This window comes from Microbacterium sp. (assembly GCF_046295495.1).
GTDB lineage: Bacteria > Actinomycetota > Actinomycetes > Actinomycetales > Microbacteriaceae > Microbacterium.
Genome location: NZ_JBKBNC010000002.1, coordinates 1 through 188,555, shown reverse-complemented (window position 1 = coordinate 188,555; position 188,555 = coordinate 1). Strand labels below are relative to the sequence as shown.

The 188,555-nt window shown below is 71.3% G+C and carries 179 protein-coding genes, 8 tRNA genes, 1 other RNA gene and 1 pseudogene; 64 read left to right on the top strand and 125 right to left on the bottom strand.

Annotation, left to right across the window (positions count from 1 at the left end; genetic code table 11):
- Positions 1-899 precede the first annotated feature (899 nt).
- Positions 900-1,739, bottom strand: a complete 840-nt coding sequence (locus ACK4LS_RS01940; RefSeq protein ID WP_409712540.1) for a DUF559 domain-containing protein — start codon at positions 1,737-1,739, stop codon at positions 900-902.
- A gap of 363 nt (positions 1,740-2,102) precedes the next feature.
- On the opposite strand from ACK4LS_RS01940, the gene valS reads away from it, so the two are divergent.
- The 3 genes from valS to ACK4LS_RS01925 all read left to right on the top strand — a co-directional run bounded on the left by valS (position 2,103) and on the right by ACK4LS_RS01925 (position 7,172).
- Complete coding sequence (gene valS, locus ACK4LS_RS01935; protein WP_409712538.1) at positions 2,103-4,670, top strand: valine--tRNA ligase; 2,568 nt, start codon at positions 2,103-2,105, stop codon at positions 4,668-4,670.
- Complete coding sequence (locus tag ACK4LS_RS01930; RefSeq protein WP_409712536.1) at positions 4,670-4,918, top strand: hypothetical protein; 249 nt, start codon at positions 4,670-4,672, stop codon at positions 4,916-4,918. Before valS ends, ACK4LS_RS01930 begins: the two co-directional genes overlap by 1 nt.
- Before the next feature lie 205 nt (positions 4,919-5,123).
- On the top strand, positions 5,124-7,172 hold the full coding sequence (locus ACK4LS_RS01925) for a M3 family metallopeptidase (RefSeq protein WP_409712534.1): 2,049 nt from the start codon (positions 5,124-5,126) through the stop codon (positions 7,170-7,172).
- 249 nt (positions 7,173-7,421) lie between these two features.
- On the opposite strand, the gene ACK4LS_RS01920 is transcribed toward ACK4LS_RS01925, so the two are convergent.
- The 7 genes from ACK4LS_RS01920 to ACK4LS_RS01890 all read right to left on the bottom strand — a co-directional run bounded on the left by ACK4LS_RS01920 (position 7,422) and on the right by ACK4LS_RS01890 (position 14,168).
- Positions 7,422-8,753 carry a DUF222 domain-containing protein gene (locus tag ACK4LS_RS01920; RefSeq protein ID WP_409712532.1) on the bottom strand — a complete coding sequence of 444 codons (1,332 nt, stop codon included), beginning with the start codon at positions 8,751-8,753 and terminating at the stop codon, positions 7,422-7,424.
- A gap of 138 nt (positions 8,754-8,891) precedes the next feature.
- Entirely contained in the window at positions 8,892-10,160 is a 1,269-nt protein-coding gene (gene clpX, locus ACK4LS_RS01915) for an ATP-dependent Clp protease ATP-binding subunit ClpX (RefSeq protein WP_409712530.1), read from the bottom strand.
- A gap of 341 nt (positions 10,161-10,501) precedes the next feature.
- Entirely contained in the window at positions 10,502-11,164 is a 663-nt protein-coding gene (locus ACK4LS_RS01910) for an ATP-dependent Clp protease proteolytic subunit (RefSeq protein WP_409712528.1), read from the bottom strand.
- A gap of 23 nt (positions 11,165-11,187) precedes the next feature.
- Positions 11,188-11,772 (bottom strand): ATP-dependent Clp protease proteolytic subunit, encoded by a 585-nt coding sequence (locus tag ACK4LS_RS01905; RefSeq protein ID WP_409712526.1) that lies wholly within the window; start codon positions 11,770-11,772, stop codon positions 11,188-11,190.
- A gap of 78 nt (positions 11,773-11,850) precedes the next feature.
- Positions 11,851-12,342, bottom strand: a complete 492-nt coding sequence (locus ACK4LS_RS01900) for a tetratricopeptide repeat protein (RefSeq protein ID WP_409712524.1) — start codon at positions 12,340-12,342, stop codon at positions 11,851-11,853.
- 197 nt (positions 12,343-12,539) lie between these two features.
- A complete protein-coding gene (tig, locus tag ACK4LS_RS01895) occupies positions 12,540-14,021 on the bottom strand; it encodes a trigger factor (RefSeq protein ID WP_409712522.1) in 1,482 nt (493 codons plus the stop codon).
- Positions 14,022-14,094: 73 nt separating this feature from the next.
- Positions 14,095-14,168, bottom strand: a tRNA-Pro gene (locus ACK4LS_RS01890).
- A gap of 216 nt (positions 14,169-14,384) precedes the next feature.
- Between ACK4LS_RS01890 and ACK4LS_RS01885 the strand changes: the two genes are divergently transcribed.
- Positions 14,385-14,458, top strand: a tRNA-Gly gene (locus ACK4LS_RS01885).
- A gap of 82 nt (positions 14,459-14,540) precedes the next feature.
- Here the strand turns inward: ACK4LS_RS01885 and ACK4LS_RS01880 are convergent.
- Positions 14,541-14,894 (bottom strand): hypothetical protein, encoded by a 354-nt coding sequence (locus ACK4LS_RS01880; protein ID WP_409712520.1) that lies wholly within the window; start codon positions 14,892-14,894, stop codon positions 14,541-14,543.
- A gap of 68 nt (positions 14,895-14,962) precedes the next feature.
- The gene (locus ACK4LS_RS01875) at positions 14,963-15,508 is read right to left on the bottom strand and encodes a gamma carbonic anhydrase family protein (RefSeq protein ID WP_409712518.1); all 546 of its coding nucleotides are present in this window, start codon (positions 15,506-15,508) and stop codon (positions 14,963-14,965) included.
- Positions 15,509-15,653: 145 nt separating this feature from the next.
- Here ACK4LS_RS01875 and ACK4LS_RS01870 point away from each other — a divergent pair, with 145 nt between their 5' ends.
- The 5 genes from ACK4LS_RS01870 (at position 15,654) to ACK4LS_RS01850 (ending at position 19,092) form a co-directional block, all read left to right on the top strand.
- The gene (locus tag ACK4LS_RS01870) at positions 15,654-16,232 is read left to right on the top strand and encodes an alternate-type signal peptide domain-containing protein (protein ID WP_409712516.1); all 579 of its coding nucleotides are present in this window, start codon (positions 15,654-15,656) and stop codon (positions 16,230-16,232) included.
- A 13-nt stretch (positions 16,233-16,245) separates the two neighbouring features.
- On the top strand, positions 16,246-16,773 hold the full coding sequence (locus ACK4LS_RS01865) for a hypothetical protein (protein WP_409712514.1): 528 nt from the start codon (positions 16,246-16,248) through the stop codon (positions 16,771-16,773).
- A complete protein-coding gene (locus ACK4LS_RS01860) occupies positions 16,770-17,258 on the top strand; it encodes a hypothetical protein (protein WP_409712512.1) in 489 nt (162 codons plus the stop codon). Before ACK4LS_RS01865 ends, ACK4LS_RS01860 begins: the two co-directional genes overlap by 4 nt.
- The gene (locus ACK4LS_RS01855) at positions 17,255-18,496 is read left to right on the top strand and encodes a signal peptidase I (RefSeq protein WP_409712510.1); all 1,242 of its coding nucleotides are present in this window, start codon (positions 17,255-17,257) and stop codon (positions 18,494-18,496) included. Before ACK4LS_RS01860 ends, ACK4LS_RS01855 begins: the two co-directional genes overlap by 4 nt.
- Before the next feature lie 110 nt (positions 18,497-18,606).
- A complete protein-coding gene (locus ACK4LS_RS01850; RefSeq protein ID WP_409712508.1) occupies positions 18,607-19,092 on the top strand; it encodes a Dps family protein in 486 nt (161 codons plus the stop codon).
- Between the two features lie 192 nt (positions 19,093-19,284).
- Here the strand turns inward: ACK4LS_RS01850 and ACK4LS_RS01845 are convergent, their stop codons facing one another.
- From ACK4LS_RS01845 to ACK4LS_RS01825, 5 genes are all read right to left on the bottom strand, one after another.
- Positions 19,285-20,778 carry an amidohydrolase gene (locus tag ACK4LS_RS01845; RefSeq protein ID WP_409712506.1) on the bottom strand — a complete coding sequence of 498 codons (1,494 nt, stop codon included), beginning with the start codon at positions 20,776-20,778 and terminating at the stop codon, positions 19,285-19,287.
- Positions 20,775-21,407, bottom strand: coding sequence for an FMN-binding negative transcriptional regulator (locus tag ACK4LS_RS01840; protein WP_409712504.1), 633 nt, complete (start codon positions 21,405-21,407; stop codon positions 20,775-20,777). Before ACK4LS_RS01840 ends, ACK4LS_RS01845 begins: the two co-directional genes overlap by 4 nt.
- Positions 21,408-21,534: 127 nt before the next feature.
- Positions 21,535-22,527 (bottom strand): Fpg/Nei family DNA glycosylase, encoded by a 993-nt coding sequence (locus tag ACK4LS_RS01835; RefSeq protein WP_409712502.1) that lies wholly within the window; start codon positions 22,525-22,527, stop codon positions 21,535-21,537.
- Complete coding sequence (locus ACK4LS_RS01830; RefSeq protein WP_409712500.1) at positions 22,527-23,084, bottom strand: ribose-5-phosphate isomerase; 558 nt, start codon at positions 23,082-23,084, stop codon at positions 22,527-22,529. The genes ACK4LS_RS01835 and ACK4LS_RS01830 overlap by 1 nt, the downstream gene beginning before the upstream one ends.
- A gap of 156 nt (positions 23,085-23,240) precedes the next feature.
- Positions 23,241-24,428, bottom strand: coding sequence for a ferrochelatase (locus tag ACK4LS_RS01825; protein WP_409712498.1), 1,188 nt, complete (start codon positions 24,426-24,428; stop codon positions 23,241-23,243).
- Between the two features lie 150 nt (positions 24,429-24,578).
- Here ACK4LS_RS01825 and pepN point away from each other — a divergent pair, with 150 nt between their 5' ends.
- From pepN to ACK4LS_RS01800, 5 genes are all read left to right on the top strand, one after another.
- The gene (pepN, locus tag ACK4LS_RS01820) at positions 24,579-27,125 is read left to right on the top strand and encodes an aminopeptidase N (RefSeq protein ID WP_409712496.1); all 2,547 of its coding nucleotides are present in this window, start codon (positions 24,579-24,581) and stop codon (positions 27,123-27,125) included.
- 130 nt (positions 27,126-27,255) lie between these two features.
- A complete protein-coding gene (locus ACK4LS_RS01815) occupies positions 27,256-28,167 on the top strand; it encodes an ABC transporter ATP-binding protein (protein WP_409712494.1) in 912 nt (303 codons plus the stop codon).
- Positions 28,164-28,964, top strand: coding sequence for an ABC transporter permease (locus ACK4LS_RS01810; protein WP_409712492.1), 801 nt, complete (start codon positions 28,164-28,166; stop codon positions 28,962-28,964). The genes ACK4LS_RS01815 and ACK4LS_RS01810 overlap by 4 nt, the downstream gene beginning before the upstream one ends.
- Positions 28,965-29,045: 81 nt before the next feature.
- Entirely contained in the window at positions 29,046-30,338 is a 1,293-nt protein-coding gene (locus ACK4LS_RS01805; protein ID WP_409712490.1) for a mechanosensitive ion channel family protein, read from the top strand.
- Positions 30,335-30,784: a globin gene (locus tag ACK4LS_RS01800; RefSeq protein ID WP_409712488.1), complete on the top strand. Its 450-nt coding sequence runs from the start codon at positions 30,335-30,337 to the stop codon at positions 30,782-30,784. The genes ACK4LS_RS01805 and ACK4LS_RS01800 overlap by 4 nt, the downstream gene beginning before the upstream one ends.
- Before the next feature lie 140 nt (positions 30,785-30,924).
- On the opposite strand, the gene ACK4LS_RS01795 is transcribed toward ACK4LS_RS01800, so the two are convergent.
- Positions 30,925-31,791 carry a cation-transporting ATPase gene (locus ACK4LS_RS01795; protein WP_409712486.1) on the bottom strand — a complete coding sequence of 289 codons (867 nt, stop codon included), beginning with the start codon at positions 31,789-31,791 and terminating at the stop codon, positions 30,925-30,927.
- Positions 31,792-31,960: 169 nt separating this feature from the next.
- Positions 31,961-32,629 carry a hypothetical protein gene (locus ACK4LS_RS01790; protein ID WP_409712484.1) on the bottom strand — a complete coding sequence of 223 codons (669 nt, stop codon included), beginning with the start codon at positions 32,627-32,629 and terminating at the stop codon, positions 31,961-31,963.
- 52 nt (positions 32,630-32,681) lie between these two features.
- On the opposite strand from ACK4LS_RS01790, the gene ACK4LS_RS01785 reads away from it, so the two are divergent.
- Positions 32,682-33,551, top strand: a complete 870-nt coding sequence (locus ACK4LS_RS01785; protein ID WP_409712482.1) for an acyl-CoA thioesterase — start codon at positions 32,682-32,684, stop codon at positions 33,549-33,551.
- A 45-nt stretch (positions 33,552-33,596) separates the two neighbouring features.
- On the opposite strand, the gene ACK4LS_RS01780 is transcribed toward ACK4LS_RS01785, so the two are convergent.
- The 4 genes from ACK4LS_RS01780 to ACK4LS_RS01765 all read right to left on the bottom strand — a co-directional run bounded on the left by ACK4LS_RS01780 (position 33,597) and on the right by ACK4LS_RS01765 (position 37,108).
- A complete protein-coding gene (locus ACK4LS_RS01780; protein WP_409712480.1) occupies positions 33,597-34,133 on the bottom strand; it encodes an acyl-CoA thioesterase in 537 nt (178 codons plus the stop codon).
- Positions 34,126-35,805: an energy-dependent translational throttle protein EttA gene (gene ettA / locus ACK4LS_RS01775; protein ID WP_409712478.1), complete on the bottom strand. Its 1,680-nt coding sequence runs from the start codon at positions 35,803-35,805 to the stop codon at positions 34,126-34,128. The genes ACK4LS_RS01780 and ettA overlap by 8 nt, the downstream gene beginning before the upstream one ends.
- A gap of 113 nt (positions 35,806-35,918) precedes the next feature.
- Positions 35,919-36,431: a DUF6993 domain-containing protein gene (locus tag ACK4LS_RS01770; protein ID WP_409712476.1), complete on the bottom strand. Its 513-nt coding sequence runs from the start codon at positions 36,429-36,431 to the stop codon at positions 35,919-35,921.
- Between the two features lie 53 nt (positions 36,432-36,484).
- Positions 36,485-37,108 carry a single-stranded DNA-binding protein gene (locus ACK4LS_RS01765; protein ID WP_409712474.1) on the bottom strand — a complete coding sequence of 208 codons (624 nt, stop codon included), beginning with the start codon at positions 37,106-37,108 and terminating at the stop codon, positions 36,485-36,487.
- A gap of 203 nt (positions 37,109-37,311) precedes the next feature.
- Between ACK4LS_RS01765 and ACK4LS_RS01760 the strand changes: the two genes are divergently transcribed.
- Positions 37,312-37,569 carry a hypothetical protein gene (locus tag ACK4LS_RS01760; RefSeq protein ID WP_409712472.1) on the top strand — a complete coding sequence of 86 codons (258 nt, stop codon included), beginning with the start codon at positions 37,312-37,314 and terminating at the stop codon, positions 37,567-37,569.
- 19 nt (positions 37,570-37,588) lie between these two features.
- On the opposite strand, the gene ACK4LS_RS01755 is transcribed toward ACK4LS_RS01760, so the two are convergent.
- A complete protein-coding gene (locus tag ACK4LS_RS01755) occupies positions 37,589-39,007 on the bottom strand; it encodes a PLP-dependent aminotransferase family protein (protein ID WP_409712470.1) in 1,419 nt (472 codons plus the stop codon).
- Positions 39,008-39,068: 61 nt separating this feature from the next.
- Here ACK4LS_RS01755 and ACK4LS_RS01750 point away from each other — a divergent pair, with 61 nt between their 5' ends.
- Positions 39,069-39,683 carry a YczE/YyaS/YitT family protein gene (locus tag ACK4LS_RS01750; protein WP_409712468.1) on the top strand — a complete coding sequence of 205 codons (615 nt, stop codon included), beginning with the start codon at positions 39,069-39,071 and terminating at the stop codon, positions 39,681-39,683.
- A 66-nt stretch (positions 39,684-39,749) separates the two neighbouring features.
- On the opposite strand, the gene ACK4LS_RS01745 is transcribed toward ACK4LS_RS01750, so the two are convergent.
- The gene (locus ACK4LS_RS01745; RefSeq protein ID WP_409712466.1) at positions 39,750-39,959 is read right to left on the bottom strand and encodes a methyltransferase; all 210 of its coding nucleotides are present in this window, start codon (positions 39,957-39,959) and stop codon (positions 39,750-39,752) included.
- A gap of 103 nt (positions 39,960-40,062) precedes the next feature.
- Here ACK4LS_RS01745 and ACK4LS_RS01740 point away from each other — a divergent pair.
- From ACK4LS_RS01740 to ACK4LS_RS01715, 6 genes are all read left to right on the top strand, one after another.
- Positions 40,063-40,138 (top strand) — tRNA-Arg (locus ACK4LS_RS01740).
- 35 nt (positions 40,139-40,173) lie between these two features.
- Entirely contained in the window at positions 40,174-40,800 is a 627-nt protein-coding gene (gene orn, locus ACK4LS_RS01735; protein ID WP_409712464.1) for an oligoribonuclease, read from the top strand.
- 33 nt (positions 40,801-40,833) lie between these two features.
- A tRNA-His gene (locus tag ACK4LS_RS01730) sits at positions 40,834-40,909 on the top strand.
- 291 nt (positions 40,910-41,200) lie between these two features.
- Positions 41,201-41,548, top strand: a complete 348-nt coding sequence (locus ACK4LS_RS01725) for a metallopeptidase family protein (protein WP_409712553.1) — start codon at positions 41,201-41,203, stop codon at positions 41,546-41,548.
- Entirely contained in the window at positions 41,539-41,844 is a 306-nt protein-coding gene (clpS, locus tag ACK4LS_RS01720; RefSeq protein WP_409712462.1) for an ATP-dependent Clp protease adapter ClpS, read from the top strand. Before ACK4LS_RS01725 ends, clpS begins: the two co-directional genes overlap by 10 nt.
- The gene (locus ACK4LS_RS01715; RefSeq protein WP_409712460.1) at positions 41,841-42,323 is read left to right on the top strand and encodes a DUF2017 family protein; all 483 of its coding nucleotides are present in this window, start codon (positions 41,841-41,843) and stop codon (positions 42,321-42,323) included. Before clpS ends, ACK4LS_RS01715 begins: the two co-directional genes overlap by 4 nt.
- A gap of 102 nt (positions 42,324-42,425) precedes the next feature.
- Here ACK4LS_RS01715 and ACK4LS_RS01710 read toward each other — a convergent pair whose 3' ends face one another.
- From ACK4LS_RS01710 to gatC, 6 genes and pseudogenes are all read right to left on the bottom strand, one after another.
- The gene (locus tag ACK4LS_RS01710) at positions 42,426-43,019 is read right to left on the bottom strand and encodes a hypothetical protein (protein ID WP_409712458.1); all 594 of its coding nucleotides are present in this window, start codon (positions 43,017-43,019) and stop codon (positions 42,426-42,428) included.
- Positions 42,994-43,314 (bottom strand): hypothetical protein, encoded by a 321-nt coding sequence (locus tag ACK4LS_RS01705; protein ID WP_076675934.1) that lies wholly within the window; start codon positions 43,312-43,314, stop codon positions 42,994-42,996. The genes ACK4LS_RS01710 and ACK4LS_RS01705 overlap by 26 nt, the downstream gene beginning before the upstream one ends.
- Before the next feature lie 63 nt (positions 43,315-43,377).
- A pseudogene (gene dinB / locus ACK4LS_RS01700) lies at positions 43,378-44,634 on the bottom strand (DNA polymerase IV).
- Positions 44,635-44,935: 301 nt separating this feature from the next.
- Complete coding sequence (gene gatB / locus ACK4LS_RS01695) at positions 44,936-46,453, bottom strand: Asp-tRNA(Asn)/Glu-tRNA(Gln) amidotransferase subunit GatB (protein ID WP_409712456.1); 1,518 nt, start codon at positions 46,451-46,453, stop codon at positions 44,936-44,938.
- Complete coding sequence (gatA, locus tag ACK4LS_RS01690; protein ID WP_409712454.1) at positions 46,453-47,973, bottom strand: Asp-tRNA(Asn)/Glu-tRNA(Gln) amidotransferase subunit GatA; 1,521 nt, start codon at positions 47,971-47,973, stop codon at positions 46,453-46,455. The genes gatB and gatA overlap by 1 nt, the downstream gene beginning before the upstream one ends.
- Positions 47,970-48,269, bottom strand: a complete 300-nt coding sequence (gatC, locus tag ACK4LS_RS01685) for an Asp-tRNA(Asn)/Glu-tRNA(Gln) amidotransferase subunit GatC (RefSeq protein WP_409712452.1) — start codon at positions 48,267-48,269, stop codon at positions 47,970-47,972. Before gatC ends, gatA begins: the two co-directional genes overlap by 4 nt.
- A gap of 83 nt (positions 48,270-48,352) precedes the next feature.
- Between gatC and ACK4LS_RS01680 the strand changes: the two genes are divergently transcribed.
- Both ACK4LS_RS01680 and ACK4LS_RS01675 read left to right on the top strand, forming a co-directional pair.
- The gene (locus ACK4LS_RS01680; protein WP_409712450.1) at positions 48,353-50,032 is read left to right on the top strand and encodes a long-chain-fatty-acid--CoA ligase; all 1,680 of its coding nucleotides are present in this window, start codon (positions 48,353-48,355) and stop codon (positions 50,030-50,032) included.
- 195 nt (positions 50,033-50,227) lie between these two features.
- Positions 50,228-50,725, top strand: a complete 498-nt coding sequence (locus tag ACK4LS_RS01675) for a hypothetical protein (RefSeq protein WP_409712448.1) — start codon at positions 50,228-50,230, stop codon at positions 50,723-50,725.
- 78 nt (positions 50,726-50,803) lie between these two features.
- Here the strand turns inward: ACK4LS_RS01675 and ligA are convergent, their stop codons facing one another.
- From ligA to ACK4LS_RS01660, 3 genes are all read right to left on the bottom strand, one after another.
- Complete coding sequence (gene ligA, locus ACK4LS_RS01670; protein ID WP_409712446.1) at positions 50,804-53,212, bottom strand: NAD-dependent DNA ligase LigA; 2,409 nt, start codon at positions 53,210-53,212, stop codon at positions 50,804-50,806.
- A gap of 92 nt (positions 53,213-53,304) precedes the next feature.
- Positions 53,305-54,402 (bottom strand): tRNA 2-thiouridine(34) synthase MnmA, encoded by a 1,098-nt coding sequence (gene mnmA, locus ACK4LS_RS01665; RefSeq protein WP_409712444.1) that lies wholly within the window; start codon positions 54,400-54,402, stop codon positions 53,305-53,307.
- A gap of 9 nt (positions 54,403-54,411) precedes the next feature.
- Positions 54,412-55,596 carry a cysteine desulfurase family protein gene (locus ACK4LS_RS01660; RefSeq protein WP_409712442.1) on the bottom strand — a complete coding sequence of 395 codons (1,185 nt, stop codon included), beginning with the start codon at positions 55,594-55,596 and terminating at the stop codon, positions 54,412-54,414.
- Between the two features lie 45 nt (positions 55,597-55,641).
- On the opposite strand from ACK4LS_RS01660, the gene glgX reads away from it, so the two are divergent.
- The 3 genes from glgX to glgB all read left to right on the top strand — a co-directional run bounded on the left by glgX (position 55,642) and on the right by glgB (position 62,017).
- Entirely contained in the window at positions 55,642-57,729 is a 2,088-nt protein-coding gene (gene glgX, locus ACK4LS_RS01655; protein WP_409712440.1) for a glycogen debranching protein GlgX, read from the top strand.
- 185 nt (positions 57,730-57,914) lie between these two features.
- Complete coding sequence (locus tag ACK4LS_RS01650; RefSeq protein WP_409712551.1) at positions 57,915-59,882, top strand: maltotransferase domain-containing protein; 1,968 nt, start codon at positions 57,915-57,917, stop codon at positions 59,880-59,882.
- Positions 59,879-62,017, top strand: a complete 2,139-nt coding sequence (gene glgB, locus ACK4LS_RS01645; protein WP_409712438.1) for a 1,4-alpha-glucan branching protein GlgB — start codon at positions 59,879-59,881, stop codon at positions 62,015-62,017. Before ACK4LS_RS01650 ends, glgB begins: the two co-directional genes overlap by 4 nt.
- Positions 62,018-62,151: 134 nt before the next feature.
- On the opposite strand, the gene ACK4LS_RS01640 is transcribed toward glgB, so the two are convergent.
- Both ACK4LS_RS01640 and ACK4LS_RS01635 read right to left on the bottom strand, forming a co-directional pair.
- A complete protein-coding gene (locus tag ACK4LS_RS01640) occupies positions 62,152-63,111 on the bottom strand; it encodes a tetratricopeptide repeat protein (RefSeq protein WP_409712436.1) in 960 nt (319 codons plus the stop codon).
- On the bottom strand, positions 63,108-64,916 hold the full coding sequence (locus ACK4LS_RS01635; protein ID WP_409712434.1) for a glycosyl transferase: 1,809 nt from the start codon (positions 64,914-64,916) through the stop codon (positions 63,108-63,110). The genes ACK4LS_RS01640 and ACK4LS_RS01635 overlap by 4 nt, the downstream gene beginning before the upstream one ends.
- Positions 64,917-65,089: 173 nt before the next feature.
- On the opposite strand from ACK4LS_RS01635, the gene ACK4LS_RS01630 reads away from it, so the two are divergent.
- Positions 65,090-66,166: an AI-2E family transporter gene (locus tag ACK4LS_RS01630; RefSeq protein WP_409712432.1), complete on the top strand. Its 1,077-nt coding sequence runs from the start codon at positions 65,090-65,092 to the stop codon at positions 66,164-66,166.
- Between the two features lie 12 nt (positions 66,167-66,178).
- On the opposite strand, the gene ACK4LS_RS01625 is transcribed toward ACK4LS_RS01630, so the two are convergent.
- From ACK4LS_RS01625 to rpsB, 9 genes are all read right to left on the bottom strand, one after another.
- Positions 66,179-66,913: an alpha/beta hydrolase gene (locus ACK4LS_RS01625; protein ID WP_409712430.1), complete on the bottom strand. Its 735-nt coding sequence runs from the start codon at positions 66,911-66,913 to the stop codon at positions 66,179-66,181.
- Positions 66,913-67,200 carry a hypothetical protein gene (locus ACK4LS_RS01620; RefSeq protein WP_409712428.1) on the bottom strand — a complete coding sequence of 96 codons (288 nt, stop codon included), beginning with the start codon at positions 67,198-67,200 and terminating at the stop codon, positions 66,913-66,915. Before ACK4LS_RS01620 ends, ACK4LS_RS01625 begins: the two co-directional genes overlap by 1 nt.
- A 9-nt stretch (positions 67,201-67,209) precedes the next feature.
- On the bottom strand, positions 67,210-67,926 hold the full coding sequence (locus ACK4LS_RS01615) for a transglycosylase SLT domain-containing protein (protein ID WP_409712427.1): 717 nt from the start codon (positions 67,924-67,926) through the stop codon (positions 67,210-67,212).
- A gap of 60 nt (positions 67,927-67,986) precedes the next feature.
- Positions 67,987-68,562 (bottom strand): DivIVA domain-containing protein, encoded by a 576-nt coding sequence (locus ACK4LS_RS01610; RefSeq protein WP_409712426.1) that lies wholly within the window; start codon positions 68,560-68,562, stop codon positions 67,987-67,989.
- Positions 68,559-69,608, bottom strand: coding sequence for a phosphatidate cytidylyltransferase (locus ACK4LS_RS01605; protein WP_409712424.1), 1,050 nt, complete (start codon positions 69,606-69,608; stop codon positions 68,559-68,561). The genes ACK4LS_RS01610 and ACK4LS_RS01605 overlap by 4 nt, the downstream gene beginning before the upstream one ends.
- A gap of 4 nt (positions 69,609-69,612) precedes the next feature.
- Entirely contained in the window at positions 69,613-70,167 is a 555-nt protein-coding gene (frr, locus tag ACK4LS_RS01600; RefSeq protein WP_409712422.1) for a ribosome recycling factor, read from the bottom strand.
- A 75-nt stretch (positions 70,168-70,242) separates the two neighbouring features.
- Entirely contained in the window at positions 70,243-70,962 is a 720-nt protein-coding gene (pyrH, locus tag ACK4LS_RS01595) for a UMP kinase (RefSeq protein ID WP_409712420.1), read from the bottom strand.
- Positions 70,963-71,106: 144 nt separating this feature from the next.
- Positions 71,107-71,934 (bottom strand): translation elongation factor Ts, encoded by an 828-nt coding sequence (gene tsf, locus ACK4LS_RS01590; protein WP_409712418.1) that lies wholly within the window; start codon positions 71,932-71,934, stop codon positions 71,107-71,109.
- A gap of 154 nt (positions 71,935-72,088) precedes the next feature.
- Positions 72,089-73,018, bottom strand: coding sequence for a 30S ribosomal protein S2 (gene rpsB / locus ACK4LS_RS01585; RefSeq protein WP_409712416.1), 930 nt, complete (start codon positions 73,016-73,018; stop codon positions 72,089-72,091).
- A 314-nt stretch (positions 73,019-73,332) separates the two neighbouring features.
- Here rpsB and ACK4LS_RS01580 point away from each other — a divergent pair, with 314 nt between their 5' ends.
- Entirely contained in the window at positions 73,333-73,905 is a 573-nt protein-coding gene (locus ACK4LS_RS01580) for a murein hydrolase activator EnvC family protein (RefSeq protein WP_409712414.1), read from the top strand.
- 81 nt (positions 73,906-73,986) lie between these two features.
- Here ACK4LS_RS01580 and ACK4LS_RS01575 read toward each other — a convergent pair whose 3' ends face one another.
- The 10 genes from ACK4LS_RS01575 to ACK4LS_RS01530 form a co-directional block, all read right to left on the bottom strand.
- A complete protein-coding gene (locus ACK4LS_RS01575; RefSeq protein ID WP_409712412.1) occupies positions 73,987-74,628 on the bottom strand; it encodes a hypothetical protein in 642 nt (213 codons plus the stop codon).
- A 187-nt stretch (positions 74,629-74,815) separates the two neighbouring features.
- Complete coding sequence (locus tag ACK4LS_RS01570; protein WP_409712410.1) at positions 74,816-75,817, bottom strand: tyrosine recombinase XerC; 1,002 nt, start codon at positions 75,815-75,817, stop codon at positions 74,816-74,818.
- A gap of 60 nt (positions 75,818-75,877) precedes the next feature.
- Positions 75,878-77,074, bottom strand: coding sequence for a DNA-processing protein DprA (gene dprA / locus ACK4LS_RS01565; protein WP_409712408.1), 1,197 nt, complete (start codon positions 77,072-77,074; stop codon positions 75,878-75,880).
- A complete protein-coding gene (locus ACK4LS_RS01560) occupies positions 77,071-78,594 on the bottom strand; it encodes a YifB family Mg chelatase-like AAA ATPase (RefSeq protein WP_409712406.1) in 1,524 nt (507 codons plus the stop codon). Before ACK4LS_RS01560 ends, dprA begins: the two co-directional genes overlap by 4 nt.
- Positions 78,591-78,953: a YraN family protein gene (locus ACK4LS_RS01555; RefSeq protein WP_409712404.1), complete on the bottom strand. Its 363-nt coding sequence runs from the start codon at positions 78,951-78,953 to the stop codon at positions 78,591-78,593. The genes ACK4LS_RS01560 and ACK4LS_RS01555 overlap by 4 nt, the downstream gene beginning before the upstream one ends.
- 93 nt (positions 78,954-79,046) lie before the next feature.
- Entirely contained in the window at positions 79,047-79,370 is a 324-nt protein-coding gene (locus ACK4LS_RS01550) for a DUF2469 family protein (RefSeq protein WP_409712402.1), read from the bottom strand.
- A gap of 78 nt (positions 79,371-79,448) precedes the next feature.
- Positions 79,449-80,069 (bottom strand): ribonuclease HII, encoded by a 621-nt coding sequence (locus ACK4LS_RS01545; RefSeq protein ID WP_409712549.1) that lies wholly within the window; start codon positions 80,067-80,069, stop codon positions 79,449-79,451.
- 29 nt (positions 80,070-80,098) lie between these two features.
- A complete protein-coding gene (gene lepB / locus ACK4LS_RS01540) occupies positions 80,099-80,848 on the bottom strand; it encodes a signal peptidase I (RefSeq protein ID WP_409712400.1) in 750 nt (249 codons plus the stop codon).
- 142 nt (positions 80,849-80,990) lie between these two features.
- Positions 80,991-81,338 (bottom strand): 50S ribosomal protein L19, encoded by a 348-nt coding sequence (gene rplS / locus ACK4LS_RS01535; protein WP_094736597.1) that lies wholly within the window; start codon positions 81,336-81,338, stop codon positions 80,991-80,993.
- A 175-nt stretch (positions 81,339-81,513) separates the two neighbouring features.
- A complete protein-coding gene (locus ACK4LS_RS01530; protein WP_409712398.1) occupies positions 81,514-82,005 on the bottom strand; it encodes an MFS transporter permease in 492 nt (163 codons plus the stop codon).
- 104 nt (positions 82,006-82,109) lie between these two features.
- On the opposite strand from ACK4LS_RS01530, the gene map reads away from it, so the two are divergent.
- On the top strand, positions 82,110-82,892 hold the full coding sequence (gene map / locus ACK4LS_RS01525; protein WP_409712396.1) for a type I methionyl aminopeptidase: 783 nt from the start codon (positions 82,110-82,112) through the stop codon (positions 82,890-82,892).
- Positions 82,893-83,095: 203 nt separating this feature from the next.
- Here map and trmD read toward each other — a convergent pair whose 3' ends face one another.
- Genes trmD through rpsP form a run of 4 tightly spaced genes read right to left on the bottom strand, consistent with a single transcriptional unit; the run spans position 83,096 to position 85,146 of the window.
- Positions 83,096-83,785, bottom strand: a complete 690-nt coding sequence (gene trmD, locus ACK4LS_RS01520) for a tRNA (guanosine(37)-N1)-methyltransferase TrmD (protein WP_409712394.1) — start codon at positions 83,783-83,785, stop codon at positions 83,096-83,098.
- Between the two features lies 1 nt (position 83,786).
- Positions 83,787-84,494: a ribosome maturation factor RimM gene (gene rimM / locus ACK4LS_RS01515; protein ID WP_409712392.1), complete on the bottom strand. Its 708-nt coding sequence runs from the start codon at positions 84,492-84,494 to the stop codon at positions 83,787-83,789.
- Positions 84,494-84,724, bottom strand: coding sequence for an RNA-binding protein (locus ACK4LS_RS01510; RefSeq protein ID WP_409712390.1), 231 nt, complete (start codon positions 84,722-84,724; stop codon positions 84,494-84,496). Before ACK4LS_RS01510 ends, rimM begins: the two co-directional genes overlap by 1 nt.
- A 5-nt stretch (positions 84,725-84,729) precedes the next feature.
- A complete protein-coding gene (rpsP, locus tag ACK4LS_RS01505) occupies positions 84,730-85,146 on the bottom strand; it encodes a 30S ribosomal protein S16 (RefSeq protein ID WP_409712388.1) in 417 nt (138 codons plus the stop codon).
- Positions 85,147-85,378: 232 nt separating this feature from the next.
- On the opposite strand from rpsP, the gene ACK4LS_RS01500 reads away from it, so the two are divergent.
- Together ACK4LS_RS01500 and ACK4LS_RS01495 are read left to right on the top strand one after the other, a co-directional pair.
- The gene (locus ACK4LS_RS01500) at positions 85,379-86,542 is read left to right on the top strand and encodes a glutamate--cysteine ligase (protein ID WP_409712386.1); all 1,164 of its coding nucleotides are present in this window, start codon (positions 85,379-85,381) and stop codon (positions 86,540-86,542) included.
- A 49-nt stretch (positions 86,543-86,591) separates the two neighbouring features.
- Entirely contained in the window at positions 86,592-87,323 is a 732-nt protein-coding gene (locus tag ACK4LS_RS01495) for an SGNH/GDSL hydrolase family protein (protein ID WP_409712384.1), read from the top strand.
- Positions 87,324-87,421: 98 nt separating this feature from the next.
- On the opposite strand, the gene ffh is transcribed toward ACK4LS_RS01495, so the two are convergent.
- Positions 87,422-88,966 (bottom strand): signal recognition particle protein, encoded by a 1,545-nt coding sequence (gene ffh, locus ACK4LS_RS01490; protein WP_409712382.1) that lies wholly within the window; start codon positions 88,964-88,966, stop codon positions 87,422-87,424.
- A 179-nt stretch (positions 88,967-89,145) separates the two neighbouring features.
- Positions 89,146-89,694, bottom strand: a complete 549-nt coding sequence (locus ACK4LS_RS01485) for a TetR/AcrR family transcriptional regulator (protein WP_409712380.1) — start codon at positions 89,692-89,694, stop codon at positions 89,146-89,148.
- 63 nt (positions 89,695-89,757) lie between these two features.
- Here ACK4LS_RS01485 and lipB point away from each other — a divergent pair, with 63 nt between their 5' ends.
- Together lipB and lipA are read left to right on the top strand one after the other, a co-directional pair.
- Positions 89,758-90,396, top strand: coding sequence for a lipoyl(octanoyl) transferase LipB (gene lipB, locus ACK4LS_RS01480; RefSeq protein ID WP_409712378.1), 639 nt, complete (start codon positions 89,758-89,760; stop codon positions 90,394-90,396).
- Positions 90,393-91,427, top strand: coding sequence for a lipoyl synthase (lipA, locus tag ACK4LS_RS01475; protein WP_409712376.1), 1,035 nt, complete (start codon positions 90,393-90,395; stop codon positions 91,425-91,427). Before lipB ends, lipA begins: the two co-directional genes overlap by 4 nt.
- 79 nt (positions 91,428-91,506) lie before the next feature.
- On the opposite strand, the gene ACK4LS_RS01470 is transcribed toward lipA, so the two are convergent.
- From ACK4LS_RS01470 to smc, 4 genes are all read right to left on the bottom strand, one after another.
- The gene (locus tag ACK4LS_RS01470; protein WP_409712374.1) at positions 91,507-91,935 is read right to left on the bottom strand and encodes an MSMEG_6728 family protein; all 429 of its coding nucleotides are present in this window, start codon (positions 91,933-91,935) and stop codon (positions 91,507-91,509) included.
- 2 nt (positions 91,936-91,937) lie between these two features.
- Positions 91,938-92,438, bottom strand: a complete 501-nt coding sequence (locus ACK4LS_RS01465) for a DUF2004 domain-containing protein (protein WP_409712372.1) — start codon at positions 92,436-92,438, stop codon at positions 91,938-91,940.
- Between the two features lie 75 nt (positions 92,439-92,513).
- Positions 92,514-93,386: a signal recognition particle-docking protein FtsY gene (gene ftsY / locus ACK4LS_RS01460; protein ID WP_409712370.1), complete on the bottom strand. Its 873-nt coding sequence runs from the start codon at positions 93,384-93,386 to the stop codon at positions 92,514-92,516.
- A 4-nt stretch (positions 93,387-93,390) separates the two neighbouring features.
- Positions 93,391-96,930, bottom strand: a complete 3,540-nt coding sequence (gene smc / locus ACK4LS_RS01455) for a chromosome segregation protein SMC (RefSeq protein WP_409712368.1) — start codon at positions 96,928-96,930, stop codon at positions 93,391-93,393.
- Positions 96,931-97,406: 476 nt separating this feature from the next.
- On the opposite strand from smc, the gene ACK4LS_RS01450 reads away from it, so the two are divergent.
- Positions 97,407-97,694 (top strand): hypothetical protein, encoded by a 288-nt coding sequence (locus tag ACK4LS_RS01450; RefSeq protein WP_409712366.1) that lies wholly within the window; start codon positions 97,407-97,409, stop codon positions 97,692-97,694.
- A 63-nt stretch (positions 97,695-97,757) separates the two neighbouring features.
- Entirely contained in the window at positions 97,758-98,840 is a 1,083-nt protein-coding gene (locus ACK4LS_RS01445; protein ID WP_409712364.1) for an N-acetyltransferase family protein, read from the top strand.
- 79 nt (positions 98,841-98,919) lie between these two features.
- Here the strand turns inward: ACK4LS_RS01445 and mutM are convergent, their stop codons facing one another.
- The 6 genes from mutM to ACK4LS_RS01415 form a co-directional block, all read right to left on the bottom strand.
- Positions 98,920-99,810, bottom strand: coding sequence for a bifunctional DNA-formamidopyrimidine glycosylase/DNA-(apurinic or apyrimidinic site) lyase (gene mutM, locus ACK4LS_RS01440; protein WP_409712362.1), 891 nt, complete (start codon positions 99,808-99,810; stop codon positions 98,920-98,922).
- Positions 99,803-100,495, bottom strand: a complete 693-nt coding sequence (gene rnc / locus ACK4LS_RS01435) for a ribonuclease III (protein WP_409712360.1) — start codon at positions 100,493-100,495, stop codon at positions 99,803-99,805. The genes mutM and rnc overlap by 8 nt, the downstream gene beginning before the upstream one ends.
- A 10-nt stretch (positions 100,496-100,505) precedes the next feature.
- Complete coding sequence (gene rpmF / locus ACK4LS_RS01430) at positions 100,506-100,715, bottom strand: 50S ribosomal protein L32 (RefSeq protein WP_013586329.1); 210 nt, start codon at positions 100,713-100,715, stop codon at positions 100,506-100,508.
- A 2-nt stretch (positions 100,716-100,717) separates the two neighbouring features.
- The gene (locus tag ACK4LS_RS01425; protein ID WP_409712356.1) at positions 100,718-101,212 is read right to left on the bottom strand and encodes a YceD family protein; all 495 of its coding nucleotides are present in this window, start codon (positions 101,210-101,212) and stop codon (positions 100,718-100,720) included.
- Positions 101,213-101,489: 277 nt separating this feature from the next.
- Positions 101,490-101,987, bottom strand: coding sequence for a pantetheine-phosphate adenylyltransferase (gene coaD, locus ACK4LS_RS01420; RefSeq protein ID WP_409712354.1), 498 nt, complete (start codon positions 101,985-101,987; stop codon positions 101,490-101,492).
- Positions 101,988-102,028: 41 nt separating this feature from the next.
- The gene (locus ACK4LS_RS01415) at positions 102,029-104,203 is read right to left on the bottom strand and encodes an ATP-dependent DNA helicase RecG (protein ID WP_409712352.1); all 2,175 of its coding nucleotides are present in this window, start codon (positions 104,201-104,203) and stop codon (positions 102,029-102,031) included.
- Between the two features lie 145 nt (positions 104,204-104,348).
- Here ACK4LS_RS01415 and rsmD point away from each other — a divergent pair, with 145 nt between their 5' ends.
- A complete protein-coding gene (rsmD, locus tag ACK4LS_RS01410; RefSeq protein WP_409712350.1) occupies positions 104,349-104,912 on the top strand; it encodes a 16S rRNA (guanine(966)-N(2))-methyltransferase RsmD in 564 nt (187 codons plus the stop codon).
- 48 nt (positions 104,913-104,960) lie between these two features.
- Here rsmD and thiL read toward each other — a convergent pair whose 3' ends face one another.
- Positions 104,961-105,956, bottom strand: a complete 996-nt coding sequence (gene thiL, locus ACK4LS_RS01405) for a thiamine-phosphate kinase (RefSeq protein WP_409712348.1) — start codon at positions 105,954-105,956, stop codon at positions 104,961-104,963.
- Positions 105,957-105,981: 25 nt separating this feature from the next.
- Between thiL and ACK4LS_RS01400 the strand changes: the two genes are divergently transcribed.
- Positions 105,982-106,479, top strand: coding sequence for a DUF3515 family protein (locus tag ACK4LS_RS01400; protein ID WP_409712346.1), 498 nt, complete (start codon positions 105,982-105,984; stop codon positions 106,477-106,479).
- Between the two features lie 75 nt (positions 106,480-106,554).
- On the opposite strand, the gene ACK4LS_RS01395 is transcribed toward ACK4LS_RS01400, so the two are convergent.
- The 6 genes from ACK4LS_RS01395 to leuC all read right to left on the bottom strand — a co-directional run bounded on the left by ACK4LS_RS01395 (position 106,555) and on the right by leuC (position 112,973).
- Positions 106,555-107,640 carry a D-alanine--D-alanine ligase family protein gene (locus tag ACK4LS_RS01395; protein WP_409712344.1) on the bottom strand — a complete coding sequence of 362 codons (1,086 nt, stop codon included), beginning with the start codon at positions 107,638-107,640 and terminating at the stop codon, positions 106,555-106,557.
- The gene (locus ACK4LS_RS01390) at positions 107,540-108,682 is read right to left on the bottom strand and encodes an NAD(P)H-dependent glycerol-3-phosphate dehydrogenase (RefSeq protein ID WP_409712342.1); all 1,143 of its coding nucleotides are present in this window, start codon (positions 108,680-108,682) and stop codon (positions 107,540-107,542) included. The genes ACK4LS_RS01395 and ACK4LS_RS01390 overlap by 101 nt, the downstream gene beginning before the upstream one ends.
- Entirely contained in the window at positions 108,672-109,412 is a 741-nt protein-coding gene (locus ACK4LS_RS01385) for a lysophospholipid acyltransferase family protein (RefSeq protein ID WP_409712340.1), read from the bottom strand. Before ACK4LS_RS01385 ends, ACK4LS_RS01390 begins: the two co-directional genes overlap by 11 nt.
- Before the next feature lie 2 nt (positions 109,413-109,414).
- On the bottom strand, positions 109,415-110,788 hold the full coding sequence (gene murA / locus ACK4LS_RS01380; RefSeq protein WP_409712338.1) for a UDP-N-acetylglucosamine 1-carboxyvinyltransferase: 1,374 nt from the start codon (positions 110,786-110,788) through the stop codon (positions 109,415-109,417).
- A 63-nt stretch (positions 110,789-110,851) separates the two neighbouring features.
- Positions 110,852-111,448: a 3-isopropylmalate dehydratase small subunit gene (gene leuD, locus ACK4LS_RS01375; protein WP_409712336.1), complete on the bottom strand. Its 597-nt coding sequence runs from the start codon at positions 111,446-111,448 to the stop codon at positions 110,852-110,854.
- Position 111,449: 1 nt separating this feature from the next.
- Positions 111,450-112,973, bottom strand: a complete 1,524-nt coding sequence (gene leuC, locus ACK4LS_RS01370; protein ID WP_409712334.1) for a 3-isopropylmalate dehydratase large subunit — start codon at positions 112,971-112,973, stop codon at positions 111,450-111,452.
- 228 nt (positions 112,974-113,201) lie between these two features.
- Here leuC and ACK4LS_RS01365 point away from each other — a divergent pair, with 228 nt between their 5' ends.
- Both ACK4LS_RS01365 and ACK4LS_RS01360 read left to right on the top strand, forming a co-directional pair.
- Positions 113,202-114,524 carry an O-acetylhomoserine aminocarboxypropyltransferase/cysteine synthase family protein gene (locus ACK4LS_RS01365; protein WP_409712332.1) on the top strand — a complete coding sequence of 441 codons (1,323 nt, stop codon included), beginning with the start codon at positions 113,202-113,204 and terminating at the stop codon, positions 114,522-114,524.
- Positions 114,521-115,834, top strand: coding sequence for an LLM class flavin-dependent oxidoreductase (locus ACK4LS_RS01360; RefSeq protein WP_409712330.1), 1,314 nt, complete (start codon positions 114,521-114,523; stop codon positions 115,832-115,834). Before ACK4LS_RS01365 ends, ACK4LS_RS01360 begins: the two co-directional genes overlap by 4 nt.
- 165 nt (positions 115,835-115,999) lie before the next feature.
- Here the strand turns inward: ACK4LS_RS01360 and ACK4LS_RS01355 are convergent, their stop codons facing one another.
- Positions 116,000-117,061, bottom strand: a complete 1,062-nt coding sequence (locus ACK4LS_RS01355) for a TerC/Alx family metal homeostasis membrane protein (RefSeq protein WP_409712546.1) — start codon at positions 117,059-117,061, stop codon at positions 116,000-116,002.
- A 174-nt stretch (positions 117,062-117,235) separates the two neighbouring features.
- Between ACK4LS_RS01355 and ACK4LS_RS01350 the strand changes: the two genes are divergently transcribed.
- Together ACK4LS_RS01350 and ACK4LS_RS01345 are read left to right on the top strand one after the other, a co-directional pair.
- Positions 117,236-117,790: an RNA polymerase sigma factor gene (locus tag ACK4LS_RS01350; RefSeq protein WP_409712328.1), complete on the top strand. Its 555-nt coding sequence runs from the start codon at positions 117,236-117,238 to the stop codon at positions 117,788-117,790.
- Positions 117,787-118,878, top strand: a complete 1,092-nt coding sequence (locus tag ACK4LS_RS01345) for a DUF4349 domain-containing protein (protein WP_409712326.1) — start codon at positions 117,787-117,789, stop codon at positions 118,876-118,878. Before ACK4LS_RS01350 ends, ACK4LS_RS01345 begins: the two co-directional genes overlap by 4 nt.
- 122 nt (positions 118,879-119,000) lie before the next feature.
- Here the strand turns inward: ACK4LS_RS01345 and ACK4LS_RS01340 are convergent.
- Positions 119,001-119,076 (bottom strand) — tRNA-Glu (locus ACK4LS_RS01340).
- A gap of 186 nt (positions 119,077-119,262) precedes the next feature.
- Here ACK4LS_RS01340 and ACK4LS_RS01335 point away from each other — a divergent pair.
- Complete coding sequence (locus ACK4LS_RS01335; RefSeq protein ID WP_409712324.1) at positions 119,263-119,901, top strand: MBL fold metallo-hydrolase; 639 nt, start codon at positions 119,263-119,265, stop codon at positions 119,899-119,901.
- A 170-nt stretch (positions 119,902-120,071) separates the two neighbouring features.
- Here ACK4LS_RS01335 and ACK4LS_RS01330 read toward each other — a convergent pair whose 3' ends face one another.
- The 9 genes from ACK4LS_RS01330 to ACK4LS_RS01290 all read right to left on the bottom strand — a co-directional run bounded on the left by ACK4LS_RS01330 (position 120,072) and on the right by ACK4LS_RS01290 (position 127,846).
- Positions 120,072-120,341 (bottom strand): HPr family phosphocarrier protein, encoded by a 270-nt coding sequence (locus tag ACK4LS_RS01330; RefSeq protein WP_409712322.1) that lies wholly within the window; start codon positions 120,339-120,341, stop codon positions 120,072-120,074.
- A 27-nt stretch (positions 120,342-120,368) separates the two neighbouring features.
- The gene (locus ACK4LS_RS01325; protein ID WP_409712320.1) at positions 120,369-122,435 is read right to left on the bottom strand and encodes a fructose-specific PTS transporter subunit EIIC; all 2,067 of its coding nucleotides are present in this window, start codon (positions 122,433-122,435) and stop codon (positions 120,369-120,371) included.
- 18 nt (positions 122,436-122,453) lie between these two features.
- Positions 122,454-123,419, bottom strand: a complete 966-nt coding sequence (locus ACK4LS_RS01320; protein ID WP_409712318.1) for a hexose kinase — start codon at positions 123,417-123,419, stop codon at positions 122,454-122,456.
- Entirely contained in the window at positions 123,416-124,201 is a 786-nt protein-coding gene (locus ACK4LS_RS01315; protein WP_409712316.1) for a DeoR/GlpR family DNA-binding transcription regulator, read from the bottom strand. The genes ACK4LS_RS01320 and ACK4LS_RS01315 overlap by 4 nt, the downstream gene beginning before the upstream one ends.
- Positions 124,202-124,364: 163 nt before the next feature.
- Entirely contained in the window at positions 124,365-124,799 is a 435-nt protein-coding gene (locus ACK4LS_RS01310; protein ID WP_409712314.1) for a hypothetical protein, read from the bottom strand.
- Positions 124,800-124,845: 46 nt separating this feature from the next.
- On the bottom strand, positions 124,846-125,091 hold the full coding sequence (locus ACK4LS_RS01305; protein WP_409712312.1) for a hypothetical protein: 246 nt from the start codon (positions 125,089-125,091) through the stop codon (positions 124,846-124,848).
- Positions 125,092-125,179: 88 nt separating this feature from the next.
- Positions 125,180-125,251, bottom strand: a tRNA-Gln gene (locus tag ACK4LS_RS01300).
- Between the two features lie 101 nt (positions 125,252-125,352).
- Positions 125,353-126,861, bottom strand: coding sequence for a glutamate--tRNA ligase (gene gltX / locus ACK4LS_RS01295; protein ID WP_409712310.1), 1,509 nt, complete (start codon positions 126,859-126,861; stop codon positions 125,353-125,355).
- Between the two features lie 10 nt (positions 126,862-126,871).
- Positions 126,872-127,846, bottom strand: a complete 975-nt coding sequence (locus ACK4LS_RS01290) for a LysR family transcriptional regulator (protein ID WP_409712308.1) — start codon at positions 127,844-127,846, stop codon at positions 126,872-126,874.
- A gap of 81 nt (positions 127,847-127,927) precedes the next feature.
- Between ACK4LS_RS01290 and ACK4LS_RS01285 the strand changes: the two genes are divergently transcribed.
- Positions 127,928-129,016 (top strand): aminotransferase class V-fold PLP-dependent enzyme, encoded by a 1,089-nt coding sequence (locus ACK4LS_RS01285; protein ID WP_409712306.1) that lies wholly within the window; start codon positions 127,928-127,930, stop codon positions 129,014-129,016.
- Between the two features lie 89 nt (positions 129,017-129,105).
- Here ACK4LS_RS01285 and ACK4LS_RS01280 read toward each other — a convergent pair whose 3' ends face one another.
- The 5 genes from ACK4LS_RS01280 to ACK4LS_RS01260 form a co-directional block, all read right to left on the bottom strand.
- Positions 129,106-130,353 carry an MFS transporter gene (locus ACK4LS_RS01280; protein WP_409712304.1) on the bottom strand — a complete coding sequence of 416 codons (1,248 nt, stop codon included), beginning with the start codon at positions 130,351-130,353 and terminating at the stop codon, positions 129,106-129,108.
- Positions 130,346-131,113, bottom strand: coding sequence for a fumarylacetoacetate hydrolase family protein (locus ACK4LS_RS01275; RefSeq protein ID WP_409712302.1), 768 nt, complete (start codon positions 131,111-131,113; stop codon positions 130,346-130,348). The genes ACK4LS_RS01280 and ACK4LS_RS01275 overlap by 8 nt, the downstream gene beginning before the upstream one ends.
- 203 nt (positions 131,114-131,316) lie before the next feature.
- On the bottom strand, positions 131,317-132,423 hold the full coding sequence (locus tag ACK4LS_RS01270) for a branched-chain amino acid aminotransferase (RefSeq protein ID WP_409712300.1): 1,107 nt from the start codon (positions 132,421-132,423) through the stop codon (positions 131,317-131,319).
- Between the two features lie 53 nt (positions 132,424-132,476).
- Entirely contained in the window at positions 132,477-133,526 is a 1,050-nt protein-coding gene (locus ACK4LS_RS01265; protein WP_409712298.1) for a 3-isopropylmalate dehydrogenase, read from the bottom strand.
- Between the two features lie 25 nt (positions 133,527-133,551).
- Positions 133,552-135,090, bottom strand: coding sequence for an MFS transporter (locus tag ACK4LS_RS01260; protein ID WP_409712296.1), 1,539 nt, complete (start codon positions 135,088-135,090; stop codon positions 133,552-133,554).
- Between the two features lie 79 nt (positions 135,091-135,169).
- Here ACK4LS_RS01260 and ACK4LS_RS01255 point away from each other — a divergent pair, with 79 nt between their 5' ends.
- Complete coding sequence (locus ACK4LS_RS01255; RefSeq protein ID WP_409712294.1) at positions 135,170-135,712, top strand: TetR/AcrR family transcriptional regulator; 543 nt, start codon at positions 135,170-135,172, stop codon at positions 135,710-135,712.
- Positions 135,713-135,933: 221 nt separating this feature from the next.
- Here ACK4LS_RS01255 and serA read toward each other — a convergent pair whose 3' ends face one another.
- The 9 genes from serA to otsA form a co-directional block, all read right to left on the bottom strand.
- Positions 135,934-137,538 (bottom strand): phosphoglycerate dehydrogenase, encoded by a 1,605-nt coding sequence (serA, locus tag ACK4LS_RS01250; protein ID WP_409712292.1) that lies wholly within the window; start codon positions 137,536-137,538, stop codon positions 135,934-135,936.
- A 337-nt stretch (positions 137,539-137,875) separates the two neighbouring features.
- The gene (locus ACK4LS_RS01245) at positions 137,876-138,214 is read right to left on the bottom strand and encodes a bacitracin resistance protein (protein ID WP_409712290.1); all 339 of its coding nucleotides are present in this window, start codon (positions 138,212-138,214) and stop codon (positions 137,876-137,878) included.
- Positions 138,211-138,843 carry a hypothetical protein gene (locus ACK4LS_RS01240; RefSeq protein ID WP_409712288.1) on the bottom strand — a complete coding sequence of 211 codons (633 nt, stop codon included), beginning with the start codon at positions 138,841-138,843 and terminating at the stop codon, positions 138,211-138,213. The genes ACK4LS_RS01245 and ACK4LS_RS01240 overlap by 4 nt, the downstream gene beginning before the upstream one ends.
- A gap of 303 nt (positions 138,844-139,146) precedes the next feature.
- Complete coding sequence (gene ilvC, locus ACK4LS_RS01235; RefSeq protein WP_409712286.1) at positions 139,147-140,172, bottom strand: ketol-acid reductoisomerase; 1,026 nt, start codon at positions 140,170-140,172, stop codon at positions 139,147-139,149.
- Positions 140,173-140,283: 111 nt separating this feature from the next.
- On the bottom strand, positions 140,284-140,793 hold the full coding sequence (gene ilvN / locus ACK4LS_RS01230) for an acetolactate synthase small subunit (protein WP_409712284.1): 510 nt from the start codon (positions 140,791-140,793) through the stop codon (positions 140,284-140,286).
- A 1-nt stretch (position 140,794) separates the two neighbouring features.
- The gene (locus tag ACK4LS_RS01225) at positions 140,795-142,603 is read right to left on the bottom strand and encodes an acetolactate synthase large subunit (RefSeq protein ID WP_409712282.1); all 1,809 of its coding nucleotides are present in this window, start codon (positions 142,601-142,603) and stop codon (positions 140,795-140,797) included.
- 43 nt (positions 142,604-142,646) lie between these two features.
- Entirely contained in the window at positions 142,647-144,365 is a 1,719-nt protein-coding gene (gene ilvD / locus ACK4LS_RS01220; protein ID WP_409712280.1) for a dihydroxy-acid dehydratase, read from the bottom strand.
- Between the two features lie 49 nt (positions 144,366-144,414).
- A complete protein-coding gene (gene otsB / locus ACK4LS_RS01215) occupies positions 144,415-145,194 on the bottom strand; it encodes a trehalose-phosphatase (protein WP_409712278.1) in 780 nt (259 codons plus the stop codon).
- Positions 145,191-146,678, bottom strand: coding sequence for an alpha,alpha-trehalose-phosphate synthase (UDP-forming) (otsA, locus tag ACK4LS_RS01210; protein ID WP_409712276.1), 1,488 nt, complete (start codon positions 146,676-146,678; stop codon positions 145,191-145,193). The genes otsB and otsA overlap by 4 nt, the downstream gene beginning before the upstream one ends.
- A 151-nt stretch (positions 146,679-146,829) precedes the next feature.
- Here otsA and ACK4LS_RS01205 point away from each other — a divergent pair, with 151 nt between their 5' ends.
- Positions 146,830-147,084: a hypothetical protein gene (locus ACK4LS_RS01205; protein WP_409712274.1), complete on the top strand. Its 255-nt coding sequence runs from the start codon at positions 146,830-146,832 to the stop codon at positions 147,082-147,084.
- A gap of 76 nt (positions 147,085-147,160) precedes the next feature.
- Here ACK4LS_RS01205 and ACK4LS_RS01200 read toward each other — a convergent pair whose 3' ends face one another.
- Genes ACK4LS_RS01200 through ACK4LS_RS01190 form a run of 3 tightly spaced genes read right to left on the bottom strand, consistent with a single transcriptional unit; the run spans position 147,161 to position 149,768 of the window.
- Positions 147,161-148,348, bottom strand: coding sequence for an acetyl-CoA C-acetyltransferase (locus ACK4LS_RS01200; RefSeq protein WP_409712272.1), 1,188 nt, complete (start codon positions 148,346-148,348; stop codon positions 147,161-147,163).
- Entirely contained in the window at positions 148,345-148,998 is a 654-nt protein-coding gene (locus ACK4LS_RS01195) for a CoA transferase subunit B (RefSeq protein ID WP_409712270.1), read from the bottom strand. Before ACK4LS_RS01195 ends, ACK4LS_RS01200 begins: the two co-directional genes overlap by 4 nt.
- Positions 148,998-149,768, bottom strand: a complete 771-nt coding sequence (locus ACK4LS_RS01190) for a CoA transferase subunit A (RefSeq protein WP_409712268.1) — start codon at positions 149,766-149,768, stop codon at positions 148,998-149,000. Before ACK4LS_RS01190 ends, ACK4LS_RS01195 begins: the two co-directional genes overlap by 1 nt.
- Positions 149,769-149,871: 103 nt before the next feature.
- Between ACK4LS_RS01190 and ACK4LS_RS01185 the strand changes: the two genes are divergently transcribed.
- The 3 genes from ACK4LS_RS01185 to ACK4LS_RS01175 all read left to right on the top strand — a co-directional run bounded on the left by ACK4LS_RS01185 (position 149,872) and on the right by ACK4LS_RS01175 (position 152,519).
- Positions 149,872-150,690 carry an IclR family transcriptional regulator gene (locus ACK4LS_RS01185; protein ID WP_409712266.1) on the top strand — a complete coding sequence of 273 codons (819 nt, stop codon included), beginning with the start codon at positions 149,872-149,874 and terminating at the stop codon, positions 150,688-150,690.
- Between the two features lie 102 nt (positions 150,691-150,792).
- Positions 150,793-151,260, top strand: coding sequence for a MarR family winged helix-turn-helix transcriptional regulator (locus tag ACK4LS_RS01180; RefSeq protein ID WP_409712264.1), 468 nt, complete (start codon positions 150,793-150,795; stop codon positions 151,258-151,260).
- The gene (locus ACK4LS_RS01175; protein ID WP_409712262.1) at positions 151,257-152,519 is read left to right on the top strand and encodes an MFS transporter; all 1,263 of its coding nucleotides are present in this window, start codon (positions 151,257-151,259) and stop codon (positions 152,517-152,519) included. Before ACK4LS_RS01180 ends, ACK4LS_RS01175 begins: the two co-directional genes overlap by 4 nt.
- Here ACK4LS_RS01175 and ACK4LS_RS01170 read toward each other — a convergent pair.
- Positions 152,516-153,625, bottom strand: a complete 1,110-nt coding sequence (locus ACK4LS_RS01170) for an alpha/beta fold hydrolase (protein ID WP_409712260.1) — start codon at positions 153,623-153,625, stop codon at positions 152,516-152,518. The two genes, ACK4LS_RS01175 and ACK4LS_RS01170, sit on opposite strands and share 4 nt — an antisense overlap.
- A 184-nt stretch (positions 153,626-153,809) precedes the next feature.
- Here ACK4LS_RS01170 and ACK4LS_RS01165 point away from each other — a divergent pair, with 184 nt between their 5' ends.
- A complete protein-coding gene (locus ACK4LS_RS01165; RefSeq protein WP_409712258.1) occupies positions 153,810-155,582 on the top strand; it encodes a DUF222 domain-containing protein in 1,773 nt (590 codons plus the stop codon).
- Positions 155,583-155,709: 127 nt separating this feature from the next.
- Here the strand turns inward: ACK4LS_RS01165 and ACK4LS_RS01160 are convergent, their stop codons facing one another.
- The 3 genes from ACK4LS_RS01160 to ACK4LS_RS01150 form a co-directional block, all read right to left on the bottom strand.
- Positions 155,710-156,243 (bottom strand): NUDIX hydrolase, encoded by a 534-nt coding sequence (locus ACK4LS_RS01160; RefSeq protein WP_409712256.1) that lies wholly within the window; start codon positions 156,241-156,243, stop codon positions 155,710-155,712.
- A 377-nt stretch (positions 156,244-156,620) separates the two neighbouring features.
- On the bottom strand, positions 156,621-156,767 hold the full coding sequence (locus ACK4LS_RS01155; protein WP_409712254.1) for a hypothetical protein: 147 nt from the start codon (positions 156,765-156,767) through the stop codon (positions 156,621-156,623).
- 609 nt (positions 156,768-157,376) lie between these two features.
- Positions 157,377-157,452: transfer RNA gene (locus ACK4LS_RS01150), tRNA-Lys, on the bottom strand.
- 103 nt (positions 157,453-157,555) lie between these two features.
- Between ACK4LS_RS01150 and ACK4LS_RS01145 the strand changes: the two genes are divergently transcribed.
- Both ACK4LS_RS01145 and ACK4LS_RS01140 read left to right on the top strand, forming a co-directional pair.
- Entirely contained in the window at positions 157,556-158,395 is an 840-nt protein-coding gene (locus ACK4LS_RS01145) for an inositol monophosphatase family protein (protein ID WP_409712252.1), read from the top strand.
- Positions 158,392-159,003 carry a hypothetical protein gene (locus ACK4LS_RS01140; protein ID WP_409712250.1) on the top strand — a complete coding sequence of 204 codons (612 nt, stop codon included), beginning with the start codon at positions 158,392-158,394 and terminating at the stop codon, positions 159,001-159,003. The genes ACK4LS_RS01145 and ACK4LS_RS01140 overlap by 4 nt, the downstream gene beginning before the upstream one ends.
- 30 nt (positions 159,004-159,033) lie before the next feature.
- Here ACK4LS_RS01140 and ACK4LS_RS01135 read toward each other — a convergent pair whose 3' ends face one another.
- Positions 159,034-159,351, bottom strand: a complete 318-nt coding sequence (locus ACK4LS_RS01135) for a hypothetical protein (RefSeq protein ID WP_409712248.1) — start codon at positions 159,349-159,351, stop codon at positions 159,034-159,036.
- Positions 159,352-159,450: 99 nt separating this feature from the next.
- On the opposite strand from ACK4LS_RS01135, the gene ACK4LS_RS01130 reads away from it, so the two are divergent.
- Positions 159,451-159,990 carry a YaeQ family protein gene (locus tag ACK4LS_RS01130; RefSeq protein WP_409712247.1) on the top strand — a complete coding sequence of 180 codons (540 nt, stop codon included), beginning with the start codon at positions 159,451-159,453 and terminating at the stop codon, positions 159,988-159,990.
- A gap of 94 nt (positions 159,991-160,084) precedes the next feature.
- On the opposite strand, the gene ssrA is transcribed toward ACK4LS_RS01130, so the two are convergent.
- Positions 160,085-160,455, bottom strand: a transfer-messenger RNA (tmRNA) gene (gene ssrA / locus ACK4LS_RS01125).
- A gap of 147 nt (positions 160,456-160,602) precedes the next feature.
- Here ssrA and ACK4LS_RS01120 point away from each other — a divergent pair.
- Positions 160,603-161,259 carry an SIMPL domain-containing protein gene (locus tag ACK4LS_RS01120; protein WP_409712245.1) on the top strand — a complete coding sequence of 219 codons (657 nt, stop codon included), beginning with the start codon at positions 160,603-160,605 and terminating at the stop codon, positions 161,257-161,259.
- A 70-nt stretch (positions 161,260-161,329) separates the two neighbouring features.
- On the opposite strand, the gene smpB is transcribed toward ACK4LS_RS01120, so the two are convergent.
- From smpB to prfB, 4 genes are all read right to left on the bottom strand, one after another.
- Complete coding sequence (gene smpB, locus ACK4LS_RS01115; protein ID WP_074696877.1) at positions 161,330-161,806, bottom strand: SsrA-binding protein SmpB; 477 nt, start codon at positions 161,804-161,806, stop codon at positions 161,330-161,332.
- 75 nt (positions 161,807-161,881) lie between these two features.
- Positions 161,882-162,799 (bottom strand): permease-like cell division protein FtsX, encoded by a 918-nt coding sequence (ftsX, locus tag ACK4LS_RS01110; protein WP_409712242.1) that lies wholly within the window; start codon positions 162,797-162,799, stop codon positions 161,882-161,884.
- Positions 162,796-163,839, bottom strand: a complete 1,044-nt coding sequence (ftsE, locus tag ACK4LS_RS01105) for a cell division ATP-binding protein FtsE (RefSeq protein ID WP_409712240.1) — start codon at positions 163,837-163,839, stop codon at positions 162,796-162,798. Before ftsE ends, ftsX begins: the two co-directional genes overlap by 4 nt.
- A 121-nt stretch (positions 163,840-163,960) precedes the next feature.
- Positions 163,961-165,070, bottom strand: coding sequence for a peptide chain release factor 2 (gene prfB, locus ACK4LS_RS01100; protein WP_409712238.1), 1,110 nt, complete (start codon positions 165,068-165,070; stop codon positions 163,961-163,963).
- A gap of 71 nt (positions 165,071-165,141) precedes the next feature.
- On the opposite strand from prfB, the gene ACK4LS_RS01095 reads away from it, so the two are divergent.
- Complete coding sequence (locus ACK4LS_RS01095; protein ID WP_409712544.1) at positions 165,142-166,380, top strand: MFS transporter; 1,239 nt, start codon at positions 165,142-165,144, stop codon at positions 166,378-166,380.
- A 135-nt stretch (positions 166,381-166,515) separates the two neighbouring features.
- Here ACK4LS_RS01095 and ACK4LS_RS01090 read toward each other — a convergent pair whose 3' ends face one another.
- Positions 166,516-167,541 (bottom strand): NADPH:quinone reductase, encoded by a 1,026-nt coding sequence (locus tag ACK4LS_RS01090; protein WP_409712542.1) that lies wholly within the window; start codon positions 167,539-167,541, stop codon positions 166,516-166,518.
- Between the two features lie 123 nt (positions 167,542-167,664).
- Between ACK4LS_RS01090 and ACK4LS_RS01085 the strand changes: the two genes are divergently transcribed.
- Positions 167,665-167,746, top strand: a tRNA-Leu gene (locus ACK4LS_RS01085).
- A gap of 47 nt (positions 167,747-167,793) precedes the next feature.
- Positions 167,794-168,543 (top strand): DedA family protein, encoded by a 750-nt coding sequence (locus tag ACK4LS_RS01080; RefSeq protein ID WP_409712236.1) that lies wholly within the window; start codon positions 167,794-167,796, stop codon positions 168,541-168,543.
- A gap of 24 nt (positions 168,544-168,567) precedes the next feature.
- On the opposite strand, the gene ACK4LS_RS01075 is transcribed toward ACK4LS_RS01080, so the two are convergent.
- Positions 168,568-169,425, bottom strand: coding sequence for a Ku protein (locus ACK4LS_RS01075; RefSeq protein ID WP_409712234.1), 858 nt, complete (start codon positions 169,423-169,425; stop codon positions 168,568-168,570).
- Positions 169,426-169,728: 303 nt separating this feature from the next.
- Here ACK4LS_RS01075 and ACK4LS_RS01070 point away from each other — a divergent pair, with 303 nt between their 5' ends.
- A complete protein-coding gene (locus tag ACK4LS_RS01070; RefSeq protein ID WP_409712232.1) occupies positions 169,729-172,290 on the top strand; it encodes an ATP-dependent DNA ligase in 2,562 nt (853 codons plus the stop codon).
- Positions 172,291-172,320: 30 nt separating this feature from the next.
- Here ACK4LS_RS01070 and ACK4LS_RS01065 read toward each other — a convergent pair whose 3' ends face one another.
- The 5 genes from ACK4LS_RS01065 to murI all read right to left on the bottom strand — a co-directional run bounded on the left by ACK4LS_RS01065 (position 172,321) and on the right by murI (position 176,318).
- The gene (locus ACK4LS_RS01065) at positions 172,321-173,238 is read right to left on the bottom strand and encodes a cation diffusion facilitator family transporter (protein ID WP_409712230.1); all 918 of its coding nucleotides are present in this window, start codon (positions 173,236-173,238) and stop codon (positions 172,321-172,323) included.
- 68 nt (positions 173,239-173,306) lie between these two features.
- Positions 173,307-174,125 carry a glycosyltransferase gene (locus ACK4LS_RS01060; protein ID WP_409712228.1) on the bottom strand — a complete coding sequence of 273 codons (819 nt, stop codon included), beginning with the start codon at positions 174,123-174,125 and terminating at the stop codon, positions 173,307-173,309.
- A 17-nt stretch (positions 174,126-174,142) separates the two neighbouring features.
- A complete protein-coding gene (gene rdgB, locus ACK4LS_RS01055; RefSeq protein WP_409712226.1) occupies positions 174,143-174,739 on the bottom strand; it encodes an RdgB/HAM1 family non-canonical purine NTP pyrophosphatase in 597 nt (198 codons plus the stop codon).
- 1 nt (position 174,740) lies between these two features.
- Positions 174,741-175,466: a ribonuclease PH gene (gene rph, locus ACK4LS_RS01050; RefSeq protein WP_409712224.1), complete on the bottom strand. Its 726-nt coding sequence runs from the start codon at positions 175,464-175,466 to the stop codon at positions 174,741-174,743.
- Between the two features lie 33 nt (positions 175,467-175,499).
- Positions 175,500-176,318: a glutamate racemase gene (murI, locus tag ACK4LS_RS01045; RefSeq protein ID WP_409712222.1), complete on the bottom strand. Its 819-nt coding sequence runs from the start codon at positions 176,316-176,318 to the stop codon at positions 175,500-175,502.
- A gap of 183 nt (positions 176,319-176,501) precedes the next feature.
- Between murI and ACK4LS_RS01040 the strand changes: the two genes are divergently transcribed.
- Positions 176,502-177,821 carry a nicotinate phosphoribosyltransferase gene (locus ACK4LS_RS01040; protein WP_409712220.1) on the top strand — a complete coding sequence of 440 codons (1,320 nt, stop codon included), beginning with the start codon at positions 176,502-176,504 and terminating at the stop codon, positions 177,819-177,821.
- Between the two features lie 111 nt (positions 177,822-177,932).
- Here the strand turns inward: ACK4LS_RS01040 and ACK4LS_RS01035 are convergent, their stop codons facing one another.
- From ACK4LS_RS01035 to ACK4LS_RS01025, 3 genes are read right to left on the bottom strand one after another with little or no spacing between them, the layout of a single operon-like run.
- Positions 177,933-178,199: a DUF3039 domain-containing protein gene (locus tag ACK4LS_RS01035; RefSeq protein WP_409712218.1), complete on the bottom strand. Its 267-nt coding sequence runs from the start codon at positions 178,197-178,199 to the stop codon at positions 177,933-177,935.
- 50 nt (positions 178,200-178,249) lie between these two features.
- A complete protein-coding gene (locus ACK4LS_RS01030) occupies positions 178,250-179,776 on the bottom strand; it encodes a hypothetical protein (protein ID WP_409712216.1) in 1,527 nt (508 codons plus the stop codon).
- Between the two features lie 11 nt (positions 179,777-179,787).
- Positions 179,788-182,181 (bottom strand): ATP-binding cassette domain-containing protein, encoded by a 2,394-nt coding sequence (locus ACK4LS_RS01025; RefSeq protein WP_409712214.1) that lies wholly within the window; start codon positions 182,179-182,181, stop codon positions 179,788-179,790.
- 197 nt (positions 182,182-182,378) lie between these two features.
- On the opposite strand from ACK4LS_RS01025, the gene ACK4LS_RS01020 reads away from it, so the two are divergent.
- From ACK4LS_RS01020 to ACK4LS_RS01010, 3 genes are all read left to right on the top strand, one after another.
- Positions 182,379-183,071 carry an NTP transferase domain-containing protein gene (locus ACK4LS_RS01020; protein ID WP_409712212.1) on the top strand — a complete coding sequence of 231 codons (693 nt, stop codon included), beginning with the start codon at positions 182,379-182,381 and terminating at the stop codon, positions 183,069-183,071.
- Between the two features lie 92 nt (positions 183,072-183,163).
- On the top strand, positions 183,164-184,123 hold the full coding sequence (locus tag ACK4LS_RS01015) for a hypothetical protein (protein WP_409712210.1): 960 nt from the start codon (positions 183,164-183,166) through the stop codon (positions 184,121-184,123).
- 88 nt (positions 184,124-184,211) lie between these two features.
- The gene (locus ACK4LS_RS01010) at positions 184,212-185,549 is read left to right on the top strand and encodes a maltokinase N-terminal cap-like domain-containing protein (protein WP_409712208.1); all 1,338 of its coding nucleotides are present in this window, start codon (positions 184,212-184,214) and stop codon (positions 185,547-185,549) included.
- A 134-nt stretch (positions 185,550-185,683) separates the two neighbouring features.
- Here the strand turns inward: ACK4LS_RS01010 and ACK4LS_RS01005 are convergent, their stop codons facing one another.
- Positions 185,684-186,943, bottom strand: coding sequence for a CDP-glycerol glycerophosphotransferase family protein (locus ACK4LS_RS01005; RefSeq protein ID WP_409712206.1), 1,260 nt, complete (start codon positions 186,941-186,943; stop codon positions 185,684-185,686).
- A gap of 42 nt (positions 186,944-186,985) precedes the next feature.
- Here ACK4LS_RS01005 and ACK4LS_RS01000 point away from each other — a divergent pair, with 42 nt between their 5' ends.
- The gene (locus tag ACK4LS_RS01000; RefSeq protein WP_409712204.1) at positions 186,986-188,068 is read left to right on the top strand and encodes a glycosyltransferase family 2 protein; all 1,083 of its coding nucleotides are present in this window, start codon (positions 186,986-186,988) and stop codon (positions 188,066-188,068) included.
- Positions 188,069-188,555 lie beyond the last annotated feature (487 nt).

Sequence of the window (188,555 nt, the reverse complement as noted above, 5' to 3'; positions counted from 1 at the left end):
CGATGCGCACAACCTCCGCCGGCGTCCGCCCCTCCGAGCTGACATTGCGCGAATCGCTGACCTTGCGCGCACGACCCACGCCCAGGGCGGCGCGAGTCACGGCCGCGGCCCACGCCCCGCGACGCACACAACCTCCGCCGGCATCCGCCCCTCCGGGCTGACATTGCGCGAATCGCTGACCTTGCGCGCACGACCCACGCCCAGGGCGGCGCGAGCCACCGGCCGCGGCACGGGGCGGGCAGCGGACACGGGCGCGGGCCGCGCCCCACCACGCGCACAACCTCCGCGATGCGCATAGCCTCCGCCGGCATCCGCCCCTCCGGGCTGGCATTGCGCACATCGCTGACCTTGCGCGCGCGACCCACGCCCGGGGCGGCGCGAGCCACGGCCGCCAGCCACGGCTATGGCCCACGCCCCACGGCGCGCACAACCTCCGCGATGCGCGCAACCTCCGCCGGCGTCCGCCCCTCCGAGCTGACATTGCGCGAATCGCTGACCTTGCGCGCACGACCCACGCCCAGGGCGGCGCGAGTCACGGCCGCGGCCCACGCCCCGCGACGCACATAACCTCCGCGACGCGCACAACCTCCGCCGGCATCCGCCCCTCCGGGCTGACATTGCGCACATCGCTGACCTCGCGCACGCGACCCGCGCCCGGGGCCGCGCGAGCCACCGGCGCGGCCCACGCCCCGCCCGCGCACAACCTCCGCGATGCGCACAACCTCCGCCGGCATCCGCCCCTCCGAGCTGACATTGCGCCAATCGCTGACCTTGTGCACGCGGACGGCGCCCGCCCGCCGCGGGGGCCCGCCCCGCATGCACGCCTGCGCCACGCACGCACCCGACTCGCGCGGTACGGGTCAGCGTCAGCTCGTGCGCGACGCGCGTGTCGCTGGCGGTCAGGCGCGATGCAGCCCCTGAGCCACCGCCTGCATCACCCGCTCCTGGACCTCGGGCCAACGATTCATCACCTGCTCGTAGCTGATGCGTATGACGTGGTAACCGAGGAGCATCAGAGCGGCGTCGTGGCGGATGTCGTCCGTCCGCTGCGCTCCGACGTGGTGACCGCCGTCGATCTGCACGACGAGACGATCCCCGATGAGGAAGTCGACCCGGTGTCCCTCGACCCAGACCTGCGGGCGGATCGGAAGTCGCAGCCATCGCAGGCGCGTGATGAACGAGGTTTCGAGTCCGGAATCCGCCCAGGCCGTCGCCTCTCTCGCGAGACGCCGCGCCTGACCGGTCCAGGGGAGCCGCTCGAGCATGCGACGGTCGACGAGATCCTTGTTCAGGGCGGACTCCCACACGGCCAGCGCCTCTTCGTAGGGCCGGCACGCCGCGACGGTCATGAGCACGTTCTCGATTCCGTCCTGGAGGAGATCCGGATGCCGAGGAACGATCGCTCGCTGCCAATGCACCACTGCCGCCGACGCGGAGATCTTCCCGCGCCCCGGATGCGCGACGTGCGGGCGGTCGGGATGGGTGTGCACCCACAGTCCGAGGCGTTCGGCGGCCGTGACGCAGGAGACGACGGTACCCGTCCGCGCAGCGGCGACGAGGTACTCATCGGCGTCCGGGCTCGCAATCCAGTCGCGCCGCACGCGCATCACGAGTCCGGATGCCACGGCATCCGCGATCGCGCGCCGAGGGTGTCCCTCGCGGACCAGACGGGTGGGGCGGACCACCCCTCCGACCTCGGCGGCGCGGACGGCGACGGCACGTGCGCGATCGTCGGTCATGAGGAGATGGTGCGCCCTCGCGAGGGCCTCCCGAGCGTCCCGGAACCGATCTGTGGATGACGTGCGGCCTGTGCAGCAGGGGTCGCCCGGGGTACGCGCACGCTCAGCGACGCGCACAACCTCCGCGATGCGCACAACCTCCGTCGGCATCCGCCTCGTTGAACTGACCTTGCGCACATCGCTGACCTTGCGCCCGACGCCACCCCGCCCCCCGCCCGCGCGCCCAACCCAGCCCCACCCCGCCCGCGCACCCGCCCCACACCCACCCCACGCCGCGGTCGCGCCCCGACCTCGCTATCCTGGATGCCACACCCATCAGGCACGCTCACACAGTGCCGCCCATATCGCTCGAGGAGTACCCCCATGGCCACGATTCCCGACAAGCCCGCGCTGGAAGGCCTCGAGCAGAAGTGGGACGCCGCCTGGCGCGAGCGCGGCACCTATGTCTTCGACCGGCTGCGCGCAGCCGACGCCGGTCGCCAGGGCGTGTACTCGGTCGACACGCCGCCGCCGACGGCATCCGGGAGCCTGCACATCGGCCACGTGTTCTCATTCACGCACACCGATGTCAAGGTGCGCTTCGAGCGCATGCGCGGCAAGACCGTGTTCTACCCGATGGGCTGGGACGACAACGGCCTGCCCACCGAGCGCCGCGTGCAGAACTACTACGGCGTGCGATGCGACCCCTCGCTCCCCTACGACGCCGCCTTCACCCCGCCCTTCGCGGGCGGTGACAACAAGAGCAGCAAGGCCGCCGACCAGGTGCCCATCAGCCGTCGCAACTTCATCGAGCTGTGCGAGCGGCTCACCGTCGAAGACGAGAAGCAGTTCGAAGACCTGTTCCGCGAACTGGGCCTGAGCGTCGACTGGACGCAGACGTACCGCACGATCTCCGACGATTCGATCCGCACGAGCCAGCTCGCGTTCCTGCGCAACATCGAGCGCGGCGAGGCTTACCAGGCCCTCGCCCCCACGCTGTGGGACGTCGACTTCCGCTCCGCGATCGCCCAGGCCGAGCTCGAGGACCGCGACCAGCCCGCCGCCTACCACCGCGTGGGTTTCGCCAAGACCGACGGCTCGGGCGACGTGTTCATCGAGACCACCCGCCCCGAGCTGCTGCCCGCGTGCGTGGCCCTGGTCGCGAACCCCGATGACGAGCGCTACCAGCCCCTGTTCGGCACCACCGTGCGCACCCCGCTGTTCGACGTCGAGGTGCCGGTGCTCCCCCACCCGCTCGCGCAGAAGGACAAGGGTTCGGGCATCGCCATGATCTGCACCTTCGGCGACGTGACCGACATCATCTGGTGGCGCGAGCTCGACCTGCCCAACCGCACGATCATCGGCAAGGACGGGCGGATCATCGCCGACGCCCCCGACGTGATCACGACGGATGCCGCGAAGGCGGCGTACGCGGAACTCGCGGGCAAGACGGTGTTCAGCGCCAAGAAGCGCATCGTCGAGCTGCTGCAGGAGTCCGGGGCCATGGAGGGCGCGCCGAAGCCGTTCACGCACCCCGTGAAGTTCTTCGAGAAGGGCGACCGCCCGCTCGAGATCGTGTCGACCCGCCAGTGGTACATCCGCAACGGCGCGCGCGACGCCGAGCTGCGTGAGCGCCTGGTGTCGCTCGGGCGCGAGATGTCGTGGCATCCGGACTTCATGCGCGTGCGCTTCGAGAACTGGACCAACGGCCTCACCGGAGACTGGCTCGTGTCGCGCCAGCGCTTCTTCGGCGTGCCGATCCCGGTCTGGTACGGCCTCGACGGCGACGGCGAGCGTGACTACTCCCGCGTGCTCACCCCCGACCTCGCCTCGCTCCCCGTGGACCCCACGGTGGACGTCCCCCCGGGCTTCACCGAGGACCAGCGCGGTGTCGCGGGCGGGTTCGACGCCGAGCGCGACATCCTCGACACCTGGGCGACCTCCTCGCTCACCCCCCAGCTGGCCGGTGGATGGCAGCGCGACGAGGAGCTGTGGAACCTCGTGTCGCCGTTCGACCTGCGCCCGCAGGGCCAGGACATCATCCGCACGTGGCTCTTCTCGACGATGCTCCGCAGCGCCCTCGAAGACGACCGCAGCCCCTGGTCGGATGCCGCCATCTCGGGCTTCATCGTCGACCCCGACCGCAAGAAGATGTCGAAGTCCAAGGGCAACGTCGTCACGCCCGCCGACATCCTGAAGCAGCACGGCTCCGACGCGGTGCGCTATTGGTCGGCCTCCAGCCGTCTGGGCACCGACGCGGCCTTCGACCCGCAGAATCCCACGCAGGTCAAGATCGGCCGACGTCTCGCGATCAAGCTGCTGAACGCGGCGAAGTTCGTGCTGTCGTTCCCCGTGCCCGAGGGCGCCGAGGTCACGCACGCCCTCGACGCGTCGATGCTCGCGACCCTGGATGCCGTCGTGCGCGACGCCACCGCCGCGTTCGAGGCCTACGACCACGCGCGGGCGCTGGAGATCACCGAGTCGTTCTTCTGGACGTTCTGCGACGACTACCTCGAGCTCGTCAAGGAGCGCGCCTACGATCAGTCCGACGTGGGGCAGGCGTCGGCGGCCCTCGCGCTGCGCACGGCCCTGTCGACGCTCGTGCGTCTGTTCGCTCCCGTGCTGTCGTTCGCGTCCGAGGAGGTGTGGTCGTGGTTCGAGGAGGGCTCGGTGCACACCGCCGCGTGGCCCGAGCCGAGCGGCTCAGAGGGCGACCCCGCCGTGCTCACGGCTGTGAGCGCCGCGCTCATCGGCATCCGCCGCGCCAAGACCGAGGCCAAGGCGTCGCAGAAGACGCCGGTCACCTCGCTCACGGTGTCGGGCCCGAACGTCGAGGCGCTGCGCCTCGCCGAGGGCGACCTGCGCGCCGTGGGTCGCATCGAGACCATCGCCTTCGCCGAGGGCGACACCACCACCGTCACCGACATCGTGTTCGCACCCCAGGAGGACTGATGCAGCTCGGAACCCGTTGGACCGCCCGTGAGCAGCCGCCCAAGGCCGTTCCCGAGGCGTTGCACGCGCAGATCGCCGCGGTCGAGGCCGCGCTCAACCCCGATGGGCTGAGCGCCCCCGCCCCGCGGTGGACGCTGACGTTCCTCGAGGGGCGCCCCGTCGCGGAGCTCGACACGGGCGTCATCGTGAGCCAGGATGCCGCGGGCGAAGTCGTCGTGCGCTACGACGACGACGCCGAGTTCGGGTAACCGCTCCCCGCGACCGAAGCCCGCCGGCGCCTCCGAGGTGTCGGCGGGCTTCGTCGTGTCGGGCTGGTGGCGCCGCGCGCACGGGTGCGGGTGCGGGTGCGGGTGCGGACGAGATTCACGCAGCGCAGGCGATGGCGGCGGAGGGGGCCCTCGCTCGCCGGAAGCCCTCACTCGTCCTCGTCGTCCGTGCTCGTAGGCTGGACCGATGACGGATGCCCCCAATCCCCTCCTCGCGCCGCCCGCGCTCCCCTACGACCTGCCGCCCTACGGCAGCATCCGGGCCGAGCATTACCTCCCCGCATTCCGCGCGGCCTTCGCCGCCCAGCGCGCGGAGGTCGACGCGATCACCGCCCAGTCCGACGCCCCCACGTTCGAGAACACCCTCGTCGCGCTCGAGCGCAGCGGCGAGGTGCTCGACCGCGTGGCGCGGACCTTCTACACCGTGGCGTCGGCCGACGGCACCGACGCCATCCAGGCGGTCGAGGAGCAGCTCGCCCCGCTCATGTCGGCCCATCGCGACGCCATCCAGCTGGATGCGGAGCTGTTCGCCCGTGTCGCCGCGGTGCACGCGCGGCTCGACGACCTCGACCTGGATGCCGAGAGCCGGTACCTCGTCGAGAGGCACCACCGCGAGATGTCCCTGGCCGGTGCGGGGCTCGACGAGGCGCAGAAGCAGCGCCTGACCGATCTCAACCAGCGCCTGTCGGTGCTCACCACGACCTTCGAGAAGAACCTCCTCGCCGACACGAACGACCTCGCCGTCGTGTTCGACGACGCCGCGGAGCTCGACGGTCTCAGCGAGGGCGAGCTCTCCGCCGCCGCACAGGCCGCGACGAGCCGCGGCCTCGACGGCCGGTACGTCGTCAATCTGACGTTGTACACCGGGCACCCCCTCCTCGCGTCGCTGACGAACCGTGCCAGTCGTGGCCGTCTGCTCGAGGCCTCGCGCTCGCGCGCGTCGCGGGGCAACGACAACGACAACCGCGGTGTCCTCCGCGACATCGTGCGCCTGCGCGCCGAGCGTGCGGCCCTGCTCGGCTACCCCTCCCACGCCGCCGCCGTGCTCGCCGACCAGACCGCGGGGTCCCCGGATGCCGCCCGCGACCTCTTGCGCCGGCTCGCCGTCCCCGCGGCCGCCAACGCCCGCGCCGAGCAGGACGCCCTGCAGCGGGTCGCCGATGCCGACGGCATCCGCATCGAGGCGCACGACTGGGCGTTCTACACCGAGAAGGTGCGGTCCGAGCGCTACGACCTCGACCGCTCGGCGCTGCGGCCCTGGTTCGAGGCCGAGCGCGTGCTGCGCGACGGCGTGTTCTTCGCCGCTGAGAAGCTCTACGGCATCCGGGTGAACGAGCGCCACGACCTGCAGGGTTACCACCCCGACGTGCGCGTGTTCGAGGTGCACAACGCCGACGGCAGCGAGCTCGGACTGTTCCTGCTCGATCTCTACACGCGCGACAGCAAGCGCGGGGGTGCGTGGATGAACTCGATCGTCACGCAGTCCGCCCTCCGCGGCACGGCGCCGGTGGTCGTGAACAACCTCAACGTCAACAAGCCCGCACCGGGCACGGCGACCCTGTTGACGCTCGACGAGGTCACGACCCTCTTCCACGAGTTCGGCCATGCCCTGCACGGCCTGTTCGCAACGGTGACCTACCCGCACTTCGCCGGCACAGCGGTGTACCGCGACTTCGTCGAGTTCCCCAGCCAGGTGAACGAGATGTGGATCCTCTGGCCCGAGATCCTCTCGAACTACGCGCGGCACATCGACACCGACGAGCCGCTGCCCGCCGACGTCGTCGAGCGGTTGCACGCGTCGGAGGCGTTCAACCAGGGCTTCGCCACGAGCGAGTACCTCGCGGCATCCTGGATCGATCAGGCGTGGCATGGCCTCTCCGTCGACGAGGCCTCCGCCGACATCGACGTCGCCGCCTTCGAAGCCGCAGCTCTCGCCCACATCGGTCTCGACAACCCGGCGGTGCCGACGCGCTACGCGTCCACGTACTTCGCGCATGTCTTCTCGGGCGGCTACAGCGCCGGGTACTACTCGTACATCTGGAGCGAGGTGCTCGACGCCGACACGGTGGAGTGGTTCCGCGAGAACGGCGGCCTCACCCGCGACAACGGCGACCGCTTCCGTGAGCGGCTGCTCGGCGTCGGTGGTTCGGGCGATCCTCTCGCCGCCTACCGCGACTTCCGAGGCCGGGATGCCGAGATCCAGCCGCTGCTCGAACGCCGGGGTCTCGCGGGCTGAACGCGTCGGCTCCAGGCGGGGTGTGTGAAGCCGCCGCGGGAGTCGACGAGGGCGATCCACGTGGACCAGGCGTGGGGGTGGCGGCTGCGATGCACCCGGCGGCGGGTGTCACGCGGGTGGCGGGGGCGGGCGGTGGCAGGCCGTGCGGGCACGCTCACGGCCGCGCGCGCGTGCGCGCTCCGGGGTGAGCGCGAGGGCGGGCAGGTCGACCATGCCGTCGGGCGGCGGGCCAGAGCCGCTCGACGGGGGTCAGAACGGCGCGAGATCGGGTTCCGGAGGAGAGGGGTCGTCGGGGAGGAACCTCACCGCCGGTGCGTACGGCAGAGGCTCGTCGCAGTACACCCGACCGGTCGGGCTCGTCCACTCGAGGATCCCTTCGGCGCGTTGTCTCACCGTCCAGCGGGTGAACTGCTTCTGGGTGTGATGTCGCTGGCAGAGGTGGCTGAGGTTGCCGACGTGAGTGCTCCCGCCGAGCGCGTAGTCGAGGGTGTGGTCGACCTCGGAGCGGATCGCGGGGACGGTGCATCCGGGCCACCGGCAGTGGCGATCGCGAGCGCGGAGGAATCGGTCGATCGCGGTCGTGCGATGGTACGTGTCGGTGTGCAGGACGGCGCCGGTGACCGGGTGCGTGACCACGCGATCCCACGGGACGCTCGTCGACTCCGCCAGGGTGCGGGCGGTGTCGGCGTCGATCGGTCCGTGGCCGATCAGTTCTGCCGGTTCGGCGTTCTCGCGCTGCGGGTCGAGCATCGTCAGGGCAGGCACCACGACCTGGACGCGGGCGCGGATGGCCCCCAGCGTTCCGCGTCCCTCATCGTCACGGGTGGGGTCCGCCTCGGGGGCGGCGGTGAGCAGAAGATCCGCGAGGATGTCGGCCCGCAGCTGCGCAGTCGTGCGCTCGTCGGTGGCGGACACCGCCGTGTCTCCGCGCGCGTCGACGACCGCGCGGCTCTGGTGAGTGAGGCGGTCGTATATGCCGACGGCGAGGACCGTCGGGAGCGTCGCCACCAGGTCGGACATCCCGTCTTGGCCGGTCACGATTCTCACGCAGCGGGTTTCGCGACCCCGCTGATGGCGTTCGGCGATCGTCGTCGGATACAGCTTCTCGGCAAGAACGGCCAGCCGGGAGCGCTGCCGGCCGGGGCTGAGGCCCACGGCGGTGGCGACGGCCAGGGCATCGAAATCCGCGCGCACCTCGGTCGGCGGGGGCGTGCCGACCTCGAGGATCGCCTGCACGTGGGCGCGGGTGATCGTGCCCCCCTCCCACGCGCTGAGGGTGCCGGGATAATCGTCGACCAGCGTCATGGCGCGGCCGATCTGCGTCTGCATCGAGCGGTCGGAGACACTCTCCGCCGCCGCGATCTCGGACGCGACCTCCCGCAGAGCCATCTCGGCGACCCGCGACGACACGGGCCTCTCGGCCATTACGTCGAGCGCGAGATGCCCCGCCTCGGCGAGAGCGCGAGCGCGCTGGACCTCAGCGGCGGCGACCGCCGCGCCCGCGCGGAGCACCTCGTCGAGCACCGCTGACAGGGCGCGAGGCCCGCCGTGCGGTGCTGTCGACCTGGTGTCGTTCTGCATGTGTGCATGCTACCGAGGGGGTCCGACATTCCTGGGGCCCCCGAGACCCCGATGGGGACGGATGCCGGAAGTACCGACCTGTGCAGACGACACCGCCCACGTCACGGTCGGTCGGGCACGACGCCCCGCGCTCGCGCCTCAGGCGCTGCGACGCTTCTGCGCCAGGACGATCGTCGGCTGCGCTCCGTCTTCGACCGCGGCGCGCGTGATGACGACCTTGGCGATGTCGTCGGCCGAGGGGACGTCGAACATGATGGGGCCGAGCACGTCTTCGAGGATCGCGCGCAGACCACGGGCACCGGTCTTGCGGGCGACCGCGAGGTCGGCGATCGCGCGGAGTGCGTCTTCGTCGAACTCGAGCTGCACGCCGTCGATCTCGAACATGCGCTGGTACTGCTTCACCAGCGCGTTGCGGGGCGCCGTGAGGATCTCCATCAAGGCGTCCTGGTCGAGCGGCGAAACGGATGCCACCACGGGCAGGCGACCGATGAACTCGGGGATCAGGCCGAACTTGTGCAGGTCTTCCGGCAGGGCCTCGCTGAAGAGGTCGGGGGCGTCCTCTTTGCGCTGGAGCGGAGCGCCGAAGCCCACGCCGTGCTTGCCGACGCGCGCGGAGATGATCTCCTCCAGACCAGCGAAGGCGCCGGCCACGATGAACAGCACGTTCGTCGTGTCGATCTGGATGAATTCCTGGTGGGGGTGCTTGCGCCCGCCCTGCGGCGGCACCGAGGCGACCGTGCCCTCGAGGATCTTCAGCAGCGCCTGCTGCACGCCCTCGCCCGAGACGTCGCGCGTGATCGAGGGGTTCTCGGCCTTGCGCGCGATCTTGTCGACCTCGTCGATGTAGATGATGCCGGTCTCGGCGCGCTTGACGTCGAAGTCGGCAGCCTGCAGCAGCTTGAGGAGGATGTTCTCGACGTCTTCGCCGACGTAGCCGGCCTCGGTGAGCGCCGTGGCATCCGCCACCGCGAAGGGCACGTTGAGGCGCTTCGCCAGCGTCTGCGCGAGGTACGTCTTGCCGCAGCCGGTGGGCCCGAGCAGCAGGATGTTGCTCTTGGCGATGTCGATCTCTTCGGCGCGGGCCTCGGCGGGTTGCAGGGTGCCCAGGGAGCGGACGCGCTTGTAGTGGTTGTAGACCGCGACGGCGAGGGCCCGCTTGGCGGGCTCCTGACCGACGACGTACTCCTCGAGGAACGCGAAGATCTCCCGCGGCTTCGGCAGGTCGAATTCGGCGACCTCGCCGGCCGACGATTCGGCCATGCGCTCTTCGATGATCTCGTTGCACAACTCGACGCATTCGTCGCAGATGTACACGCCGGGACCGGCGATCAGCTGCTGCACCTGCTTCTGGCTCTTGCCGCAGAAGGAGCACTTGAACAGGTCGGCGCTCTCACCGATGCGTGCCATGCCGGTTCCTCCCGTCACCCGGCCCCCGCCGGTGTGTGATCGAGCCTAACCCGAGCCCGGGCGAACGGAGGGCATTTGCGCCCGCGGCGCTGTCATGATCGCCCAGGGCGGACGCCCGGCATCCCCTCCCCTCCCCTCGCCCCGCGCGCGAGGCGCCGGGGATCGCGGGTCCGGGGTGCTCCGAGGCGACGACGTCCGACCCCTCACCCCGGTGCGCGACGCGGCGAGGCGGCTCCGCGCGTGGGGAGGGCCGTCAGCGGGGCGCGACAGGGGCGGAGTCCGCGGACACGACGATGCCCCGCAGACCGAAACGGTCTGCGGGGCATCGGCGACGCGGGGTGTCAGGCGGTCAGAGCCGCCGGCTGACGCTTGCGCGTGGTGAGGACCTGGTCGACGATGCCGTAGTCCATGGCCTCCTGGGCGGAGAGGATCTTGTCGCGGTCGATGTCTTTGTTGACCTTCGCGACGTCCTGACCGGTGTGGCTGGCCATCGTCTCTTCGAGCCAGGTGCGCATGCGGAGGATCTCCTGCGCCTGGATCTCGATGTCGGACGCCTGCCCGTGACCGGCCTCGCCCATGGCGGGCTGGTGGATCAGGATGCGGGCGTTCGGCAGGGCGAGACGCTTGCCGGGGGCGCCGGCGGCGAGCAGAACGGATGCCGCCGAGGCCGCCTGGCCGAGCACGACCGTCTGGATCTGCGGCGAGACGTACTGCATCGTGTCGTAGATCGCCGTCATGGCCGTGAACGAGCCGCCGGGCGAGTTGATGTACATGATGATGTCGCGGTCCGGGTCCTGCGACTCGAGCACGAGCAGCTGCGCCATGACGTCGTCGGCCGAGGCGTCGTCGACCTGGACGCCCAGGAAGATGACGCGGTCCTCGAACAGCTTGTTGTAGGGGTCCTGACGCTTGTAGCCGTAGGCCGTGCGCTCCTCGAACTGGGGCAGAACGTAACGGCTGGAGGGCATGTGGGCCGCGGCGCCGCCGAAGGTGGGGATGTTCATATCGGTGTCCTATTCCTCTCGCCTCAGGCCGCGGTTCCGCCGCCGCCGGTGACGTCGGTGGCGTGCTCGCGCATGTGGTCGACGAAGCCGTACTCGAGCGCTTCCTGCGCCGTGAACCAGCGGTCACGGTCACCGTCGGCGTTGATCTGCTCGACGCTCTTGCCGGTCTGCGACGCGGTGATCTCGGCGAGGCGGCGCTTCATGTCGAGGATGAGCTGCGCCTGCGTCTGGATGTCGCTCGACGTTCCGCCGAAGCCACCGTGCGGCTGGTGCAGCAGCACGCGGGCGTTGGGCGTGATGTAGCGCTTGCCCTTGGTGCCGCTGGTCAGCAGCAGCTGGCCCATCGAGGCCGCCATGCCGATACCGACCGTGACGATGTCGTTCGGCACGAACTGCATCGTGTCGTAGATCGCCATGCCGGCCGTGATCGAGCCGCCGGGCGAGTTGATGTAGAGGTAGATGTCCCTCTGCGGGTCTTCTGCGGCCAGCAGGAGGATCTTCGCGCAGATCTCGTTGGCGTTCTCGTCGCGCACCTCCGAACCGAGCCAGATGATGCGGTCCTTCAGCAGCCTGTCGAAGACGCTCGTTGCCATAAGGGGTTCGGGCATGTGTGCTCCTCTTCCGGTGATCTGCAACGAATCTACCGGCGGGTTCCGGGGCAGGATGCCGTGTTCGCCGCGGGCGGATCAGCGGGGGTTCTCGGCGATTTCTCGCGCGTATCCGGTCACCGACCGGGTATAGCGCGGCAGATGCGGCGCCAGGGCCTGAAGGGCGATGGATGCCGCCCGCTCGGACTCCCCGCTCGACACGAGCGCCAGAGCGTAGAAGGCGGCGGCCGCGTCGTGCAGGGCACCGCGGGGCTCGCGCTCGTACTCGGTCCGCAGCAGGGCGAGCGCCTCCTCGACCGTTCCCAGGTTGCGGATCGTGCTCGCGAGTTGGATGGTCGCCCGCGTGCGCCGGTCCGGGTCGAGACCGACCGTCAGGGCGCGGCGGTACAGCACCTCGGCGTCGGTCTCGAGACCGGCGGAGTCCCGAGCGCCCGCGCGCTCGAACAGCGCCTCGGCGTCGCCCTCGGGGCGCTCCGCCGCCAGCGCGTCGATGCGCCGCACCACGTCGGCGGGGTCGAGCGTCTCATCGGCCCAGACGGCATCCACTCTGATCTGCCAGTCGTCGCTCATGGGATGCATCCCTCTCGATCCGTCGAGTGTTCGGAAGACTCGCGCCTCCGGCGACGAGCCCCGGGTGTTCTGGATACCCGGCGCCGTGGACGACTCCGGGCGAGGCGTCGGGCGAGGGCGCAGCTGTGGGTTCCCGAACGGGTCGGGAACGAGAAAGGGGGCGGATGCCACGGCATCCGCCCCCCCCTCGTCAGGGCTTACTCGCTGTCAGCAGCCTTGTCGTCCGCCTTCCTCTTGGCGGGCGCGCGCTTCTTGGCGGGGGCCTTCTTGGGGGCCTCCTCAGCGGCGGGAGCCTCTTCGGCCTCGACCACGGCGTCGGCGTCAGCCGCGGCGTCGGCGATCTCCTGCGCCTCCTCGACGACCTCTTCGGACGCGTCCTCGTCGGACGTGGGCTCTTCGCCCTCGACGGCGACGAAGCCGGTCAGGTCGACGGGCTTGCCGTTCGTGTCGACGACGGTCACCTTGCCGAGCGCGATCGCGAGGGCCTTGTTGCGGGCGACCTCGCCGACGAGCGCGGGCAGCTGGTTGCCCTGCTGCAGCGCGTTGACGAAGTCCTGCGGCGCCATGTTGTACTGCGCGGCCGACTGGATGAGGTACTGCGTGAGCTCGTCCTGCGAGACCTGCACGTCGGCGTCTTCGGCGATCTTGTCGAGCACCATCTGCGTGCGGAACTGCTTCTCGCTCGCCTCGGTGACCTCGGCGCGGTGCACGTCGTCTTCGAGACGGTTCTCGCCCTCGAGGTGGGTGTGCACCTCGTCTTCGATGAGCTGCGGCGGCACGGGGATCTCGACGGCCTCGAGGAGGGCGTCGATGAACTTGTCGCGCGCGGCCGAACCCTGCGTGAACACGGCCTGCTGCGACACGCGCTCGCTGAGCGACTCGCGCAGCTCGGCGATGGTGTCGAACTCGGAGGCCATCTGCGCGAAGTCGTCGTCGGCGTCGGGGAGCTCGCGCTCCTTGACGGCCTTGATCGTCACGGCGACCTCGGCCTCTTCGCCGGCGTGCTCGCCGCCGACGAGCTTCGAGCGGAACGTGGTCTCTTCGTCGGCGGTGAGCGACTCGATCGCCTCGTCGATGCCTTCGAGCAGCTCGCCGGAGCCGATCTCGTACGACACGCCCTCGGCGCGGTCGATCTCGTTGCCGTCGATGGCGGCGACGAGGTCGAGCTCGACGAAGTCACCGGTGGTGGCCGGCCGGTCGACCGTGACGAGCGTGCCGAAGCGCGCGCGCAGGCGGTCGAGCTCGGCATCGATGCCCGCCTCGTCGGCCTCAGCGGCGTCGACGGTCACCGTGAGGGTGTCGTAGGCCGGCAGGTCGAACTCGGGACGCACGTCGACCTCGACGTCGATGACCAGGTCGCCGGAGAAGTCCTTCAGCTCGGGCAGCTCGACGATCTCGGCGTTCGGGCGGCCGATGACGCGCAGGTCGTTGGCCTCGACGGCCTGGCGGTAGAACCCGTCGAGTCCCTCGTTGACGGCGTGCTCGATGACGGCGCCGCGGCCCATGCGCTGGTCGATGATGGGCGCGGGCACCTTGCCCTTGCGGAAGCCGGGGATCTGCACGTCGCGGGCGATGTGCTCGTAGGCGTGGGCGATGCTCGGCTTGAGCTCGTCGGGCGAGACCGTGATGTGGAGCTTGACCCGGGTGGGGCTGAGCTGCTCGACGGTGCTGTTGACCATGCGGTGTGTTCTCCTCGTGTGGCCCGCGCGCACGCGGGGGCCGATCAGGCCTGTGGTCTGTGGGGCCGTTGCGTCGGGGCGACAGGATTCGAACCTGCGGCCTCCCGCTCCCAAAGCGGGCGCTCTACCAAGCTGAGCTACGCCCCGGGGCGACGCGCCGAAGCACGTTCGACGAAACGACCGGTGAAAGTCTAGTCGATCGGCCTGCGAGCCCCGGTCTCGACCGACACAGGCGGCTCGGTGCGCGAAAGACCGCGGGGCCTTCCCGCCCAGGATGGACGTCTGCGCGTTCGCAAGAGCGGTCGAGGTGTCGTAGAGTGGTGACGTCCGACTCCCTGATTCCCCCGAGAATCAGCGGTTTCCGGGGCTGTAGCTTAGTGGTAAAGCCTCTGTCTTCCAAACAGATGATGCGAGTTCGATTCTCGTCAGCCCCTCCATCTCCTGAATGCTGGCTGCTGAGCCGGCGCACGCGGGCCCGCCGCCGTCGCCGGTGATTGCGCTCCGGGCGTCTGCGCGCTGTCAGAGGAGCGCGCGGAACGACTCCGGCAATACCACGTTGTCGCCGGCACCCGCGAAGAACCCGGCGACCTGCTGCGGACGATAGCCGGCGATTCCGCACCCCACCTCGGTCACGAGGAAACGCAGCTCGGGGTGATCGGCCGCGAACGCCAGGAACCGCGCCGCCTGATCCTGGAAGACCGCGAGGCCGGACATCGTGTCGATGCCGTACGACCGGCCCTGCAGTCCCTCGCTCTGGCCCCAGACCGCGCCGAAGCGGTCGTGGGCGAACCGCGCGGCTCCGCCGCCGTGGGCTCCGGCGGCATTCGAGCCGAAGACGAAGACCTCACCGGGCGCGAGTGACGTGATCTGCATCCCGCGAGACTACGCGCGGGCTGTCGTCCGCGCTCGATCCGCGGGAGCGCGCACCCGACCGGCGGCCCTCACGAGCCGGACGCGGGGGATGCCGCCGCGTGCCGCGCCGAGTGGGTCGCATACGTCTGCGCGTTGCGGAGGATCCCCGCGCGTTCTTCGGCGGTGAGTTCGCGTCGGACCGTCGCCGGCACGCCGGCCACGAGCGAGCCCGCGGGCACGACCGTGCCCTCGAGCACCACCGCTCCCCCGGCGACGAGGCAGCCCGGCCCGATCTCGACGCCCGAGAGGACGACGCTCCCCATGCCGATCAACGATCCGTCGCCGATGGTGCAGCCGTGCACGACGGCGTTGTGGCCGACCGACACGTCGTCGCCGATCGTCACGCCGTGGCCGGCGTCGACGTGCACCGAGACGTTGTCCTGCAGGTTGCTGCGCGCGCCCACGGTGATCGCCGCGCTGTCGCCCCGGAGGACGGCGTTGTACCAGATGCTCGCCCCGTCGGCGAGCGTCACCGCCCCGACCACGCGGGCCCCGGATGCCACGAACGCATTCTCGTGCACGGTCGGCGCGGCGCCGGGCAGGGCGAGGACGGAGGCGTCGAGGGCGATCGTCATGCGCCGAGGCTAGCGCTGCCGAGGGCTACCGACGACTACCGAGAGCGCGACGGAGACGGTAGCGGGCGGGCGCGAACCGGTAGCGGTCGACGCTCGAGGACCTCTTAGGTTCGAGCCACACCCCGCACCCGCTCCAGGAGAAACCATGTCGCAGTCCACCGAAACCACCGCCCTGCCCGCCCGACGCTCGCGCCGGGGGACGGCGATCCTCGCGGTCGCCGCCGGTACCGCCCTTCTCCTCGGCGGCGGCGGAACGTACGCCTACTGGTCCACGCAGACCGCATTGACCTCCGGCCCCGTCGAATCCGGCGACCTCGACCTGTCACTCGGGACCGGCACATGGACGCTCCAGGGCGTGGTGGGTGCCGCACAGACCATCACCGACCTGACCGACGTGCGCATCGTGCCCGGCGACGTGCTCACCCTCACGCAACCCCTCGACGTGACGCTGGTCGGCGACACGATCGCCGCGGACCTCACCGCCGAGCTCGGGTCGTCCTTCACCACGGGGACGCTCGGCACCAATCTGGACGTCGTGCTGACGGTCGACTCGTTCGGCACCGCGACGGGCGCGAACACGTACCGCGTGACGCCGGCCGACAGCGGCGCCACGACGGCGGAGCTGACCATCACCTTCGACCCGACCACGCCCGACCAGGTGGGCGCGAACCAGAGCGTCGACCTCGACGACATTGCGTTCTCGCTGACGCAGGCCTCCAGCTGAACCCGGGCCGTCCATGTCGAAGCGCGACGACGACGTCCCGCGACGGCTGCGATGGGCCGCGGTGCTCGCCGCGGCGCTGGTTCTCGGAACCGGCGCCGCCGCCGCCCATGCCTCGTGGAGCAGCACCGCCGCGCTGACGGCGGGGCCGCTGGCATCCGGATCCCTCGACGTCTCGACGCAGTGGGGCACCGACTGGTCGGGATGGGTGCCGCTGTACCCGGGGAGGTCGGCCGACACCGCTCTCCTGCAGGTCACCGAGACCCGGGCCGCGGGCACGACCCTGCGGTGGCGCCTCACCGCCACGCCACGGGTCCCGGCCGACCTCTCGCCGTACGTCACGGCGCAGGTGTTCGTGGGGGCGTGCGGAAGCGGCATCCTCCTTCCGGCGAACGGCGTGTACGCGCCGGCCGGGGGTCTGGACCCCGGCGCGACCGTGACGCTGTGCCTCCGGGTGACGCTGAGCACGAACACTCCCAACGAGCGACAGGGAACGGCGATCGACCCGTTGCTGGTGATCACCGCCGATCAGGTGACCTCGTGAGAGCGCCCGCGCGGGCGTCTTTGGCGCTCGTCGCCGCGGCCGCGCTCGCGTCGGCCCTGGTCGCCCCGCCCGCCACGGCCGCGTGGCAGGTCTCGACGACCGTCTCGATCACGCCGCTGACGGCCGGCGTCTTGGCCGCACCCGCGGCGACCTGCCGGACGATCACGACCGGGACGCCCCTGGCCCGCATCTCCTGGCCCGCCGTCACCGGCGCCACGGGGTACCGGGTGGTCATCGGCAACACCACCAACACCACCACGCGCGTGCTCGTCGACGATCAGCCCGGCCTGAGCTACGACGTCACGGGAACGCTGCTCTTGACCCTGCTGACCTCGGTGCTGGGCAACCTGCTGACGGGTGGAACGGTCTACGTCACCGTCACCGCCCGCACCGGGGCGTGGACGTCGGCACCCAGCGCTGCCCAGAACATCGGCCTCTCGAACATCGTCACGGGTCTTCTCGGAGGTGTGCGATGCCGGCCGTGACGCTCCGGCGCGACCTCCGACGCTCTCGGGTCGAGCACGCGCCGCGGCGACGGGGATGGGCGCGCACGCGCGCCGCCGCCGCGACGGTGCTGCTGATCGCGGTGTCGCTCTTCGCGCTCGTCAACGTCGTCATCCCCCTGCTGATGGGGGCGCAGACCTACACGGTGCTGACCGGCAGCATGCAACCCGGGATGCCGCCGGGGACGATGATCGCCGTGCGCGACACACCGATCGACGACGTGCGCGTGGGCGATGTGGTCACGTACCAGATCCGCTCGGGGGATCCGGCGGTGGTCACCCATCGCGTCGTGGGCACCACGAGCATGACCAGAGGGGAACGGGTGCTCCTCACCCGCGGCGATGCGAACGACGTCGACGATCCCCCCGTCCGGCGAGAACAACTGCGCGGCACCGTCGTGCTGGCGGTGCCGTATCTTGGGTACCCCGCGGTGCTGGTCGGTGGAGCCGAGCGCGGCGCGGTCGTCGCGGCCATCGGCGTCGCCGTCGTCGGCTACGGCATCGCGCTGCTCGTCTGGGATGCCATCCGCGCGGGGCGGCGGAAGCCCGCGGCCGCGGTGGCGGCGCTGCTCGTCGCGATGGCCGCGGGTGCTCCCCTGCTCTCGCCCGGCGCCGCCCACGCGGCGAGCCCGACGCGCGAGACCGTCACGGGCGACGGCCCGCTCGAGCGCCTGCTGGTGAGCGACGACGGCGTGCACTTCGTCGCCGACGGCTCGGTGGTCCTCTTCGACGGCCCGAGGGCGCTCACGCCGGGGACGACGACCGACGCCGTCGTCTGGATCCGCAACGCGAGCAGCGACCCGGTCCGCGCGGGTCTGCGACTGCACGCGGTCCCCCCGTCCGCCGACCCCGCCGACGCGGCGCTCGCCGACGCCCTCCGACTTGTCGTGGGCGCCTCGCGGCTCCCACCCGGCGATCACTGGGTGAGCGGCGTCATCGTTCCCGGAGAGACCCTCCGTCTCGAGGTCGGGCTGCACATGGATGCCACGGCCGACAACGTCTCGCGTCGCGGCGAGGCCTCGGTGACCCCCGTCGTCCAGCTCACCGACGCCCCGAGCACCGCACCGGTGGTTCCCCCCGGCTCCGCCCCACCGAGCGACTCGACGGCACTGGCGTGGACGGGCCTGCGCGCGACGCCGGTGGCACCCCTCGTCGTCGCGGCTGCGGTGGCGACGATCCTCGGCATCGCCCTGCGTGTGAGGCGAGCCGAACGAAGGTAAGGATTGCCTGCTCACCGGGGATTTAGCCGAGCCTCATCTTGCTTGCGGAATGCTCCGGCGTGAGTAGCGTTGCATTCAACAGACTTCGTTCGCTGCGACAAGGAGCAGATATGAGCACCGTACAGACCCCCGCCGCCACCACCGTCGACCCGACCATGGCGGCCGGCACCGCCCAGTTCCTCTCCCCCGTCGTCATCGGCCTCGAGGCCCTCGTCGTCAACGGCAAGCAGGCGCACTGGCACGTGCGCGGCTCGAACTTCATCGGCGTGCACGAGCTGCTCGACACCGTCGTCGCCCACGCGCAGGACTGGGCCGACCTCGCCGCCGAGCGCATCGTCGCCCTGGGTCTGCCCGTCGACTCGCGCCTGTCGACCGTGGCGGCCAAGGCCAAGGCCACCGAGGTGCCCGCCGGGTTCGCGCAGTCCGACGTCGTCATCCGCGCCGTCATCGCCGACATCGACGCCGTGCTGGTCGACATCGAGGCCGCGATCGAGGGTCTCGACGAGATCGACATGTCGAGCCAGGACGTCGCGATCGAGATCAAGCGCGGTCTCGACAAGGACCGCTGGTTCCTCTTCGCGCACCTCGCGGCGTAAGAAGGTTCCCGAAGGGGGCGGTGCATCAGCACCGCCCCCTTCGTCGTCCCCGGTGCCCGCTCGCTCGGCGGGCCCGAGAGGGTCGTTTGCTGTCGAGCGCCCCGGCGGCGATCGAGAAAGACTCCTCGCACAGGGCGGAGACCTGCACGCCGGGTGCCAGGGACCGACCCGCGCGGGAAGCGCGGGGCCCGGTCAGACCCCGTGCGTCACCCGACCGGCGAGGAGCGTCGTGAGCACCGGCATCGAGCGCAGGGCCCGCTCGTCGGCCGTGTGCGGGTCGATGCCGACGATCACGAGGTCGGCCGGGGCGCCGGGTGAGATCTCCGCCGGCGCGGTGGATCCGCCCGCGGTGGATGCCGCGATCGCCGTGTCGATGTCGACCCGCTGGTGCGGCTGCCACGCCTCGCGCCCGTCCCGCGTGCGGAAGACCGCCGAGGCGATCGCGGCCCACGGGTCCAGCGGCGCCACCGGCGCGTCGGAACCGAAGCGCAGGTTCGCGCCGCTGTCGGCGAGGGCTCGAAGGGGGTAGGGCTGCGCCGACTGCTCGGCCCAGATGGCATCCGTCATGTCGCGGTCGTCGAGGGCGTGCTCGGGCTGCACGCTCGCCGCCACACCGAGGCGCGCGAAACGCGGGATGTCGGCGTGGGCCACGAGCTGCGCGTGCTCGATGGTGCCCACCGCTCCCGTGCGGGCGTACGCGTCGAGAGCGTGCGCGTTGGCCACGTCGCCGATCGCGTGGATCGCGCACTCCAGCCCCGCCGCCGTCGCCCGCGTCATCATGTCGACGAGCTCGTCGGGCGGCACGGTGAGCAGACCGTGGTTGCCGACCTCCCCGGGGTAATGATGGGCGCACGCGGCGGTGCGCGTCCCGAGCGAGCCGTCGGTGATCGCCTTGAGCGGCCCCACGCGGATGAGATCGCCCGCCCCGCCGCGCACGGGGTCGCCCGTGCGCAGGCCCTCGGCGATCGCGCGATCGAGGTGCTGCGGATAGGTGCCGTACGCGACCCGCACTGCGTCGAAGCCACGCGCCGCGCGGCGCTGCCAGGGCTCGTCGTTCCACGTCATGTCGAGGTCGACCAGGCCCACGACCCCGCGGGTCGCCGCGGCGCGCGCCATGCGCTCGACCGCCTCGTCGGCCGCGGTCGGCTCCACGGCGTTCAGGCGGCGCGAGATCTCGAACGCGTCTTCCTCGACGAGCATCCCGGATGGCGTCGACGGGAAGCCCTCGCGGAAGAACGCAGCGGTGTTCATCCACACGCTGTGCACATCGGCGTTGATCAGGTAGGTGGGAACGCCCCCGGTCGTGGCATCCAGCAGCTCGAGACTCGGCGCGTCGGACCAGAGGCCGTCGCGGAAGCCGGAACCGATCCGCCGACCGCCGCTCACGGGGGCGGCACCCATGACGACGGCCGCGTCGCGCGCCGACGCCACCTCTCCGAGCGGCACACGGTCGGCGGCGAGGGCCCACTGCAACACGTGCACGTGGTGATCCCACAGCCCGGGCAGCAGCCAGCCGCCATCGCCCTCGATCACAAACCCGGTCGGACGCAGGTTGCCGGTGGGGGCGATGTCGGCGATGCGTCCACCGACGATGACCACGTCGACGGGCTCAGCCGTGGGCAGGAACTCCCGTCCCGGACCCGCCACGCGCACGGCGCGGACGAAGCCGACGCTCTCGCCGATCATGCGCGGGGGCGGGCATCGGCGGCCCGGCGCATCTCGACGGCGAGCTCGGCGTGCGTCCCGCCCTCCCGCGACAGACCGGCGATGATCGTCTCGACCACCTCGGGCGTCTTGTTCTGGCTGAGCTTCCGCTTGGCCGCGACGCGCGTGGGCGTCAAGCGGAACCCCACCGTCCCCCGCTCCAGGCGCTCCACGAAGGACGCGTCGTTCGGCAGCCGGTACAGGCTTCGCGCGTCGTGGTCGTCGCCCTCGAAACGATCGACGAGCCGCTCGAGCACGCGCAGGTTCTCTTCCGGTGAGAGCAGTTCCGGGATGCCGGACAGGTGCGCCGACACGAAATTCCAGGTCGGAACCGCGGGCACGTCTCCGTACCACCGCGGGGTGACGTATCCGTGCGGCCCCTGCACGACGACGAGCATCTCGCGCTCGCCCAGGCCGTGGATCGCGTCGTCGGGCTTGCCCACGTGCCCGACGATCGTGAGGTCGTCACGGGTGTCGTCGAGCATGATCGCGTAGTGGGAGGCCACGAGACCGTCGGCGGTCTGGCTGATCACGGTCACCCACGGGTGACGATCGATGAGACGGCGGATCTCGCCGACGTCGGTCATCGCGAAGCTGGGGTTCTGACGCACCGGATCAGCCTAGAACGCCGGCACTGTGGGCTTCGACAGGCTCAGCGTCCGGCCGGAAGCCCGGCCCCCGAGCACGCCCCCGCCACCCCGCGAGGGCCCCGAGCCCGTCGCGGACTGGAACGCACCCTCACGCCTGGCAGCTCGGGCACCAGTAGAGCTTGCGCCCCGCGGCCTCCTCCATGAGCACCGTCGTTCCGCACACACGACACGGCAGCCCCGCCCGGTGGTACACCCAGTGCCGATCGTCGCGGTGTGCCATCGCGCGACGGTAGGCCTCGGCGTCGAGGTCGTCCATCGTCATCATCTGGCCGGTCTCGACGCCGATCGACAGCAGCCGCACCCAGTCGCGCCAGATGCCGCGCACGACCTCTTCGGGCACGTCACGCCCGGGGGTGTGCGGGTTCTGCCGCGCGCGGAAAAGGATCTCGGCGCGGTAGACGTTGCCGATGCCGCTGACCACCGCCTGATCCATGAGCAGCAGCCCGATCGCCGTCGGCTTCCTCTTCACCGTCGCGGTGAAGCGCTCCTCCCCCTCGGCCACGTCGTCGACGAGCGGGTCGGGCCCGAGCTTGGCGATGGTGGCCGCCACCTCGTCGGGAGTCTGCAGCACGCACGCCGTGGGCCCGCGCAGGTCGGCGCAGGTCGTCTCGGTCAGCAGGCGCAGGCGCACCGCGCCGACGACCGGGGGCGGCCATTCGCCCTCGTCACCGAGACCCGTGGTCTGCTCCGACATGCGCACGCGCGCCCGTCGCGGTGCACCGATCGAGCTGAGGGAGTTCTCGCCGGCGGCATCGTGGATCGGGGTCGTATCGAGCGTCGTCCCGCGCTGGTTGGTGTGACCCATGCGGCCGTTGGCGGAGGCGATGGTGGCGTCCACCGCCACCTCGCCCGAGAAGTCCCACGCGCCGTACATGCCGAGGTGTACGCGCAGCCAGACGTCGCCGTCGAAGCGCAGGAACATCTGTTTGGCCACCGCGCGCGCCTCGAGCGCCTCGCGCCCGTCGATCACCGCCGCGCCCTCGACGAACCGCCCCTGGGGACTGGATGCCGCCACCGCTCGACCCACGATGTTGCGGTCGAACTGCCGGGCGATGCGATGGACGGAGTGCCCTTCGGGCATCAGCCTGCCTCGGGGTCGAAGGAGTCGCTCGCGTCGGTCATGGCACGCGCGGCGTCGTCATCAGCCGCCGCCCCCGCGCGCGGGTCGGGCAGCAGCACGCCGTCCTGCTCGTACGCGGCGAGCTGGTGGATCCGGCGCGCGTGACGCTCTTCGCCCGAGAACGGGGTCTGGATGAAGCGGTCGATGAACGACGCGGCCTCGTCGAAGGTGTGCTGGCGGGCACCGATCGAGATGACGTTGGCGTCGTTGTGCTCGCGCGCGAGCTCGGCGGTGGAGATGTTCCACACGAGGGCGGCGCGCACGCCCAGCACCTTGTTCGCCGCGATCTGCTCGCCGTTGCCGGATCCGCCGAACACGACGCCGAGCGCCTCGACACCCGCCGCCTGGTCGCGGACGACCGCCTGGGCCGCACGGATGCAGAACGCGGGGTAGTCGTCGAGCGGGTCGTACTCGATCGGACCGTGGTCGACGACCTCATGCCCCTGCGAGGCGAGGTGGTGCTGGATCTGGGTGGAGAACTCGAGACCGGCGTGATCGGTGCCGATGTGGATGCGCATGCGCCAATCCTATTGAGGGTCGTCGACATCGGGCCGGTGTGTGACGGCGCGGCCGTCCCCTCGCGAGGCCGCGCCGCACCGTTGCTCCCGCCCGATCTCTCCCGCGCACGACGACGCCGCCCGCTCCCCGTGGGGAGCGGGCGGCGTCGAGAGCGGTCAGGGGCGCAGACCCGCGGCGACCGGCTTGAAGCCGGCGCGGATGTTCTCGCAGCAGCCGGGGCGGCAGACGTCGTACCAGGGCCCCAGGTCGGTGAGGTGCGGACGCTCGGTCTTGGGCGTGCCGTTCAGGCGCTCCTCGACGAGGTCGATGAGCCCCGAGACGTAGGCGGGGTCGATCCCGGGCGTCGGGGTGCGCACCGCGCGGATGCCGGCCTCCTCGGCCGCCTCCATCGCCTCGGTGTCGAGATCCCAGAGCACTTCCATGTGGTCGCTCACGAACCCCAGCGGGACGATCACCACGGCCTCGGCACCGCGCGCGGGGAGGTCGGCGATGACGTCGTTGACGTCGGGCTCCAACCAGGGCTGGGTGGGCGGGCCCGAGCGCGACTGGTAGACGAGCTCCCACTCCACGTCGGCGACGGCTGCGGCGACCTCGGCCATCACGAACGCGGCGACGGCCTTGTGCTGCGCCTCGTAGGCACCGCCCTCGCCGAAGTCGACGTCGCGCGGACCCGAGCGCTGGGCGTCGGCGGTGGGGATGGAGTGGGTCGAGAAGAGCACACGGATCTTCTCGGGGGCGATGCCGTCTGCCACGTACGCCGACACGGCCTCCGTCACGCCCGTGACGAACGTCGACACGAAGCCGGGGTGGTCGAAGAACTGGCGCACCTTGTCGATGGTGACCGTCTCGCCGAGCCCGGTGGACTCGAGCACACGCGCGTAGTCCTCGCGATACTGGCGGCAGCTCGAGAACGAGCTGTAGGCACTGGTCGCGATCGCCAGCAGGGTGGTGTCGCCGGCCTCGGCCGCCTCGGTCACGGCCTCCTCGAGGTAGGGCTCCCAGTTGCGGTTGCCCCAGTAGACCGGCAGACCGAGACCGCGCTTGGCGATCTCCGCCTCCAACGCGGCCTTGAGCTCGCGGTTGTGCTGGTTGATGGGGCTCACCCCGCCGAAGTGGCGGTAATGGTGGGCCACCTCTTCGAGGCGCTCGTCGGGGATGCCGCGCCCGCGCGTGACGTTGCGCAGGAACGGGATGACGTCGTCCTGTCCCTCGGGCCCGCCGAAGCCGGCGAGGAGGATGCCGTCGTAGGCCACCGGCGTCTCGACCCACTTGGGCCCGGACGCCGCGGCGGGCGACGCGTAGAGGACGGTCTCAGGGCTGGTGTCCGTGTCGGTCGTGCTCACGATCACATCCTCCCACCTGCCCGATGGGCCTGGACGCCGGTTATCTCGTGACTAGGCTTATCCAGTTGCCATCGTCGCCGACGGCGTCCGTCGTGACCCGCGCCGGAGCGTCATCCGCGACGATCCCACCCTCATCCCCGGGAGACGCCAGTGCCAGGAGAAAACCTCACCCGCATCGAAGCGCAGGAGCGCCGTGCCATCGTCGACACGCACGAGTACGACGTGCAGCTCGACCTCACCCGCGGAGACGAGGTGTTCTCCTCCCGGACGGTCGTGCGGTTCGCCGCGACCGAGGGCGCGTCGACGTTCATCGACCTCATCGCCCGCCAGGTGCACGCGGTCACGCTGAACGGTCGCTCGCTCGACCCCGCCGCCGTGTTCGCCGACTCGCGCATCGCGCTCGACGACCTCGCGGCCGAGAACGAACTCGTGGTCGAGGCCGACTGCGAGTACACCAACACCGGTGAGGGCCTGCACCGCTTCGTCGACCCCGTCGACGGAGAGGTCTACCTCTACTCGCAGTTCGAGGTGCCCGACTCGCGCCGTATGTACACGGTGTTCGAGCAGCCCGACCTCAAGGCCGCCTTCACGTTCTCCGTCACCGCCCCCGCGCGCTGGAAGGTCGTCTCCAACTCCCCCACGCCCGAGCCCGTCGCCGTGACCGACGACGTCGCGCGCTGGGACTTCCCTCCCACCCCCCGCATCTCGTCGTACATCACCGCCCTGGTCGCCGGCCCCTACGAGGCCACCTACAGCGAGCTGACGAGCGCCGACGGCCGCGTCATCCCGCTGGGCGTCTTCGCCCGCAAGAGCCTGTGGCAGCACCTCGACGCCGACTACGTGTTCGAGAAGACCCGCCAGGGCTTCGCGTACTTCGAGGAGAAGTTCGGCTTCCCCTACCCCTTCGCCAAGTACGACCAGCTCTTCGTGCCGGAGTTCAACGCCGGCGCCATGGAGAACGCGGGCGCGGTCACGTTCACCGAGACCTACGTGTTCCGCAGCAAGGTGACGGATGCCGTCAAGGAGCGCCGCGTCGTCACGATCCTGCACGAGCTGGCGCACATGTGGTTCGGCGACCTCGTGACCATGAAGTGGTGGAACGACCTCTGGCTGAACGAGTCGTTCGCCGAATGGGCGTCGACCATCGCCACCGCCGAGGCCACCGAGTGGGAGGCCGCCTGGACGACCTTTAACGCGATGGAGAAGACCTGGGCCTACCGCCAGGACCAGCTGCCCTCGACCCACCCGGTCGTCGCCGAGATCAACGACCTCGAAGACGTCCAGGTCAACTTCGACGGCATCACCTACGCCAAGGGCGGGTCGGTCCTGAAGCAGCTGGCCGCGTGGGTCGGCATCGAGCAGTTCTTCGCGGGCGTTGCGTCCTACTTCCAGAAGCACCAGTGGTCCAACACCGAGGTGGGCGACCTGCTGACCGAGCTCGAGACCACGAGCGGTCGCGACCTGGGCGACTGGGCGAAGAAGTGGCTCGAGACCGCGGGTGTCAACACCCTCACCCCGCTCATCGAGGAGGGCGCCGACGGCACCATCTCGCGCTTCGCGATCGTGCAGACGGCCCCGTCCGACTACCCCACGATCCGCCCGCACCGCCTCGGCATCGGCTTCTACTCCCTGAACGATGCCGGTGCGCTCGAGCGCGTGCACCGCATCGAGCTCGACGTCGACGGCGACCGCACGGAGGTCGCCGAGCTGCGCGGCATCCGTCGTCCCGATCTCGTGCTCCTCAACGACGACGACCTGGCCTACGCGAAGATCCGCCTCGACGAGCGTTCGCTCGCGACGGCCATCGCGCACCTGAAGGACATCTCCGACCCCCTCGCGCGTTCGCTCGTCTGGGGCGCCGCCTGGGATCAGACCCGGGATGCCGAGGCCTCGGCCACCGATTACCTCGACCTCGTGCTGCGCAACATCGGCTCCGAGACCGAGTCGACCACGGTGCGCACGACGCTCGCGCAGCTGCAGCTCGCCGCGAACTCCTACGTCGCCCCCGCGACCCGCGACGCCGCGCGCGAGCGCGTCGCCGACGGCCTGTGGGAACTCGCCCAGGCGGCGGAGGCCGGCAGCGACAGCCAGCTGCAGTTCGTCACCGCCTTCGCGTCGGCGGCCTCCACCCCGGCGCACGCCGAGACCGTGAAGGCCCTGCGCGACGGCGACATCGCGCTCGACGGTCTCGAGGTCGACACCGACCTGTCGTGGCAGTTGCTCATCTCGCTGGCCTCGGCCGGTGCGGTGACCGCCGCCGACATCGACGGCGCACGCGCTGCCGACAACACCTCGAAGGGTGGCGAGTTCGCGGCCCAGGCCAAGGCCGCGCTCCCCTCGCACGACGCGAAGCAGGAGGCGTGGGCGTCGCTCATCGAGCGGACCGACGCGCCGAACACGATCGTGCGCTCGACGGCGGCCGGGTTCACCACCCCCGCGACGGTCGACGTGCTGGCCGACTTCGTCGAGCCGTACTTCGCGATGCTGCTGCCGATCTGGGAGTCGCGCAGCTACCAGATCGCGCAGTACCTGATCGTGGGTCTGTACCCCGCCGCGCTCGCGAACCGGGAGCTGCGCGACGCGACGCGCGCGTGGCTGTCGCAGAACGCCGACGCGGCCCCCGCCCTCCGCCGCCTCGTGGGCGAGAACCTCGCCGGCGTCGAGCGCGCCCTCGCGGTGCAGGAGCGCGACGCCTGAGGCGAACGCCTGATCGGATGCCCCCTCCCCCGCGGGAGGGGGCATTCGTCGTTTCCGGTCATCCTCCCGACGGCCACGGTCATCCCCGGGGAGGACGACCGGCGCGGGGTGCCCTTCCTAGCGTGGAGGCATGATCGTTGCAGACAACCTCACGAAGCGGTACGGCGCCAAGACGGCGGTCGACGGCGTCTCCTTCACCGTGGCGCCCGGCCGCGTCACCGGCTTCCTCGGACCGAACGGCGCGGGCAAGTCCACCACGATGCGCATGATCGTCGGTCTCGATCGCCCCTCGGCCGGCCGGGTCACCGTCGGCGGCCAGGACTACCGGCACCTGCGCTCGCCCCTCACCGAGGTGGGCGTGCTGCTCGATGCCAAGGCGGTGCACACCGGCCGCTCCGCGCGCGACCACCTGCGCGCGATCGCCGCGACGCACGGCATCCCCCGCTCCCGCGTCGACGAGGTCATCGAGCTCACCGGGATCGCCTCCGTCGCGGGCAAGCGCGCCGGGGCCTTCTCTCTGGGCATGGGCCAGCGGCTCGGCATCGCCACCGCGCTGCTGGGCGATCCGCACACGCTCATCCTCGACGAGCCCGTGAACGGGCTCGATCCCGAGGGCGTGCGATGGGCCCGCCAGTTCGTGCGCCATCTCGCCGCAGAGGGGCGCACGGTGCTGCTCTCGAGCCACCTCATGAGCGAGATGGCCCAGACCGCCGACCACGTCATCGTCCTCGGTCGAGGGCGTGTGCTCGCCGACGCGCCGCTCGCGGAGCTGGTCGGCTCCCGTACCACCACCACGCTCCTGGTGCGCTCCCCGCGCCTGGACGACCTCATCGCGGCGCTGCAGACCCCGGATGCCACGATCACGGCGGTCGAGCCCGGCGCCGCCCAGATCACCGGCGTCAACGCGCAGATCGTCGGCGATCTCGCCGCCGCCCGTGGCATCCCCCTCTACGAGCTGACACCGCGGACGGGTTCTCTCGAAGACGCCTACCTCGCCCTGACCGATGACTCGGTCGAGTACAAGACCCAGGAGATCGCATGACCGCCCTCGCCTCGGCGCCCCGCCGCGCCACGCACATCCGCCCCCTGCGCCTGAGCTTCCCGCACCTGCTGCGCAGCGAGACGATCAAGGTCTTCACCCTGCGCTCGACGTGGTGGTCGCTCGGCATCACCATCGCCCTCTCGGTGGGGATCTCCCTCCTGATTGCCATCGCCTCGAGCGGTTTCGGCAGCGGTGTCTCCCCCACCATGGTCGTGCTCGCGCCCATCCCGTTCACGATGCTGGTGGCCGGGATCTTCGGCGCCATCGTCATCACCGGCGAGTACGCGACCGGGATGATCCGTTCGACGCTGACGGCGGAGCCCCGGCGAGGCGCCGTGGTGCTGGCCAAGGCCCTCGTCGTCTCGTGCGTGATGGCGGCGACCACCGGGGTCACCTCCGTGATCGCCGTGCTCGTGACCGCCCCGCTGGTGCGCGCCGAGATCGACTGGTCGACACCCTCGACCTCGATCGTCCCCCTCGCGATGGGCGTCGTCTCCATGGTGGCCTTCACGGTGATCGGGCTCGGTTTCGGATTCCTCCTGCGCAGCGGCGCCGGCGCGATCGCGGCGACCGTGGGCGTGCTGTTCGTGCTGCCGATCGTGGTGAGCCTGTTCAGCTTCGCCGGGGAGCGGTGGCAGTGGATCCTCGACAGCGCGCAGTACCTGCCGATGAACGCCTCCGCCGCCCTGACCACCCCGGGCGCCACAGACCTCGGCCCGTCCGCGATCGCGATGGCCGCATGGGCGCTCGTGCCGCTGGTACTCGGGTGGGTCGTGCTGCGCTCGCGCGACGCCTGACCCTCCTCCCCACCCGCGCCTTCCGCACGGATGCCTCGACGCTCAGCCGGCGCCGAGGCATCCGTCGTTAGTCTGAGTGCGATGTCTGTTCTCGCCGAAGCCCCCGAACCGACCCCTTCCCCGTCGACCACCGCACCCCCCGCCGACGTCACGAGTATCGACTTCTGGACGTGGCTCGGCGCCCGCCTGCTCGATTTCGGCGGGACGATGCTCAAGGTGGTCGGCGTGATCATCGGCATCGCGGTCGCCGCGTGGATCCTGCGCGTCATCATCCGCCGTGTCGTCGACCGCATCGTCAACGGCGCCAAGAGCAAGGCGCGCGTCGACGACACGCAGGCCCTCGACCGCTCCCCGCTCAGCGCCGTGCGCCTGGTGCAGCGCACCCGCACACTCGGCACGATCCTGCAGAACATCGTCAATGTCGTGCTGGTGATCGTGGCGCTGGTGTGGATCGCCGGGATCGTCGCTCCGAACGCGCTCGCCTCCCTCACTCTGCTCACCGCCGCCGTCGGCGCCGGCCTCGGCTTCGGCGCCCAGAACATCGTCAAAGACGTGCTCAACGGCATCTTCATCGTCGCCGAAGACCAGATCGGCATCGGCGACGTCGTCGACCTGGGCCTGGCAACCGGCATCGTCGAATTCGTCAGCGTCCGCATCACCCACGTGCGCGACGTCAACGGCACGCTCTGGTACGTGCGCAACGGCGAGATCACCCGCATCGGCAACATGTCGCAGGGCTGGTCGCGCGTCATCATCGACCTCGCCGTCCCCGTGGATGCCGACATCGACGACGTCGAGAAGGCCATGCTCGCCGCGGCCAAGACGATGTGGAAGGAGCCCAAGTGGCGCTCGCGCATCATCGAACAACCCGAGATCTGGGGTCTCGAATCGATCAGCGGTGACGCCCTGGTCATCCGCCTCGTGATGAAGACGCGCTCGAGCTCCAAGGACGACGTGGCCCGGGAACTCCGAGCACGACTCAAGCGCGCGATCGACGACATGGGCATCGCCCTGCCGCAGCTGAACTCCATCGTGCTCACGGGCGCCGAGGGCGCCCAGAGCGTGCGCGGCGCGCACCCGCCCAAGACCAAGGAGACGCCGGTCGCGACGCCCGGGGATCGTCCGCGGTGGCGGCCTCGCGCGCGCAAGCTGTCGGTGGCCGAGACGGTGGAGGATCGCACCGGCTCGAACCGCGTCGCCGACACGGCCGCGGGTGAGGCGTCCGTCACGAAGAAGCCCGCCCCCGTCACCACGAAGACGACGGTCCGCGACGACACACCCACCGCGGTGCTCGATCTGCCCGACGCCCCCGGCGCCGATCAGCCCAAGCCCACACCCCCGGCCGTCCGTGCCGACGAGGGAGAGACCACGTGACCGAGCCGGTCAGCTTCTACGACCAGGTCGGCGGAATGGACACGTTCCGCCGTCTGGTCGACGCCTTCTACCGGGGCGTCGCCTCCGACGAGGTGCTCAAGCCGATGTATCCCGAAGAAGACCTCGGCCCCGCCGCCGAGCGGCTCACCCTGTTCCTCGCGCAGTACTGGGGCGGCCCGACCACCTACGGCGAGACCCGTGGTCACCCGCGTCTGAGGATGCGGCACATGCCCTTCCACGTCGACCCCGACGCACGCGACAGGTGGCTGCGCCACATGCGCGCGGCCGTCGACGAGATTGCTCTGCCGCCGGTCCTCGAGGCCCCCCTGTGGGACTACCTGGAGCGGGCGGCCTACGCGATGGTCAACACCTTCGAGCCCCGTGGCATCGGCCCGCAGCAGGGCGGGCGCCCCGACGCCGGCCTGCCGATCCGCGCGGGCGACTGACAGCGGCGGCGAGGCCGGCCGCGCGACGCCGCCGGCTCATCGCCGGCGGTTCCGCTACCCGTGCCGGTGGCGCTGCCCCCCACGCCGACTCCCGCCGCACGTTCACGCGAAGGCAGCCGGCGAGCGGACGGCGTCCCTGGTCAGCGGCCCAGGAACTCGCCGAAGCCGGGCAGGTCGAGATTCGACAGCCGGTCGCCGAACCCGCCGAGCTGATCGCCGAGTCCCGAGACGGCATCCTGCGCCCCGCCGGCCCACTCGCCCGCGGCACCGAGGTCGACACCGGATGCCATCGCGTCCAGGTCGACGCCCTCGGCCAGCCCTGCGAAATCGACGCCGAGTTGACCGGCCTCGGCGAGGAGGGGCGCCGCGACGGCACTGATCACCGCGCCCCCCGCCACCGCGGCGAGCAGACCGCCCGCCCCCGCCACGCCCGCGCCGACCAGTCCGGTCTTGCCGGCGCGCGCGAACAGCGACGAGAGGCGACCGGGGCGTGCCGCCTCGGCCCGAGCGGCGGTACGCGCGAGATCATCCGGCGCATCGGAGCGCGGACGCTCGTGGGGAGCGAGCTCGGCATCCATCCGCTCCCGCACGTGCGCACGCTGCTGCGGGGTGAGGCGAGCGAAGGCGTCGCGGTGCATCTGCTCGACACGATCGGGGTCGGCGGTGCGAAGAAGGTAGTCGTAGCGGGCGATGGCGGCGCGGTCCTCGGCCGACAGCGCCGAGTCACCGCCCGTCGTCGGCGCGTAGCGGCCGGCCGTGGGGCGCCCCGCGGCGGGAGGGGCGGCCGGGGCCGCGAGACGGTCGGCGTCGTGCGCGGTCACGGGCGGCACGCCCGGCTCGCGGCGTCCGTCACCGGTCACCGCGTCGGCCGCGGAGCGCACCATGTCGCGCCAGTCGCGACCCCCACCGGGCGTGGATCCCCGATGCGCGGGAGAGGAGGACGACGAGGACGACGCCTTGTCGACGGCCTTCGAGGCGAGATCGAACAGACGGGAGAACGAGACCATGGGGACACCTTCGACGGGCGGCATGCTGCCGCGACGTCAAGGTCTCCTCCGCCCCGCGGGGCCGACGCACCCGGGACCCAACCGTGGGCCCGTGATGACGGATACGTCGCGTCGGGAGTACTCCCCTTGCCCGACCCAGCGTAGGCCGGCTGCCTATGCGCCCGCTGGGTCAGCTCCCGGTGGCGCGCACCGCCGTGAGCCCCGACCGCACGGGTCCGCGCACGAGAACGTGGCCGCGCACGAGGCTCACTCGGGTCCACGCCCCGCTGCGTCGCACCGGCGCCTCCTCCGAGCCCGCGATGAATCCCAGCGCGAAGGCGGCGAAGGCCGTACCGAGCGGGAGACCGCCGAGCGCCTCGTCGGGCTGGCCCCACACCTGCGCCCGGATGACGCGCACGACGTCCTCCCCCGCGTCGGCGGGAAGCGCGTCGGCGACGGCAGCGACCCCGTATTGCGCCCGGGATGCCAGCACGGCGGCGTCGATGGCATCCGTCTGCTCCCACCCGGACCGGGGTGGCGAGATTCCCGCCCAGGCCGGAGAGGTGGCGGTGTCGGGGAGCATCACGGCCGCCGCGTCATCGGGGGCGGGGAGAAGAGCGGCGGCGTCGACCACCAGGTCGCACTCGAGCTCGGGGTCGATCGCCGACACCCGCAGACCGAGCACCGTCGGCGTCGCATCGAGGAGACCGCGCGGGGCCAGAGGGGCGGCCGTGGCCACGAGCACACCGCCTTCGGCACGAAGGCGCACCGTTCCGTCGCCGAGACGGATGGTGCGGGACGAGAAGGTCAGCAGGTCGGCTGCCGCCTGCGGGTCGGGGAACAACAGGCGCGCGGACACCCGCCCTAAACTAGCAAGTGGTGCGCACTCGTCGCGCCGGAACGGAGCCCGCGTGAACGACGCCCTCGATCCCGTGGCGTCGCTGCTCGCGGTCCTCGACCTCCGCGACGCCGGCGCCCGCACGACGGAAGACATCTTCACCGGAGTGTCGCAGTCCATGCCCTCCGGGCGCGTCTACGGCGGGCAGGTGCTCGCCCAGTCGGTCGTCGCCGCCTCCCGGACGCTGCCACCGGAGCGCACGGTGCACTCGATGCACGGCTACTTCCTGCGCCCCGGCAACCCCGCCGACGGCATCACGTTCTCGGTCGATCGCATCCACGACGGGCGCTCGTTTTCCACGCGCCGAACCCAGGCCTTCCAGTCGGGCGTGCCCATCTTCTCGATGATCGCGTCGTTCCAGGACGACGACGCGGGACTCGAACACGCGGAGCCCCTGCCCGTCGGCATCCCGCAACCCGAGGAGCTCGAACCGTTCGATCCCGAGGGCCTGCACCCGCTCAGCCGGCGCATGTTCACCGAGCGTCCGGTCGACGTGCTGCACGTGCCGTCGCCGGTCTACACGGCGGTCGAGGGTCCCCACGTTCCGCGGCAGGCCGTATGGATGCGCACACGTCGCGCCCTGCCCGACGATCCGGCGGTGCATCGCGCGGCTCTGGCCTATCTCAGCGACCTGACGATCCAGGAATCGATCCTGCGCGCCCACGGGGTCGCCTGGAACGCCCCGGGCTTGCGAGTCGCGAGCCTCGACCACGCCATGTGGTGGCACCGGCCGGGTCGGGTCGACGACTGGCTGCTGTACGTGCAGGAGTCGCCGAACGCCCGTGGTGGACGCGGTCTCGCGACCGGGCGCATCTACACGCGCGAAGGAGTGCTCGTGGCGAGCGTGGCCCAGGAGGTCATGGTGCGGGTGCCGCGCGACTGAGGCACGCGACGTCGGTTTGGAGCGGCGTCGGTGGAGGTGGAGAGGTCAGCCGCGCCCGGGACGACGGCGGTACTCGATCGGGTCGCCCACGTAGGGCGCCCACGCGGTGCGTTCGTCCTCGCTCCAGCGGATCGGGCGACCGGTCGCGGTGTCGACCAGCACGACGACGGCCGTGGCCCGGGCGTAGAGCACGGGCTGCGATCCGACCGGGCTGAACACCTCGAAGCAGATGTCGGCGCTGGAACCGCCCATCGTCCCGATCCACATGCGCACGTCGAGGGGACGCTGGCTGTAGGGCACCGGCCGCAGGTACTCGATCTCCTGGCGTGCGATCAGCGTGGCGCGCTCCCCGCCGCTTTCGAGCACGCTCATGTCGAACACGGCGGTGGGCAGCGCTTCACCCTCGCCGTCGCCGCGCCAGAAGGCGCGCAGGCGTGCCTCCTCGAGGAGCTTGAGCATCGAGGTGTTGTTGACGTGCCCGAGCGCGTCGAGGTCTCCCCACCGCAGGTGGATCGGCACGTGCAGGCGCTCGGGCCCCGATGAATCGGGACCCGAGCCCGGGTTCGCTTCTGCGTCAGTCACGCGTGAGCTTGCGGTAGGTGGACCGCGACGGGTTGGCGGCATCTGCGCCCAGACGCTCGACCTTGTTGGCCTCGTAGGCCTCGAAGTTGCCCTCGAACCAGTGCCACTGGTCGGGGTGCTCGTCGGTGCCCTCGTAGGCGAGGATGTGCGTCGCGATGCGGTCGAGGAACCACCGGTCGTGCGTGATGACCACGGCGCAGCCGGGGAATTCGAGCAGCGCGTTCTCGAGCGAGCTGAGCGTTTCGACGTCGAGGTCGTTGGTCGGCTCGTCGAGGAGGAGCAGGTTGCCACCCTCCTTCAGCGTGAGCGCCAGGTTCAGGCGGTTGCGCTCACCACCGGAGAGCACCCCGGCCTTCTTCTGCTGGTCGGGGCCCTTGAAGCCGAACTTCGACACGTAGGCGCGCGAGGGGATCTCGGTCTTGCCGACGGTGATGATGTCGAGTCCGTCGGACACGACCTCCCACAGCGTCTTCTCGGGGTCGATGTTGGCCCGCGACTGGTCGACGTAGCTGATCTTGACGGTCTCGCCGATCTTGAGCGTGCCGCCGTCGAGCGGCTCGAGGCCGACGATCGTCTTGAACAGCGTGGTCTTTCCGACACCGTTCGGGCCGATGACGCCGACGATGCCGTTCGGGGGCAGGTTGAAGCTGAGGTTGCTGATGAGCGAGCGGTCGCCGAAGCTCTTCTCGAGCTTCTTCGCATCGATCACGATGCTGCCCAGGCGAGGACCGGCGGGGATCTGGATCTCGTCGAAGTCGAGCTTGCGCGTGCGCTCGGCCTCCGCAGCCATCTCCTCGTAGCGCGCCAGACGGGCCTTGGACTTCACCTGTCGACCCTTGGCGTTCGAGCGCACCCACTCGAGCTCCTCCTTGAGGCGCTTGGCGAGCTTGGCGTCCTTCTTGCCCTGGACGTCGAGGCGCTGCCCCTTCTTCTCGAGGTACGTCGAGTAGTTGCCCTCGTAGGGGTAGAGGTGACCGCGGTCGACCTCGGCGATCCACTCCGCGACGTTGTCGAGGAAGTACCGGTCGTGGGTGATGGCGATGACCGCACCCTTGTAGGCCTTCAGGTGCTGCTCGAGCCAGAGCACGCTCTCGGCGTCGAGGTGGTTGGTGGGCTCGTCGAGCAGGAGCAGGTCGGGCTTCTGCAGCAGGAGCTTCGCCAGCGCGACGCGACGACGCTCACCACCGGAGAGCGGCACGACGGAGGCGTCGGCGGGCGGGGTGCGCAGGGCGTCCATCGCCTGCTCGAGCTGGGAATCGAGGTCCCACCCGTCGGCGGCATCGATCTCTTCCTGCAGGGTGCCCATTTCGGCCAGGAGAGCGTCGAAGTCGGCATCGGGGTCGGCCATGAGGGCCGAGATCTCGTTGAACCGGTCGAGCTTCGGCTTGATGGCCACACCGTCCTGGATGTTCTCCAGCACGGTCTTGCTGTCGTCGAGCTCGGGCTCCTGCATCAGGATGCCGACGGTGAAGCCGGGGCTCAGCCGCGCCTCGCCGTTCGAGGGGTTGTCGAGACCGGCCATGATCTTCAGGATCGTGGACTTACCGGCACCGTTCGGGCCGACCATGCCGATCTTGGCACCGGGGAGGAACGACATCGTGACGTCGTCGAGGATGAGCTTGTCGCCCACAGCCTTGCGGGCACGGACCATGGAGTAGATGTATTCGGCCATATCACGTCCAGTCTAGGGGCGGCGGCCGTCGCCACCGACGTGTGCGGGCCGCGAGGAGACGGAGCGAGGCCCACGCGGAGGCCATGCCGCCTCACCGGGACTCGCGGCCCTCCTCACCAGTTGATGGTGCGCGTCTGGCCGATCAGGCAGCCGCCCGAGGACAGACCGGGCAGCACCGTCGCGACCGGATCGCCGATCGAGGGTCCGACCTGCCCGACGAGGCACTCGTCTCCGATGCGCACCGCGAACTCGATGCTCTCCGCCGCGTTCCCGATCGTGGACTGATCCGCGGTCACCTGCATCGAGCCCTTGTCGAAGCCCGCCGCCGTGAGCGCGTCGATGTACGCGCGACCCGACACCCTGTCGGGCCCCGACCAGACCGCCGCGACCGTCTGCGAGAACAACGGCAGGCGCTGCTGGGCGTCGCTGCCGGCCGCCGTCGCGCCCGGCGAGGCGGCATCCGAAGCGCTCGGCGACGACGCGCCCCCCGCGTCGGTGGCCGACTCGGATGCCGAGACGGCGGGGGCCGATGGCTCGGTATCGGTCGTGCCGCCCGCGCACCCGGCGAGACCGAGCGCTGCCGCGAGCGTCAGAGCGGCGAGGGATCGACCGAGGAGGCGGGACACGGCACCGAGTCTACGGACCCCGTCGGGCGGCTCCGAACAGCCGCGCCCGCCACTCAGAACGGCGTCTCCTCCCGCCGCGCCAGCGCCTCCGGCTCCCCCACCACCGCCCCGGATCTCCGGACCGCCAGCCCGGATCGGGGCTCACCACCCGAGACGGTAGGGGCCTCAACCGGCCCCTCGGTCGCCGATCGTCCGGCCTCGGCGCGGTCCGTCGCGGGATCGGCCGTGGCCCCGTGGCGTTCCGGCGAGGCCCCCGGTACCGCCCAGGCGGCATCGGCTCCCGCTGCCGGCTCGGCGGCACGATCGTCACCGGCCGACGGTTTCGGGGTGCGCTCGAAATGCGACACCCCCCAGCGCAAGTCGTGGCCGATGGCGTCGGCCACGACGTCTGCGCTCACCCCGCGCTTGGTCTCGGTCTCCCACTCCCGCAGCCGCAGCCGGCCCGCGAGGAGAACGCGCTCTCCCTTGCGCAGCGACTGCAGGGCGTGCGCACCCAACTCGCCGAAGACCGATACGGCGTAGTAGTTCGTGTGTCCATCGGTCCACTCGCCTCTCTCGCGATCGAAGCGGCGTTCTCCGACGGCCAGGCGGAAAGCCGCGACGGGTCCGCCCCCGCGGGTGGTGCGCTGCTCGAGATCGCCGACGATGTTGCCGATCAGTGTGATGTGGTCGCTCATGGGGGTGTCCTCTCGATGTGGGGTGCGCTCCGGCATCCGTGTGCCCGACGGATGCCGGAGCCACGCTCAGGATGTCCGTGTCGGCCCTGCCCGCGGGGGCCTGCGGGCCCGTTCCGTGGACGGTGGCGAGGCTTCGGCGTCTGGGGAGGAGAGATGGCGAGCACACCGGAGCCGATGTCGGAGGTCGGTCGTACCGTGTGGGCATGAGCACCGCACTGTGGAACGATCTCGCCCCGGCCCCGCGCCCGGCGGGGTGGGGCGCGGCGACCCACGTCGCCGCCGGTCTCTGGCGCATCGCCGATCCGCGCGGCCTCGTGGTCGGCCACATCCGTGCCGTCTCCGCCGACGGCGGGTGGCGGTATGCGGCTGAGCGCTTCCACACGGCCTCGGGAAACTTCCGCCGTCTGGGTGAGTTCTGGTCGTCGACCGATGCCGTCGAGTGCCTGCGCTACACGCGCTGAGCCTCGGCGCCCGCGAGGGTCAGACGACCGTGGCGAAGTCCTCCCGGGCGGACACGGTCGTCCCACCTCGCACGTCGTCCCACGCGGCGCGAAGGATGTCGACGGCGCGTTCGAGCGTCGCCGGGGGCGCGGTGAACGGAACGCGGAGCTTGCGATCGTGCCCACCCTCGACGGCGAAGCGCGAGCCGGCCGACAGCGCCAGACCCCGTGCCCGTGCATTCATGACGAGCGGCGTGCTCAGGGGCTCGCCGATCCCCACCCACAGCGAGACGCCCCCGTGCACGTCGGGCACTTCCCATTCCGGGAACGTGCGGCGCAGCGCCTCCCGCACACTGTCGCGCCCCGCGCGGAGCACCTCCCCGCGCTGCGCGGCGATCTCGTCGAGCCGGGGCACCAGGGCGGTGGCGATCGCCTGTTCGAGCTCGGGCGTACCGAGATCGTGCACGGGGCGGCCGCTCGCGAGTCGCCTCACGATGTCGGGGGCGGCCCGCACCCAGCCCACACGCAGGCCACCCCACACCGTCTTGCCCAGCGAAGCGACGCGGATGACGCGGTCGTCGTCGGGGAACGACGCGGGTGGGCCGTGGCGGTCGATGTCGAGCTGCGCGGTCGTCTCGTCGACGACGATGAGCGTGCCCGCGCTGCGCGCACCCGAGAAGAAGCTCGTGGCCTCGGACTCCGTCATCGTGCGCCCCGTCGGGTTGTGGAAGTCGGGCATGAGGTACGCCATCGAGGGCAGTGCTCGGGCGAAGCTCTGCTCGGCGCGCTCGATGTCCCAGCCGTGCTCGCTGTCGACGGGGACGCCGATGAGGCGGGCCCCGACCCTGCGGAAGGCGTCGGCGGCGTGGGGGTAGGTGGGTGTTTCGAGCATCACTCGATCGGCGCGATTGAGCAGCACCGACGCGATGAGGTGGATGGCGCTCTGCGCGCCGGTGGTCACAAGGATCTGCTCCGCCGTGGTGGGCAGGCCCCGCCGGCGGTAGTGGTCCGCGATGCGGGCGCGCAAGGTGGGGTCGCCCACCACGTCGTAGCCGATCCGCCCGACGAGCGCGTGCGCGTTCCCGAGCGCCTCCGCGATCACGCCGGGCAGACCCGGCCACGCGGCGGGACTGGCCTGTTGCAGGTCGATGGTCGCGTCATCCGCGTCGAGGCGGCCGGGGTCGTTCCGACGAAGCGGGAGGGTCACGCTGCCGCTTCCCCGGCGGCTCTCGATGTGTCCGGTGTCACGCAGGCTGCGGTAGGCGGCGGCGACCGTCGTTCGGCTGAGCGCGAGCGCGGCGGCGAGTTCACGCTCCGCCGGCAGGGCCGTCGACGGCGCCAGTCGGTTGTCGAGGCACAGCAGGCGAACGCCGTCGGCGAGGGACTCGTACGCGGGGCAGCTCCCCCGCCATCCTCCGAGGGCGGCGGCGAGGGCCCGAGCGGAGATACGGGAATCCATGGGGCCACGCTAGCCGAATTGGCATCGGCGCACCCGGCCAATCGAATGATTGGATCTCCACATGTCCTCTCGCATCACCCGCCTCCTGGTCGGTCTCGTCCTGTACGGATTCGGCTGCGCCCTCACCGTCGCCGCGGGGCTCGGCGTCGACCCGTGGACGGTCTTCGCCCAGGGGCTCTCCCGGGTGACGGGCGTCGGCATCGGATGGATCACCAACATCGTGGGGCTCGGCGTCCTGTTGCTGTGGATCCCGCTGCGCCAGAAGCCCGGAGTCGGGACGATCGCCAACATCCTGCTCGTGGGCACGAGTCTTCAGCTGGCCCTGGGCGTCCTCCCCCACCCCGACGTCTTCTGGCTCCAGGCGCTCATGCTCGTCGGCGGCGTCGTCCTGGTGGCCGTTGCATCCGGTCTCTACATCGGCGCACGCTTCGGACCCGGCCCGCGCGACGGCCTCATGACCGGCCTCCACGGCCGATTCGGCTGGCCGATCTGGGCCTGCCGGTTGACCGTCGAGGGCTCCGTGCTCGTGCTGGGGTGGCTCCTCGGCGGCACCGTGGGCGTCGGCACCGTCGTGTTCGCCCTGGGCATCGGACCGCTCGTCCACCTGGCGATGCCGCTCTTCGCGACTCGCGGGCCCGAGGCTCCCTCGCGCCGCGCGCCGCAACCCGTGCGCTGATCCGCGGGGCTCCCGGCGCGGCAGCCGGCTCCGCCCGCCCCGCGGACCGCGCGGCGGGCGCCGCCCTCAGTGCTCCCGGAACTGCGGGCGGTCGCTTCCCGGCTTCAGATGCGAGTGCAGGGCGTTCTTGGCGATCTCCATCGACGGGTAAACGCCGAGCCGCTCGTCCTTGCCCGCCATATGGACGCTGTAGCCCTCGGCATCCTTCTGGATCGTGCCGACGACGCCGATCGGGCCATAGGCCACCCAGAGGCGTCGCGTCGCGGTTTCCGACATGAGTGCTCCTTTGCTCTCGTTGGCGGGAGAGTACGCCCGCTCCGGCCGCGTGCGCCAGGGGCTGGTGCGCCGTGGGGACGATGCCCGATATCCTGTTGGCCGACCCCCAGTAGCTCAGTGGATAGAGCAGCGGCCTTCTAATCCGCCGGTCACACGTTCGAATCGTGTCTGGGGGACCAGACCCGGTGTCGGAACCCCTCAGTAGGATGGCGGGATGGTAAACGCCTCCGAGAACGACCGGCTCGTCTGGATCGACTGCGAGATGACCGGCCTCGACCTCGCGGTCGACGAGCTCGTCGAGATCGCCGTCGTCGTCACCGATTTCGAGCTGAACGTGCTCGATCCGGGCTTCCAGATCGTCATCAAGCCCGACGACTCCGCCCTCGCGAACATGGGCGACTTCGTCACCGAGATGCACCGATCGTCCGGACTGCTCGACGAGATCCCGAACGGCGTCAGCCTCGCGGATGCCGAGTTCCAGGCGCTCGAGTACATCCAGCGGTTCGCGCCGGTCGAGGGCAAGGCGCCCCTCGCCGGCAACACCATCGGCACCGACCGCATGTTCCTCGCGAAGTTCATGCCCCGCGTCGACCGCTGGCTGCACTACCGCAACGTCGACGTGTCCAGCATCAAGGAACTGTCGCGCCGCTGGTATCCCCGTGCCTACTTCCAAGCGCCCGCGAAGAACGGCGGCCATCGCGCGCTCGCCGACATCCGCGAGTCGGTCCGAGAGCTCGCCTACTACCGCGCCGCCGTGTTCGTGCCGCAGCCTGGTCCCACGAGCGACGAGGCGAAGGCCGTCTCGGCGTCGGCCGTGTCGTCGTTCGCTCTCGACGTGTGACATAATCTTTCAGTTGTCTTCTTGAGACACATGGTGGCTATAGCTCAGTTGGTAGAGCACCGCGTTGTGGTCGCGGGGGCCGCGGGTTCAAGTCCCGTTAGCCACCCCACGCATCATCAGAAGCCCGGCGAGTTCGTCTCGCCGGGCTTCTGCGTTTCCCGGATGCCGGGGCCGCCACGCCCGTAGAATCGCAGACGGAGGACGGCGACGCGCCCGCTCCTCAGCTCGCTCCGACCCCCGGGAGGCCGCCGTGGACGATCACGTCGTCACGCGCCCGCCGGCGACGACGTTCGAGCCGACGGACGGGTCGTCGTGGCGCGGACCGGCGGCGGACGGCGCGACCGTCGAGGGCGCCCCGGGCGGCAGCGCCCCGGCCGGCGACACGACGGCGAGCGGAACGATGACGATGGACGCGGAATCGTTCGAGCTCCTCGTGGTCGATGAGCTCGACCGCCTCCCCGACGACATGGTCGACGGCCTCGACAACGTCGTCTTCGTCGTCGAGGACCGCCCCGAGGACGGCTCGCTCGACCTGCTCGGCCTGTACGACGGCTGGGCCCTCACCGAGCGCGACCGCTACGGCGTCGGCGAACTGCCCGACCGCATCATCCTCTACCGGGAACCGCATCTCGCGACCTGCACCGACGAGGACGAGTTGCGCGAGGAGATCCACACCACCCTCGTGCACGAGATCGCCCACTTCTACGGCATCGACGACGAACGTCTGCACGACCTCGGGTGGGCGTGATGGCGCTGGCCGCACCCGACATCGACGTCGACCTCGATCAGGAGGTCTCGCCACAGTCGCCCGCGACCTGGCAGACCGTGGTGTGGAACGATCCCGTCAACCTCATGAGCTACGTCACGCACGTGTTCCGCTCATACTTCGGCTACGACTCCGCCACCGCCCACCGCCTCATGCTCGCCGTGCACCACGACGGCCATGCCGTCGTCGCGCGCGGACCGCGAGAGGTGATGGAAGCCCACACGCAGGCGATGCACGACTTCGGCCTCTGGGCGACCGTGCGGAAGGATCCCTCATGAGCGAGCGCATCGTCGTCCTCGAGATCAGCGGCCTCGAGGCTCTGCACCTCGCCGGGATCGTCGGCCAGTTCCGCGATCTGCTCGCCGACTCGCGCGCGGGCGACGACCCGGCCGTGACGCGGTTGACGCCCGACGCCTACCCCGAAGACGAGGCGGCGAGCCGCGAGTTCCGGCGGCTCACCGGAGGAGACCTCATCGAACGTCGATCGCAGGACGCCGAGACCGTCCTGCAGACCCTCGGTCACGACGGCGGCGAACTGACGCCCGAGGGCGACCCGGATGCCACGATCGCGGTGGCCCTGGGCGAGAGCGAGGCCCTCGCCTGGATGCGCACCCTCTCGGCGGTTCGGCTCGTGCTGGCCACGAGGCTCGGCATCCAGAACGACGACGACCATCAGCCCGACGACCCGCGCTTCGGGGTCTACGACTGGCTCGGCTACCGACTCGACGGGTTGGTCACGGCCCTCGACCGCCGCTGAGCTGCGGGGCCGGCTCGCGGCCGGAGCCTCGCCCCCGCGCCTCGGCGCTCCGGACTTCACCGCACGCGCCGGTCGCCACCCGTGGGGCGAAGTCGTGCCGCGTCAGGGGATCCGAATCCGCAGGTCGGCGCGCTCGGCCGGGCTGTGCGCCTCGATGTGGGCGTCCTCCTGCCGGGCCCAGCGCTCCCAGTGGGGCCGGTACGTCTCACCGTCGCGCGCGAGCGCGCGCGACCGACGCGATGCTGACGGCGCCTCGACCCACACCGACACGTCGGCGAGACGAGCGACCTCGGGAGTGAGGAGCCCCGCCCCCTCCACGACGAGGGGCAGAGACGGATCGACCGCGGAGGCTTCGGCGCGCGCGCCGGCATCCCAGTCCCAGCGCTCCCAGACGCCGAGCAACCCGCGAGCATGCGGGAGGAGGATGGCGTCGCGAGCGTACGAGACGCCGTCGGCGAGACCGTCCCACCCCGGGTAGACGTCGTCGAGCGCGACGAGCTGCACGCGGCCCGGTCCGGGCCACGCCGCCACGAGCCTGCGCGCGAGCGAACTCTTCCCCGCGCCGCTGCGGCCGTCGATGACGACCGCGGGGTTCGCTGCGCCGACCGACAGGATCCGCGCCGACACCGCGGCCACGGCCGCGGTGAGGGCGTCGTCGATCGGGTCCGCGTTACTTCTTGAGAGCGCGGATGACACGGCTGAGGGCGCGACCGGCCACCCACACGAACGGGATGCCGACCGCGAGCAGCGACACGAGGTTCGGGTCGAAGCGGAGGTCGTCGCCACGGCGGATGTAGGCGCCGAGCGGCAGCGTGTAGCCCCCGCCTCCCCCGCCGCCGTTGCCCTGCTCGTCGGAGCCGCCGCCGTAGCCGGCCCAGGTGAGGGCGACGGGGACGATGCGCACTCCGTCGACGTCCTGCTGCTCGCCGTAGGCGGAGGTGACGCCGAAGCTGGTGGCCTGCTTGCCGAGTTCCAATGCGATGTTGGGCATGAGCCCACCGTAGCGGCCTCCCCGCCCGCGTCGAAGGGGTGTTGCGCGGCGGGGTCGAGCGTGTCAGTGGTCGTAAGACGGGCGAGGGTTGGTCGGCAGCGCACCCCCGCCGCGGGCGGGACCGAGCAGCGCCCGTCGAGTGACCGCGCCCCGCCCTCACGGGGCCGGGGCGCGGTCGCGGGCGCCCTCGACGCGGCGCCACTCGGCGTCGTCGTCCCAGAGGGTCGCGGCCATCGCGGCGGGCTTGAGCTTCTCGCCGCGCACGCCCACGAGTCGCACGGCCTGCCGGCGGTCGATCGTGTCGAACAGCTCGATCGCCGCGTCGCCGATGCGCTGGCCGACCGACGTGGGTTCGGTCAGGGTGCGCGAGCGGCTCAGCGTCGTGAAGTCGGAGAAACGCACCTTGATCGAGATCGTCGACGCTTCGTACTGCTGCGCGCGCAGCCGCGCGCCGACCCGGTCGGCGAGACGGCGCAGCTCGACGTGCAGCGTGCGCGTGTCGGAGATGTCGGTGTGGAACGTCTCTTCGTGTCCGACGCTCTTCTCCGAACGACCGGTGTGCACCTCGCGCGCGTCGATGCCCCGCGACAGGTGCCAGATGCGCTCCCCCATCGCCGCCCCGAGCACCTGATCGAGCGCGTGGCGCGGAGTGTCGAGGATGTCGGAGATGAGCCGGATGCCGCGCGACTCGAGTGCCTCGGCCGCCTTCGGTCCGACGCCCCACAGCGCGCGCACCGACCGGGGGCGCAGGAATGCCTCGGTGTCGGCGGCCGCCACGACCAACAGCCCGTCGGGCTTGGAGATGGTGGACGCCATCTTCGCGACGTGTTTGGTCGCCGCGACGCCGATGCTGCAGGTGAGACCCGTCTCGGCCTTGACCCGCTCCCGCAGGTCGCGCGCGATCGTGCCCGGGCTCCCCCACAGGCGACGGGCACCCCGCACGTCGAGGAACGCTTCATCGATCGAGAGCGGTTCGACCAGGGGCGTCACGTCGTGGAAGATCGCCATCACCTGCCGCGACATCTCGGTGTAGCGGTGGTACGGCGGGTTCACCACGATCGCCGTGGGGCACAGGCGCAGCGCGATCGAGACCGGCATGGCGGACTTGACCCCGTAGCGTCGCGCCTCGTACGAGGCGCTCGAGACGACTCCGCGGCCCTCGGACCCCCCGATGAGGAGCGGCTTGCCCGCGAGCGAGGGATCGTCCAGCACGGCGACCGAGGCGAAGAACGCGTCCATGTCGACGTGGAGGATGCCGGTGCCGGTGTCGTCGGCGTCGGGGCGCGAGACGATGCGCCCTGTTCCATCACCCCGTCCCATGGCATCCATTCTCTCCCGGACCTCCGACATCGGGCCGGGCCGAGCGCGATGCCGGGCGGCCCGGGTACGGACGAGGGGCGCCGAGCGCCACACGACGCCGAGCCGGTCACGACCTCAGCGATGCGCGCGTCATCAGCTCGTGATCGCGCCACGCTGCGGAGCCTGCGCGCATCGCCGACCCTCCGCAGGCGGCCGGCGTCGCGCCCAAGCGACGAACCGGCCTCCCGCGACCGGTGGATGAGACGACGGATGCCACGGCCCGCGCCCTCTCGGACGGCGGTGCCGTGGCATCCGGGGCCTGCTACTGGGCGGCGGCGCGCTCCAGGACGAGCTCGCGCACGCGCGCGGCGTCGGCCTGGCCCTTCATGGCCTTCATGACCGCGCCGATGACGGCTCCCGCGGCCTGGACCTTGCCGTCGCGGATCTTCGCGAGCACGTCGGGCTGCGCCGCGAGGGCGTCGTCGATCGCCGCGATGAGTGCGCCGTCGTCGGAGACGACCGCGAGACCGCGCGCGTCGACGACCTCCTGCGGGGTGCCCTCCCCGGCGATGACGCCCTCGAGCACCTGGCGCGCGAGTTTGTCGGTGAGGGTGCCGGCGTCGACGAGCTGCTGCAGCGCGGCGACGTGCGCCGCCGACACGAGGTCGGCGGGGTCGCGATCCTGCGCGTTGGCGACGCGGGTGATCTCACCCGTCCACCACTTGCGCGCCGAGGCGGGCGCGGCGCCCGCGGCGATGGTCTCGGCGACCGCGTCGAGCAGGCCGCCGTTGGCCACGTCCTGGAACTCCAGGTCGGTGAAGCCCCACTCGGCCTTCAGCCGGCGACGGCGCGCGGCCGGCGGCTCGGGCAGAGCGGCGCGCAGCTCCTCGATCAGCTCCGGGGCGGGCACGACGGGAAGCAGGTCGGGCTCGGGGAAGTAGCGGTAGTCGTCGGCATCCGACTTCGGGCGCCCGGGAGAGGTGCGCCCGGTGTCCTCGTGCCAGTGACGCGTCTCCTGCGTGATGGTTCCGCCCGTGGCCAGGATCGCGGCCTGACGCTGGATCTCGTAGCGCACGGCGCGCTCGACCGAACGCATCGAGTTGACGTTCTTCGTCTCGGTGCGCGTGCCGAGCTTCTCCTGGCCGCGGGGGCGCAGCGACACGTTCGCGTCGCAGCGGAGGTTGCCGCGCTCGAGCTTCGCCTCGGAGATGCCCAGGGCGCGGACGATGTCGCGGATCGTCGCGACGTACGCCTTCGCCAGGGCGGGGGCGGAGTGCTCCGCGCCGAAGATGGGCTTCGTGACGATCTCGACCAGCGGCACACCGGCGCGGTTGTAGTCGACGAGCGAGTACTCCGCGCCCTGGATGCGACCGGTCGCACCACCCATGTGCGTGAGCTTGCCGGCATCTTCTTCCATGTGCGCGCGCTCGATCGGCACGGTGACGATCGTGCCGTCCTCGAGCTCGACGTCGACCGAGCCCTCGAACGCGATCGGCTCGTCGTACTGCGAGATCTGGTAGTTCTTGCCGAGGTCGGGATAGAAGTAGTTCTTCCGCGCGAAGCGGCTCGAGGGCGCGATCGAGCAGCCGAGGGCGAGGCCCAGGCTGATCGAGGAGCGGATCGCCTCGGCGTTCACGACCGGCAGGGCACCCGGCAGACCCATGTCGACGGGAGCGACCAGCGTGTTGGGGGCCGCCGCGTGGTTCGCCTCGTTCGCCGGGTTGGGGGCGGCCGAGAACATCTTGGTCGCGGTGTTGAGCTCGACGTGCACCTCGAAACCGAGGACCGGCTCGAACATCTCGAGCGCCTCGTCGAAGTCCATCAGTGCATCTTTCGCCATCAGCGCGACGCTCCGTTCGTGAGAGAGGGGGCTCTGTCGAGCAGCGGTCCGCCCCACTGGTCCACCAGAACGGCCTCGAGGGCCGCGCCGACGCGGTACAGACGGGCGTCTTCGCGGGCGGGGGCGAGGAACTGGATGCCGACCGGCAGGCCGTCTTCCGCGGCGAGGCCGCTGGGGATAGAGATACCCGGCACTCCCGCGAGGTTCGCGGGGATCGTGGTCACGTCGTTGAGGTACATCTGCAGTGGATCGTCGATCTTCTCGCCGAGGCGGAACGCGGTGGTGGGCGCCGAGGGCGTCGCGATCACGTCGACCGAGGCGAAGGCGGCGTCGAAGTCCTGCTGGATGAGCGTGCGCACCTTCTGGGCACTGCCGTAGTACGCGTCGTAGTAGCCCGCCGACAGCGCGTAGGTGCCCAGGATGATGCGGCGCTTGACCTCGGGGCCGAAGCCGGCGTCGCGCGTCGCGGCCATGACGTTCTCGACGGTGGGCGTGCCCTGCGGCGTCACGCGCAGGCCGAAGCGCACGGAGTCGAACTTGGCCAGGTTGCTGGACGCCTCGGCCGGGAGGATCAGGTAGTACGCGGCGACGCCGTACTCGAAGTGCGGGGCGCTGATCTCGACGATCTCGGCGCCCTGCGCCTGCATGGCCGCCAGCGACGCGCGGAACGAGTCCGACACGCCCTTCTGGAAGCCGCGGTCGTCGAGCTCCCGGATGACGCCGACCTTGAGGCCCTTGAGCACCTCGCCGGTGGCGCCCTCGCGCGCGGCGGCGGCGAACGACGGCCACGCGTCGGAGAGCGACGTCGAGTCGTTCGCGTCGTGCCCGCCGATGACGTCGTGCAGCAGACCGGCGTCGAGCACGGTGCGGGTGACCGGACCGACCTGGTCGAGGCTGGATGCCAGGGCGATCGCGCCGTAGCGGCTGACACCGCCGTACGTGGGCTTGACGCCCACGGTGCCGGTGACGTGCGCGGGCTGACGGATCGAGCCGCCGGTGTCGGAACCGAGCGCCAGGGGCGCCTCGAAGGCGGCGACGGCCGCGGCCGATCCGCCGCCGGAACCGCCGGGGATGCGGTCGAGGTCCCAGGGGTTGCGGGTGGGGCCGTAGGCGGAGAACTCGGTGGAGGAGCCCATGGCGAACTCGTCCATGTTCGTCTTACCGAGCGGCACGAGACCGGCGGCGCGCGAGCGCGCGACGACCGTGGCGTCGTAGGGCGACATGTAGCCCTCGAGGATCTTCGATCCGCTCGTGGAGGGCATGTCGGTCGTGACGAGCACGTCCTTGACGGCGAGAGGCACGCCGGCGAGCTCGTGGAGCTGCTCCCCCGCCGCGCGGCGGCGGTCGATGTCGGCCGCGACCTCGAGGGCGTGGTCGCTGACGTGCAGGAAGGCGTGCACGTCGCCGTCGACGGCGGCGATGCGATCGAGGTGGGCCTGCGTCGCCTCGACGCTGGACACCTCGGCGGAGGCGAGCTTGGCGGCCAGGTCGGCCGCGGTCAGGCGCGTGAGATCGCTCACTGTTCCTCCCCCAGGATCGCGGTCACCCGGAACCGGCCGTCGGCCTGGTCGGGGGCGTTCTGCAGCGCTTGGTCGCGCGTGAGCGTGTCGCCCACCACATCGGGACGGAAGACGTTGCGCAGGGGGATCGGGTGGCTCGTGGCCGCGACGTCGGGCGTCGCCACCTCGGACACCTTCGCGATGTTGTCGACGATGGCATCCAGCTGGCCGGTCAGGCTCTGGACTTCGTCGTCGCTCAACTGGATCCGGGCGAGCACACCGAGATGGCGCACGAGATCAGGAGTGATTTCAGACACCCCTCGATCCTAGTTCGCGCAGCCTCGCGCCACGTTCCGCATGACTCTCGCCCGCACCGCCTCGCGCGTCCTAGGCTGGCGGGGTGACGATCTTCGATCCGCCGCGCCCCTGGACCTCGAGCTACGCCGCGGGGGTGCCCGAAGACCTGGGGCCCCAGAGCGGATCGCTCGTCGACATCGTCGACGCCTCGACGCGCGACTACCCCGACGCCCCCGCCCTGCAGTTCTTCGGCCGCGAGACGACCTACGCCGAACTGTCGGAGCAGATCGCCCGCGCGGCCGCCGCGCTCGCCGCGCAGGGGGTGCGGGCCGGTGACCCGGTGGCGATCGTGCTGCCGAACTGCCCCCAGCACATCGTCGCGTTCTACGCGGTGCTGCGCCTGGGCGCCGTTGTGGTCGAGCACAATCCGCTCTACACCGCCCGCGAACTGCGCAAGCAGTTCGAGGATCACGGGGCGAAGCACGCGATCGTCTGGAGCAAGGTCGTCGCGACCGTGCAGGAGTTCCCGGCCGACCTGCGCCTGGACACGCTCGTCTCCGTCGACGTCACGCGCGCGATGCCGTGGACGACCCGCCTGGCGCTGCGTCTCCCCGTCGCGAAGGCCAGGGAAAGCCGGACGGCGCTGCACGCCACGACCACCGGCGCCCTCCCGTGGGACGACCTCGCGCGGCACGCGCCCCTCCCGGCATCCCACCCGCGCCCCGCCGCCGGCGACCTCGCGATCATCCAGTACACCAGCGGCACCACCGGTGCCCCCAAGGGAGCGATGCTCACGCACGCCAACCTCCTGGCCAACGCTGCTCAGGCCCGCGCCTGGGTTCCGCAGATCGTGCGGGGCGAGGGGTGCGTGGTCTACGCGGTGCTCCCGATGTTCCACGCCTACGGGTTGACGTTGTGCCTGACCTTCGCGATGTCGATGGGAGCCCGACTCGTGCTCTTCCCGAAATTCGACCCCGACCTCGTGCTGGCGGTCACGAAGAAGCATCCCGCGACGTTCTTGCCGCTGGTCCCCCCGATCGCCGAGCGTCTGCTGGCCGCGGCCGAGACGCAGGGCGTCTCGCTCGCCGGCACCGACGTCGCCATCTCGGGCGCCATGGCCCTTCCGCACGAGCTCGTCGTACCGTTCGAGAAGGCCACCGGCGGGTACCTCGTCGAGGGCTACGGGCTCAGCGAATGCTCCCCGGTGCTGATGGCGAACCCCGTGGCCGACGACCGCGTGGCCGGAACCGTGGGCCTCCCCCTGCCCGGCACCGAGTGCCGCGTCGTGGATCCCGACGATCCGCGCACCGATGTCGAGCGCGGTGAACTGCTCGTGCGGGGCCCGCAGGTGTTCTCCGGTTACTACGGCAAACCGGAGGAGACCGAGGCGGTGTTCGTCGACGGGTGGTTCCGCACCGGCGACATCGTGACGATCGACGAGGCCGGCTTCGTCCGCATCGTCGACCGCATCAAGGAACTCATCATCACGGGCGGCTTCAACGTCGCGCCCACCGAGGTCGAGAACGTGCTGCGTCAGCACCCCGGCGTCGCCGATGTGGCCGTGGTGGGCCTGCCCAGCGAGCACTCGGGCGAGGAGGTCGTGGCGGCGGTCGTCGCGGTCGACCCCGGCGAGCTCGACGTCGAGGCGGTGCGCGCGTTCGCGCGGGGCATCCTGACGCCGTACAAGGTGCCGCGGCGGATCGTGATCGTCGACGAGCTCCCCCGCTCGCTCATCGGCAAGGTGCTGCGGCGCCAGGTGCGCGAGCAGCTGCTCGCCGACTGAGGGGCGGATGCCGCCATACGGCCGCACGAGACCTCGCGACGGGCGAGCGACCCCCACCCCATCCCGCCGCCCTGCTACAGAACGCACCCCGGATGCAAGGGGTGTCCCTCGAATGGTCGACGCTCGCGTCGCGTCACTACGGTGGGGGAATCGGGCCGATCCACGGCCCATCCCGTGACCCTGGGGGGCAACCACATGATCATTAAGCGCACACCGCTCGCACTCGTCGCCGCATCGGCACTGCTTCTGCTCGCGGGTTGCTCCGGCGGCGGGTCGTCGGCCGAGGGCGACGCGAACGCGGCGGCACCTACCGCCGAGAGCAGCGCCACCTCGCAGGCCGCCACCCAGGAGTCGTCGGCGCCCGCGGGCGACCAGTCGAAGGCGGAGGCGTGCGAGATCGTGACGTCGTCGTTCTCCGACGTGACCGAAGCGAGCGGCTCGATCGACACGACCGACCCGCAGGCCGCTCTCGCGGGCTTCAAAGACCTCGCGGCGAAGGTCGACAGCAACTTCTCCCAGATCACGAACGCCGAGGTCGCCCCCGCCGCTCAGAACGCCAGTGCGTCGCTGAACGAGTACGTGACGTTCCTCGAGGGCGTCATCGCCGACCCCAGCACGGCGAGCGGCATCAGCGAGCAGGTGACGGCCCTGCAGGAGAGCTTCACCGAAGCCGGAACGGCCTGCGCCGGTTGAGGCGGATGACCACGCGTCACCTCGGGTGACGGTGAAGCGGAGGGCGGGGGCGCGAGCCCCCGCCCTCCGTCGTCGCAGTCAGGAGGTCGGGTCGGCCGCGGCCGCGGGACCGTCGAGCGCCGCCGGCCCCTGCTCGACGAGGATGCGGAACTGGGCGGCATCGAGGATCCGCAGCCCGAGGTCTTCGGCCTTCGCCAGCTTCGAACCGGCTCCGGGACCGGCCGCCACGAAGTCCGTCTTCTTGGACACGCTCGAGGCCGCCTTGCCGCCTGCGGCGAGGATGGCCTCCTGCGCGCCCTCGCGGGTGTAGCCCTCGAGCGATCCGGTGGCGACGACCGTGAGTCCGGCGAGCACTCCCCCCGCGGCGGCCGCGGCGCCGGGTCCGGGGTGTCCGGGGATCGAGAAGCGCACGCCGGCGGCCTGCCAGCGTTCGACGATCTCGCGGTGCCAGTCGACCTCGAACCAGTCGATCACCGCGTCCGCGATGATCCCCCCGACCCCCTCGACCGCCGCGAGTTCGTCGCGCGAGGCCGCGCGGATGGCATCCAACGACCCGAACCACTGCGCGAGAGCGCGTGCCGCCACCGGACCCACGTGGCGGATGTTCAGAGAGACGAGGAGACGCCAGAGGTCTTTCGTCTTCGCCTTCTCGAGCTCGGCGATCAGCTTGGTCGCCTGCTCGGACGGGCGGACCTCGCGGAAGTCTTTGCGGATGGCGCGACGCCGGCGTTCGGCGGGGTCGAGCGCCTCGGTGCCCGGCGGGTAGGACGCCGGGCCGAGCTTCTGGAACGGCGCGCGACGCACGGGCTCGCCGGTGTCGGCATCTACCTTTCGTTCCCCGGTCTCGGAGTCGCGCACGATGACCTCGATCGGGACCAGCTCGTCGACCGTGAGCTCGAACAGGCCGGCCTCGGTGTCGAGCGGCGGGCGTTCCGGAACCTCGGGCTGCGTGAGCGCGGCGGCGGTCACCTCGCCGAGCGCCTCGATGTCGAGAGCGCCGCGAGACCCGATGTGCTCCACACGTCCGCGCACCTGCGCGGGGCAGGACCGCGCATTCGGGCACCGCAGATCGATGTCGCCCTCTTTCGCGGGGCGGAGGGGCGTGCCGCACTCGGGGCAGTCGGCGGGCATGACGAAGGCCCGCTCGGTGCCGTCGCGAAGCTCGACGACGGGCCCGAGCACCTCGGGGATGACGTCGCCCGCCTTGCGCAGCACGACCGTGTCGCCGATGAGCACGCCCTTCACCTTGACGACGTCCTGGTTGTGCAGCGTGGCCTGCCGCACGACGCTGCCGGCAACCCGCGCGGGCTCCATCACGGCGAACGGGGTGGCGCGACCGGTGCGCCCGACCGACACCACGATGTCGAGCAGCGTGGTGTTGACCTGCTCGGGCGGGTACTTGTACGCGATGGCCCACCGCGGTGCGCGGCTGGTCGCACCGAGCTCGTCGTGCAGGGCCAGTTCGTCGACCTTGACCACGACACCGTCGATCTCGTGCTCGACGTCGTGCCGGTGCTCGCCGTGGTGCGCGACGAACGCCAGGACGCCGTCGATCGACGACTCGACGCTGCTGTACGGCGAGGTCGGCAGGCCCCACGACGACAGCAGGTCGTAGACCTCGCTCTGCGCCTGCACGGGCGGCTCGGGCCACGCGCCGATGCCGTGCACGTAGAGCGCGAGGGACTCGATGCGCGCGAGACCCGCTTCGAGCTCGAGGCCCGACTTCTTCTCGATCTGCTGCCGCAGCCCGCCGCTCGCCGCATTGCGCGGGTTGGCGAAGGCCGGGAATCGTCGTGCCGCCGCCTGCTCGGCCTTCTCTTCGTCGAAAGCTCGGCCGCCCCTGCGGCCCGCGGCGCGCTCGCGAGACTCGGCCACCGCGCGGTCGCGGAACTCCCCCTGCAGGCGGTTCAGGTTCTCGAACTTCGCGACCGGGATGAACACCTCGCCACGCACCTCGACGAGAGCCGGATGGCCCTCGCCCGACAGACGGCGCGGCACGCCCGCCACGCGGAGGGCGTTCTCGGTGACGATCTCGCCGACGCGACCGTCACCACGCGTGGCCGCCGAGGTGAGCACCCCGTTCTCGTAGCGCAGGTTCAGGGCCAGTCCGTCGATCTTGAGCTCGCTCAGCCAGTGCACCGGCCGCCCGGCCGCCGCCTGCGTCTTGACCGCCCAGTCGCGCAGCTCGTCGGGCGAGAAGACGTTGTCGAGGCTGAGCATGCGCTCGGCGTGCTCGATCGTGGCGAGATCGGTGGCTTCGGCCGCACCGACCGAGAGCGTGGGGCTGTCCTGCCCTTGCAGCTCGGGATGCAGGCGTTCGATCGCCTCGAGGCGGTGCATCCACCCGTCGTAGGTGGCGTCGTCGACGAGCTCTGCATCCCGCCCGTAGTAGGCCTCGCGCGCGTCGACGATGCGCTGGGTGAGGTCGGCCGCTTCGGTGCGCGCCTCGTCGAGGGTCAGATGGGGAAGCTGATCGTGCTCGGTCACGGCTCCAGCTTAGGGACGACCTCCGACATCACCGGTGGGCCTTGCCGCGCCCGCCCGAGGCTGTCCGGGCTGCTCCGCGAGGGGCTTTCGCCTCACGCGTCGACGGGGACCGCCGACACCGTGCGATCGATCGTGAACTGCCCCAGCACGCGCGTGCCGTCGTACAGCACGGCGGTCTGCCCCGGCGCGACGCCGTCGAAGGGTGTCTCGGGCCGGACGGTGAGCACGCCGTCGGCGAGCACCGCCTCCGCCGGGACCGGATCCGCGTGCGCACGGATCTGCACGTGGCACGCGAAGCGGTCGGCCGAGGGGGCGCGCCCCGCCCAGGTGAAGCGCTCGCCCGCGATCTCGGCGCACGCGAGGGCCTCCTTCGGCCCCACCACCACCGTGTTGTTCACGGGTCGCACCTCGAGCACGAACCGCGGCTTGCCGTCGGCGGCGGGCACGCCCAGCTGGAGGCCGCGCCGCTGCCCGACGGTGAACGCATGCGCGCCCTCGTGGGTGCCGACGACCGCGCCCGATCGGTCGAGGATCTCACCGCGTTCGGCGCCCACCTTGTCGGCGAGCCAGCCGCGGGTGTCGCCGTCGGGGATGAAGCAGATGTCGTGGCTGTCGGGCTTCTGCGCCACCGCGAGCCCGCGCTGCTCGGCCTCGGCGCGCACGAGGGCCTTCGAGGGCGTCGACCCCAGCGGGAAGTAGGTGTGGGCCAGCTGCTCGGCGGTCAGCACGCCGAGCACGTACGACTGGTCTTTGGCGTTGTCGGAGGCCCGGTGCAGCTCTCGCCCCTCGGGTCCGTCGACCAGTGTCGCGTAGTGCCCGGTGCACACCGCGTCGAAGCCGAGCTCGATGGCGCGCTCGAGGAGGGCGGCGAACTTGATTTTCTCGTTGCACCGCATGCACGGGTTCGGGGTGCGGCCGGCGCGGTACTCCGACACGAAGTCGTCGATCACGTCGTCGCGGAAGCGCTCCGAGAAGTCCCAGACGTAGAAGGGCATCCCGAGCTTGTCGGCGGCGCGACGGGCGTCCATGGCGTCCTCGATCGTGCAGCACCCGCGGCTTCCCGCGCGCAGTGTGCCGCCCGCCCGCGACAGCGCGAGGTGCACGCCGACCACGTCGTGACCGGCCTCCACCGCGCGGGCCGCGGCCACCGCGGAGTCGACGCCACCGCTCATCGCCGCCAGAACTCGCATGGTCCCAGTCTACGAACGGCCCGCTGAACGGGCGCCGGATGCCACGGCCCGCTCGTATGCGCCGGGAAGGCGGGCGAGCACGGCGTCGACGTCGTCGAGGGTCGAGGTGCGGCCGAGGGTGAAGCGCAGGACGGATCGTGCCGCGCGGTCGTCGAGCCCCAGCGCGAGCACCACGTGCGAGGGCTCCGCGACACCCGCCTGACACGCCGACCCGGTCGAGACCGCGATCCCCTCCATGTCGAGCAGGAACAGCAGCGTCTCGCCCGCGGCATCCGGGAACAACACGTGCGCGTTGCCGGGCAGGCGGTCGGACGGATCGCCGAGCAGCCGCGCCCGCGGGATCGAGGAGAGGATGCCGGAGACCAGGCGATCGCGCAGGGCGACGAGCCGCTCGGTCTCGCGGTCGCGCTCCGCCTCGGCGGCGCGCGCGGCGGCGGCGAAGGCGGCCGCCCCCGCGATGTCCTGGGTCCCGGCGCGCAGGCCCCGCTGCTGCCCCCCGCCGTGCAGCAGGGGCGTCAGGCGCGCGTGGCGCGACACCACGGCCGCCCCCACCCCCACGGGGCCGCCGACCTTGTGCGCCGACACCGACATCGACACCAGACCGGACGGCGCAGCACCGGCGCCCCGCCAGGCGGAGAAGTCCACGGCGATCTGACCGAGCGCCGACACCGCGTCCAGGTGCAGGGGAACGTCGGCCCCGGATGCCGCCTCGGCCAGGGCCGCGGCATCCTGGATCGTCCCCACCTCGTTGTTGGCCACCAGGGCCGTCGCGAGAGCGGACGCGGGCAGGGCGGCCGCGAAGGCGGCGGGGTCGATGCGTCCGACGGCGTCGAGAGGCACCGGTCGCACCGCCGCCCCCTCGGCCGAGGTCAGCCAGCCCACGACGTCGAGGGTGGCGTGGTGCTCTCCGTCGGGCAGGACCACGGCGTCGGTGCCCTCGGCGCGCGCCCACCACGAGCCCTTGAGGGCGAGGTTCGCCGCCTCGGTGCCACCCGAGGTGAACACGACCTCGATGGGCTGGCAGCCCAGCACGGCCGCGAGGCCCTCGCGCGCGTCTTCGAGCAGACGGCGCGCGTCCTGGCCGGCGCCGTGGATCGACGAGGGGTTTCCGAGCACCTCGTGGGCCGCGAGCCACGCGTCACGCGCCTCCGGCCGCAACGGCGTGGTCGCCGCGTGATCGAGGTACACCCGCACTGGTTCCTCCCGGGATCGACAGCCGCCTTCACTACCCTAAGACGCATGGTCCGACCCGAGACTGTCCTTCCCGCACGCGCGGGCCTCCACAGCGCCGCCCTCGACGACCTGGGGGTGCGCCTCGGTCCCGACGGAGGCACCCTCCGCGTCTGGTCGGGATCGGCCGACGCCATGCAGGTGCTGGTGTTCGACGACGTCGACCTGGACTGGGCCACCGAGACCATCACCATGACCCCCGTCGGCGGCGGGGTGTTCGAGGCCACCACCGCCCTGCTGCGCCCCGGCGCGCGGTACGCGATCCGCGTGGGCGGCCCCCACGGGCCCGGGCACACCTTCAACCCGCAGTCCCTTCTCATCGAGCCCTACTCGCGGGGGCTCGTGTCGGGCAGCTTCGGAGACTGGCGATCGGTCGTCGTCGACGGGTCATTCGACTGGGGCTCCTCGACGAAGCCCCGCGTGCCGATGGACCGGACCGTGATCTACGAGGGACACGTCAAGGGCCTGACCAAGCGGCATCCCTTCATCCCGCCCGCCCTGCACGGCACGTACGCCGGGCTGGCGCACCCCGCGATGATCGACCACCTGCTCTCGCTGGGTGTGACCAGCGTCGAGCTGCTCCCGGTACACGCTTTCGCCACCGAGCCGCGTCTGCTGCAGCTGGGCCTGTCGAACTACTGGGGGTACAACTCGCTCAACTTCTTCACCCCGCACGCGCCCTACGCCACCGCGGCCAGCCGGACGGAGGGCCCCGACGCCGTGCTGCGCGAATTCAAGGGCATGGTGAAGCTCCTCCATGAAGCCGGCCTCGAGGTGCTCCTCGACGTCGTCTACAACCACACCGCCGAGGAGGGCATCGGCGGACCACGCACGAGCCTGCGGGGGATCGACAACCGCTCCTACTACCGGCAGACCGCCGAGGGCGCCTACATCGACGAGACCGGGTGCGGCAATGCGGTGAACACCTCGACGGATGCCGCGGCCCGGCTCGTGCTGGACTCGCTGCGGTACTGGGCGGAGGAGGTGCAGATCGACGGATTCCGCTTCGACCTGGCCGTCACGCTCGGCCGCGACGAGAACCACTCCTTCACTCCCGACCACCCGCTGCTCCAGGCCATCCGCGACGACGAGCGGCTCGCCGGGACGAAGCTCATCGCCGAGCCCTGGGACGTCGGGATGGGCGGGTGGCAGACGGGCAACTTCGCCCCCGGGTGGCTGGAGTGGAACGACCGCTACCGCGACCGGGTGCGCAACTTCTGGCTCAGCGACATCGACTACGCCCGCCGAGCCGACACCGCCCCCGTCGGCGTCGGAGGCTTCGCCACCCGGCTCGCCGGTTCGTCGAACACCTTCAGCGAGGAGCGCGGGCCGCTCGCGAGCGTCAACTTCGTCACGGCGCACGACGGCTTCACGCTGCGCGACCTCGTCTCCTACGACGTCAAGCACAACCTCGGCAACGGCGAGCAGAACCGCGACGGGGCCGATACGAACCGCTCCTTCAACCACGGGGCCGAGGGACGCACCGACGACGAACGCGTGCTGGCCACGCGGCGCAAGGCCATGCGCAACCTCATGGGCACCCTCCTCCTCTCCGCCGGCGTGCCCATGATCACGGCGGGCGACGAGATGGGTCGCACCCAGCGCGGCAACAACAACGCGTACTGCCACGACTCGGCCCTCACGTGGCTGTCGTGGGACCTCGCACCGTGGCAGCGGCATCTCTTCGCCCACACGAAGCGCCTGCTGCAGGTGAGGCGAGAGAACCCCGCGCTGCGTCCTCAGCGCTTCGCGCGGCTGGGCGAGCGGATCCCCTCGGCGTCCGTGATGGAGTGGTTCGACGAGCACGGCGAGACCATGTCGAGCGATCGATGGAACGACCCGGCGCACCGCACCCTGCAGTACCTGGCGACCTCGACGCCCGAGCACGAGGCGCTCAACCGGGTGCTCCTGGTCGTGCACGGCACCGAGGAGGACGTCGAGATCACGCTTCCCGCGCCCGCCGAGGACGAGTTCTCGACGTACGTCGAGCTCTGGTCCAGCGCCGATGAGAGTCCGAGCGCCGAGGCGCCCCGCCGCTCCCCCGGCGACGTGGTGCCGGTGGCGGGCGCGTCGATGCTGCTGTTCCGCGTCGAGTAGTCGGGGCCGCCTGTCAAGGCCGCGCGAAACGATGGGGCAACGTCGGTGGCCCGCGGTAGGTTCAAACCGTGGCCCCCACGACGACTCCTTCGCCCGAGCTGCCCTGGCGCAGCGCCGCCTCGATCCCCGTGCGCGCGGTCAAGCCGGCGCCCGCCTCCCGCAGCGTGGTGACCCCGCGCATCCCGATGGCCCTTCCGCATCCCAGCGTTCCGGGTGGGCGCTTCCGCCCCTCGGCGTACGTCGGGGAAGCGGTCCCCTTCACCGTCACCGCGTTCCGCGAGGGGCACGACCGCATCGGCGTGCAGGTGCGCCTGTTCTCGCCCTCCGGCGACGAATCCCTCCACCGGCTGAGCCCGCTGAACGACGGCTTCGACCGGTGGTCGGTCCTCGTCGCCCCGCTCGAACAGGGGGTGTGGCGGTTCCGCTTCGAGTCCTTCGCCGACGACTTCGCCACGTGGGAGCACGCGGCCGAGGTCAAGATCGCCGCGGGCGTCGACACCGCGCTCATGCGCGAGATGGGTGCGCAGCTGTTCGACCGCGCCCGGGGAGAGAAGAAGCGTCCCGGTAGCGACAAAGACGCGCTCTACGACGCCGCCCGCACGCTGCGCGACCCCGACGTGCACGACGACACGGCGCTCGGCGTCGTGCGCGACCCGGCGATCGCCGCGATGTTCTCCGCGCGGCCCATGATGGGTCTGGTGTCGGTCGGCAAGGATGCCGAGCTGCTCGTCGAGCGCGAGCGCGCCGGCGTGGGCGCATGGTACGAGTTCTTCCCGCGGTCCGAGGGCGCGGTGCGCCGCGACGACGGTTCGGTCGTCAGCGGCACGTTCCGTACGGCGATCGACCGCCTGCCCGCGGTGGCCGGCATGGGCTTCGACGTGCTGTACCTGCCGCCCATCCACCCGATCGGGGTCACCAACCGCAAGGGCCCCAACAACACCCTCGTCACCCAGCCGGGCGATCCGGGTTCCCCGTGGGCCATCGGTGCGGCGGCGGGCGGTCACGACACCGTCCACCCCGACCTCGGGACCCTCGACGACTTCCGCGCCTTCGTGGCCGCCGCTCGCGAGAACGGCATCGAGGTGGCCCTCGACCTGGCGTTGCAGGCCTCCCCCGACCACCCGTGGGTCGCCGAGCACCCGGAGTGGTTCACCACGCTCCCCGACGACTCCATCGCCTTCGCCGAGAACCCGCCGAAGAAGTATCAAGACATCTATCCGGTCAACTTCGACAACGACCCCGAGGGCATCCGGGCCGAAGTGCTGCGCATCGTGCGGCACTGGATCGCCCAGGGCGTCACCATCTTCCGCGTCGACAACCCGCACACCAAGCCTCTGCAGTTCTGGGAGTGGCTCATCGCCACGGTCAGCGCCGAGGAGCCCGGAGCGGTGTTCCTGGCCGAGGCCTTCACGCGCCCCGCTCCCCTGCAGGGCCTCGCGATGGCCGGTTTCCAGCAGAGCTACACCTACTTCACCTGGCGGAACACCAAGGAGGAGCTCGAGGAGTTCCTCGGCGGGCTCGCGCACGAGACGGCCGACTTCCTCCGCCCCAATCTCTTCGTGAACACCCCCGACATCCTGACGGAGTACCTGCAGTTCGGTGGGCGGCCGGCGTACAAGATCCGAGCGGCCATCGCGGCGACCGGCGCTCCCACCTACGGCGTCTACGCCGGCTACGAGCTCTTCGAGAACGTCGCCCGCCCGGGCTCCGAAGAGAACATCGACAACGAGAAGTACGAGTACAAGTTCCGCGACTGGGAGGGCGCCGAGGCCGCGGGAGACTCCCTCGCCCCCTACCTGCGCATGCTCAACGCGGCGCGCCGCGCACACCCCGCGCTGCGGCAACTGCGCAACCTCGACGTGCACTGGAGCGACGACGACGCGGTCCTCGTCTACACGAAGCACCTCGCGGCCGAGCTGTCGCCCACGGGCGCGTCCGACACGATCATCGTCGTCGCCAACGTCGACCCGCACTCCGCACGCGAGACCACCGTCCACCTCGACACGACCGTGTTCGGCGTCGAGCCGGGCGCGTCGTACGACGTCGAAGACCTCGTGACCGGACAGGTGTGGACCTGGGCCGACCACAACTTCGTCCGCCTCGACGCCTTCACCGAGCCCGTGCACATCCTGCACGTCAAGGAGAACCGATGACCACGCTTCCCCCCGAGATCCTGGATGCCGTCGCCTCCGGCTCCCACCACGATCCGCACAGCGTCCTGGGTGCCCACCAGGGTGCCGACGGCTGGGTGATCCGCTCCCGCCGCCCCCTGGCGCAGAAAGTCGTCGCCGAGCTAGGCCACGGCTCCGAGGTTCCCCTCGCACACGTGCGCGGAGGTATCTGGGAGGCCTCCCTCGACGCCTTCCCCGGCGCCTACGTGGTGCGCGCGACCTACGACGGGTCGGAGCACGTCGCCGACGACGGCTACCGGCACTCCCCGTCGATCGGCGAGCTCGATCTGCACCTCATCGCCGAGGGGCGCCACGAAGAACTGTGGCGCGTTCTCGGTGCGCACCTGCGCGACCTCGACGGTTCGTCGGGCACGGCGTTCACCGTGTGGGCCCCCAACGCCCGGGCGGTCCGCGTCATCGGCGACTTCAACGGCTGGGACGGCGCCGCCAGCGCCATGCGTTCGATGGGCGGCAGCGGCGTCTGGGAGGTCTTCGTCCCCGGCATCGGTGCCGGCACCCGCTACAAGTTCGAGATCCTCACGCGCGCGGGCCAGTGGATCGAGAAGGCCGACCCGATGGCCCGCCTCGCCGAGATGCCGCCCGCGACGGCGTCGGTGGTCACGGAGTCCGCCTACACCTGGGCCGATGACGCCTGGATCGAGGAGCGCTCGTCCACCGCGCCGATCGACCGACCGATGTCGATCTACGAGCTGCACCTCGGCTCGTGGCAGTCGGGCCTGTCATACCGCGATGCGGCAGACCGCATCATCGACTACGTCGGCGCCCAGGGCTTCACCCACGTCGAGTTCCTCCCGCTGGCGGAGCACCCCTTCGGGGGTTCGTGGGGTTATCAGGTGTCCGGCTACTACGCCCCCACCAGTCGCTTCGGCGACCCCGACGACCTGCGCTACCTCATCGACCGCCTGCACCAGGCCGGCATCGGCGTGATCATGGACTGGGTCCCCGGCCACTTCCCCAAGGATGCCTTCGCCCTCGCCCGCTTCGACGGCGAGGCGCTCTACGAGCACCCCGACCCCCGTCGCGGCGAGCACAAAGACTGGGGCACGCTCATCTTCGACTACGGTCGCAACGAGGTGCGCAACTTCCTCGTCGCGAACGCGCTGTACTGGTTCGAGGAATTCCACGTCGACGGTCTGCGGGTGGATGCCGTGGCCTCCATGCTCTACCTCGACTACTCCCGCAACGACGGGGAGTGGGCGCCCAACCAGTTCGGCGGGCGCGAGAACCTCGAGGCCGTCCGTTTCCTGCAGGAGGTCAACGCCACCTCCTACAAGCGCTACCCCGGCATCGCGCTGATCGCCGAGGAGTCGACGAGCTTCCCCGGGGTCACGGCCCCCACCTCCCACGCGGGCCTCGGCTTCGGCTTCAAGTGGAACATGGGCTGGATGAACGATTCGCTGCAGTACATCGGTCGCGATCCGATGTATCGCTCGCACCACGAGGGCGAACTGGCATTCTCCTTCGTCTACGCGTTCAGCGAGAACTTCATCCTGCCCATCAGCCACGACGAGGTCGTGCACGGGAAGGGCAGCCTGTTCGGCCGCATGCCCGGCGACCACTGGCAGAAGCTGGCCAACATGCGCGCGTTCCTCGCGTACATGTGGGGCCACCCCGGCAAGCAGCTGCTGTTCATGGGCCAGGAATTCGGGCAGATGTCCGAGTGGTCCGAGTCGCGCGAGCTCGACTGGTGGATGCTCGATCAGCCCGCGCACGCGCAGCTGCAGGCGTTCGTTGCCGAGCTCAACCGCGTCTACAAGGATCAGGCCCCGCTGTGGGCGCGCGACCACGACGGCGCCGCGTTCTCGCGACTGGGCGCCCCGGCGTGGAACCCGAACGTGCTCGCATTCGCCCGTCGCGACCACCACGGCAACACGATCGCGGTCGTGTGCAACTTCTCGGGTGCCCCCCTCACCGACTTCCCCCTCGACCTGCCGGAATCGGGTACGTGGACCGAGGTCCTCAACAGCGACGCCGAGGCGTTCGGTGGATCGGATCAGGGCAACCTCGGCGCCGTCACGACCGACGGCCGCGGCAGCGCGACGCTCACGCTCCCGCCCCTCGGAGTGCTCTGGCTGCACCACCGCGCCGACGGCTGAGCGACGAACCGAGACGGCCCCGCCCGAGGGGGGCCGTCTCGGTTCATCCCGGGCTAAGGAGCGACGAAAGGCCCCGACCCGAGAGGGCGGGGCCTTTCCTCGCGTGCGATCGCGCTGAGGCGGATCAGCCGGTGTCAGAAGAGCAGGGATGCCAGGCGCGCCCGCGCCCGGATCACTCGGGCGTCGTCGTCGCCCACGAGCCCGAACAGCTCGAGCAGACGCTCCCGGACGGGGGCGCGCTCGTCGGCGGGCAGGGCGGCGAACAGGTCGAGCAGACGGGCGAAGGCGTCGTCGACGTGACCGCCCACGACGTCGAGGTCGGCGACGAGGAACTGCGCGTCCAGACCCGTGGGTTCCGCGGCCGCCGCGGCGCGGGCCGCCGCGAGATCGGCATCCTGCACCCGGTCGAGCAGGCGCACCTGCCCGAGACCGGCGCGCGCGTCGGCGTCGCGCGGGTTCTCGGCCAGGGCCTTCTCGTACGCCGTGATCGCGCGGGCGTAATCGCCCTCCTCGATGGCGGCGAACGCCTCGGCGTGCAGCGGCGGGAGCGGGGGCTCCTCGGCGGGGGCGTCGGCCGCGCTCTCGGCGTCGACGGGCACGGTGCCCGTCACCCCGTGCTGCGCGGCGAGCTGCAGGAGCTGCGCGAACACGTCGCGCACCTGCTGCTCGGGCACGGCGCCCGTGAACAGCGGCACCGGCTGGCCGGCGACGAGCGCGAGCACCATCGGGATCGACTGGGCGCGGAAGCCCTGGGCGAGCTGCGGGTTCGCGTCGACGTCGACCTTCGCCAGCACGAGGCGACCGCCGAGTTCGGTGACGACCTTCTCGAGCACCGGGCTCAGCTGCTTGCACGGACCACACCACTCCGCCCACAGGTCGATGACCACCGGGACCGTGCGCGAGAGCTCGAGGACCTCGCCGAACGTGTCGTCGGTGACGTCGAAGACGAGCGGCATGCCCCCGGCGGGCGCGCCCGCAGCGGGCGACGCCGCGGGCGGCCCCGCGGGGGTCGCGGGGGTCGCGGGGCGGTTGCGCAACGACGACAGGTCGACGGCACCGCGCATGACGGAGCCGGGGGCGGCGGGAGTGCTCACGGGGACACCTTCGCTTCGAGGAGGCTGGATCGGTAGCCGAGCAGGCGGATCTGATCTTCGGAACCCTGGCTGGGAACGTAGAAGAACACCTGGTCGGTGTAGGTGGTGGTGAAGCCCGTCGCCGACTGGTCGACGCCGGTGAGGGCCTTCACCGCCGGGTTGTTGTCGAGCTTGATGACGGCGTCGGCGTTCGTCGGCTTGGCGGTGTCGCTCTCGTAGACGTTCACGGCCACGATCGCGCCCGTGTCGAGGGTCGCCAGAGCGATGGGCGCGGCGGGACCCGCCGACGCTGTGAAACTGATCTCAGCCGTTCCTGCGCCCGTCTGGTTCAGCTCTTCGGTGCGCTTGGTCTTGTTGTCCTGGATCGCCGAGAGCAGCAGATCGTTGGCGGTGTCGAACGTCGACCACGAGACGCTGTTCTCGCCGTTGTTGATGATGTCGGCGTAGGCGGCCGCGACCTTCTCGGGCGCGAGTACGAGGAACGACGAGTCCGGCGGCACCTGGGTGGCGCCCACGTAGGGAGCGGCGAGCTCGGGCAGGTTCGTCGACGCCTCGAGGTTGCCCACGTACGACGCCTTGTATTCGTCCCACGGCGTCTCCTGCGTCATCATCATGATCGTCGTCGTGGGCGTCGCGGCATCCGCCGACTCCACCACGGTCATGAGGGTGCGCGGCCACGTGCCCGTGGTCTGCGGCAGCACGATCTGCACGGGCTCCGCCGGGATCGCGGGCAACGCCGGGCGGTCGGGCAGGGCTGCGCGCAGCCGGTAGTTGGTGGTGCGCTCGGCGAGGGCGGCACCCGCGAGACGCTGGGCCGCGGCGTTCTGGTCGAGGGCCGCGTCGGCCGAGGCGACGGTCGTCGACACGCGCGACACGATGCGCTGCGCTTGCGCCTCCGTCACCGCGGGCGGGAACTGCCCCTCCGGCACGATCACGGTGGGCGTCGGGCTCGGGCTCTCGGTGGCCGCGAGCTGCGGCCATGCATCGGCGGAGCAGCCCGCGAGCAGCGCGATCGACACGCCGAGCGCGGGGACCGCGACGAGCGCGCGACGTCCGCCGCGCGCTCCCGTGATCCGGGAGAGGCCGCGACGTGCGGGGCTCGTGCTGACCACGCCCTTCTCCTCGGCGTTCGTGTCGGCGATCGAGATGGGCTCGGTGACGGGCAGGGGCAACCCCTTTCGGCGCGGGCGACGCGAGCGACGCACGTGCCGGATGCCGAGGATGTAGAGCACGAGACCCGCCAGCAGCACGATCCCGCCGCCCACGATGAGCGGACCCGCCCACGGGGTGGAATCGTCGATCGGCCAGGTGAGGCTCACGGTCGAGGGGGCGGCGGCCGTGCCGTCGGATGCCACGAGCACGCTCATGTCGCTCGGCAGCTGAAGCGTGGTCGAGAGCGACCCGGTCTGCTCGAACTCATCGAGCCACAGGTCGCTGTCGACGGGGCTGCGACCGGCGGCGGCGTCGGTCTCGGGGGTCACGGTGGGCTGCTGCACAGCGGTCTGCACCGCGCCCTCGCCGTCGACCGTCACGGCCGTGTACGGGACGTCGGCGAGCCACGCCGTGAGGTCGGCGGTGCGACCGTACGAGACGAACACCTCGCCCTCGCCCTCGACGCGCAGGGTCTGCGCGCCCGGCACGCTCGTGAGCACCGACCCGTCGATGAGCGTGTAGGCCTCGGTCCCCTCTGTCTGCACGGACTTCGTGGTCTCCGAGGGACCTTGGAAGACCGTGCGTTGGGCGATCCCTGCACCGATCATTGCGGCGGCGATGACGAACGCCACCACGGCCCAGACGAATCTCACGCTTCACACCATCCCCACCGGTGACTCGGGCGCCACCGAAGAATCGACGTTTCAGACTATCGGAGGGCGGCTGAAAGTTCGCGGCGAGGCCCGTCGCTGCCCGAACGGTGCCGGAACGATCAGTATCCTGACCAGACGGGCAGCGGGCCCGGCTGAGGCGGGAGTCGTTCGGCATGAAGATCCACAACCCTTTCCGGGTCGCCCTGCTCGCCACCCTCGGCGTGGGGGTCGGGCTGCTGCTCATCGGCAGCGTGCAGAACCTGTCGACGATCCTGCTCTACGTCGGTACCGCGCTCTTCCTGTCGCTGGGCCTGGATCCGGTGGTGTCCTTCTTCGAACGCCGCGGGCTGCCCCGCTGGGCGGCGGTGCTGTTGACGATCCTCGCCGTGCTCGGGGTGTTCGCCGGCATCGTGTTCATGGTCGTGCCCGTCATCGTCAGCCAGATCGCGCAGCTGGTTTCGCAGATCGAGCAGCTGCTGCAGCCGGGGCGCTGGAACGAAATCGTCGCGCAGGTGCAGCAGTGGGCCTCCGACACCCTGCCGTGGTTGAAGATCGACGAGCTGTGGGCGGGTGTCCAGCACTGGTTCAGCACGCTCGACGTCGGATCGATCTCCACGATCGTCGGCAACAGCCTCCTCACCGGCGCCGGCGCCGTGGCCGCGGGCCTGGGCGGGGCGTTCATCGTGCTGATCCTCACGATCTACTTCACGGCATCCACGCCGTCGCTCAAGTCGGCCGTCTACCAGCTCGTGCCGGCGTCGAAGAGGGCGCGCTTCATCGAGCTCGCCGAGAAGATCACCGACTCCGTGGGCTACTACGTGATGGGGCAGGTGAGCCTCGGCGTGATCAACGGCGTGCTGAGCGCCATCCTCCTCACCGTCATCGGCGCACCGTTCCCCGCCGTGCTGGCCGTCATCGCGTTCTTCTTCTCCCTCATCCCGCTGGTGGGGACGCTGACGGGATCGACGATCATCGTGCTCGCGTGCCTCATCCCCGGCCTCGGAACCCCGGGGTGGGCGGTCATCGTCGCCGCGGTCTACTACCTCGTGTACATGCAGATCGAGGCGTACGTCATCTCGCCGCGCATCATGAACCGCGCCGTCTCGGTGCCGGGGTCCGTCGTCGTCATCTCGGCCCTGGCCGGAGGAGCGCTGCTCAACCTGCTGGGCGCGCTCATCGCCATCCCGGTGGCCGCCAGCATCCTCATCATCTACCGCGAGGTCATCATCCCGCGGCAGAACGAACGCTGAGCCCCGGAATCCTCAGTCGGCGAGGGGGTCCGCGAGAGGCCCGTCCCACTCGGTCGCCAGGGGCAGGGCGTCGGGGTGGACGGCCGCGACGATCTCGGTGAGCACCCGACGCGTCTGCGTCTCGCCGACCCAGAGGTGCTTGCCACCCTCGACGGCGATGAGAGTGGCGTCGGGGACCGAGGCGAAGCGCTCGCGGGCCTCGGCGGGGCGCAGGTAGTCGTCGAACTCCGGGACGAGCACGATCATGCGCCGCGCGTCACCCGCCCAGGCGGCGACCTCCTCGGCGGTGGCACGGTGCAGGGGAGGCGAGAGCAGGATGACGCCCTCGATGTCGTGGTCGCGGCCGTACTTCAGCGCCAGCTCGGTGCCGAACGACCATCCGACCAGCCAGGGGCGCGGAAGGCCGCGTTCGCGGACGAAGTCGACCGCCGCCGCGACGTCGAACGCCTCGTTCGCTCCCCCGTCGAAGGAGCCCTCGCTCGTGCCGCGCGGCGAGGTGGTGCCGCGGGTGTTGAAGCGCAGCACCGCGAGGTCGGCGAGGGCGGGAAGGCGCCCGGCGGCCTTGCGCAGGATGTGCGAGTCCATGAAGCCCCCCGCCGTGGGCAGCGGATGAAGGGTGACCAGCGTGGCCACCGGCTCATGATCCGCGGGGAGCGCGAGTTCGCCGACGAGGGTCAGCTCGTCGACGGTGCGCAGCTCGACGTCTTCTCGACGGGCCGGGAGCAGAACGGGTCCGCGGATGTCCATCAGGCGATCCTCCAACAGTGCGTGTGCCAGTGTCGACGCGCGGCCAGGTCTGCCGCGTCACCGAGCACCCCGTCCGCCCGCCAGACGACGAGGTGCGGCGTGCCTACGGTGACCGCGCGGCCGCAGCCCGGGCAGATGTAGTCCTTCAGCGCTTGCGGGGCGGAGATCGGCTGTACCGTCCACTCGACTCCGCGCTTGGTCTCGGTGCGCTTCCACCCCGCGATCAGGCGATCCAGCGACTCGTCGCTGCGGGAGGTCTCCGGACGACGCTTACGCGAGCGGGGCATGGATGCCGCTCACCACCAGTGGTTGCTGGTCCAGAACGCGTACGCGCGGGCCCAGCTGCCGTAGCGGCCGGTCGCGTACCCGGTCGCCCAGCGCAGGTTGTCGACGGGGTCGTAGCCGTTGCCGGGGACCTTGCTGCACGGCAGGGCCTGCACGAGACCGCACGCACCCGAGGAACGGTTCGTGGCGTTCGGGTTCCACCCGCTCTCGCGGCTGACGATGTAGTCGACGTAGCCCATGTCGGCATCCGAGATGCCGGCGGCAGCCATCCAGTCCGCCGGCGCGCCGCCGCCCGAATAGGGCAGGGGGCCGCTGCGCCCACCCGCCGACGAACCCGAGCTCCCGCTCCTGGACTTCGAGGTCGTGGGGGTCGGGGTGGGAGTGGGTTTGGGCTTCACGAAGACGTTGTAGCTCGAACGCTGGAGGTCGGGGGCCTGCCTCTCCCCCGCCGTCGAGACGGCCTGCGTGTCGTCGAGACCCTCGGCGTAAAGGGTGACGGTGCGCGGCTCGTCGGCCTGGGCGGGAAGCAACGACGCGCCCATCGGCCCCACGTAGGCACCGGCGAACAGCACGGCAGCGCACGCACCGAAGACGGCCACGACCCCGCGCCGGCGCGACCAGCGCGGTCCGGACCGCCGCGGGAGCTCCGGCGGGATCACGTCGGCCACCGCGCCCCGACGGGCGACGCGGCGAGACGATCCACGCGAGAGTTCCGAGCCAGAAGTCACAGTGTCACCGATTCTACCGAAGCCCTGGAACCGGTGCCATCACCGCGCGGCGTCCGATGCTCATCCGACGGCGAGCATGACCTCGACGACGGCGTCGAGCACCACGTCGACCTGCGTCTCGCGGTACCCGCCGCGTTGCATGCGGAAGGCGACGGCTCGTACCTGGCCGGGCGTGACGGGTTCTCCCGCGGCGAGGTAGCGGGCGATCCGGTCGGCCACGACGTCGACCTCGTCGACGCGGTACCCGTACTGCAGGAGCGAGACGCGTTCGAAACGCTCCCCCCGAGGTCGACCCAGCCGGTCGAGGACCACCTGGGCGGTGTCGCGGGTTTCGGCGACCCATGCCCGCGCCCCGCGGCGCGACAGCGCGTGCTCCCGTTCACGGGCGGCGAAGGCGTCTTCGACGCGCCCGAGGGCGGCATCCACCGGCGCCACCGCGTACCCGTGTCTCACGAGGGGGAACGAGACGGCGCGCACCTCGGTCGAGCGGAGCGCGCCGGCCTCATCGGCTTCGAACGCCTGACGGGCGCGCTCCAGGAAGGCGTCGACGGCACGCTTCTCGTAGCCCTTCGCGCGACCCGACACCTCGGGGAAGGGAGTCGAAGCCATTCCGTCGTGGATCGGGGTCTCGGTCATGACACTCCCAACGGGGCGAGCAGGTAGAACATCACCAACGCAGCGGTCGCGGACGGCAGGATGGAATCCAGGCGGTCGAGCACTCCCCCGTGGCCGGGCAGCCACGAACTCATGTCTTTGATGCCCAGATCGCGCTTGACCATCGATTCGCCGAGGTCGCCGACCGTGGCCGTGGCCACCACGACGGCACCGAAGACGACACCCGCCCACCACGGCACCTGGAGCATGAAGACCGCCAGCAGCGCTCCGGCCACGAGGGCCGCCACGCATGCCCCCGCGAAGCCCTCCCACGTCTTCTTGGGACTGATCCGCGGGGCCATCGGATGCCGTCCGCCCCGCCCGAAGGTGAGCCCCGAGACGTAGGCGCCGGTGTCGGCGGCGACGGCGAGGATCAGGAAGGCCAGGACCCACCACTCACCGCGCGGTTGCGCGAGGAGGATCATGGCGACGCTGGTGAGGAACGGTACGTACAGCTGGACGAAGCCCGCCACGAGCACGTCGCCGATGACGTCGATCCGCATCCGTCCGTCGGAGGCGAAGAGCTGCGCGACCAGGCGCCACACGATCACCACGACCACCGCGGTCAGGGTGGCGACCCAGTGCACCCACGCCCCGAGGAAGAACCCGCTCAGCAGCAGCAGGAACCCCATGATCAGCTGGGGCACCACGTCCACCCGCCGGCCGGCGACCTGCAGGGCCCGCGAGAACTCGACCACGCCCAGCACCATCGCCGCCGCGGCGAACAGCACGAAGGCCCACTTCACGAAGATGAGCGACGCGACGACGACGGCACCGATGCCGACGCCGATCAGGGTGGCGACGATGAGATCTCGCCCGGTGCGCTGTTTCAGGCGCTCGTTGCGCTGATCGAACTCCGCGCGCGCGTGGGCGATGTGCTGCTCGGCATCCGTGCGCATGGCACGCAGCTGAGACTCGATGGCCGTCACGCCCTCACCCGTGGCCGGTGAACGACGCAGAGCCTCGCCTCGGCGCGAAACGGGGGCATCGGCCGGATGCTCGCCGCCGGCCTCGGGGGCATCGGTCATCGACTCAGACCTCGAGCAGTTCGGCCTCTTTGCGCTTGAGAGCCTCGTCGATCATGTCGACGTGGGTGCGCGTGATGGCGTCGAGCTCCTTCTCGGCGCGGACCAGTTCGTCCTCGCCGACGTCGCTCTTCAGTGCGTCGAGGTCGTCCTTGGACTTGCGACGCAGGTTGCGCACCTGCACCTTGGCGTCTTCGCCCTTGCCCCGCACGATCTTGACGTACTCCTTGCGGCGGTCCTGCGTCAGCTCCGGCATCGTGATGCGCACGATGGTGCCGTCGTTGGTGGGGTTCACACCGAGGTTCGGCATGTCGCGGATGGCCTGCTCGATCGCCTTCAGCGCCGTCTTGTCGTAGGGGTTGATGACCAGCGTGCGCGCCTCGGGGTTGTTCAGCGACGCGAGCTGCGCGAGGGGCGTGGGCGAACCGTAGTAGTCGACCAGCACCTTCTGGAACATCTGGGGGTTCGCGCGCCCGGTGCGGACGGTCGCGAAGTCCTCCTTGGCGGCCTCCACGGCGCGATCCATGCGCGCTCCGGCATCGGCGAGGACATCGGCGATCACGGTGACTCCATTCGTTGGGACTGACGTCTCAGTCTAGCCGCGTGCGGGCCCGGCTCCCCGGGCCCGCACGGCGCGTCACGTGGTGACGAGCGTGCCCATCGTCTCGCCCAGCAGGGCCCGGGTGACGTTGCCGGCCGGCTCCATGCCGAACACGCGCATGTCGATGCCGTTGTCCATGCAGAGGCTGAAGGCGGTCGAGTCGACGACCTTGAGTCCCTTCTGCAGGGCGTCGTTGTAGGTGAGGTGGTCGAGCTTCGTGGCGCTCGGGTCGACACGGGGGTCGGCCGTGTACACCCCGTCGACGCCGTTCTTGGCCACGAGCACCTCGGTCGCGCCGATCTCGAGCGCACGCTGGGCGGCGACGGTGTCGGTGGAGAAGTACGGCAGACCCGCGCCGGCACCGAAGATGACCACGCGCCCCTTCTCGAGGTGGCGCACCGCGCGGCGCGGGATGTACGGCTCGGCGACCTGTGTCATCGAGATGGCGGACTGCACGCGGGTGGCGGCGCCGGCCTGCTCGAGGAAGTCCTGCAGGGCGAGGGAGTTCATCACCGTTCCGAGCATGCCCATGTAGTCGGCGCGCCCGCGGTCCATGCCGCGCTGGCTCAGCTCGGCTCCGCGGAAGAAGTTGCCGCCGCCGACGACGATCGCGATGTCGACGCGGTCCACCGCCTCGGCGATCTCGCGCGCGATCTGGCTGACGACGTCGGGATTGACACCCAATTGGCCCCCGCCGAACGCCTCCCCCGACAGCTTCAGCAGTACGCGGCGGCGCTTGGTGGCTTCATCGATCACGTGTGGTGTCCTCTCGTCTTGAACAAACTATCCCCTCACCCGCGCGACCGACACGCTCGTGGCGATTCGGACGCCGGGCAGGGAAAAGGCCCGGGATGCCGTGGCATCCCGGGCCTTGTGACGGGCCCTGAGCCTGTCTGGGTGTTACGCGCCGACCTTGAAGCGGGCGAAGTCGGTCAGCGTGAGACCGGCGTCGGACGCGACCTTGGCGACGGACAGCTTGTTGTCCTTCGCGTAGTCCTGGTCGAGCAGGGCGACCTGCTTGAAGAACGCGTTGACGCGACCCTCGACGATCTTCGGGAGGGCGGCCTCGGGCTTGCCCTCGTTGCGGGAGATCTCGGTCACGATCTCGCGCTCCTTCTCGACGTCGGCCTCGGGCACGGCGTCGCGGGAGAGGTACGAGGGGTTCGCGAACGAGATGTGCTGCGCGATGCTGCGGGCGGTCTCCGCGTCGTCACCGGTGTAGGCGAGCACGACACCGACCTGCGGGGGCAGGTCCTTGCTGGTCTTGTGCAGGTAGACCTCGAACTTGTCGCCCGAGATGGTGCGCACGCGACGCAGTTCGACCTTCTCGCCGATGATGGCGGCCTCGTCGGAGATGAGCTGCTCGACGGTCTTGCCGTCGACGTCGGCGGCCAGAGCGGCCTCGACCGAGTCGGCGGAGGCCGCGGCGGCCGCATCGACGACCTTGTCGGCCAGGGCGATGAAGCGCTCGTTCTTGGCGACGAAGTCGGTCTCGCAGGCGAGCTCGAGGAGCGTCACGGAACCGTTGTTCTCGCGCGCGGCGACGAGGCCCTCGCTGGTCGAACGGTCGGCGCGCTTGGCGTTGCCCTTGGCACCCTTGAGGCGCAGGATCTCGACGGCCTTCTCGACGTCGCCGTCAGCCTCTTCGAGCGCCTTCTTGGTGTCGACCATGCCGGTGCCGAGCTGCTCGCGCAGCGCCTTGATGTCGGCGATCGTGAAGTTTGCCATGGTGTGGCGGTCTCCTTGTCGTTTGCGTTCTAGATGTGAGCCCGGCGGGGCCGTGTCACCGCCCTCACGGAGAGGGGGCGGTCACGACCCCGCCGGATCGTAGCCTGTGCGGGTGACGCGTCGTCGACTCGGAAGCGACGTTGCGTCTCGCGGCTTACTTGCTGTCGGTGGCCTCGGCGTCGGCGACCTCGGTGACGGTCTCGTCCGACTCGGCGGCGACGGCCTCGTCGTGAGCCTCGGCACCGGCGGCGTCGGCGGGCGACTCCGTGGCGGCTTCGGTGGTCTCGGCGGCTTCGGTGGTCTCGGCGGCCTCGGTGGACTCGGCGGGGGTCTCGAGCAGCTCGCGCTCCCACTCGGCGAGGGGCTCGGCGGCCTCTTCCTCACCGGCGGGCTGGTGACGCTGGATGAGGCCCTCGGCCGCGGCGTCGGCGATGATGCGCGTGAGCAGGCTCACGGAGCGGATCGCGTCGTCGTTACCGGGGATCGGGTACTGGAACTCGTCGGGGTCGGCGTTCGTGTCGAGGATGCCGATCACGGGGATGCCGAGCTTCTTGGCCTCGTCGACCGCGAGGTGCTCGCGCTTGGCGTCGACGACCCAGATGGCCGACGGGGTCTTCTGCAGGTTGCGGATACCACCGAGCGACTTGTGCAGCTTGTCGAGCTCGCGCTTCTTGAGCAGGAGCTCCTTCTTGGTGAAGCCGCTCTCGGCGGGGTTCTCGTAGTCGAGCTCCTCGAGCTCCTTCATGCGGGCGAGGCGCTTCGACACCGTCTGGAAGTTGGTGAGGAGGCCACCGAGCCAGCGCTGGTTCACGTAGGGCTGGCCCACGCGGGTCGCCTGCTCGGCGAGGACTTCCTGCGCCTGCTTCTTGGTGCCGACGAAGAGGATGGTGCCGCCGTGCGCGACGGTCTCCTTGACGAACTCGTACGCCTTGTCGATGTAGCCGAGCGACTGCTGCAGGTCGATGATGTGGATGCCGGAGCGCTCGGTGAGGATGAAGCGCTTCACCTTCGGGTTCCACCGGCGGGTCTGGTGTCCGAAGTGAACGCCGCTGTCGAGCAGCTGGCGGATGGTGACGACGGCCATGGTCGTACTCCTGTTTCTGAGCGCTTGCGCGCCGTGGTTGTGGTTGTTCGCGTCAGACGGTCCGCCTGACGAGCCTGGTACCCGGCGCACACCCGCCATCCGCCGAAGCGGAGGACCAGGGGGTGTGGATGCCGCGCGGTGCGTCGTCCCGAGGAACGATGCGGTGCGCCGAGGGCACGCGGAGTCATCCCGACATGCGAGATGCACTCACCAGCATACAGGACGGCTCCTCCCCACCGCGTGCGATGCGGGCGCCGTCCCCGGCGGCATCGTTCGCCCCCGAACCGGGGGGTCGGGACGGGGAGACTTCGAGGATGATTCCGCCGATCCCTGGTCTGGTCAGGGGCCTCATCGCCTCGATCGCGCTCGCGTCGGCGGGGTTCGCGCCGGCCCCGGCGGCGCAGGCGCCGGGGCCCGGCGCGACCCCCGGTGGGGTTCACGAGGTGGCGGTCCACGACGTCGCGCACGAACGCACCGATCCCCTGTCGGGGCGGGGATGGGTCTGGCCCGTCGCGCCGGTGCGGGTGGTGCGCGCGTTCGAGGCGCCCGCGCACGCCTACGCTCCGGGGCATCGGGGCATCGACCTGGTCGCCCACGCCGTTCGCTCCCCCGCCGACGGACGGATCGCCTTCGCAGGCCCGGTCGCCGGTCGTGATGTGGTCACGATCGATCACGGCGACGGGCTCGTGACGTCCCTCGAACCGGTCGAGACGACACTCGCGGTGGGCGACCGGGTCGCGCGGGGTGCACCCGTCGGAACCGTGTCGGTCGGTGGGCACACCGCCCCGGGCACGGTGCACATGGGGGTGCGCCTCGACGGCGCGTACATCAACCCGTTGCGCCTGCTCGGAGGCGTCCCCCGGGCGATTCTGTTGCCGTGCTGCTGAGGGCGGCGCGGTCGGGGCAAGCTCGAGAGAATCCACCCGTTCCTCGCATCGGCGACCCGCCCGATCCATCCGGGCTGCCGGTCAGCCGATCTGGTTTCCGCGGCCCTCCACGGTCGTGGTGCCGACGCCACCGCTCGCTCCCACCACGTTGTCCTGACCGCGGACGGTGACCGACGCGATCGAGCCGGCAGCCCGGACGGAGGCCCGGTCACCGCTCAGGTCGACGCTGCCGATGGGCGCCGCGGAGGTGATGGACCCGTCGTTGCCCTGGACGACGAGCACGTCGATCGCGCCGACGTCGACGCGCGCCCGGTCACCGGAGATACGGAGCGTTTTGACCGTGGCTCCGGATGCGTCGACCGTCAGCGCCGATCCCGACACGACGAGTTCCCCGCAGATGCCGACGACCCGCACCGTCTGTTCCGCGCCGGAGACGGTCTGGCTTCCGCCGTCGCCGCACGACACGGCCCCGGGGTCGGTCGCGGGTGCGGACGGAGCGGGGTCGACCGTCACGACCGGTGCCGACGTCGGCGTCGCCTCGGGCGCGGGTGAAAGCGTCACCACGGACGGCGACGGTACCGAGAACGTCGGCTGGGTGCTCGACGCGCCGACGCCGGGCGGCAGCCGGGTCTCGACGGGCTGGGGCTGGAGGTTGCACCCTGCGAGCACTCCGCAGACGACCACGGTGCCCAGGGAGACGACGGTCAGGCGACGAATTCTCACGGTCCCACGCTAGGGCCCGAGACCGGAGGGGGCCAGCCGGACGCGGCGGCGGGTTCCCGGAGCACTCGGATGTGCGCGCGTCCTGCGCTCCCGCGGGAAGGTCGCGGGCGGACGCCTTCTCCACGCCCGGGGACGCGAAGAAGTGCTCGAGGCCGGCGGACGGTTTGCTCGCGACCCGCAGACGCGGTCAGGCGCGCGGATGCGCGAGACGGTAGGCCTCCCGAAGCCGCTCCGACGAAACATGCGTGTAGATCTGCGTCGTGCCGAGGCTCGCGTGTCCGAGGATCTCCTGCACCGCGCGGAGGTCCGCCCCGCCGTCGAGCAGATGGGTGGCCGCCGAGTGGCGAAGGGCATGGGGACCGAGCGCGTCGGCGCCCACGCTCGGCCCGACGGTGCGCGACACCAGCGCGTGCACCGCGCGGGGTCCGAGCCGCGCGCCCTTCGCGCCGAGGAAGACGGCACGGGCGGGCGAAGACACGTTGTCGCCTCTCGCCGAAGACCGTCCGGCGGTGCGGGAGGGGCCTTCGGCGCGAGACGGGCCGGCGGAACCGCCACCATCGCCGTCGTCGCCGCCGCCGCGTGCGACCAGAGCGGGCCGTCCCCGCACGAGGTACGCCTGGACAGCCCGTTCCGCCGGAAGGCCGAACGGAACCACCCTCTCTTTGTCTCCCTTGCCGTGCAGGCGGAGGGTGCGTCGGTCGTGGTCGATGTCGTCCAGATCGAGGCTGCACACCTCGGACACGCGAGCCCCCGAGCCGTACAGCAGCTCCAGCAGGGCGTGATCCCGCAGGGCGAGGGCGTCCCCGTTCACCGCCTGAGCGGCGCTTGCGGCCAAGACCTCGTCGAGGGCATCGGCCGTCGCCACCGTGGGGAGCGTTCGACCGCGCTTGGGAGACACGAGTCGCTGAGAGGGGTCGGCGGCGACGAGTCCCCGCTCGCCGGCCCACGCGAAGAACCCCCGCAAAGTAGAGGTCCGACGGGCAGCGGTGGCCTTGGACCGGCCGGCCTGCGCCGCACGCCACTGCCATTCGCGCAGGTCGTCGACCTCGATGTCGTCGAGAGGGGGGTCCCCGAGGGTCTCGAGAAGGTCGAGAAGATCGGACCGGTATGCGCGCACCGTCGCGGGTGCGAGTCGGCGCACGTCGGCGAGATGGGTCAGGTACCCCTCGACAGCAGCGGACGTATGCACGGCATCCAGCCTGGACCGTCCTCCCTGCGTCCGCCGGGAGCACGCGCGGCGCCCGCAGGATCACGTCGTCCCCGCATTGCGATGCACCGAGCGCCAGGACCCGTCGAGGTCGCGCACCGCCCGCCCCTCGAGCTCGGCGAACCCCAGGAGGGTGCGCGCGTCTTCGCGCGGGAGGCCGCTGCGCCGCGCCACATCGTCGAGCGTCCGCGCCGATCGAGACGAGAGCGCGTCGAAGAGTCGTGTCGTGGAGTCGGTCCGCCCCTCCCCCGTGCCCGCTGCGGCCGCTCGATCGGCGGAGGATCCACCCACGGCCGACCCGTCGTCCCCGAGCATCTCGAGCACATCCGCCGCCGAGGTGACGCAGACCCCGTCGTACTCGCGCAGCACCCGATGGCATCCCGCGGAGGCGGCGCTCGTCACCGGGCCCGGGACGGCGCCGAGGCTGCGGCCGAGGGTGGCCGCGTGCGCGGCGGTGTTCAACGACCCGCTGCGCCACCCCGCCTCGACCACGACGACCACGTCGGCCATCGCCGCGATGAGACGGTTGCGCGAGAGGAATCTCCACTTGGTCGGGGCGGCGCCGCACGGTGTCTCACTCCACACCGCACCCGCCTCGGCGATGCGGGCGAGCAGCGTCTCGTGACCGCGCGGGTACGGTCGGTCGACGCCACCGGCGAGGAACGCCACGGTGGTGCCGCCGACCGAGAGCGCCGCACGATGGCTGGCCCCGTCGATGCCGTACGCCGCCCCCGAGACGATCGTCACCCCGGCCGCCGCCAGATCGCCCGCGAGATCGGCGGCCACGCCCTCGCCGTAGGCCGTCGACGCTCGCGCGCCCACGAGGGCGACCACGGGCCCGGCCGCGTCCTGTCCGCCTCCCCTCCGCCACAACGCCACCGGCGCGTGGGCGCCGAGGTCGCGGAAGCGGTCGGGCCAGTCCGCATCGCCGGGAACGACGAGCTCGGCTTCCGCCCGGCGCGCCGCATGGAGCGCGGCGCTGATGGTCGCCCGCTGCAGGCGCGGCATCCATCGTGCGCGCGCCTGCCGCAGATCGCGGCTGTCATCGGCTGCGGCGAGACGCAGGGCCTCCTCCGCACCGTGTGCCGCGATGAGTGCCCCGGCCTCGCCGTCGCCCGGCTCGACGAGCACACTCCACACCGCTCGGGCATAGGTTTCGAGATCCGCCGCCGCCGCGCCTCGGCGCACGCCCGCGAGAGCGTCGCGAGCCGCCGTGGCGGTCAGGTCGATCGGCATCATGCGTTCGCTCCCCGGCGGAGGTAGAGAGCCCGCCCCACGTCGGCGGCGTCGAGGTGATCGTGCCCCGCGATGTCCGCGACCGTCCACGCGACCCGCATCAGACGGTCGTACCCCCGCAGCGTGAGCGCGCCCCGACGCAGCGCCGCATCGAGCGGCCTCAGCACCTCCGCCGCGGGGGCGGCGGGCCCACGCAGCCAGGTGCCGGGGACGTCAGCATTGCGTCGCCACGGCGTGTGCCGCCAGCGAGCGGCCGCGCGCGATCGGGCCTCGGCGACGATCCCCCGCGCCTCTCCGGTGGTCACGGTGCGCGCGTCGGAGTCGCGCCGAGCGCTCGACACGCGCTGGAGGCGCAGGTCGATGTCGATCCGATCCAGAAGCGGCCCCGAGAGCCGACGCGTGTAGCGTCTGATCGCCTGCGGAGCGCACTCGCACGAACCACCCGGGACGCCGTACTGCCCGCAGGGGCAGGGGTTGGTGGCGACCACCAGTTGGAATCGCGCCGGATACGTCGCCGCCGCGCCGGAGCGGTGCACCTGGATGACGCCGTTCTCGAGCGGCTGCCGCAGGGCGTCGAGCACGGAGGCGGGGAACTCCCCGCCCTCGTCGAGGAAGAGCACGCCTTCGCTCGCCCGCGCGATGGCGCCGGGCCGGATGATCCCCGAGCCTCCGCCGATGAGGGCCGCGGAGGTGGCGCCGTGATGCGGGCTTTCGAACGGAGGCGTGCGAGAGAGCCGCGTCACCGTCTCTCCCGACAGCGATCGGATCGAGGCCACCGACAGCGCCGCGTCGTCGTCGAGGGGCGGGAGGATGCCGGGCAGCCGACGCGCCAGCATCGTCTTGCCTGCGCCGGGCGGGCCGCTCATCAGCATGTGGTGCCCACCGGCGGCCGCGACCACGAGGGCGTCGACCGCGTCGGGCTGCCCGACCACGTCGGCGAGTTCGAGGGCCGCGTCGTCCGCCGTCGGGACCGCGGGAGCTTCGACCGCGGGCAGATCGACGGCATCGCTGGTCCCTCCGTGCCACCGCACCACCTCGGCGAGGCACACAGCCGCGAGCACCTCGACCCCCTCGACCAGCCCGGCCTCCGCCGCATTCGCGAGGGGCACGACGACACGCGACACACCGGCGGCCCGCGCGGCGACCACCGCGGGGAGCACCCCCGGAACCGGCCGCAGGCGTCCGTCGAGCCCCAGTTCACCGATGTGCACCGTCGCGGCGACGTGCGCGGCATCCATCGCGATCGATGTCGCCAGGGCGGCCACGGCGATCGCCACGTCGAAGCCCGACCCCCGCTTGGGCAGGCTCGCCGGCGACAGGTTCACCGTGATGCGGCGCTTGGGCAGATCGAGTCCGCGGTTCGTGCACGCATTGCGCACGCGCCGCCCGGCCTCGCCCAACGCCTTGTCGGCGAGACCGATGATCGAGAACTCCGGCGTCTGCGACGAGACGTCGGCCTCGACCTCGACGAGGTCGCCGCGCAGGCCCGACAACGCCACGGCCCAGGTGCGGGCGACCGTCACAGCGCGTCTTCCAGGTGTTCGAGCCGCGCCGTGGCGGGATCGGTCCCCACGAGCCCGATCACGTCGACCCGCAACCGCCGACCCCGCGCATGGTCGGGATGCGCCGCGAGCCACGCCATCGCCAGGCGCCACAGGCGGGCCGCTTTGCGCTTGTCGATCGCCTCGAACGGGTGCCCGTAGTCCTCGCTGCTGCGCGTCTTCACCTCGACGACGACGAGCGTGCCGTCGCGCTCGGCGACGACGTCGATCTCGCCCTGCGCGCACCGCCAATTGCGCGCGATGATGCGGTAGCCGTCGCCGGTCAGGTGGGCGACGGCGCGGTCCTCCCCGGCTCGGCCGAGGTCGTCTTTCGCTGCCATGCCCCAGAGCGTGGCATCCGGATCATTCCGCGCTGAGGACGGAACCGGTCATCCGTGGAGGGCGGTGGGAGAAAGCGCCCTGGGGAGAAGTGCTCAGGTGTCGAGCGAGAGCTCGTCGGGCAGCTGGAAGTCGTGGCGCGAGAGCTCCTCGACGTTGACGTCTTTGAACGTGAGCACGCGCACCGACTTCACGAACCGGTCGGCGCGGTAGATGTCCCACACCCACACGTCGGTCATGGAGATCTCGAAGTAGAAATCGTGCTCGGTGTCGCGGCGCACGACGTTGACGTCGTTGGCCAGGTAGAACCGGCGCTCGGTCTCGATCACGTAGGTGAATTGGCGCACGACATCGCGGTACTCGCGATACAGGGCCAGTTCGAGTTCGCGGTCGTAGTCCTCGAAGACGTCGTCATCCATGGTTCCTCCATCCTAGGCGCGACCGGTCGGCGCGGACGCACGCCCCGGGCGGCCCGGGCGCGTCCGGCCGTCGATGCCTCAGAACAGGGTCGGCGCCGCGGCGATGGCCCACGAGTGCCGGTGGTGCGCGCTCATCCCGTGCGCGGTGATGGCATCGCGATGATCGAGGCTGGCGTACCCCTTGTTACGCGCCCACCCGTACGCCGGCAGGTCGTCGTGCAAGCCCGTCATGAGCGTGTCGCGCGCGACCTTGGCGATGACGGATGCCGCGGCCGCACTCGCGCAATCGCGATCGGCCTTGATGATCGGGCGCACGGTCAGGCCGGGCTCGCCCGCCGGGGTGATGTAGTCGTGATTGCCGTCGAGGATGACCAGTGCCTCCTCGGGGACGACGCCGTGCGCGCGCAGATCGGCGATCGCGCGGACCGCGGCAAGGCCGAGGGCGCGGATGATGCCGATCTCGTCGACCTCGACGGAGCTCGCCCACCCCACCGCGCTGTGCTGCACGAAGGCCGCCGCGCGCGCCGCCACCTCGGGCCGGCGCGCCTCGGGTACGAGCTTGGAATCGCGCAGGCCCGCCGGCACCCGCTTCCGCGACCGCGCCGGGTCGATGACCGCCGCCCCGACCGCCACCGGCCCCGCCAGCGCACCGCGGCCGACCTCGTCGCACGCGATGACGATCGCATGCTCCTTCAGCATGCGACGCTCCAGGGTGAGGGTGGGTTCGATCACGGCGCCCCCGGTGCGGGGACCCCGGCGAACACCTCGTGGTGGAAGTCGATGGCGCCGAAGCGCGTGAAGGGCCACGTGATGAGGAAGGCGCGCCCCACCACGTTGTCGACCGGGACGAAGCCCTGGCCCGGCTGCGCCTGGTTGTAGCGCGAGTCGCGCGAGCTGTTGCGGTTGTCGCCCAGCACCCAGAGCGAACCTTGCGGAACCGTGACGTCGTAGGGCACCGGGTCGGGGGCGGTGGCCCCGGGAGAGAGGCGCACGTAGCTCTCGTCGAGCGGGACCCCGTTCACCGTGGTCTGACCGAGCGCGTTGCAGCACACGACGTGGTCGCCGGCGGTGCCGATCACGCGCTTGATGAGGTGGTCGTCGCTGTCGGGCGCCGAGAGGCCGAAAAGCGACAGCACCCAGTCCACGCCCTCGACGAAGGGCGAGCGCTCAGGGGCCGGGGCGTTGTCGAGCCACCCGCCGGGGTCGCGGAACACCACGACGTCGCCGCGCGCGTACTCCCCGAAACGCGGGGTGAGCTCGTCCACGAGGATGCGGTCTTTGACCAGCAGCGTGTTCTCCATCGACGCGGAGGGGATGTAGAACGAACGCACCACGAACGTCTTGACCAGGAACGACACCAGCAATGCGATGACGACGATGACCACGAGGTCGCGGAAGAACGCCCCCCAGCCTCGCCGACGCGGTGCGGCGGAACGGGATGCCGTGGCATCCGGGGTCGAGGCGGTCTGGTCGCTCATGGGTTCCTTCACCGGGTTCCCGCACTCCGGAGAACCGCAGGAACAAGGGTCGCACACCGCGCGCCCGGCCCGTGACCGTGTCGTCCGCGAAAACGCCGAACGCCCCGCGGGTGAGACCCACGGGGCGTTCGAGAGAGGCGACTCAGCGGTCGCGCTTCTCCTTGATCTTGGCCTTCTTGCCGCGCAGGCTGCGGAGGTAGTAGAGCTTCGCACGACGCACGTCACCGCGAGTGACGACCTCGATGTGGTCGATCACGGGGCTGTGGACCGGGAAGGTGCGCTCGACGCCGACCTGGAAGCTGACCTTGCGGACGCAGAAGGTCTCGCGCACGCCGTCGCCCGAGCGGCCGATGACGACGCCCTGGAAGACCTGGATGCGCGAGCGGTTGCCTTCGGTGATGTTGACGTGCACCTTGACGGTGTCGCCGGGGGCGAAGACGGGGATGTCGGAGCGGAGCGAAGCCGCGTCGACGGAGTCGAGGATCTGCATGATCATCACTTCCTGCGACCGCCACAGGTCGATCGCACGATAAAAGGGGAAAAGGTGAGGCGTACCCGAAGCCGCGGATGCGGCGGACTCCCCTGAGGCAGAGCCGGTCAGGGCACAAGCGTCTATTCTGCCACGGCCGGCTCACCCGGCCAAACCGGTCACCTGCCCGGCGCCGTCACTCGGGGCGACGGCTCTCCGAGACCACGATCACGTCGCCGTCGATGCGGGCCTGCGGCTGCTCACGGGGAGGCGGGATGTACGCGGTGCCGTCGGAGGTGCGCAGGACGCTCACCGCTCCCCGAGCCTCGTTCCACAGCTGGGCGAGCGACGACCAGAACAGCACCAGCGCACCCACCACCGCCAGCACGAGCAGCGGGAAGAACACACGAGAATCGAACAGGCCGAGCGCCACGATCGCCACGTGCCAGAGCCCCAGGCCGAGCGCGTCGCGCCATGAGACGGCACGCGACTCGCGAACGCTCCCCCGCGCCCGGATGAGCAGCGACAGCAGCAGCTGCGACACGAACACCGTCGGGACGGCGACGAACAGCCACAGCAGGGCCCAGCCGCTCCCGCCCGAGAACACGATCCACCCCACGAAGAGCCACAGCGGCAGCACGAAGGCGGCCGGGAACAACCAGTGGAGGAACAGTCGGCGCAGCACCATGAGCCGATGCTACGGCGCGTCGATGTGCAGCGCCTTTGAGAACGCCATGGCCTCGGCGCGCGGCATCCATCGGCGACAATGGAGGTTCGACGAGAGGAACCACCATGATCGAACTGCGCACGCCGGCCGAGATCGACGCGATGCGCCCCGCGGGCCGCTTCGTCGCGGAGGTGCTGGCCACGCTGCGCGACGAGACCAAGGTGGGCACCAACCTGCTGCACCTCGACCGCCGCGCACACGAGATGATCCGCGCCGCCGGGGCCGAGTCCTGCTACATCGACTACCACCCCTCGTTCGGCGCCAGCCCGTTCGGCAAGGTGCTCTGCACGTCGATCAACGACGCCGTGCTGCACGGCCTCCCCCACGACTACACGCTGCGTGACGGCGACCTCGTCTCCCTCGACTTCGCCGCCTCGGTCGACGGCTGGGTGTCCGACTCCGCCGTGTCGTTCGTGGTGGGCACCGCTCGCGACGAAGACCTGGCCCTCATCGACACCACGCAGCGCGCCCTGGCCGCCGCCATCGACGCGGCCACCGTCGGCCACAAGATCGGCGACATCTCCGCCGCGGTCGCCGCCGTCGCCCACGCCGAGGGCCTTTCGATCAACACCGACTTCGGCGGTCACGGCGTCGGGCGCACGATGCACGGCGACCCGCACGTGGCCAACGACGGCAAGGCCGGCCGCGGCTACCCGCTTCGCCCCGGCCTGGTCGTCGCCCTCGAGCCGTGGTTCCTGCAGACCACCGACGAGCTCGTCACCGACCCCGACGGCTGGACCCTCCGCAGCGCCGACGGCTCGCGCGGCGCCCACTCGGAGCACACCGTCGCCGTCACGGCCGACGGCCCGATCGTGCTCACCGACCGGTCGTTCCTCGGCGTCGACTGAGCGAACGCTCCGGATGCCGCGGCCTCCGGGTCGCGGCATCCGTCGTTCCGGCCCGGGTCACCCGGCGCCCGCCGATGTGCTCGCCGCTCGGACGATCCGCGGCGCACCTTTCGAAAGGCGGGCGCTTCCTCGAGACGTGCGACCGTGCGGATGCCGCGGCCGGAGCCGACGCGCATCGGACCGCGCCCCGCGCCCGGCGGGCGTCAGTCGGACAACAGGTCGGGGCGACGCTCGCGCGTGCGCTCGAGCTGTTGCTCACGACGCCAGGCGGCGACGGCGCCGTGGTTGCCGCTGAGCAGGATCGGGGGCACCTCGCGCTCGCGCCAGACGGCGGGCTTGGTGAACGACGGGTATTCCAGCAGGCCGTCTTCGTGCGACTCCTCGACGAGGCTCTCCGGGTTGCCGACGACGCCCGGCACCAGACGGCCGATCGCCTCGACCATCGCCATGACGGCGACCTCGCCGCCGTTGAGCACGTAGTCGCCGAGCGAGAGCAGCCGCACCTCGCCGAGGGTGGTGGCGTAGTCGAACACGCGCTCGTCGATGCCCTCGTAGCGCCCGCACCCGAAGACGAGGTGCGGCGCGGCCGAGAGCTCGCGAGCGATCGCCTGGGTGAAGCGCTCCCCCGCGGGCGACGGGAACACGATGATCGGGCGCGCAGGGGCATCGCCGACGATGTGATCGAGGGCTTCGCCCCAGGGTTCGGGCTTCATCACCATGCCGGCGCCCCCGCCGTACGGGGTGTCGTCGACCGTACGGTGACGATCGTGGGTGTAGTCGCGCAGGTCGTGCACGTTCACGTCGAGCAGTCCGCTCTGACGGGCCTTGCCCAGCAGCGACACCTCGAGGGCGTCGAAGATCTTCGGGAAGATCGACACCACGTCGATGCGCACGTCAGTCCTCGCGGTCGGCGTGGGCTTCGTCGCCTGCGGCGGCGCCCGGGTCTGCGACGGCCTCGTCCTCGTCGGATTCCGCCTCACCCGTGGCATCCGCGGATACCGCATCGGCCGGCTCGGGCTCGTCGTCGGCCTCCGGGGGCAGGTCTTCGAACAGACCGGCCGGGGGTGTGACGACCACGCGGCCGTTCTCGATGTCGACCTCGGGCACGATCGCGCCGACGAAGGGCACGAGCACCTCGCGCTCGTCGCCGTTCTGCTTCACGATCAGCAGATCCTGCGCGGGGAAGTGGTCGACCCGCACGACGCGGCCGACGACGGCCCCATCGCGCACGACGTCGAGGCCCACGAGCTGGTGGTCGTACCAGGCGTCGTCCTCGGCCGGAGCCGCCTCGGTGTCCTGGTCGATCCACAGGATGGCCTTGACGAGCTCTTCGGCCGCGGTGCGGTCGTCGACGCCCTCGAAGAAGGCCACGGGGTGGGAGTTCATCCACCGGAACTCGCGGACGGTGAGCTCACGGCCGTGCCACGGCGACGACTCCGGCACCTGCAGAGTGAAGGTGCTTCCCGGAACGAACCGTCCGTCGGGGTCGTCGGTGTACAGCTCGAGCTTGAACGCGCCCTTCAGGCCGTGCGCCTTCACGAGGCGCCCGACGCGGAGCTGGGTCTTGGCGGGCTCGGCGCCCGCGGTGTCGTCGGTCGCCATCAGTCGTCGGCGACGTCGACGCGCACGCGTTGCCCATCGGCCAGAGCCGAGATGAGCGTACGGAGTGCTTTGGCGGTGCGTCCGCCGCGCCCGATCACGCGGCCCCGGTCATCGGGGTGCACGCGAATCTCCAGCACTTCACCACGCGGGGAGGAGCTGGAACGGATGGTCACGGCATCCGGGTGATCGACGATCCCCTTGACGACGTGTTCGAGCGCGGCAGACAGCACGGGGATTACTCGGCCGAAGTCTCGGCGGCGTCCTCAGCGGGCGCCTCAGCCGGGGCCTCGTCGGCCTTCTTCTCGGCCTTGGGCTTGACGACCGACTTCTTCGAGGCGTCGGCCTGGAAGGCGACCTTCTCCTCGCGGACCTTCACGGTCGAGACGGCGTTCTTGTCGCCCTTGAACTTGCCCCAGTCGCCCGTGAGCTTGAGGATGGCGGCGACCTGCTCGGTGGGCTGCGCGCCGACCGAGAGCCAGTACTGGGCGCGCTCCGAGTCGACCTCGATGAACGAGGGCTCCTCGGTGGGGTGGTACTTACCGATCTCCTCGATGACGCGACCGTCGCGCTTGGTGCGCGAGTCGGCGACGACGATGCGGTAGTAGGGCGCGCGGATCTTTCCGAGGCGCTTGAGACGGATCTTGACAGCCACGATGACTCCTGATGATGAAAACGAACGAACCGGACGCCTGGAGAGTGGGGTGCACACCCGGCGGAAGCTCAAAAGGGCGGACCGACACTGGATAGAGGGTCGAGTGGCGGGTCCGACCCTCTATTCTGCCAGATCCTTCCGCCTCACCGTGACAGGTGACGTGAAACGACACGCGGCGCGGCGCAGGGTAGCGCAGCGACCCCGACGCGAGGCCCGTGTCAGACTGAGCCGCATGAGGCTGCCGTTCGCTGCATCGACGCGTTCGTCCGTGGGACTCGAGTGGGAGCTCATGCTCGCCGATCGCGAGACCGGCGATCTCGTGCCCCGTGCGCCGGAGATCCTCGCCGAGATCGAAGACAAGACCGAGCTCGAGCGCTTCACCGTCACCGGCGAGCTGCTCACCAACACCGTCGAGGTCACGAGCGGTGTGGGCCACACGGTCGCCGAGGCGGTCGACGACATCGCGGATGCCATCTGCGCGCTGCGCGAGCAGACCGAGCCGCGCGGCGTCGAGTTGCTGTGCGCGGGCAGCCACCCCTTCGCGCAGTGGTTCGACCAGCAGGTCAGCGACAAGACGCGCTACCACACCCTCATCGAGCGCACCCAGTGGTGGGGACGCAACATGATGATCTGGGGCGTCCACGTGCACATCGGCGTCGACGACGTCGAGAAGGTGCTCCCGATCGTCAACGCCCTCACCGTGTTCCTGCCCCACCTGCAGGCCCTGTCGGCATCCAGTCCCTTCTGGGCGGGCGAGCGCACCGGCTACGCCTCGAACCGCGCCCTCGTGTTCCAGCAGTTGCCGACCGCGGGCCTGCCCTGGCAGCTCGAGACCTGGGACGACTTCGAGGGGTACCTCGACGACATGGTGCGCACCGGCGTGATGGCGGATGCCAGCGAGGTGCGCTGGGACATCCGTCCGGCGCCCAAGTGGGGCACGGTCGAGATCCGCGCCTGCGACGGCATGTCGACGCTTCCCGAGCTGGCCGCGGTGGCCGCCCTCGCACAGACCCTGGTCGAGCACTTCTCGCGCCTGCTGGACGAGGGGCGAGAACTGCCCGGCATCCCCGCCTGGTACGCCCGGGAGAACAAGTGGCGCGCCGCGCGCTACGGACTCGATGCCCGAGTGATCGTCGACCGGGCGGGAACGCAGCGACCCGTCGTGGAGCACCTGCGCGAGACCATGGAGGAGCTCGCCGACATCGCGGTCGAGCTCAAGTGCGCGCGGGAGTTCGCCAGCCTCGAGACGATCCTCGCCACGGGCGGCAGTTCGGCCCGCCAGATCGCGGTGGCCGAGGCGGCCGACGGCGATCTCCGCGAGGTCGTGCAGCACCTCATCCGCGAGTTCCGCGCGGGCCCCACTCTGCGCGAGCACCTCGCCGCCCTCCGCGTCTAGGGCCGCTCCTCCGCGCCCGCTCATAGGTGCACGCTCCTAGGATCGCGTCATGACCATCGGACGCCGGGCCCGGGTGCTCTCGCTGGCCGCCCTGTCGGCCGGCGCCCTCGCCCTGGCCGCCGGCTGCGCGGCCCACCCCGTGTCGGCCCCGGCATCGCCCTCGTTCTCGGCGGCCCCGCCGTCGGCATCCGGCAGCGCCTCCCCCGCACCCGCGTCTCCCGCGACGACGCGGGTCGTGGCCCTCGGCGATTCGGTCATGTCGGGGTACGGTCTCGCCCCCGATGAGGCGTGGCCCCTGCTGTTGGCCGACCGCGCGCACGTGCACCTGACCAACCTCGCGTGCCCCGGTATGGGGTTCGTGGTGGCCGGAGAGTGCGGAACGAGCTACGAGGGTCTCGTCCCCGCCGTCGCCGCGCTCCAGCCCCAGCTCCTCGTCGTGGAATCGTCGAGCAACGACTTCTGGGAAGACCCCGACGAGATCCGCGACGCCACCGACTCCACGATCGCTCAGCTGCACGACGCGGCCCCCGACGCGCTGATCGTCGGTCTCAGCACGATCTGGAACGACGACCCCGACGTCCCCGACGACACCGCGGTCACCTCCGAGGCACTACGCGACGCCGTCGACGCGGTCGGCGGGACCTTCCTCGACGTGGGGCAGCCGCTCGTGGGTCACCCCGAATGGATGCAGGAAGACGACGTGCACCCCACGGCTCGCGGGCAGCGGGCCATCGAGCAGGCGGTCATGACGACGCTGCGCGATGCTGACGTGCTTCCCTGACCACAGGCTCAGGGGTCGGCGACGGGCTGGGTGCGGGCACGCGGATCGACCTGGCACCGCCGCGCGGGGGCGGCGCCAGGTCGGAGGGCGGTCGTGCGTCAGCCGCGGCCGAGCATCTTCTGCAGCTCGGCGAGGTCGGCCTCGCTCGGCGCCGCCTGACCGCCCAGGCCGAAGCCCGAGCCGGTCGCGGGAGCCGCCGCGGCGATGCCGGCGTTCTCTGCCGCGCGCTTGGCCGGGTTGCCCGAGCGGGAGCCCTTGGCCTTCTGCTGCTTGCCGCGCTTCGCCGAGGCTCCGGGCTTGCCCCCCACCGGACCCATGCCGGGGATGTTGGGCACCCCGCCGCGCGCGACGGTCTTCATCATCTTGGCGGCCTGATCGAAGCGCTGCACGAGCTGGTTGACGTCGGTGACGGTCATGCCCGAGCCGCGCGCGATGCGCAGGCGACGCGAGCCGTTCAGGATCTTCGGGTTACGACGCTCGGCGAGCGTCATCGAGCGGATGATCGCCTCCGTGCGGTCGATCTCGCGCTCGTCGAAGTCCTCGAGCTGTTGCTTCATGTTGCCCATGCCCGGGAGCATCCCGAGCATCTTCTTCATGGAGCCCATCTTCTTCATCTGCTGCATCTGCTCGAGGAAGTCCTCGAGCGTGAAGGTCTCCGTCGCCAGCTTCTCGGCGACCTTCATCGCCTCGGCCTCGTCGAAGGCCTGCTGCGCCTGCTCGATCAGCGTGAGGATGTCACCCAGGTCGAGGATGCGCGATGCCATGCGGTCGGGGTGGAACGGCTCGACGTCGTCGAGTCCCTCACCGGTCGACGCGAAGATGATGGGACGGCCCGTCACCGAGGCGACCGAGAGCGCGGCGCCGCCGCGCGCGTCGCCGTCGAGCTTGCTCAGCACCACGCCGGTGAAGTCGACGCCGTCCTGGAACGCCTTGGCCGTGTTGACGGCATCCTGACCGATCATCGCGTCGATGACGAACAGCACCTCGTCGGGGTCGGTCGCCGTGCGGATGTCGGCGGCCTGCTTCATCAGCTCGGCGTCGACGCCGAGCCGACCCGCGGTGTCGATGATGACGATGTCGTGCTGCTGGCGGGTGGCGTAGGCGACGCCGTCGCGCGCGACCTTCACGGGGTCGCCGACGCCGTTGCCCGGCTCGGGGGCGTAGATGGAGGCGCCCGCCCGCTCGGCGACCACCTGCAGCTGATTCACGGCGTTGGGGCGCTGGAGGTCGCACGCCACGAGGAGCGGGGTGTGCCCGTCTTTCTCGAGCATCTTGGCGAGCTTGCCGGCGAAGGTCGTCTTACCCGAACCCTGCAGGCCCGCGAGCATGATGACGGTCGGCGGGTTCTTGGCGAACTGCAGGCGGCGCTGCTGACCGCCCAGGATGCCGATGAGCTCGTCGTTGACGATCTGCACGACCTGCTGCGCGGGGTTCAGGGCGCGATTGACCTCGTCGCCGAGCGCGCGCTCGCGCACCGCGGCGGTGAACTCCTTCACGACGGGCAGGGCCACGTCGGCGTCGAGGAGGGCACGGCGGATCTCGCGCACCGTCCCGTCGACGTCGGCGGGCGTGAGCTGGCCCTTCTTCCGGAGGTTGCGGAAGGTCTCTGTGAGCCGGTCGGAGAGGGTGCCGAAAGTCGCCATGATGGAGTCGAGTTTACGCGGGTGCCGCCGACGGCGCTGCCGACCGTCCGGATCGCCGCGCGCATCTCGTCCGCGCCCTCGACGCGCATGACCCGCCGGGTCACGCGAGCCCAGCCCGACCCACGCGGATGCCACGGACGATGCGCGGATCGGCGAAGACGGGCACCCCGCGGCGCGCGTCAGGCGAAGGCGAGCGCCGCGGCGAGCGTCTCACCGAGCGCACGCCCCGTCGCGGTGCGATCCGCCCACGCCCAGACGGCGGCCAGCACCGCCGCGGAGAGGGCGCCCGCGCGCACCTCGGCCGCGAGCTCCGGCATCCCCTCACGCTGCAAGCGCGCGGCGATCTCGCGCTGCAGGCGGAACTGGCGCACCGCGCGGTCGCGGTCGAGCTCGGCCGCGATGCCCATCGCGTCGGCGTGCGTGATCGCGAGCGCCAGGGCATCGGGGGCGAGTCCGTCGCCGATCGCGGTGAGGGCGTCGGTCACCGCGACGCCGTCGCGAAGCAGCGCGACCCCCGCCGCCGACTGCTCGTCGAAGCCCGACCACAGCACGTCGCCCTTGGCGGAGAAGTAGTTGAAGAAGCTCGAGCGGCTGACGCCCGCGCGCCGCGTGATGTCCGACACCGAGGTCGCGTCGTAGCCGCGCTCGAGGAAGAGCTCGCACGCCGCCTCGGCGAGCACTTCGCGCGACGAGGCGCGCGGACGTCCGCTTCGGGGTTCGGGGGTCACCGCCTCAGCCTAGGGGCGACCCGCGTGTGTATTCTTGGACGCAATCCAACATCGGAGGGGTCGATGATCGACATCCACCGTGCGGGCCTGGCCCCGCACTACGTTCGCTACCTCGACGGCTGGGCGCACCAGCGCCGCATCCACGCCGATGTGGTCGCCGGCGATCGGCCCGACACCCTGCTGCTGCTCGAGCATGAGGCCGTGTACACCGCGGGCACGCGCACCGAGGCCCACGAGCGCCCCGATGACGGCACGCCGGTGGTCGACGTCGACCGCGGCGGCAAGATCACGTGGCACGGGCCGGGGCAGCTGGTCGGCTACGCGATCGTTCGACTTCCGGAGCCCCTCGACGTCGTCGCGCACGTGCGCCGCCTCGAGTCCCTGCTCATCACCGCCCTCGCCGCGCACGGCGTCGACGGCTTCCGCGTCGAGGGGCGCAGCGGCGTCTGGGTGCGCCGTCCCCTCGGCCTCGACAAGGTCGCGGCGATCGGTGTCCGCGTCGAAAAAGGAGTGACCATGCACGGCTTCGCCGTCAACTGCGACAACTCGCTCGCCGGGTTCCGCCGCATCGTGCCCTGCGGCATCTCGGATGCCGGGGTCACCACGGTCAGCGAGGTGATCGGGGCCGACGTCTCCCCCGCCGACCTCGCGCCGGCCGTCGAGCGGGTCTTCCACGCCCAGGACGCGACGGTGGCCGCGTGAGCGCCTGCGGGACCGGCAGCACCGGGGCCCCCGCATCCACCGCTCCCAACGGGCGCAAGCTCCTGCGCCTCGAGGTGCGCAACGCCGAGACGCCGATCGAGCGCAAGCCCGAGTGGATCAAGACCAAGGCCAGGATGGGGCCCGAGTACACGGCCCTGCAGAACCTCGTGAAGACCGAGGAGCTGCACACCGTGTGCCAGGAGGCGGGCTGCCCCAACATCTTCGAGTGCTGGGAGGACCGGGAGGCGACCTTCCTCATCGGCGGCTCGCAGTGCACGCGCCGCTGCGACTTCTGCCAGATCGACACGGGCAAGCCCGCCGACTACGACCGCGACGAACCACGTCGCGTGGCCGAGAGCGTCACGCGGATGCAGCTGCGCTACGCCACCGTGACGGGCGTGGCGCGCGACGACCTGCCGGACGAGGGTGCGTGGCTGCACGCCGAGACGGTCCGTCGCATCCACGCCGAGAACCCCGGCACGGGCGTCGAGATCCTCGCGACCGACTTCTCGGGCGATCCGGCGCACCTCGACGAGGTCTTCTCGTCGCGCCCCGAGGTGTTCGCGCACAACGTCGAGACGGTGCCGCGCATCTTCAAGCGCATCCGTCCGGCGTTCCGCTACGACCGCTCCCTGGGCGTGCTGACCGCCGCCCGCGACGCGGGGCTCATCACCAAGTCGAACCTCATCCTGGGCATGGGCGAGGAGCCGGAGGAGGTCGTCCAGGCGCTCGAAGACCTTCGAGCGGCCGGCACCGACATCATCACGATCACGCAGTACCTGCGTCCCACGCCCCGCCACCTCCCCGTGCAGCGCTGGGTCAAGCCCGCGGAGTTCGTCGAATTCAAGGAGGAGGCGGAGCGCATCGGCTTCCTCGGGGTGCTCGCCGGTCCCCTCGTGCGCTCCTCCTACCGCGCGGGGCGCCTGTGGGCGCAGTCGATGGTGTCGAAGGGTCGCGAGATCCCGCCGCACCTCGCGCACCTGGCGAAGGACATCGCCGCGGCCGAAGCCGGGTTCGCGCAGGCGGTGTGATCCCGCGCCCGAGCGCTCGGGCCCGGTGACGACGGCGGCTCAGCCCTCCGCTCGAGAGGGGTCGGAACGACGGCGCCGGTCACACCGGCCAGACGTACGGCAGGTCGTCGGGCACGTCGCCGAACCGCGGCACGTAGAACTCGGCATCCTTGCGGATGAGGTTCGAGCGGTGCGAGAGGTGGAAGGCCTCGTCGCCGATCCACGGCGGCAGATCCAGCTGATCCTGGCCCACGCCGTCGACCTCCGGGGCGAACACGCGGATCTTCTCGCGCACGGTGTCGGCCCGGCCCTGGGCGATCCACTCGTCGGTCATCACGAGACCGTACGACACGAGCGCGGGCAGGTGCCCGTCCCACATCTTCGCGGCGGGGTGGTGCCGCCACCCGTGACTCGGCACGGTGAGGGCGCGCAGGAGCTGGAACGTCTCCACCCGCTGCTTGCCGAGTCTCTTCGTGTCGAGCGCGGCCGCCGACGCGGCGAACGCGGGGTAGGGCAGGAAGGTCTGCACGCTCAGTCGGCGCTCGTCACCGACTGCACGCGGCCGTCGGAGGCGAGGTTGACGAGCAGCACGTCGTCGGTGGCGTCGGGGTCGAGGGCGTACTCGAGCACCGCGAACGGGTCGGCCCCGCCGTGCTCGTCGGCGAGGATCGTCATGCTCATCAGCTGCAGCGCCTTGATGACGTCGATGTGCGTGTCGCCGGTCTGATCGACGAGGAGATCGTCGAGCTCCTCGCCGAGGCTCGCCTGCTGCTGGAGGATGTACTCGGTCACCTCGCTCGTGCGGGAATCGAGCTCGTCGACCATCGCGTTGCGGGCGGCCAGATCGATCGACTCGAGCGACGAGATCATGGATGCCGCCACATCGAGCGCCTCCACCGAGACGTCGTCCTGGTCGGGAGCGGTCAGATCGACCGTGACGCTCTGATCGCCGAACTCGACGTTCTCACTCCAGAAGATCGACCCGTCGGGGCCGGATTCGAGGAGTCCGAAGAAGTCGTGCTCGATGGCCATGACTCCATGTAAGCAGCCCGCCCCGGCTTCGGGAAGTCGACCCGCCCGGCGCGCGGCGTGCGGTAAGGGGCCCGCTCAGTCGACGAGCGAGGCCGCGAACACGTGCGGCGTGAACCCCGTGAGGTCGCCGATGCCCTCGCCCTGGCCCAGGAGCTTCACGGGGATACCGGTGAGCTCCTGCACCGCCAGGACGAACCCGCCCTTGGCCGAGCCGTCGAGCTTGGTGAGCACGAGACCGGTGACCCCGGCACTGTCGAGGAACGCCTGCGCCTGCATCAGACCGTTCTGCCCGGTGGTCGCGTCGAGTACGAGCAGCACCTCGCTGATGGGCGCTTGCTTCTCGACGACGCGCTTGATCTTGCCGAGCTCGTCCATCAGCCCGCCCTTGGTGTGAAGTCGACCGGCGGTGTCGATGAGCACGATCTCGGTGCCCGTCTCCTTCGCGTGGGCCACCGTCTGGAAGGCGACGGATGCCGGATCCTGGCCCTCGTGCTGGGGCCGCACGATCGTTGCTCCCCCGCGCTCGGCCCAGGTGGCCAGCTGGTCGACCGCCGCGGCGCGGAAGGTGTCGGCCGCGCCGACCACGACGGTTCGGCCGTAGCGCTGCAGGAACTTGGCGAACTTGCCGATCGTCGTGGTCTTGCCCACGCCGTTGACCCCGACGACCAGGACGACCGCCGGACGCTCGGTCAGGCGCAGAGTCGTGTCGAACTTCGCGAAGTGCTCCTCGAGCGTCTCGCGCAGCATGCGCTGCAGGTCGCGCGGGTCGGTCGTGCGGTAGCGCTCGACCTTCTCGCGCAGCTCGTCGATCAGGCGCTCGGTGACGTCGGGGCCGAAATCGGCCGTCAACAGCGCGGTCTCGAGGTCGTCCCACGTGGTCTCGTCGATGGTGGGTTTGACGAACAGCCCGCGCAGCGCGCGGCCCAGCGACCAGGAGTTCTCAGCCATTGCTTCAGCTTACGGGGGCGACCTCGTCGCGGACGGCGCGGGCGGCCGCGCGGTCGCCGACACGCTGCCCGACCACCGCGGACACGCCGTCCTGGCGCATCGAGACGCCGTAGAGCGCGTCGGCGATCTCCATGGTGCGCTTCTGGTGCGTGATGACGATGAGCTGGCTGCTCGCCCGCAGCTTCTCGAACACCCCCAGCAGTCGCCCGAGGTTGGCGTCGTCGAGAGCCGCCTCAACCTCGTCGAGGATGTAGAAGGGGCTCGGGCGGGCCGTGAAGATCGAGGTCAGGAACGCCACCGCCGCCAACGACCGCTCGCCGCCCGACAGGAGCGAGAGACGCTCGATCTTCTTGCCCACCGGGCGCACCGCCACCTCGATCCCCGTGGTGAGCGGCGAATCGGGGTCGGTGAGCGAGATGCTGCCGGATCCTCCCGGGAACAGGATCGGGAAGATCTCGGTGAACGCCGCCCGCGTGTCCTCGAAGGCGGCGAGGAAGATCGTCTGCATGCGCTCGTCGAGCTCGGCGATGATCGTCTGCAGGTCGGCCCGGGTCTGCTGCAGGTCGGCGAGCTGCTCCGTGAGGAAGGCGTGGCGCTGCTCGAGGGCCGCGAACTCCTCGAGGGCGAGCGGGTTCACCCGTCCGAGCTGCGACAGTTTGCGTTCGGCATCCTGCAGGCGACGCTTCTGCCCCGCGCGGTCGAACGCGAGCGTCTCGCCCTCGAATTCGGTCGGGACCGGCTGATCGGGGCCGTATTCCGAGACGAGGACCTCCTCGTCGAGAGCGAGCTCGGAGTGCACCCGCTCGAGCAGGCTCGTCACGTGGAGCTTCTTCTCGTGCATCTGCAGCTCGAGGCCGTGGACGCTCTCGGTGAGACGCGCCAGCCGCTCGCGCGCGGCCGCCTCGTCGGCGCGGGCGCGGGAGAGCTCGGCCGTCACTGCGGCGCGCGCCGACTCCGCGCTCGCGAGGTCGACGCGGGCTCGGCTAACGGAACGGTCGACGGAGTCGAGCAGGGCGGGCAATTGGCCCGCCACCTCGGCGGCGATCTCACGCTGCGCGCGACGCAGCACCGCGCGCCGCGCGGCCTCGGCGGCGGCCGCGCGCTCGCGCTCGCGCTGCTGCTCGAGCTGCACGATGCGGGCCTCCCCCGCTCGCACGCGTTCCGTGAGCGTCTCGATGTCGAGGCGCGCGCGCACCTCGCGCTCGCGAGCGGCATCCACCTCCGCGGCCATGCCCTCGCGCGCCGACGCATCGAGCAGGGGGCGGGGCGCCTGCAGCGCCCGCTCGAGTACGGCGTCCGCGCGGCGGGCGGCATCCTCCGCCTCGGCGACCGCCGTCTCGGTCTGCGCGAGACCGGCGGCCAGTCGCTCGCACTCCGCGACCGCCGCTTCGTGGCGCACGGTCACGCGATTGACCGTCTCGGCGTGCGCGGCCAACGAGGCGTCGTGCGCGCGCAGCGTCGACAGCGCCTCCTTCGTGCGCTGACGGGCGTCGGTGAGCGCCCCCTGCCCCTCGGCGAGGGCCTCGCGCAGCGAGTCGGCGATCACGACGATCTCGGCGAGCCGCTCGGCGGCCGCGTCGCGCTCGGCGGCGAGCTCCAGGCGCGAGCGGCCCGCCCCCGTCCCGGAGCGCAGGGTCTGGGCGGTCAGCACCTCACCGGCGCGGGTGACCAGGGTGACCTCTCGCGGCAGGCTCGCCCGCGCCGCCTCCGCGGCCGCGAGGTCGTCGACGATCACGACATGCGACAGGATGCCGATCACCCCCGCCGAAGCGCTGATGACCCCGGTCGCGGGGACGCCGTCGACACCGGCAGCGTGCACGTCCACCTCGTGCGGCGGGCCCCCCGCGTCGGCGATGGCGATCTCGACGACGCCCAGGTCCGCCTCGGCGGCCGTGCGCGCGGCGGCGAACGCCGCCGGGGCGTCGTCGACGAGCAGACCCTCGGCCAACGACCCGAGGGCGGCGGCGATCGCCGCCTCGTAGCCCGCCGTGATCCTCACGTCGTCACCGACGAGACCCCGCACGCCCGGGCCGCCCGCCGCGATCAGGTCGGCGGCCGCGTTGCGCACATCCAGCGCGCGACCGAGCGCCGTCGTCTGGGCGCTGAGCGCGTCACTCTCGCGCTCGGCGTCGTGCAGGCGCTCGCGCCGGCCCGACACCCGGGTCTCCGCCTCGTTCGCGTCTCGCTGCGCCCGCTCGTACGCCGCCGCGTGCTCGGCGGTCGACGTCTCGGGCACGACGTCGGGATCGACCTCGGCGCGTGCCTGCTCCGCCTCGGCACGGCGCACCAGGGCGGCATCCAGCGCCCGTTGCTGCCGTTCCACGCCCGCGCGCACCGCGGCGAGGGCGGAGTTCGCCGCGTCCGCGGCTCCGCGCAGCGCCTGGATCCTCATGTCGTGCTCCGACACCAGGGCGCTCTGCGCGGCGATGTCGACGTCGAGCGCGTCGAGGTCGGCGCGGGCGCGCGCGACGGCGCGGGCGGCCTCCGCCGCGGCATCCCGGGCGTCGCCGAGACCGGCCGCGACGTCGTCGATCTCGGAACGGACGTCGTCGATCATGCTCTGGCCGACCGTCGGCGCGAAGCCCGCGGAGTCGGTGTCGTCGTCGCCCAGCAGCGTCAGGCGCTGACCCGCGAGCGTGAAGAGGCCCCTCAGCCGCTCCTGCACCTGCTCGAGCGCGAAGGCCACGCTGCGCGCGCGGTCGACGGCCTCGGAACGCTGGTCGTCCTCGAGCCTCTCGACGCGGCGGCGCAGGCCGTCGGCCTGCTCCTGCAGGCCGAGGCGCTCGGTGTGGCGCTCGCTCTCGGCGCGCGCGGCGTCGGCGAGCTGGGTGCGCAAGCGCACGAGGTCGTCCGCATACAGCCGCGCCTTGGCATCGCGCACCACTGCCGCGATGGTCTGGGCCTCACGGGCGATCTCCGCCTGCTTGCCGAGCGGCTTGAGCTGGCGGCGCAGCTCCCCGGCGAGGTCGCTCAGGCGGGTGAGGTTGGTCTCCATCGCCTCGAGCTTGCGGGCGGTCTTCTCTTTGCGGCGACGGTGCTTGAGGATGCCGGCGGCCTCCTCGATGAAGCCGCGCCGATCCTCGGCCGTGGCCTGCAGGACCGTGTCGAGGCGGCCCTGGCCGATGATCACGTGCATCTCGCGCCCGAGCCCGGAGTCGCTCAGCAGCTCCTGCACGTCGAGGAGCCGACAGGTCTGCCCGTTGATCGCGTACTCGCTCGCCCCGGTGCGGAACAGCGTGCGGCTGATCGTCACCTCGCTGTAGTCGATCGGGAGGGCGCCGTCGGCGTTGTCGATCGTCAGACGCACCTCGGCGCGGCCCAGCGGACCACGGGTCGAGGTGCCGGCGAAGATGACGTCCTCCATCTTGCCGCCGCGGAGCGTCTTGGCGCCCTGCTCCCCCATGACCCAGGCGAGGGCATCGACGACGTTGGATTTCCCGGAGCCGTTCGGACCGACGATGCACGTCACCCCCGGCTCGAGTGCGAAGGTCGTCGACTGGGCGAAGGACTTGAAGCCCTTGAGTGTCACGCTCTTCAGGTGCATGTCACCCACCCCTCCGCCCCGATCGACCGCCGCATGCCGCTCGCCTCACGGTAGCCGAACAGCCCCGGGATTCTGCGGAACCGGGCCGTTCCCCGGCGGTCGACGCGCCCGGGATCCTGCCGAATCTGGGTGAGAGCTTGACATTCGCTGAGCGGCTTCGCTAACGTCGGGGTTCGCAACCGACGTCGAAAGGAGGTCACTTCCATGATTCGCAACACCACCGGCTTCACCGCCACCGGCTTCACCGCCGTCCCCGTGCTGTCCGAACCCCTCGCCGGAGTGATCACCGCCGTCGGCATGCCCTCTCGACAGGGATAGTCCGTCGCGTCTCGGCGGCGACCCGTTCGTCGCGCCGAGCTGCCAGGCATCTCGTCTCTCCGTGAGCACGTCCCTCCGACCTCGCTCACCCGGATCTTCGCGATCCCGCCACGCGCTCGTCGCGTCCCTTCCCGCTTTCTTCTCCACGGAGCCTCCGCATGAACGCCCTGTTCACGCGCGCGCCGCAGCACGCCTCGGCCGCGCCCTCCCCCACACCCACCCCGTCGACGGTCACCTTCGACACCACCGCCTACCGCCCCCTCGGTCTCCTCGACCGACTCTCGCTGCGCATCGGTCTCTGGTTGCTCACGCGCCACGCCGATCGGGCACGAGCGCTCGACCACCAGGCCGTCGCCGCCCATCGCGCGCACGTGGCCGCGGCCGAGCGCGAACGCCGCGAACGCGCGTGGCGCAGCGCGGCCGCTTTCAGCCGGCCGCCGCTCTGATCCGGTGGGGCCGCCTCTCTGGGGCGGCCCCACCCCTTCCTCTCTTCGACACGAAAGCACGCCATGACGACCCTCCCGGCCGGCCTCGAGCTGCGCCCCCTGCACATCCCGTCCTCGATCGACGACGCCGACGCCGCGGATTTCCGCGAGATGGTCCGGCTGCGCAACCTCGTCTACGCCGAGATCTCCGGCCACGACGACTCCGCGATGCCCGCCGACGAACTGCTGCCGCTGTACCAGCCGCAGCCCGACATGAAGCGCTTCGCCTGGATCGCCGTCTTCCACGGCGACGTGGTCGGACGCGTCGGCCTCGACTTCCCCCAGGAGGAGGGTGCCCGCACCGGCTTCTGGCTCATCGAGCTCCGCCGCTCCGCCTGGGGCCACGGCATCGGGCGAGCCGCCTTCGCCGAGATCGAGCGCGTCGCCCGCGAGCAGGGACGCAGCGTCCTGCAGACCTGGGCGGAGCACCCCGCTGCGGAGGGGCCGCACCTCGCCGCCCCGACCGGCTTCGGCTCGATCCCGGAGGATCACGCCGCGCGGTTCCTGGCCGCCTCGGGCTGCACGCTCGAGCAGATCGTGCGCGTGAGCGCGCTGCCTCTCGCCGGCGCCCGTCCCCACCTCGAGACGCTCCTCGCGGAGGCCGAGGCGGCGGCATCCGGGTATCGGATCGTGCAGTGGACGCTCCCGACCCCCGACGAGTTCGTCGACGCCTTCGCCTGGATGAAGTCGCGCATGGTCACCGACGCCCCGTCCGCCGATCTGGAGTTCGACGAGGAGGTGTGGGATGCCGCGCGCCTCCGCCGCTACGAAGCGGGTTATCTCGACGCCGGTCGCCACATGCTCGTCACCGCGGCGCAGCACGTGGACACCGGCGAGCTAGCGGCATTCAACGAGCTCGTCATCGGCAAGGACCGAACGGCGGCCACGAGCCAGGAGGACACTCTGGTCGTCTCGACCCACCGCGGCCATCGTCTCGGCCTGCTCGTGAAGTGCGCGGGGCTGCTCGCGTGGCACGACATCGCGCCGGACTCCCCTCGGGTGCTGACGTACAACGCCGAGGAGAACCGCCCGATGCTGTCGATCAACGAGCGCATCGGTTTCGCCCCGATCTCGTACGAGGGGGTGTGGAAGAAGGTGCTCGCCTGAGCGCCCGAGGCGCCGGGGTTCGTCGCTTCAGCTCTCGCCGGCGACGAAGCCCGGCGGCTCCCGCGTCGCGGCAGCCCGGTCAGCGCGGGCGCTGGCAGCGCGGGCAGAAGTGGCTGGAGCGGTTCATGAACGACACGCGCACGATGGGGCGACCGCAGCGCGGGCAGGGCTGGCCGGTCCGACCGTACGCGTTCAGCGAGTGCGCGAAGTAGCCCGCCTGCCCGTTGACGTTGACGTACTGCGCGTCGAAGCTCGTGCCGCCCTCGGCCAAGGCCTTCTCGAGCACGGCCTGCACCTCGGCCAGCAATCGGTTGACCGCGCGCGTCGGAAGCTCCGAACCGGGCGTCTCGGGGTGGATGCGCGCGGCCCACAGCGACTCGTCGGCGTAGATGTTGCCGATGCCGCTCGCGACGGTCTGATCGAGCAGCACGCGCTTGATGCCCGACGACGTGCGCGCGAGGCGGGCGCGGAACCGCGCGGCGTCGAAGGCGGGGTCGAGTGGGTCGCGCGCGATGTGGGCGACCTGCGTCGGCACACTCGCCAGGGCGGATCCGCGCCCGCCCGGCGCCCGGTCGGGCGTGTCGACGAGCGTGTCGATCGCGAGCGAGCCGAAGGTGCGCTGGTCGGCGAACACGACCGAGAGCGCGCCGTGCACCGGATGCTCCAGCTCCAGGCGGATGCGCTCGTGGCGTTCCTCGGGAGCGCCCGGGGTGCGCAGCAGCATCTGCCCGCTCATCCCGAGATGGGTGACGATCGCCTCGTCGTCGGTCACCGGCATCCACAGGAACTTGCCCCGCCGCACGGCTGCGGAGATGCGCCGCCCGGTGAGTTCGGCCTCGAAGTGCGCGGCTCCCCCGGTGTGGCGGGTGAGGGCGCGCTCGTCGCGAACGTCGACCGAGGCGATGAGCGCACCCGCGACGGCGGGTTCGAGACCGGCGCGGACGACCTCGACCTCGGGCAGCTCAGGCACGTGCGTCGAGCTCGCGCCAGGCGGTGAGGGCGGCGGCCATCTCGGCCTGCTTCTTGCTCGATCCGGTACCCGTGGTCACGACGTCGCCCACCGTGACCGTCGCCGTGAAGCGTCGATCGTGATCGGGGCCCGTCGCCTCGATGCCGTAGGCGGGGGCGGCCAGACCCAGGCGGGCCGCGATCTCCTGCAGGCTCGTCTTCGGATCCATCGCCGCGCCGTAACGCTCGGGGTCGGCGAGGAGAGGCTCGACCAGCCGCAGGACCATCGCCGTGGCCGCGTCGGGACCGGCCGAGAGATAGGTGGCGCCGATGAGGGCCTCCATCGTGTCGGCGAGGATGGAGTCCTTGTCGCGCCCGCCGGTGAGGATCTCACCGCGACCGAGGCGCACGTGGTCGCCCAGACCGATCGTGCGCGCCACCTCCGCCAGGGCCACCGTGGAGACGACGCTCGCACGCCGCTTGGCGAGGCTGCCCTCCTCGAGCTCCGGGTGGCCGGTGAACAGACGGACCGTCACGGCCTGACCGAGCACCGAGTCGCCGAGGAACTCGAGCCGCTCGTTGTGGGCGATCCCGCCGTTCTCGTAGGCGAACGAGCGGTGGGTCAGGGCAAGAGAAAGAAGCTCGGGGTCGATGTCGACCCCGAGCTTCTCGGTGAGCGCGCGGCGCTCGACGTTGTTACGCGTCACGGATCGCCGATCAGACGTCGGCGACCTTGCGGCCCTTGTACTCGAGGAAGAGCTCGGTGCCCTGCGAGTCGGTGACGACCTTCGCCTGGTGGGGGCGGCTGTAGACGACCTTGCCGTTCTCGATGGTCTTGACCAGCGCGGGAGCTTCGGCCTTCCACTGCGCACGGCGCGAGCGGGTGTTGGAGCGGGAGACCTTCCGCTTCGGGGGGTTACCTGCCATGGCTAGCTCTTCTCTGTCTTGGGGGCGGCGCGGAGCGCATCGCCGTCGTCTGGGGTGAACTGCTGGAGCGCTGCCCATCGGGAATCGACGGGCGTCTGCTCCGTTTCGCCGGAGCTTTCCGTCAGCCTCTCGCCCGTGTTCGGGTCGAGCCCGGGGCAATCCGGCTGACACACCGGCTGGAACGGAAGCGACAGGACGATGGCGTCCCGGACCAGATTTTCAAGATCCACGTGGTCGTCTTGAACGTCGAAGTCATTCGCTTCGTCCCCAGGATACGCGAAAAGTTCCTGGAACTCGACTTCGACAGGCTCGGTGATGTCGATCAGGCAGCGGCCGCACACGCCGGTGGCCGTGGTGTCGACGGTGCCCGAGACGAGGATGCCCTCGTGCACGGACTCCAGGCGCACCTCGAGCTCGAGGACCTCGCCCTCGGGGATCGAGACGAGCCCCTCCCCCCATTTCTCGGGGGTGGGGATGTCGAGGCTGTGCTCGCGCATCTCTCCCGGCTTGCGCTCGATGTCGCGTACGGGGAGTTGGAAGGGTCCGGGTCGGCGGGTTCTCACGGTCGTCCATGCTACCCGCGTGCCCCTGGGCGCGGGCCGGGCGCCGACCCGCATGAGCTCTTCGCTCGCCCGCACGGCGGACCGCCCCACGCATAAACGCAACGCGATTCGCGCGCAGAAACGCGGGGCGCACGTGTTTCCGCGCGCGGATCGCGTTTATGCGTGGGGAGGGCGCCGCGGGGCGGTGCGTTGCCGACGGACCGGGGCGGCGTCAGAGCCCGCGGGCGCCGGTGTCGAGGAAGCGCGCGACCGCGGGTGGGACGTACGGCGAGACGTCACCGCCGAGGCCCGCCACCTGACGCACGAGCGAGCTCGAGACGAGCGCGTGCGAGGGGTCGGGCAGCAGGAACACGGTCTCGACGTGGGCGAGGTCGCGGTTCACGATCGCCATGGGGGTCTCGTACGCGACGTCGACCTGCGAGCGGATGCCCTTCACGAGCACCCGTGCGCCCACGTCGGTGGCGTAGTCGACGAGCAGGCCCATGCTCCATGTGGCGACGATCACGTCGCCGTCGATGCCGGCGTCGGAGATCGACTGCTCGAGCAGGCTCTGGCGCTGCGCGATCGGGAGCATGGCCTCTTTGCCGGGATTGTGCACGACGAGGACGTGCAGCTGGTCGAAGAGACCGGCGGCTCGGCGGATCACGTCGAGGTGACCGAGCGTGGGCGGGTCGAACGAGCCGGGGACGACGGCGATCCGGGGGTCCATTCCGCCAGCCTACCGACGGCTCCCGCCCCAGGGCCTCGCGCTCAGGACTTGGCCAGCGCGGCGCGCTCCTCGACGCCCACGCGGCGCTCGAGGGCGGCGGCGAGTCCGGGATGCCGCACCAGCGCCGGATCGTCGGCCAGCAGGCGCTCCCCCTCGGCGCGCGCCTCGGTGATGAGCGCGGCGTCGGTGACCACGCGCAGCAGGCGCAGCGACGAGCGCACACCGGACTGCGCCCCGCCCAGGACGTCGCCTTCCCCGCGCAGCTCGAGGTCGATCTCGGCGAGGGCGAAGCCGTCGAGGGTGGATGCCACGGCCTCGACGCGGGATCGCGACGACGTGCCGGGCGCAGCCTCGGTGACGAGCAGGCAGAGTCCCGGAAGACCGCCGCGGCCGACGCGGCCGCGCAGCTGGTGCAGCTGCGACACGCCGAAGCGGTCGGCCTCGAGGATCACCATCGTGGAGGCGTTCGGCACGTCGACGCCGACCTCGATGACGGTGGTGGCGACCAGCACGTCGATGTCGCCGCGCGCGAACGCCTGCATCACAGCATCTTTCTCATCGGAGGGCATCTTGCCGTGCAGGATCTGCACCCGGATGTCGGCGAACGACGGCAGCCGCGACAGCAGCGCCTCCACCTGCACCACACCCCAGCGGGTGCGGGCGCTTTCGGCGGACGCGGCCGGAGCGTCGGCCGGCTCGTCGCTCTTCTCGTCGGCGGTGAGATGCTCGGCGTCGATGGCGGCGCACACCACGAAGGCCTGGCGCCCGAGAGCGACCTCCTCGGCGACGCGATCCCACACGCGGGCGAACCACCCCGGCTTCTCGGCGAGCGGGGCGACGAACGACTGGATGCCGGCACGACCGGCCGGCATGGTGCGGATGGTCGAGACGTCGAGGTCTCCGAAGACCGTCATCGCGACGGTGCGCGGAATGGGCGTGGCCGTCAGCACGAGCGTGTGCGGGGAGTCGCCCTTCGCGCGCAGGGCCTCGCGCTGGTCGACGCCGAAGCGGTGCTGTTCGTCGACGACGACCAGGCCGAGATCGGCGAAGGTGGTCGTCGCGCTGAGCAGGGCGTGCGTGCCCACCACGATGAGTGCCTGCCCGGATGCCACCCGCAGGGCCGCTCGACGACGCTCGGCCGCGGGCATCTGCCCCGTGAGCAGGGTGGGCAGGAGTTCGGGCGCGAGCTCGGGGCCGAGCATGCGGGCGATCGAGCGCAGGTGCTGACCGGCGAGCACCTCGGTGGGAGCGATGAGCGCCGACTGCCCACCCGACTCGGCGACCTGCAGCATCGCCCGAAGCGCGACGAGCGTCTTTCCGGAGCCGACCTCGCCCTGCACCAGGCGGCTCATCGGCCAGTCCCCCGTGAGGTCGGCGGCCAGCTGCGCGCCGACGGTCTGCTGATCGGGGGTGAGTTCGAACGGAAGGATGGCGTCGAAGCGCTCGAGCAGGCCACCGGGCGATGCCGGGCGGTTCGTCGCCGAGAGCGCGCGCACGAACTGCCGCTGCTGCAGGAGCGCGGTCTGGAGCACGAAGGCCTCCTGCATGCGCAGCGTCTCGACCGCGGGCGGGATGTCGTCGTCGTTCTCGGGCCGGTGGATCTTCTCGAGTGCCTCGCGCGCGGCGAGCAGACCCCGGCGGGCGCGCAGGTCGTCGGGCAGGGGGTCGTCGACCGGGCCGAGACCGTCGAGCACGAGCGAGATCGTCTTCTGTACGAGCGTGCTGGGCACCGCGCTGGTCGCGGGGTAGATGGGAATCGGACGTTTGGCCGTGACCTCGGCCTCGGCGCGGGCCTCGGCGATGTCGTCGAAGAGCTCGTAGTCGGGATTGGTGAGCTGCGTCTGACGGCGGTATTCACCGACTTTGCCCGAGAAGATGCCCCGGCGGCCGGGGGTCAACTCCTTCAGGCGCCAGGGCTGGTTGAAGAACGTCAGCGACATCCGGCCGTCGCCGTCGCTGATGGTCACCTCGAGCAACGAGCCCCGCCGGTTCTGCATGCGCCGCTCGGTGGCGGTGACCACCTCGGCGACGATCGTGACCGGCTCGCCCAGCGGAAGGGTCGCGATCGGGGTGAGCTCCCCCCGGCGCGCGTAGCGGCGCGGGTAGTGCTCGAGCAGCTCGCCGACCGTCTTCATCCCGAAGGCCTTGTCGAACGCGGTGGCCGTCTTGCCGCCCACCGCGCCGTCGAGGCGGGATGCGAGCGAGAGACCGGGCATGCTCCGAGTCTAGGCAGGGCCTCCGACACCCCCGCGACCGGCCGCCCCGTCCGCCGGTGGCGTCACCCACCCGACGGCGGGCGACCCCGTCCGACGCGACGCCCGCCGCGATGCGGTCCCCGCCCCGGAACCGTAGGGTGGGACGGTGACGCGCATCATCTCGGGCCGAGCGGGCGGCACGGTCCTCGACGTCCCGCCGAAGGGCACTCGACCCACGAGCGACCGGGTGCGCGAGTCTCTCTTCGGTGCCCTCGAGTCCGCCGGGGTCCTCGACGACGCCCGCGTCGCCGACCTCTTCGCCGGCTCCGGCGCGCTGGGCCTGGAGAGCCTCAGTCGCGGCGCGGCCTCCGCCGACCTCGTGGAGCTGTCCGCTCCGGCGGCGGCCCTCATCCGAACCAACGCCCAGCGGGTGCGCACGGCCGGGGTCATCGCCCCCGCGCGCGTGCACCGGGCCAACGTCACCACCTGGCTCTCGGCGTCCACCGACGAGTGGGATCTCGTGTTCCTCGACCCGCCCTACGACTTCGCGGACCCCGAGCTCACGAAAGCTCTCGTCGCGCTGGCACCGCGCCTCAGCCCCGACGCGACGGTCATCGTCGAGCGCGCGAAGCGCTCGGCATCCCCCGACTGGGCCGCGGCCGGCCTCGAGCCCGAACGCGATCGCGCCTACGGCGACACCACGATGTGGTGGGGGCGTCCCCGCGCCTGAGCCGTGCGCCGCGGCGTGCGCGCGGCGATCACCCTGCCGCGCCGCGTCTCAGCCGCGACCTGCGTCCCAGTCGCGATAGGGGTCCCACCCGCCTCGACCGGCCCAGGCGCGCCCGTCGACGGTCACCGCGACGGTGCCGCGAGCGAGGACCGTGCCCACCCGACGACCGATCGGTTCGGCGGCTGCGGCGGGGAAGGTCACGAGGAAGCCGTGATCCTCTCCCCCGCCCAGGGCGCGCGCCGGGTCGTCGCCGAGGGTCGCCGAGTCGATCGCGATCGTCACGTCGGACGCGTCGGCGAGCCGCGTGGCATCCAGGACGAGACCGTCGGAGACGTCCATCATCGCCGTGGCTCCGGATGCCGCCGCGCGCAGCGCCTCCGCCAGCGGCGGGCGGGGCGTGAGCTGGCGTGAGAGAGCCCGCGCGTCGGAGGCGTCCAGGGCCCCGCGCGCCTCGGCGGTCAGCCTGATCGGTGCGCCCGCGGCATCGGTGAAGCGTCCGAAGAGCACCTCGAGTCCGCGCGCGGCCTCGCCCAGCTCGCCGATGACGTACACCCCGTCGCCCTCGCGCGCACCCGAGCGCCGCACGGGATCGCGGCCGTCGAGGCTGCCGAGGGCGGTCACGGCGACCGTGAGCGTGTCGGAGACGGTCAGATCGCCCCCCTCGACCGCGCAGCCGGGCGCGAGTTCGGCGCAGGCGGCCGCGAGACCGTCGGCGAAGCCGCGCACGAACGACACCGGGGTCGCGTCGGGCATGGCGAGGGCGACGAGAAGGGCCACCGGCCGCGCGCCCATCGCGGCGACGTCGGCGAGGTTGACCGCGGCAGCCTTGAAGCCGAGGTCGAACGGCGATGACCAGGCCAGACGGAAATCGGGCCCGTGCACCAGCGTGTCGGTCGTGGCGACCACCCGCCCGTCGGGCACGGCGAGCACCGCGGCGTCGTCTCCCGGCCCCACCGGAGCGCTCGAGGGAGGAAGGCGGTCCAGGATGCCGCGCAGGATCTGCCCCTCGGACAGCTCCCCCACGGTGGTCTCGGCGTCGGTCACGCTCCCACGCTATTAGCCTGGAGGGGTGCCCCGCTCCCCCCGTGCCTTCGCGCTGCTGACCGCCCTCGCCCTGCTCCCGGGCCTCGCAGCGTGCAGCACCACCGTGGCGATGGAGCCCGCGAAAGACGCGAACGACCCCGCCTGCGCGGAGGTGATCTCTCGTCTGCCGCAGTCCATCTCGGGCCAGGAGCGTCGCTGGACCGACGCGCAGGCCACCGGAGCCTGGGGCGACCCCGCGGCGATCCTGCTCACCTGCGGTCTCGAGAGCCCGGGCCCGTCCACCCTGCCGTGCCGGTCGTTCGACGGCGTCGACTGGCTCGTCGACGAGTCGCAGGCAGCCGACGACCGCTACACGCTCACGACTTTCGGCCGCAGCCCCGCGCTGCAGGTGTACCTCGACTACCAGGAGGCCAGCAGCGGCGACGTCGCCCAGGCCCTCGGCCCGCTGATCCGCGACTACCTGCCGGCGACCGGCTCGGTGTGCACGGCGGCATCCGACACCACCCCGACGCCGACGCCGTAGCGCTCACCGGCCCGGCGCACCCTCCGCCGCGCGCACGAGTGCGCCGCGGTGGGGCTGCGCTCCGCCGCGCCCGGCTCAGCGCGTCGCGAGCGCCGCGTCGAGCAGGTCGCTGATGAGGTCGGGGTAGCTCAGGCCCGAGGCGATCCAGCACCGCGGGAACATCGAGATCGGGGTGAACCCCGGCATCGTGTTCACCTCGTTCACGTAGAACTCGCTGCCCGTGTAGAAGAAGTCCACGCGCGCGAGTCCCTGTCCGCCGAGGGCCTCGAAGGCCTGGGCCGCGATGCGCTGCATCTCCGCCAATTCGCCGTCGCGCAGATCGGCCGGGCAGACGAGATCGACACCCGGCGCGTCGAGGTACTTCGCCTCGAAGTCGTAGAACTCGCGTCCGGTCACGACGATCTCGCCGGCGACGCTGACGCGCACCGGCCCCCCGTCGCGCCCGGGCAGCACGCCGCACTCGAGCTCGCGGCCCACGATCGCCTGCTCGACCAGCGCGAGGCCGTCCTCGGCGAAGGCGGTGTCGAGCGCGGCGTCCAGGTCTTCCCAGCGCGAGACCTTCGTGACACCGACGCTGGAGCCGGCCTCGTTCGGTTTCACGAACACGGGCAGGTCCAGGGCGCGGATGCGGCGCTCCCACAGGTCGCGGTCGCGCGCGAGGTCGGCGGGGGTCACGGCCACCCACGGCACGACCGGCACGTTCGCCGACCGGAGCACGCGCTTGGCGACGTTCTTGTTCATTCCCATCGCCGACATGAGCACCCCGCCCCCGGCGTACGGGATGCCGAGCAGCTCGAGGAGGCCCTGGACGGTGCCGTCCTCGCCGAAGCGCCCGTGCAGGATCGGCAGGACGACGTCGACGTCGCCGAGCGAGCGCTCGCCCGCGGCATCCGTCACCGTCCACTCCCGCGAGAGCGTCGAATCGGGAAGGCGCACGCGGGAGCCGTTGTCGACCACCTCGGGCATCGCCTCGGGACGCAGGGCGAACTTGTCGGGGTCGTCGTCTTCGAGCACGAAGGCGCCGTCGCGGGTGATCCCGACCGGGATCACCCGGAAGCGGTCACGATCGATCGCCCGCAGCACCCCGCCCGCCGTGGCGGAACTGATCGAATGCTCGCTGGAGCGCCCGCCGAAGAGCACCACCACCACCGGTTTGGTCATTCTGCGTCCTCTCGCCCTGCGGCTGGTCGTCGTCTGTCGTCAGGTGCGGGGCGATGTCCCGCGGATCCATGGTGCCGTCGAGCACCATCTTCACCTGCTGCACGATCGGCATGTCGACACCGACCTGCTTCGCCAGCTGCAGCACCGGGGCCACGGATGCCAGGCCCTCGGCGGTCTGCTGCATCTGGGCCACGACCTCCTTGTAGCCGTAGCCCTGCCCCAGCAGGCGCCCCGCCGTGTTGTTGCGGCTCAGGGGCGACTGGCACGTGGCGATGAGGTCGCCGAGGCCCGCGAGACCCTGGAGCGTCTCGGGCTGCGCGCCCTGCGCCACTGCGAAGTCGGTCATCTCGACGAGCCCGCGCGTGATGATCGACGCCTTGGTGTTCTCGCCGTAGCCCACGCCGTCGACGATCCCGATCGCCACCGCGATGAGGTTCTTCAGCACCCCGCCGAACTCCGTGCCGATCACGTCGGTGTTCACGAAGGAGCGGAAGTACTTGTTGCGGGCGCGTCGGGCGACCGCCTCGGCCGTCTCGGGGCTCAGCGAGCTGATGACGGCGGCGGTGGGCTGCTCGCGCGCGATCTCGAGGGCGAGGTTCGGACCCGAGGCCACCGCGATGCGCGCGGGGTCGCACGCGAGCACCTGCTCGATGACCTGGCTCATGCGCAGACCGCTCGACTTCTCGACGCCCTTCATCAGCGAGACGAGCGGAACGTCGGTGCGCTCCACGAGGGGACGGATGGCCACGAGGTTCTCGCGCAGCGACTGGCTCGGCACCGACAGGTAGATCTGCTCGGCACCCTGGAGCGCCTCGGCGAGGTCGGTCGTGGCGGTCATCGTCCGCGGCAGGTTGATGCCCGAGAGGTACCGGCTGTTGCGCTTGGACTCGGTGATCTCGGCGGCGAGCTCGGGGCGCCGGGCCCACATGACGACCGAGGCTCCGCCGTCGGCGAGGATCTTGCCGAACGTCGTCCCCCAGCTGCCGGCACCGACGACGGCGACCCGGGGCCCCGCGGTGGGCGGAGCGTTCCTACGACTCAAGGCGGCCCGTCTCGTTCTGCCCGTGCTGCGACGGGTTCCAGCGCTCGGCCGGCGCGGGGATGCCCCGGATGCCGGAGAGCATGGCCGTGATGCGGTTCATCATCGCGTCGGTCGCCCGGTTGAGGGTCGCCGGCTGCGTGGGCGTGTCGACGTAGGCCGACATGTCCATCGCGGGCCCGATCTCCACGATCACGTGGGACCGACGCGGGAACTTCAGCTTCCCGTAGCGCGGCAGGATCTGCTGCACACCCCACTGCGCCATCGGGATCAGCGGCAGACCGCCGGCGAGGGCCAGACGCACCGCGCCGGTCTTGCCGCGCATCGGCCACAACTCCGGGTCGCGCGTCAGGGTGCCCTCGGCGTAGACGATGACGCCGCGACCGTCGCGCGCGATCTGCTCGGCGGCCTTCATCGACTGGTTGGCACTGGTCGAGGTGCGCGGGACCGGGACCATTCCGGTGGCCTTCAGGGCGGCCCCCAGCACGGGGACGCGGAACAGGCTCTCCTTCGCCATGAACCGCGGTGCACGACCGAGTCGCCAGACCGCGACGGCGACGATGAGCGGGTCGAACTCCGAGTTGTGGTTCGGCGCGATCACGTAGGCGCCGTCGCGGGGCAGGTTCTCCGCCCCGCGGATCTCGATGCGCGCGAACAGCCCGACCGCGGGCACGATGATCGCCGCGAGCGGCCAGAAGGCGCTCGGGCGGCTCTTCTCGGGGTTCCCGGCCACGCTCAGCCCACGACGTCGAAGTCGGCGTCGAGAGCCGTGAGCTTCTCGAGGAACTTCTCGTAGCCGCGACGGATGATGCCGATGTTGCGCACCGTCGACTCGCCCTCGGCGGCGAGAGCCGCGATGACGTAGCTGTAACCGCCGCGCAGGTCGGGCACCTCGACGTCGGCGCCGTGCAGCGGAGTCGGACCGTTGATGACCGCCGCCTGCTCGAGGTCGCGACGGGGGACGCGGCGATCGGGGCTCGCGATGCCCTTGGGGTGCACGACGATGTCGGCGCCCATCTTGTTCAGCGCGGCGGTGAACCCGAGCCGGTTCTCGTAGACGGTCTCGTGCACGGTGGAGGTGCCGGAAGCCTGGGTCAGGGCGACGATCAGCGGCTGCTGCCAGTCGGTCATGAACCCGGGGTGCACGTCGGTCTCGACCATGACGGGCTTGAGCGCGTCGCCACGACGGAACAGGATGCCGTCCTCGCGGACGTCGAACCAGCCACCGGCCTTGCGGAACACGTTGAGGAAGGTGAGCATGTCCTGCTGGCGCGCGCCCTTGGCGAAGATCTCGCCGTCGGTCGCGAGTGCCGCGCAGGCCCAGGAAGCGGCTTCGTTGCGGTCGAAGATCGCGCGGTGGTCGTAGCCGACGAGCTTGTCGACGCCCTCGATGAAGATGACGCGGTTGGGCTCGTACGAGATGATCGCGCCCATCTTCTGCAGCACCGCGATGAGGTCCATGATCTCGGGCTCGATCGCGGCGTTGCGCAGCTCGGTCACGCCCTTCGCGCGCACGGCCGTGAGCAGGACCTGCTCGGTCGCGCCGACGCTGGGGTAGGGCAGCGTGATGTTCGCGCCGTGCAGTCCGTTGGGGGCCGTGATGCGGATGCCCTCGTAGCTCTTGTCGACGACCGCGCCGAAGGCGCGCAGGGCGTCCATGTGGAAGTTGATCGGACGGTCGCCGATGCGACACCCGCCCAGATCGGGGATGAGCGCTTCGCCGAGCAGGTGCAGCAGCGGGCCGCAGAAGAGGATCGGGATGCGCGACGCGCCCGCGTGCGCGTCGATCTCCTCGAAGTGCGCGGCGACGGCGCCCGAGGGGTCGAGGTGGAGCGTGCCCTCCTCGTCGCCCTCGGTGACCGTGACGCCGTGCACCTCGAGCAGCGAGCGAACGACCTTGACGTCGCTGATCATCGGCACGTCGCGGAGGATGCTCGTGGTTTCGCCCAGCAGGGCGGCCACCATCGCCTTGGTGACGAGGTTCTTCGCCCCCTTGACCTCGACCTCGCCGCGCAACGGACGCCCGCCGCGGATGGTGAGGGTCTCGGCCGCTTCCCAATCCGGCTGTCCGGGGGTGTGGTCTCCGGAGTCGGTGACGAGTGTGCTCATAGGGGGGTGGACCTCACTTCGTGGACGAGGGGCGGCGAATCGACCCGATCAGGTCGATCGGGGTCAGCGGACCGGGAGGGTCCGCGGCCGCCATGCCTCGCGGCGCGCCTCGAACTGCGCGATCTTGTCTGCGTCGCGCAGCGTGAGCCCGATGTCGTCGAGCCCTTCGAGAAGCCGCCACCTAGTGTAATCGTCGATCTCGAAAGAGACCGTGAGGTCGCCGACCGTGGCGGTCTTGGCGGCGAGGTCGACCGTCATCTCGACGCCGGGCTCGGCGTCGATCTCGGCCCAGATGCGCTCCAGGTCGCCCTCGGTGATCACGCCCGTGACCAGGCCCTGCTTGCCCGCGTTGCCGCGGAAGATGTCGGCGAACTTCGGGCTCAGCACCACCTGGAAGCCGTAGTCGCGCAGCGCCCACACGGCGTGTTCGCGACTGGACCCGGTGCCGAAGTCGGGACCGGCGACGAGCACGGATGCCGAGCGGTAGGCGTCCTGGTTGAGGATGAACTCCGGATCCTGACGCCAGTTGGCGAACAGCGCGTCGTCGAAGCCGGTCTTGGTCACCCGCTTGAGGAAGACGGCGGGGATGATCTGATCGGTGTCGACGGCGGAACGCTTCAGGGGCGCGGCCACACCGGTGTGCGTCGTGAACTTCTCCATGTCAGGCCTCCGCCCCGGTCGAAACGGTCTCGTCGGCGCGCGCGGCACCCGATCCGGTGATCAGGGTGCCGGAGCTCGCGACCGGCTCGAGGTCGGCCGGGCTCGACAGCGTTCCGCGCACGGCGGTGGCGGCGGCCACCAGCGGCGACACGAGGTGCGTGCGGCCCCCCTTGCCCTGACGGCCTTCGAAGTTGCGGTTGGAGGTCGAGGCGCAACGCTCCCCCGGCGCCAGCTGGTCGGGGTTCATGCCCAGGCACATCGAGCAGCCGGCGAAGCGCCACTCGGCCCCGAAGTCGGTGAAGACCTTGTCGAGTCCCTCGGCCTCGGCCTCCAGACGCACGCGCGCCGAACCGGGCACGACCATCACCCGGACGTTCTCCGCCTTGGTGCGGCCCTGGATCACGGAGGCGAAAGCGCGCAGGTCCTCGATGCGGCTGTTCGTGCACGACCCCATGAACACGGCATCCACCGGGATGTCCTTCATCGGCGTGCCGGCCTCGAGGGCCATGTACTCGAGCGCCCGCTCGGCCGCCGCACGCTCGTTCGGGTCGGCGATCTCGGCCGGCGTCGGGACGACGTCGGAGAGCGAGACGCCCTGACCGGGGTTGGTGCCCCAGGTGACGAAGGGCTCGAGCTCGGCGGCATCCAGGAACACCTCGGCGTCGTAGACCGCACCCTCGTCGCTCGGAAGGGTGCGCCAGTACGCGACGGCGTCATCCCAGTCCTGCCCCTGCGGGGCGTGGGGCTTGTCCTTGACGTAGGCGAAGGTCGTGTCGTCGGGCGCGATCATGCCGGCGCGGGCCCCGGCCTCGATCGACATGTTGCACATGGTCATGCGCCCCTCCATCGAGAGGGAGCGGATCGCGCTGCCGCGGAACTCGAGCACGTAGCCCTGACCGCCGTTGGCGCCGATCTTGGCGATGATCGCGAGGATGATGTCCTTCGCCGTCACGCCGGGACGGAGGTCTCCCTCGACCGTGATCGCCATGGTCTTGAAGGGCTTGAGCGGTAGCGTCTGGGTGGCGAGCACGTGCTCGACCTCGCTGGTGCCGATACCGAACGCCATCGCGCCGAACGCGCCGTGGGTCGAGGTGTGGGAGTCGCCGCAGACGACGGTGATGCCCGGCATCGTCAGTCCCAGCTGCGGACCGACGACGTGGACGATGCCCTGCTCCTTGTCGCCCAGCGAGTGGATGCGCACCCCGAACTCCTCGGCGTTGCGGCGGAGCGTCTCGATCTGGGTGCGGCTGGTCAGGTCGGCGATCGGCTTGTCGATGTCGAGCGTGGGCGTGTTGTGGTCCTCGGTCGCGATCGTCAGATCGAGGCGGCGCACCGGACGCCCCTCGGCGCGCAGTCCGTCGAACGCCTGAGGGCTGGTGACCTCGTGCACGAGGTGCAGGTCGATGTAGATGAGATCGGGCTGGCCGTTCTCGCCCTTGACCACGAGGTGATCGTCCCAGACCTTCTCGGCCAGGGTGCGAGGACGGTCCGGGATCCGGATGCCGTCGATCGATGTGCTGCTCATTCTGCGTTTCTCCTCGGAAGGGGTGTGAGGCCCGCGACGAACTCCGCGACGAGAAAGGCCTAGAACGAGGTCTCGTCGCGGCCGCTAAGGAGGAGGCGAGCGATCCGCACCCGGTCACGATACCACCGGCCGCCGCGCTGCTCTCCGCGTAACACGGCGCCGCACACTTCGTGGGCGACCGGCCCCGCGTGCGAGTCTGGGCCGATCCCGAAGAAAGGAGCGTGCCCGATGACCGCAGGCGCCGACACCGGATTCTCGACCCGCCAGGTGCACGCGGGGTCCGCGACCGCGCCCGCCACCCCGCGGGCGACTCCCATCTACCTGACCGCCGGCTTCACGTTCGGCGACCTCGACGAGTCGGCCGCGCACTTCGGCACCGGCGCCGGTTTCGGCTACAGCCGCACCGGCAACCCCACCGTGCAGGCCGTCGAGGAGCGCCTCGCCTCGCTCGAGGGCGGCGATCAAGCCGTGCTGGTGTCCAGCGGTCAAGCGGCCGTGACGGTCGCCCTGCTGGCCCTGGCCGGCGCCGGCGACCACGTGGTGGTCTCGGAGCACATCTACGAGGGCACCCGCGGTCTCCTGCTCGACAACCTCGCGCGCCTGGGCGTCGAGACGACCTTCGTCGACGTCTCCGACCTCTCCGCCGTGCGCGCGGCGCTCACCCCGCGCACCAAGGCCCTTTTCGCCGAGACGCTCTCGAACGCCCGCAACGACGTGCTCGACATCGCCGCCGTCGCCGCGATCGGCGCGGAGCGCGGCATCCCGCTCGTCGTCGACAGCACCTTTACCACGCCGTACCTCGTGCGTCCGATCGAGCACGGGGCGGCCGTGGTCGTGCACTCGGCGAGCAAGTTCCTCGCCGGCCAGGGCGCGGTGCTCGGCGGTGTGATCGTCGACGACGGACGCTTCGACGCCGCGGCATCCGGGCACCTTTTCCCCCACCTGGTCCAGACCGACCGCCTGGGCGGCGCGAGCTATGCCGAGAAGCACGGCCCCCGTGCGCGCGGCGCGTACATCCGCGAGAGCGTCGCTCCGCGCTTCGGACCCTCACCGTCCCCGCTGAACGCGTTCCTCATCGGCCAGGGCATCGAGACCCTGAGCCTGCGCGTCGAGCGGCAGTCGGCGAACGCCCTGGTGGTCGCCCGATGGCTCGAGGGCCGCCCGGAGGTCGAGCGGGTCGACTACGTCGGTCTCGCCTCGCACCCCCACCACGACCTCGGCGAGACGTACCTGCGGGGCGGTCGGGGCTCGGTGTTCACCGTGACCCTGCGCGGCGGTCTCGAGGCCGCGCGCCACGTGGTGCAGTCGGTCCGGCTCATCACGCACATGACGCACCTCGGTGACGTGCGTTCGCTCGTGCTGCACCCGCAGAGCACCTCGCACGCGGCCCGCACGGTCGCCGAGCGCGAGCACGCGGGCGTCTTCCCCGGCACGATCCGGCTGTCGATCGGCATCGAAGACGTCGACGACATCCTCGCCGACCTCGCGCAGGCCCTCGACGGCCTCGCCCAGCTGCCCGCCGACGTCGTCCGAGAGGTGGTCGTGCTGTGAGCCGTCTGCAGCACTTCGGGTGGTTCCTCGCGCGGGGCTTCGGCCCCCACGGCTGGGGGCACCCGTACCTGCGGTGGAACCACCGCTGGACCGAGCCCGGCCTGTACCAGGACTCCGCCCGCACCCTCGAGCAGGCCGGGTTCGACCTGCTCATCATCGAGGACGCCCCCTCGCTCGGCACCGCCGAGACGATCGACCTCCGTGTGCGCCACGCCTTCGGCGGGCCGAAGCACGATCCCCTGCTGCTCGCGCCCTACCTGTTCGCCGCGACGCGGCACCTCGGCGTCGTTCCGACGGTCAACCCCGCGGCGTACCTGCCGTACACCGCCGCCCGGCAGTTCGCGACGCTGCAGCACCTCAGCGGCCACCGCCTCGGCCTCAACGTCGTCACCGACACCGGCAGCGCGCGGCACTTCTCGACCGCACCGCAGCTCGGGCATGACGCGGCCTACGATCGCGCCGAGGAATGGCTCGCCGGCATCCGGGATCTCTGGCGCAGCTGGGGCGAAGACGCACTCGTGGTCGACGAGGCCTCAGGCGTCTACGCCGACGGTACGAAACTGGATGCCACGCGCCACCGCGGCGAGTACTTCGGCTTCGACGGGCCGCTCAACGCGATCCCGTTCACCGACGGCGAGCCGGCGATCGTCTCACCCGGCGGCTCGGGTCGCGGGCTGTCGTTCGCCGGGCACAACTCCGACGTGCAGCTCGCCCTCGCGCCGCTCGACGAGGCGAGCATCCGCGCGTACCGCGGGCGTATCCACGCCGCCGCGGAGGCCGCGGGGCGTTCGGCCGACGACATCAAGATCCTCTTCGCGATCCAACCCGTGCTCGTGTCGTCACCGGAAGAAGCCGATCGCCTGGTCGCCGCCTCCGCCCACCCCGACGACGAGGCACTGCTGCAGATCGCCCGGAAGCAGTCAAGCGACCTCGAGACCGATCTCACGGCGCTCGATCTCGACGCGCCCCTCGACCGATCGATCTTCGGCGAACACGTGTCGGAGGGCAGCGTCAGGCGCCTCGTCGGAAAGCACGACGACGACGCCCCGCTGCGCACTCTCCTCACCGCGCACGCGCGCCTCGGGCGCCTGAACGACGGGTCCGGCTTCGTCGGCACCGCCGACGAGTTCGCCGATCGCATCGAGGAGTTGGGCGACTGGGGCAACGACGGCGTACTGCTGTGGGGCGACCTTCACCCGGTGACCGTGCACCGCGTGCTCGACGACCTCGTGCCGATCCTCCGACGCCGCGGCATCCTCCGCGAGGAGTACGTCGACGGCGGTCTGCAGGCGAACCTGCGCGCGTTCTAGGGAGCGGATGCCGAGATGTCCGGCATCCGCTGAGCTCGCCGCGAGGTGGCTCAGCCCGGCGCAGCCACCGGAGCCGGCGCGGCCCGGGACCCCCCCGGCCGGCTCGCGTCTCCGGCGGCTCGGGGTCCTCGCCGCGCCGCGGATCGTCGACCGCCCGGGGGCGCGTCAGTCCCGCTCGGGCTGCTTCACGGTCGAGGGGGTGCCCTTCTCGTCGGCCACCTCGGCCGCGGCATCCTGACGCCCCTCGGCCGCCGGCGTACGGCGGGCCGCGACGAGGCTCGCGATCGTTGCGACCGCCATCGACAGGATGATCACGGCCAGCGACACCCACGTCGAGATCTCGGGCGCCCACTCGATCGGCTCGCCGCCGTTCAGGAAGGGCAGCTCGTTGACGTGCATCGCGTGGAGGATGAGCTTCACGCCGATGAAGGCGAGGATGAACGCGATGCCGTAATGCAGGTACTTGAGGCGATCGAGCAGATCGCCGAGCAGGAAGTACAGCTGGCGCAGGCCCATCAGGGCGAAGAGGTTCGCGGTGAACACGATGAACGGGCTCTGGGTGATGCCGAAGATCGCCGGAATCGAATCGATCGCGAAGAGCAGGTCGGTGACGCCGATCGCGACGAACACGATGATCATCGGCGTGAACAGCTTCTTCCCGTCCACGCGCGTGATGATCTTCTTGCCGTCGTAGGAGTCGCTCATCGGCAGCACGCGGCGCAGCGTGCGGACGATGAGATTCTCTTTCTGGGCGTCGTCATCGTCGCCGCCCGGGAACGCCTGTCGGATGGCCGTGTAGACGAGGAAGAGGCCGAACAGGTAGAAGATCGGGCTGAAGTTCTCGATGATCGTCGCCCCCACGAGGATGAAGGCCCCGCGCAGGATGAGCGCGATGATGATGCCCACCATCAGCACCTCCTGCTGATAGCGGCGCGGCACCGCGAACTGGCCCATGATCAGCACGAAGACGAAGAGGTTGTCGATCGAGAGGCTGTACTCGGTGAGCCAGCCGGCCACGAACTGCCCCGCGACCTCTCCCCCGGCGACGATCCAGAGCACCCCGGCGAAGATCAGCGCCAGGGTCACGTAGAACACGACCCACAGCGTGGATTCTTTGGCCGCCGGGATGTGCGGGCGCTTGAGGATGATCAGCAGGTCGGCGACCAGGATCAGCACGAGCACCACGAGGGTGATCGTCTGGAAGAGGGGGTCGAGCTGCAGCTCCATCACGGGGCCTTTCGTCGGGGGAAACGCTCGAGTCTATCGAGCGGCTTCGTCTGCCTCGGGTTCTGCACGTAGTTCTCATTCCGTGCGTCGCTGCGTGAGACGATGCGCCGCGCGCGGACACCTCTCAGTGAGAGAGTGCTCGCAGAGCCTCGCCCGGACGAGAAGGGGATGCCGATGACCGACGACGTGATCGACGACAGGATGCTGGTCGCGCGCGCCGCCGCGGGATCGGAGGCGGCATTCCGCACCCTGTACCGCGCCTACGTGCGACCGGTGTACTGGGTCGCCTTCGGGCTGGTCGGCCAGGCCGCGGATGCCGAGGACGTCACCCAGGAGACGTTCGTCGTCGCGTGGCGGAAGATCCCCGCGCTTCGCCTCGAGGGGGACTCGCTCCTCCCCTGGCTCGCGACGATCTGCCGCATGCAGGCGCAGAACCGCCTGCGCGCACAGCGACGCCACGGTTCGCACGCTGCGCTCGACGTGGAGATCCCCTCCGTCGTCGACGTCGAGGCGCAGGTCGTCCAGGCCGAGACGGTCGCCGCCATCCTCGCGGCCGTCGACCGACTGAGCGAGCTCGACCGGGAGATCTTCCGCCTGTGCGCCGCGGAGGGCTACGGGTACGAGGCGGCGGCGGCGTCGTTGGGCGTCTCGCACGGCACGGTACGCAACCGCCTCTCCCGCATCCGATCCCGGATGCGCGCCACCGCGATGGAGACGGAGACCCCATGAACGCGCCCCCCCTTCCCTCCCTGTCCCCCGACCGGGTGGATGCCATCGAGACCGCCGTCTTCGGGCGGATCGTCGACGAGCGCGACCGGCGCCGTCGGCGTCGGCGCGGCGTGTGGACGGGCGTCGGCGCCGCCGCGGCCGTCATCGTGGTCGCCGCCATCGTCGGCCCCTCGATCGGCATCACTTCGGGCACGGGAGCCACGTCGACCGCGATCGGTACCACCGAGGCGGGGACCGCGCCGGACAGCGGCGCGACCGATCAGTTCGCGCAGGGTTCGTCGTCGGGGGCGGAGTCGGGCATCGCCCCCGCCGCGCCCGACCAGAGCACCGGGGGCGCGCGATCCGAAGAATCGTCGTCGGCGACCGCCGACGGGACCGCCGGGCGCGACATCGTCGCCACGGGCTCGAGCACGGTCGCCGTCGACGACGTCGGCACCGCGATCGAGGCGATCGGCTCGGCCGCCACCGCCGTGGGCGGCTACGTGGAATCGTCTCAGCTCGGCGGAGGCGGACCGCTCGTGCCCCTCGACGGCGTCGCCGTGGGGTCGACGCCCACGTCGGGCTGGATCACCGTCCGCGTTCCCGCGGACTCCCTCACCCCCGTGATGGACGGCCTGCGCGAGGTGGGTGAGGTCACCGCGACCAGCGTGACCCGTTCCGACGTCACGGATCAGGCGGTCGACCTCCGCGCGCGCGTGGCGGCCGGCGAGGCTTCCGTGACGCGCCTGACCGAGCTGATGGCACAGGCGACGTCGGTGTCCGACCTGATCGCCGCCGAATCAGCTCTCGCCGACCGCCAGGCGCAGCTCGACAGCGATCGGCAGATCCTCCAGTCACTGTCGTCCCAGGTGGCGATGTCGACGCTGAGCGTGCAGCTGACCGCGCCCACGGCATCCGTCACCGCCGACCCGGCGGGCTTCGGTGAGGGCCTCGCCGCGGGCTGGAACGGCCTCGTGGCGACGCTCAACGGCCTCGTGATCGGACTGGGCTTCCTTCTGCCGTGGATCGCCGTGGGGGCCGTCGCGGCCGGGATCGTTTGGAGTGTCCGGCGATTCGTCCGACGGCGACGCGCCGCACGCGAGGGCTGAGCCCGAGGCGCGCGGAGCCTCCGGGCGGTGGGGCCCCACCCGCACATGCGGCTCCTCGTCCGGCCACCGTCGCCGACAACGAAGAAGAGCCCCGACCATTCGGTCGAGGCTCTTCTTCGTGTTGGTGACCCCAGCGGGATTCGAACCCGCGTTACCGCCGTGAGAGGGCAGCGTACTAGGCCGCTATACGATGGGGCCGCGTTGCAACCGTTCAAGTATGCACCACGAATGACACGCACGCAAAATCGAGGCCGAGCCGTCGAATTCCCGGGCGTGTCCGGCCACGGTACCGCGATCCGGCGGGCGGCGGAAGGGCCGTTAGACGCTGTTCACCCGCAGCGCCAGCGCTTGCCAACGCTCCTCCGCCCGGAGTTGACTCGCGTCATGCGTCTCACGAAGCACGAACACGCCGCCCTCGTCATCACCGAATCCGGCCACACGCTGGTCATCGACCCGGGCAGCTTCACCTCGCCCCTCGAAGACCTGCACGGGTTGGTCGGCGTGATCATCACGCACGAGCACCCCGACCACTGGACCCCCGAGCACCTCACTCGCCTGCAGAAGGCGCACCCGGGTCTGCCGATCTACGGACCCGACGGCGTGCGCAAGGCCGCGGCGAGCTTCGAGGTCACCGTCGTGAACCCGGGCGACCGTCTCGAGCTCGGCCCGTTCCACCTCGAGTTCTTCGGCGGCCACCACGAGGTCATCCACGAGTCGATCCCCGTCGTCGACAATGTCGGCGTGCTCGTCAACGGCGACTTCTACTACCCGGGCGACTCCTACGCCGTGCCCAAGCACGCCACCGTGAAGCTCCTCGCCGCCCCGGTCGGCGCCCCGTGGCTGAAGATCGGCGACGCGATCGACTACGTTCTCGCCGTCAAGCCCGAGCGCGTGTTCGCCACGCACGACATGACCCTCTCGGTCGCCGGCAAGCAGATGGGCGACGCCCGGCTCACGTGGGCGGTCGAGCAGAACGGCGGCTCCTTCGTCGACCTCACGCCGGGCGACACCGTCGAGGTCTGACGGCGGAAGCGTTACCGGACTCCGGAGATTCCTGCGGCCGGCACCCCTCGGCGGTTCCCACGTGGCGCCGTCTGCCGTCGACTCCGGAGGCCGGCACGCGTCTCGACGAGAAAACACCGGATGCCACGAGCCCTGGGGCCCGTGGCATCCGGTGTCGTGGTGCGAAGGGATTACTGCGCGTCGAGGTCGGTCTCGAGGAGGGCGACGAGCTCGTCGAGCGCCTGCTCGGCACCCTCACCCTCGGCCTTGAGCGTGACGACCGTTCCGTGTCCGGCGCCGAGACCCATGAGCGACAGGATGCTGCCCGCGTTGAGGTCGGCACCGCCCTCGGCCGCGATCGTGACGGGCACCTTCTTCTCCTGCACGGCCTGCACGAAGAGCTTCGCGGGGCGGGCGTGGAGACCCGAGCTGCTGGCAATGGTGGCCTGACGTTCTGCCATGGTGATTCCTTTCGAACCGGTGGGGTCTTAGGCCGCGACGGAGGCGGCCGGAGCAGCCTCGGCGACGGCGGCGTCCTTGGTGCTGCGACCGATGCCCTTGAAGGCGACGACGAGAAGCGCCGTCACGACGGTACCCGCCACGATTGCGAGGGCAAAACCCCAGAAGGGGTTGATCGCGAAGAAGACGAACACGCCGCCGTGCGGTGCGAACGACTGGACGCCCAGGAGCATGCTCAGGCCTCCGGTGATCGCGCCGCCGACCATGGAGGCGGGGATGACGCGCAACGGGTCGGCCGCGGCGAACGGGATCGCCCCCTCCGAGATGAACGAGGCGCCGAGCAGCCACGCGGCTGCGCCGTTCTCGCGCTCGACCGGGGTGAACTTCTGGCGGGCGAGCAGGGTCGACGCGAGCGCCATCGCCAGCGGGGGCACCATGCCGGCGGCCATGACCGCGGCCATGATCAGGTACGGCGCGGTGTTGGTCTGCGAGGCGGCGGCGAGGCCGGTCGTGGCGAAGACGTAGGCCACCTTGTTGACGGGTCCGCCGAGGTCGAAGCACATCATGAGGCCGAGGATCACGCCGAGCACGATGGCGCCGGCGCTGGAGGCCGCGAGGGAGGTCAACCCCTCGGTGAGCACCGTCATGAGGGCGGCGATCGGGCGGCCGAGGAAGAGGATCATCAGGCCAGAGGCGAAGATCGAGCCGAGGAACGGCACGATCACGACCGGCATGAGACCGCGGAGCCAGCGCGGGGCGTCGAAGCGACCGAGCCACCAGGCGATGAAGCCGGCGAGCAGACCGCCGATGATGCCACCGATGAAGCCGGCGTTCATGAGCACGGCGACGGCTCCGGCCACGAAACCGGGCGCGATGCCGGGGCGGTCGGCGATCGCGTAGGCGATGAAGCCCGCGAGCACGGCGACGATGAAGCCCATCGAGGTCGCGCCGATCATGAAGGCGACGGAGCCGAGGTACTGGCCCAGCGGGCCGATCGGCGAGGTGATCGCCTCGGTGGGGAGGTCCCACAGCGAGTTCTGGATGATGACGTTCGCGGCGTTCTCGGTGACCTGGTAGCCGCCGAGGAGGAAGCCGAGCGCGATGAGCAGACCGCCGCCGGCGACGAACGGGATCATGTAGCTGACACCCGTCAGCAGCCAGCGCTGGATACGGCGGCCCACCGACTGCTGCGCGACGGGGGCGTCGGACGCGGATGCCCCGGCGGCCCCGCCCTGCACGCGCGCGGCGTTCGGGTTCTCGCTGGCCGCGAGGGCCTCGGCGATGAGTTGCTTCGGCTGCTCGATGCCGCGCTTGACCCCCGCGCGGACGACGGGCTTGCCCGCGAAACGCTGCGGCTCGCGCACGTCGACGTCGACCGCGAAGATGACCGCGTCGGCGTCGTCGATGACGCTCTGCGGGAGGGCCTTGTAACCGCTCGAACCCTGCGGCTCGACGACGAGCTCGACACCGTCGGTCTCGGCGCCGGCCGCGGTGAGGGCGTCGGCGGCCATGAAGGTGTGGGCGATGCCGGTGGCGCACGCGGTGACGGCGACGATCTTCTTCGTCTTCACCGCGGTGCCCGAGCGCGCCTCGGCACGCGTGGTCGCGGGGGTGGTCGGCGCGGCGGCGGCGGCGGGCGTGGATGCCGGGGTGATGGCATCCGTGATGATGCGCACGGCGTCGGACGGCGTCGCGGCGGCGCGCAGGCCCGCGGTGAAGTCGTCCTTCATGAGGCTGCGCGCGAGCTGCGACAGCACCGACAGGTGGGCTTCGTCGGCGCCCTCGGGGGCGGCGATGAGGAACACGATATCGGCCGGGCCGTCGGGAGCGCCGAAGTCGACGCCCGGGGCCAGACGCGCGAAGGCGAGGGTGGGCTCGGTGACCGAGGCGCTGCGCGCGTGCGGGATGCCGATACCGCCGGGCAGGCCGGTCTCGTCCTTCTGCTCGCGGGCCCAGGCGTCGTCGAAGAGCTCTTGGGCGCTCCGCGCGCGGCCCTGCGCGACGACGCGCTCGGCCAGGGCGCGGATCACCGACTGCTTGTCGGTGCCCAGGGGCACGTCGAGGGTGACGAGCTCCGGAGTGATGATGTCGGACATTGTCAGTGACCTCCGTGGTCAGGATGTTGCGATGGGGGTGGCGAAGTCGGATACGGCGATGGGTCCGGCGGGCAGGTCGTCCGGTGTCGGCGCCTGCGTGCCGGGCAGGGTCGCGGCAGCCGCACCGTAGGCGATGCTGCGCGCGAGGCGGTCGGGGGCGGTGGCCCCCTCGAGGTCGGCCAGCAGGTAGCCGGCGAGGGAGCTGTCGCCCGCGCCGACGGTGCTGGCGACCTGGATCCGGGGGGCGCGTCCGCGCCAGGAGCCCTCGCCGGTGAACAGCAGCGCGCCGTCGGCCCCGAGGGTCACGAGGGCGGATGCCACGCGGCCGGGCACGAGGGCGAGTGCGCGCCGGGCGGCCTCGGCAAGGATGTCGGCGTCGACCGCGGCATCCTCCCCCACCAGCTCGGCGAGCTCTTCGTGGTTGGGCTTGATGAGGTCGGGGTGAGCGGTCGCGACGACCGCCGCGAGGGCCGCGCCCGACGCGTCGACGGCGACCCGCGGCGCCTGAGCACCCCACCGTGCGCGGACGGCCTCGATGAGGTCGGCGTAGAACGTGGGGGGAACGCCGGGCGGCAGGGAACCGGCCAGGACGAGCCAGGTGGCGCCCTCGGCGGCGGCGACGACGCCCGCGGTCACGGCGTCGGCCTCGGCGCGGCTGAGCTCGGCCCCGGGGAGGTTCAGCTTGGTCGTCTCGCCTGAGGGGTCGGTGATGGTGAGGTTGGCGCGGGCGCGGCCGGCCACCTCGACGAGGTCGAGGTCGATACCGGTGTCTTCGAGCAGGACGCGGTAGGGATCGTGGGCCCCGACGGGGACGACAGCGCGCGCCGGCGCCCCGGCGGCGGCGACCACACGCGCGACGTTCACGCCCTTGCCGCCGGCATCCTCCCGCGACGACAGGGCGCGCTGCACCTCCCCCGGGATGAGCGCGGCGGGCAGCACGACGGCACGGTCGGCGGAGGGGTTGGCGGTCAGTGTGACGATCATGCGATGCGCACCTCGATGTCGGCGTCGGCGAGGGCCTCGGCCAGGGCCGGCGGCGGAGCGGTGTCGGTGACGAGCACGTCGAGCTCGTCGAGCCGCGCGAAGCACACCAGGAGCTCTTCGCCGAACTTGGCGGCGTCGGCGACGAGCACGACGCGACGGGCCGACTGGATGATGGCGGCTTTGACGGCGGCCTCGTCGGGGTCGGGGGTGCTCACGCCGAAGGAGGCGCTCAGCCCGTTGGTGCCGACGAAGGCGATGTCGGGACGCAGCTGACCGATCGCGCGCACGGTGTGGGCGCCGACGGCCGCGGCCGTCACTCCGCGCACGCGCCCGCCGATGGTCGTGAGCGACACGCGCTCGTCGCCCGAGAGCACGTGGGCGGCCTCGAGCGAGTGGGTCACGACCTCGACGTCGCCGAGGCCGGAGCCGAGGGCCTCGGGCAGCAGGGCGGCCACGGCGGCGGGGGTGGTGCCGGCGTCCAGGAAGATCGAGCCGCGGAAGTCGGGACCGAGCAGCGACACGGCGGTCGCCGCGATGGCCCGCTTGGCGTCGCCGTGGCGCTCGCGACGCTCGGTGAGGGGCGATTCGGCGGTGCTGGCACGGCCGATGTCGACGGCTCCCCCGTGCACGCGGCGCAGCGAGCCGAGGGCCTCGAGACGGTCGAGGTCGCGGCGGACCGTTTCGGTCGTGACGTCGAAGCGACGGGCGAGGTCCACGACGCTCACGCGTCCGACGTCGCGCAGTTCGCGCTCGATGAGCTGCTGGCGCTCCATTGCGTACACGGGATCTCCTTCGAGGATTCCCACACAGTACAACACGAACCCACACAGAGCAACAGATTGCGCGCACGAACGACGAGGGGGCCACCGCGCGCCGCGTCGGTGACCCCGTCATCCGGTCGAGAGCAGTCCGGTTCTCCGGATGCCGCTCAGGCCGGCCGCGTCGTCACGGCGCCTTCACGGAGAGGGTGAACGAGAATTCACGTCCGTCGGGGCCCGTCATCGTCGCCGGCGTGACGCCGACCGCGCGAGCGACGAATCCCGGGCGGAAGACGGCCCCCTCGGAGGGCCCGCCCCGCGAGAACTCGGCGATCGACGGGTCGGTCGTGTCGCCCGTCCACTCGGCTTCGGCCCCGTCCGGCACGGCGATCACGAGCGCGGCGCCGATCACCACGCTCACCTCGGTTCCATCGAGGTCCTCGGGCGCGACGATCGTCGGCGACGCCACCTGCTGCCCCGGCGAGGCGGCCGGCGTCGAGCCCACCTGTGTCGAGGCGTTCCCCGACGACGCCGGCTCCGCGGCATCCGGAGTGCATCCGCTCAGCGCGAGGGGCAGGACCACGGCGACGAGAACGACCGTGGCGGCGACGGTGCGGTTCACCGGCGCTCTTCGGCGGGGGCGGATGCCGCCGGCCTACGGGGATCGATCATCGCTTCGTCTCGCCGGTGGGGGCCGGGGGCGCTCCCTCCCCGTCGAGCGCGTCCGCCGCGGGAGCGATCGGGATCTCGATCGACGACATGGGAGCGTCCGCGAGCCCGAGAAGACAGGCGGGCGAGGCTTCCGGTCGCGCGTCGTCGGGAAGCACCTCGGTGCGGGTGCGCCGGCGCACCGGCTCGCCGGGGAGTCCGGCCCACTCGCTCGGTTCCTCGGGTCGCTGTACGAAGAGTCCCATGGCGCCCATTGTGCCGCCCGGTCGTAAGTGCGGGCTGAGAAAGCGAAAGCCCCGGTGATCTGCGCGATCACCGGGGCTTTTCAAAAAGCTGGGGTACCTGGACTCGAACCAAGAACAACGGAACCAGAAACCGCCGTGTTGCCAATTACACCATACCCCAAGGCGCTGAGTCGGAACTCGTGCCGAGGATCAAGCTTACGGGAGAGCGACCCCCCTGCCAAATCCCGCCCCGCCCGCGCGCGTCGCGAGCGGGCGGCGCGCTCAGCCCAGGTGCTGAACGAGGGCGTCGAGGCGGCGCAGCGTCTCGGCCTTGCCGAGCAGTTCCATCGACTCGAACAGCGGCGGCGAGACCCGCCGGCCCGTCAGGGCGACACGCGGCGGCCCGTAGGCGACGCGGGGCTTCAGGCCGAGCTCCTCCACGAGCGCCGTCGACAGGGCCGCCTGCACGCCGTCGGCGGTGAAGTCGTCGACGCCCTCGAGGGCGCGGACGGATGCCGTGAGCACCTCCGCCGCGTTCGCGGGAAGCCCCTTCAGGGCGTCCTCGGCGTAGGTCACGTCGGAGACGAAGAGGAAGCCCAGCATGCCGGGTACCTCGCCCAACAGCTGTACGCGCTCCTGCACGAGGGGCGCCGCCTCGGCGATGATCGCCCGGTGCTCCGGCGAGGGATCCTCGGCGATCAGCCCCGCCCCCGCGAGGTAGGGCACGATCCGGGCGGCGAAGTCGTCGGCATCCAGCATGCGGATGTGGTCGCCGTTGATCGCCTCGGCCTTCTTCTGGTCGAAGCGCGCCGGGTTGGGGTTGACGTCGGCGATGTCGAACGCGGCGATCATCTCGTCGAGCGAGAACACGTCGCGATCGCTCGCGAGCGACCAGCCGAGCAGCGAGAGGTAGTTGAGCAGACCCTCGTGGATGAAGCCCTTCTCGCGCTGCAGGAAGAGGTCGGCCTGAGGGTCGCGCTTCGACAGCTTCTTGTTGCCGGTCTCGCCGAGCACGAGCGGCATGTGGCCGAAGCGCGGGATGAACGTCGTGACACCGGCATCCACCAGCGCCGCATACAGCGCGAGCTGGCGGGCCGTGGACGGCATGAGGTCTTCTCCGCGGATGACGTGGGTGATGCCCATGAGCGCGTCGTCCACCGGGTTCACGAAGGGGTAGAGCGGCACTCCCCCGGCGCGCACGAGCACGAAGTCGGGGAACGATCCCGCCGGGAAGGTGACCTCACCGCGGATGAGGTCATCGTAGCGGAGGTCGTGGTCGGGGACGCGCAGACGCCACGCGGGCTGGCGCCCCTCGGCGCGGAACGCGGCCTTCTGCTCATCGGTGAGGTCGCGGTCGAAGTTGTCGTAGCCGAGCTGCTTGGCGCGGCCGTTGGCCTCGTTGCGCGCGTCGATCTCTTCCGCGGTCGAGTAGCTCTCGTACACCGCACCCGCGGCGACGAGCTTGTCGAGCACCTCGCGGTAGATGTCGTGACGCTGCGACTGCCGGTACGGCGCGTGCGGTCCGCCCACCTCGACGCCCTCGTCCCAGTCGATGTTCATCCATCGCAGCGCCTCGAGAAGCTGCTGGTAGCTCTCCTCGCTGTCGCGCGCGGCGTCGGTGTCTTCGATGCGGAAGACGAGCTTCCCACCGTTGTGGCGCGCGTAGGCCCAGTTGAACAGGACGGTGCGGATGAGACCCACGTGCGGCAGACCCGTCGGGGACGGGCAGAAGCGGACGCGAACGTCGGCGCCGGAGGCGGTCGTGGTGCGGGGATCGGGCGTGGCAGACATCCCCTCGATCCTAGTCGCGAGGCGCCCGCTCCCTCGGGGCCTGTGGATGCGGCTGTTCGGCGAGCACCTGGCCCACCGCCTCGAGGGCCGCCGCCACGGCCGGGACGCGCTCGGCCCCGCGAGCGGTCACGACGTGCAGGGTGCGCGCCTCTGCCGCGGGCAGGGGCGGTGCGGCGATCCCCACGAGCATTGGCAGGGATGCCACGGCCATCCGCGGCAGGATGGCCATGCCGACGCCGAGGGCGACGAGGTTCTCGACCGCGATGTAGTTGTCGGTCTCAAAGGCGATGTCGGGGGTGAACCCCGCGCGCCCGCAGGCCTCGAGCAGATGGCCGCGGCACTGCGGGCACCCCGCGATCCACCGCTCCCCCGCGAGCCGCGACAGGTCGATGGGATCGTCGGATGCCGCCGGGTGGTCCACCGGGACCACCACGACGGTGTCGTCGTCCCCGAGGTGGCGGACCGACAGGCCCGACGCGGCCGAGTCGAGCTGCTCGCGACGATCACCGGGGTAGCTGTAGATGAGCGCGATGTCGGCGCGATCCTCGCGCACGGCGGCGATCGCCTCGGGCGGCTCCGCCTCGACGAAGCTGATCGACACGCCGGGCCGGCGTACCGTGACCGCGGCGATGACCCGCGGCACCACCGTCGACGATGCCGACGGGAACGCGGCGATGCGCACGCGACCGGCGCGCAGCCCGCGCAGCTCCGCGAGGTCGCCCGCGGCGGCGTCGAGCGCGGTCGTCACGGTCGCCGCGTGCCGCGCGAGCACCCACCCCGCCTCGGTGAGGCGCACGCCGCGGCCGACGCGCTCGACGATCGGCATCCCGGCGCGCCGCTCGAGCCGACGGAGCTGTTGACTCACCGCCGGCTGGCTGTAGCCGAGGGCGCGAGCGGCCGCCGTGATCGAGCCGGTGTCGGCGATCGCCTTGACCACGCTGAGACCGTGTGCGTCGAGACCGTCGTCGGGAAGGGTGTCCGCCATCCCCACACATAAGCACGGCGAATGGATGCCATGCAACACCTGCCCTAGTGCAATGGGCCGTCCGCGCGGCACCCTGGATCCATGAGCAGCCTCGCCTCGCACTTCGCCGGTGGCCGCGACTACCTCGCCGCGTGCACCCTCGGCCTGCCCTCCCGGGCGACGGTGCGGGCCGTTCGCGATGACCTCGACGCCGCGGCATCCGGTCGTCCCGACGTGGTCGCCGCGTCGAAGGCGGTCGAGGAGGCGCGGGCCTCGTACGCCCATCTCGTGCGCGTGCCCGTGGGAGACGTCGCGATCGGCTCGCAGACGTCGGTGCAGGTCTCGCTCCTCGCCGCCGCCGTGCCCGACGGCGCCGAGGTGCTGTGCGCCGAGGGCGACTTCTCCTCACTCGTGGCCCCCTTCGCCCACGCGGGCCGCGGCATCCGTCTGCGCACCGCTCCGCTGGAAGACCTGGCCGACGCGGTGTCGCCCGACACGTGGCTCGTCGCGTTCTCGCTCGTGCAGTCGGCGACGGGTGAGGTGGCGGATGCCGTGCGCATCTCCGCGGCCGCCGCGCGCGCCGGGGCGCGGACCCTGTGCGACCTCACCCAGGCAGCGGGATGGCTCCCCGTCGACGCCACGATGTTCGACGCCACCGTGTGCCACGCGTACAAGTGGCTGTGCTGCCCGCGCGGGGTGTCGTTCCTCACTGTCTCCCCCGATCTCGCCCGGCAGATCCGCCCGGTGCACGCGGGCTGGTACTCCGGCGACGACCCGTGGTCGTCGTGCTACGGCACGGGCGGCACCCTCGCCCCCGACGCGCGCCGCTTCGACGTCTCGCCCGCGTGGCAGGCGTTCGTCGGCGCAGCTCCCGCCCTCGCACTGTTCGCCGACGCCGACATCACCTCGACGTACGCGCACACCACGGGTCTGGCGGCACGGTTCCGCAACGGCCTGGGTCTGCCCGAGCCCGCACGTCCGTCCGCCATCGTCACGTGGCCGGATGCCACCGGGGAGGCCCTCGCGCAGCTCACAGCGCACGGCATCACGGCGTCGGGACGCGCGGGTCGCGCGCGCGTGGCGTTCCACGTGTTCAACGACGAGATCGACGTCGACCGCGCCCTGCACGCCCTCGGCGTGAGAGGCGGCGACGACCTCTCGGCGTTCGACGGCTTGGTCTACGCGATCTGACGCGCACCGCGGATCGGCGTGACGCCTCGCCCGACGGGCCGGGCGTGACGCCTCGCCTGACGGGCCGCCGCGGTGCCACGTCGCGAGGACTATGCGCGCGGTGACGCTCGCCGGACGGCGACAGCGCCGAGGGCGACCGCCGCGACCGGGAGGAAGGCCCAGAGGGCGAGTCCGGCGTAGCCCGCTGTCCCGAGGATGATGCCGGCCACGACCGACCCCACCGCGGCACACGCGGTCATCAGGGTGTCGCTGCGGCCCTGCCGGCGGGGACGCAGCGCGAGCGGCGTGGCCTCGGTGAGCAGCGCCGAACCCGCCACCGTCGCCGCGCTCCAGCCCAGCCCGAGGAGCACGAGGGCGACGAGCACACCGCCCGGGGTATCGGAGAACGCCGCCGCGACCGTGAGGGACCCCGCCGACAGCACCTGGCCCAGCACGATGACGGGGATGCGTCCCCACCTGTCCGCCAGGATGCCGAACACCGGCGACAGGCCGTACATGCCGAAGACGTGGAGCGCGATGGTGACCCCGACCGCGAGGGTCACGGCATCCGGAGCCACGATGTGCGACAGGTGGACGGGGGTCATCGCCATCACCGACGCCATGGTGACGTGGGAGGCGGCGACGGCGAACATCGCGAAGCGGGCGAGGCCGAGGCGGTCGACCTGAGCGGTCACCGGCCCGGAGGCCGTCTTCTCGCGGTCGAGCCGCTGCGCGAGCAGGAGGGGGTCGGGGCGGAGGACGAGCACGTACAGCGCGAACGCGCACGCCTGGGCCGCGAAGGAGAACAGGTATGCGCCGGTGAGACGCGGCATCCCGATGCTCGAGCCGACGAGCTCACCGGGCGCGAGCAGGAGGGGTCCGACGACGCCGCCCACCGTCGTCGCCCACACCACGGTCGCGAGATCGCGTCCGCGGCGCGCGGTCGAGGCGAGGTCGGTGGCCGCGAAGCGCGACTGCAGGGTGCCGGCGTTGCCGGCGCCGATCATCGCGATGCCCATGAGCAGGAGCGGGAACGCGCGGAGGGACGCGGCGGTGATGACGACGACGATCCCCGCGAGGGCGGCGATGTTGCCCGTCGTCAGCGCGATGCGGCGCCCCCGCCGTGCGGCGAGACGCGCGAGCGGGATGGCCGTGAGGGCGGCACCGAGGGTGACCGCCGCGGTGGCGAAGCCCGACAGGGCTTCCTGCCCCGACAGATCGGCGGCCAGGAGCGCGCCGAGGGACAGCGTCGCACCGAATGCCACGCCGGTGAGCACCTGCCCCGCCGCCAGCACCCGCACCGCGCGGCGCTGGGCGGCGGCCAGGTCGATGCCCGCCGGCGCGGCGGTGTCAGGCATCGCGGACGATGTTGCGCAGCACGCCGATACCGCCGATCTCGACCTCGACCACGTCGCCCGCGACGAAGGAGCCGATCCCGGCCGGGGTGCCGGTGAGGATGAGGTCGCCGGGCAGCAACGTGAAGACGGCCGAGGCGTAGGCGACGAGGGTGGGGATGTCGTGGATCATGTCGGACACCGGACCCTGCTGACGCACCTCGCCGTTGACGCGCGTGGTGATGGAGGCGGCCGACACGTCGAGGTCGGTCTCGATGACGGGGCCGACCGGGCAGAAGGTGTCGAAGCCCTTCGCGCGCGACCACTGGCCGTCGGTGCGCTGGAGGTCGCGGGCCGTGACGTCGTTCGCGACGGTGTAGCCGAAGATGTACTCCCCCGCCCGCTCGGCGGGCGCGTTCTTGGCGATGCGGCCGATGACCACCGCGAGCTCGCCCTCGTAATCGGTCTGCGACGTCAGGCGCGTGGGACGCACGATGGCGTCGTTCGGGCCGATGACGGAGGTGTTGGGCTTGAGGAACATCAACGGCTCTGCGGGGGCCTCACCGCCCATCTCGGCGGCGTGGTCGTGGTAGTTCTTCCCGATGCACACGACCTTGGACCGCGGGATGACCGGGGCGAGCAGCGTCACGTCGGCGAGGGGGATGCGCTCCCCCGTCGTGCCGAAACCGGCGAACATCGGGTCGCCTTCGAGCACCACGAGGTGCTCGTCGTCGACGATCCCGTAGCGAAGGGCATCTTGGTGGCTGAATCGAGCGATCTTCACGGCCCCAGCCTATCCAGGGCCTCCGACACGGCATCCGGTCCCGTCCGCCTCTCTCACGCATAAACGCGATCGGCGCCGGGAAACACGAGGGCAGCGCGTTTATGCGCGCCGGTCGCGTTTATGCGTGGATCGCGGGGCGGGGCACCGGCACATGCGACGGAGGGGCCCCCCGCATCCGGGAACCCCTCCGCGAAAGACGCGCCTCAGGCGTCGAGGCGGTACAGCCAGCCGTGCTTGTCTTCCGCGCGGCCGTACTGGATGTTCGTGAGCTCCTCGCGCAGCTCGAGGGCGAGCGTGCCCGAGGGCTGTTCGTCGATGAAGTCGCGTCCCTTGAGGATGCCGATCGGGGTGACCACGGCGGCCGTTCCGCACGCGAACACCTCGACGATGTCGCCGGATGCCACGCCCTCGCGCCACTCGGTCAGCGACACGTTCCGTCCCTCGACGTGGTGGCCGCGGTCGCGGGCCAGCTGCAGCAGGGAGTCGCGCGTGATGCCCTCGAGGATCGAGTCGGACTGGGGGGTGACGATGGTGCCGTCTTTGTAGACGAACACGACGTTCATGCCGCCGAGTTCCTCGACGTTGCGGTCCTGATCGAGGAAGACGACCTGGTCGCACTCGTTCTCGTAGGCCTCCGACTGCGGGAGCAGGCTCGCGGCGTAGTTGCCGCCGGTCTTGGCCGCGCCTGTTCCGCCCTTGCCCGCGCGCGAGTAGTCCTCGCTGAGCCAGATCGACACCGGCTGCACGCCGCCCTTAAAGTAGGCGCCGGCGGGGCTGGCGATCAGGTAGTACGCGACCTTGTGCGCGGGGCGAACCCCCAGGAACGCCTCCTTCGCGAACATGAAGGGACGCAGGTACAGGCTCTGGTCTTCTCCGGAGGGCACCCATGCGCCGTCGACCGCGATGAGCTCGCGAAGCGACTGCAGGAAGTACGGCACCGGCAGCTCGGGAAGGGCCAGGCGCCGCGCCGAGCGCTGCAGACGTCGACCGTTCTGGTCGGGGCGGAAGGTGTGCACCGAGCCGTCGGCATGCCGGTACGCCTTGATGCCCTCGAAGATCTCCTGACCGTAGTGCAGGACCGCGGCCGCGGGGTCGAGCGAGATGGGCCCGTAGGGCGAGACCCGCGGGCGGTGCCAGCCGCCCCGCACCGACCAGCAGATGTCGACCATGTGGTCGGTGAAGTTCTGCCCGAAGCCGGGGCTGGCGAGGATGGCGTCGCGATCCACCGCGCTCTTGGCGGCGAGGTTGCGGGTGACGGCGAACTCGAGAGGGTCGAGTCCGGTGTCGGGGTCGGTGTCGATGGTGGTCATTCGTGATCCAAGATTCTCGAGGGCTCCGGGGCGATGCGGCCGATCGGTCCAGGTTACGCCTGGACCCGGGCGGCGATGGCGTCGCCGATCTGAGCGGTGGTGCGGGCGCCGTCACGCGTCGCGATGTCGTCCTCGACCGCGCGGGTGACGCGGGCGGCTTCGTCGGTCAGCCCGAGGTGATCGAGCAGCAGGGCGACGGAGAGGATGGCGGCCGTGGGGTCGGCCTTCTGGGATCCCGCGATGTCGGGCGCCGATCCGTGCACGGGCTCGAACATCGAGGGGAAAGCGCCGTCTGGGTTGATGTTGCCCGAAGCGGCGAGGCCGATGCCACCGGTGACGGCGCCGGCCAAGTCGGTCAGGATGTCGCCGAAGAGGTTGTCGGTGACGATCACGTCGAAGCGGCCCGGGTTCGTGACCAGGAAGATCGTCGCCGCATCGACGTGCAGGTAGTCTACGTCGACCCCCGGGAACTCGGATGCCACGGCATCCACGATGCGCTTCCACATGCCGCCCGCGTGCACGAGCACGTTGGTCTTGTGCACGAGCGTGAGCGTGTGTCGCCGCCGCTCGGCGAGGGCGAAGGCGTAGCGCACGACCCGCTCGACGCCGTAGGCGGTGTTGACCGAGGTCTCGTTGGCGACCTCGTGCGGGGTGCCGCGTCGGATCGCGCCGCCATTGCCCACGTAGGGGCCCTCCGTGCCTTCGCGCACGACGACGAAGTCGATTTCGCCGGGGTCGGCCAGCGGCCCGGTCGCGCCGGGGTACAGCTTCGACGGTCGCAGGTTGACGTAGTGGTCGAGCTCGAAGCGGAGTTTGAGAAGCAGGCCGCGCTCGATGTTCGCGTCTTTCAGACGCGGGTCACCGGGTACTCCCCCGACGGCGCCGAGGAGGATCGCGTCGTGGGCGGCGACGGCCGCGAGGTCGTCGTCGGTGAGGGTGTCGCCCGTTTCGAGATAGCGCCCCGCGCCGAGCGAGAAAGGGGTCTTTTCGAAGGTCACACCGGAGCCGGCGGTGACGGCGTCGAGGACCTTCACGGCCTCACCGACGACCTCGGGACCGATTCCGTCACCGGGGATGACGGCAAGCTTCACGACACGCGACATCGCTCTCCTCAGAGCTCGGGGCACGTCACTTCGTCGACGCGCCGCGGGATCCTCCCAGGGTAGTGGCAGCGATCAGCCCGGCCACGACGATCAGGCCCGCGCCGATGAGCGCGGTGACCACGACGCCGGAGTCGAAGGCGTGTGCGGCGGCGAGGCGCAGCGCTTCGGCCATCGAGGGGTCGTCGAGCGTCTGCGACACCGCGACGGCACCGGCGAGCGTCTCGCGGGCGGCGTCGGCGGCGTCGGCGGGCAAGCCGGCGGGGAGCGCGAGCTGCGCGCGGTAGAAGGCGGCGAGGATACCGCCGAGGACCGCGGTGCCCAGCACGGCGCCCACCTCGTACGCCGTCTCGGAGACGGCGCTCGCGGCCCCGGCCTTGGCGGGCGGGGCGCTGGAGAGGATGAGCTCGTTCGACACCGTCTCGGCGGCGCCGATGCCGATGCCCAACAATGCGAACGCGACGATGAGCTGCAGGAGGTCGGCCGTGGAGAGGGCGACCATGATGTATGCCACCGCCGAGAAGCTCAGGGCGACGGGCACGACCACCCGCGGAGCGAACCGCTTGGCGACCGGCACCACCGCGAGCCCCGACACGATCATGAGCACGAGTCCGGGGAGGAGCGCGAACCCCGCCACCATGGGCGACAGGCCGACGATCAACTGCAGGTGCTGCGCGACGAAGTACAGGAAGCCCACGAGACCGACCACGCTGAGGAGGTTGACCAGGATCGCACCCGAGAACGTGCCCCGGCGGAACAGCGTCATGTCGAGCATCGGCGTGGGGAGGGTGCGCTGGCGACGCACGAACAGCCAGCCGAACACGATGCCCACGATGAACAGCACGGGGGCGAGCGACATCGGCCCGTCGACGGCGAGCTTCTTGATGCCGTAGACGATGGGGACCATCGCGGCGAGCGACAACACCACGCTCAGCGGGTCGAACCGGCCCGGCGCCGGGTCGCGGCTCTCGGGGACGAAGAACGGCGCGAGGACGAGCAGGGGCACCAGCACGGGCACCGCCATGAGGAAGACGGACCCCCAGGAGAAGTGCTCGAGCAGGAACCCGCCGACGATCGGGCCGAGCGCCGCGCCCGCGGAGAAGCCTGAGGCCCAGATCGCGATGGCGAAACGACGCTGATCGCGGTCGCGAAAGATGCTGCGCAGCAGAGAGAGCGTGGACGGCATGAGCATGGCCCCGAAGACACCCATCAGGGCGCGCCCCGCGATCAGCAGGGCGGCTGTGGGCGCGAAGGCCGACAGGGCCGAGACCGCGGCGAAGCCGGTGGCGCCGATCAGCAGCATCCGTCGGCGGCCGAAGCGGTCGCCGAGCGTGCCCATGGTCACGAGCAGACCCGCCAACACGAGCGGGTAGACGTCGATGATCCACAGCTGCTCGATGCTCGAGGGCTGCAGCGAAAGCGCGATCTCGGGCAGGGCGAAGCTCAACACCGTGTTGTCGACGGAGACGAGCAGAACGGGGAGCATGAGCACCGCCAACGCGAACCACCCGCGCCACCCGGCGCGGGGCACGTTGATCTCTTGCGTGGGCAACGACGTGGTGAACATGAGCTGGTTCCGTTTCTAAACCGTCCAGCCGGTATAGTAACAGACGAGTCCGATCACCCGCCACTAGCATCGAGGAGCCATGAGCCGTCCCCCTCTCGCCCGCGAAGCCGTTCTCGACGCGTTCACGCGCATCCTCGTCGATGAGGGCGAGCGCGCCGCGACCATGGACGCGACCGCGCGCGGCGCGGGCGTGTCGAAGGGCGGGCTGCTCTACCACTTCAACTCGAAGAGCGCCCTCGAGGCCGCCCTGGTGGATCGGTTGGAACGCCTCGCCCAGGAGGACGTCGCCGAGATCGAGAGCGCCGACGAGGGCGTCGTGGCGGCGCACCTGCGCTCCTCGCAGAACACCGGCTCACCCCTCGACATCACGATCCTCGCGGTCTCGCGGCTCGCGCAGAACGGCAACGACGCCGCTTCGGCATCCCTCCGCCGCGTCCGTGAGCTGTGGGAAGACAGCCTGCGCGCGCACACGCGCGACGAGACCGCCCTGCAAATGGTGCTGCTCGTGAGCGACGGGCTCTACTTCAACGCCGTGCTCGACCTGAACGCGCTGCCCGGCCCGGCCCTCGAGGGTGCCGACCTCGACGCGCTCATCGACGCCGTCGTCGCCGCCACGACCTGACCGGCGCCCGTCGCGTCTCCACTGTCTGCGCCCGACGCGTGCCCGGCGTCCCCGCCGTGCGCATATCCTCAGCGATTCGCACAAACTCCGCTGGATGCTCACCGATGTCGCTGACATCGTGCACATCACGGAGGATGTGATCCGCGGCGCGGGACGAATCGCCGCACGAAGCAGGGAGGGGGCCGCAGCAGCGACCCCCTCCCCCGTCACGCGTCCGGGCCTCAGCCCTCGACGATGTCGATCTGACGGAAAAGGTCGGCCCCGACCGCCTCGCGCATCGCGTCGAGGATGTCGTCGGGAACCGGCGAGTCGACCGTGAGGACGGAGAGCGCGCGACCCGTGGCATCCGGGGCGGCCACCTGCAGGCCGGCGATGTTGATGCCCGCTTCGCCGAGCTTCTGGCCGTAGATCGCGACGATGCCCGGACGGTCGGCGTAGCGCATGACGAGGTGGTGCTGCTCGATGGGCACCTCGATGTCGTAGCCGTTGATCGAGACGACCTTGGGCACCATGCGGGTGCCCGCGAGGGTGCCCGCCACGGTGAGGGTCGAGCCGTCGGCGAGGGTGCCGCGCAGGATGGTGATGTTGCGGTACAGCGGGCTCTCGGCCTCGACGACCAGTCGGGCTTCGACGCCGCGCTGCTCGGCGAACAGCGGCGCGTTGACGTACGACACCGTCTCGCTGACGATGCGGCTGAAGATGCCCTTGAGCGCGGCGAGTCGGTAGACGCTCACGTCGTACTGGGCGAGCTCTCCCCGCACCTCGATGTCGAGGCTGGTCAGCGCGCCGTCGGCGAGACCGCTGAAGAACTGCCCGAGCATCTCGACGAGGGCGATGCCGGGGCGCACGAACGGGTCGATGGCGCCGCCGGCGACGTTGACGGCGTCGGGGACCAGGTCGCCCTCGAGGGCGAGCTTGACCGAGCGGGCGACCGAGACGCCGGCCTTCTCCTGCGCCTCTTCGGTGCTCGCACCGAGGTGGGGCGTGACGACCACGTTCGGAAGGTCGAGGAGCTTGCGGGCGGGGCCGTCTTCGGCGGGGGGCTCGGTGGAGAACACGTCGAGGCCGGCGCCGGCGATCTCACCGGTCGTCAGCGCTTCGAAGAGCGCGGTCTCGTCGATGAGTCCGCCGCGCGCGACGTTGATGACGTAGGCGCTCTTCTTCATGCGACGCAGCTGCTCGGTGCCGATCATGCCGGTGGTCTCAGGGGTCTTGGGCATGTGGATCGTGACGAAGTCGCTCTGCGCGAGAAGCTCGTCGAGCGAGACGAGCTGCACGCCGAGCTGCTGAGCGCGGGCGGCGGTGACGTAGGGGTCGTAGGCGATGACGCGCATGTCGAACGCCTGCAACCGGGCCGCGATGAGCGCGCCGATGCGACCCAAGCCGATGATGCCGATGGTCTTCTCGAAGAGCTCGGTACCGGTGAACGAGCTGCGCTTCCACAGGCCCTGCGCCAGCGACGCGTGCGCGGCCGGGATGCGGCGGGCGAGGCTGAGCACGTGTCCCACGGTGAGCTCGGCGGCCGAGATGATGTTCGAGGTGGGGGCGTTGACCACCATGACGCCCGCGGCGGTGGCCGCTTTGATGTCGACGTTGTCGAGCCCGACACCGGCGCGCGCGACGACCTTCAGCGACGGCGCCGCGGCGAGGGCCTCGGCGTCGATCTGGGTGGCCGAGCGCACGAGCACCGCGTGCGCTTCGGCGAGAGCCGAGAGCAGCGCGGGGCGGTCGGTCCCATCGACGTTGCGCACGTCGAAATCGGGGCCGAGCGCGTCGATCGTGGCGGGAGAGAGTTCTTCGGCGATGAGCACGACGGGCTTCGTCACGGATGCGTCCTTCGAAACGGTGCTGGGGACCGGCGCGCACCGCCGCACACCGCCGGCGCGAACCGGGCGCGCGGCCCGTGCGGGCCGTCTGTCAGCCTAGCGCGGAGCCGTGCGGCGCCCTGACCGTGTGACGCCGCACGACGGCGCTCGGGCGTACCCGCGAGTTGCCCGAGCAACGAGGAGCCGGGCAGGCACCAGGCCGACACCCACGCAGCACGAGACCGCACCGCGCTGAAGAACCCGCGTCAGCCTGACACACAGACGTCAGCGAGAAGCAGTCTCACGAGCCAAGAACCCCGCGCGATCACAGTGATCCCGGATGCCGGGACCCCCGCGTTCAGCCGCCGTAGAGGCCGTACGAGGTCGTGCCGTACCCGACGATCGCGAGCCAGAACGCGGCCGACAGCGTCAGGCCCGCGAGCAGCACGATCGCGAATTCACCGGCCTTTCGTCGGGCACCGATGGCGAAGGCCACCCCGAACGCGATCAGCGGGAACACGATCGGGAGGATGTAGACGAACCACCCGAGACCGTTCAGCCCGAGCGGACCGTTGACCTGCGTGACGAGGAGCGCGACCGCGCTCCAGACGACGTAGGCGTAGAACAGCCCGAACAGTCCCGCGATGACCACGATGAGCCAGGTGGGCAGGGCGCGAGTGCGTACGACCTCGCTCATGCGAACACTCCCAACGACAGGAACGGCCAGGGTACGAGCAGCACGATGCCCACGATCAGAAGGAGGAAGCGCTGCCAGGTGCGCCAGCTGCGGGTCAGCACCAGCACTGTGACGAACCACACGAGCGGCGCGAGCGCGGCGCCGACGGTCATCGAGAGCACCGTCACATCGGGGATCGGGAGTCCGAGGCCTCGGAGCCGCAGACCGGCGGCGAACCACCCGACCGCGAACAGCAGGAATGTCGCAGCGACCATGCCGATGCCGACCAGACCGACGTTGCCGAGGGGCGCCGCATGAGCGGCATCCGCCTCGTCGGAGGCTTCCCCGTCTCCGGCCGCGGGGGCGGGATGCCGCTCGGCCGGGGTCGCCGAGGACTCGGGCTGCGTCGGCTCGGGCTGCGGCTCCGGCTGCAGCGGCTCCGGCTGCAGCGGCTCGGGCATGGCCGCAGGCTGCAGCGGTTCGGGCGCGGCATCCGCGCGCTCGAACTCCGGCTCTGCCGTTCCGGGATCGGACCCCCGCTCGTGCCCGGCGGTGCTCCCCCGCCCGGTCGCGCCGTTGTCGCCGACGTCGAGAGTCGGATCGTCGTCACCGCCCCACGAGAGGGCGTCGTCATCGCGCGGAGTACTCACGGCTCAACGCTAGCGCCGACCACCGACACCACGACCACGCCCCGCCGACCCGCGGCGGCCCCGGTGCCCATACCCCGCCGCGCCCGTCCACGCCCCGCACACCGACACCCCGCCGCACACACGCCACGAGCGCACGGCCCGCCGCGCACTCCCCGCCGCGCACGCCCGGCTCGCCGACACCACGCCACACACGCCCCACCCTCGACGCGGGCCCACCCACCCCGCGGCATCCGCGATCCGCCGCGTCGAAGAAACGACGAACGCCCCGCGGCCGGAGCCGCGGGGCGTTCGTGGCGAGAAGACTCAGCGCGCGGCTGAACCCTCGACGTAGTCGCTGTCCTGCTGCTTCCAGGCGAACAGGCCGCGCAGCTCCTTGCCGGTGGCCTCGATCGGGTGGCCCTGCTCCTTCTCGCGGAGCTCGAGGAACTCGGGGGCGCCGTTGTCCTGGTCGGCGATGAAGCGCTCGGCGAACGCGCCCGACTGGATGTCGGAGAGCACGGCCTTCATGCTGTCCTTGACGTCGGACGAGATGACGCGGGGGCCCGAGACGTAGTCGCCGTACTCGGCGGTGTCGGAGATCGACCAGCGCTGCTTGGCGATGCCGCCCTCCCACATGAGGTCGACGATGAGCTTGAGCTCGTGCAGCACCTCGAAGTAGGCGATCTGCGGCTGGTAGCCGGCCTCGACGAGGGTCTCGAAGCCCGCCTGCACGAGGTGGCTCATGCCACCGCACAGCACGGCCTGCTCGCCGAACAGATCGGTCTCGGTCTCTTCGGTGAAGGTCGTCTTGATGACGCCGGCGCGGGTGCCGCCGATGGCCTTCGCGTACGACAGAGCGGTGTCCCAGGCGGAGCCCGAGGCGTCGCTCTCGACGGCGATGATGTCGGGGATGCCGCGGCCGGCGACGTACTCGCGACGCACCGTGTGGCCAGGGGCCTTGGGGGCGACGAGGATGACGTCGACACCCTCGGGAGCGTCGATGTAACCGAAGCGGATGTTGAAGCCGTGAGCGAAGGCGAGGGTCTTGCCCGCGGTCAGCTTGTCTTTGATCGAGTCGGCGAAGATCGATCGCTGGTGCTGGTCGGGCGCGAGGATCATGATGAGGTCGGCCCACTCGGCCGCGTCCGCCACGTTCTTGACCTCGAAGCCGTCTTCCTGCGCCTTGGCGGCCGACTTGGAGCCGTCCTTCAGCGCGATGACGACCTCGACGCCCGAGTCGCGCAGGTTCTGCGCGTGGGCGTGACCCTGTGAGCCGTAGCCGACGATGGCCACCTTCTTGCCCTGGATGATCGAGAGGTCGGCGTCGTCGTCGTAGAAGATCTCTGCCATGGGATGTTCTCCTTGCGTCAGGTCCCTGAGCTTGTCGAAGGGACCGGGGGTTGGTGGACGAGTGAAGTGGGAGGTGTCGGACCCGTCGACGGGCTCGGGGACCGACCGGGTTCAGCCGCGCAGGACGCGCTCGGTGATGCTCTTGCCGCCACGGCCGACGGCGAGCAGGCCCGACTGCGCGAGTTCTTTCACGCCGAACGGCTCGATCGCCTTGAGGAAGGCGGTGACCTTGCCCGAGTCGCCCGTGATCTCGATCACCATGGCGTCGGGGGCGTAGTCGACCACCGACGCGCGGAAGAGGTTGACGACCTCGAGCACGTTGGACCGGCTGGCGTTGTCGGCGCGCACCTTGACGAGCACGTGCTCGCGCTGCACGGAGCTGGCGGCGTCGAGCTCGACGATCTTTATGACGTTGATGAGCTTGTTCAGCTGCTTCGTCACCTGCTCGAGCGGCAGGCCCTCGACGTCGACGACGACCGTGATGCGCGACAGACCGGGCACCTCGGTCACACCCACGGCGAGCGACTCGATGTTGAAGCCGCGGCGGGCGAAGAGCCCGGCGACGCGGGTCAGCAGACCCGGCTTGTCCTCGACGAGGAGACTCAGAACGTGACGAGACATCTCAGTCCTCCTGCTCGGCGAAGGCGGGCGAGTGATCGCGCGCGTACTGGACGTAGCTGTTGCTGACGCCCTGCGGCACCATCGGCCACACCATCGCGTCCGCGCTCACGACGAAATCGATCACGACCGGGCGGTCGTTGGTGTCGAGCGCGAGCTGGATGGCCGCGTCGATCTCGTCTTCCTTCTCGACGCGGATGGCCAGGCACCCGTACGCCTCGGCGAGCTTGACGAAGTCGGGGATGCGACGCGTGCCGTGACCGGTGTTCAGGTCGGTGTTGGAGTGGCGACCGTCGAAGAAGAGCGTCTGCCACTGGCGCACCATGCCGAGCGAGGAGTTGTTGATGATCGCGACTTTGATCGGGATGTCGTTGATGACGCAGGTCGCGAGCTCCTGGTTGGTCATCTGGAAGCAGCCGTCGCCGTCGATCGCCCACACGGCCCGCTCGGGCTGGGCGACCTTGGCGCCCATGGCCGCGGGGACCGCGTAGCCCATGGTGCCGGCGCCGCCGGAGTTGAGCCACGCGTTGGGACGCTCGTACTTGATGAACTGCGCGGCCCACATCTGGTGCTGGCCGACGCCGGAGGCGAAGACGCCTTCGGGGCCGGTCATCTCGCCGATGCGCTGGATCACGTGCTGCGGCGAGAGGAGGCCGTCGGTCGTGGGCGTGTAGCCCAGCGGGAACTCCTCCCGCAGACCGTTCAGGTACGCCCACCACTCGGAGTAGTCGTGCGGGTTCTCGGCATCGGCGGCGCGGAAGGCGGCATCCAGATCGACGAGGACCTCGCGCAGGTCTCCCACGATCGGCACGTCGGCCGTGCGGATCTTCGAGATCTCGGCGGGATCGATGTCGACGTGCACCACCTGGGCGTCGGGTGCGAAGAGCGCCGCCTTGCCCGTGACGCGGTCGTCGAAGCGCGCCCCGAGCGAGACGATGAGGTCGCTCTCCTGCAGCGCGAGCACCGCGGGCACCGTGCCGTGCATGCCGGGCATGCCGAGGTGCTGCTCGTGCGAGTCGGGGAAGGCCCCGCGCGCCATGAGCGTGGTGACCACGGGCGCCCCCGTCGCCTCGGCGAGCACCTTGAGCTCGGCGGAGGCGTTGGAGCGGATGGCACCGCCGCCCACGTAGAGCACGGGCTTCTTCGAGGTGGCGAGGAGCTGCGCCGCGGCCTGGATCTGCTTGCCGTGCGCCTTGGTGACGGGGCGGTAGCCGGGCAGGTCGATCTTGGGCGGCCACACGAAGGGCGCCTCGTTCTGCTGGGCGTCCTTCGTGATGTCCACGAGCACCGGGCCGGGGCGGCCCGTCGAGGCGATCTCGAACGCCGCGGCGATCGCTCCGGGGATCTCCTCGGCCGACTTCACCAGGAACGAGTGCTTGGTGATCGGCATGGTGATGCCGACGATGTCGGCTTCCTGGAAGGCGTCGGTGCCCATGAGGGTCGAGAACACCTGGCCGGTGATGCAGACCAGGGGCACCGAGTCCATGTAGGCGTCGGCGATCGCCGTGACCAGGTTGGTCGCGCCGGGGCCGGAGGTGGCGATGGCGACGCCGACCCGGCCGGAGGCGGCGGCGTAGCCCTCGGCCGCGTGGCCGGCGCCCTGCTCGTGGCGCACGAGGATGTGGCGCACGTGCTCGTCGTCCATGAGCGGGTCGTAGACGGGCATGATCGCCCCGCCCGGCAGACCGAACACGTCGGTGACGCCGAGCAGGTCGAGCGAGCGGACGACAGCCTGCGCGCCGGTCAGCACGGGCGCCGGAGCGGTTCGAGCCGGGGGCCGGGGCACGGCCGCGGTGGGGGAATCGATGGACATGGGAGTACCTCGAGAACCAGAGAAGGTGAGAAGGGGACGGCCGTCAGCCCGTGACCGCGCCCTCCGCGGCGGAGTGCACGAGCTTGGAGTATTTGGCCAGAACGCCACGGGTATAGCGCGGGGGAAGCGGTTCCCAGCCCTCACGGCGGGAACTCAGCTCGGCGTCATCGACGATCAAGTCGAGAGTGCGAGCGGCGATATCGACCCGTATCAGATCACCATCGCGCACGAAGGCGATCGGACCTGCGTCGACCGCTTCGGGAGCTATGTGGCCGATGCAGAGGCCGGTTGTGCCGCCTGAGAATCGACCGTCCGTCAAGAGTAGTACATCTTTTCCGAGGCCCGCGCCCTTGATGGCGGCGGTGATGGCGAGCATCTCGCGCATGCCCGGTCCCCCCTTGGGACCCTCGTAGCGGATGACGACGACGTCTCCGGCCGCGATCTCGCCCGCCTCGAGGGCGTCCATCGCGGCGCGCTCGCGCTCGAAGACGCGCGCGGGGCCCTCGAAGACGTTGCCGTCGAAGCCCGCGGACTTCACCACGGCGCCCTCGGGCGCCATCGACCCGTGGAGGATCGTGATGCCGCCGGTGGCATGGATCGGGTTGTCGAAGGTGTGGATGACGGTGCCGTCGATCGGGTCGGGGTTCAGGTCGGCGAGGTTCTCGGCGAGCGTCTTGCCCGTGACGGTGAGCGCGTCGCCGTGCAGCAGGCCCTCGTCGAGCATGGCCTTCAAGATGACCGGGATGCCGCCGTGACGGTCGACGTCGTTCATGACGTACTGCCCGAACGGCTTCATGTCGGCGACGTGAGGGGTGCGGTCCCCGATGCGGTTGAAGTCGTGCAGGTTCAGCTCGACCTCGGCCTCGTTGGCGATCGCCAACAGGTGCAGCACGACGTTGGTCGAGCCGCCGAGGGCCATGGCGAGGGCGATGGCGTTCTCGAAGGCCTCCTTGGTGAGGATGTCGCGGGTGGTGATGCCCTGGCGCAGCAGGTTGACGACGGCCTCGCCCGAGCGGTGGGCGAAGTAGTCGCGGCGACGGTCGGCCGACGGCGGGGCGGCCGAGCCGGGGAGGCTGAGCCCCAGGGCCTCGGCGACCGAGGCCATCGTGTTGGCGGTGTACATGCCGCCACAGGCGCCCTCACCGGGGGCGATCGCGCACTCGATGCGCTTGAGGTCGGCCTCGCTCATCTTGCCGGCGAGGCACGCCCCGACCGCCTCGAACGAGTCGATGATCGTGACGTCCTTCTCGGTGCCGTCGGAGAGCTTGACCCAGCCCGGCGCGATCGACCCGGCGTAGAGGAAGACGCTCGAGAGGTCGAGACGGGCGGATGCCATGAGCATGCCGGGGATCGACTTGTCGCAGCCCGCGAGCAGCACGGAGCCGTCGAGGCGCTCGGCCATCATGACGGTCTCGACGCTGTCGGCGATGACCTCGCGCGAGACGAGCGAGAAGTGCATCCCCTCGTGGCCCATCGAGATGCCGTCGGAGACGGAGATGGTGCCGAACTGCAGCGGGTAACCGCCTCCGGCGTGCACGCCCTCCTTCGCGCCCTGCGCGAGGCGGTCGAGGCTGAGGTTGCAGGGGGTGATCTCGTTCCAGCTCGACGCGATGCCGATCTGGGGCTTGTCCCAGTCCTCGTCGCCCATGCCGACCGCGCGGAGCATTCCGCGCGAGGTCGTGGCTTCGATGCCGTCGGTGACGACGCGACTGCGGGGCTTGATGTCGAACTCGCCGGTGTTCGGATTCTGCGGTGCGGGCATTCCCGAAGTCTATTGCGCGCGCGGAGCCCTCGACGCGAACGGCGCCGGTCTAGGAGATGTGCGCCCGGCGGAGACGCGCCACGGCGTCGAGCACCGCCACGAAGGCGTCGATGTCGTCCACGCGCAACGTGGCGGCGGTCTCTCCCCCGCCCACGTGCACGCCGAGGTCGGCGTCGCCGAGCGAGCGCAGGGCGTCTTCGTCGGTGACGTCGTCGCCGGCGAACAGAACCGCCGTGGCCCCGAGGCGTTCGCGCAGCCGCGCGATGGCGGAGTCCTTGCCCTCGTGGCGGAAGGAGAACTCGAGGATGTCGTGACCGGTGCGTCGACGCCAGGCGGGCGCCTCGGCGGCGACGAGACGGTCGGCGAGCGCGCGCGCGGCGGCCGCCGTCTCGGCATCCGCGGTGCGCGTGTGCACGCCGAGGCCGTACTCCTTCGGCTCGATCCACACGCCGCTCATGTCGGCCGTGCCCTCCAGCACCTTCTGCTGCAGGCGGTCGCGCAGCGCGAGGTCGGCGGAGTCGTCGGCCGAGGCCTCGAAACCGCTGCCCGGCACCCAGTACTGCGCGCCGTGTGATCCGGCCAGCCACAGGGGCGAGTCGTCGCCGTGCTCCGAGATCTCGCGCAGATGCCCGAGCGAGCGGCCGGACACCAGCGCCACCACGGTGCGCGGCAGCGCGGCGAGCTCGTCGACGACGGCCCGGGCCCCCGGCGTCATCCGCGCCGACATCGGCTCATCGACCAGGGGCGACAGGGTGCCGTCGAAATCGAGGGCGATCAGGAGCGTGTCTGTCGTGGCGACGGCCTCGATCGTCGCGTCGGCGGCGGTCATCCGGCATCCGTCTCGTCGATGGGCTCGTGCTCGGGCGCAGAGCCGTCGTCGCCGCGGGTGACCTCGGCGGCGGCGGCCGCGCTGGAGGCCTTCTCGTGGAACACCGAGAGGGCGTCGAGGAAGTCCTGCGACCAATCCTCGACGTCGTGGTCGCGGACGCGTTTGCGCAGGGCGCGCATGCGTCGCCCCTGCTCGGCGGCGGGCATGTCGATCGCGCGCATGACGGCATCCTTCAGTCCGTCGATGTCGTGCGGGTTGATGAGCAGGGCGCTGCCCATCTCGTCGGCCGCGCCGGCGAACTCGCTGAGCACGAGCACGCCGCGGTTGTCGACGCGGCTGGCCACGTACTCCTTCGCGACGAGGTTCATGCCGTCGCGCAGGGCCGTGACGAGCATAACGTCGGCCGCCAGGAACAGCGCGACCATCTCCTCGCGCGGGTACGACTGGTGCAGGTAGCGGATCGCGGTGTGGGTGGTGGTGTCGTAGTCGCCGTTGATGCGGCCGACGGTCATCTCGATCTCGTCGCGCAACTGCATGTACGCCTCGACGCGTTCGCGGCTGGGGCTCGCGACCTGCACCAGCGTCGCGTCGTCGACGCTCGCGCGCCCGTCTTCGAGCAGCTCGCCCCACGCCTTGAGGCGGTGGCGGATGCCCTTGGTGTAGTCGAGGCGGTCGACGCCGAGCAGGATCTTGCGGGGGTTGCCGAGCCCCTCGCGGATCTCTTTCGCGCGCTGCTGGATGTCGGGGCGCTGCGCCAGCTCGATGTAGGAGTCGGCGTCGATCGAGATGGGGAACGCCTTCGCCAGGGCCACGCGGGTGGTCTCGCCCTCGGGCACCAGGATGCCGCTGGCCTTGGTCTCGTAGCGCAGCTGGCGGCGGACGGCCCGGGCGAAGTTGCCGGCGTCGGCGACGCGCTGGAAACCGATGACGTCGGCGCCGAGGAGTCCCTCGAGCACCTGCTTGCGCCACGGCAACTGCGCGTAGAGGCCGTACGCGGGGAAGGGGATGTGGTGGAAGTAGCCGATCGTGAGGTCGGGGCGCAGCTCGCGCAGCAGCTTCGGTACGAGCTGCAGCTGATAGTCCTGCACCCAGACGATGCCGCCCTGCGCGGCCACGTCGGCGGCGGCCTGCGCGAAGCGCCGGTTGACCTTGACGTAGGCGTCCCACCACGCGCGCTTGTACGTGGGCGCGGCGATGACGTCGTGGTACAGCGGCCAGATGGTGTCGTTGGAGAAGCCCTCGTAGTACAGCTGCACGTCGGAGGCCGAGAGGGTGACCGGAACGAGGTGGGTCCCTTCGAACTCGAAGGGCTCGAGGGTGGTGTCGGGTTGCCCCGCCCAGCCCACCCAGGCGCCCTCGGCGCGGCGCATCACCGGCTCCAGGGCGGTGACGAGACCACCCGGCGAGCGGCGCCAGCCCTCACCGTCGGGGGTGCGATCGACGGGCAGTCGGTTGGCGACGACGACGAAATCGGCCTGGGTCACAGGTCCTCCTCGGGGATCGGTCTCAGGCTAACAGCGCGGGTCGATCGCGCACGGGGGTGGACGCCGGGCGGTATACGCGCTGTCGCGAGAGCGCGGCACGCCCCTGTCAAGGCGCACGCGGGCACCGGCCGCCCCTGGATAGGTTGGGTGCATGCGGCAGTACATCTTCGGAACCGGTCTTCTCAGCGCCATCACCGGCGGCGTCACGCTCCTGCGCGGGCTCAAGAACGACGAGCCGTTCACGTGGCGCACCGCGCTGGCGTGGCTGAGCTGGGGCATCACCCTTGCGCTGGCGGTCGGCGCGGTGGTCGACACCCGTCGCGCGCGTCGCGGTCGCGTGATCGCAGGCGACTCCCCCGTGTCGAAGAAGCAGCAGAAGCTGCTGAAGAAGCGCCTCGCGCGCTGACCTCTCCCCGCCTCGCGCGGGAACGCACACGTCGAACGGATGCCGCGGCCTCGAGGTCGCGGCATCCGTTTCGTCGTCAACGGGTGAGGATCAGCGCCTCGCCCTGCCCGCCGCCGCCGCAGAGGGCCACGGCCGCCGTGCCCCCGCCGCGGCGCACGAGCTCGTGGACGGCGTGCACGACGAGTCTGTTGCCCGACGCGCCGATCGGGTGACCGATCGCGATGCCGCCGCCGTGCGGGTTGACCACGTCGTCGGCGAGGCCCAGTTCCGCCTGCGACCGCGCAACCACGGCGCCGAAGGCCTCGTTGATCTCGACGAGGTCGAGGTCGGCGGCCGGGATCCCCTGCTTCTCGAGCGCCTTCGCGATGGCCCGCGCGGGCTGCGCGTGGAGCGAGTTGTCGGGTCCGGCGACCTGACCCGCCGCGCCCACGACGGCCAGCACGTCCCAGCCTCGGGCCTCGGCGGTCGCGCGGGTCGTGACGACGACCGCCGAGGCGCCGTCGGAGATCTGCGAGGCGTTGCCCGCGGTGATCGACCCGCCCTCGGCGAACGCGGGGCGGAGCGTGGCGAGGGTGTCGACCGTGGTGTCGGCGCGGATGCCCTCGTCGGCGCGCACGGTGACCGGTTCGCCCTTGCGCTGCGGGATCTCGACCGGCACGATCTCCGCGTCGAACACCCCGGCGGCCTGGGCCGCGGCGGCGCGCTGGTGGGAGCGTGCGGCCACGGCATCCTGGGCCTGCCTCGTGACGTCGTACCGGGCGTTCGCGCGCTCGGTGGAGGCGCCCATGCTCTCGCGATCGTAGGCATCGGTGAGGCCGTCGAACGCCAGGTGGTCGAGCACCTCGACCGAGCCGTAGGCATAGCCCTCGCGCGAGTTCATCAGCAGGTGCGGAGCGCGGGTCATCGACTCCATTCCCGCGGCCACGACGACAGTGGCGTCGCCGAGACGCAGCATGCGGGCGGCGTCGATGATCGCGGTCAGGCCCGACAGGCACACCTTGTTCACCGTCGCGGCGTGGACGTCCCACCCGATCCCCGCCGCGATCGCGGCCTGTCGCGCGGCGTTCTGCCCGACCCCGGCCTGAAGCACCTGCCCCACCAGCACGGCGTCGACCGCACCGGGGGCGATGCCCCCGCGCTCGAGCGCTCCGCGAATGGCGGCCGCTCCCAGCTGCACGGCGGTGAGGGCCGCGAGCTGCCCCTTCAAGCGGCCCTGCGGCGTGCGGGCGGCGGCGACGATGACGATGTCGTTCTCGGTGCTCATGCGTGCTGCTCCTCGGTGAGTGCCACGGTCAGCGGGGGCTCGGTGGCCGCCCGCACCTCGTCGACGGTAACCCCCGGCGCGAGCTCGCGGAGCACGAGACCCTCGCCGGTCACGTCGATCACGGCGAGGTCGGTGATGATGCGGTCGACCACGCCCCGACCGGTCAGCGGCAGCGAGCACGCCTCGACGATCTTGGCCGAGCCGTCCTTCGCGACATGCTCCATCAGCACGATCACGCGGGCGGCACCGTGCACGAGATCCATCGCCCCGCCGGGGCCCTTGACCATCTTCCCCGGGATCATCCAGTTGGCCAGGTCTCCGGATGCCGACACCTGCATCGCCCCGAGGATCGCCGCGTCGATCTTCCCCCCGCGGATCATGCCGAAACTCAGCGCCGAATCGAAGAAGGCGGCGCCGGGCAGCGTCGTGACCGTCTCTTTGCCGGCGTTGATGAGGTCGGCATCCACCGCGTCCTCGGTCGGGTAGGGGCCGACGCCGAGGATGCCGTTCTCGGACTGGAGCACGACCGTGACACCCTCGGGGATGTAGTTGGGTACCAGCGTGGGCAGGCCGATGCCGAGGTTGACGGACGAGCCGTCGGCGAGCTCGCGGGCGGCGCGGGCCGCCATCTCGATGCGGGACAGGGGCATCAGCGGATCTCCTCACGGACGGTGCGCTTCTCGATGCGCTTCTCGACCTCGCCCACCTCGACGATGCGGTGCACGTACACGCCCGGGAGGTGCACGGCATCCGGGTCGATCTCGCCGGGTTCGAGGAGGTGCTCCACCTGCACGACGCAGGTGCGACCCGCCATCGCGGCGAGCGGGTTGAAGCTGCGGGCGGCCTTGCGGAAGACGAGGTTGCCGTGGCGATCGCCCTTCCACGCGTGCACGAGCGAGAAGTCGGTGGTGATCGCCTCCTCGAGCACGAACTCGCGCGGCTCGCCGTCGACCTCGAACGAGCGCACGTCTTTCGCCGGGGAGGCCACGGCGACCCCGCCCGTTCCGTCGTACCGCTGGGGCAGGCCCCCCTCGGCGACCTGCGTGCCCACCCCCGTCCGCGTGAAGAACGCCGCGATCCCCGAACCTCCCGCGCGGAGCTTCTCGGCCAGAGTGCCCTGGGGGGTGAGCTCGAGCTCCAGTTCACCGGAGAGGAACCGCCGCTCGAACTCCTTGTTCTCACCCACGTACGACGAGGTCATCTTGCGGATGCGACCGGCGCCCAGCAGGATGCCGAGCCCCCAGTCGTCGACGCCGCAGTTGTTGGAGACGACCGAGAGGTCGCGCGTGCCCTGCGCGAGCAGGGCCTCGATGAGGGCGATGGGATTGCCGGACAGGCCGAAGCCGCCGACGGCGAGCGAGGCTCCGTCGGGGATGTCGCCGACCGCCTCGGCGGGCGACGACCAGGTCTTGTCGATCACGCGGACTCCTTCGTGGCTGCGTCTCCCCACGGTGCGCCGGTGCGCCGCGCGTCGGCGACCCGGCGCTTGTCATGTGGATGCCGCGGGGCGTAGCGTCCACATCGTGGACACCGTCGACGCTTCCTCCCCCGCCCGCGGCCAGGGCAGCGGGGCCGCCGCGGTGCCCGGTGCGCAGGCCATCGCCCGAGCGGCCCGCCTGCTGCGGCTCGTCACGGCGGCGGGGGCGACGGGGGCGACGGTCGGCGACCTCGCGCGCGAGGCGGACCTCACCCGCCCCACCGTGCATCGCCTGCTCAGCGCCCTGCGCGCGGAGGGGCTCATGGACCGCGACGAGACCTCGGGGCGGTGGCTGCCGGGACCCGAGCTGTACCTGATGGGCAGCGTCGCGGCATCCCGTTTCGACATCACCGCGACGGCGCGCGACATCGTGCGCTCACTGGCGGTGCGCACCGAGGAGAGCGCGTTCCTGTCGGTGCGCCGCGGCGACGAGACGGTGTGCCTGATGCGGGAGGACGGCAGCTTCCCGATCCGCTCGTTCGTGCTGTCGGAGGGCGTGCGCTTCCCGCTGGGCGTAGCGTCGGCGGGTCTGGCGATCCTCGCGTTCCTGCCGCCCCAGGATGTGGACGCCTACCTGGAACGGCATCCCGAGCTCGTGGACCGCTGGGGCACCTCCCACTCCGCCGCGCGCCTGCGCACCCGCATCGCCTACACGAAGGCCCGCGGCTACGCCGTGAACCCCGGACTCATCGTCGAGGGCAGCTGGGGGCTCGGGGCCGCGGTCTTCACACGCGCGGGCGACCCGCAGTGGGCGCTGAGCTTGACCGGTGTGGAGTTCCGCTTCGGCGGCGAGCGCCTCGCCGAGCTCGGGCGCGTCCTGCTGGCGCACGCGCACCAGCTGTCGACGCGCATCGCGGCGCGGTAGCACGCGGCGCGGCCTCGCGGGGCAGCGCCGCGGGGCGTGGCCCCGATCCGCGGGCGCCCGGGAAAGATGCCCTAGGTATATACCGGGGGTATGCTTTTCGGTATGACCCGCGACGACGACCTGCAGCGCCTGCTGCTCGCGGTGCACGCCCTCACGCGCATCGCGGCCCTCGACACCCAGAGCGAGGCCCCCGCCGCCCAGTGGCGCACCCTCACGCTCCTCCGCGACCACGGGCCCCAACGCCTGGGCGATCTCGCGACCCTCAGTCGCGTGACGCAGCCCGGCATGACGCGCCTCGTTCACCAGATGGATGCCGCCGGCCTCGTCGTACGCAGTGCGCACCCCGGCGATTCGCGCGTGAGCGTGGTCGCCGCCACCGGCGAGGGCCTGCAGGCCCTGGCGCGCTGGTACGAGCAGTTTCGCGCCGCCCTCGCCCCCCACGTCGCCGACCTGTCGGACGAGGAGTGGGAGGCGGTGAGCGTGGCCGCCGCGGCGCTGTCGCTGCGTGTCGGGCTCGTGCCCGTCGGGTCGACCGAGGATTCCGCAATCGAGAAGGAGGCTGTCCGGTGAGCACCGGTAGCGCAGCACATTCCGTCAAGACGTCCCCCGCCCGCACGGCACCCAGTGTCTGGAAGCAACCCGCCCAGGTCTGGGCTGTCGCGTTCGCGTGCGTCGTGGCGTTCATGGGGATCGGCCTGGTCGATCCGATCCTCCCCGCCATCGCCGACGCGCTCGAGGCGTCGCCGGTCGAGACCGAACTGCTGTTCACGAGTTACCTCGTGGTGACGGGCCTCGCGATGCTCGTGACGAGTTGGATCTCGAGCCGCATCGGCGCGAAGGCGACCCTGCTCGTGGGTCTCGCGCTCATCGTGGTGTTCTCGCTGCTCTGCGCGCTGAGCGGCAGTGTCGACGCCGTCATCGGTTTCCGTGCCGGCTGGGGTCTGGGCAACGCCCTCTTCATCTCCACCGCCCTCGCCACGATCGTGGGGGCCGCCTCCGGCGGCAGCTCGGCCGCCATCATCCTGTACGAAGCCGCTCTCGGCCTCGGCATCGCGATCGGGCCCCTGCTCGGCGGCATCCTGGGCGAGGTCAGCTGGCGCGGACCGTTCTTCGGCGTGGTCGTGCTGATGGCGATCGCGTTCGTCGCGGTTCTCGTGCTGCTGCGCGGCCCGACGCCCGCCCGCACGCCGCTGCCCTTCAGCGCCCCGTTCCGCGCCCTGGGCAGGCCGGCGCTCGCGATCCTCGCCGCCACCGCGTTGTTCTACAACATCGGCTTCTTCACGCTGCTGGCGTTCTCGCCCTTCCCCCTCGGCTTCGGCGCGATGGGCATCGGCCTGACGTTCTTCGGCTGGGGCCTGGGTCTGGCGATCACCAGCGTCTGGGTGGCACCGCTCCTGCTGCGGCGCCTGCGCCTGACGACGGTGCTGCTGATCGCGCTCCCCCTCCTCGCCCTCGACCTCCTCGTCGCCGCGTTCATCGTGTCGTCGGCGAGCGCGCTGGTCGTGTGCATCGTGGTCGGCGGTCTCGTGCTGGGCGTGGTGAACACCGCCCTCACCGAGGCGGTGATGGAGGCCACCGATCTGCCGCGTTCGGTGGCGTCGTCGGCGTACTCCGCCGTGCGCTTCCTCGGTGGCGCGGTGGCCCCGCCGCTGGCCGCCCTGCTGTGGCACGCCTACGGCGCCGGTGTGCCCTACGTGATGGCCGCGGTGTCGGTCGCGATCGCGGCCGGGTGCATCCTGTTCGGTCGTCGCCTGCTCGCGCACGTCGACACCGCGCACCCGGACGCGGCCGACGAGGGCGCTGCGGTGCTGGTGGGCGACGCGGCCTAACCGGTCTCGACGGACCCCTCCCCCGCATCCCGCACCGCATCCCGCACCGCGTCCCGCACCGCTCTCGCACCGGGTGCCGACATGACGATCGAGTAGTGATCGACGTGCGGCACCCGGCGCACTCGCGTCAGGGAGGGGTGTGCGCGACGGAGGGCGTCGAGGTCGGGGTACAGCGGCGGGACCTCGCCGCGCAGCCCGCGCTCCGCCGCGAGCAGCGTCGTCGGCCGCGGGAGACGCTCGAGCGCGCGGGCGATCGCCGAACCGGTGTTCTGGTCGATCGAGTCAGCCTCCACCGCGGCGAACGAGGTCGCGGGGTGCAGCGCCGGTTCGCGACCGATCAGGTCGTAGGCGAAGTACGCGTCGAGCAGGGGGTCCTCCCGGTCGAGGAACGCCGGGTGCGTGCGCCAGAAGGCGCGGTACGCCGCCACCGTCTCGAAGCGCATGTCGAGGCGCGCCGCCGTCGGCCCCAGCACGTGTCGCACGGCCGCGCGCGGATCCATGCCGGCCGGCAGGTCGAGCGGCAGACCCCCGTCGACGAGAACGACGAGCTCCGTCCGATCCGGATGCCGATCGGCGAACACCGCCGCGACGAACGCGCCCATCGAGTGGCCGACGACGATCGCGCGCTCCACGCCCTTCGCATCGAGCACGGCGGCGAGGTCGTCGGCGTGCCGGGCCAGGCCGGTGGCATCCGACCCTTTTGGTCCGGTCTCCCCGGATTCGCCTGAACGGACGGTTGCTGTGCTTACGGATGCCGTACTCACCGATGCCGTGCTGCGCCCGCGCCCGCGCAGGTCGGGGGCGATCAGTCGCACCTCGGTCTCTTCCGCCAGCCACGCCCACGCGCGGTGCGAGGCCGTGACCCCGTGCACGAGTAGCCACGGCATGCCCGCGGCGTCCGGATGCCATTCCCCCATGCGCAGCGAACCCCCGGGTACGGGGATGTCGGTGAGGACGGGGGCGTCGGGGGCTTCGGGCGAGGCGGGAGCGTCGGGAGCGTCGGGAGCGTCGGGAGCGTCGGGAGCGGCGAGAGCGGCGAGCGAGAGGCGTTTCGCGGTGCCGTCGGGGGTGCCGTCGCGCGCGGCGGGGCGGGCGTCGGGAGTCATGGGGAGATCGTGACACGCGTGGTCGGCCCGTGGAAGGCACAGAAGGGGTGCCGGATCACGATGTCGGGCAGGCATCGCCGGATCACGACGTTCGGCGGAGCGCGCCGGGCTCCCGCGACGGGGTGGAAAGAGCATTTCACCGGGTTTTTCCGTCGATGTCGGAGGTCGGCGATAGCGTCCTGTCATGAACTTCTCCGCCTCTCGGACCGACCGGATCCCTCCGGTCGCTCGGGAGGGCGCCGAGGCTGCGGAGAGCGCCGAGGCGGCCGAGCTCTCCGGGCGATGGTCCGACATCCCGGCTCCGACCGAGGCGGAGCTCGACCTCGCGGCCGACGCCGCATGGGCGACAGAGATGGGCCTTCTCGACCTGGCGTGGCCCGACGACCTGAGTGACGAAGAGGCATGGCTCGTCAGTCACGACTCGGCGTCGCCCGCCATCGACGACGCGCCGGAGCGGCCGGTCGATCCCCGCACCCTCGCCGACGAACGTCTCCGCCGCCTCGAGGCCGTCGCGGAAGAGCGCCGCCGGGCGACCGCCGAGGAGTACCGGCTCATCGCCCTCATCCTGAGCGAGGCCACCGTCACCCCCGAGCCGTGGGTCGGCGCCGACCCCACGCTCGACGCGTCGTGGAACGACGTCCGACGCCGCCGGGTCGCCGCGGTACGGCGCGATCGCATCGACCTGGCCGAGCGCGCCGCCGTCGCCGAGATCGCCGTGCGCCTGCGCCTTTCGGAGCAGACCGTGCGGGTACGGGCCGCGCACGCGCGCGTGCTGCAGGAGCGCTGCCCGTCGTCGTGGGCGGGCTTCGTCGACGGCCGTACGTCGGAGCGCCACGCCGTCGAGACCGCCCGTCTCTCGGCGACGCTGCCCGACGACGACGCCGGCTCGTGGGCGGCATTCGACGACGGAGCTGCCGATCGGGCGAGCCGCCTGACTCCGGCGCGCTTCGCCGTCGCGGCACGCGCCCTGCGCGAGCGGGTGCACAGCGAGTCTCTCGAGGCGCGTCATCGCCGGGCCCTGCGCGACCGTGGCGTCTGGCTGACGGCCGAGCTCGACGGTATGGCGACCCTGAACGCGCTCCTGCCGGCCGACCGCGCCCACGCCGCCCTGGCACGACTCGACCAGGTCGCGCGGCATCTCGTCGCCGCCCCCGACGAGGACCGCACGCTCGCCCAGCTGCGTGCCGACGCCCTCGCCGATCTGCTCACGAGCGACCTCGAGCGGGCTCGGGTCGCCGAACCCGGGTCGCAGAACCCCGAAGCAGACGCCAAGATGCGGGCCCGGGTCGCGGAGCCCCCGTCGCGAAACCCCGACGCAGACGACGAGATGCGGGCCCGGGTCGCCGACGCTCCCGAACCACCCGCCCGCCACATCACCTCTCACCCGCCCAGCCGAGGCTCAGCCGAGCAACACCGCGGCTCTTCCCCGCCGGACAGCTCCACCCCATCCCCGACCGGACGCGTCGCCACCGCGGTGCCACGGGTCACGGCATCCGTGGTCGTGACGGTCCCCGCCCTCACCCTCCTCGGCGCCTCCGACGAACCCGCCGTCCTCGACGGCTACGGCCCGATCGATCTCGACACGGCCCGCCAGCTCGCCGGAGGGGCGGCTTCTTGGACGCGTCTGCTCACCCACCCGCTCACGGGTGCTCCGCTCGCCCTCGACCGCACGAGTTACCGCGTCACCGCCACCCTCCGTCGGTGGCTGGGGATTACGCGTCCGACCTGCATCTTCCCGGGCTGCGGGCGGTCGGCTCGCTCGTGCGATCTCGACCACCTGGTCGCCTGGGCCGACGGCGGCACGACCGACGACGACAACCTCGAACCCGAGTGCCGCCATCACCATCGCCTGCGTCACGGCTCAGAATGGATGCCGATTCGCGACGACGCAACGGGCGAGGTGCACTGGCGGTCACCGCTCGGCCACGTGGTCGACGTCGATCCCCCGCCGTTCTGATCCCGCGGCCTGCCGGCGCACGTCCCACCGCACCACCGCGCGGCGCGTCCTCCCCGGGCGCCCCCGACGCGCGACCACGCGTTGCGCCCTCACCGGGCGCCGCGGAACGAGACACAACGCCCCCGCGTCAGCGGCCGACGCGGGCCATCTCCGCGACCTGCTCCCCCAGCACGTTCCACAGCTGATCGAACCGCGGGTTCCACGGCGTCGCGAACACGCCGTCCTTCCAGCGACGGCGAACCTCATCGAGCGTGACCCACTCGGCATCCAGCACCTCTTCGGGGTCGGGCACCGCAGCCGGTTCGCCCCGCATGGGAGCGACCCACAGGTCGAACAGGGCCCGCTCCTCGATCACGCGCCCGACCAGCACGAGGTCGTCGGGCGCGAGGCGCATGCCCGTCTCCTCGGCCAGCTCGCGCACCGCGCCGGTACGACTCGACTCGCCGCGCAGCGCGCTACCCGCCGGGAATTCCCACGCGAGCGGGTAGTCCTTCCCCGCCGCGCGGCGGCTCACCAGCACCCGGCCCGTCGACGACACCAGGCACACCGATGCCACGACGTGGAACGTCCCCTCGGGCACGGGCCCGTCGCCACGCCGGTGGAGCGTGCCCGTCGGCGTCCCCTGGACATCGGTCACGTCCCAGATCTCGTCGTCGGCCATGTCCACCCCCGGTCCCGACGCGCCGGTCGCGTCTCGGCCCATTCTGCCTCTCGCCCCGGAGGCAGCCGAGGGGCTTTACGCCGCGTGCGGGGTGCCCCACGAATGCGTCGTCGCGGGGTCTCCCGTCAGGGAACGTCGTCGTCGTCGAACGCAGAACTCCGGTCGGAGCGCGCATACCGGACCAGGCGCTCGATCAGCGACACCAGGATGCCGAGCAGAAGGCGCCGGCGTGTCCCCCATTTGGGGGACAATGAGGTAACCTCGACGAGGCCCCCGCCCCAACCCCCTGGCATCCCCCTGCCCGGGGCGGGGGCCACCCCTCCGCTGCGAATGCCGTGCGCTTCGGCTGCTGGCCCACCCATGGACGCGACGCGGACTCAGACCCGTCCGTCTCCGCCGCCCCGCGCGAACACCACGAGCCCGACACCCGCGAACGCGACCGCCGCCAGCGGGCGGGCCGGGAATTCACCGGCCAGCACTTCCGACATCGCGAAGGCCACTCCGGCGACGATCGCGAGCGTCATGACGATGATTCCCGCTCCGCGCCGCCCGCTCATCCCGGTGAACCGGGGGCCAGCGGTCCCCACCCGACGATCCGCACCGACCGGCGAGGGAATGCATTCACCCGTCGACCATTGCCCTCAGGCCCGGCCGCACATTCAGCCGGCATCCGGACACGACTTCGCACGTTCCCCCCGGCCATGCTCAGCGCTCCGACGATCGTCGGAGCCTCATGCCCCTCCGTGCGAGAAAGACGCCCGTCGCGAGGAAAGCGGTCATCGCGATCACGACGAATGCATTGCCCTCTCGCCCCCACGAGATGGTCAGCAGAGCGGCGATCGCGAATACCGACCCCGCCAAGAGAAAGACGACGCCCGACACGAGCGTGAGTCGCCAGCGTGATCCGGCTGCCTGACCCGTCATCGTCACAGCATGGCATTCGCAGACGTTGTGCACGCGCCCGAGCCCGCGAGCAGCCCCGCCACCTCCTCGGCCGCTCGAGAGCATCGGCGCGAATCCCCGCCCGGCGCCGGGACCGCAACAAGCACCCCGGCGCGGCACGTGCACCCGAGCCCGTCGAACGAACACAGAATCGCCCCTCACCACGTGACGGAGTGAGGGGCGATTCTTGGTGGTGCACCCCCTGGGACTTGAACCCAGAACCCACTGATTAAGAGTCAGTTGCTCTGCCGATTGAGCTAGAGGTGCGTTCCGTTCGGCCCGAAACTCGCGTTCCGAACCGAGGGATTACGTTACCAGGCGTGACGCGAGCACACCAAATCGAGCCGGGGACGACGGTTATCCTGGAGCCGTGTCCCGCATCGAAGAGCCCGCCGCGCGCCTCGCGGACCTGAGCGACGATCTCGCCCTCGCCCTGCGTCTGGCCGACGCCGCCGACGCGGTGGCGATGGCGCGCTTCGACGCCGCCGACCTCCGCATCGATACCAAGCCCGACCGCACGCACGTCACCGAGGCAGACCTCGAGACCGAGCGGGCGATCCGCCGGATTCTGGATGCCGAGCGCCCCCACGACGCGATCCTCGGCGAAGAGTACGGCGCCTCCGATGACGACGCCTCCATCCCGGGCTCGCGCCGCTGGGTCATCGACCCGATCGACGGCACGCACAACTACATGCGCGGCATTCCGGTCTGGGCGACCCTCATCGCCCTCACCGTCGACGGTGTGCCCCAGGTGGGCGTGGTCAGCCAGCCGGCACTTGGCCGCCGCTGGTGGGCGTCGACCGGACAGGGCGCCTGGACGACCACGACGTCGGGCGAGACCCGCCGCATCCACGTGTCGGGCATCGACGACGTCGCCGCGTCGAGCATCAGCTTCCAGAGCATCGAACAGTGGGACGACGTCGACCTCCTCCCCACCCTCGAGCGACTCGCGCGCGCCGTGTGGCGCGATCGCGGCTACGGCGACGCACTGCCCTACATGTGGCTCGCCGAAGGGCGCCTCGAGCTCGTCGCCGAGTTCGACGTCAAGGAGTACGACATCGCCGCGATCGCGCCGATCGTGCGCGAGGCGGGCGGGCGCTTCACGGCGTTCGACGGCACCGATCGTCTCGACGCCCTCTCCTCGCTCGCCACCAACGGAGTGCTCCACGACGCCTTCCTGGCCCTGCTGCACGAGGAGGGCGCACCGTGACGCTCCACCGCACCTCGCCCGTCGACACGCCGTCGCGCCGACTCCGCGCGGGCGGCACGGCCACCGTGGGCGTGCTCGCCGCACTCGTCCTCGCGGGCTGCACCTCCCCCACGCCGTCCGGAGTCTCGCCCGAGACCTCGGCTCCCGCTCCCGCCGAGACGGCCGCCGCACCCGGCGAATCGAACGCTCCGGACACGGTGGTCGACACGCCCGACGCCACCTGCGAGAACATCATCCCCGCGGCGACGGCAGACGATTTCAAGAGCCTCGGCTGGACGTCGCAGGAAGAACCGTTCCGCATCGGCGCGAAGGCGCTCGACGATGGCATCCAGTGCAAGTGGGGCGACACCAACATCGCTTCCGATCGCGTGCAGATCTTCGGCTGGGCCCCCATCGACACCACCGAAGCGCAGACGGCCGAGCAAGAACTCGTCGCCTCGGGCTGGAAGGTCGAAAGGGAGGCCGACGGCACCTACGTGACCGAGAACCCCGACTGGCTCAACGGCCGCGGCGTCGACGGGTACGGGCTCACCTACTTCTTCGGCGACGGCTTCGTGAAGCTCGCCGACACCCGGCAGAGCCTCGTGCTCGTCGAAGGACCGCGCTGACGGAGAACCCCCGCAAGCGGGCCGAACCCCTCAGCGGTAGGGGTTCATCGCGCCCGCGTCGCGAGCCGCGGAGAAGCCCTCGTCCCACGCATCCCCCCGCGCCTCGACGTCGCGCCACAGGGCGTCGGCCCGCAGCACCCGCTGTGCGAAGGCGACCCAATCCGTCCACGCGGCGGTGATGCCCGGCGCAGCGGCTTCCTCGCCCGTCGCGTTCGCCACCGGCGCCGCCTCGTCCGTCGGCTGCACCCGCGCCACGGGCACCGCATGAGCCGTCCACGTCGCGGCGTCGGGGGTGGGAGCGAGCGAGAACGGGCCGACGTCGATTCGAAGGGCGCGGGGATCTGGCATCCCTCGACGCTAGGCCGCACCGCGCCGCGTCGGCAATGCCTCGCCCGGTCGTGCCCCGTGCGCCGGCGCCGCTCCCCCGCTCGCGTAGGCTCGGGCATCGTGGCTATCGGCGCGACCATTCACACGTTCACCGTGCAGCTCTCCGACGTCGACCGCGGCGTCTACGACGAACTGCAGCTGCGTGTTGCCCGGCATCCGTCCGAGACGGCGCCGTACATGCTCACGCGCGTGCTCGCCTACTGCCTCGAGTACGAGGAGGGCATCGCCTTCAGCGAGGGCGTGTCAGCAACCGACGAACCCGCCGTGCTCGTGCGCGACCTCACCGGCGCTCTCGTGGCGTGGATCGAGGTGGGGGCTCCGGATGCCGCCCGCCTCCACACCGGCAGCATGAAGGCCGAGCGGGTCGCCGTCTACACGCACCGCGACCCGGACAAGGTCGCCGCCCCCTGGGCGGGAAAGCGCATCCATCGCGCCGACGAGGTGCTGCTGCACAGCTTCGAGCCGGGCTTCGTCGAGCGCGTCGCCGACGCCATCGAACGCCGGAACACCGCGACCCTCACCCGCACCGAGGGGCGGATCTACCTCGAGCTCAACGAGGTCTCGGGCGAGAGCGATGTGCACACCCGCACCGCGGGCTGAACGCGCGCCGACACGACGAGGCGTCGTGGGAAAACGAAAAGCCCCCGCCCACACCGAAACGGGTGGGGGCGAGGGCTTCTCTCGTGACAACGGCTCGTGGAGCTGGGGGGAATCGAACCCCCGTCCAACGCTGGGTGTCCGCGTTTTCTCCGGGCGCAGTCTGTGCAGACGTTCTGCTCGGCTCCGACCTTTGTCACAGACACCTAAGTCGACGAGCCCAGTCCGGGAAAAGTCCCGCGTGACGTCCGGACGCCGTCACACAGCAAGACCCCTAAATGACGCCAGAATCCGTGGCGGGGTCACACACGGTCTGACGGACTATCGGGCTCGCTTACGCAGCGAGGGCGAAGTCAGTGCGCTTGGTTTCGGCACTTATTGGTTTGCAGGGAGCGTTAACGAGATAACCCCACATCCTCGGCCCGCTTTCTCGCGGGTTCGCAGACGCTGTCGAAACCGATCAGCCCCGGGAACTCCGTGAAGGAGCGGCCGTTGTCACTCTGTTGAATTGCCACCTCGGATGCCGAAGCACCCGAGCATCACACTCTACAACCAATCCCTGGTCCCCGTGATTCCCGACAGGACCGACCGATCGAGGTCGCGTAGGCTCCCGGCATGAGCGAGGTCGTCATCACCGTCCGGGGCGAGAGCAACGCGCGCGTGCGCGCCGAGGAGGCCGCCGTGCGCGTCACCGTGTCGACCGACGGCCCCGCACGCGGCCCGGTCGTGGAGCGTGCTCAGGAGCGGGCGGCATCCGTGCAGGACGGCCTCGTCGCACACCTGCGCTCGGGCGAGGTGTCGGAATGGTCGAGCGCGCGCGTGTCGGTCTGGTCCGACCGCCCGTGGAGCAACGACGGCGCCCAGCTGCCCCTCGTGCACCACGCCGCGGTGGAGCTGTCGGCGACCTTCGTCGACGCCGGAGCCCTGTCGTGGTGGCTCGGCGATGTCACGGAGTCCGACGACGTGCAGGTGACGGCCGTGGAGTGGCGCCTCTCCCCCGGCACCCGCGCGCGTGTCGAGCGCGAGGTCGCCGCCGAGGCGGTGCACGTCGCCGTCGAACGCGCGGAGGCCTACGCCGACGCCCTGGGCCTGGCATCCGTGGCCGCCGTCGAGATCGCGGATGCCGGCCTGCTCGGCACCCGCCCCGAGCCCGCCGCCCCGCTGGGGGCGCGCCTGATGTCCGCGTCCGCCGACGGCGGACCGTCGTTCAGCCTGCAGCCGCCGGAGATCGTGGTGACCTCGGTGGTGGAGGGACGCTTCCGCGCGGAGTGAACGCTCCGGGTTTCGATGCGGCGAACCTCGTCGAGCCGGCGTCGCCCGTCACCGCGGACGCCGGGAGGGGTTACTCGCCGAGGCGGTTCTTCGTGCGCATCGCGCGCTCGGCCTCGCGCTTGTCTTCACGCTCGCGGATGGTCTGACGCTTCTCGAACTCGCGCTTGCCCTTCGCCACGGCGATCTCGACCTTCGCGCGGCCGTCGAGGAAGTACAGGCGCAGCGGCACGAGCGTGTAGCCGCCGGCCGACACCGCGTGCGAGAGCTTGATGATCTCCTCCTTGTGCAGCAGCAGCTTGCGCGTGCGCTTGGCGGAGTGGTTCGTCCAGTGGCCCTGCGAGTACTCGGGGATGTGCACGGCGTCGAGGAACGCCTGACCGCCGTCGATGTAGGCGTAGCCGTCGGTGAGGTTCGCGCGCCCCTGGCGCAGCGACTTCACCTCGGTGCCGGTCAGGACCAGACCGGCCTCGTACGTCTTCTCGATGGCGTAGTCGTGACGCGCCTTCTTGTTCGACGCGATGAGCTTCTCACCCTGCTCACGAGGCATGGTGCCACCTCCTCATGATCAAGGGCACACAGAGCCTTACAGCCTACAGGACGAACAGCGACCGACAGCCGGCGGCTACGCGCGCAGCCAGCGGCGGATCGCGAAGCTCGCGCTCAGCGCCGCGAGGATCACGCCGATCACCACGATCACGGGGATGACGAACGCGACGTCACCGAGCCCGACCCACGAGGTGATGAACCCGATGCGGTCGCGCAGGTACTGGTTCACGCCGACGCCGACGATCGCCCACACCGCGACACTGGCGAGCGCCGACCCGATGAGCGCGGCGATCACCCCCTCCACCACGAACGGTGTCTGGATGAAGCGGTTCGAGGCGCCGACCAGACGCATGATGCCGAGCTCTCGCCGTCGAGCGAAAGCGGACAGACGGATGGTCGTGGCGATCAGCAGCACCGCGGCGATGAGCATGAGCCCCGCGATCCCGACCGCGACGTAGGTCGCGACCGTGAGCGCCTGGAACAGCGGCTCGAGGTACTGCATCTGGTTCTTGACCTCTTCGACACCGGCCTGGCCGCTGAACGCCTCGATGATGACGTCGGACTGGTTCTGGTCGACGAGGTTGATGCTGAAGGTGGCGTTGAACTGGTCCGCCGTCACGACGCCCGCGATGTCCTCGGGCAGTTGACTCTTGGCATCCTCGAACACCTGCTCGCTGGTGGAGTAGGTGTAGTCGCGGATCAACGGGGCCAGGGCCTCGCCGTCGAGCGTCGCCTTCACCGCGTCGATCTGGTCCTGCGTGGCGGACTCGCCCGTCGCGCACGTGCCGGTGTTCGACACCGCGGCGCACATGAAGACCGCGACCTGAGCGCGATCAGCCCAGTACGACTGCATCTTGCCGATCTGCATCTGCATGAGCATCGCGGCACCGACGAAGGTCAGCGAGACGAAGGTGACGAGGATGACGGAGATGACCATCGACGCGTTGCGCCGCAGCCCCGTGAAAGCCTCGGAGAGGATGAGCCCGAGCCTCATGTCGTGGGTCCCACTTCGTCGTTGCGGTCGGTCTTCTTCCCGAGGCCGAGGCGGTCGGCCAGGCCCAGGGCCTCGACGTCGGGCGTCGTGACCGGAATGGACCGCGTGTTCGTCGCGGGCTCGCGCGCCGGTTCGGCCGACGGCGTGGTCACCGCGGGGGCGGATGCCGTGGCATCCGGGGTCGACGCACGCGTCGGCGCCTGCACGGGGGCGGGGCGCGGGGCGCGAGCCGTCGGCAGCGGCTCGACCGAGCCGGTCGCGCTCGTCACCTCGCGCTGCACCTCGAGGACCGCCGTGAGGGCGGCCACCGCGGCGGCGCCCTTCTCGACCTCGGGGGCCAGGCGCGGCAGGCTGGACGTGTCGCCGTAGCCGCCGTGACGCTCGTCGCGCACCATCTCACCGCCGCGCAGCTCGATCACGCGGCGCTGCATCTGGTCGACGAAGCCGGCCTCGTGCGTGGCCATGACGACGGTCGTACCGCCGGCGTTGATGCGCGCGAGGAGGCGCATGATGTCGATCGAGGTGCCGGGGTCGAGGTTTCCGGTCGGCTCATCGGCCAGCAGCACCTGCGGACGGTTGACGAGCGCTCGCGCGATCGCGACGCGCTGCTGCTCCCCGCCCGAAAGCTCGTGCGGCAGGCGCTTCTCTTTGCCGTCGAGACCGACGAGCGCGAGCACCTCGGGCACGGCCTGCTGGATGAACCCGCGCGAGGCGCCCGTCACCTGCAGCGTGAAGGCGACGTTCTGGTGCACCGTCTTGTTGGGCAGCAGGCGGAAGTCCTGGAAGACCGAACCGATGTGGCGGCGGAAGTAGGGGACCTTGCGGTTGGACAGGGTGCGCAGGTCGCGACCGAGCACGACGACGCGCCCCTCGCTGGGGGTCTCGGCGCGCAGGATCAACTGCAGGCACGACGACTTCCCCGAGCCCGAAGCGCCGACGAGGAAGACGAATTCCCCGCGCTGCACCTCGAAGTCGACGGCGTTCAGGGCGGGCTTCGCGGTGCCGCGATACCGCTTGGTGACGTTCTCGAACCGGATCATGGCTCGACGAGCCTAAGCGCGAGCCCCGGGCAGCCCGACAGGACGCGCCGTGTCGTGAAACCGAGAGAGTCCTATGGATGCCGAGTGCCGGCATCCACAGGACTCTCGCCCGCGAGGGGCCTCAGTCGTCGTCTTTGCGCTTGCGCCAGCGGATGCCGGCCGCGATCAGGCCGTCGAGGTCGCCGTCGAAGACGACGGCGGGGTTGCCGACCTCGTAGCCGGTGCGCAGGTCTTTCACGAGCTGCTGACCGTAGAGGAAGTAGGAGCGCATCTGGTCGCCCCAGCTCGCGGTGATCGTGCCCGCGAGCTCCTTCTTCTTGGCCGCTTCTTCTTCGCGCTTGAGCAGGAGCAGGCGCGTCTGCAGCACGCGCATGGCGGCGGCGCGGTTCTGGATCTGCGACTTCTCGTTCTGCATCGACACGACCAGGCCCGTGGGGAGGTGGGTGATGCGCACGGCGGAGTCGGTGGTGTTGACCGACTGACCACCGGGGCCCGAGGAGCGGAACACGTCGACGCGGATGTCGCCCTCGGGGACCTCGACCTCGACGGCCTCCTCCATGACGGGGATGACCTCGACCGCGGCGAAGCTGGTCTGGCGCTTGTCGGCGCCGCCGAACGGGCTGATGCGCGCGAGGCGGTGCGTGCCGGCCTCGACCGAGAGCGTGCCGTAGGCGTAGGGGACGTCGATCTCGAACGTCGCCGACTTGATGCCGGCGCCCTCGGCGTAGGAGGTGTCCATGACCTTGACGGGGTACTTGTGACGCTCGGCCCAGCGCAGGTACATGCGCAGCAGCATCTCGGCGAAGTCGGTGGCGTCGTCGCCGCCGGCACCGGAGCGGATCGTGACCACGGCGGAGCGGGCGTCGTACTCGCCGTCGAGGAGCGTCTGCACCTCGAGCTGGCCGATCACGTCGCGCAGAGCGGCGAGCTCTTTGCGGGATTCCTCGGCGGAGTCTTCGTCGTCCATCTCGATCGCGAGGCCCACGAGCACCTCGAGGTCGTCGAGACGCTGCTCGATCTCGGTGATGCGCTTGAGCTCGGCCTGCTTGTGGCTGAGGCGGCTGGTCACCTTCTGGGCGTTGTCGACGTCGTCCCACAGGTCGGGGGCGCCGGCCTCTTCGCTGAGGCGGGCGATGTCGGCGGTGAGTGCGTCGACGTCGACCACGGCCTGGATATCGGCGAAGGTCGAGCGCAGCGCCTGGATGTCGGCGGTCAAATCGAGTTCGAGCATTTGCGATCAAGCCTATCGTGGAGACGGTGACAGCCGACTCTCCCCGGAACGTGCTGGTGCGCTTCGCGCCGATGATCTACGGTCCCACCCTGTTGTTCGCGCTCGGCGAGGGCGCGGTGATCCCCCTCATCCCCGTGATCGCCGACCGCCTCGGTGCCGACGTCGCCGTCGCCGCGCTCGTGGCCGCCGCCCTCGTCGTGGGCCAGCTGTGCGGCAACATCCCCGCCGGTTGGGCGGTCGCGCGGTTCGGCGAGCGGCTCACGATGGGCGTCGCCGGGATCGTCATCCTCGGCGGCCTCACCGGGATCGTGCTCGCACCCTCGCTGATCTTCTTCGCGGCGGCGGTGTTCCTCATCGGGTTCTGCGCGGCGTCGTTCGCCCTCGCGCGGCACTCGTTCATGACCACGCGCGTGCCGCTCCACTTCCGCGCGCGGGCGCTGTCGCTGCTGGGCGGGACCTTCCGCCTCGGAATGTTCGTCGGCCCCTTCATCTCGGCGGCGTTGCTGGCGGTGTTCGGCGACGAGACGGCATCCATCGTGTTCTTCGCCGTGTGCCAGGTCGCCACGATCCTGCTGGTGTTCCTCGGCCCCGACCCCGAGAAGGCCGTTCCCGGAGGCGGGGGCGCACCCAGCCGGCGGGCCGGGGGCGACTCGCGCGAGGCGGAGGACACCGGTGAGCCCGTCACCGGGGCCATCCCCACCGTCGAGCGGGTCGGCGTCTTCCGCACCATGTGGCGCTTCCGCGGCGTGCTCGCGCGCCTGGGCCTGGCGGCGGCGTCACTGTCGGCTGTGCGCTCGGCGCGCCAGGTGGTGCTGCCGCTGTGGGGCGTGTCGCTCGGACTGGATGCCGGAACCATCGCCGTCGTCGTGGGCGTCTCGGGCGCGATCGACTTCGCGCTGTTCTACGCCAGCGGCCAGGTGATGGACCGGTTCGGCCGCCTGTGGGCGGCGCTCCCGGCCATGGTCCTGATGGGCGCAGGCTTCTTCGCGCTGTCGTTCACGCACGATCTGGCCTCCGCGGCGATGTGGTACGCGATGTTCGCGGCGGTGCTGGGGGTGGGAAACGGCCTGTCGAGCGGCATCCTGCTCACCCTCGGTGCCGACATCGCGCCCCCGAACGAGCCCGCGGCCTTCCTGGGATCCTGGCGCACGCTGACCGATGCCGGCGGCGCCCTCGCCCCGCTGCTGGTGTCCGCCCTCACGGCGGTGGCGTCGCTGTCGATCGGCGTGGGTGCCATGGGGCTCGTCGCGGTGCTCGGGGCCATCGGCTTCATCCGGTGGGTGCCGCGGTACGTCCCCCGCACGCGCTGACCCGCGCATCCGTCGCCGCGGCCGCGGGCGGTGGGCGCGGCGACGCGTGCCGCAGGAACGGAAACCGAAAACCGCCGGGGCCTCACGCGCACGCGCGAGGCCCCGGCGGTTCGTCGTCGGGTGCGGCCGTCGGCCTCAGTCCGCGTCGGATACGCGGATGAGCACCTTGCCGGTGGCGCCCTGCTCCACGGCGTCATGGGCCGCGGCCGTCTCGCCGAGGTCGAACCAGCTCAGCGGCAGACCGGCCGCCTCGCCCACCGGCAGCGCGCCGTCGGCCACGGCGGCCGCGACGTCTTCGGCGGCGGCGGCGAGCGCGCGCTCCCCCACCGTGTAGAGCAGCAGGCCCTGCCAACGCACGTTCTTCGCGAAGCTCTCGCGCACGGCCGCGGAGAACGTGTCTCCGCCGTTGTCGGCGTAGTAGCCGATCGTGCCGTGGTTGGCGATCACCTCGACGTCGAGACCGGCGTTGTCGGCGATCGCGACCTCGACGATGTGCTCGACGCCGTCGGGGGCGATCTCGCGGATGCCGTCGGCCAGCGACGCGCTCGGGTACTGCAGCACGTGGTGGGCGCCGGCGGCGCGGGCGAGCGCGGCCTTCTCGTCGCTGCTCACGGTGGCGATGACCTTGGCCCCCGCCCAGACGGCGAGCTGGATGGCGCCGTGGCCCACGGCACCGGCGCCGCCCTGCACGAGCACGGTGCGCCCGGCCAGCGCGCCCGGGGCGAGACGCGAGGGGCCGTCCTCGTGCACGGTGAGGGCGCGGTGGGCGGTCATCGCGGGCACGCCCAGGCTCGCTCCGAGCTCGAACGACGCGCCGTCGGCCAGCGGCACGGCACGATCGGCGGGGAGCACCGAGTACTCCGCGGCCGTGCCGGTCGGACGCTGATGCGCGGCCAGGTAGACCCAGACCCGCTGACCCACCGAGAGCGAATCGACGCCGTCGCCGACGGCATCCACCACTCCCGCACCGTCCTGGTTCGGCGTGATCTCATCGAACGCGAGCGGGCGGCCCGTCGCCGCGCGCGCCTTCCAATCGGTCGGGTTCACGCCCGACACGGCGATGCGGACGCGCACCTCGCCGGGGCCGGGGTCGGGCACTGCGCGCTCCTGGAGCGCGAGGACGGAGGAGTCACCGGGCTGGGTATACGTGATCGCCTTCATGCCGATGACAAGGAGGCGGCGTGCGCTCACATTCCCGACACGCGAGCGGCGGGTGACATCCGCGTGCTTTGACGGCTCGTTCACGGCGAGAGAAGGCCCCTCCCGCTTAGACTGATGCCACTCGCGGGAGTGGTGAAATCGGCAGACACGCAGGATTTAGGTTCCTGTGCCTTCGGGCGTGGGGGTTCAAGTCCCCCCTTCCGCACGTTCCCTGCTTTCCCAGCACCGATTCTCCGACCCGACGGGACCGATGTGATCCACACCACCGCCGCACTGCTCCCGTGGCTCGACCCCGCGTCGATCATCACCAACTCGCAGCCCTGGGCGCTGCTGGTCGTGTGCTTCATCATCTTCGCCGAGACCGGCCTGCTGATCGGCTTCCTGCTGCCGGGTGACACGCTGCTGATCATGGCGGGCCTGCTCTCGCACTCCACGCCCGCGGCCCCCGACGGCGTCTTCGGCCTGAACGCCTGGTGGGTCGCCCTCGCGATCGGCATCGCGGCGTTCGTCGGCGGGGAGGTCGGCTACTTCATCGGCCACAAAGCGGGTCCCTCGATCTTCGAGCGCAAGGACTCCGGCATCTTCAGCAAGAAGAACGTCGAGCGCACGAACGCGTTCTTCGAGCGCTTCGGCGGGCTGACGGTGATCCTGGCGCGCTTCGTGCCCGTCGTGCGCACCTTCGCCCCCATCGCCGCGGGCGTGGGTCACATGCCGTGGCGCAAGTACACGCTCTACAACTTCATCGGGGCCGTCGTCTGGGGTGTCGGCCTGACCATGCTCGGCTACGCCGTGGGGTACATCCCCTTCATCCGCGACATCGTGACCGAGTACATCGACGTCATCCTGCTGGCCGCCGTCGCCGGCACCGCGGTGTTCATCGCGATCCACTACTTCCGCGAGCGCGCCGCCGCCAAGCGTGAGGGAACCGTCGGACCGGCCGAGGCCGAGGCGCTGACGCTCGACCGAAAGACGCTCGAAGACGGAGACCGCCCCGCGCGCTGAGCTTCCCGCCGGCCGCGGACGCGCTCAGGACGCTTTCGAGCTCTTCTTCTTGGCCGCCGGCTTCTTGTCGGCGGCCTTGTCCTTCGTCTCCGACCGCGCCGCGCGCGAGCGCTCGACGCTCGCCCGCAGCGCCTCCATCAGGTCGATGACCTCCCCGCCGTCCTCCTCCTCGGCCGCGCCGAAGGTGACATCCGTGTCGAGGGAGTCGCCCTGCTCGAGCTTGGCGTCGATGAGGGTGCGCAGCTCCTGCTGGTACTCGTCGGTGAACTCCTCGGGGTCGAAGTCCTTCGAGAAGCTGTCGACGAGGGATGCCGACATCTCGAGCTCCTTCGCCGAGATCCGCACGCTCTCGTCCAGCGCTGGGAACGCAGCCTCCCGCACCTCGTCGGCCCACAGCAGCGTCTGCAGCACGAGGACGTCGCCGCGAACGCGCAGAGCCGCGAGCCGCGTCTTCTGACGCAGCGAGAAGCGCACGATCGCGGTGCGGTCGGTCTGCTCCAGCGTCTTGCGCAGCAGCACGTACGCCTTGGGCGAGGAGGAGTCCGGTTCGAGGTAGTAGGCCTTGTCGAGGGTGAGCAGGTCGACCTGCTCGCTGGGCACGAACTCCACGACCTCGATCTCGCGGCTGCGCTCGCTGGGCAGCGACGCGAGGTCATCTTTGGTGAGCACGACGGTCTGCTCTCCGTCGTCGAAGGCACGGTCGATGTCCTGGTAGGGCACGACCTCACCGTCGATCTCGCAGATGCGCTGGTAGCGGATGCGTCCGCCGTCCTTGTTGTGCACCTGATGCAACGACACGTCGTGGTCTTCGGTCGCGGAGTACACCTTCACGGGCACGTTGACGAGGCCGAAGGTCAGGGCGCCCTTCCAGATCGATCGCATGTGCCCAGTGAACACCGTCGAAGGGGTGGATGCCGAGACCCTTGCGCCCCGCGACGGCAGAACTCCTGCAGAACGGGGGCCCCGCTCCGTTCCCGGCCCAACGGGGGCATATTGCCGGAGGTGTGCGTCGCCACCCGGCGGGATACCCGACCTCCCGGACCGCACAACGCAGGAGATTCACGCCCGCGTGGTCTCTCCACCCCCGGCCCCCGGCATCCGCTCGCCGGAATCTCCTGCGCTATGTCGACACGGCGGCCGCAACCCCCTCGGCATCCGGGCTCCCCCGCGCCCTACGCTGGGGCGATGACGGAGCAGACGGTGCGCATCGGCGGGCGCCGCCTGCGCCTGTCGAACCTCGACAAGGTGCTGTACCCCGAGACGGGCACCACCAAGGGCGAGGTGATCGACTACTACTCCCGCATCGCTCCGCTGCTGCTCCCCCATGTCGCCGACCGGCCGGTCACCCGCAAGCGGTGGCCCGACGGGGTGGGCACCGACGGTGACCCGGGGCAGCCGTTCTTCGCCAAGGCTCTCGAACCCGGTGCACCGTCGTGGGTGCGCCGGTTCCCCATCGACCACTCCTCGGGCGCGAAGGACTACCCGCTCGTCGACGACCTGCCGACGCTGGTGTACCTCGCGCAGGTCGCGAGCCTGGAACTGCACGTGCCGCAGTGGCGGTTCACCGCGGCGGGCGAGCGCCGCAACCCCGACCGCCTCGTGCTCGACCTCGACCCGGGACCCGGGGTGGGGCTCGCCGAGTGCGCAGAGGTCGCGCGGTGGGCGCGGGCGATCCTGCAGGACATCGGACTCGAGCCCCTCCCCGTCACCAGCGGAAGCAAGGGAATCCACCTGTATGCGCACCTCGACGGCCGTCAGTCGAGCGACGCGGTCAGCGCCGTGGCCAAGGAGCTCGCGCGGGCGATCGAGGCCGACCACCCCGACCTCGTCGTCAGCCAGATGGCGAAAGCCGTGCGCGACGGCAAGGTGTTCATCGACTGGAGCCAGAACAACGGCTCCAAGACCACCATCGCCCCGTACTCGCTGCGCGGGCGGTCGCAGCCCACCGTGGCGGCCCCGCGCACCTGGGACGAGCTCGACGACCCCGCTCTGCGCCACCTGCTGTTCAGCGAGGTGCTCGAGCGCGGTGGCGATCCGCTCGCGCCCCTCGAGCGTGACGGCGGCCCGCTGCGGGCCTACATCTCCAAACGCACCGCCGGTCGCACGCCCGAACCGGTTCCCGAGGCGCCGCACGGCGAGCCCGCGCCCGAAGGGCCACCCCGCTTCGTCATTCAGGAGCACCACGCCACGCGCCTGCACTGGGATCTGCGCCTCGAGCGCGACGGCGTGCTCGTCAGCTGGGCGGTGCCGAAGGGTGTCCCCTCCACCACCGCGAAGAACAGCCTCGCCGTGATGACCGAGGATCACCCGCTGCCCTACCTGGACTTCGCGGGCGAGATCCCCCGCGGCGAGTACGGCGCCGGCATCATGACCGTCTGGGACACCGGCACCTACGACCTCGAGAAGTGGCGCGACGACGAGGTGATCGCCACCCTCGAGGGCCGCCCCGACGGCCCCCTCGGCCGCGTGCGCCTCGCCCTCATCCGCACCCGGGGCGCGGGCGAGAAGTCGCAGTGGCTGTTGCACCGCATGAAGACGGATGCCGCGGGCGCACCGCAGGGCGACGGGCCCCCGGTCGTGGCGCAGGATCACGGCGCACGTGCGGCCACCGCGGCATCCACCGCTCCGGCTTCCGCGGCCCCGGCGGGCGCCCAGCCGAGCGCCGCCGACCCGACGACCACGGAACCGACGCCCGCCGAGCCGAGAGCCTCGGCGCCGACGTCCGCCGAGCCGAGCACCGCCGAGCCGCCGGCCACGGAGCCGACGCCGCCGACCCTCGCAGACCTCCGGCCGATGCTCGCCACCGCCGCGACTGCGGGGCTCGCGCGCGCCGCGGCCGAGCGCTGGGGTCCGGCGTGGGTGGAGATGAAGTGGGACGGCATCCGCGGGGTCGGCATCTGGGACGGCGAGAGACTGCGGCTGCGCTCGCGAAACGGGAACGACCTCACCGCGGCGTATCCCGAACTCACCGGCGTCGACCTGGGCCTCGGCCCCGATCCGGCCGTGTTCGACGGCGAGATCGTCGCCCTCGACGAGCAGGGACGCCCGAGCTTCCCGCTCCTGCAGAAGCGCATGAACCTCGCTCAGCCGCGCGAGATCGATCGTGAAGCGTCACGAACCCCCGTGCAGCTGTACCTGTTCGACGTGCTGTCGGCGGGAGGCCGCGACCTGGCATCCCTCCCGCTCACCGAACGGCGGAGGATCCTCGAGGAACGCGCGGGTGGAGCGGGCGCACCGGTCGTCGTGCCGCCCGTCTTCGACGACGTGGATGCCGCGGTCGCCACCAGCGGCAGGTTCGGGCTCGAGGGGGTCGTGGTGAAGGAACCGTCGTCGACGTACCGGCGCGGAGCGCGGTCGGAGCAGTGGCTCAAAGTGAAGCACTCGCGCACGCAGGAGGTGGTGGTCGGCGGCATCCGTCCCGGCAAGGGCAACCGCTCGGGCACGATCGGGTCGCTGCTGGTCGGCGTGCCCTCGGCCGACGGACTCCGGTACGCGGGGCGCGTCGGCTCGGGTTTCGGCGAGAAGACCCTCGCGCGCCTCACCGAGCTGCTCGCACCGCTGCGCACGGACGCCGACCCGTTCGTCGGCGTGCCGTCGGCGGATGCGCGCGACGCGCTGTGGGTGCGGCCCGAGCTCGTGGCGGAGGTGGAGTTCGCGGAGTTCACCCCCGGCGGCATCCTGCGGCAGGCGCGGTGGCGGGGGCTGCGGCCCGACAAGAACCCCGACGAGGTCGTGCGGGAAGGGTGAATCCGCCCCCGCCACCGGCCCCGGACGGGCTCACGCGTGGCGCGAGTCGTGCTCGACGTGGCCCGCGGGTTCGAGCTGGAACGTCGAGTGCTCCACGTCGAAGTGCTGGGCGAGGCACGACTGCAGGGATGCCAGGATCGCGGCGGCACGCCCGTCGGACAGCGCCGCGTCGTCGACGATGACGTGGGCGCTGAACACCGGTGCCCCGCGCGTGAGCTGCCACACGTGGACGTCGTGCACGTCGACGACGCCGTCGGCCTCACGCAGGTGCTCACGGATCTCGGCGACGTGCACACCGACCGGCGCCGACTCCGTCAGCACGACCACGACCTCACGGAGCAGCCCGATCGCACGCGGCACGATGAGCACCGCGATGAGCAGCGAGGCGAGGGCATCGGCCTGCGCGAAGCCGGTCGTGACGATGACGATCGCCGCCACGATCACGGCGACCGAGCCGACGAGATCACCGAGCACCTCGAGGTAGGCCCCGCGCACGTTGATGCTGCGCTTCTGCGCCCGGCTCAGCAGCCACATCGACACCGCGTTCGCGATCAGGCCCGCCACCGCGACGACGAGCATCAGGCCGCCCTGCACCTCGGCCTCGGAGGGCGCGAGCAGCCGCTGAACCGCCTCGACCCCCACCCACGCGCACAGCACGAGCAGGATGACGCCGTTCGCCAGCGCCCCGAGCACCTCGGCGCGCTGGTAGCCGAACGTGCGCCGGTCATCGGCGGGCCGCGCGGCGATCGCGGTCGCGATGAGCGCGACGACGAGCGCCGCCGCATCGGTGAACATGTGCGCCGCGTCGGCGAGCAGCGCGAGCGAGCCCGACAGCACCGCGCCCACGATCTGCACGAGCATCACGGTGACCGTCAGCGCGAGCGCGGTCGCCAGCAGGCGCCGGTTGCCGGCATCCCGGATGCTACCGGCGGGCGCGTGATCGTGCATCCTCCCAGGCTAGGCCGGGCCGGCGCCGTGCCGCGTGGTTCCGCGGCAGTCGGGAATGAGAACCGCCCTCACCAGCCCAGCGCGTTCAGCTGCGCCTGGATGCGGCGATGCGCGTGCAGAGCGGGGTACACGCCCAGGAACACCGCCATCGGCGCCCGCAGCCGCAGATCGCGGATGCCATGCGCGCTGTAGGTGTTCTCGAAGCGGTCGATGTAGCGCCGGAAGTCGCGGGGTGCGTCGTCGAGCCGCCGCGCGGACATGCCCGCCACCATGTCGGAGCGGTAGCCGATGCGATGACCGCCGAGGGCGAGGTGGATCGCGATGTCGAGGTCCTCGTGCATCACGTCGGCCACGTCGTCGCAGAGGAACTCCCGCACGTCCAGCCACGCCGAACGGCGTACCGCCATGTTGCTGCCGAACAGGAACACGAAGTCGCCGGCGAGGCGCACCTGCAGCCGGCGCAGGCGGTCGTCGATCTGCTGACCGACGCTGCGCAACGGGAGGTCGTAGTACTCGACGGGCCCCGAGGCGGCATCCACCTCCCCCGACGCGAACACCGCGGTCACCCGCCGCACCCAGTCGGGTTTGACGACCGTGTCGGCGTCGATGCGTCCCAGCACGTCACCCGTCGCGGCATCCATGCCGAGGTTGCGGGTGGGGACCAGGCCCTGACGCTCGTCCTGGTGCAGAAGGCGGATGCCGAGGTGCGGGTGCCGCGCCGACGCGCGCTCGACGACCCCGCAAGTGTCATCGGTGGAACGGTTGTCGACCACGAGCACCTCGTGCGGGGCGAGCGTCTGCCGCGCCACCGCGTCGAGACAACGGCCGATGACGGCCTGCTCGTTGAAGGCGGGGATGACGATCGATATCGACGGCACGGCGCTCACCCCACGGGTCTACACGCTCAGAGTGATGCGAGAAGGGGCGCGAGGTGACCGAAGGCCCTCGCCCGGTGCGAGGCGGCGTTCTTCTCGGCAGCGCTCCACTGCCCGACCGTGCGCTCGTCGTCGACGCTCTGGCCGTCGGGGATGAAGATCGGGTCGTACCCGAACCCGCCCGGCCCCGCCGGCTGGGTCGCCAGGCGGCCGGGCCAGCGTCCCTCGACGGTGTCTTCGCCGCCGTCGGGACGCACCAGTGCGATCACCGACACGAACTGCGCCGTGCGGTGCGGATCGGCCACGTCGGACAGCTGATCGAGCAGCAGCTCGAGGTTGGCCGTGGCGTCTTTCCTGTGCCCCGCCCAGTACGCCGAGAACACCCCGGGCGAGCCGCCGAGCACGTCGACGGCCACCCCGGAGTCGTCGGCCAGAGCCGGCAGACCCGTGTGGGCCGCGGCCGCGCGCGCCTTGATGAGCGCATTGGCCGCGAACGTCACCCCGTCTTCGACCGGCTCGGGGCCGTCGTACGCCACGACCTCGAGGTCGGGACGCACCGCGGCGACGATCGCCTGGAACTCCTCGACCTTGTGCGGATTGTGCGTGGCCAGCACGATGCGCGGCATGTCAGCCCTCGAGGGCGGCGGTCTGGATGCCGCGCAGCTCGGCGCAGCCGTCGACGCCCAGTTCGAGCAGACGGTCGAGCTCGGCCTTGTCGAACGGGGCGCCCTCGGCGGTGCCCTGCACCTCGACGAACAGGCCGCGTCCGGTGACGACGACGTTCATGTCGGTCTCGGCGCGCACGTCCTCGACGTAGGCGAGGTCGAGCATCGGCTCGCCGTCGATGATGCCCACCGACACCGCCGCCACCGAGTCGCGCAGCACCTCGGCCCGCTGGCCGATGAACTTCTTCTCGCGGCCCCAGGCGATGGCATCCGCGAGGGCCACGTACGCGCCCGTGATGGCCGCGGTGCGGGTTCCTCCGTCGGCCTGCAGCACGTCGCAGTCGATGACGATCGTGTTCTCACCCAGCGCCTTCGTGTCGACGACGGCGCGCAGGGCCCGGCCGATCAGGCGCGAGATCTCGTGCGTGCGACCGCCGACCTTGCCCTTGATGCTCTCGCGGTCGTTGCGGCTGTTCGTCGCGCGCGGCAGCATCGCGTACTCGGCGGTGACCCAGCCTTTGCCCTTGCCCGTCAGCCAGCGCGGCACGCCGTTGGTGAACGACGCGGTGCACAGCACCTTGGTGCCGCCGAAGGTGATGAGGGCGGAGCCCTCGGCATGCGCCGACCAGCCGCGCTCGATGGTCACGGGGCGGAGCTGATCGGTGGTGCGGCCGTCTTTGCGGGTCATGTGTCCTCCTGGGAACGGAACGGATGCCGCGCCTCAGCGCGGCAGGTCGATGGCGCCGGTCTGCACGAGCTGCACCTCGCGCACCTCGCGGCCCATGAGGCGGTGCGCCAAGCGCAGGAAATCGTCGGCCGACGAGCCGGTGGCCTCGTAGCGGTGGCTCGGGGTGGCATCCGGGCTCGCCAGCAGGTCGCGGGAGACGAGCTGGCGGAACACGTCTTTCGCCGTCTCGCTGTCGCTCGAGACGAGGCTCACGTCGGGGCCCATCACGTAACTGATCGCGCCCTCGAGGAACGGGTAGTGCGTGCAGCCGAGCACGAGGGTGTCGACCCCCGCGTGCCGCAGCGGCGCGAGGTATTGCTCGGCGGTGGCGAGCACCTCGGGCGAGTCGGTGACCCCGGCCTCGACGAACTCGACGAAGCGGGGGCATGCCTCGGCGAACACCGTGAGGCGCTCATTGACCTCGAGCATGTCCTGGTAAGCGCGGGAGCCGATCGTGCCGGTCGTGCCGATCACGCCGATGCGGCCGTTGCGCGTCGTCGACATCGCCGTACGCACGGCCGGGCCGATCACCTCGACGACGGGCACGTCGTACCGCTCGCGCGCGTCGCGCAGCATCGCCGCCGATGCCGTGTTGCACGCGATCACCAGCATCTTCACGCCCTGCTCGACGAGGGTGTCGAGCACCTCGAGCGCGTACCTGCGCACGTCGGCGATGGGCTTGGGGCCGTAGGGAGAGCGGGCGGTGTCGCCGATGTACAGGATCGACTCGCGCGGCAGCTGCGCCGACACGGCCCGGGCGACGGTGAGACCGCCGACTCCCGAGTCGAAGATCCCGATCGGCGCGTCGTCCATAGGGGTCCAGCCTACCGGGCGGGCGGGATCGGGCCGCGGAGCCGCACACCTCCTGCGATCCCCCCGTGCGGCGGAAGTCTGCGGACTGGGGGCCGAGCATTGCGGGAGTTGTGCGGCGGGAGTGGGTGTCAAGCGGGTCCGCGACGCTCGGGCCCGCGCCCGGTGCCGCAATAGGCTGGCGCGATGACCCGCAGCACCGCCCTGCACACCGACCGATACGAACTCACGATGCTCGACGCGGCCCTGCGCGACGGCACCGCGCAACGCCGATGCGTGTTCGAGGTGTTCGGTCGCCGCCTGTCGGGCGGGCGCCGCTTCGGCGTCGTCGCCGGCACGGGACGTCTGCTCGAGGCGATCGGCGACTTCCGCTTCGGCGACGACGAGCTGCGGTTCCTCCGCGACGAGCGGATCGTGGATGCCACCACCCTCGACTTCCTCGCCGACTACCGCTTCACGGGCTCGGTGACGGGATACCGCGAGGGCGAGGTGTACTTCCCGGGCTCGCCGCTGCTGACCATCGAGGGCACGTTCGCCGAGGCGGTGCTGCTCGAGACGTTGGCGCTCAGCATCCTGAACTACGACTCCGCCGTGGCCACCGCCGCCGCCCGTATGAGCGTGGCCGCCGGCGATCGTCCGCTGGCCGAGATGGGCTCGCGCCGCGCGAGCGAGCAGGCCGCCGTCGCCGCAGCCCGCGCGGCCTACATCTCCGGCTTCTCGGCCACGAGCAACCTCGAGGCCGGACGGCGCTGGGGCGTGCCCACCATGGGAACGGCCGCGCACGCCTGGACGCTGCTGCACGACAGCGAAGAAGACGCGTTCCGGTCGCAGGTCGACGCGCTGGGCAGCGGCACGACGCTGCTGATCGACACGTACGACATCCCCGAGGGCGTGCGCACCGCCGTGCGCGTGGCGGGGACCGGTCTGGGCGGTGTGCGGATCGACTCGGGCGACCTGCCGATCGTCGCCGGGGAGGTGCGCGCCCTGCTCGACGAACTCGGCGCCACCGGCACGCGCATCACCGTCACGAGCGACCTCGACGAGTACGCCCTCGCCGCCCTCGCCGCCTCCCCCGTCGACTCCTACGGCGTGGGCACCTCGGTCGCCACCGGCTCGGGCGTTCCGACCGCGGGTCTGGTGTTCAAGCTCGTCGCGCGCGAGGCCGCGGACGGCTCGTGGGTGGGTGTGGCCAAGGCCTCGGCGCAGAAGGCGTCGCACGGCGGTCGCAAGGCGGCGTTCCGCACGCTCGACGCGGGCACCGCGACCTCGGAGCTGATCGTGGTGAGCGACGGCTTCGAGCAGCTGTCGACCCCCGCCGAGCACCCCGACGCACGCGCCCTGCAGACGACGCTCATGCGAGACGGCGAAGCGGATGCCGGCGCCTTGGGGGCCGCGGGCGTGCAGGCCGCGCGGGCGCACCACGCCCGCGTGCGGGAAGAGCTTCCGGTGCGAGCGCTCGCGCTCAGCAAGGCCGACCCGGCGCTCCCCACGGAGTATCGCGGGTGACCGGGACCCACGTCGCTGGCGTGAGGGGTCAGGAGTCGTCGCCGAGCCCGCTCGTCGGCGACGGAGAACGACCTCTCACGTGCGGACGGCGCGGGGTCCGAGCGCGCGGGGTCAGTTGATCAGCGACTCGTAGATCTCTTTGCACTGCGGGCAGACGGGGAACTTCTCGGGGTCGCGGCCCGGGGTCCACTTCTTGCCGCACAGCGCGCGCACCGGCTTGCCGGTGATTGCCGACTCGAGGATCTTGTCTTTCTTGACGTAGTGCGAGAAGCGCTCATGGTCGCCGGGCTCGATGCTCTCTTCGCGGATGAGCTCTTCGAGCTCGCGATCGAGGGTCGCGAGGCCCCCACTGTCCGGTCTGTCGAGAGGCGTGCTCATGGTCAGCCAGTGTAGCCGCGGAGCGCACCGAGGGGTCGATCGCGTTCGCGTCAGGTCGCCTCGGCGAACTCCATGAGCTGTGTCGCCCGGCGCTCGAACAGGGCCGCACCGATCGCCACGCCGACGACCAGGACGATGACTCCCGCGCCCACGCCCACCGAAAGGGCGAGCACCGCGTCGATGGCGTCGCCGTCGATCGCGCCCCACGTGAGCCAGATCGCCGGGAGCGCCGCGAGCAGCGCGCCGGCCATCACCAGCCCCTGAGCCATGACGCCGCCGGAGCCCGTGCGCTGGGGCTGTTGGAAAGGGCTGTCGCCGGGCCGCGACACGGCGTACGGCGCGAGCACCGACGACACGCTCGACAACCCGAGACCGGCCAGGAACAGCGCGGCGCACACGCCCACCATCGCCGGCAGGATCGCCCACCGACCGTGGGCGACGATCGCGAGCGGCAGCGAGATCGCCAGCACCGGGATGCCGATGAGCAGCACCGGCACGAGACGGCCGATGCGGTCGGGGGCACCGCGCATTCCGCTGGCGATGTGCATCCAGAGGGCGGTGGAGTCGTAGGCGAGGTCGTTGTGCGGCAGCCAGCCGAAGAACAGCGCCATGATCGGCACGGGCAGCAGGACCGCGAGTTCGAACGGCACACCGGCCACGAGCAGCGGCACCGTCGACACCACGGCCGCGATCGGCACGACCACCACGTTCACGATGTAGCGGCGGTCGCGCAGCCAGTACGACAGGCTGCGGGCCGCGACCGCTCCCCCGGGCGTTCCGGGGAAGATCGCGAACCAGCCGAGACCGCCGCGCTCGCGAGCCGCGACGGGCCGCCGAGTGGTGGTCAGGAGCGTGTCGACGAGCGCGTACCACGCGACGGTGAGGCCGGCGATCGTGGCCAGCGCCACGACGAGGCTGCCGATCGCGGCGCCCACGCTCGGGGCCACGGCGATGCCCCAGGCGGCACCGATCGGCGTCCACGCGAGGATCTCGGCGGCGGACGCCAGCTGCGACGGCACGGCCCCGCGCCACTCGAGCGACCCGAGGAACACCGCCACCGGGACCACGGCGACGAGCACGGCGACGAAGTACACGCCCAGGAGCTCTCGCGACTGGCGCGTGCGCTGAACGAGCGCGCCGAGGGCCATGCTCACCCGAGCGAACAGCACGCACGTGGCCGAGGCCAGGACGACCGAGACCACGCTCGCCAGCGCGGAGGCGCCGTGCGCGCCCCAGGCGACGGCCAGGCTGACGGCGAGTACGAGCACGACGAGGACCGGCACGCTGAGGAACCCGGCGAGCAGCAGGGCCCCGGCGAGCGGCCGCGGCTCGGGCCCGACGACGGCGAAGCGCCGCGGATCGAGCGGGTCGACCGACGCCGTCACGGGCGGGCCCACGGCGAAGCCGAGGGTGACCGCGGAGCCCGCGAGCATCGTGACCACGGCAGTGGTCAGGCGGTCGGCGTCGGCGAGACCCGTGGCGCTGACGGAGGCCACCACCGCCGCGATCACCAGCAGCACCACGCCGATCACTCGGCGCACGACCTCGCGCCGGTCGCCCCGGAGGGCGCCCAGCATCATCGCGAGTCTCAGGCGGAGAACGTGTGCAACCACTCGAGGCCCTCCACGTCGCCCAGCCCACCGGCCAGTTCGAGGAACCGCTGCTCCAGCGTCGACTCGCCGCGCACCTCGTCGACCGTGCCCTCGGCCAGCACCTGGCCCGACACGATCACCGCGACCCGCGAGCACACGCGCTCGACGAGCTCCATACCGTGGCTGGAGAGGATCACCGTTCCGCCGTGGTTGACGTACGACCCGAGGATGTCGAGGATGACGCCGCTGGAGACGGGGTCGACGGCCTCGAAGGGCTCGTCGAGCACCAGCAGTCGCGGGGAGTGGATCATGGCGCCCGCGAGCATGACCTTCTTGGTCATGCCCGCCGAGTAGTCGGACACGGGCCGGGCGAGCGCGTCGACGAGATCGAAGGCGCGGGCGAGGTCGGCCGTGCGGCTCTCGACGAGGGGCGCGGGGAGTCCGCGCAGCGCGCCGTAGTACGACAGCAGCTGGCGCCCGGTCAGGCGGTCGAAGGTGCGCAGACGGTCGGGCAGGACGCCGAGGAGCTTCTTGGCCTCCCGCGACCTCTTGGTCGCGTCGACGCCGTTGATGCTGACGGTTCCGCTGTCGGCGCGCAGAAGGCCCGCGATGATCGACAGCGTCGTGGTCTTCCCGGCGCCGTTGGGGCCGACCAGACCGTAGAAGGAGCCGGCCGGAACGGTGAGGTCGATCGCGTCGACCGCGCGCAGCTCGCCGAACGTCTTGGTGACGTTGCGCAGGCTGAGGGCGGGCACGGCGGGCTCGGCGCTGGCTTCGGCGCTGATTTCGGCGGTGGGCTCTGCGGCGTCGTCCGCGCGCGTGTCGGCGTGTGCCGCGGTCAGCGCGGCGGGCGCGGGGGCGGGCTCGGCATCCGCGGCCGCGTCCGGTTCCGCGTGCGGTTGGGCATCCGCGACGAGAGCGGGCCCCGCGGCCGGCGAAGCGGCGCTGTCGGTGTCGGTGGATGCCGTGTCCTCGAAGTCGACGCGCTCGGCATCGCTCTGCGCGAGCGGACTGTCGTCCACGACGACCGAGGCGTCCGCGTCGGTCTCGTCGACACGCACGTCGGGCGGAGTGGGGTCCTCGTCTTCGACGGCGGCTGAGGGCTCGTCGAGGGCGGGTCCGGGCTCGGGCTCGGGCTCGGGCTCGGGCTCGGGTGCAGGGTCGCCGGTGTCGGTCGCCGTCGTGTCGAGCGGCGTCTCGGTCTCGAGCGCCGCGACCGACGCGGTGTCGAGGGGGGCGGCGGTCGATTCGTCGGCGTCGACGACGCGGGAAACCGACGCCGGGGCGTCGGCCGGGTCCGCGGCGGGCGCCTGGACCACCGGCTCCTCGACCGCGACGTCGGCCGGGGCCGGGTCCGCGGCGGGCGCCTCGGCAGCGGCGGACTGCTCGACCACCGGCTCCTCGACCCCCGGCTCCTCGACCGCGACGTCGGCCGGGGCCGGGTCCGCGGCGGGCGCCTCAGCAGTCGGCGCATTCGCGACGGGCTCCTCGACCACCGGCTCCTCGACCGCGACATCGGCCGGGGTCGGGTCGGCGGGCGTCGCATCGACGAGTGGATCGGCTGCGGCGGCGGGATCGACGTCGAGGGGTACGTCGTCCTCGGGTGTGGTGGACCCGGCGTCGGCCGCGGGCACGGCGGCGGGCTCGTCGGCGACGACGGGCGCGTCGTCACCGCGGGGCTCGGCATCCGCAGTCGCGACGGGCAACGGCGGCCGCGGCGGCACGATGATGCCGTCGGGAGTCGCGGTCGCCGGAGCGACGGTGGTCGCCTCCTCCGCGGCAACGGCCGCAGCCGAAGCCACGGCCGCGTCGTTCGCCGCCGCGCGAGCGGCGGTCGTGCGGGGAGTGGTCGTTCGAGGCGTGGTCGTGCGCCCGGTGCTCGCACGCGGTGTCGCGGGCTTCTTCGCCGCGGGGCGCTTCGCCGCCGGCTTCGCGGCGGCCGACGCGGCCGCGCCCGTCGACGCCTTCGCGGTGCCCGCCGCCGTGGTCTTCGCCGTGGTCGCTCTCGCCGTCGAGGCCTTGGTCGCCGGGGTGGCGGCGGTGGCCCCCGAGGCCGACGCGTCGTTCGCCGGCTCCGCACCGGCCGAGGTCGTCTTCTTCGCCGCGACGGTCCGCGGCGCAGTGGTCTTCGATCCCGCGGCGCTGCCGGCGCGAGGAGCGCGGGGCGCGCGCGGCTTCGGGGCCGTCGGCGTGGCGTCGGCGGAGCCGTCGGCATCCGCTCCCGCACCCGCGGCGCGACGGGGGGCGCGGGGGGTACCGCTGCGCGGCGCGGACGAGCGGGGCGCCCGCGGGGTGCGCGGCTTCGCCGCCGGCGACGGTTCGACGCTCTCTGCGCCGCCCTCAGCGGAAGTCGAGGACGGTTCGGGGGGTTCCGGCAGCGAGGCTGTCATCGCACCAAACTATCAACGACCTCCGACACCGCCCCGCCGTCGGCCGCGCGGCGCACGGATCCGACGGCATCACGATCCCACAACGACCGGGGCGAATCATGCCACCTCGCAGGTGCTCCTGGCTACAGTTGATCGAACACGAAGGCGTGACATTCCGGTGAACCGGACATGACGACTCATCCCCCCAGGAGCCAGCCTTGACAGTTCAGATCGTGATCCTCGCCGCGGGCATGGGCTCGCGCCTCGGTCGCAGCCTGCCGAAACCGCTGACCGCACTGGCCGACGGCCGCAGCATCATGCAGCAGCAGCACGACAACATCCGCGCCGCCTTCGGGCGCGACGCGCGCATCACCACCGTCGTCGGCTACCGTGCCGAGACCATCGTCGACGCCTTCCCGCGCGTCGACTACGTTTACAACGACCGGTACGACCAGACCAACACCTCCAAGAGCCTGCTGCGTGCCCTCGCCGCATCCGGCCGCGGCGGAGTGCTGTGGATGAACGGCGACGTCGTGTTCGACCCGCGCGTGCTCGGCCGTGCCGTCGAGCTCGTCGAGGGCGATCGCTCCTTCGTCACCGTCGACACCGCGAGCGTCAGCGACGAAGAGGTCAAGTACACGGTGGATGCCGAGGGCTTCATCGCCGAGCTGTCGAAGGTCGTCGTGGGCGGCATCGGCGAGGCGGTGGGCATCAACTACATCTCGTCGCGCGACAAGAAGACGCTGCAGCGCCACCTGCAGCGCGTCGATGACCAGGACTACTTCGAGCGCGGCATCGAACTCGCGATCGCCGAAGACGGCATGCGCGTCGAACCGCTCGACATCTCCGATCTGTACGCGGTGGAGGTCGACTTCGCCGAAGACCTCGAGCGGGCGAACCTCTTCGTCTGAACCGCGCCCGCGGCATCCGTACGCCCGTCGCGCGTCCGACGCCCGCCGTCACCTCACCCCGATCCCCCAGCCGAGCGGGAGAGGATGAGTCCATGGCCGAGAAGGTGCACCGCATCCACTCCCTCCCCCACGACGCGCCCTGGACGGGCGGTCTGCCGCCGGTGGGGTCGGAGGAACATCCGCGCACGATCCGCATGCTCGACCGCGTGCTGTCGGTGCAGCGGCCCGTCGTGCTCGCTCACCTGCGCAGCATCCGCCTCCGGCATCCGGACGCCACGGTCGACGAGATCCTGAGGATCCTCGAGCGCCGCTACCTCGCCGCCGTCACCACGGGGGGCGCCGCCGTCGGCGCGACCGCCGTGGTCCCGGGCATCGGCACGAGCGTGACCCTCGCCCTGAGCGGCGTCGAGACGATGGGCTTCCTCGAGGCGACCGCGCTGTACGCCCAGTCGGTGGCGGAGGTGCACGGCGTCGCGGTCGACGACCCCGACCGCGGGCGGGCCCTCGTGCTCGCCCTCATGCTCGGCAAAGAAGGCGTCGACCTCGTCTCCCAGCTCGCGCAGCAGGCCGCCGGACGAGGTGGCAGCCGTTCGAGCCATTGGGGAGAGCTCGTCACCAAGACGCTTCCGCGTGCCGCGGTGGGCCCGCTCGTCGACCGGCTCAAGACCACCTTCGTGCGGCAGTTCGCCACGCGGGGCGGAGCGTCGTGGGTCGGCAAGGCGCTGCCGTTCGGCGTCGGAGCCGTCGTGGGCGGGGCGGGCAACAACATCCTCGGTCGACGCGTGCTCGTCAACGCCCGCCGCGCGTTCGGCGCTCCCCCGCTGCAGCTGCCCGTCGACCTGGAACCGCGTCCCGGTGCCGAGCGCCTCGAGCGCTCCGCCGTCAGCGGGGTCCGCCGGGCGGGCGACTCGTTCGCGGCCGCCGTGGGCGCCGCCGGCCGCCGCACCGGCTCGGTCGCCCGCAAAGCGCTCCCGCGGCGCCGCACCGGCGACGCCGCGCAGGGCGAGGCGGGTGCCGACGCGGCCGACGGCGGCCCCCTCCGAGGAAACTGACCCGACCGGGCGCGTGTCTCCCATGTCATCGACACCGCCCGGGCGCAAGTCCCGCGCGTCGCTCGGCCGGGCGCGTTAGCCTCACCACATGGGCGACCTCCTCGATTCCCTCGCCGTCTGGATGCCGCGTCAGCGCTGGTACGGCACGAAGGGCCGCGATCCGCACCTCACCGTCATCGCGGACTGGCCCCTCGACGCCGCCGACGCGCGCCTGCTGCTCGTACGCGACGAGGCCGTGCACCCCGCGATCGTGTACCAGGTGCCGGTGGCGGTGCGCCCCGAGGGCGCGGTTCCGCCGGGCAGCCTGATCGGCCCCGCCTCCGAGGGCCTGGTGTGGGCGGATGCCACCACCGATGCCGCCTTCACCGACCAGCTGTACACGTGGGTCACCGAGGGCGGCGAGGTCGGTCGCGCCGACGACGGCTTCCTCGGCATCGCCCTGACCTCCCCCGACGGCCGCGCGCCCGCACAGCGCGCCACGGCACGGGTGCTGAGCGGCGAGCAGTCCAACACCTCGCTGATCTTCCGGCCCGAAGACGACGGCATCCCCGTCATCTGCAAGCTGTTCCGCCAGGTCAATCCCGGCATCAACCCCGATGTCGAGTTGCAGTCCGCGCTGGCCGCGGGAGGCGCCGCCTTCGTGCCCGCCGCGATCGGCGAGGTGCGCGGCTCGTGGGTCACGCCCGAGGGCGTGCCCGTGAGCGGATCGCTCGCCTTCGCGCAGGAGTTCTTCGAGGGCGTCGAAGACGCGTGGCGCGTCGCGCTCGATGCCGCCGCTTCCGCCGACGACTTCGCCGCCCGTGCGCACGCGCTCGGCGCGAGCGTCGCCGGGATGCACGTGGCCCTCGCCCGGCAATTCCCGACCCGCGAGCCCGACGAGGCCGACCGTGCCGCCGTGGTGGGCGCGTGGGAACGCCGGTTGTCGATCGCGGTGACCGAGGTTCCCGCTCTGCTGCCCTACGCCGATCGCATCCGCGCCGTCTACGCCGCCGCAACCGTGGCACCCTGGCCGGCGCTGCAACGCGTGCACGGCGACCTGCACCTCGGGCAGGTGCTCGACACCGCCGCCAACGGCTGGGTGCTGCTGGACTTCGAGGGTGAGCCGCTGCGCCCGATCGCCGAGCGTCTGCAGCCCGACGTCGCCGTGCGCGACGTCGCCGGGATGCTGCGCTCGTTCGACTACGTGTCGGGCGCCGTGGCCGACGACGACGGCGCCGCCGTGCGCGCGTGGGTCATCGCCGCGCAGCAGGCGTTCCTCGCGGGCTACGCCGAGACCGCGGGACGTGAGGGCTTCGGCGACGACCCGCTGCTGGCGGCGTTCGAGCTCGACAAGGCGGTGTACGAGGCGATCTACGAGACGCGCAACCGCCCGGACTGGGTCGGCATCCCGCTCGCCGCCATCGGTCGGCTCGCGCCGCTGGACTGACACGACGGGCCGACCGGCCCCGCGCGGGTGACGGGCGGCGAAGGGCCGTGGTGCGCGCGGTGCGCCGCGGCCGCCCGCGCCTCATCGACACCACCGCGGACCGCCCCGAGCGCCCGCCCGCGGCAGCCGGCGCCTCAGCCCGCTTCCTCGACCTCGACGTCGTCCTTCGCGGCGGGGCGGTCGTGCCACCGCTGCCAGCGCTGCATCAGCTCGGCCACGGCCGCCTCGAAGCGCGCGGTCGCGGCGCCCGGCGTCGTATCGCCGAAGTAGTGCGTCACCCAGTGCTCCAGACGCCCGACCGCGTCGGGGTCGCCGAGCACGCGATCGGCCTCGGCCACGATCGATGCGGATGCCGTGGCATCCAGCCATTCGCAGGCCGACAGGTAGCCGCTGTCGTCGACGAGGGCCTCGGGGTCGACCGGCCGCGTGATCATGAGCGGCTTGCCCACCGCGAGTCGGTCGTAGACCATCGCCGAGATGTCGACGATCGCCAGGTCCGCCGCGGCGAGCTGCCACCCCAGCTCGGGGCCGGTGTCGTGCACGTGGTGGGCGGTGGGGTCGGCGGCGTTGGCCGCGGCGAGCGCCGCGACGATCCGCGCGTTCGCCGCGCCGTAGGCGGCATCCACGACTCCCGAACGCGGGTGCGGCCGGTAGATGACGCGGTGGCGCCCGGTGGCCAGCAGGGCCTTCACCAGCGTCTCGCCGTGCGTCGCGATGGAGCCGTAGTGGGCCGAGGGCCGGTCGCCCTCCCAGGTGGGGGCGTAGAGCACGACGGTTCGCTCGTCGGGCGTGTACGGCAGGCTGCCCGAGTAGTGGTCGGCCTGGGGACGCCCGATGGCGAAGGTGCGGGCGTCGAGGTCGTAGTCCCACAGCACGCGCGAGAGGCGGGCGCGGGCGGCGTCACCGGCGACGAAGGCGTAGTCGTACGCCTTGAACTGGTTGGTCGACATGTACATCTTGTCGGACTCACCGTGGTTGATGAACACGTGCCAGCGATGACCGTAGCGGAACATCTGGAAGTTGCGCGTGTTCTGGTTGACGTACAGCACCACCCGGACGTCCTGCTCGGCGAGCACCTGCTCGACGTCGGTGACGCTGGGGGCGTAGGCCACCGGCAGCGCGCCGTCTTTCAGCAGGGCGTCGGCTCCGCGGATCGCGCGGCTGATCACCACGACGGGCCAGGTCTTCGACAGTTCCTGCAGCGGGGCGTACCACTGCCGCATCTGGTACATGTTCACCGCGCCGTCGGCGAAGTACACCGCGATGCGGAAGCGCCCGGTGGGCAGCGGCCCCCGCGCCTCGAGGGCCCGGCGCAGGTCGCGGCGGGCGGTGCGGGTGGCCAGAGCTTTTCGCAACAGCCCCACGGCGAGCTGCACATCGCGGGTGAGGGGCATCGTTCCAGGGTACCGGCCAGCCTCGCGTGACAGGATCGACGGATGCCCCTCCCGACCCCCGGCGGAAGAGACGCGCCCGTTCCCCCCGACGATGCCGGCGTGAGCTTCGTCATGCCCGTACTGAACGAGCAGCGCTATCTGCGCCGTGCCGTGGCATCCACTCTCTCCCAAGACGTGCCCGGGCCGGTCGAGCTCGTCCTGGCCCTGGGGCCCTCGACGGATGCCACCGACGCGATCGCCCGCGAGCTGGCGGATGCCGACGAGCGCATCGTCCTCGTCGACAACCCCGCCGCCGACATCCCGGTGGGGTTGAACCGCGCCATCCGCGCGAGCCGGTACCCGACGATCGTGCGGGTCGACGCGCACTCCGAGCTCGCGCCCGGATACACCCGCGCCGCGCTGGCGACCCTGCGGCGGGTTCGGGCCGCGAACGTGGGCGGGGTGATGAGCGCCGACGGCCGTTCTCCCTTCCAGCGCGCGGTCGCGCGCGCCTACAACTCGCGCGTGGGGCTGGGCGGCGGGGCGTACCACGGCGGGTCGGTCGAGGGCCCGGCCGAGTCGGCCTACCTCGGGGTCATGCGCCGGTCGGTGCTCGATGAGGTGGGCCTGTTCGACGAGAGCATCCGCCGCGGCGAGGACTGGGAACTCAACCTCCGCATTCGACGCGCGGGCTACCGCGTGTGGTTCGACCCGCGCCTGTCGGTCGTCTACTGGCCCCGCGAGAGCTGGTCGCGGCTGGTGCGGCAGTTCCGCGCCACGGGCGCCTGGCGCGGAGAACTCGTGCGCCGCTACGGCCGCGGCAACTCGCTGCGGTACTTCGCACCGCCCGCTCTGCTCGCCGCGATCGCCGTGTCGGCGGGGACGGCCGTGGCCCAGGCGGCCCGTCGCCGCGGGGGCCTCGCCTCGCTCCTGCACCTGCCGGTCGCCGCGTACGCCGCGCTGATCGCCATCGGCGCCCTCGGCCGCGGCGGCGGACGCGGGTGGAGAGACAAGGCCTGGACGGCCGCGGTGCTCCCCTCGATGCACGTGTCGTGGGGGCTCGGCTTCGTGTGGGCACTGGTCCGCGGAGCACGCGACACCGTCGACACCTCGCGCCTCGACGGCCGCAACACGCCACTGCCCTGACGCCCGGCCCGGATGCCACCGTCCCCACTGACCCAGCGCACATCACCGACCCCACGCCACCGCCGCCGCACCCGCGCACAACCTCAGCGATGCGCACAAGTTCAGCGATGCGCACAACCTCAGCGATGTGCACAACCTCAGCCCGGATGCCACCAATCCCACTGACCAAGCGCACATCACCGACCTAGCGTCACCGTCGCCGCGCCCGCGCAGAACCTCAGCGATGAGCACAACCTCAGCAATGTGCGCAACCTCAGCCCGGATGCCACCAACCCGACTGACCCAGCGCACATCACCGACCTAGCTTCACCGCCGCCGTGGCCGCGCCCGCGCACAACCTCAGCGATGCGCACAAGTTCAGCGATGTGCACAACCTCAGCCCGGATGCCACCAACCCGACTGACCCAGCGCACATCACCGACCTAGCTTCACCGCCGCCGTGGCCGCGCCCGCGCACAACCTCAGCGATGCGCACAAGTTCAGCGAT

What these genes read in the sequence shown, in the direction of transcription:
- ACK4LS_RS01755 (WP_409712470.1), bottom strand. Translation starts at nt 39,007, where the DNA reads ATGGATTCCCGTATCTCCGCTCGGGCCCTCGCCGCCGCCCTCGGAGGA.
- ACK4LS_RS01650 (WP_409712551.1), top strand. Translation starts at nt 57,915, where the DNA reads ATGGCCCTTCCGCATCCCAGCGTTCCGGGTGGGCGCTTCCGCCCCTCG.
- ACK4LS_RS01205 (WP_409712274.1), top strand. Translation starts at nt 146,830, where the DNA reads ATGCGGCAGTACATCTTCGGAACCGGTCTTCTCAGCGCCATCACCGGC.
- ACK4LS_RS01795 (WP_409712486.1), bottom strand. Translation starts at nt 31,791, where the DNA reads ATGGTCTCGTTCTCCCGTCTGTTCGATCTCGCCTCGAAGGCCGTCGAC.
- ftsY (WP_409712370.1), bottom strand. Translation starts at nt 93,386, where the DNA reads ATGGCTGAGAACTCCTGGTCGCTGGGCCGCGCGCTGCGCGGGCTGTTC.
- ACK4LS_RS01865 (WP_409712514.1), top strand. Translation starts at nt 16,246, where the DNA reads ATGTCGAAGCGCGACGACGACGTCCCGCGACGGCTGCGATGGGCCGCG.
- ACK4LS_RS01395 (WP_409712344.1), bottom strand. Translation starts at nt 107,640, where the DNA reads ATGACCAAACCGGTGGTGGTGGTGCTCTTCGGCGGGCGCTCCAGCGAG.
- rph (WP_409712224.1), bottom strand. Translation starts at nt 175,466, where the DNA reads ATGACCCGCAAAGACGGCCGCACCACCGATCAGCTCCGCCCCGTGACC.
- ACK4LS_RS01765 (WP_409712474.1), bottom strand. Translation starts at nt 37,108, where the DNA reads ATGAGCGACCACATCACACTGATCGGCAACATCGTCGGCGATCTCGAG.
- ftsE (WP_409712240.1), bottom strand. Translation starts at nt 163,839, where the DNA reads ATGATCCGGTTCGAGAACGTCACCAAGCGGTATCGCGGCACCGCGAAG.
- ACK4LS_RS01170 (WP_409712260.1), bottom strand. Translation starts at nt 153,625, where the DNA reads ATGACTCCCGACGCCCGCCCCGCCGCGCGCGACGGCACCCCCGACGGC.
- ACK4LS_RS01445 (WP_409712364.1), top strand. Translation starts at nt 97,758, where the DNA reads ATGACGACCCTCCCGGCCGGCCTCGAGCTGCGCCCCCTGCACATCCCG.
- ACK4LS_RS01880 (WP_409712520.1), bottom strand. Translation starts at nt 14,894, where the DNA reads ATGCAGATCACGTCACTCGCGCCCGGTGAGGTCTTCGTCTTCGGCTCG.
- ACK4LS_RS01705 (WP_076675934.1), bottom strand. Translation starts at nt 43,314, where the DNA reads ATGCCCAACATCGCATTGGAACTCGGCAAGCAGGCCACCAGCTTCGGC.
- rplS (WP_094736597.1), bottom strand. Translation starts at nt 81,338, where the DNA reads ATGCAGATCCTCGACTCCGTCGACGCGGCTTCGCTCCGCTCCGACATC.
- ACK4LS_RS01225 (WP_409712282.1), bottom strand. Translation starts at nt 142,603, where the DNA reads ATGTCCATCGATTCCCCCACCGCGGCCGTGCCCCGGCCCCCGGCTCGA.
- ACK4LS_RS01940 (WP_409712540.1), bottom strand. Translation starts at nt 1,739, where the DNA reads ATGACCGACGATCGCGCACGTGCCGTCGCCGTCCGCGCCGCCGAGGTC.
- glgX (WP_409712440.1), top strand. Translation starts at nt 55,642, where the DNA reads ATGGTCCGACCCGAGACTGTCCTTCCCGCACGCGCGGGCCTCCACAGC.
- ACK4LS_RS01070 (WP_409712232.1), top strand. Translation starts at nt 169,729, where the DNA reads ATGACGGAGCAGACGGTGCGCATCGGCGGGCGCCGCCTGCGCCTGTCG.
- valS (WP_409712538.1), top strand. Translation starts at nt 2,103, where the DNA reads ATGGCCACGATTCCCGACAAGCCCGCGCTGGAAGGCCTCGAGCAGAAG.
- smpB (WP_074696877.1), bottom strand. Translation starts at nt 161,806, where the DNA reads ATGCCTCGTGAGCAGGGTGAGAAGCTCATCGCGTCGAACAAGAAGGCG.
- ACK4LS_RS01015 (WP_409712210.1), top strand. Translation starts at nt 183,164, where the DNA reads ATGGCCGAGAAGGTGCACCGCATCCACTCCCTCCCCCACGACGCGCCC.
- ilvC (WP_409712286.1), bottom strand. Translation starts at nt 140,172, where the DNA reads ATGGCAGAGATCTTCTACGACGACGACGCCGACCTCTCGATCATCCAG.
- rpsB (WP_409712416.1), bottom strand. Translation starts at nt 73,018, where the DNA reads ATGGCCGTCGTCACCATCCGCCAGCTGCTCGACAGCGGCGTTCACTTC.
- ACK4LS_RS01580 (WP_409712414.1), top strand. Translation starts at nt 73,333, where the DNA reads ATGATTCCGCCGATCCCTGGTCTGGTCAGGGGCCTCATCGCCTCGATC.
- ACK4LS_RS01930 (WP_409712536.1), top strand. Translation starts at nt 4,670, where the DNA reads ATGCAGCTCGGAACCCGTTGGACCGCCCGTGAGCAGCCGCCCAAGGCC.
- ACK4LS_RS01610 (WP_409712426.1), bottom strand. Translation starts at nt 68,562, where the DNA reads ATGACCGAGACCCCGATCCACGACGGAATGGCTTCGACTCCCTTCCCC.
- ACK4LS_RS01630 (WP_409712432.1), top strand. Translation starts at nt 65,090, where the DNA reads ATGAAGATCCACAACCCTTTCCGGGTCGCCCTGCTCGCCACCCTCGGC.
- lipB (WP_409712378.1), top strand. Translation starts at nt 89,758, where the DNA reads ATGATCGACATCCACCGTGCGGGCCTGGCCCCGCACTACGTTCGCTAC.
- ACK4LS_RS01040 (WP_409712220.1), top strand. Translation starts at nt 176,502, where the DNA reads ATGACCCGCAGCACCGCCCTGCACACCGACCGATACGAACTCACGATG.
- ACK4LS_RS01065 (WP_409712230.1), bottom strand. Translation starts at nt 173,238, where the DNA reads ATGCACGATCACGCGCCCGCCGGTAGCATCCGGGATGCCGGCAACCGG.
- ACK4LS_RS01075 (WP_409712234.1), bottom strand. Translation starts at nt 169,425, where the DNA reads ATGCGATCGATCTGGAAGGGCGCCCTGACCTTCGGCCTCGTCAACGTG.
- ACK4LS_RS01900 (WP_409712524.1), bottom strand. Translation starts at nt 12,342, where the DNA reads ATGAGCGACGACTGGCAGATCAGAGTGGATGCCGTCTGGGCCGATGAG.
- ilvD (WP_409712280.1), bottom strand. Translation starts at nt 144,365, where the DNA reads ATGCCCGCACCGCAGAATCCGAACACCGGCGAGTTCGACATCAAGCCC.
- ACK4LS_RS01715 (WP_409712460.1), top strand. Translation starts at nt 41,841, where the DNA reads ATGAGCGAGCGCATCGTCGTCCTCGAGATCAGCGGCCTCGAGGCTCTG.
- ACK4LS_RS01270 (WP_409712300.1), bottom strand. Translation starts at nt 132,423, where the DNA reads ATGACCACCATCGACACCGACCCCGACACCGGACTCGACCCTCTCGAG.
- ACK4LS_RS01180 (WP_409712264.1), top strand. Translation starts at nt 150,793, where the DNA reads ATGACCCGCGACGACGACCTGCAGCGCCTGCTGCTCGCGGTGCACGCC.
- ACK4LS_RS01155 (WP_409712254.1), bottom strand. Translation starts at nt 156,767, where the DNA reads ATGACGCTCGCGATCGTCGCCGGAGTGGCCTTCGCGATGTCGGAAGTG.
- gltX (WP_409712310.1), bottom strand. Translation starts at nt 126,861, where the DNA reads ATGTCTGCCACGCCCGATCCCCGCACCACGACCGCCTCCGGCGCCGAC.
- ACK4LS_RS01870 (WP_409712516.1), top strand. Translation starts at nt 15,654, where the DNA reads ATGTCGCAGTCCACCGAAACCACCGCCCTGCCCGCCCGACGCTCGCGC.
- ACK4LS_RS01910 (WP_409712528.1), bottom strand. Translation starts at nt 11,164, where the DNA reads ATGAACATCCCCACCTTCGGCGGCGCCGCGGCCCACATGCCCTCCAGC.
- lepB (WP_409712400.1), bottom strand. Translation starts at nt 80,848, where the DNA reads ATGAGCGACCAGACCGCCTCGACCCCGGATGCCACGGCATCCCGTTCC.
- ACK4LS_RS01760 (WP_409712472.1), top strand. Translation starts at nt 37,312, where the DNA reads ATGAGCACCGCACTGTGGAACGATCTCGCCCCGGCCCCGCGCCCGGCG.
- ACK4LS_RS01815 (WP_409712494.1), top strand. Translation starts at nt 27,256, where the DNA reads ATGATCGTTGCAGACAACCTCACGAAGCGGTACGGCGCCAAGACGGCG.
- leuC (WP_409712334.1), bottom strand. Translation starts at nt 112,973, where the DNA reads ATGAGCAGCACATCGATCGACGGCATCCGGATCCCGGACCGTCCTCGC.
- ACK4LS_RS01605 (WP_409712424.1), bottom strand. Translation starts at nt 69,608, where the DNA reads ATGACCGATGCCCCCGAGGCCGGCGGCGAGCATCCGGCCGATGCCCCC.
- rdgB (WP_409712226.1), bottom strand. Translation starts at nt 174,739, where the DNA reads ATGCCGCGCATCGTGCTGGCCACGCACAATCCGCACAAGGTCGAGGAG.
- ACK4LS_RS01830 (WP_409712500.1), bottom strand. Translation starts at nt 23,084, where the DNA reads ATGCGCATCCACATCGGCACCGATCACGCCGGTCTCGAGTTCTCCACC.
- glgB (WP_409712438.1), top strand. Translation starts at nt 59,879, where the DNA reads ATGACCACGCTTCCCCCCGAGATCCTGGATGCCGTCGCCTCCGGCTCC.
- ACK4LS_RS01345 (WP_409712326.1), top strand. Translation starts at nt 117,787, where the DNA reads ATGAACGCGCCCCCCCTTCCCTCCCTGTCCCCCGACCGGGTGGATGCC.
- gatB (WP_409712456.1), bottom strand. Translation starts at nt 46,453, where the DNA reads ATGGCGAAAGATGCACTGATGGACTTCGACGAGGCGCTCGAGATGTTC.
- coaD (WP_409712354.1), bottom strand. Translation starts at nt 101,987, where the DNA reads ATGGACCCCCGGATCGCCGTCGTCCCCGGCTCGTTCGACCCGCCCACG.
- ACK4LS_RS01905 (WP_409712526.1), bottom strand. Translation starts at nt 11,772, where the DNA reads ATGCCCGAACCCCTTATGGCAACGAGCGTCTTCGACAGGCTGCTGAAG.
- ACK4LS_RS01005 (WP_409712206.1), bottom strand. Translation starts at nt 186,943, where the DNA reads ATGCCCCTCACCCGCGATGTGCAGCTCGCCGTGGGGCTGTTGCGAAAA.
- ACK4LS_RS01675 (WP_409712448.1), top strand. Translation starts at nt 50,228, where the DNA reads ATGATCATTAAGCGCACACCGCTCGCACTCGTCGCCGCATCGGCACTG.
- ACK4LS_RS01845 (WP_409712506.1), bottom strand. Translation starts at nt 20,778, where the DNA reads ATGATCGGCGAGAGCGTCGGCTTCGTCCGCGCCGTGCGCGTGGCGGGT.
- ACK4LS_RS01530 (WP_409712398.1), bottom strand. Translation starts at nt 82,005, where the DNA reads ATGGTGCTGCGCCGACTGTTCCTCCACTGGTTGTTCCCGGCCGCCTTC.
- ACK4LS_RS01025 (WP_409712214.1), bottom strand. Translation starts at nt 182,181, where the DNA reads ATGACAGCCTCGCTGCCGGAACCCCCCGAACCGTCCTCGACTTCCGCT.
- ACK4LS_RS01355 (WP_409712546.1), bottom strand. Translation starts at nt 117,061, where the DNA reads ATGGAGCTGCAGCTCGACCCCCTCTTCCAGACGATCACCCTCGTGGTG.
- ACK4LS_RS01035 (WP_409712218.1), bottom strand. Translation starts at nt 178,199, where the DNA reads ATGAGCACGCCTCTCGACAGACCGGACAGTGGGGGCCTCGCGACCCTC.
- ACK4LS_RS01010 (WP_409712208.1), top strand. Translation starts at nt 184,212, where the DNA reads ATGGGCGACCTCCTCGATTCCCTCGCCGTCTGGATGCCGCGTCAGCGC.
- ACK4LS_RS01850 (WP_409712508.1), top strand. Translation starts at nt 18,607, where the DNA reads ATGAGCACCGTACAGACCCCCGCCGCCACCACCGTCGACCCGACCATG.
- tsf (WP_409712418.1), bottom strand. Translation starts at nt 71,934, where the DNA reads ATGGCAAACTTCACGATCGCCGACATCAAGGCGCTGCGCGAGCAGCTC.
- ACK4LS_RS01285 (WP_409712306.1), top strand. Translation starts at nt 127,928, where the DNA reads ATGAGCAGCCTCGCCTCGCACTTCGCCGGTGGCCGCGACTACCTCGCC.
- tig (WP_409712522.1), bottom strand. Translation starts at nt 14,021, where the DNA reads ATGGTCAACAGCACCGTCGAGCAGCTCAGCCCCACCCGGGTCAAGCTC.
- murI (WP_409712222.1), bottom strand. Translation starts at nt 176,318, where the DNA reads ATGGACGACGCGCCGATCGGGATCTTCGACTCGGGAGTCGGCGGTCTC.
- ACK4LS_RS01305 (WP_409712312.1), bottom strand. Translation starts at nt 125,091, where the DNA reads ATGGGACTCTTCGTACAGCGACCCGAGGAACCGAGCGAGTGGGCCGGA.
- ACK4LS_RS01160 (WP_409712256.1), bottom strand. Translation starts at nt 156,243, where the DNA reads ATGGCCGACGACGAGATCTGGGACGTGACCGATGTCCAGGGGACGCCG.
- map (WP_409712396.1), top strand. Translation starts at nt 82,110, where the DNA reads ATGATCGAACTGCGCACGCCGGCCGAGATCGACGCGATGCGCCCCGCG.
- ettA (WP_409712478.1), bottom strand. Translation starts at nt 35,805, where the DNA reads ATGGCCGAATACATCTACTCCATGGTCCGTGCCCGCAAGGCTGTGGGC.
- ACK4LS_RS01745 (WP_409712466.1), bottom strand. Translation starts at nt 39,959, where the DNA reads ATGTCGGAAACCGCGACGCGACGCCTCTGGGTGGCCTATGGCCCGATC.
- ACK4LS_RS01255 (WP_409712294.1), top strand. Translation starts at nt 135,170, where the DNA reads ATGAGCCGTCCCCCTCTCGCCCGCGAAGCCGTTCTCGACGCGTTCACG.
- ACK4LS_RS01415 (WP_409712352.1), bottom strand. Translation starts at nt 104,203, where the DNA reads ATGCCCGGTCTCTCGCTCGCATCCCGCCTCGACGGCGCGGTGGGCGGC.
- ACK4LS_RS01555 (WP_409712404.1), bottom strand. Translation starts at nt 78,953, where the DNA reads ATGGCAGCGAAAGACGACCTCGGCCGAGCCGGGGAGGACCGCGCCGTC.
- ACK4LS_RS01165 (WP_409712258.1), top strand. Translation starts at nt 153,810, where the DNA reads ATGAACTTCTCCGCCTCTCGGACCGACCGGATCCCTCCGGTCGCTCGG.
- rimM (WP_409712392.1), bottom strand. Translation starts at nt 84,494, where the DNA reads ATGGCGACCGACGACACCGCGGGCGCCGAGCCCGCCAAGACCCAGCTC.
- leuD (WP_409712336.1), bottom strand. Translation starts at nt 111,448, where the DNA reads ATGGAGAAGTTCACGACGCACACCGGTGTGGCCGCGCCCCTGAAGCGT.
- ilvN (WP_409712284.1), bottom strand. Translation starts at nt 140,793, where the DNA reads ATGTCTCGTCACGTTCTGAGTCTCCTCGTCGAGGACAAGCCGGGTCTG.
- ACK4LS_RS01545 (WP_409712549.1), bottom strand. Translation starts at nt 80,069, where the DNA reads ATGCTGAAGGAGCATGCGATCGTCATCGCGTGCGACGAGGTCGGCCGC.
- ACK4LS_RS01450 (WP_409712366.1), top strand. Translation starts at nt 97,407, where the DNA reads ATGAACGCCCTGTTCACGCGCGCGCCGCAGCACGCCTCGGCCGCGCCC.
- ACK4LS_RS01920 (WP_409712532.1), bottom strand. Translation starts at nt 8,753, where the DNA reads ATGCAGAACGACACCAGGTCGACAGCACCGCACGGCGGGCCTCGCGCC.
- ACK4LS_RS01810 (WP_409712492.1), top strand. Translation starts at nt 28,164, where the DNA reads ATGACCGCCCTCGCCTCGGCGCCCCGCCGCGCCACGCACATCCGCCCC.
- rpmF (WP_013586329.1), bottom strand. Translation starts at nt 100,715, where the DNA reads ATGGCAGGTAACCCCCCGAAGCGGAAGGTCTCCCGCTCCAACACCCGC.
- clpX (WP_409712530.1), bottom strand. Translation starts at nt 10,160, where the DNA reads ATGGCACGCATCGGTGAGAGCGCCGACCTGTTCAAGTGCTCCTTCTGC.
- ACK4LS_RS01120 (WP_409712245.1), top strand. Translation starts at nt 160,603, where the DNA reads ATGAGCGAGGTCGTCATCACCGTCCGGGGCGAGAGCAACGCGCGCGTG.
- ACK4LS_RS01265 (WP_409712298.1), bottom strand. Translation starts at nt 133,526, where the DNA reads ATGTCGCGTGTCGTGAAGCTTGCCGTCATCCCCGGTGACGGAATCGGT.
- ACK4LS_RS01550 (WP_409712402.1), bottom strand. Translation starts at nt 79,370, where the DNA reads ATGGATGACGACGTCTTCGAGGACTACGACCGCGAACTCGAACTGGCC.
- ACK4LS_RS01135 (WP_409712248.1), bottom strand. Translation starts at nt 159,351, where the DNA reads ATGCCAGATCCCCGCGCCCTTCGAATCGACGTCGGCCCGTTCTCGCTC.
- ACK4LS_RS01500 (WP_409712386.1), top strand. Translation starts at nt 85,379, where the DNA reads ATGAGGCTGCCGTTCGCTGCATCGACGCGTTCGTCCGTGGGACTCGAG.
- ACK4LS_RS01425 (WP_409712356.1), bottom strand. Translation starts at nt 101,212, where the DNA reads ATGCGCGAGCACAGCCTCGACATCCCCACCCCCGAGAAATGGGGGGAG.
- ACK4LS_RS01750 (WP_409712468.1), top strand. Translation starts at nt 39,069, where the DNA reads ATGTCCTCTCGCATCACCCGCCTCCTGGTCGGTCTCGTCCTGTACGGA.
- ACK4LS_RS01330 (WP_409712322.1), bottom strand. Translation starts at nt 120,341, where the DNA reads ATGGCAGAACGTCAGGCCACCATTGCCAGCAGCTCGGGTCTCCACGCC.
- ffh (WP_409712382.1), bottom strand. Translation starts at nt 88,966, where the DNA reads ATGGCGACTTTCGGCACCCTCTCCGACCGGCTCACAGAGACCTTCCGC.
- ACK4LS_RS01280 (WP_409712304.1), bottom strand. Translation starts at nt 130,353, where the DNA reads ATGCCTGACACCGCCGCGCCGGCGGGCATCGACCTGGCCGCCGCCCAG.
- otsB (WP_409712278.1), bottom strand. Translation starts at nt 145,194, where the DNA reads ATGACCGCCGCCGACGCGACGATCGAGGCCGTCGCCACGACAGACACG.
- ACK4LS_RS01260 (WP_409712296.1), bottom strand. Translation starts at nt 135,090, where the DNA reads ATGTTCACCACGTCGTTGCCCACGCAAGAGATCAACGTGCCCCGCGCC.
- ACK4LS_RS01495 (WP_409712384.1), top strand. Translation starts at nt 86,592, where the DNA reads ATGACCATCGGACGCCGGGCCCGGGTGCTCTCGCTGGCCGCCCTGTCG.
- ACK4LS_RS01200 (WP_409712272.1), bottom strand. Translation starts at nt 148,348, where the DNA reads ATGAGCACCGAGAACGACATCGTCATCGTCGCCGCCGCCCGCACGCCG.
- ACK4LS_RS01325 (WP_409712320.1), bottom strand. Translation starts at nt 122,435, where the DNA reads ATGTCCGACATCATCACTCCGGAGCTCGTCACCCTCGACGTGCCCCTG.
- ACK4LS_RS01090 (WP_409712542.1), bottom strand. Translation starts at nt 167,541, where the DNA reads ATGAAGGCGATCACGTATACCCAGCCCGGTGACTCCTCCGTCCTCGCG.
- ACK4LS_RS01625 (WP_409712430.1), bottom strand. Translation starts at nt 66,913, where the DNA reads ATGGACATCCGCGGACCCGTTCTGCTCCCGGCCCGTCGAGAAGACGTC.
- dprA (WP_409712408.1), bottom strand. Translation starts at nt 77,074, where the DNA reads ATGATGCCGATCGACCTGACCGCCACGGCGGCTCGCGACGCTCTCGCG.
- ACK4LS_RS01320 (WP_409712318.1), bottom strand. Translation starts at nt 123,419, where the DNA reads ATGATCGTCACACTGACCGCCAACCCCTCCGCCGACCGTGCCGTCGTG.
- ACK4LS_RS01620 (WP_409712428.1), bottom strand. Translation starts at nt 67,200, where the DNA reads ATGCCCCGCTCGCGTAAGCGTCGTCCGGAGACCTCCCGCAGCGACGAG.
- ACK4LS_RS01030 (WP_409712216.1), bottom strand. Translation starts at nt 179,776, where the DNA reads ATGCTGGGCGCCCTCCGGGGCGACCGGCGCGAGGTCGTGCGCCGAGTG.
- ACK4LS_RS01195 (WP_409712270.1), bottom strand. Translation starts at nt 148,998, where the DNA reads ATGCCCCTGTCCCGCATCGAGATGGCGGCCCGCGCCGCCCGCGAGCTC.
- ACK4LS_RS01000 (WP_409712204.1), top strand. Translation starts at nt 186,986, where the DNA reads ATGCCCCTCCCGACCCCCGGCGGAAGAGACGCGCCCGTTCCCCCCGAC.
- ACK4LS_RS01465 (WP_409712372.1), bottom strand. Translation starts at nt 92,438, where the DNA reads ATGGCCATCGAGCACGACTTCTTCGGACTCCTCGAATCCGGCCCCGAC.
- ACK4LS_RS01350 (WP_409712328.1), top strand. Translation starts at nt 117,236, where the DNA reads ATGACCGACGACGTGATCGACGACAGGATGCTGGTCGCGCGCGCCGCC.
- ftsX (WP_409712242.1), bottom strand. Translation starts at nt 162,799, where the DNA reads ATGAGGCTCGGGCTCATCCTCTCCGAGGCTTTCACGGGGCTGCGGCGC.
- ACK4LS_RS01725 (WP_409712553.1), top strand. Translation starts at nt 41,201, where the DNA reads ATGACGATGGACGCGGAATCGTTCGAGCTCCTCGTGGTCGATGAGCTC.
- ACK4LS_RS01835 (WP_409712502.1), bottom strand. Translation starts at nt 22,527, where the DNA reads ATGCCCGAAGGGCACTCCGTCCATCGCATCGCCCGGCAGTTCGACCGC.
- ACK4LS_RS01925 (WP_409712534.1), top strand. Translation starts at nt 5,124, where the DNA reads ATGACGGATGCCCCCAATCCCCTCCTCGCGCCGCCCGCGCTCCCCTAC.
- prfB (WP_409712238.1), bottom strand. Translation starts at nt 165,070, where the DNA reads ATGCTCGAACTCGATTTGACCGCCGACATCCAGGCGCTGCGCTCGACC.
- orn (WP_409712464.1), top strand. Translation starts at nt 40,174, where the DNA reads ATGGTAAACGCCTCCGAGAACGACCGGCTCGTCTGGATCGACTGCGAG.
- mnmA (WP_409712444.1), bottom strand. Translation starts at nt 54,402, where the DNA reads ATGCGAGTTCTGGCGGCGATGAGCGGTGGCGTCGACTCCGCGGTGGCC.
- ACK4LS_RS01365 (WP_409712332.1), top strand. Translation starts at nt 113,202, where the DNA reads ATGACCGCAGGCGCCGACACCGGATTCTCGACCCGCCAGGTGCACGCG.
- ACK4LS_RS01875 (WP_409712518.1), bottom strand. Translation starts at nt 15,508, where the DNA reads ATGACGATCGCCCTCGACGCCTCCGTCCTCGCCCTGCCCGGCGCCGCG.
- ACK4LS_RS01335 (WP_409712324.1), top strand. Translation starts at nt 119,263, where the DNA reads ATGCGTCTCACGAAGCACGAACACGCCGCCCTCGTCATCACCGAATCC.
- smc (WP_409712368.1), bottom strand. Translation starts at nt 96,930, where the DNA reads ATGCACCTGAAGAGCGTGACACTCAAGGGCTTCAAGTCCTTCGCCCAG.
- ACK4LS_RS01290 (WP_409712308.1), bottom strand. Translation starts at nt 127,846, where the DNA reads ATGGCGGACACCCTTCCCGACGACGGTCTCGACGCACACGGTCTCAGC.
- ACK4LS_RS01245 (WP_409712290.1), bottom strand. Translation starts at nt 138,214, where the DNA reads ATGAGCGAGGTCGTACGCACTCGCGCCCTGCCCACCTGGCTCATCGTG.
- ACK4LS_RS01095 (WP_409712544.1), top strand. Translation starts at nt 165,142, where the DNA reads ATGATCTACGGTCCCACCCTGTTGTTCGCGCTCGGCGAGGGCGCGGTG.
- ACK4LS_RS01805 (WP_409712490.1), top strand. Translation starts at nt 29,046, where the DNA reads ATGTCTGTTCTCGCCGAAGCCCCCGAACCGACCCCTTCCCCGTCGACC.
- murA (WP_409712338.1), bottom strand. Translation starts at nt 110,788, where the DNA reads ATGAGCACACTCGTCACCGACTCCGGAGACCACACCCCCGGACAGCCG.